Source organism: Luteimonas sp. MC1895 (genome assembly GCF_016457215.1).
GTDB lineage: Bacteria > Pseudomonadota > Gammaproteobacteria > Xanthomonadales > Xanthomonadaceae > Luteimonas.
In genome coordinates, this window is record NZ_JAEMDY010000003.1 from 112,342 (window position 1) to 338,055 (window position 225,714).

Sequence of the window (225,714 nt, forward strand, 5' to 3'; positions counted from 1 at the left end):
TCACCCTGCCCGGCCACGGCACGATGGTCACCGGGACGGTGTTCGGCGGCCGCACACAGGCGGGTGACGACGGCGCACGGCTGGTGCTCGCGCCGGCGGGCACGCCGGTGCGGGTGCGGTCCATCCATGCCCAGAACCAGCCGAGCCCCGAGGCGCGCGCCGGCCAGCGCTGCGCGCTGAACCTTGCCGGCACCGGGCGCGACGCGATCGAACGCGGCGACTGGATCGCCGACGCGCGCGCGTTCCGGCCCACGCGCAACCTCGATGTCGAACTGCAGCTGCTGGATGCCGCCGCTGCCACGCTGGGCAACTGGGCACCGGTCCACCTGCACCTGGGCACCGCACGCCGGCTGGCGCACGCGGTGCCGCTGGCGGACGCGGGCGTGGCCCCCGGGACGACGGGCCTCGTTCAGCTGGTGGTCGACGAGGCGCTGTGCGCTGCGCCCGGCGACCGGTTCATCCTCCGCGACGCCCAGGCCAGCCGCACCATCGGCGGCGGGCGCGTGCTCGATCCGGAGGCGCCGACGCGACGCCGGCGCTCGCCGCAGCGCCTGGCCTGGCTGGACGGGATCGCCGCGATGCTCGACGGCGGCGGCCTCGCGGCGCTGCTCCGCGATGCCGCGCACGGCATCGACGAGGCGGCCCTGGTGCGCCTGGCGAGCCGCCCGCCCGGACAGCTCGAGCTGCCCCCGGACGCGCGCTGGCTCAGGCCGCGCGGCGGCGCGCCGATCGCGATCGCCGATGGCCCGCGCCACGCGCTGCAGGCCCGCATCGAACAGGCGCTGGCCGACTTCCACCGCGACGCGCCCGACGAACCGGGGCCCGAAGCCACCCGCCTGCGGCGCATCGCCCTGCCCACGGCGTCCGCCGCACTCTGGGAGGCCGTCCTCGATGAGCTGGCGGCGGCCGGACGCATCCAGCGCAAGGGACCCTGGCTGCATCTGCCGGGGCATACGGTGGCGATGGATGCCGACGACGCCGCGCTGGCCCGGCGCCTGCTCGCAGCGCTGGATGCGGGCGGCTTTGACCCGCCGTGGGTGCGCGACCTCGCGCGCATCGAGGACGCGCCCGAAGAGCGCGTGCGCCGCCTGCTGCGCATGCTGGCCCTGCAGGGCGAGGCGCACCAGGTGGTGCGCGACCTGTTCTACCACCGCGAGCGGATGCAGGCGCTCGCCGCGCTTGCGGTCGGCCTGGCCTGCGACGACGGCGCGGTGGCGGCCGCCGGCTTCCGCGATGCCACCGGCCTGGGGCGCAAGCGCGCGATCCAGCTGCTGGAGCATTTCGACCGCACCGGCCTGACCCGTCGCGTCCGCGACAGCCACGTCGTGCGCGCGGACAGCGCCTGGCTGCAGGCGCTGGGCACCGCCGCGGATCCCCTGTGATAGCGTGACCCGGGCTCCGCGGGTCACGCGGACACCACGATGGAAGGCAAGCGCGCCCGGTGGCGTGGCCGGGCTTCAAACCCGGTTGGGGGCGTCAGCCGCTCCCAGGCAGGTTCGACTCCTGTTGCCTTCCGCCATCCCGCGCCGCGCGCGCGCGAACGACCCGAGTGCAGCATGTCCGCAGATACCCCTGCGCCCGCCGGCGCGACCAAAGCTCCGCGTCTCACCTCGCTGTCCCACGGCGGCGGCTGCGGCTGCAAGATCGCGCCCGGCGTGCTCGCCGACCTGCTGAAGCGCTCGGCGCCGGCACGTGCCTGGCCGCAGCTGATGGTCGGCAACGACACCGCCGACGACGCCGCGGTCTACCGCCTCAACGACCAGCAGGCGCTGATCGCCACCACCGACTTCTTCATGCCGATCGTCGACGATCCCTACGACTTCGGCCGCATCGCCGCCACCAACGCGCTGTCCGACGTCTACGCCATGGGCGGCACGCCGGTGATGGCGCTTGCGCTGGTGGGGATGCCGGTCAACGTGCTGCCGCACGCGGTGATCGCCGGGATCCTGCGCGGCGGCGAGGATGCCTGCGCCGCCGCGGGCATCCCGGTCGCCGGCGGCCACAGCATCGATTCGGTGGAGCCGATCTACGGCCTGGCCGCGATGGGCCTGGCCCATCCCGACCGCATCCGCCGCAACGTCGACGCGCGGCCCGGCGACCTGCTGGTGCTGGGCAAGCCGCTGGGCGTGGGGATCCAGTCCGCGGCGCTGAAGCGCGGCCGGCTCGACGCTGCCGGCTATCGCGCCATGATCGACGCCACCACCCGTCTCAACACCCCGGGCATCGCGCTGGCCGCGCTGGACGGCGTGCACGCGATGACCGACGTCACCGGCTTCGGCCTGCTCGGCCATGCGCTCGAACTTGCGCGCGGCGCGGGCCTCACCCTGCGCCTGCGCTACGACGACCTGCCCTGGCTGCCGGGCGTGCAGGCACTGGCCGCCGACGGCGTGGTCACCGGCGCGTCCGCCCGCAACTGGGCGGCCTGCGGCGAGCACGTGCAGCTCGGCGCGGACCTCGACACGGTCGCGCGCGACCTGCTCACCGATCCGCAGACTTCGGGCGGACTGCTCGTGTCATGCGCCCCGCAGGCGCTCGGCGAGGTGCTGGACATCTTCCACCGCGAGGGCTTCGCCGGGGCCTCGGTCATCGGCGAGACGCGGGCCGGGCCGGTGCGGGTCGAGGTCGGCTAGCGGGGAGCGGGCACCCGGGAGCAGCACGGGACCCGGGCACGCGCGGTCAGGCGATGGCGCGTCGGGACCCGCCGATGCGTCTGGCCAGCACGATCGCCAGCCACGCGGGCGGCAGGTAGGCCAGCAGCAGGTCGGCGGCGATAAACCACGCCGGGGCCGGGATCATGGCCGCGGCCACGATCCCGCCGGCCAGGAACAGCACGCCGATGGTCCAGGCGAACGCCGCCCTGTGGCTGCCGGCGACCAGGAAGGCGACGCAGGCGCCGGCCAGCGTCCCCAGCGCGTGCGCCAGGAACGGGACGAGGAAATGCCGGGGCTCGAACAGGTGGATGCCCGCCTTGAGCCCTTCGGCCGTGGTGGTGTCCACGCCCACCGGCGGCGGTGCCAGGGCCGGCCCGACCGCGATGATCGCCATGTTGACCACGCTGCCGACCACCAGCCCCGCGAGCACCGCCGCGACGTTGCGCATCCAGACCTTCATGGCCATTCCCCGGTTGCCTCCCCGCGGAAGGCCTGGACCGATTCTATCGGCAGCCCGCTCCATGGCGGCGGTTCACCCGCGCCGCGGTAGGGTGTACGGCCTATCACGCGCCGTGACGATGTCCCACATTCCCGCCCTCGAAGCTCCGCCCGCGCCCGCGGCCACCATCAGCTGCGCGAGCTGCGACGCCGTCTGCTGCCGCATGACCGTGGTGCTGCAGGCCGGCGATGACATCGCCGAGCACCTCACCGACTACACCGACGCCGGGCTGCACGTCATGGCGCGCGACGAGTTCGGCTGGTGCGTGGCGGTGGATCCGGCCGGCCGCGGCTGCTCGATCTACGACGCGCGCCCCGAGGTCTGCCGCCGGTTCCTCATGGCCGGGCCCTACTGCCGCGCCATCCGCGAGGACTACGCCGACCGGAACGCCCGCAACATACCGTTGCAGATGTTCTGACCCCGGCGCGGCCGGCGGCTGCTGCATCGGAGCCGCGTTTTCGTACACTGGGCGTCCTGTTCCCCTCCGGTGACCCATGGCAAAGCCCAACTACTCATTCGAAAAACGCCAGCGCGAGCTGGCCAAGAAGAAGAAGCAGGACGAGAAGGACGCCAGGAAGCGCGCCGAGCGCGAGGCCAAGGCGGCGACCGAGCCGCGGCCCGACACGCCGGAACACGCGCCGGACTGAGCGCCGGTCAGCGGCCCGACAGCTGCTCGAGCGTGGCGTCCTTGTCCTGCCAGAGCCCGTTGAGCCACTGCTGGAAGCGCGCGCGCGTCGCGCGGTCCTCCTGGTAGCGCCCGCCCATCTCCGCGGCATCGGGAATCGGGCGCTGGCGCACGACCACGTGCACCTCCGGGATGCGCCCGCCCATCAGGTCGACCATCGTCGGCCGGCCCGCGGGATAGACGATGGTGACGTCCAGCAGCGCATGCAGCGCATCGCCCATGGCGTCGATCACGAAGGCCACGCCGCCCGCCTTGGGCTTGAGCAGGTGGCGGTAGGGTGATGCCTGGCGCGCGTGCTTGCCGGGCGTGAAGCGCGTGCCTTCGACGAAGTTCATCACCGCCACCGGCATCTCGCGGAATTTCTCGCAGGCGCGGCGCGTGGCCTCCATGTCGCGCTGCCCCAGGCCCGGATCGCGGGCGATCTGCGCGCGGCTGTAGCGGCCCATGAAGGGGAAATCCAGCGCCCACCAGGCCAGGCCCAGCACCGGCACCCAGAACAGCTGCTGCTTGAGGAAGAAGCGCATCAGCGGGATGCGGCGGTTGAACACCTTCTGCAGCACCACGATGTCGACCCAGCTCTGGTGGTTGGCCAGCACCAGGTAGTGGCCGTCGTACATCAGCCCTTCGTCGCCCGACACGTGGAAGCGGGTGCCGGTCAGGGTGTCGATCATCCAGGTGTTGGCGGCGATCCAGCTTTCGGCGATGGCCGACAGCGCGCGGCCCAGCGCCCTGCGCACGCCCGCGAACGGCAGCAGCGCCTTGAACAGCGCCAGCAGCAGCAGCGGCGCGGCGTGCAGCACGGTGTGGATGGCGATCAGCGACAGGACCAGCGCGGCGCGCAGCAACGACATCATGGGCACGACGCAGGATCCGGAAACGATGTGGAAGCGTAGCAAACGCCGCGCGGCGTTGGCAGGCGGCCGCGTGCCGCAGGTGCCCGTGCGTGACTAAAGGCGGGTGATCGCGAGGTCCCGCACCGCTACAGTCCGGGGCTTGGCGCGCCACGTTCCGGCGCGGAAGGAATCAGGATGTTGAAGCGTTGCGCGGTGGCGGTGCTCCTCGGTGCCAGTGGCCTGGCGATGGCCAACGAGCCCGTCGACCTGGACATGGTCAGCCGGATCCGCCAGGAGGCTTTCCACAACTCGCAGGTCATGGCGACCTTCAGCCACCTCACCGAAACCATCGGCCCGCGCCTGACCAACTCGCCGCAGATGGCCGAAGCGAACGCCTGGACCCGCGGCAAGTTCAGCGAATGGGGCCTGGCCAACGTCCACGACGACGCGTTCGACGACTTCGGCCGCGGCTGGGAGTTCAGCGCCGCCAGCGTCGAGATGCTGGGCGAGCGCGTCCAGCCGCTGCATGCCCTGCCCAAGGCCTGGACGCCGGGCACCAACGGACCGGTCGAGGGCGAACTGGTGCGGGTGGACATCAAGAAGCTGTCCGACATCGACGCCCTGCGCGGCACGCTGGGCGGGAAGATCCTGCTGCTGGGCGAGGCGCGCGAGTACAAGCGCGGCACCGAGCCGGACTCGCACCGCCACGACGCCACTTCGCTGGAAGGCCTGCAGGAGTTCACCGTGCCCAGGTCGGCCGCCGCGGACCGCGCGAAGCGGGTCAAGGAATATGGCGAGCGCCAGGCGCTCACCCGCGCCGTCAACAGCTTCTTCGCCGAGGAAGGCGCGCTGGCCGCGATCAGCATCAGCAGCTGGGACAACGGCATCATCCGCGTGGCGGGCGGCGGGTCGCGCAAGGCCGGCGAGCCGATCGGAATCCCGGAGCTGGCGATGATCGCCGAGCACTTCAATCCGCTGGTTCGCGCGCTCGAGGCCAGCCAGCCGGTGCGCCTGCGCGTCAACGTGGACGCGCGCTTCACCGACGAGGCCAACCAGCCCGGCCACAACACCATCGCCGAGATCCCCGGCCGCGGGCGCAAGGCCAACGAGATCGTGATGATCGGCGCGCACCTGGATTCCTGGCACACCGGCACCGGCGCGGCGGACAACGCCGCCGGCGTGGCGGTGATGATGGAGGCCATGCGCATCCTCAAGGCCGTGGGCGCCCGTCCCGAGCGCACGATCCGCGTCGCGCTGTGGAGCGGCGAGGAACAGGGCCTGGTCGGTTCGCAGGACTACGTCGCCCGCCACTTCGCGGCCTACCCGGAGCCGGCCGACCCGGCGCAGAAGGCGCTGCCGGCGTCGCTGCGCGAGCCGACCGGCCCGCTGCAGAAGACGCGCGACTACGAGCGCTTCTCGGTCTACTTCAACATGGACAACGGCTCGGGCCGCTTCCGCGGCATCTACGCCCAGGAGAACCTGGCGGCGATGCCGGTCTTCAAGGCCTGGCTGGAGCCGTTCCATGACGTCGGCGCGACCACGGTCGCGACCCGCAACACCGGCAGCACCGACCACATCGCCTTCGACCGCGTCGGCCTGCCCGGCTTCCAGTTCATCCAGGACCGGCTGGACTACTTCACCAACGTCCACCACACCCACCTGGACACCTGGGACCACATCGAGCCCGAGGACCTGAAGCAGGCCGCGGCGATCGTCGCCTCGTTTGCGTACCACGCGGCGATGCGCGAAGAGCGCATGCCGCGCAAGCCGCTGCTCGATCCGAAGTAGGCCCGCAGCACTCGCCGACCGCTCGCCGACAGCCGTCGGCTGCGGCGCGGTCAGCCCGTCGCCTGCACCCTGCGCGGCACGCGCAGTGGCGGGATGACCAGGGTGGTGTATTCCTCGTAGTGCGCCGTCGGCAGGCCCGACAGCGGCAGGCGCTCGATGCGCGGCGCGTCGATGGGCAGCTGCGCCGCCTCGTACAGCACCACCTCGTGGTCGGCCGGATACCAGCGCAGCAGCTTGGCCACCAGGGCCTCGAGGCCTTCCGGCTCCGCATGCAGGCGGGTGCAGGACAGGTCGCCCGCCAGCGTCACCTGCCACAGCAGCACCAGCGCGGCGGTATCGGGCTCGCGCTCGTGGATGAGGAAATGCGTGGCTTCCAGCGACTGCACGCCGCGCAGCCCCGGATCGACGCCGAGATCGGCGTAGAGACAGGCCTCGGCCGAGATCCCGGGCTCCATCCGCGCCGGCAGGCCGAGTTCGCGGGTCTTGCGGACCACCGCATGCGGCACGTCGGCGAAGACGCCGGGATGGCCATAGAACACCGCGCAGACCTGCCGGCCGGCCTCGACCTCGGCCATGATCGCGGCGTCGATCTCGCGATAGGTCTCGCGCCGGTCCTTGCCCGGTGCGTAATGCATCCCGAGGTTCACCGCGTCCGGCCGGAAGCCCAGGATCATGCCCAGGGCGAAGGGATCGACCAGGCAGAACACCACCTCGGCCTCGCGGATCTCGGACAGCGTGCGCTCGCTCGCGTGGCGGCCGAACTGGATGCCGCTGCCCACCACCACCAGCGAGCCGCGCGGGCCCTCGTCCTGCAGCGCGCCTTCGCCCTGCGCGCGGACCACGCGGTCGCGGCCGCCGTGCTTGGCCCGGTAGAGCGCCTGGTCGGCGTTGTGGATGAGCTGCTCGAGGGTGCTGGTGCTGCCGTCGTACTGGCAGACGCCGGCGCTGAGGTTGAAGCTGAAGGTCTGTCCGAACACGGTGACCGGCCCGATCCGTTCGCGCAGCCGCTGCATCAGCGCGTCGGCGTCGGCGGCACTGCCCTCGAGCAGGATGGTGAACTCGTCGCCGCCGCTGCGTCCGGCGATGCCGTCGTTGCCGACCACCTCGCTGATCCAGCCGCCGAGGCAGCGCAGCGCCTCGTCGCCCGCGGCATGTCCATGGCGGTCGTTGACCTGCTTGAACAGGTCGATGTCGGCGATGATCGCGGTGAATGGACGGTTGCCCTGGCGCGCGCGCTTGAAGGCTTCGCTCCCGCGCATGCGCACCTGCTGGTAGTTGAACAGGCCGGTCAGTCCGTCGCGTTCGGACTGCCGGCGGTAGCGGCCCCGCTCGCGCGAGCTGTGGCGCAGCAGCAGCAGGAGCAGCAGCGCGGTCGCCATCAGGCCGAAGATGCCCAGGCCCAGCAGCCACTGCCGGCGCTGCGTGGCGGTGACCTGCAGCGCGGCCAGCTCCTTCTCGGCCTCGAGCAGCGCGATCTGCTGCTCCTTCAGCCGCGTGTCGAACTCGACCTGCAGGTAGGCCAGCCGGCGTTCGCGCGATTCACGCTCGGCGACCTCCTGGGCCGCCATCGCGCGCTGCAGGTGGGTGAGCGCACCGGCGTTGTCGCCGCGCTGCTCGGCCAGCCTGGCCAGCAGGCGCTCGGTCTCGGCCACCGCGAGTTCGGTCTTCTGCCCGCGGTAGTACTCCAGCGTGTCCAGCAGCAGGCTCTCCGCACGGCGCAGGTCGCGGTCGAGCGCGATGAGGTTGCCGGCCATCTCCAGCCGCGCGCTCCAGCTGCCGGCGGTGAACCCGGCGGCCTCGAACTCGGCAAGCGCCTGGCGCGACCACTCCAGCGCCTCTTCCGGCCGGCCCTGGGCGGCGACCATCTTGCCCACGCCGTACTTGGCGTTGGCGACGAAAACCAGGTCGCCGGCCGCCTGGCAGGCCTCGAGCTGCTGGCGCCTCCAGGCCTCGGCCTCGCTGAAGTTGCCCGCGTGGTCCTCGGCCATGGCCAGGTCGGCAATGGCCAGGCAGCGCGCACGCGCGTCCCCACCGGACTCGACCGCGTCCAGTCCCTGGCGCGCCAGGTCGCGCGCCTTGCCGATCTCGCCCACGAGGGTGTGCAGGTAGCTGGCCACGCCGAGCAGCGCGGGCGCGCTCTCCGGGGCGTCCGGCAGGTACTCCAGGCCCTCGCTCAGCCAGCCGAACGCCCGCGGCCAGTCCTCGACGTTGGCGGCGATGCTGATCGCGGTGGTATAGGCGCGCACGCGCTGCGCCGGGGAGATCTCCTGCTGCTGCAGCAGCCGGGCGAATCCCTCGAGCGCCGCGGGTTCCCTGCCGGCGAGCCCGAGGTTGCGCAGGCGCACGAACTCGACCCGCGCGCGCTGTTCCGGCGAGAGTTCGTCCAGACGCGTCGCCAGGTCGTCGACCTTGCGCTCGGATTCGCGCCAGTGCGCGGAAATCGACAGCTGCTCGATTTCCGCGACCTGCGCTTCCAGGGCATCGTTGGCGAACGCGCGCGGTCCCGCCAGCACCAGCAGCAGGATGGCGACAATGCGGACCAGCCGGCTCATGGACTGGCGGTCGTCAGCGGACGGCGGCGAGGACGGCGGCTAGTACGCCTTCACGATGTGGTTGGTCGCGAACTGTCCGTCGGTCAGCCCGGTAAGCTTCTTGATGGACGCGTAGTCCTTGGACAGCATCGCTTTCTGCTCCTCGTCGGTGAGGCCGGAGCGCCGCACCACCGAGTCAGGATCCTTCTCGTACTCCGCGGCGAGCGCGGCATCGCTCGCGAGCTTCCTCATCAGGTCGAGCAGCGTCAGCATCGTGGTGTCCCCTTAGATGTTCGAACGTCCATGGTCTGGCCGGGACCCCTTTCCCCCCCGGCTCCGCAGGATCGAACGACATTAGCACAGGCAGGCGGCCGTCCGGCAGCCGCCAGGCCGCTTCACGGGCTGCAGCCGACCGCCTCGATGATCGCTCCTGCCAGCGCGTGCAGCGCGTCGCGATGGCCGCTGCGCGCCGACGCGACGCCATCGTCCGACGTCATCGCCAGCACCAGGTCCAGCGACGGAACGACGTAGAGCATCTGCCCGCCATAGCCCCAGGCGTAGCGCACCGGCTCACCGGCGATATTGCGCAGGAACCAACCGTAACCGTAGCCGTCGCCGGTGAAGCGCGAGCGGGTCCGCGGCTGCCACGATGCATCGATCCACGCCTGCGACAGCAGGCGACGCCCGTCGCGCGACACGCCGCCGCTGCGGTAGAGCTCGCCGAAGGCCAGCAGGGAGCGCGTGTCCATCGCCATGTTGTTGCCGCCGAAGTGGATGCCCTGCGGGTCGCGGTCCCAGGACGCGATGACGAAGCCGGCCTGCGGGCCCAGCCATTCGCGCGCGAGCTCGCGGACCGGCCGCCCGCTGGCACGCGCCAGGATCGCCGACAGCAGGTGGGTCGATCCGGTCGAGTACAGCATCCCGCCGCCGGGCTCGTCGACGAAGGGGCGCGCGAGCGCATCGCGCACCCAGTTGTCGCTGCTCACCCAGCGGCCGTAATACGGTCCCGACGTGCGCTCCAGTCCGGCCTGCATCGACAGCAGGTGTCCGATGGTCACGCGTGCCAGCCGGGGGTCGGGATCCCGGGGGAGATCCGACTTGAGCAGCGGCGCGATGGGCTGGTCGACGCCGTCGAGCAGTCCCTTGTCGATCGCGATGCCGACCAGCGCGGACATCACCGTCTTCGACGCCGACTTGATGTTGGCCGGCGTGTCCGGACGCGCGCCGTCGTAGCCGCGCTCGGCAAGGACGACGCCGCTGCGGGCGACGACGACCGCGCGCAGCGACGCGATCGCATCGGCGTCCTCCAGCAGGGCTTCGACCGTCGTGGACAGGTCCCGGGCGTCGGGACCGGTGGAGCAGCGCCGCACCTCCAGCGCAGCGGCTGGCATCTGCGTCGACTGCGTCGCGTGCGTCCGCGGAGCCTGCGACAGCGCGCTCTCCGGCGTCCTGCCACACGCGAGCTGCGCAAACGCCGCCAGCACGACCATCGCGATCAGGCGCCTGGACCTGGCACGGCCGGCCATCGTGCGCGGAGCCCTGGGACGGGCGGACGTGATGCGGGTAGAGGTTTCGCGGGCGGACGTCGCGTGCATGGGCATCGTGCGTGTCGGCATCAGCGGAGCTTCGCAGCGTTCGCGTGTCCACAACGTCGGCGGGTGGGGCGCTCCACACCGCGCACGCCACGCGCCGCCCATGGTCACGGCATGATCATTGCCGGGCTGCCAGCATCGCCGCCCATGGCTTTGCGAGACGTCACGGCCGCACGCGGTCGCTATTTCACCGGCAGCGAGCTGCCGATTCCCTCCGACGCGGCGCGCGAATGGAACATCGCGGTGGCCGATGGACCGGTCGTCGCCACGGCGATCCACGACGGGCACCACATCCGTCCGGCGCTGCGGTCGCTGCTGGCCCTGTCCGACGCGGCACGCTTCCGCGAGGAGGACCCGCTGACCGGCGTGCTGACCGAGGTCGGCGACGTGCGCATCCAGGTCCCGTCCTCGCGCTTCGAACTCGACCACAACCGCCCGCGCAAGGGCGCGGTCTATGCCCGGCCGGAGGACTGCTGGGGGCTGGAGGTCTGGCGCAGGCCGTTGCCGGAGGCCGAGATCGCGCGCTCGCTCGCGGGCTGGGACCGCTTCCGCTCGATGTTCGCCGAACTGCTGGACCGGCTGCTGGAGCGCTGGGAGGCGGTGCTGCTGGTCGACATCCACAGCTACAACCACCGCCGCGACGGTCCCGATGGCGAGGCCGCGCCGCAGGACGGCAATCCCGACATCGAGCTGGGCCTGACGACCGCCGACCCGGAGCGCTGGGGCGATGTCGCCAGGCGCTTCACCTCGGCGCTGCAGGCGACGCCCATCGGCGGCCGCGTGCCCGACGTGCGCGCCAACGTGCGCTTCCCGACCGGCGGCGATTTCCCGGAGTGGGTGTACTCGCGCTGGGGCGGACGGGTGTGCACGATCTCGCCCGAGTACAAGAAGATCTTCATGGACGAGCACAGCGGCCAGGTCGACATCGCCGCACTCTATGCCCTGCGCGACGGGCTGCGGGTGGCGGTGGACGCGGTCCGCGGCGACTTCAGGGCCAGGTCGTGAGCGCGCGCCTCGCGACAGCCGCGTCGCCGCGGCCGCTGCCACCCGTGGCGGCCGAGGTCGACGCCGCGCTCATCGAGCTGGATGCCGGGCTGGACTGGCTGATCGCGCTCACGCCGCTCGGCACCGACGCACTCTGGGACGATTTCGAGGCGTCGGGGCGGACCCGCGTCGCGCCGCTGCGCTACGCCGATCCGCCGGCCGGGCTCGAGGTGATGCGCGAGCGCCTGCTGGCGCTGCCGATCGGGGACATCGAATCACCCCTGCTGGCCGGCGTGCTCGGCGAGAAGCAGCGCGAACTCGCACGCATGATCGAACTGGTCCGGCTACGCGGCACCGACGGCTTCGTGGGCGCGAGCATCGATCTCTTCGGCGGCGTCGAGGCGGGCCTGCTGGCTGTCGCCCGCGAGATCCTCGCCGGCGTCGGTGACGGCGAGCCGCTGGAAGCCGACACCGGCGTGGATGCCGTGGTCGCCGCGATCGAGGACGAAGTCGCCTGGTACCGCGAACGTGCGCCGGGCTTCAGCCTGGACGTGGTGGTGGACGCGGACATCGGTTCGCTGATGATGGTCTCGCACGGCCGCCTGTACCTGGACGCCCGCCTGCGGCTGCCGCGCGCGCGGCTGCAGCCCCTCGTGCAGCACGAGGTCGGCACCCACGTGCTGACCCGCCACAACGGCCTGCAGCAGCCGCTGCGACAGCTCTCCGTGGGCCTTGCCCACTACGACCCGCTGCAGGAAGGCCTGGGCGTACTGGCCGAATTCCTTGCCGGCTACCTCCCGGGCGAACGGCTGCGCGTCCTGGCCGCGCGCGTGGTGGCCGCCGACATGGCGATCCACGGCGAGGACATCCCGGCCATCTTCGCCTGCCTGCATGACACCCACGCGTTCTCCACCGCCGACGCCTTCGACATCGCGGTGCGCGCCTGCCGCGGCGGCGGACTGACCAAGGACGCGGTCTACCTGCGCGGCCTGCGCGACCTGCTGGAGCACCTGCGCGCGGGCGGCAGCTTCGAGCTGCTGTTCGCGGGCAAGTTCGCGCTCGACCACCTCGTGGTCCTCGAACAGCTGGCCGATGCCGGCTGGGTGGTCGCGCCGGCGCTCCTGCCCCGCTACGCCTCGGCCGAGGGCTTCGAGCAGTCGCTGGAGCGCTGTCGCGGCACCGCCCTCGAGGCACTGCACCACGCCCATCCCCCTTCCCTTCCCATGCAGGATCCCACGCCATGAGCGACCGTCCACTGCGCCTCGGGTTCGTCGTCAACGACGTCGCCACCGAGCAGGACAACTACACCACCATCCGCCTTGCACGCACCGCGGCCAACCAGGGACACAGCGTGGCGCTGATCGGACTGGCGGACTTCATCTACGACGCCAACGGCAGCGTCTGCGCCATGGCGCACCTGCCGTCGGGCAGCGCCTACGCCGACGACCAGGCGCTGCTGGACGAGATCCAGGGCGACGAGGCCGCCACCCAGCGCATCAGCGTGGAAGAGCTGGACGTGCTGATGCTGCGCAGCGACCCGGCCGAGGAACTGGTCGACCGTCCCTGGGCGTCGAACAGCGCGCTGCTGTTCGCCCAGCTGGTGACCCGGCGCGGCGTGATCGTGCTCAACGACCCCTTCCATCTCACCAACGCTTCGAACAAGACCTATTTCCAGCATTTCCCCGAGGAAGTGCGCCCGGTCACCTGCATCAGCCGCGACCCCGACGAGCTGCGCGCCTTCATCGCCACCCACGGCGGCCGCGGCGTGATCAAGCCGCTGCAGGGCTCCGGCGGACACGGCGTGTTCGTGGTCAAGGATGGCGAGGCCGCCAACCTCAACCAGATGATCGAGGCGGCGACCCGCGACGGCTATGCCATCGCCCAGGAATACCTGCCCAAGGCCGCCGACGGCGACCTGCGCCTGCTGACGCTCAACGGCCGCCCGCTGCAGGTTGACGGCCGCTACGCCTGCTTCCGCCGCTACAACGACAGCGGCGACGCGCGCAGCAACATCAGCGCCGGCGGCAAGATCGAGCTCGCCGAGCCGGATGCCGACGCGCTGCGGCTGGCCGAGGCGGTGGCGCCCAAGCTGATCCGCGACGGCATGTACCTCGCCGGCCTCGACATCGTCGGCGACAAGCTGATGGAGGTGAACGTCGACACGCCCGGCGGCATCAACATGGCCGAGGAGCTGACCGGCGTCGACTTCAGCAGCCACATCATCGCGGACTTCGCGCGCAAGGTGCGGCTGCGCGAGCAGTACCACGGCATCCTGTCGAACGTGGAGCTGGCGGTGATGTAAAGCGCGTCGCGCGCGGCGCCTCAGGCACCCGCGACCTGGTGGCCCCTGCGCAGCAGCCGGCCGGCACGCACGCCGGCCGTGCCGGCCCCGAAGGCGGGCCGGCCGTTCACCAGCACCAGGTCGAAGCCTTCGGCCAGCGCCGTGGGATCGATGTAATCGGCACGGGCCTGCACGCGGCCCGGATCGAACAGGACGAGGTCGGCTTTCGCGCCGATGCGCACCAGCCCGCGGTCGCGCAGTCCCAGGATCGACGCCGGCAGCGAGGTGGCCTTGCGCACCGCTTCCTCCAGCGGCACCCGCGCATCCGCCGCGGCGAACTCCCCGATCCACTTCGCGAACGTGCCGGCGCCCCGCGGATGGCTGCCGCCGGGCGAGCCGTCGCTGGCGATGGCGACGAAGGGCTCGAGCAGCAGCCGGTCCTGCAGGGTGCGGTCCATGACGAAATGTGCCGCCTGGCCGCCGCCGGGGCCGAGATCGACCAGCACGTCGACGAAGGGACGACCCTCGGCCTCCGCGACCTGGTCCAGGCGGCGTCCGGCGTGCGGGCCGGTGCCGAAGAGAAGTGCGCCGGGGCCATTGCGCTTCTCCATCCGCGCCTGCAGGTGCGCGCGCAGCGCGTCGCCGCGCGCCGCGACGACCGCCGCATAGTCGTTCGGCGGCAGCGCCCATTCCGGGAACAGGATGGCGATGCCGGTGTAGCTGGCCTCGTACGGGTAGGCGTCGGCGGTGGGGCTATTGCCCCGGCCGCGAAGTCCCTGCAGGAAGGCCAGCAGCTCCACGGCGGCGGCTTCGCCCTGGCCATAGACCATCTTCAGGTGCGAGACGTGCGCGCGTGCCGGGCCCGCCGCCTCCACGAGTTCGCGGATCGACGCGCGCACGTCGTCGGCGTCCTCGGAGCGCATATGGCTCATCGCCACGCCGTCCAAGCGCGCGACCACCGGGCCCAGCGCCGCCAGTTCGCGCATCTCCGCATAGCGGCCAGGCACGTATTCGAGTCCCGTCGACAGGCCGAAGGCGCCGGCACGCAGGTCGACCTCGAGCACCGCCTGCAGCCGTTCGAGCTCCGCGTCCGAAGGCCTGCGCGTCCCGTCGTCGATCCCGGCCCGGCGGCGCAGCGCGCCGTGGCCCGACAGGGTGGCGATATTGATGTCGGGCGTGGCGGCGGCGACCGCGTCCATCCACGCGGGCAGGCTGCCGGCCTCCCGCCCTGCGCCGGCCAGCGCGGGACTGCCGCCGTCCTGGCCCAGCACCACCGTGGTCACGCCCATCGCCAGGAAGGGCGTGAACGCGGACTCGAGCGGATCGCCGTGGGTGTGCAGGTCGATGAAGCCCGGCGCGAGCACGCGGCCGCCGCCCTCGACCACGCGCAGCCCGCGCGCATCGCGCGCCGGGATCCGTCCGGTGCCGGCGATCGCGTCACCGCGTACCAGCACGTCGGTGGCGCGTGCCGGCGCGCCGCTGCCGTCGACCAGGCGCACGTCGCGCAGCAGCAGGCCCGCATCGCCCGCATCGCCTGCCCCGGCCACCCCGACTGTCCCGGCTGCCGGCGGCCGCGCGCGGGCGCGTGGAAGGGCCGCGCTGGCGGCGGCCGCGGCCAGCGTTGCCAGCACCTGCCGCCTGGACCACGTCGCCTCGTGCATCGCGCTTCCCCGCTGTGATGGACGCTGCAGGGTAGCCGAGCCCGCGCGCCGCGGTCACACGGGCGCGCCCGCTTCACGCACGCACGCGCAGGCTCGGGATCCACGTGGCGCCGCCACTGATCCGCCGGAGATTCCCGATGAACGCCCGCTTCCCGCTGTCCCTGCTGGCTGCCGCCTGCCTGCTGCTCGCGCTCGGCGCCTGCGACCGCCGCGTGACCGATGCGCCCGACGAATCGCGCGCAGCCGACACCGAGATCCAGCCGGCCGGTACGGCCGGCGACGCCTCGCGTCCGGCCGACAGCGCCAACCCCGATGCGCGCTGCGCCGGCCTGCAGGAGCAGGCGCTGCGCGACTGCATGGAAGGCGTCGACAGCGCCCGTGAAGCCAGCGACCTGCGCCAGTAGCCATCGGGGGCACTCGCTCCCCCGCTTGGGCGCGACGTGCCAATGGGGCTGGTCAGCCGCGCCAGTTGGCGTGCGCGTCCCAGAACGCGACGGCGCGGCGGTAGGCATCGCGGTCGATCGGCACGCCCGAGCCGCCCTCCTCCACGCCCAGCGCGTTGCGCATCATGGTGATCGGGGCCATCGGCGTTTCCACCGGCTCGGCGGTGTACATGCAGCCGACCACGCCCCAGTCGGCATCGATCGGCGTGCCTTCCTTCGCCATCTGCTCGCGGCTGTAGAGGATCACCACCAGGTAGTCGGCGACCGGCGGCTCGAGGCCTTCGAACCAGCGCACCAGCACCGGCAGCTCCTCGCGGGTGCGCGCCTCGTAGGCCGAACGCAGCAGGTGGCGGTTGGCGTCGGTGACCGGAACCGCGAGGCACCGCGTCGAGGTCCAGTTGCGGTGCACGTGCAGCCGGCAGAACGGCGCGTAACCCTCGAGCACCTGCAGCGGCGCGACGTCGTTGAGATGGCGTTCGAACTGCGCAGGGGTGCAGTCCTGGATGGTGTTGCGCCGTGGTTCGCGCGGAAACAGCCGCGCGCGGGCGAAATCGGTGAGGACGATGGACATGGGCGTGGATGCTAAACCGTGGCCAGCGGTTCCCCGGCACCGGGAGTCCCCGGAGCACCATTCGCCTTGACTTTGGTCCCGATCGGGACTAGATTCGAGCCATGAAAGCCGCCGTCGCACTGCCTGCCTGCGCCCCGCGCCGGGACCTGACCGGACCGGCGCTGCGCGCCTTCTTCAACATCACCCGCCGCTGGGAGCTCACCGCCGACCAGGAGCGCGTGCTCCTCGGTAACCCGGGGCGTTCGACGTTCTTCCGCTGGAAGCGCGATCTCGACGGTGCGCTGTGGCAGGACACGCTGGAGCGGATCAGCTACCTGCTGGGCATCTGGAAGGCGCTGCAGATCCTGTTCCCCGAGCCGAGCCAGGCCGACGCCTGGGTCAGGCGGGCCAACGACGCCCCGCTCTTCGGCGGCCAGAGCGCGCTCGAGCGCATGCTCGCCGGGCAGGTTGCCGACCTCTACAGCGTGCGCCGGTACCTCGACGCACAGCGCGGATGAGCGCGCCGCGCGGCATCGGCCGCGCCCGCGTGGCATGGCGCCCGAGCTACCGGATCGTGCCCAGCCGCTTCCCGCCCGTGGGCCTGTTCGACCGCATCGCGTCGCCGGCCGACCTCGATGCGCTGTTCGAGATCGAGGGCCTGACCAACCCGCGCCTGCGCCAGGAGCTCGGCGACCTCTCCATGGTGCCGCGCGGGCGCCGCATCAGCGGGCCCGGCACCACCCCGGTGATGGCCGCCTTCCTGCACGCCAACCCGGACGGTTCGCGCTTCTCGGACGGCAGCTGGGGCGTGTACTACGCGGCACGCGAGCGCGATACCGCCATCGCCGAAACCATCCATCACCGCCAGGCGTTCCTGCGCCACACCGGCGAACCACCCTGCGTGCTGCAGATGCGCTGCTACCTGGCCGACGTCACCGGGCGGCTGCACGACATCCGCGGCGGATGGCCCGCGCTGCACGATCCCGATGCGTACGCGGCGAGCCAGGCCGCGGCGCGCACGCTGCGCGAGGCCGGCAGCGACGGCATCGTCTACGACAGCGCGCGGCGCGACGGCGGCCAGTGCGTGGCGGTGTTCTACCCCGACCTGGTCTCGCCCGCGCGCCAGGGTCCGCACCTGCACTACCACTGGGACGGTGCGCGCATCTCCCACTACTCGGTCATCGAGGAAGTCACCGCGGTCGCGGCGCCCCGGGGCTGAGCCCGCGTCAGCCGCCCGGCGCGGCGTAGGTGCCCACCAGCTTCGCCTTGGCCAGGACATGGCCGCGCATGGCGTCCACCAGGGCGGCGCGGTCGGCGTCGTCGGCAAGCTCCAGCGTCGCATCGAGCGCGAAGAGCTGCAGCTGGTAATGGTGCAGGCCGCTGCCCTCCGGCGGCCTTGGCCCGAAGTAGCCCACGGTGCCGCGGTCGTTCAGGCCCTGGCGCATGCCGGCCGGATCGGCCAGGCGCGCGTCGGCGGCCAGCCCTTCGGGCAGCGCGGTGGCGCCGGCCGGGATGTTCCATGCCACCCAGTGGACATAAGGCTCGGGACGGTCGGCGTCGGGGTCTTCCATCAGCAGCGCATACGACACCGCGCCGTCGACCGGCACCCATGACAGCGGCAGCGAGACGTCATCGGCGTAGGCGCTGTGGCGCGCCGGAATCGGCTGCCCGTCTGCAAACGCCGGCGAGCCCAGCGTCGCGGCGGCGGTTCCGCTGGCCTGGGTCGCGGGGCTGTCGAACGCGATGGTGCCTACGCCGCCGCAGCCGCCGACGGCCAGCAGCAGTGAGACGAGCGCCAGCATGGGCAGGCGGCGCGGACAGGTGATCGCCATGGCGGATCCTTCGGGCGCGGGACCTCAGGCTAGCGCGGCCGGCTCAGTCCTGGAAGACCGGCCCCAGCAGCCGGAAGCTCCCGTCGTCGGCATCCATCTCGACCTGCCCGCCCACCGGCACGATGAACTGTTCGCGGATGTGCCCGATCATCGCGCCGCGGTAGGCCGGAATGCCCAGCGGGCGGATGTAGTCGTCCAGGATCTCGTCGAGCGTCAGCGAACCGTAGCCGTCTCCCGGATCGCAGTCGGTGCACTCGCCGAAGATGAAGCCGGCCAGTCCGTCCAGCGCGCCCATCAGCCGGAGCGTGCTGAACATCCGGTCGATCCGGTACGGCGCTTCGGACACGTCCTCGAGGAACAGCACCTTGCCGCGGAAGTCCGGCAGGTAGGGCGATCCGGCCAGCGCCGTCAGCACCGCCAGGTTGCCGCCCACCAGCTGGCCCTGCGCGCGGCCGCCGGTGATGGTCAGCGTGCGGTTGCGGCGTGGCACCAGCTCGTCGCCCGCCTCCACCCGGTTGCGGTAGTGCATCAGCTCGCGCTGGAAGAACAGGCGGCGGAACTGGTCGGCATTGAAGGCGTTCCAGCTGCCGGTGCCATTGGGTCCGTGGAAGGTCACCAGTCCGGTGCGCGCATGGATGCCGCTGTGCAGCGCGGTGATGTCGGAATAGCCCAGCAGCACCTTGGGGTTGGCGCGGATCGCATCGTAATCGAGCAGGGGCAGCAGGCGCGCGGCGCCGGAGCCGCCGCGCACGGCGACGACCGCGCGCACCTCGGGGTCGGCGAACGCGGCATTGATGTCGCCGGCGCGCGCGGCGTCGCTGCCGGCCAGGTGGCCGCGGCGCGACGCGTGGTGCGCCCCGGTCTTCACCCGGAAGCCGAGCGCCTCCATGACGTCCCGCGAAAGCTGCAGGTTGAGGCGGTCATCGGTGGCCGACGACGGACTGACCAGGGCGACGGTGTCGCCCTCGCGCAGCGCGCGTGGCAGCAGCCGCTCCTGCCCCGCCGCCATGGCGCCACGGCCGCCAGCGAGCGGCAGCAGCAGGCCGGCAAGCGCCATGTGGCCGATGAAAGCGCGTCTGTGCATGTCCGGTCCTGGTTCCCGATCCGCCGAGTGTACGTGCAGCGGACGGTCGCCCCGCGCTGGACAGCGTGTTCACTCTGGCGGACCTAAGCTGCCAGCCCACGTTCGAACACGAAGGACCACCCATGAGCACGCATCCCGGACTCGCCACCGTTCCCAAGGTCGACATCGAGCGCTACATGGGCACGTGGTACGAGATCGCGCGGCTGCCGATGCGCCACGAGCCGGAGGACGCGACCGACATCACCGCGACCTACTCGCTCAAGGCGGATGGCAAGGTCGAGGTCTGCAACCGCATGCGCCGTCGCGGCGAGGTCGACGAGGCGCTGGGCGAGGCCACGGCGCTCGACGACAGTGCAAGCCGCCTGGAGGTGAGCTTCCTGCCCGAAGGCCTGCGCTGGATCCCCTTCACCAAGGGCGACTACTGGATCATCGGCCTCGAGCCGGACTACAGCGTGGCCCTGGTCGGCAGCCCGGACCGCAAGTACCTGTGGCTGCTCGCGCGCACGCCGCGGATCGAACCCGCCACCCGCGAGCACTACCTCGCCATCGCCCGGGCGCAGGGCTTCGACCTGACGCCGCTGATCGATACGCCGCAGAGCGCCTGACCCTCGCGGGACGGCACCCTCGCCGGCCCCCACGGCGCACCCGACGCTGGCGCCCGGGTGCGCCCACCGCTATCGTTACGCCCCGCCCAGATCACGGCCCCGGGGACGAGCGAACGTGAGCAAGCAGGCAGCCGGTGCGGTCGCGCATGACGTGCCCAGCCAGTGCGAGAACTGCGCGGCCACCCTGCATGGCGTCTTCTGCCATGCCTGCGGCCAGTCGGTGCACAACCCCATCCGGCACCTCGGCCACGCCGTCGAGGAGTTCTTCGAAGCGTTCTGGCACCTCGACGGCCGCCTGTTCCGCACCCTGCGCGACCTCTGGTCGCCCGGCAAGGTGGCGATCAACTACCTGGCCGGCCACCGCGCGCGCTATATCGCGCCGCTGCGGCTGTTCGTGGTGCTGAGCGTGCTGACCTTCTTCATCGGCGCGGTCGTCATCCACGTCGAGGACGGTGGCGTGGACCCCGACGCGGTGGCAGACATCGCCAATGCGCGGACGCCCGCCGAGGTGGAGCGCGTACGCGACGCGCTGGTCGCCGGCATCGAGCAGGCGCGCGTCGATGCGGGGGAGACCCCGGGTGTCGACCCGGCGCTGGTGATGGCCGAGGTGCGCGTCCAGAGCGCCGCCGCGAACCGCATCCGCGAGCTGGAAGGCAAGCCGCCCGCCGCCGCTTCGGTCGATGACGCGCTTCCGCCATCGGTGCGCCCCGCGCGTCTGCAGCTCAACATCCTCGGTCACCGGGGCGAGTGGCACCCGCAGGACAATCCCTTCATCGTCGGCTGGTGGCCCGGGTTCGCCAACGACTGGCTGAATCGAAAGCTGGGCAACCTCGAGAAGAACATGCAGTCGCTGGGGGCGGGCACCGCCGACAGCTGGCTGAAGGCGATGATGGCCTCGGCGCCATCGGCGCTGTTCCTGCTGGTGCCGGTGTTCACCGTGCTGCTGCGCATCGCCTACCTTTTCAGCGGCCGGGTCTACCTCGAGCACCTGGTGGTGGCGCTGTACAGCCACGTCTTCCTGCTGATCATGCTGACGCTGGCGTTCATGCTCGCGGCCGCCAACAGCTGGGTCTCGTCGACCCTGGGAAGCTTCGCCCTCGGCGCCTGCTTCGCGGCGGTGATGGCCTGGATGCCGATCTACCTGCTGCTGATGCAGAAACGCGTGTACCGGCAGGCGTGGTGGCTGACCCTGCTCAAGTACCTGGTGGTCGGCTACGTCTATTTCATGATGCTGCTGTTGGCCACGCTGCTGGTCTTCCTGGCGCGGCTGACCGCGGCCTGATCCCGTTCGCGCACGGTCGTGCAGCGGAACGGCGCACCCGGTTCCGGGTGCGCCGCCTGGACTCAGAAGCGGACTTCGGCGCCCAGCATCAGGGTGTCCGCGCGGTTGACCTCGTAGTAGCCCGCGTCCCAGTAGTAGCTGTCGAAGTAGACGTAGTTGGTGTACGTCAGGCCGAGGTTGACGTGGCGGTTGACGTCCACGCCCAGGCCCAGGCCGAAGTAGCCGCCGTCGACGTCCATGGCGTCGTCGCCCTTCTCTTCCGCGGCCCAGTAGCCGGCGCGGACCAGGGCATAGACCGGGCTGGTCCGCCCGAAGTTGAAGCGCGCGTTGACGCCGATGCTCGCATAGTCGACGTCGTCCACAAAGAAGCCGTCCTCGGTCTTCGCGCCGAGTTCGCCGCGGGCCAGCTCGATGCCGATCAGGGTCACCGAACCGGCCTGCCAGCGGTATCCGGCATTGAGTTCGCGTGCCGACTGGTCGACGTCGTCGTAGACCCAGCCACGGCCGCCCTTGGCGCCAATGAAGAATCCGCCACGGCTTTCGTCATGGGCCTGGCGTGCCTCCGGTGCAGGCGCGGGTGCCGGGATCTCGTAGGCGTGGATGATCGGCGCGGCCGGCGGGTTGCCCGTGGCGGAGGCGCGCGGCGCCGCGGCGTCCAAGGCCTGCGGTGCCGTCGCATCACGCGCGACCGGTGCCGGCGTCGACACCGGCGGAATGCGCTTGGCCGGGTCGGCTTCGCGCTGGACCGGCGGCTTCCAGCCCTCGAGCGGCCGGGTCTGCGCGTGTGCCGTCGCGGCGCCGCCGATGGCGCATGCGATCAGGGCGACCGTCGCTGCGGCCTGCCTGGTGTTCTTCATGGTGTCCCCTTCAATGGATGATGCACGGTCGGCGTGCTGCCTTCCTGGCGTGCGGTCATCCTTGGAAGCAGGGGACGTGCCAATCGATCGCGGAGCGTCCATGGGACCTCCGGACCACCTCTCCGACGCTACGCGGCAACACTCGCCGCTGCGGGTCAGGCCCCTTGGCAGGGCCTGACCGTTTCACCGTAGAAAGCGCCTAGATCGTCGCGCGGGGACCGCCGGTCGACGCGGCGCCCTCTTCGCCTCCCGTCGAACCCGCCGCATCCGCGGACGCCTCCGTACCCGACGTGCCCTTGCCCGACGCGGTGGACTGCAGCTCCGCAAGCCGTTCGGCGTGAGCGCGCAGCTTCGGCAGCACGTCCTCGGCGAGCGGGCCACCGGCGCCGCCCTGCGAAACCTCGCGTTCGTAGGCGCGGATGGAATCGCGATGGCACTTGGCCATGTGCTGGAGCCAGGCGCGGTCGTAGGCTTCGCCCTGCAGCTGGTCCAGCGCATGCAGCGCGTCGGCCTGCCGGGCGTCGGGCTCGGGGAGTTGGAGGCCGGACGCCTGCGCCAGCTCGCTGTTGTGCTCGCCGTGGTCGTGCTCGAGCTGCTGGGCGAACGCGCGCACGTCGGCCGAGGCACCACGCAGCTGCGCCGAGCGCGCCGCCGCGACATCGGCCACGCCGGACTGCAGCGCCTGTTCGAAGAAGCCGCTGCCGACCCGCGCGGGTCGCTTCGCCATGGTCTTCCAGGCCGCGTAACCGGCGCCGGCCAGTACGCCAAATTTGATCAGTCGTCCGAGCATGTAGGGATCTCCAGGGTGGGGTCGGGCGAGCATGGACCGCCGGCCGTCCGCACCGCGTGCAGAGCGGGTGCCACGCCGGCTTTGACGCCCGCCTCATGATGGCCGCGCCGATACTCGCGGCATGCCCGAAGGTCCTTCCATCGTCATCCTGCGCGAGGCCGCCGCCGGCCTCACGGGCCGCAAGGTGCTGCGGGTGTCGGGCAACAGCACGCAGGACATCGCGCGCATGCAGGGGCAGAAGGTCCTGGCCGTGCGCAGCTGGGGCAAGCACTTCCTGCTGGAGTTCAAGGGCTTCAGCCTGCGCATCCACTTCCTGCTGTTCGGCAGCTGGCGCCTCAACGAGGAGCGCGACCGCCCGCCCCGGCTCTCGCTGGGATTCAGCAAGGGTGAGGTGCTCAACCTCTACGCGTGTTCGGTGCGTTTCCTCGAGGGCGATCTCGACGCCCATTACGACTGGAGCGCCGACGTGATGAACGCCGCCTGGGACGCCAGGGCGGCCCGCCGCAAGCTGCGTGCCCAGCCCGCGACGCTCGCGGCCGATGCCCTGCTCGACCAGGACCTGTTCGCCGGCGTGGGCAACATCATCAAGAACGAGGTGCTGCACCGGATCCGCGTGCACCCGGAGAGCGCCGTCGGCGCCCTGCCGCCGCGCAAGCTGGGCGAGCTCGTCACCCAGGCGCGCGAATACAGCTTCGACTTCTACCGGTGGAAGAAGGATTTCGTGCTGAAGAAGAACTACCAGGTGCACACGAAATCGACCTGTCCGCGCGACGGCACCCGGCTCAGCTACCGCAAGCATCTCGGCAAGGCCCAGCGCCGCGCCTTCTGGTGCGACACCTGCCAGCGGCTCTACCAGGACGCCTGATCCGCGGTCAGCCGCGCTCGACGCGGAAATCGATCGGCTTGTAGCTGAAGTTGTTCGACTGGCCGGCCGAGCACGCCGTCATGGCCACGACCAGCGGCATTTCCGCGCGCAGGCTGATGTGGTCACCGGCGCGGCTGAGCGGCGGCAGCACGGCCACTTCCCCGCTCTGCCCGTCCACGGTGACGTTCATGAAGATGTTGAAGGCCACCGGCACGCGGTCGCGTGCGATACCCCAGGGCGCCAGCGCGCCGGCCAGGTTGCCCTCGCAGCCGGGGCGCCCGACCTCCTCGCCGTACAGCTTCTCGAACATCTCCTTCGAGCACGGCGTCAGGGTGAAGTCGTGCCGGCCGCAGGTGTCCTCGATGATGGTGAACATCGGGCGGCTGCGGTTGGAGTACAGCACGTCGCCGGTGCTGAGCCAGAGCCTGGACGCGTAGTCGATCGAGCGCCCGGACGAAAGGTATTCGTCGAGGTCGTCGCGGCAGAAGGCGGTGAGGTCGCTGACCTGCTGGCCCATCGGGTCGATCACCACCAGCACATCGCCGGCTGCCAGCTCCACCGCGTGACCGGAGCACGGCGGGATGCGCACGGTCCCGGCGGCATCGGCGCTCATCGCGCGGGCTTCGGGCGGAACGGGCAGGTCCAGTCGCTGCCGACGGCGCGTCCGCTGTACTGGCGCGCCTCCGAAGCCGCGCCGTAGTCGGCCAGGTTCGGGTTGATCGAACCCTGCAGCGCGATGTCGCGCTCGCGGGTGGCGGCCTGCATCTTCGCGTAGCGGCCGTCGCCCTTCAGGCGATCGAACTGCCGGTGCGAGTTGAACACCAGCGCAGGCGACTCGAAACGACGCGCCGTGCGCGAAGCGCCCGCGTGCAGCCCGATCACGAAGAACGGATGACCGGCCAGGCTGAGGCTGAAGCGCGGGTCGGCTGGATCGCGGCTGACGTCGGACGACCAGCGCGCGCCGCGACACACGTCCAGCTCATGCAGGCGCTGCAGCTGCGACCACAGCAGGGCCTCGAAGCGCTGCTCGCTGGTGTCGCCGGGGCCGTCGAACAGTGCGACGAACGCGCGCACCGTCAGGTCGTCCTCGGCCGAGGCATCCAGCACGGCGCCGAACTCCGCCAGCGCGTCGAGCAGCGGGACATCGTTGCGCCGGTCGCCGAGCGCGCCAAGCTCGAAGGTCTCGATGGCGTCGCGGGCCAGCGCCGCCTTGGATCCCACGCAGGGGAAGGCGGGATTGGCGACGTGGTCAAGGAAGCTGCGGGTCAGCGGGCCGGTGCGGGGATGCGCCGGCAGGGACAGGGTGGCGGTATTCATGGCCGCCCACGCTAGCGACGGCGCTGCGATCAGGACGTGAGCGCACCGACGTCGCGGCCGCCGTGGTCAGGTCCGATTCACCGCGTCGTGCCGGCGCGGGACTCTGCGGCGTCGACGGTCCGATTGCGCGATCATGGGCCCTCTTCGCCCGATGCAGTCCCGACGTGCCCCACTCCGCTCCAGCCACGCGCCGACCGCTCGGCCGCCGGCCGTCGATCACCCGCGAGGACCTGATCAACGCCGCGCTGGCGCTGCTCGGCCCCAACCGCAGCGTCTCCACCCTGGGCCTGCGCGAGGTGGCCCGGCAGGCGGGCATCGCGCCCAACAGCTTCTACCGCCACTTCCGCGACATCGACGAGCTGGCGGTGACGCTGATCGAACTCGCCGGCACCTCGCTGCGCGCGGTCATCGGCCAGGCGCGCCATCGCGCCAGCAACGGACACGGCGTGGTGCGCGGATCGGTGGAAGCATTCTTCGACCGGCTGCGCGCCGACGACCGATTCCTCCTGCTGCTCCTGCGCGAGGGCTTGGCCGGCTCGGATGCCTACAAGCAGGCCGTGGACGCGCAGCTGCGCTTCTTCGAGGAGGAACTGCGTGTGGACCTGGCCCGGACGGCAGACCCCGCCGCACGGCCGCTGCATGTCCCGGAGCTCGTGGCGCGTGCCATCACCCGGCTCGTGTTCGCCGTCGGCGCGAGCGCGATCGACCTGCCGCCGGAACGCGACCAGGAACAGATCGACGCGCTCACGACCATGGTCAGGATGATCCTGGTCGGCGCGCGGGGCATGCACGCGGCCTGACGCGGGCCAGGGCCTCCGGTATCCGCAACGCGGAAGCCGACTGGAAGCAACGGCGCTCGCCGGTCAACGGGTCGTCGAAGCCGAGCGACGTGGCGAACAGCTGCAGCGGGCGCGCATGGTCGTCCGCGTCCAGGTCGCCCAAGTCGGGATACAGGCGGTCATTGAGGATCGGCGCGCCCAGGGCCGCCATGTGCACGCGCAGCTGGTGCTTGCGCCCGGTCACCGGCTGCAGGCGGTAGAGCCAGGCATCGGCACCGCGCTCGAGCACGTCGACCATGGTTTCGCTGTTGCACCCGTCGGGCAGCTCGCGCATGCGGAAGAAGGGCTCGCCGCGCTCCAGGCGGCTGCGATGCACGCGCGGGAAGGCGACGCCCGGAAGCGGCGGCGCCAGCGCGTGGTAGACCTTGTCGATGCGGCGCTCGCGGAACAGCGCCTGGTAGCGCGCACGGCTGGCCGGCTCCGCCGAGAACATCACCAGCCCGGCGGTCTCGCGGTCGAGGCGGTGCAGCGGCACCAGCGCCGGGTTGTCCAGGCGCTGCACCAGGCGGGTCAGCAGGGTTTCGCGCACCCAAGCGCCCGTGGGCGCGACCGGAAGGAAATGCGGCTTGTCGGCGACCACCAGGTGCGCATCGACATGCACGATGGACTCGGCGAACGAAATCGCAGGCTCGTCGTCCACCTCGCGGAAGTAGTGCACCTCGGCGCCCGCCCTGAAGGCCGCGGACGCGGCCAGCGCGTGGCCGTCGGCGTCCAGCACGCGTCCGCGCGCGAAGCGCCCATGCCAGGTCGCCGCGGGCACGCGGGGAAACCGCGCGCACAGCGCCTCCAGCACCGTGGCCCATGGCCCGGGCGGAAGCTGCAGCCGGCTGGCCGGGATGCCATCGCGCACGGGCCGCACAGGACGCCCGGCACGCACGGCTGCAGGCCCGCCGCCGGCGCCATCGCCTCCTGTCACGCCGGCCCTTCCCGCATGCCCTCAGTCGCCCACCGAGCGCTCGACGATGATGCGCTCCGCCAGCCACTGGTCGCGGCCCAGCTGCCGCGCCTGCACGCGCACCAGGTCGCCGCGCTCGAGGTCTTCGGGGCGATAGCGTCGGCCCTGGTATTCGACCGTGGTGCGCCCGTCATAGGCCACCTGCACGCCGCCGCGATAGCCCCGGGCGTCCGCGTCCAGGCGGATCGTCCTGGCACGCGTGTCCACGTAGGCGACCGATCCGCGCAGGTCGGTCCCGTCAGCCTGGCCGCCGTCGTAGCCGCCGCCAAAGCCGCCTTCGCGGACGTTGCGCACCACCTCGATGGTGCGCGCCCAGGTCTCGCGACCCGAGGCCGCGGCGTCGATCCGCACCACGTCGCCGCGCTCCAGGCCTTCCACGGCGCTCTCGCGCCCCTGGTAGAAGAGACGCGTGCGCTGGTCGTAGCGCACCTCCTGCTGCAGCCTGCGGCCGCTGCGCGGGTCGTCGACCAGCAGCAGGATGCGGCCGTAGCCGGCATCGAGCCGCTCGACCGTGCCGAGGAGCCCGCCCTGGTCGGGATAGCCTTGGTCGGGATACTCCTGGTCGGGGTAGCGCGGGTCCGGGTAGCGCTGCTGGTCCGGGTAGCGCTGGTCCGGATAGCCGTAGTCTCCGCCACTCGCGCAGCCGGCAAGGGCGAGGACGCTGGCGACCAGCACGAGGGTGATGCGGCGAAGGTGGGTCATGCGTCTGCTCCAGCGGGCCTGGATCCCATATGCCGCCTCGATCGTGAACCCCGGGTCAGCGGCCGGCGCGGCGGCACGGCAGGACGGCTGCTCGCTGCTGCACTAGGGCAGCAGCGCCGTCCACCCGGCGGTCGAGAAGCGCTCCGTCGCCAGCGCCTCGGCGCGACCCAGCTCGTCCGGATGCAGCACGTCGCGCACCAGGCCACCGTGCCGCTGGCGGAAGGTGTCGACCATGCGCTCGATCACCGCCGCGCGCGACAGGCCGGTCTGGCTGCGCAGCGGATCGACGCGCTTCGCCGCGCTGGTGGTGCCCTTGTCGGACAGCTTCTCGCGGCCGACGCGCAGCACCTCCAACATCTTCGCCGCGTCGATGTCGTAGGCCATGGTGACGTGGTGCAGCACCGCGCCGCGACGCCGGGTCTGGGCGGCGCCGGCGATCTTGCCGGCCTTCGAGGTGATGTCGTTCAGCGGCTGGTACCAGGCCTCGATGCCCAGCCCGGCCAGCGCCTCGATCACCCACTCGTCCATGAAGGCATAGGCCTGCTCGAAGGACATGCCCCCGACCAGGGACACCGGCGCGACGATCGAATAGGTGATGGTGTTGCCCGGCTCGATGAACATCGCGCCGCCGCCGCTGATCCGCCGCACCACCTCGATCCCGTGGCGCGCCGCGGCCGCGGCGTCGACCTCGTTGCGCAGCGACTGGAAGCGGCCCATCACCACCGCCGGGCCCGCCCATTCCCAGACCCGCAGCGTCGGCGGGCGGCGGCCCGCGGCCACCTCGTCGAGCATCACGTCGTCGAGCGCCATGTGCAGCGCGGGCGCCTGCGGACCCGCGTGCACCAGGTGCCAGGCGTGGTCCTGCCAGGCGCTGCGGTCCACGGCGCTCATGCCCCGGCCTGCCCGGACCGCATCGCCCCGCCTGCGCCCAGCGCGCGCCGCACCGCCACCGCCACGCCCTCGGGCGTGAGGCCATAGAGCTGCGTGTCCGCGTCCAGCGCGGCGGTCACGGCGGCGGCGAGCTCGGCCTCGCCGGCATCGGCGGGAAATCCGACCAGGGCGGCGTTGATGGCGTCCAGCGCGCTGGCGGGTTCGAGGAAGAAGTCCCCGCTGACCTGCACGCTGGCGATGCGTCCCCCGGCCAGCGCCAGGTCGACCACCACCAGCTTGCCGCCGGGGACCTTGTATTCGCCGTGGCCGGCGTCGTCGATGCTGTGCATCCATGCAGTCTAACCAGCCCGGTGGGCGCATACTGCAAGAGTGGATTGCGCCCGCAATCCCGCGCCAGCGCGAGGAGCACGAGCATGAGCAAGGGCCTGAACCAGAAGAAAGAGACCAAGAAGAAACCGCTGAAGACCGCCAAGGAGAAAAAGGCGGAAAAGCGCGACAAGAACGCCGCCAAGCCGTTCGCCCCGGCGTGAGCGTGGAGGTCGAACCGGTTCGGCTGGCGAAACGCCTCATCGCCCTCACCGGCTGCTCGCGCGCCGACGCCGAGCAGTACATCAAGGGCGGCTGGGTGACGGTTGACGGTGAGCCGGTCGAGAACCCCGCGCACCCGGTCACCAACCAAACCGTGGTGCTCGATCCCGCGGCGCGGCAGGAAGCCAGCGAGCCGGCGACGATCCTGCTGCACAAGCCGGCCGGCTACGACGCCATCAGCGGCGCCCGACCGGCGGCGGCGCTGGTCGACCCCTCCAGCCGCTGGGCCGACGATCCCTCGGGCGTGCGCCTGCTGCAGCGCCACTTCCATCGGCTGACCCCGCTGATGCCGCTCGACGCCGAGGCCAGCGGCCTGATGGTGCTCACCCAGGACGGCCGCGTCTGGCGGCGGCTGAGCGAGGACCGCGACGACATCGAGCAGGAGTTCGTGGTCGAGGTCGGCGGCGAGATCGGACCCTGGGGCCTGGCGAAGCTCCAGCACGGCCTGTCCTACGGCGGCCGGGCCCTGCCCCCGTGCAAGGTCAGCTGGCAGAACGAGATCCGCCTGCGCTTCGCGATCAAGGGCGTGCAGGGCGGCCAGCTGCGCGACATGTGCGCCCAGGTCGGCCTGGACGTGGTGGCGATCCGGCGCATCCGCATCGGCCGGATCGCGCTGGCCAAGATGCCCGAGGGTGCCTGGCGCTACCTGCCCGTTGGCGAACGCTTCTGAGCACGGCGATGCGGACCTTCGTCCTGCGCGCGCGGGCGGCCCCGACCGACAGCCAGGCGCTGCTGGCCTCCGTCGGCCAGGCGGCCCACGCCGAGATCCTCGCGCACACGCTGATGAACGCCATCTTCGTGGCGCAGTCCCACCGGGCCGGCGTCGTCGTCTACCTGGTGCTGGAAAGCACCCGCGACTTCTCGCGCACGATCCGCTTCGAGTCCAGCGCCATCCGCGACATCGGCGGCTTCGACGAACGCACCCTGCTGGCCAGGATCGCCCACGCGCTGGACACGTCCAGGGGCATGGGCAAGGAGGAGACCCGACCGGTGGAGCCCGGCGTCACCGTGCAGACGCTCAGCTTCGAGCGCCTGGTGCAGCAGCTGGCCGACAGCCACCAGCTGTTCCTGATGGACCGCAAGGGCGCCCCGATCCACGCCCAGGCCTTTGGCGACAACCCCTGCTTCCTGCTGACCGACCACATCCCGATGCCGAAGAAGGTGATTCCCGGCCTCGAGCGCATGGGCGCGAAGAAGATCAGCCTCGGCCCGACCATGCTGTTCGCCTCGCAGTGCGTGGTCCTCATCCACCACGCCCTGGACCAGCCCGCCCCCACCCGCCCCGACCCAATCCTGTAGGAGCGGCTACAGCCGCGATCCGCCCCGGAACCGCATCACCCGCCCCGGACCCTCAGCGTCAGCCCCTTGAGGAAGTTCCGCAGCAGCTGGTCGCCGCAGGCGCGGTAGTTCTTGTGTCCCGGCTGGCGGAATAGCGCCGACAGCTCCGGCTTGGACACCGGGAAGCCGGCATCCGCGAACACCTGGTGCATGTCCACGTCCTTCAGTTCGAACGCCACCCGCAGCTTCTTCAGCACCACGTTGTTGCTGATGCGCTTTTCCACCGGCCGCGGCGCAACGCTCGCGTCGCGCCCGCGCAGGTGGACGATCAGGCCGTCCAGCACGTGGGCCAGCACCGCGTCGCTGCAGGCCTGGTAGCCGGGCTCCTCCTCGCGCAGCAGGAAGGCGCGGACGTCGTCCTTCTCCAGCGGAAAGTCCGGATCGGCCAGCCGGACCAGTTCGACCACGTGCTGGTCGCCCAGGTCGAGCATGTAGCGGAGGCTGCGCAGGACGTCGTTGTTGATCATGGAATCCGGGCGTGGCGAAGGAGCGTGCAGTCTACCGGCGCGGGCGCGGCGACGTGCCCGCCGGCCTCAGGGGCCGGTGGAGCGCGCCGGGCTGGCCAGGGCACGGTCGCCTGCGCTCCTGCCGGGCTGCATCTGCCGCTGCCCCGCGCGCAGCGCGGCGGCGACCGCGCGCATCGGCTGTGGCTGGTACATGAGCGCGGTGCGGCGCGCCTGTTCAACGCTCGGCTCGGCAGCGCGAACGGCCGGAGCCGGGGCCGGGGCCGGTTCGGCCACCGCGGCCACCGGCTGGGCCCCGTCCAGCACCCCGGCGTGGGGTCCACCCCCCGGCATGCCCTGGACGCAGCCCACCACCAGACACGCAGCCATCGCGGCCGCGAACACGTTTCCAACCGAAATCGCCATCTCCAGCCCGCGCCCTGCCAACATCAACCACGGGTTGCACGCACAAGGCATGCCAGCGCCTGGCCCGCCTGTCGCTGGGCCCAAGGGCAGGGCCCGGCGCGAACGGCTCAGTCATGCGGCACAAGGTGACGCCGGGCGTCGGCCCGGCGGAACAGCAGCGCCGACGCGCCCCACGGAAGCGCGAAGGCGGCCACCAGCACGATCTCCCGCAGCAGCGACAGGCGGCCCGCGTCCCCGTCGGCCGACGCCAGCCCGACGCCCAGCCCGGCCAGCGCGGCCACCAGCTGCGCCAGCGCGGTCAGGGCCATCGCCCGGGCCATGCCGCGCGCGCGGAACTTCGCGCGCAAGGCGCCGACGGCCGCCACCAGCAGCACGGCGACGAACAGCAGGTTGAGCGGATCGCCCTCGCCTCCCAGCATGCCCACCGCCAGATTGACCGACACGGTCAGGAAGGCGGCGGCGAGCGCCAGCGCGAAGCCGGCGCGCCAGGCCGTGCCGGCGCGGCGCCGGGTGGCGAACTCGTACAGCCCGCAGACCGCCGCGAGCAGCAGCCCCATCACCAGGAAGTCGCTGCCGGTCCAGTGCACGCCCGGCGCGTCCAGGTGCATCGCGACGGCCGGCAGCAGCAGGAGCCCGGCCGCACCGCCCCAGACCAGGGTCCGGAACCGGTTGGCGCGGCGGGCGGGTGCGGGCTTCGGGAGGGTGGACATGACGGCTTCCTCGGGACCGGATGGTGGCCCATCGTCATGCCCGGCGGTGAAGCCATGCGGGCGCACGCGTGAAGCCGGGACGAAGTGCCCGCCGCGCTCAGTCCGGGCCGAAGATCGCCGGCCCGGCCTCGCGCATGAAGATGGCCAGCGTCACCGGTCCCACGCCGCGGAACTCCAGCAGGCGGCGCTCGAACTCCTCGCGGCTGCCGGCCGCCTCGGCGATGCCCAGGATGCGCCCGTCATAGTCGTCGACCAGGGTCCGGCACAAGCGCGCGAGCCGGGTGGCAGTGGATTCGTCGTAGCGGCGATAGCCGCCCTCGCCCAGCATCCGCACCAGCTGGGCATGGCTGCACTCGCAGAGCCTGCCGGGGGTGTCGCGGCCGTGCGTTTCGACGATGACCCGCCAGGTGCCGGCGGCGATCGCCTGCGAGATGCGGTTGCCGAACAGGAAGCTGGCCAGGAACCACTTGAACAGCGACGTCTCGTCGCCCTCGAGCAGATCGAAGCCAAGGTCACGGGGAAGCAGTTGGCGGCGCATGCACGGTCTCCTGGGGCGGGCCGCATCCAACCATGCCCGCGGTGCAGTCCGGGTGTAGCCGGCGCCCTGCGGTCGGCAACCGCCGCCTAGCCGTCCTTGTGCTTCGCGCCGAGCAGTGACTTCAGGTCGGCAAAGGGATTGGACGTCGCCGCGGCGGGCGCGTCCTCCGCGTGGAGCGCGCTGACGCCGGTGTGGTCGAGCTGGCGCGAGTGCTCGTTGTCGTGGCAGTACAGGCACAACAGCTCCCAGTTGCTGCCGTCGGCCGGATTGTCGTCGTGGTTGTGGTTGCGATGGTGCACGGTGAGCTCGCGCAGGTTGGCGCGGGTGAACTCGCGGGCGCAGCGGCCGCAGATCCACGGATACATGTTGAGCGCGCGCTCGCGGTAACCGTGCCCGCGCTGCTCAGCCGCGCGGCGGGCGTCGGCGACGATACGGTCCAGGCGGGCGTTGTCGGGTGTCGGCATGGTGGCGGTCCTCGGGTTACCAGGGGACGGCGTACGGTTCGCGGTCCCCGCGCTGCAGGCCGCGGAACAGCACCGCGGCGTCGGCAGCATCCCACACGAAGGCGGTGTCGTCGTAAGGATTGCGAAGCGCGGCGGTGGCCACGGCGGCCGCGGCGTGCTCGCGCGCGATGCCCTCGCTGCGCAGCGTCGCGACCAGCAGCGTGGCGCGGCGCAGGCCCTCCAGATCGGCGATCCGGGACGCGTAGGTGGAATAGACGGTGGCCGGTCCGGTTGCCTCGAGCACGGTGCCAAGCAGGTTGTACGGACGGAACCGGACAGGCGCCGCTTCGGTCCCAAGCGCCTCCACGGCCGGCCCCAGCGCCGGATACGGCAGCTCCGACAGCTCGCCCATCCGTACCATCCGCGTGGCGAACAGGTTGCGCGTGGCCTGCTCATGGAACAGCGGACGCTGCAGGCGGCGGCTCCAGCGCTCGCCCGCACCCCCCTTGGCCGGGTCCGGTGACAGCATGTTGCGCAGCGTGCCACCGATCATCTCCCACTCTCCGCCCAGTGGTCGCAGCAGCGACCGCTCCTGCGTCGTCAGCGGCTGCTGCCAGGACGGTGGCACCGCGGCGGCAACCAGATCCGGCGCAAGCTCGCGCAGCGCCAGGTTGCCGTGGTCGAGATTCCGCTCGACCGCGGCGACTGCGACCATCTTCGTCAGCAGCAGGTCCGACGAGGCGAGCACCCGGCGCCAGAACACCAGGTCGCGCTCCAGCAGCTCGCGCACCGCGGCCGGATCACCGGCAAGCGCCTTCTCCCGGACCGCCAGCAGGTGCAGCGTCTGCCCGCCGAGCGCGTGCCGGTAGTCGGCCAGCGGCGTGAACGCATCGCCCGGAACGGCTTCCCGCCATCTGTCGGTCTCGAGCATGCGGCGATAGCCGTCCAGCAGCCACTGCTCCGACGCGCGCCACTGCGCAAGCGCCGCGGGATCCGCTTCGGATGCCGCGATGCACGCCAGGGCGCGGCTGCAGGACGCGGCCAGCGCCGCGACCTCCGCGCTGCGCGCATCGGTGTCGCGCGAGTCGCCGGCCAGGGTGATCGCGTGGACGTATCCGTTCGCCGCGTCGGCCAGCGCCGGACGGTCGTGTGCCAGTGCGGCGAGCCGCTGCGCGTCCGCGGACGGCGCCTCGTCGCTCCAGTTCACTGCCAACAGCACCAGGTACGCGAGGACCACGAAGCCCAGCAGCGCGGCAACCGCCCATGCGCTCGCGCGCAGTACGCGTCTTGCGTGCATTCCCTTCTTCTCCTTCCCCATCGGCCCGTCACTCCATGACGCCGGCCGAGCCTGTTCCGTGACCCGGTCGCCGGTCAGAACACCGACAGCCCCGTCATCCGCGTGAAGCGGTGCAGCGCATAGCGGCCAAGCAGCGAGTTGCCCTTTTCGTCCAGGCCCGGCGACCAGACGCAGAGGCCCATCACCCGCGGCACCACCGCCACGATCCCGCCGCCCACCCCGCTCTTCGCCGGCAGGCCGACGTAGAACGCGAAGTCCCCGGCGGCGTCGTAGGTCCCGGCGGTCATCATCACCGAATTGATGCGGGTGGCGCCTTCCGAGGTCGTCACCTGCTCGCCGGAGCTGCCGCAGCGGCCACCGTCGGCGAGGTACTGCATGCTGCGCGCCAGGTCCACGCAGTCCATGCACAGCGAGCACTGCAGGTAGTAGAAGTCGAGTACGTCCTGCACCTCGTTGCGCAGGTTGTCGTAGCTGCGGATGAAGTTGGCCAGCGCGACGTTGCGGTGGCCGCTTTCGCGCTCGGATTTCGCCACCACCTCGTCGGTTCCGACCTCGCTGTTGCCCGAACGCGCGCGCATGAACGCCAGCAGTGTGCGTTCGGCGTCGTCGAAGTTCGACAGCACCACGTCCGCGGTCACCAGCGCGCCGGCGTTCATGAAGGGATTGCGCGGGATGCCCTTCTCGAGCTCGAGCTGGATCAGCGAGTTGTACGGATCACCCGAAGGCTCGCGGTCGACCCGCGTCCACAGCGCATCGCCGATCGCCTCCAGCGCCAGGGTCAGCGTGTAGACCTTGGAGATGCTCTGGATCGAGAAGCGCTCGCGCGCATCGCCCACCTCGTGCACCCGGCCATCGACCATGGCCAGGGCCATGCCGAAGCGGTCCAGGGGCACTTCGGCGAGCATCGGGATGTAGTCGGCCACCTTTCCTTCGCCGAAGCGCTGGCGCACGTCCTCGTTGATGGTGCCGAGGATGTCGTCGAGGTCGAGACGCCCGAGGTCGTCGGGATTCGGGGGAAGCTTGCGCATCTGCTGCGGGTCCACTCATGGCGGGATGCCGCCGGAGCGGCCAAGACCCCATGATGCCGCATCGCCCGTGCGTCGCCCGGTGACCGCCCGCGCGCGCGGATGTCAGCGCGGAAGGGTCGCCGCGCTCTAGCCGGACACTCCCCCGTCCGGGCCCTCTTCGCGCCGCTCCAGGTAGCGCGCGGCTTCTTCCTCATAGGGCTCCAGGCCCGGCGCGAGATGCGGCAGCAGCAGGCGCAGCCAGGCGCGGCTGGCCATCCGCGTCTCGCGCGGACAGCCGCGCGCGCGCTCGGGCGTGAGGTCGCCCGCGTCGACCATGCCGGCGAAGCCCGCGGGGTCGGTGCCGTAGATCAGGCACTGCAGGTTGAAGTAGCGCTGCTCGCCCAGCGCATGCTCGTCGGCATAGGCGCGCAGGTTGTAGGCGCCGGTGCTGCGAGAAAGCAGCCAGTTCGCCGCCATGCGCAGGTTGCCCACGACCGCGTCGGGCGTCTCGTCGAGGCCGGCGAAACGCAGCATCAGGATCGCGGCCAGCTGGTCGACCGCATCCTCCTGGCGGCCGGTGACCGGCAGGTCGAGCAGGTGCACCAGGGCGTGCCCGGTCTCGTGCAGCACGATGAAGCGGACGTTGGCGAGCACGTAGCGGTTGGGATAGTCGGCGCCCAGCGCGCCGGCGCGCTGCTGCTCGAGGCCGCGCTCGTACAGCGTGCGCAGGGTCTCGTAGCAGAGCACCACGTCGGCCCCGGCCGGACGGTAGAACGCGCCGAACTCGCCGCATTCCGCGGTGACGTAGCGCAGCGCGCGTGGCAGCGCGAACATCCCGTCGATTGCCTGCACTTCCGGCAGGCGGCGCCACAGGTCGGCGTCGCGCACGCGGGCATGGATGTCCTGCAGGCCGGCGGAGCGCGGCGGCGTATAGGCGTAGTCGAACGCCGGAGCCGCCGCGGGCGGCGCCTGCGCCGCGGTCGCTGCGCGGGGGCGCACGACCTTGCGCGGCAGGGCGCCGTGCGTGCGATGGGTCCGGGTCTCGTGGGTCACGAGCGCGCGGTCCTGCGCGGGCGCGGCTGTCGCCGGCAGGCCGGCGCAGCCGGATGCAGCCGCCAGTACGGCCAGGAACGCGATCAGGCTGACGTGGGCGAGCATCGGAAGCGGAAGGTCCGGCGCCGGGGACGGAGGCGCACGAGTCTGGCAGACCGCCTCCGCAGCGTCATCCGGCGCGCCGGCAGTCGGCGAAGAAGCGCAGCATCCCGGCCGATGCATCCGGCCCATGCGGATCGGTGTAGGTGCCGGCCGCGTCGCCACCCGACCAGGCGTGGCCCGCGCCATGGATCATCCAGTGCTCGGCCAGCACGCGGCCGTCGGCGGCGCGATGCAGGGTGCGCGTCGCGCTTCGTCCGCCTGCGCCCGCAGCCTGTTCGCGCGTGCTCGATGTGGAGCGGACTTCCGCGACCGGGCGGCCACCGAGGCTCTGCTCGACCACGCCCCGCGCGTTGTCGGGATGCACGGTGGTGTCGCCGTCACCGTGGAAGACGATCGCCGGAACGGTGGTGCCCGCGGCCGCGACGCGCCGGCCGGCGCCACCCTTGCGCATGGCCGCGAACGCCGAGGGCATGTCGCTGGCCAGTCCCGTGGGCAGTCCGGAGTGCACGCCGATGGCGGCGTACAGCTCGGGATGCGTATCGGCCAGCACCGCCGCCATCGCCCCGCCCGCCGACAGACCCGCCACGTACACGCGCCCGGCGTCGAGGCCGCGGGTCGCGACCAGTGCGCGGGTCAGCGCCGCGAGGATCGCCGGCTCGCCGCTGTCGCGCTGCTGGTCGCTGCCGCGGAACCAGTTCCAGCAGCGGTTCGGGTTGCGCGCGGACGACTGGGCGGGCCAGGCGACCACGTAGCCCTGCGCACCGGCCAGCACGTCCATGCGCGTACCGCGCGCGAAGTCTTCCGGCGTCTGGGTGCAGCCGTGCAGCATCACCAGCAGGGGCGCACCCCGGGTGTCGAGCCCGTCGGGAACATGGAGCCGGTAGTCGAGCTCCCCGGCCTCGCAGGAGAACCGGCGGCGCCCCCGGGCGGGCGGGCGCGGCGCTCCGGGTCGCGGGGCGGGCGTCGGCCGTGGAGCAGGGCCCGCCTGCGGGGCATCCGTCGCACGCCCGTCGTCGACGATCCGGAATTCGCCCTCGATGCAATCGTCCGGTCCCGCGCCTGTGCGGCCAGCCGCGGCCGGTGCAGTGTCCGTGGATCCGCGGCCAACCCCTCCGGTGAGCCGGTGCTGGAGCGTGCGCGTCGCGGCCTGCAGGTCGCCGGCCTGCATCAGGCGCATCGCCTGGCGCATGGTGTCGTTGTTCATGGTGTTCCTGGTCAGTGGATGCGGCCGGCCAATGCGGCTTTCACCCGTGGGCTTGCATGCAGCGCGCCGAGCACGGTGATCGACTCGATGGCTTCCAGCGCGAGCTCGGGCGTGACGTCGTCGGCGATGCGCACCAGCCCCAGGGCCTGGATGCGCAGGCGCTCGCCGGCATCGCGCGCGGCCTCGAGTTCGCGCCGCCCGTAGTCCTGCAGTCCCATCACCAGCGTGCGGCGCGACACGGTGTTGCGCAGCGCGTCGCCATGCACGGTGAGCTGGTTGCGGATGGCGGTGCGGATCAGATCGGTGCGGTTGGCGTAGAAGCCCTCCTGCACCAGCAGGTCGATCTGCCCGAGGTCGACGACGCCGAGGTTGATGGTGATCTTCTCGCTGTCGGCGACGGGTCGCGGTCGTGGATCTGGCATGGGCAGAGGTCGCTTTCGGATGGCGAGCGCCAGCCTAGCACCATCCGTGTGGATGGTCATGAACGCGATCGTACCGTCGTGGCGTCGATCAACCGCCGCGCGAGGCGATTAGACTCGCCGGAGGCCGCGCGGCCGTCCCGGAGTCTCCGATGTCCAGCCAGACCCTCCCGCCCGGCACCGGCTCCAGCCTGCACTCCCCGCGCGAGCGCAACGCATCCGTGTTCAAGGGCGACGACGCCGCGCTGCTCGGCATCGTGCTGGCCGTCGTCACCTTCTGGCTGTTCGCCCAGACCACGATGAACATCGGGCCGGTGATGGCCGCGGACCTCGGCATGCCGATGCCGGTCATGAACATCGCGATCTCGCTCGCGGCCCTGTTCTCGGGAATGTTCACCGTGGTCCTGGGCGGCTTCGGCGACAGGTACGGCCGGGTGCGGATGGTCCTGGTGGGCAATGGCCTGGGCATCGCCGGCTCGCTGCTGATCGCCTTCGCCTTCGGCGCCGCCTCCACTCCGATGATCCTTGCCGGCCGCGTGCTGCAGGGCCTGGCCGCCGGCGCGATCATGCCGTCGACCATGGCCCTGCTGAAGACCTACTGGGACGGCCGCGAGCGCCAGCGCGCCATTTCGATGTGGTCGATCGGGTCCTGGGGCGGCTCCGGCCTGACCAATGTCTTCGGCGGCTTCATGGCCTCGACCGCGCTGGGATGGCGCGCCATCTTCATCATCAGCGCGCTGGTCTCGCTGGCGTCCATCGCGCTGGTGCGGCGGATCCCGGAGTCGGCCCCGGCGGCCGGGCGCGATCCGGAGACCGACTGGGCGGGCATCGCTTCCCTCGCCGTGGGCCTGGCGGCCCTGCTGGTCGTGGTCACCCAGGGATCGGCGATCGGCTGGGGCAGCCTGGTCACCTGGGCCCTGCTGGCGGTCTTCCTCGTCGCCCTGGGCGTCTTCGTCAACGCCGAGCGGCACGCGGCCAGTCCGCTGGTGGACTTCAGGCTGTTCCGCAACCCGGTGTTCACCGGCGCCGCGCTGTCCAACTTCCTGATCAACGGCACCGCCGGCGCGCTGGCGGTGTCGCTGTGGGTGCTGCAGGGCGCGGCGGGCATGTCCGCGGCAACGACGGGCTATCTCACCATCGGCTATGCCGTCGCCATCATCGCCTTCATCCGCGTGGGCGAAAAACTGCTGCAGCGCCACGGCCCGCGCAAGCCGATGGCCTGGGGCAGCCTGATCGTGCTGGCCGCCATCCTCCTGCTCATGGCCACGCACACCCTGCAGTGGCAATACACCGCGCTGGCGGTGGTGGCCTACGCGCTGTTCGGGCTCGGCCTGGCGTTCTACGCCACGCCGTCGGTGGATGCGGCGCTGTCCAACCTGCCGGACGCGCAGACCGGTGCGGGCTCGGGCATCTACAAGATGGCCTCGGCGCTGGGCGCCGCGTTCGGCGTGGCGATCTCGGCGGCGATCTTCACCGCACTCGCGCAGTCCGGGCTCGAGGCCGTCGGCGCGGCGATCGAGTTCACCGGCCGCCAGGACAACCTGGCGGTGCGCCAGGCCGGCATGGTCGGCCTGGCCTTCAACGCGCTGATGGCGCTGGCCGCGCTGGTGTCGATCACCGTCTTCATTCCCGGGCAGGCGAAGCGCTAGGCACGCGCGTCAGCCGTCCTGCCGCCGCACCTGCGGCTGTGGCTACGGCTGCGGCTGCGGCGGCTGCGGCTGCGCCTGCTCGAGCGTCGGATAGTCGGTGTACCCGCGCGCATCGCCGCCATAGAACGTGGAGCGGTCCGGTGTGTTGAGTCCGGCACCGGCGCGGAAGCGTTGCACCAGATCGGGGTTGGCGATGAACGGCCGGCCAAAAGCCACGGCGTCCGCCGCGCCCGAGGCGACCAGGGCTTCGGCCCGTTCGGCCGTATAGCCGCCACAGAACACCAGCGTGCCGGCGAAGGCCTCGCGCAGCGCGCGCCGGAACCCGTCGCCCAGCTTCGGGCCGCCGGCCCAGTCCGGTTCGGCGATGTGCAGGTAGGCGATGCCGCGCTGGCCGAACGCGCGCGCCAGGTAGAGCGCGCTGTCTTCCGGCTCCCGGTCGGCGATGTCGTGGCCGGTGAAGTGCGGCGAGATGCGCACCCCGACGCGACCTGCGCCGAGTTCGGTGATCACCGCGTCCACCACGTCCAAGGTGATGCGTGCGCGGTTTTCGAGCGCACCACCGTAGCGGTCGCTGCGCGTGTTGCTGTTGGTCGCCAGGAACTGCTGCAGCAGGTAGCCGTTGGCCGCGTGGATCTCGACCATGTCGAACCCGGCGCGGTCGGCGCGCCGTGCCGCCTGTGCGAACTCGGCGACCACGCCCGGGATTTCACCGGTGTCCAGCGCACGCGGCGGCGCGGCCGGCAGGTTGGCCGGCGTGCCATCCGGCTGGATGACGAAGCAGGACGCGCCCTTGGCGACGATCGCCGAGGGTGCCACCGGCGCCGCACCATCCGGCCGCACGAGCGGATGCGAGATGCGCCCGACGTGCCACAGCTGCGCCGCGATCCGGCCGCCGCGCGCGTGCACCGCGTCGGTGACCTGCTTCCAGCCGGCTTCCTGCGCGTCGCTGTAGATGCCGGGGGTCAGCGCATAGCCCTGGCCCTGGCGCGAGACCTGCGTCGCCTCGGACACGATGAGGCCGGCGCCCGCACGCTGTGCGTAGTACTCCGCGTTCATGGCGGTGGGCACGTCGCCCGGCTGGCCTGCACGCGAGCGGGTCAGCGGCGCCATGAGCACGCGGTTGGGCAGCGCGACGGCGCCGGCCTTCAGGGGTGAGAGCAGGTGCGGGTACACCGGCTCAGCTCCGCGGCGGGTGCCGCCCCTCCGCGAACTCTTCCACGATCTTGCGGCAGAACGCCGGCAGGTCGTCCGGCTTGCGGCTCGAGACCAAGCCCTGGTCGGTCACCACCTCCTCGTCCACCACCTCGGCCCCGGCATTGCGCAGGTCGGTGCGCACGCTCGGCCAGGACGTCATGCGGCGGCCGCGCACCACGTCGGCCTCGATCAGCACCCAGGGTCCGTGGCAGATCACCCCGATCGGCTTGCCACTGCGCGCGAAGTCGCGCACGAAGCCCACCGCCGCCTCGTCCATGCGCAGCGTGTCCGGGTTTGCCACGCCGCCGGGCAGGATCAGCGCGTCGAAGTCGTCGATGCTGGCCTCGGCCACCAGGCCATCGACCTGCAACCGGTCACCGGGCTTGTCGTGGTGCATGCCCTGGATCTCGCCCGCCTTGATCGACAGCAGGCTGACCTTGGCGCCCGCCTCTTCCACGGCCTTCCGCGGTTCGGTCAGTTCCACCTGCTCGAAGCCATCGGTGGCGAGGATGGCGACGCGGCGGTTCTCGAGGGTCTTGTGCATGGTGCCTCCGGGGGAATCTCGCGGTGCCCGACCGCGGGGCCGACGAGCATGCAGGTCCGTCGATGGAGGCGACGTGAGCCGCGCACGCCGCTCTCACCGCCACGTCAGGACGCGATTGCTAGTCTTGCCTGATTCCCAGCACCGCAACGGCGGAGCCCGCGAACCACCGCCGAGACGAGGGCCACCCATGACAGGATCCGAAGCGTGGAAGGACAGGATCAAGGCCGACTTCCACCTCGCCATCGTCCTGCTGTTCGGCACGATCACCGTTCTGGTGGTGCTGCCCTTCTCGATCCGCCGCTTCTTCGTGGACGAGGCGCTTGCCGGCACCTTCGGATTGCTGATCATGGCCTGCATCGCATCCGGCGTCGCCTACGCCTGGCGGACCGGTCGTACCCAGGGCGCCGCGAACTTCATCGCCGCCATCTACTGCGTCTTCTGCATCGCCATCGTGCACCTGGTGCAGCCGTCCGGCGCGCTGTGGGCCTATCCGGTGCTGGTGGCCAATTTCCTGCTCGCCAGCCGGAGCCGCGCGCTGCTGCTGTCCTCGGGCGTGGTCGCGGGGGTGATGATCGGCAACGTCCAGCTCGCCGCCGTCGTCGACCAGCTCACCTTCCTTGGCACGGCGCTGATGGTGAGCACGTTCGCGTTCGTCTTCGCGTCGCGCACGGCGCTGCAGCGTGCCCAGCTCGAGGCCATCGCCCTGCGCGATCCGCTGACCGGCGCCAACAACCGCCGCGGCCTGGACGCGGAACTCGAGATCGCCATGGCTTCGAGCAAGCGCAGCAGCGAGCCGCTGGGAATGCTGGTCTTCGACATCGACCATTTCAAGCGTGTGAACGACAGCTTCGGCCATGAAGCGGGCGACCAGGTCCTGCGCGGGATCGCTGCCCTGGTGCACGCGAACACGCGCAGGCAGGACCGGTTCTTTCGCCTCGGCGGCGAAGAATTCGCACTCCTCCTTCCCGGCACCAGCCCCGCGGCGCTGCGCGACGTGGCCGAAAAGCTGCGCCAGGCGGTGGAACGCGAGGTCCAGGCCGAGGGACATCCCGTCACCATCTCCATCGGTGCGGCGCCGGTCCGCGCCGGCGAGACGCCTGCCGAATGGTTGGCGCGCGCCGATGCCGCGATGTACGCGGCCAAGCGCGGCGGCCGCAACCGCACGGTGGTGGCAGAGGCGTGAACCTCGCCGACATCCGCCGCGGGTCCTGCATCCACTTCGGCGTCGGCGCGACGATGGCGCGTGCGGAAGGGCGTCGCCACGCCGGCGATCAGTTTTCGACGCCAATCCGCTCCGACTCGCGCATCGGGCGACCCGTTGCAGCATCGAAGAAGGGAGACTCGCGCTGCCCGCGCAGGCGCGCACCGAGCACGCCCTTCGCGATGCACAGGCCGCCCCACAGGAAGGCCAGCGGCGTCGCACGCACCGGCGCGTTCGCCGACGCCGAATGCACTACGCAGCTGCCCGCCGGTCCCACGGCCGCGTCCACCGCCGCGGCATCGGGCAGGCACGCCGTGCACAGGCCCACGTAATGCACGCGGGGATTGCGTGCGGTGTTTCCCAGCGGCGTACGGCAGCAGGCGGCGTACCAGCGGTACACCCTGCCGCTCAGCGTGCCGCAGGCGATCTGCCCGCTGCCCGCGGTGAAGCGCAGCCCCGACGGCGCCATGGCGACGATGTCGGTGCCGCCGCACGCATCGAGCAGCCCCGGTGTTCCCAGCCAACGCGCATAGGCCTGGCAGTCCCGGCAATGGCAGCTGACGCGGGCATAGATCCGGGCAGCCCGTGCTTCGCGCTGGACCTGGCCGCAACGGCAGCGCAGCGGAATGATGCGGCTCATGCATCGCCTGCAACTGGGGAAGGAAAGTCGATGCCGAATCGTACAGGCGGCCTCGCCGCAAGGTGAAGGGCTTCGCGGCTATGCCGGCTCGGCCACATGGGCCTGGTCTCGGCCCGCGCGCTTGGCGCTGTACAGCGCGGTATCGGCCTCGGCCACCGCGTTGGTGAAATCGTCGCCCGCCGCCCATGCGGCCACGCCGATGCTGGCAGTGACCGATAGGCGTGACTCGCCGAATCGGAACGGCGTCCCGCCCACCGCTGAGCGCATGCGCTCGGCGGCCGCGCCGGCCTCTTCCATGTCCGACGCGTCCAGCAGCACCAGGAACTCTTCGCCGCCCCAGCGGGCCAGCGCCGTGCCGGTGCGCAGCGTCCCGCGCAGGCGGCCGGACACCGCGCGCAGCACCTCGTCGCCGCGCTCGTGGCCGTGGGTGTCGTTGATCGGCTTGAAATGGTCGACGTCCAGCAGCAGCACCGCCGGCAGGCGTCCACGTGCCAGCACGTCGGCCTGCCACGCCGCGGCGCGCTCCAGCAGCGCGCGGCGCGTCAGCAGGCCGGTCAGCTCGTCGATGTCCGCGTACCGGCGCAGCCGGTAGTGCAGCTGGGCGTTGGCCAGGTTGAGCACCAGCGCGCCCACCAGCAGGGGCAGCAGCGCATAGAGCACCGCATAGGCCGCCAGCAGCGGCGCCTCCACGTAGAGTAGGTGGCGATGCTCGGGCCCGTCGTGGCGGATCGCCGCGTCCAGCGCCACGATCCAGCTGCACGCGTAGACCAGCAGGGTCACCGCCACCGCGGCCTCGGCCGCGTTGCGCGGCGCCACCAGCGCCCGGCGCATGGTCCAGGTGATACCCAGCGACACCGCCAGGCACAGCGCATGGAAGGTCAGCGCGAAGCTGCGCGGCCCCGCGAACCAGGCCAGCAGCAGGGCCAGGCTGGGCACGCCGATCTCCAGCGCCAGCCGGGTGATGGCGACCGGGCGCGCGCCGACCAGCGGCCGCAGCGCGCGATAGATCACCGCCGTGCCCACGACCGCCGTCAGGGCGAGGACCAGGAGCGGCCATCGCGCGGCGCGTTCGGCGACTCCGCTGGTCACCATGCCGGCGCCCAGCAGCGCGAAGCCCAGGGCGGAGCGCGCCAGCCCGCCGCGATTGAGACTGTCGCCCTGGACCGCGATCAGCAGCATCAGGGCCGCGGCCCACGCGCCGAAGCCGCCGATCACGTAGGTGAAAAGCATGTCCATTGAATGCATGCCTCGAGGTGCGTGGGCGGGCGCGGCGTGCGCGCAGGGCTGTTCCCTCCGGGAGCCCCCCACCGCAAGCAACAAATATGCCAGTGGCACCCGGGAGCCCCGGTGATGACGGCGAACGCACCACCCTCGAGGCGAGCTGCATCAGCGCGCACCTGCAGCTGTACCACCCCGGCGGCACCACGCCGGGTCGCCTGCAGGCGCGGCCGTGCGTGCATGGCCTGCGGGTATGCTGCGTGAAGCGTCGCACCCGACAGCGACCCACCCGAGGGCTCCACATGGATCGTCGCCGTTTCCTCGGCGCAGGCAGCATTGCGGTCGCTTCGCCGATGTTGTCCGGCCTGGGCATGCCGGCCGCAGCGAACGCCTCCGCGCCGGAGTCGAGGCGCGTGAACTTCGCCTCCGACGGTCTCGGGCTTGACCCCGCCGAGTACGCGGCGGTGCTGTCGCAGGTCGTGGCCGACGGCAACTTCCAGCCCGACAACTACACGCAGGGCGGCATCATCCGTGCCCTGGAAACCAGGTTCGCGCGCCTGTTGGGCAAGGACGACGCGATCTACCTGCCGACCGGGACGCTGGCGAACCATCTGGCGGTGCGCAAGCTCGCCGGGAACGACCGCCGCGTGCTGGTGCAGGCGGAAAGCCACCTCTACAACGACAGCGGCGACTGCGCGCAGACCCTGAGCGGGCTGAATCTCGTGCCCCTGGCGGACGGCGCCAGCACGCCATCGTTCGACGAGGTCGAGCGCTGGCTGCGGCGCTCGGACGGCGGCCGGGTCGAGACCCGCGTCGGCGTCATTGCCATCGAATCACCGGTGCGGCGACGCCACCACGAGATGGTGGACTTCGACACGCTCGCGCGCATCAGCCGCCTCGCCCGCGAACGCGGCATCCGCCTGCACCTGGACGGCGCGCGGCTGTTCAACCTGCCGCTGCACTCCGGGCACGGCCTGCACGCGTATGGCGCGCTGTTCGACACGGTCTACGTCTCGCTGTGGAAACACTTCAACGCCGGATCCGGCGCGATCCTCGCCGGGGATGCCGGCTTCATCGAAGGCCTTTTCCACCAGCGCCGCATGTTCGGCGGCGCCCTGCCCCACGCCTGGCCCTCGGCCGCGGTCGCCCTGCGCTTCGTCGACGGCTACCTGGAGGACTACGCGAAGTCCTGGCAGGTGGCGGACCGCTTGGTCGCGCTGCTGCAGGATGACGGCCGGTTCTCGTTCGAGACGCTTCCAAACGGAACCAGCCGCTTCTTCATGACGGCGACAGGCGTGGACCCCGCTGCCCTGCGCGAACGCCTTGCCGCGCAGGACGTCGTCCTGTCGCATGGCCATCCGGATACCGGCAGGTTCGCGATGGAGGTCAACGCCACGCTGCTGCGTCTTCCCGCAGAGGTTCTGGCCGCAAGGTTCATCGAAGCAGCGAACGGCGCGGCGCGCTGATCCAGCGCCAATCGCAGCGCGTCCAGGCTCCCGCTGGCCGCCAGCGCGCCTCATGCCGGTTTCGCCGCCGATGACGTCACGGTCGAGCCGCTGGGCGACACCGCCTCGTTGATGCTCCGCTACCGTGGCCATCCCGGCGCGGGCAAGGCACCCGTCGTCTTCCTCGCCCACATGGATCGACCGCGAGCTGCGCACCACCTGCACGCCCACCCTGCTCAGCGCGGGACAGGCCGAGAACGTGCTGCCCACGCGCGCCGTGGCCACGGTGCAGCGCTGGACCGCACCCTCGCCGCCCGTGCCGCCGGCGCCAGTCGCGTGCCCTACATGGAAGCCGGCTCAACCGATGGCCTGCGTTTCCGCCGCGCGGGCACCGGCGCCGGGTGGCTGGCGATGAAGAAGCTGGCGAAGTGCATCCAGGCCGGGTCCAGCGCGAACTGGGCGCGGACGGATTCCCAGGTGGAGAGGTCCGGCGCGGGTGGAGTCTCGGCCTCGAGCGCGGCCAGCAGGCTGGTGGGCAGCAGGGCGGCGGAAAGCGCGGCGGGTGCCGCAAGCAACCTGCGTCGTGTGATCTGCATGGCCGATCTCCCGGGTCCGGCCCGCGGAGGGCCGATGCAGCGTGAACGCGCGGTGCAGCCCGGCACGGCCACGCGGGTTGCGCGCCGCGACCGGGTCACCGCACAATGCCCGCCGAAGGGGAGTAGCTCCCAACGTGCAGGCCGTCAGTTCGAGCAGCGATGCTCCGGTCCCACGGCAGCCCACTGGGCTGTGAGCAAGACCTTCGCCGCGATGGCGAAGGTGCGTCCCCGGATCTCCGAGCAAGGGTTCCGTGCCGCCTGCGTCCGCGGCCGTCCTCTCCCCTTGTCCGGACATCACGATGGAAACGATAGGCAATCCCTGGTTGTGGGCCGGTTTTTCCGGCCTGGTACTGATCGCGCTGATGGTCGACCTGGTGCTGATGCGCCATGGCGGCGCGCACAGGGTCACGTTCAAGGAGGCCGCCTGGTGGAGCCTGGGCTGGGTGGCCCTGGCGATGGCCTTCAATGCCGCCCTGTGGTGGTACATCGGCCAGAACGCCGGGCCCGACGAGGCCCGGCGCGTGGGCCTCGAGTTCCTCACCGGCTACCTGGTGGAGAAGGCGCTGGCGGTCGACAACATCTTCGTCTTCCTGATGCTGATGACCTACTTCGCCGTGCCCGAGGTGCAGCGCCAGCGCGTGCTGGTGATCGGCATCCTGCTGGCGATCGTGCTGCGCGCGATCCTGATCTTCGCCGGCGCGGCGCTGATCGCGAACTTCCACTGGATGCTCTACGTGTTCGGCGCGTTCCTGCTGCTGACTGGCGTGAAGATGTGGTTCGCCGCGGGCAAGGAACCCGACCTGGAAAAGAACCCGGTGCTGCGCTGGCTCACCGCGCACGTCCCCTTCGTGCGCCGATACCACGGCAGCGCGCTGTGGCTGGGCAGCGGAAGCCGGCGCAAGTTCACCCCGCTGTTCATCGTGCTGGTGATGATCGGCATCACCGACGTGATTTTCGCGGTGGACTCGATCCCGGCGATCTTCGCCATCACCACCGACCCGTTCATCGTGCTGACATCGAACGTGTTCGCGGTGCTGGGCCTGCGCGCGATGTTCTTCCTGCTGGCCGGCATGGCCGAGCGCTTCCACCTGCTGCCCTACGGCCTGGCGGTGGTACTGGTGTTCATCGGCGCGAAGATGCTGCTGATCGACCTGTACAAGATCCCGGTGCTGTGGTCGCTGGCGGCCGTGGCCATGATCCTGGCCAGCACCGTCGTGCTGAGCCTGGCCCGCCCGCGGAAGGTTGCTCCCTCACCAGGGCGCTAGACTCGGCCACTCCCGATCCGATCGAGGTTCGCATGCGCATCCTGATGACCGGCGGCACCGGACTGGTGGGCCAGGGCGTGCTGGTGGAAACGCTGGCTGATCCGCGCGTATCCAACGTGGCGGTGCTGGGCCGCCACGCGCTGGCGCACGCCGATGCACGGGTGGAAGACGTGGTCGTGGACAGCTTCAACCACCTGGCATCCGTCGCCGACCGGCTCGCGCCCTGGGACGCCTGCTTCTACTGCGCAGGCGCACCGCCGGTGGGGACGCCCGAAGCACGCTACCGGCACGTCACGCTCGCGCTCACCCTGCAGGTGGCGCGCGCCTTCGCGACGCGCAATCCGCAGGGGCGCTTCCTCTACGTCTCCGGCGCCAAGGCCGACCCGGACAGCGCGTTCATGCCGCTGCGGATCAAGGGCGAGACCGAAGCCGCCCTGCAGGCGCTGCCGATCACCACGGTGATGCTGCGTCCCGGCGGCATCCAGCCCGCGCACGGCGAGCGCAGCCCGCACGCCTGGATGCGCCCGTTCTACGCCCTCGCGGCCCCTGTCATGGGACTGGGCGTGCGCGCGATGCCGGGGCTGATGACGAGCACCGCGCATCTCGGCCGCGCACTGCTGGCGCTGGCGGCCATGCCGCAGCCGCCTGCGGTGGTGGAGAACGAGGCGATCAACCGGCTGGGCGGTGGCGGGGACGCCGCGGCGCGTTGAAGCGCCGCCTGGCGCTATCCCAGCCCCGCTCCCAAGCGGATTCGGGGGCTCTCCAACGCGGCTTCGTGTGCCTGCTCACGCGGCGGATTCGCGACATGAATCGCCGCAAGCGGTTCCACCTGCGCTGATACGTCCTCGTCGATCCCCACCCTCACAAACGCGTACCCCGTGGTGTGGTCGCCACGCATGAAAAACGTGCTGTCCTGTACGCAACTCAGCTCGATGGCCTGCGGCGTCTTGAAGCCGGCCTCGCGGGCGCGCTGCACGATCGCCATGACCTGCTCGTCGCCATAGGCCGGCCCAATCCGGTCGCGCAGGGTCGCGGCGAACACCCGGTCGGCCTCGTTCCATGCATCGCGGCTGCGGTCTTCATGCGCGGCAGCATCCGGCCGCAGTGCCGGCGTACGCGGATCCACACTGAGCAGGGTCCTGCTGCGCCCGCCCTCATCAATGCGAAGCTCGGTGATCCCCTCGCGAGTGCGTATGCGCGTCAGTGCGTCCGGATCGATGCGAAGCCACTGCCCCTCGACAAAGGCCAGTCCCTGACCGTTACGGTTCCAGTGCACGAAATCATTGCCCGAGACGTAGAACCCGGCGTGCCTGCTGCCGTTGGCCTGCCGTCGGGGATCGCCTTCCGCCAGCGATGCGCCCTGATCGAGTGCAGCGATCAGCCGGCGCGATGCTTCTGGCGTCAGGAACAGGGACCGCACCGCGTCGTATTCAAAGCCCATGTCCGGATTGACCGCATCGGGCCGCCGCGCGCCCACCGGTCCCACCATTGGGTCGGCAACGACATTCGCCCATGCCCGGGCCAACCGGTTGTCCGCGTGCGCATCGCGAAGCGCATTCACGAGCCCGACGCCGCGCAGCGTGTTCCCTGCCCCGCTCTGCAGGTAATCCGGGTCACCATTGGGCTGGTTGGGCAGCAGTCCGTCGATGGCCGTCCTGACGGCCTCCGACGACGCCAGCGTGCCGGCCTCGACCCGTTCCAGCAGCCCGGGCCAGCGGCCGCGGCCGGCCTGGTTCTGCAGCTTCATGAACATCCCCGCCAGCTCGGCCTGCTCGCTGCCGACCGCATCGCGGTAAAGCTGCGTGCGCTGCAGGCGCTCGAGGGCGGAATCGCGATTTCCGGGGAAGGCATCCACCGCAGTGACGCCTTCCACGTGGACCGAATCCAGGCCATGCACGAACGCCTGCCCCTCGTCCGACGCCATGAACCGGTTGAGTCCCGAGCGGTCGATATCGACCGCGTTGTCCGCACGCATCCGGCGACCGGTCCGCTGCAGGGATGCGAGCACGCCGTCGTACTCATCATGTCCGAGCTCGAGCCTCGCCCGGTCCGGCTGCCGGGCGGCCCATGCCTGGTAACGGTCCAGCAGATCCCAGGCCACCTCCGGATGCTGGCCGAGATCGATCTGCAGGGTGCCGAACGAATAGCCGCTGTTTGCGACCGGTTGCATGCGCCCGCCCGGACCCACGTTGCCGGCGAAGCTCAAGCGATACGAGACATCACGCCCCGCAATGCTGCCCTCGGAGGTCACGCCTACGGCGAAGTACGCAACCGCCTTCAGCTCGTTGGCCGTCAGCGGGGGCCGGTTCGTCACGATCCACCTCCTTGTGGTCGTCCGCTACGGATCAGTCGACAGGCAATCCTGCACCCAGGGCTGTTCCGTCAAGGCTGCATGCCCGCTCCGCGACGCTGGCACCGCCCGGTAGTCGGCCCGGCACCTGCCATCGGCACCCGCCATATCGGCCAGCCTGCCGTCGCACAGCCGCAACGGTCTATCGACGACGTCCCAGCCGTCCGCGCATTCGGTGCCGGCTTCAGAGCCCGGCCGCCCGCAGACGTGCGTGCGCCGCGCCTCCAGCGCCGAGGTGGCGCGCGCGATCAACCGTCCCTCGTACTCTTTCCCCGATGCGACGTGGAACCAGGTGCCACAGATGCGCTCGCCGCGCTGCAGAAGCACGTAACGGCTGCATTCCGCAGGCGAAGACGCGCCTTCGCAGGCCTCCCAGGTCCCCGAAAAGGACGCAGGCGGGGCAGACACCGCCGCATCGCCAGCCCTGTGCCCGACACCGGGCGAGGAACAGGCCACGACCCCCAACAACACCACCATCCCTGATGCACGCATCCAGAATCCCTCCCGATGAGCGTCCCAACCTACGCCGGGATCTCGTCGGGGGCAATCAGGGAAAGCCGAGCCCTGCCCGCCCACCAAACGCGCGCAGCCCCGCGGGCAGCGCCGCATCCAGTGGCGTTACCGCTCGTTGACCAGCGCGCACCGGATTCCGTCGATCCTGGCCTGGACTTCCAGCGAATCACCTGCGGGAAGCCGCCGCCCGGCTTCCTCGATGAGCGGGCCGGCATACATGTCGAACGTCGAAAGCGCGTCCGTCCCGTCGAGCGACGCGTCGGAGATGATCCCCGTCATGTCGGACAGGCGGTCGACCCGTCGATCAATGTCAGCGCGTCGATACGTGGTCGAGACGACGTCCGAGCGCAGCAGGCCACCCATCTCGCGCATCAGGACAAGGGTCGCTTCGGAGGTCGCCCTCGGTGCCGTGTCGAACTGGCAGAGCGTGCCGAAGATCGTGCCGTCTCCTTCCAGCAGCGACACGCTGCAGTACGCGCGGACGATATGCCGGTAGGCGTGGGTGGTGAGCCTCGGGTCTGACGACGCATCCTCGATCACCAGCGCGGCCAGGGATTCGACCTGGTGGCAGTACGTCTCATCGAGCGGAATGTCGGCCGTGAACGGCGTCGAGGGCTCGTTGTCACGGTCCACCAGCATGAAGTTCTCGGCATGCGTGGCGCCGAGCCGGTAGATCGCGGTGAAGCGATATCCGGACTGGATATTGAGAAGTTCGAGCGCCCCCCGGAGGTGGCCTTCCATGACCAGCCGGCGAAGCTGGTCGGCATACATCGTTGACTCATCCATCACGCAGCCTAACACCTGGCCAACCGTCTCCAGATGTCAGCGGGCGGCAGGAAGCACCCCGCGCCGCCGCGCTACGGTCCGCACTGCCACCAGCCACTCCACGTGCGCTCCGCCCCATCGGCGCGCAGATAGGTCAGCACCCCGGGCCGGGCCGGCGATTCACCGCCTCCGGTCGCGGCCCCGGTGAGCGCGATGTCGATGGTCTTGCCGGACCCGGAGAAGCGCGTGCCGTGCAGCATCGCGTCGAAGCCGCCCGGCACCGCCACGGTTTCCACGTGGTCCCCCACCTTCACCACGCCGCGTGCCGGGTTGCTGGACGCCACATCGCCCTTGGCCAGCAGCAGCGGCGACTCCCCCGCTTCACCTGCGGAGAAGCTGCAGGCGAGTTCCCCGGCCAGTGCGGCCCCGTCGATCTCCATCGCCGACAGCGGAACCAGGACGATGCCCGACCCGTCCCCGCCGCGGGTGGCCCCGCCGCCGTCGCCCAGTGGCACCAGGCGGTGCGCGGTGTCGCTGCAGACCGTCAGCGCATCCGCACCCTCGGCCGCACCCACCGCCTGCACCCGCATGCCCACGGCCAGCGCCTGCACGTCCACCGGCGCGGCCTTGCAGAGGTTCCAGCGCGCCGGCAACTGCACGGACACGCGGCCGCGGCCCGCCACCTCGACCTGGACCACGGCATGGCCGTCGTACATCCATGGCTGTGTGTCGATGGATGCCACGGTGCCCTCGATCGCCACAGCGCCGCCAGGCGCGGACGGTACTTCGCGCGGCGTGGCGCAGGACGCGGTGGCCAGCGCGACAGCCAGCGCCACGGTGGACGGAAGAATGGATCGGGGGACGCGCATGGCCTGCTCCACGGTAACGGTCAAGGCGTGGAGCCTATCCGGCATGCGTTGGCCCACGGTGATGGGTGCCGGCTCAGTACCCGAACCTGGCGCGGATCTCGGCACGGTCGCGGCGTCCCAGCTCGTGGGCGGTTTCGCGCAACCAGCGGTCGGCGCTCGGCTTTCCGTCTTCGCGCACGCGGCGCTCGTACTCCGGCCGCAGCTCCCGCTTGCGCTGCTCGACCATGCGCCGCAGCTCGGCCTTGATCGCGGCCTCGTCGACGGCCTGCGACGTGTTCGCGGCGCCCGCCTGCGGCTTCACCGCTTGCGCCGCTAGGGCGGGCGCGGTGCCACAGGCGACCATCAGCAGCAGGCCTGCGACCCACCCGCGCGACCCGGCGAAGTCCGAACGATCCATGGCACGCCTCGCAATGATTCGACGGCGTGGACGATAGCAAGCGGCGCGTTGACGGCCAGAGAGCACGACCGCGGTCCTCGACGGTGAATCAGCGCTTGCACAGGCTGCCGGGATCGAAGGGGAACCGGGTCCGGGTGCCGGAGGGATCGTAAGAGGCGCAGATGGAGGGGTTTCCGGACGAGTCGCTCGAGGACCGGCACCGTCGGCATGGTCTACTGAAGGCCACGCGCCAGCCCCGATGCGTCCCGAAGGCCGACCCTCCATGTCACGCGAACCCACTCCCACGCCGCGCACCGGGCAACCGGACCCCAAGCTCACGCGGGAAGAGTTCGAGCGGCGCTACCGCATCCCGTTCGTGGACCCCGCGTTCGACGCCCACCGCGATGCCATCGACCAGCTCGCGGCGGTGGCCTGGGAGGCGTATGACGAGGGACGCAAGGCGCCCCACACGCATCCCGCGGGCCCCGGCTTCCAAGATCCGACATACGACCTGTCGGACGAATGGCGGGACGCCCGTGACGCCATCCGCGCCGCCGAAGCCCGCCAGCGCGACCCTGCAACGCCCGACCGCATCCTGCTGGTCTGCGCCTCGCCGCGCAGCGAACACACCTGCCCCGGCGAGATGTCCAAGACCTGGCGCCTGATGGAGGCCGCGCGCGATGCCGCGACCCGCGCGGGCGCCGAGTGCGACGTCCTCGAGCTCGATCGCCTTGCGTCCGAGTACGGTCGCATCATCCATCCCTGCAAGGCCTGCGTCTCGACCGCGATGCCGCTGTGCCACTGGCCCTGCTCCTGCTACCCCAACCACGGGCTGGGCCAGCACCACGACTGGATGAACGCCATCTACCCGCGCTGGGCCGAGGCCCACGGCGTGATGATCGTGACGCCGGTGCACTGGAACCAGGCCACCTCGCCGCTCAAGCTGATGATGGACCGGCTGGTCTGCGCCGACGGCGGCAATCCCGATCCCACGTCCACCGCCGGCAAGGATCCCGAGCGCGCCAAGCGCATCGAGCTCGATGGCTGGGACTATCCGCAGCACCTGGCGGGGCGTGCGTTCGCCGTGCTGGTGCATGGCGACAGCGAAGGCACCCAGCAGGTGCGCCACGCGCTGGCCGACTGGCTGCGCGGCATGGGCCTGGTGGACGCGGGCGCGCTGTCGCAGGTGGACCGCTATATCGGCTACTACGCGCCCTATGCGACCAGCCACGCTGCGCTCGACGACGACGAGGCCATGTTCGAGGAAAGTCGGAACGCCGCGCGCGCACTGGTCGAGCGCATCCGCCAGCTGCGCACGGGCCAGCGCGAGGCGGGCGATGGACTGGAGCAGCCGCGGCAGAAGTAGCGCCTCCTACTCCCGGAACAGCGGCTCGAGGCTGGCCGACGAGAGCGGCACGAAGACATGGCTGCGCGCGCCGTAGCGCAGCGTGATTTCGTAGCGGTCGGGATGTTGCCAGAGCGCATCGTCGATCGCCGCCTTCCCGCCGGTTTCGCGATTCGCCACCGACACCTGCAGCGCAGGGGCGCCGGCCTCTTCGTTGCGGCGCAGGAACGCGGCGATCCCGGCGCGCTGGGCCCCGGCATCGGACGCGTCGCGCACCCGCTCCCAGGCAGCGTCGAACTCATGTTCAGTGGCCATGGCACCTCCCCCAACCTGACTGCCGCAGGCTAGCAGCAGCGCCAGCGAGCATGCCACTGCAATGGATTTCATGGGACGGTTCCCGGGCCCGGATCAGCTGTTGTTCTCCACCCAATCCTCGACAAGGTCAAGGTGGCGCTCGCGCACCTCCATGCCGGAATTCATGATGCTGTCCTTGTCGGACTGGTTGGGATGGCCGTCGTGGTACTCGTCGGGCAGGCCGATCATGTGGCCGAACTCGTGGGCCGTCCCGACCTGGGGCATGCTGGCGCCCTTGGACACGGCCCGATTGTCCTCGCTGTCCAGGTGGGAAATGTTGCCCGGGCCGACCGAGCTGCGGTGGAAGTCGCCGTCCGGGATGCGCAGGACGTTGATGTTGTAGTTCTCGCTCGGATCCATCAGGTCGCGCACACGGCCGAAGAATCCGCTCTCCTGCTCGCTGACGTCGAGCCGGATATCCAGCGTCACCTCCTTGCCATCGTCGGTGGTGAAGCCATGCCCGTCCCAGGCGCTTTCCACCTCGTGCACGTAGTCGTCCATGAAGGCCTGCTTTTCCTCCGGCGTCCAGGCGAGCCCGTCGGCGCCGTCCTCGAAGTTGAAGTCGATCTTCATGTGCAGCTCGAGCGTGTAGGTGCCGTCCGCTTCGCGATAGAGCCGCAGTTCGTACGCGTCCCGGTGCCCGCCGACATCGACGCTGTCTTCCGTCGCCACCAGCTCGCGTCCGCCTGGCGCGCTGGCCCTGGCGCCGGATGCAGCGGCTTCCCCCGCCGTACGCACCGCCTCGAGCATCCGGCCCACCCCATCGGCGACCGGCGCCCGCTGCAGGGACGTGGACATCGCGTCGGGGCGCCAGCTGGCCGCATCGAGCGCGGCGTTGGACATGCGTGCTGCGGAATCAATCAGGGTCATGGCGGCAACCCGTGCGTGGGGGATGCGTCGACGCTAGGCGCTCGACTTTGGGCGGACAACCCCGGGGACGCCCGAGGTCGGCATCGCGATCAACCTCCTGATGGAATCCCTGCAGAGCAACTTTGGACTGACCGACGAGGATGTTTACGAACATGACGCCATTTCACGCAAGACACCCGGGGAAGGTGCCGGCCTCTACGCGCCTGCCCCACCTGGCCTGGGCCCTGATGCTGCCGCTGCTGGGCGCGTGCCAGTCGCAGGTCCGCAGCGGTAGCGCCCCTCCCTCAGCCGTCACCGTGCTTGAGATTGCGCAGGCCCATTACCAGCCAGCAGGCGGCGCCGGCGGCTCCGATGCTGAAGCGGCCGCATGCCGTGCCTGGTCGCTCGACGCGCAGCAGGCGGAAGCCTTCTTTGGCATCAGTGAGCAACTTCCGGAAGGCGGGCTGCATGACTTTTCCTGGTTGCCCTGCTCGATCAAGGGCCGCCTGCAGGCCGAAGGCCGGGAGTGGGCCTTCGAGATCAACGCGGCGGGCACGAGCACTTGGCGTTCCCGCGAAGAAGTCCGTCTGCTGGGGTGCTCCCGCAGCACGTGCGAGCCATTCGTGATCCTCATGCCTGAGCGGTCGGTCGAATAGGCAGACCCGGTCCACAGCCTGACAGCGGCCGGTACCTGCAGCCGCGGATCGACTTCACCGAGCGGGTGTCAGCGGGCGCGGCCTCATCGGCTCACCGCCCCTGCTTCACCCACCACGGCCGGAATCCGCGCGACACGCCGACGAACATCGACAGCGTGCCGTCGGTCCCGGGCTCGACGAAGGGGCTGTTGCCGATGGCCGAGGGCAGGTGGCTGTAGCGCAGCGAGCCGACCAGCGACCAGGCCTGGCCCAGCGGCCGGAAGAACGAGACGCCCGCGTGCGGCACCGTCACCGCGCCGGGCGAGTAGCCAGGCACGCCGCGGGCGACTTCCTCGCGCAGGGGCGCGTAGTAGTAGCCGGCCATGTCGGAGGACCACCACGTGGCTCCCACGATCGGCGTCAACAGGGTGCGCCCTGCCCGGATCGGATAGCCGTACTGCAGCGATACCTCCTGCCCATCGCTGCGTCCGGAGGCGTCCGCCAGCAGCTCGAGCTGCAGTTCGCCTGCGTCGCCACTCCACTCCATGCCAAGCCCGAGGTCCAGGCCCTTGTCACGGTCCTCGAGCAACGCCGCGTCCACGCCATTGCCGGCAAGCACCGCGCGGTCGAGATCGTCCACGTCGAAGCCATCCAGGCGCGCCTTGCCCAGCACGGCGAGCTCGAAGCCATCGGAATCGACCAGCCGCCAGCCGGCGGTGATGCCGCGGAAGTAGAAGCGCTCGCCCTCGTAGGACAGCAGCGGCACCGGGAGCACCCGCGTGCCCTCGCCGGCATAGGGACTGTCGGTCACCACGGCCGCTACCCCGATGCCCCAGGGCGATCGTTGCCCATCAGCGCGGGTGTCGCGCCCGCCCTCCTCCTGCGCGAAGGCGGTGGACGACAGGCAGAGCAGCAGCATCGGAGCGAGTCTCGTGAGCGTCATGGGCTGATCGCAGGAGGAGGCGGTGGGCAACGATAGCGCAGCGTGGCCTTCCGCCATGACACCGGGCTCACGGTTGCGGGCGCAACCCGATGGGCTCGGCCATCGCACACACAAGGCGCCATGAAGACCGGGTGCCAGGTGAGGCCCGTCCGCCGTACATTCACGTTGCGTCAGACAGGATGGGCTCCATTCCGCAAAACCCATGAGGTCGCTGCCATGAAACGCCTCCTGCTCGCCGCCGCACTCGCCACCGTTGCCGTCTCCGCCGCCGGCACGGCCGAAGCGCGGGACAACCATCGCCACGACCGCCATGACCGCCACGACCACAAGGCCGAACGCGACTACTGGAAGGACCGCCAGAAGGCCGAGCGGCGTGCCCGCAAGGACTACGAGAAGGCGGAGCGCGACTACCGAAAGGCCGTCCGGGAAGACGAGAAGGCCTATCGCCGCTGGGCGCGTGGCCAGCACATCCCGGCCGAGTACCGCCAGCCGCGCTACTACGTGCACGATTACCGCAGCCACGGCTGGGACGCACCGCCGGCCGGCTACACCTATGTGCGCCCTGACCCGCAGGACGACACCTACTACCTGATCGAACTCGCGTCCGGACTCGTGTCCCGCATCCTGGGCGACTGACGGGCCTTGAGCCCCCTGTGGGCTCACCCTTCCTTTCTGCATAGAAATGCGACGGCTGCGGCGCGGGCAGCACCCCGTGCAACACTTTCCGCATGCCCGCCCCGGCCCCACCCGCTGCGCCCGCCCCCGGCACCGATGACCGCGCCCTCCTGCGCGGCATCCTGGTGCACGACATCCGGCGCGACCTGCGCCGCCACCTGCGCCCGATGCTGGCCTGGTATCTGCTGTTCACCGCCTTCGCCACAGTGGCCGCGGCACCGCTGACCACCTGGTCGCTGGCCGCGCTGCTGCACTGGATCGAACGCCCCTTCGCCGGCGACCTCGATGGCGTGCGCGACAACCTGCTGGCCCTGGCCTGGCTGATGCTGGCCGGCGCCCTGTCCTGGTACGTGGTCATGCTGCAGCAGGCCGGCATGCTGCTGGTCTCCGCCAGCCACGGCTGCCGCTACCGCACGGCCGCGGCGGCGCTGTTGGGCATGCTGCGCCGCGCCGTGCCGCTGGCGATGCTGGCCGCCCTGCAGATGGCCGCACACGCGGTGCTGGCGCTGCCGTGGCTCGCGATCGGCGCCGCGCTCTACTGGCTGCTGCTCCGCGGCTACGACCCCTCTTTCGTGCTGGTGGCGCGGCCCGCCGCACTCTGGTGGTTCCTGGGCGGCTTCCTGCCCGTGCTCGCGATCGGCGTGCTGCTGCACGCCACGCTGTACTTCCGCTGGCTGCTCGCCACGCCGGCGCTGGTGCTGGAAGGCCACTCGCCGCTTGGCGCGCTGCGCCGCAGCCGCACGCTGACCCGCGGCCGGCACCTGCGCATCGCCACGCTGGTGGCCGGCGTGGCACTCACGGTCGCGGCCCTGCCGCTGGCCGTGACCTGGCTGTACCAGCAGGGCGCGACCCCACTGCTGGACTGGCTGCCCGAACACCGCCTGCTGCTGAGCCTCGGGATGGTGGCCTACCTCACGCTCAACGCGGCGACGGTGCTGGGCGCGCTGCTGCTGGGCACCACCTTGAACACCCTGCTGGTGCGCGCCCTGTTCCACCGCCTGGGCGGCGCGCGGGGATGCCGGGCCGTGGACGCCACGCCGCACCATCCGGGCCGGCTGGTCTGGGGCGCGGAAGCCGCGTTCCTGGCGGTCGCGCTGGTGCAGGCCAGCCTCGCGGTCGGCAGCATGAACCTGCGTCGCGAGGTCACCGTCACCGCGCACCGCGGCGCCGCCTTGATGGCACCGGAGAACACCCTCGCCGCGTTCCAGGCGGCGATCGACGCCGGCGCGGACGCGATCGAGTTCGACGTCCGGCTGAGCGCCGACGGTGCCGTGGTCGTGTTCCACGACAGCGATTTCCGCCGCATCGCCAACGACCCGCGCCCGGTGGCGGAGACGCCGCTGGCGGGCATGCGCGACATCGACATCGGCAGCTGGTTCGATCCACGCTTCTCGGGCGAGCGCATCCAGACGCTGTCCGAGGCGCTGGCCTTCATCGACCGCCGCGCGCTGGCGCTGGTCGAGCTCAAGCCCGACGCGGACAACGCCGACGCCCTCCTCGCGGCCACCCTGCGCGAGATCCGGCGCAGCGGCCACCAGGATGTCGTCGTGCTGGCCTCGCTCTCCCCCGAGCTGGTCCGCGCCGCGCGGGCCGAAGCCCCCGGGGCACGACTGGCCCTGTTCGCCAACGCCGCCCTCCCCGGCACCGCGCGCCGCACCGACTTCGACCTGCTCGGCCTCAACCACCTGCAGGTGGATGCCGGCGCGGTCGCGGATGCACGCCGCCGCGGCTACCGGCTGCAGGCCTGGACGGTCAACGATCCCGTGCGCATGGCGCGCTACATGGACCTGGGCGTGGACGACATCAGCACCGACGTGCCGGAACTCGCGGTGCGGCTGCGTGGCGAACGGGCCGCGCTGACCGACGTCGAGCTGCTGCTGGTGCGCCTGCACAGCTGGTTCCGGCATTGAAGACAGCGGCAAGCGAAAATAGCCCCATGAAGCCATCCCAACCCAGGCTGCACCCGCGCAACCGGCACCAGGGCCGCTACGACTTCGTGCGCCTGGTGCAGGCGTGCCCCGCCCTGACGCCGCACCTCGTGACCACGCCGCGCGGCGACACCAGCATCGACTTCGGCGACCCCGCCGCCGTGCGCGAGCTCAACCGCGCCCTCCTGCGCAGCGACTACGGCATCGCCCACTGGGACCTGCCCGACGGCGCGCTGTGCCCGCCCATCCCCGGGCGTGCCGACTACCTGCATGGCCTGGCGGACCTGCTGGCCGAGAGCGGGGACGGCGCGATCCCGCGTGGCGCGGCGGTCCGCGTGCTGGACATCGGCGTGGGGGCAAGCTGCATCTATCCGCTGCTGGGACACGCCGAATACGGCTGGCGGTTCGTGGGCACGGACATCGATGCGACCTCGCTGCAGGTCGCCGCCGCCATCGTGCGGGCGAACCGCTTGGACAAGGTGATCGCGCTGCGTCGGCAGCCGCGGCGCGACAGCATCTTCCGCGGCGTGATCGGCCCGGACGATCGCTTCGAACTCGCTATGTGCAATCCGCCGTTTCACGCTTCGGCCAGCGAAGCCGCGAAGGCCAACCAGCGCAAGCGTCGCCAGCTCGGTGCGCCGACCCGACCCGACCAGCGCCGCGCGTCGCCCCCATCGCTCAACTTCGGCGGCCATGACCACGAACTGTGGTGCGAGGGTGGCGAGGCGGCGTTCCTGCGCCGGATGGTCGATGAAAGCCAGGGCTTTGGTGGGCAGGTCCGCTGGTTCAGCAGCCTGGTCGCCCGATCGGAGCACCTCGCGCCGCTTCGCAGCCGGCTGGCGCGATGCGGGGCCACGGAGGTCCGGGTGGTGCCGATGGCGCAGGGTGCGAAGCAGAGCCGGTTCCTGGCATGGACATTCCTTTAGCGCAAACTAACACCGGCTGCGCTTCATCCGCGCGGGCATTGCACTCACCGGAAGCTTGCGCGTGCCGACGGCGACGATTGCCGCCGCGGACAGCAGGGTGCAGGTCACGAGCCCCGTGAGCGCCATGAGGCCACGGGGCGTGACCTGGACCCGCATGCGGATGGAGGCGGAGGATCACCACTACTCCCCGACCACGGCAAAGAAGATCTGGCCTTCATACCTGTCGTCCCAGCTGCCGCTCCAGTCGCGCAGACCGAACGTCGACGTGACCCGGACCAGGTTGCCGACGACAACCGCGTCCAGGCGCACGTCCAGGTTGCCCAAGTGATGGTCGCCGTCATTGGGCGAGAAGCTGACGTTGAACCCGGTCAGGATGGCCGCGGCCGATGAGAGCGGCATGCCGACGTCGACGTCGGTCGTGACCTGGCGCGGGCCCGAACCATCGAAGCGGTTGAAGGTGGCGTTTGCGTTGCGGATGATCATCGCGGCTTCTCCTGGCAATCGTCGCGGGGTTGTTCGTGTCTGGCACAGGGGTCGGCCTGTGGCGGACGCCGGACAGGCGGAGGCTCCTTGCGCCCGACGACGGACACGTCGCGTTCCGCCTTGCCCGCGCCGGCATTGACCGCGACCACGCGCACCACGCGCGCGCCCGCCGCCAGCAGGCGCGTATCGAGCGCCTCGCCACGCCCGATCTCTCCGCCCTTCTCGTCAAACCAGCGGATCTCCGCACCGGGCAGCGACCGGCCCAGCCGGTCGACCGCCCATGCGCGCACGATCGGGCCGTCGGTGTCGGGCACCTCCAGTACAACGGGCGGCTCCTTGTCCGGATCACGGCGCTTGCGCAGTGGATCCACGCTGGTCTCCTCGATCGCGGTGGCCAGGCCATTGCTGGCCAGCACGCGCACCCGGAGCGGGCGACGCGCGCTGCGCAGCCGCGCCGGGATCTCGATCTCACGTGCGGCCCGCCGGGGCGCGATGCCACGCCAGGCACCCGATTCGTCCTGCCAGTGCACCAGGTAGACCAGGTCGCGCTCGTCCTTCGCCGACCAGCGGAGGATCGCGTGATCCTTGTCCTTGTATTCGACGCCCTCCACGTGCAGCACCGGTGGTTGCGGGATGTCGAACGCGGCGATTGCCATGTCGCCCTCGTAGACCACCAGTTTGCGCGCGCGCAACGGATCCATGGGAACCTCCGCGGCAAGATGCTGCGGCCAGCAGTCCGCCCCGCAGTGGAAGCAATCGCCGTGCAGCACCGCGCACGCGCGTGGCTTTCCATCCGCGTCCCTGACCTGCACGCGGAAGGGCGTGGCGCGGCTTCCCCTGAGGCGCCGCTGCGCCGCATACGTGAACACGTGCGGGATGGTGACCTTGCGGTCGTGGTCGATGTGGACCTCGAGCTGCATCAGCGGCACCGGCTTGCCCGACCATTCCGCGCGCGGTTGCGGGCGATGGATGACGGCATGCAGGGCCGAATCGAGGCTGCGGACGGCGCTCGCGCCCTCCACCGGATCGGTGCGCGTCATCAGGCCGGCATAGGTATACGGGCTGACCCACTTGGTGCCCGAGTAGCCCATGATGTCGTGCGCGCTTGCCGGGTCGAAGACGCGGTTCGCGGCGGGGTCGAATCCGAACTCGCCCACGCTGTCGGAATGGAACAGCGCGTAGTGCGGATAATCGCCGTCCTGGTTGGATGGGTTGCTGCAGCGGGCACTGTCGTCGCAGGGCGCATGCTTGCGGCCGTAGGCATGGCCGGCCTCGTGCGCCGCGGTGCCCATGTCGCCGACCACGCCGGAACCCACACCGCCGCCACCGCAGCCAACGAAGTTCCCGAAGTTGACCCCCGTCGGCAGCAGGCCGTAGTACAGATCGTCGGAATCCCCGCGCAGGTCCTTCAGGTTGGAGTTCAGCGCCTCAAACCCGTCGCCGCAGCCGTCGGTATCGGTGGTGACCATGTCGTCGGAGAAGTCCATCGCGGTATAGCCGGACAGCAGCACGTCACCCACGGGGAACAGGCGACGGGTGAGGTCGAAGGTACCGAGCACCGTGGTCGCGTCCGGTGCGGGCAGGTCCATGCCCTGGCCCGTGTAATGGATGCCCACGCCGAATACGCGCATCGGATTGACGTCCACGAAGCGCAGGCTGCGCCGCACGAATGCCGACGCTTGCCCGGGGTCGGTGCTGGCGAACACCCGGCAGCGGATATCCACGCTGCCACGGCACCACGCACCGGGAATGGAGAAGTTCAGCGTGTGCCCGGCCTCACCCCGGTCGATCTCGCTGTCACGGCGCGGCACGATGGTGGCGATGGGCGGCAGCAGCAGGACATTGCTGCCGATGCTGACCTCCAGCTCGCCGGAAAGCCGCGCGATGGCCGGCAGCGCCGGCTCGGCGCCGAAGTCCACGTAGACCCGCACGCCGGTCGCCTTGCCGCCGACGAGGGAGATGGCGTTGTCCGGCAACACGTGGTCGGCGTCGAGGTGCTGCGCACTGCGGAACGCTTGGGTCGCCTGGTTGACCTCAATCCCCGTGATCTGCAGATCGCCGCGGGGCGGCGGCAGGCTGGCGTCGACCAGCTCCGCCAGCACGCTCGCTTCCACGGTGCCCGCGTAGTCGTCATCCCAGTCGCCCGACCAGTCGCGCAGCCCGAAGGTCGCGCGCACGGTGACGACGTTGGCATTGACCTCGGTGGCCAGCTGCACCTGCAGGCGCCCGAGGTGGTGGTCGCCGCCGCGAAAGCCCGCGGAGTAGCCGGCCAGCGAGGCGACGGCTGCGTCGATCTGCCGGGGAAAGACGATGGTCTGCTCGGCGGTGCGAGGTCCGCTCCCGCGCATGCGCGGGAAGTTGAGCGAGGCGCTGCGAATCTCCATCAGGGGGCTCCGATAAGGCATGGCTGCACCCGACCGACCTGGTGAGCGCTGCCTGCTTGAATCCCCTGTTCAACTGTTGGAACGGCGGTACGGCAAGCGTGCGGCCACGATGGGCTGGGCGCGACCTTCGCTATGCTCCATGTGCGGCGTCACTGCCGCCTCGCCCTGCCCTGAGGACTACACATGGACCGTCGCCGCTTCCTTGGCGTGAGTGGAGCTGCCGCCGCGTCGCCGATGTTGGCTGCACTTGGCGCACCCGCCACGGCAAACGCCACTTCGACATTGTTCAAGCGCGTGAACTTCGCGTCCGACGGGCTTGGGCTCAGCCCCGCCGAGTACGCAGCACTGCTGGGCGAGGTCGTGGCACAGGGCGACTTCGAGCCCGACGACTACTCACAAGGCGGCGTCATCCGTGAACTGGAACTCAAGTTCGCCCGGCTGCTCGGCAAGGACGACGCCATCTACCTGCCCACCGGAACGCTGGCGAACCACCTCGCGGTGCGCAAGCTCGCCGGGGACGGTCGTCGCGTGCTCGTGCAGGCGGAAAGCCACCTCTACAACGACAGCGGCGACTGCGCGCAGACCCTGAGCGGGCTGAACCTCGTGCCCCTGGCCGAAGGCGGCAGCACCCTGCCCATCGAGGACGTGGAGCACTGGCTGGCGCGCTCCCACAGCGGCCGGGTCGAGACCCGCGTCGGCGTGATCGCCATCGAATCGCCGGTGCGTCGGCGCCATCACGAAATGGCCGACTTCGATCAACTCCGCCGCGTCAGCAGCCTCGCCCGTGAACGCGGCATCCGCCTGCACCTGGACGGCGCGCGGATGTTCAACCTGCCCCTCCACTCGGGCAGGAGTCTCAACGAATACAGCGCGCTGTTCGACACCGTGTACGTCTCGCTGTGGAAGCACTTCAACGCCGGGTCCGGCGCGATCCTTGCAGGGGATGCCGGGTTCATCGACGGCTTGTTTCACCAGCGGCGCATGTTCGGCGGCGCCCTGCCGCATGCCTGGCCGGAGGCCGCCGTGGCATTGCAGTTCGTCGACGGCTACCTGGAGGACTACGCGAAGTCCTGGCAGGTCGCTGATCGGTTGATTGCACTGCTGCAGGACTATCGCCGGTTCTCGTTCGAGAAGCTCCCTCACGGCACCAGCCGGTTTTTCATGACAGTGACGGCGGTCGCGCCGGATCTGCTCCGCGAACGGCTCGCGAAGCAGGACGTTGCCCTGTCCCGCGGCCATCCGGACACCGGCCGGTTCGCGATGGAGGTGAACGCGACACTGCTTCGGGTATCGGCGGAAACGCTGGCCGGGAAGTTCATCGCAGCGACTGGTGCTCCAATAGATTGATCAGAGCGGGAGCTCGACTCACAGGGTTTAACAAGCTGCATCTTGATTCAACGATGCCGGCATAGAGCTCGATAACGCTTTGGCCTGTTGAACCTTGGCTCACCCTCCTGCGCGCATCCGACTACAGCAGGAAGCGGCCACGGGTCGGGCCGGGCGGGCGCGCAGCGCCGGCGGGGCGCAGCATCCTCACCACCTCCATGAGGTCGAGCCACGCCTGGATCGGGTCTGCCGGCGCCGGTAGCCGCTGCACACCGCCCTCGCCCACCAGGACGACGCCGCGGCGATCAACCCTGGACTTCGTCGATGAGCGCTTCAAGCAGATCCTCCCGTTCGAACAGACGGAAATACGTCGTCAGTGCCTCGTGATCGAGCGATTCGTGGTGGGCGCGCAGCAGGGCACGGATGTCGTCCAGGTCGCGGGTCCGGGTGGGATCATTCACGTACCCCTGGAGTTTGAACGCCACCAGACCCTCCGCGCTGATGACCCGCAGCCGTCCCATCGGGGTGTCCCGTTCACCGGCGGCCGCCAGCAACTCCCGGGCAATGGGACGGTGCGCGTACAACAGGTCGAGGCCTTCCTCGCCGCGCAGGTAATTGGCCGCGTCCACGCTGCGGTGGACGCACTGGTAGCCCAGCTCCAGCAGGAGTCCGTGCAACCGGTCGGCATCGTCGGCATCCACCAGGAAGTCGACGTCGCGCGTCGCACGGACGACATTGTGCGCGGCAAGCGCGAGCCCGCCGATCAGCGCCGGAGGCGTCTGCAGCCGGGTGAAGGCGACGAGGGCTTCCCTGATCTGGTCAAGCAGGCTGGCCATGCGGGCATCGTAGCGCAGCAGGCCGCCGCGGCGTCTGGCACCGTGGAGTCGGCAACGCCGTCGAATGCCGGCCGCGGGAGAGCGACCAGTACATCGGGCATCACCCTGGGCGTCGCCGCCTCGGCACTGTCGAGCTGGGCGACGAGCGCGCGGTAATCGGCGGCCATCGCGGGCGGCAGCATCGACAGCAGCATGGCGTCGTCGGCCTGCACGCGGGCGGGGTCGCCCTGTCGGAAGGCGTGGCGTTGCCCCATCGTGGTCGGGTCCACCAGCACCAAGCCCTGCACGCGGTCCGGGTGCTTGCGGGCGAGCTCGCTGACCAACAGCCCCCCGTAGGAATGGCCCACCAGCACGACCTTGCGGCCCGGCGCCAGCGTGGCGATGACGGCGTCGAGGTCGGCCAGGTGCTCATCGATGGTTTTCGCGTTGCCGTCGGTACCGGAGTCGCCAAGCCCGGCACGCCCATAAGCCATGCAGCGACATTCGGGGCCCAGCCCCTCGATCACGGCCTTCCATGCCACCGCGCCCTGTCCGAAGCCGGACTCGAAGACCACGGCCATGGGCCCCTCTCCCTGCACCTGCGGATGGAGCGTGTAGGCCGCGCGCGGCACCGCCACCTCCGCCGCGGCGGCCGGCAGCGTCGCCACCACCACGATGGCCAATGCCAGCGCCCATGCCTGGACCCGCACCCGCATACCCGTCGACTGGCTCATTCCAAATGCCCCGGTTGATCTCCGGCCCGAGACGGGCCGGACGAGAAAGCCTATCGCCGCTGGGCACGCGGCCAGCCAGCGACCAGGCCGCCGGCGGGACGTGCATCGACAGCCTGAACTCGATGCGGGCCGATGGATACGGGAACACGACGCTGGATCGCATCCAGGTAACGGACGCGCGCGTGGACAGTGGGCGGTACCTGCAGCCGAGGACCGAGACGACGCCCTCGATGGCGTGGCCCAGGGCTGGAGCGAAGGGTCCGTCGTCTACCTGGGCGATGGCATGCGCGGCGTGCGCGAATCCGTGAACCTTCCGACCCCCGCGGCCGGCTACAACGATCTGGACACCGGTGATGTCAATGGCACGACCTGGACCTCGACGGTCGCGATGAGCTGCAACACCACGGTCGACCTGGCCCTCGATGTCCCACTGGAAGACACCGTATTACCAGCGGCTGCGCTTCATCCGTGCGGGCATTGCACCCTCCGGCAACTTGCGCGTGGCAACCGCAACAATGGCTGCCGCGGAGAGCAGGGTGCAGGTCACCAGTCCCGTCAGCGCCGCCAGGCCGCGGGGCGTGAACTGAGCCCGCAAGTGCATCGACGCTGAGCCCACGCGCGCGCGCAGGGAAGCGGCGTTGCGCGAATGGCGTTCCAAGCCAGGCGTTCCATCGCGGTTTCGACCTTCGGTCATCGTCGGGCTCCATCATGCGGAGCGGGCATGGTCGGTGGGTTCCTGTGAACGGACGGACTAGGGGGCGGCCCGACCGCGCGCCCCTCTGCTGCTTCGGGACCCGCAGTTGCGCTTGCTCGGGTCGGACCAGCCACCGGATGGTCCTACGGCGCCGGCCCAGGATCGGCCAGGAAGCGCAGCGCGGTTTCTTCAAAGGCCTTCGCGTTGCTGTCGAAGATCGGGACGTGGCCGCCGCCCGGCACGATCCACAGCTGCGAGACCGGTATCGATTCGTACATCCGCACCGGGATCTGCACCGGGAAGAAATCGTCGCGGTCGCCATGCACGATCAACGTGCGCGCCCTGATCTTCGCGAGCTCGCCCGGCGAGAGGTCGATATCGTCGTCGTTGTGCTGGAAGCCATTGAACTGTTGCAGGAGGTGCTCCACCTGCGCCTGCCCGCGGACCGCGCAGGCAGTGAAGAACGCAAGGACCTCCGGCGGCATGTTGCCGGGTGTTCCGCGCATGATCACGCGCGCCTGCTCCGGGAACCCGTCCGCCGCGCCGATCACCGCCATCGCCTTGAAGCGCTCCGGCTCGCGGACCGCTGCATGCAGCAGCGTCATGCCGCCGGCGCTGATCCCCATCGCCTTCACCTCCCGCAGCCCCAGATGGTCCAGCAGCCCCAGCAGGTCGCCCGCTGAATCCTCGAACAGGAACGGCCCTTCGAAACCTCCCGAGCTGCCGTGCCCGCGCAACTCCATGGAGATCACGCGGTACTGCTTCTCGAGTGCGGGCAGGACCGACTCCCACACGGTGCTGCAATCGCCGAAGCCATGGATCAGCACCAGCGGTTCGCCGCTGCCCGACTCGACATAGGCGATGTCGACACCATTGACCCGCACCACGGCGGGCGCAGCCAGCGCTGCCGACGACAGCAGGCACAGGCAGGCCAACATCGCCGAGAACAAACCGATTGCAGGCTTCATGGGACGGCTTCCTGGTCCATAAGCCGGGTACAACGAGACGGCCCGTGCGCCCCGGCCAATCCCGTGCTGCAGCGCCGTGGCGGGTACGTTGTCCGACCGGCCGACGCGGCTCAGCCTTCCCGCACCCAAGCCAGCGCTTCTTCCCGCTCTGCTGGCTTGAACACCCGGTAGCTGACGAACGGCAGCAGCGCGCTCTCGATCCGCGTGCCCGCGCGTACCCAGGCCTGGTCGGCGACCACCGCGACCCGCCCGAAGCGTCGCAGCTGGCCGAACAGAGGCATGGCCCGGGCGATGTACGCGCCGAGGCCGGAGACCTCGATGGCATCCAGCGAACGGGTTTCCACGAACACGTGCACCGTGTCGTGCGCCGCCAGGCAGGCATCCAGCCGGTCCATCACCGCGACAAGATCGGCGCTGGTGATGCGGTGCTCGATGGACACCGCGATGACGTTGTCGGCGCTGGGGATGAATTGAAGCATTGCGAGCCTCCATCGGATGCCGGCCGCGGGAACCGTGCCAGGACGTTGCGTGTGGACCGACAGGTTATACGGGCGGGCTGCCGGGAAGCGGTCCGCACCACGTGGCTCAGGGCGTATTCTCGGCGGACGCCACCCGGGAGATTGTCATGAGTCACCAGGCACTGTTTCCCTACCTTTGTGTCGCCGACGCCACCGCCGCCATCGATTTCTATCGCCAGGTATTCGGCGCCACCGAACTGCTCCGCCTGCAGGAGCCTGGCGGCCGCATCGGCCACGTGGAACTGGACTTCGACGGCACCACGCTGATGCTGTGCGACGAGTTTCCCGAGTTCGACATCCGAAGCCCTGACCCGGCCGCCGGCTACAGCGCGACGATGCACCTGCACGTGGACGATGCGGACGCCGTCATCGCGCGCGCGGTCGCCGCCGGCGCCACCCTGCTGATGGCGCCAAGCGATGCGTTCTACGGCGAACGCTCCGGCGCGATCCGCGACCCCTTCGGCCACCGCTGGAACATCGGCCACCATCTCGAGACCGTCAGCCCCGAGGAGATGCAGCGGCGGTATACGGCGGTTCTCGGCACTTCGTGACGCCCTTCAGTTTCGCAAGCGAATCGCCTGGGTCTTCATCGGCACCTTGTCCCCGTTCGGGCGTTCGATCGTCCAGCCATCCGATGGCGACGCATAAATCACGGTGGCATCCTCCTGCAGACCCCACCAGGTGTACTGAGTGACACGAAGCTTCCCGTCGCTCATGAACTCGACGTCGCTCGATCGCCAGGTCAGCGTCAAAGCAACCAGTCCCACCACGATCAGCGCCACCATAACCAGGCCGACCAGGGTCTCGAAGAAACCCACCACGCCTGCGACGATGCCACGCTGTTCCACTGCGGGCTGCGGTACGGCTTCTACTTGAGCACTCATCCATTTTCCCTTGATTGACTGACGTACCAGTACGTTTTCTGAAAGCGATCACAGCGAGGCATCAGCCGCAGCTCATTGCCGCCGCGGATCGGCTGGCAGTTCCGGCGTCGACTCCATCAGGATCTCCAGGCTCGCCTGCGTCTGCCGGCTGCGGTCGCCCCGCGCGTCGGCCTGGGCCTGCGCACGCTGCTGCTGGGCGCGGATGTGCCCGGGGACCACATCGACCTGTCGCTCCCGCTGCAAGAAGGCCCGATCGCCGGGCTGCAGCTGGCAGTTGCGGCTGAGCGTTGCCTGTTCCTCACCCGTGCGGGCAGCGGTGCTCTGCAGGTTGACCACTACGCCCAGCGTGTCGCCAAGCGGTTCAAGCCGGATGCAGATCGCGTCGATCACGGCCTGCGTGCGCAGTTCATTGCGGTCCACCAGCACGAACAGGTTTTCATGGTCGAGCCAGACGACGGATGCCAAGCCTTCCACCCCGTGCAGCGCCGCGCGTGCCGCCTCGCGGTCCACACGGCGCGCAGGGTCGGCTAGCTTGATCGCCTTGCGGAAGTCTTCGTGCATCGCCATCAGGCCGTCGTGCACGCCCTCCTGGTCGCCGACCAGCGCGGACCCGCGGATGGATGCCAGATGGCCGGCCGTGCGCAGCGGGTCCATCGGCTGGCCGGCCTGTTGCGGGCGTGGCTGCGCAGGCTGCGGGACTTCCGTGCAGCCGGCCAGTACGCATATCGCTGCAGCCGCAGCCATCGCCAGGCTGGTGAAAGATTCCATTCGATGTTCCTCCTGTCCCCGGCCAAGGAGAAGCACGATGCGTGCCACCGCGGCCGTCGCTGCTCCGCTGTGCCGAGACTCACATGCGCACCTGCTCCGGCAGCAGGTGACATTTCTGGTCACGCACACCGGGACCTGGGAACCCCGCTTCCCAGGGCCGCTCACCTCCATGGCGCGAGTACGCCACGCGCCCTCGATCGCCTATAGTTTTCCCTCCACAGGGGGAAATACCAATGAAACTGCTCACTCGCGGCGCCGCCATTGCGGCCGCCCTGTTCCTGTCTGCCTGCGCCACCCATCAGGATGTCCTGCTGGCGAAGTCAGCGCCGCCGCCCGTCGTGTCCATCGCCCAGGTTCCTTCCGATGGCAACTCCGAAGCCATGGATGGGGCCCTGCGCAATGCACTGGTCCAGAACGGTTTTACCGTGCGGGCGCCGTTGCCCGCGGGCACCCGGCAGTCCAGCGAAGTCGACGCCATCGTGAGTTACGTGGATGTCTGGCGTTGGGACATGGTGATGTACCTCCATTCCCTGGCCGTCAAGATCTTCGACGCACGGAATGGCGACCTGCTCGTCACCGGCGACTGGAAGAACTCCGCCTTCCATGGCTTCCAGGACGAGAACAGGGTGATCAGCGACGTAGTGGCAGAGATGACCGCCAAATTGCGGACCGCGATGCCGGCTGGAGCGTCTCAAACCACCGCAGCGGCGCCGCCGGCCGATGACGATTTGACAGCGGATCCAAACGACGCGCCTTGACGTTCGCGGCCGCACGTCCTGACAAGGAGGATTGCTATGGGACGTCGAAGGAAGAGCGCCCACGACGAGACCATGGGTAGCGAGCTGCAAGTGACATGCGTTATAGCGATTGATCAAACGTCGAATGGGGAGAGTTTGGAATGAAGTGGCACATGTTCATCGGCCATGCCGTGTTCCTGAGCTCCGTCTTTGTGACCGCGCTCATCATCCTGCTGTTCAAAGTCCTCCGCGCCGTCCGCCAGAGGCGCTCGCCGCTTCATGGGAAGCAGATCGGCCACGTTCCTGGCCAACAGCTCCTAGACAGAATCGGCGACGCGGATCGAGAGGCGGACTTCGGTTACGACGTGATGATCATGGCGCTCCCGATGCTCTTTCTCGTCTGGGCGTCGATGCGCATTGAATGGCAGTCGGTCACCTTCGGCGTGGCCGAGGCATGTTTCTTCGCCGGATGGCTCCTGATGCTCGCCTACGGATTCTGGCAGTACAGACGCCACGCGCTCCGTAAGGAACAGGCACGGGACGGCCTGCTTGCCGAGCGCGTAACCGGGATGCAGCTCAACCGGCTCGTCGCCAACGGCTGCCTCGTTCTGCACGACCTTCCCTGTGGGAACTTCAATATTGATCACGTGGTGATCGCGCCGCGTGGCGTCTACGCGATCGAAACCAAGTCCTTCCGGAAGCCGAAGTCAGGTTCGACCGCTGACCCAAACAAGGTCAAGTTCGACGGCACGACACTCAAGTTCAGTGACTTCGCGACCAATGCTCCAATCGCACAAGCACGGAGGCAGGCGAAGTTCCTTGCCTCGCTCATCAGGGAAAGTATTGGGGAGCCCATTCCAGTCACACCAGCGGTCTCTCTCCCGGGCTGGTTCATCGAGAAAACAGCCGACAGAAAATCTGCTGACACCTTTGTGTTCACTCCTATGGGCCGAGGATACGAATGGTTCTCTTACGGAGATGAAGTAGTTCCGCCCCAGACTCGCATGCTCATCGCCAAAGCGCTTGCGCTGCGATACCCAACCGTGGAATAGCGCCCGCTACTTACAGGTCACAGTTTGGAGAAAGTGTGACGTCCCACTTCCCTGCGGCTATCTGCATCCGGCCGACTACTAGTTCCAGTGAGCCCCACACAGTGAGGGTCAGGTCTTCCTTAGTCGCGTCCCTCAGCCCTACGAACTCGTGAAAAGCGTGATCAAGATCCGAAAGATCTTCGCCTACTGACTCCCAATGTTCATTGCACAAGGCCGGAACACCAATCTGCTCGGCCACGAATTGGTCTGACCATTCCAGACAGCCGCGGATTGCAGCTTCGGCGTTGGTGTCCTGGCCCGAGAGCAAGAGGCGTCCCGATGTTTTGAAGTTGCCTGCGTCTCGGTACACGTACTCGAACACGGTGAACTTTCCTTCCATGAAGCCCGTCTCCCAGGTTCTACCTATGGGATGAGGCTAAGAATTGTCGGTCTCATAACCTGCGAGGGGACCGATGATTCCAGTCCTTAACCTGCTAGCCTGGCGCCCCTATGTACGGACTCAATCGCGGCCTATACGAGCAGCTGGTCACCGAGGGGCTCGAAGAGGCCCTGTCAGCGCTGGACCCGAAGCATCGTGCCCAACGCGCCGGCCTCCATCCAGAGGAAGCGGCAGATCGGATTGCCTTCCACCTGGCCGCCCTCGTTCGGCGCAGCGTGGCGGCGCTCGACGCACGCCAGCGCACGGAAGTCGGAGCCCGGCTCGCGCGTGAGGTGACCCGGTTGTTGGCGGCCGAAAGCAAGGGCGTCGATGCCACCGATGCCCTCTCCACCACCGGCGACGTCCTCCGCGCCATCGCCGCCCTCCGCCCCGACGGCCAGCCCGAGGATGTCCCGCTTCCGGCCACGCCGCTGCTCGACACCACCCTGCTGACGAATGCGCCCGGCGAGCCGCGCATCGGCTTCCAGCTCAACTCGGAAGTCGCATCGGCCGACCGCATCGATGTCCTGATGGCCTTCGTGCGCCAGACGGGCATCCGGCCGATGCTCGACCTCCTGCGCCGGCACGTCGACGGCGCCCGGCCGCTGCGTCTCCTGACCACCACGTACACCAATTCCACCGAGCTCGCTGCGCTCGAAGCGCTGCGCGACCTGGGCGCTCAGATCCGGGTTTCTTACGACACCTCCAGCACCCGGCTCCATGCCAAGGCCTGGCTGTTCCATCGCCACACCGGGTTTTCCACCGCGTACATCGGCTCGTCCAACCTGACCTACTCGGCCCAGGTCACCGGCCTGGAGTGGAACGTGCGGGTGTCAGGCGCCCGCAACCCGGACGTCATCGACAAGTTCTCGGCCGTCTTCGAAAGCTATTGGCAGAACGACGATTTCCGGGACTTTGATGCGGAGGAATTCCGCGATCTCACCCAGACGCGAGCAGAAGGCCCCCGTGTCTACCTGAGCCCCGTCGAGATCCGCCCCGAGCCGTTCCAGTCGCGCCTGCTGGAGCTGATCGAGCTCTCCCGCCTGCAGGGCCACCACCGGAACCTGCTGGTCTCGGCCACCGGAACCGGCAAGACGGTCATGGCCGCCCTGGACTATCAGCGTCTGCGCAAACGCCTGCCGCGCTCAAGACTGCTGTTCGTTGCCCATCGCAAGGAGATCCTCGACCAGAGCCTGGCCACCTTCAGGCACGCGCTCCGGGATGCGGCCTTTGGCGAGCTATGGGTGGGCGGCGACCGCCCTGCCCGCTTCGAACATGTCTTTGCGTCCATCCAGAGCCTCAGTGCCCGGGGACTCGACAACCTGCCGGCTGATCACTTCGACGTCGTGATCATCGACGAGTTCCACCACGCGGCGGCGCCCACCTACAAGGCGCTCCTGGACCACCTGCTGCCGCGGGAGCTCCTCGGCCTGACCGCAACGCCCGAGCGCGGCGACGACGAACCCATCCTGCAATGGTTCGGCGGCCGGATTGCCGCGGAGCTGCGGCTCTGGGATGCGATCGACCAACACCGGCTGGTGCCGTTTGCCTATTACGGGATCGCCGATGGCGCCGACTATCGAAATGTCAGCTGGCGCCGAGGGCGCGGGTACGACCCTCAGGAGCTCAGCCAACTCGTCACCGGCGATCACGTGCTGGCGCGGCGGATCATCGCTAACGCGCTCCAGACGGTCCCCAATCCGGAGACCATGCGCGCCCTCGGATTCTGCGTCTCCGTGGCGCATGCGAGGTTCATGGCGGAGCAGTTCAATGCCGCCAACCTCCCCGCCGTGGCCGTTTGGGCCGACTCCCCGCGCGAAGAGCGGCGGCAGGCGCTGCAGGCGCTGGCCGCCGGGGAGATCCGTATCGTCTTCTCGGTGGACCTCTTCAACGAGGGCGTCGACGTCCCTTCGGTCGACACCCTGCTACTGCTGAGGCCGACCGACAGCCCCACCGTCTTCCTGCAGCAGCTGGGGCGCGGGCTGCGGCGCGAGCCCAACAAGAATGTCTGCACCGTGCTGGACTTTGTCGGCCATCACCGCAAAGAGTTCCGGATGCACCGTCGCTACGCCGCCCTGCTTGGTGGGAGCCGGAAACAGATTGAGCGCACCATTGAAGAAGGCTTTCCGTTCTTGCCGAGCGGCTGCCACATGCAGCTCGACGCCGTGGCCTCGCAGCATGTGCTGGAGAACATACGCCAGAGCCTCCCGAACACCTGGCCGGCACGCGCGCAGGAGCTGCGGCGCGTCGCTGAGGCTGACCCGACGGTCTCACTGAAGAATTTCCTCAACCAGACCGGGATCGAGCTGGAGGACGTTTACGCCAACAACAGGAGCTGGTCCGATCTACTCGAAGCCGGTGGCGTCGCCACGCTTCCTGGTGGACCACATGAAACACCGTTGCGCCGTGCTCTCGGGCGCCTGCTTCATATCGACGACGCCCTGCGCATCGAACACTACCGGGCTTTTTCAGAGAGCCCGACCGCGCCTGACATTGGCGGACTAGATATTCGGACGCGTCGACTGCTCCACATGCTCGCCACCGTCCTCACCAAGACCGTGCTGAAAGGTGATGAGACGCTACAGGAGGCAGCCAACCTCATCTGGGCACATCCGCAAGTCCTGGCCGAGCTGCGCCAGCTGCTGGATGTGCTGTCCGACCGCGTCGAGCATGTGCAGCAACCGCTTTCGACGCATCCTGACGTCCCCCTCTGCGTCCACGCCCGGTACACCCGCCGAGAAATGCTGGCCGCATTCGCGAACGGACATGACCTCAAGGTGCCCGAGTGGCGGGAAGGCGCGCGCTGGATTGCCGAGGCGCGAGTCGACTTGTTGGCCTTTACTTTGGACAAGACCAGCGGCCATTTTTCGCCTACGACGCGCTACCGCGACTACGCGATCAGCCCTACGCTTCTTCATTGGGACAGTCAGTCTGGAACTCGCGAAACGAGTGAGACAGGGCAGCGCTACCAGACCCATGAGGCCAATGGCAGCGTGGTGCTGCCCTTCGCCCGCCTGACGACCGATGATCGTGCTTTCTGGCTACTGGGGCCGGCCACCTATGTGAGCCACGAGGGCGAGCGACCAATGGCCATTACCTGGCATCTTTCAAACGAGCTTCCCGGGGATCTATTTGCCAGCTTCGGTGCAGCGGTTTCTTGACTCCAGCGAAGATCCATAAGGGCTGGCGGAACTGTAATCATAAGCTTCACTACCGAGCCGGCCTACGTTCTACTTGTTGAAACGTCTGCTTGACGGGAAAGCTCACGTCGCGGCCAGAGCGCGGTTAGTCAACGATGTAGACGCGAGCTGCATGCCACACCGGCGGACCTGCGTCAGCCCAGCCTGGACCTGCATCTCATGTTGATAAGATGACTCGTCTCTCTCTGTGACTACGTCTGCACGGCGAGCATCACTCAGTGCGCCTTCAAATCGAGGCCTCGCCTAAATCCGGGGTGAATCACTACTCCACCATTCTCATGGCGAGCTCGGAAATAAGCCTCGAAGATCGCGAGACTGTAACTCTTGTCGTAGATATAAGTAGGCTCGAAATCTTCGTTGCGCACACCTATCACTGCGTACCACTGCAACAGCTGAATCACGCGATCGACATCCTTCTCCTCGACCTTTGCGACAACGAGCCGAACGCGCAAGTCTTCAAGACTGCACTCCCACGGCGACCCTATGAATGCATACAGGAGGCCTTCGTACTGTGGGAATACATCCCTAAGCTCCAAGTTTGTGTCTTGCACCAAATCAGTTGAGAAAACGGCCTCGGCCTTAAGGATATCGTCCTCAGTGATCTTCTCGTGGCGCAGTGTCAGCGCACACCCTCGCGCGTACTTAAGAAGTTCGATGAGATATCGAGGCCTCATCAAGCACCTATCGACAATGTACTGATACGAGTCCTCGCCATTGACATGCCTAACAGCGAGCCGCGCCCACAGATCGTCGAAGTTCTCATCAGCGAGTTCTGGCAAGCTTGCAACAATTCGCAAGTAGACCAACTGCTTTAAAGCATCAGGGTCGCGCCAGTCCACGACAACTTTTTGCTCCTTACCTCTGTCCGCCGTCTGGCTGACCAACAATTCATAAACGTCGTTCCGGATAAAGACCAACGTCTTTGCGTCGATGCCATTATGCGCAAATGTCCGTTGCAACTTCCTTGTGGCCTCTAATAGCGCCTTTAGGGTAACAATGTCAGACGCATCGATGCCTGTCGGGGTCCAGCCTTTGTCAATATTGTCAAAAAGAATCCAAATTGAATCCTTTTTCTGAAGATAGGCGAGAAGTGCGGCGTTCAGCTTGGTGATGTCTTGATCGTAGATCAGCGCCGTAACCTCCGGCGTTGAAAGGGAAACCTCATTAGGCTGACTGCCGGCATCGAATCTACCTTCAATTCTATAGATCAGACTAGTTACCCGCTCGGCAAAATCTCCTTGGCCTGAATCGTATCCATACTCCTTGTACTTCTCTTCTAGCTGGCGGTACACGGGATAAATCTCATCATCCAACCTATGAGACTCCTTATCCAAGTGCAACGCTGCGCGAGCAACTTCGAGCAGAAGAACAGACTGCCAAAAAGCTGTAATAGTATGTTCCTGCGTTCCTTGATCCATTACGGAGAGAACCCGACTTTTAAACTTTACTAGCTGATAGCCGTCGGGTTTCAGATCTAGAACAACGTTGCGCCGGGTCGACGAAATCTTGTCTCTCACGCGAAAGAACACTGCACTTTTTCCAGTGCCTTTACGGCCAACAATAAGGCGCACCTCACCTCTTAATGCACGCCGAAACTCGTCCGTGTCCAAGTAGTACTCGGGCAGGTCGGTTATCTCGTTCTCTGCAGAGGAAGCGCCGAAGTGGAGACGCTCGATAAGCGAGCCAGTAGTTGAATCGGCCTCTGTGAGTGGATCGCCAATACTGCTGACGACCTCGCCGGCGAGATCCGCCACCACCTCATCAATCTTCGAAGGGTGCACGAGGACAGTTACAAGATCCCGATAGTCCATAGGGACAGGGTCGTGGGTTTCTTGTAATAGAAGTCTGTGCTTGCTCATCCCCTCTGCAAGCCCGGCAATGAATGCGGCTCGGAGATTATGAACTGGAGCGTCGTCCATGGCACTAGGAATAAAATGCACGAGCACGCCAATTGACTTCTGCACTTGATTTATCGCATCTAGCGCCGAAAGACGCGGCTGTTCGGCCGGGTCAAAACTACGAAGGCCGAGGCCCGATTTCTTTAGCCTAGCCGCAATCCGAATCGCGTAATCGCTCTGCGTACGTGTTTTTGTTACGTAGATGGGCTGATTGACGTCGATTTTCGAGTCTCGAAGTAGAGACTGACGATCACGATAAAGTTTAATCTTCGCAGCAAGCTCTCGCGCATTTTGGTACGTTTCAAAGCCCAAAGTATCGTAGATTCCAAGCCTCTTTATCCCCTCGTCCGCGAGGCCGAGGAAACCTGAGTTCCTAACAAGAACTACCCGTTTCCCCCGCCCGATTGCATAGCCCACCTCATAGGTAACGTTGAAGTTCAGGACTGTAATGTCGGCCACAAGAAAATCACTCTGATCTATCTTGTGTAGCACCTGCTGGGCGATGAACTGGCCTGGTATGTCCAGCTCCTCCCAACCAATTAAGTCTGATACCGCGTGAAACTGCTTGACCTCAGCTATCGCCGTTCGAATAGTTTCCGCGGACGGAACGCTGGCTGGATACGCGAAGAAGCCCTTCATACTCCCCCTTGCCTGAAAGTGCTGACCCATGGCGATCGTTCCGACACATCAACATCAAAGCTACATATTCCGCCGATACTCCCCACCCACATCATAAAGCGCATGGCTGATCTGCCCCAGGCTATGCGTCTTCACCGCCTCCATCAGCGCCTCGAACACGTTCCTGCGTTCCCGCGCCGTCTTCTGCAGATACCCCAGGCCATGCCCGTCATGCGGCTCGGTCGCCGCCGCGGCATCGTCCTCCACCACGTGCGCATGCTCGGTCTCCCCGACCGGCGCCAGCACGTTGCGGGCCGTCTGCCACAGGCGCACGTTCTCGATCTGCTGCCCCTTCTCTTCTTCCGTTGAGCGGATCAGCTCGATCTCGGTGGCCACCTCGCCCGCGTGCTCCTTCGGCAGGAAGGTGTTCACGCCCACCAGCGGCAGGCTGCCGTCGTGCTTCTTGTGCTCGTAGTACAGGCTCTCTTCCTGGATCTTGCCGCGCTGGTACATGGTGTCCATGGCGCCCAGCACGCCGCCGCGCTCGCTGATGGCTTCGAACTCCTTGTACACGGCCTCTTCCACGATGTCGGTCAGGTAATCCACCGCGAAGCTGCCCTGCCAGGGGTTCTCGATGAAGTTGAGCCCCAGCTCCTTGTTGATGATCATCTGGATGGCCACGGCGCGGCGCACGCTCTCTTCGGTCGGCGTGGTGATGGCTTCGTCGTAGGCGTTGGTGTGCAGCGAGTTGGCGTTGTCGAACAGCGCGTACAGCGCCTGCAGCGTGGTGCGGATGTCGTTGAACTGGATCTCCTGCGCGTGCAGGCTCCGGCCGCTGGTCTGGATGTGGTACTTCATCATCTGGCTGCGGTCGTTGGCGCCGTAGCGCTCGCGCATGGCGCGCGCCCAGATGCGGCGGGCCACGCGGCCGATGACGGTGTACTCGGGGTCCATGCCGTTGGAGAAGAAGAACGACAGGTTGGGCGCGAAGTCGTCGATCTTCATGCCGCGCGCCAGGTAGTACTCGACGATGGTGAAGCCATTCGACAGCGTGAAAGCCAGCTGGCTGATCGGGTTCGCCCCGGCTTCGGCGATGTGGTACCCGGAGATCGACACCGAGTAGAAGTTGCGGACCTTCTGGTCGACGAAGTACTGCTGGATGTCGCCCATCATGCGGAGCGCGAATTCGGTGCTGAAGATGCAGGTGTTCTGCGCCTGGTCCTCTTTCAGGATGTCGGCCTGCACGGTGCCGCGCACGGTGGCGAGCGTCTCGGCCTTGATACGGGCGTAGGTCTCGGCGTCCACCAGCTGGTCGCCGGTCATGCCCAGCAGGGCCAGGCCGAGGCCGTCGTTGGTGGGCGGCAGCTCGCCGTAATACTTCGGACGCTCGCGGCCTTCGAAGAAGGCGTCGATCCTCGATTGCGCGTCCGCCCAGCGGGCGTCGTCGGCCTTCAGGTACTTTTCCACCTGCTGGTCCACGGCGCAGTTCATGAACATCGCGAGGATCATCGGCGCGGGGCCGTTGATGGTCATCGAGACGCTGGTGGTGGGCGCGCACAGGTCGAAGCCGGAGTACAGCTTCTTCATGTCGTCGAGCGTGGGGATGTTGACGCCGGAGTTGCCGATCTTGCCGTAGATGTCCGGGCGCGGCGCGGGGTCCTCGCCGTACAGGGTGACGCTGTCGAAGGCGGTGGACAGGCGCGCGGCGGGCTGGCCGACCGACAGGTAATGGAAGCGGCGGTTGGTGCGCTCGGGCGTGCCTTCGCCGGCGAACATGCGGATCGGGTCCTCGCCGGTGCGGCGGTAGGGGTAGACGCCGCCGGTGTAGGGGTAGGAGCCCGGCAGGTTCTCCTTGCCGAGGAAGGTCAGCAGCTCGCCCCAGCTCTTGTAGGTGGGGGCGGCGATCTTGGGGATCGGCTGGTGGCTCAGCGACTCGCGGTAGTTCTCGACGCGGATCGCCTTGTTGCGGACCTGGTATTCGGTCACCTCGTCGGTGATGGACTTCAGGCGCGCGGGCCAGTCGCGGAGGTTGCGAAGGTTTTCGGCGCTGAGGGCCTGCACGGCGTCGTTGTAGCGCTGGCGCAGCGTCAGCAGGGTGCGGTCGCCCTCGCCCACCAGGTCGTCGCCCGCGTACAGGTCCAGCGCCTTCGGCAGACGCTCGTCGCCCAGCTCGTGCAGCGCCTGCCAGAACGACTGGGCGCGGTCGGCGGCTTCGGCCTGCTTTGCGATCGAGGCGTTGATCGCCCTGCCCTGCTCGGCGATCTCGGCGAGGTAGCGGATGCGGGCGCCGGGGATCAGCACGGTGGCGCGGGGTTCCTTCAGCGAGGTGTCGATGCCCGGATTGAAGTCGCAGCGAACGCCGGCTCCTGTAGGAGCGGCTATAGCCGCGATTGTGTCGCCGGAACCGATCGCGGCTGTAGCCGCTCCTACAGTCGTTTCGGTCGGGGCATTGGCCAGGACTTTTTCGCGGAGGAGGCGGCACAGGTTCGCGAACATCCAGCTGATGCCGGGGTCGTTGAACTGGCTGGCGATGGTGGGATAGACCGGCACGTCCTCGTCGGCCACCTTGAAGGCGACGCGGTTGCGCTTCCACTGCTTGCGGATGTCGCGCAGCGCGTCTTCGGCGCCGCGCTTGTCGTACTTGTTGAGCACGATCAGCTCGGCGTAGTCGATCATGTCGATCTTCTCGAGCTGGCTGGCGGCGCCGTAGTCGCTGGTCATCACGTACATCGGGAAGTCGACCAGGTCGACGATCTCGGAATCCGACTGGCCGATGCCGGCGGTCTCCACGATCACCAGGTCGTAGCCCAGGCCCTTCAGGAAGCCGATGCAGTCCTTGAGCACGGCATTGGTCGCCACGTTCTGGCGGCGGGTGGCCATGGAGCGCATGTACACGCGGTGGGATCTAAGCGAGTTCATGCGGATGCGGTCGCCCAGCAGCGCGCCGCCGGTGCGGCGGCGGGTCGGGTCGACCGAGATCACCGCGATGCGCATCTGCGGGAAGCTGGCCAGGAAGCGGTTCAGCAGCTCGTCGGTGACCGAGCTCTTGCCGGCGCCGCCGGTGCCGGTGATGCCGATGACCGGCGTGGGGCCGTCATGGCCGGCCGCGCCCGAGGCCCACTGCTTGCGCAGCATGGCGAGCTCCGACTCGGAATACACGCCGTCCTCCAGCGCCGACAGCACGCGGCCGATGGCGATCTCGTCGTCCATCGACGGGCGGGTGCTGGCGGGCTCGCGCGCCGCGGCGGCCTGTGCATCGCGGGCGCCGGACACGCGCGCCACCACGTCCTCGATCATCTCCACCAGGCCCAGCTTCATGCCGTCGTTGGGGTGGTAGATGCGCTCGACGCCATACCCTTCCAGCTCGCGGATCTCCTCCGGGGTGATCGTGCCGCCGCCACCGCCGACCACGCGGATGTGCGCCGCGCCGCGCTCGCGCAGCATGTCGACCATGTACCTCATGTATTCCACGTGGCCGCCCTGGTAGCTGGACAGCGCGATGCCGTCGGCGTCCTCCTGCAGCGCGGCGCGCACCACGTCCTCCACCGAGCGGTTGTGGCCGAGGTGGATCACCTCCGCGCCTTGCGCCTGGATCAGGCGCCGCATGATGTTGATGGCGGCGTCGTGGCCGTCGAACAGGCTGGCGGCGGTGACGAAGCGCAGCGGCGTGGCTTCGGCACGGGTGGCAACGGGGGTGTGGCTGGCGGGAACGCTCATCGGGAACCGTCGGAATCCATGGAAAACGGTCCGATTGTAGCCCGCGGCCACGCGCCGCCCGGGCGCGCGCCGGCGCATGGCCGGCGCGTGCCGCGCCGGGGTCAGTCCAGGGCGTCGGCCATGGCGCCCAGCTCGTCTTCCATCTGGGTCAGCAGGGCGCGCAGGCGCTCCAGGCGTCCGCGCTCGGGCGAGGCCCCGTCGAGCAGCTCGGCCAGGCGGCGCAGGCGGGTGGCGTGTTCGCGCGCGTCCCAGCGCAGCATCGAGCGGTCGCTGTCGCTGCGCACGCCGTCGTCGGCACCGCAGGTGCTCGGCAGCGGGTGCTCCGGGATGTAGCGCTCGACCACCATGCGCAGGCGACGGGCCAGCTCGAAGTCGCGTCCGGTCCAGGCCGCGGACAGGGCCCTGACGTCCACTTCCCAGGCCTCGAAACTGGCCCGCGGGCCGATATGGGTGCCGTCGGGATCCATCTGGAACGGACGGTCCGGCCGGCCCGCCCAGCGCAGCGTCTCGCGCTGCTCGCGGCGGAACAGCAGCAGCCAGACGCCGCTGCCCTGCCCCAGGCGCACGGCGAACAGGCCGCAGGCGTCCGGCTGCGCGTCGGGATGCCAGTCCGCGCCGCGCGCGGTGGCGGCGGCGCCGGCGTGGCCCTGCGTGCCGGCCCAGGCCAGGGCGTGCGCCAGGCCTTCGCCATCCGGGGTGGCCCCGTGTACGTGCCAGCCGCCGTCCAGACACACCGCCACGCCATCGGCTTCCACCGAGCCCAGCACCAGGTCCAGCATCTCCGGCAGCAGCGCGGAGGCGGCCTCCGGACCGGCGGCGCGGTGCAGGCGCCCTTCCAGCGCGTCGCGATGGCTGCGGCGCACGGCGTCGATGCGCGCGGAGCTGCGCAGTTCGTGCGCGTCGAGGATCATCGACGCGTGGCGGCCCACCATCTCCAGCGCGGTGCGCTGGCGTGCGTTCACCGGCCGCGGGCTGCCGTGGTGGCAGGCCACCAGGCCCCACAGCCGGCCATCGACCACCAGCGAGATCGACATCGAGGCGGCCACGCCCATGTTGCGCAGGTACTGCAGGTGCACCGGCGAGACCGCGCGCAGCACGTCGAAGCTCATGTCCAGCGGGCCCTCGAGCTCGGGCGACTGCATCAGCGGCTGCGGCTCGGCGGTGACGTCGGCGATCACCCGCACGCGGTTGCGCAGGTACAGCGCGCGCGCCTGCGGCGGGATGTCGGACGCCGGGTAGCGCAGGCCCTCGTACGAGGCCAGGCCGCCGGCCAGCGCCTCGGCCACGACTTCGCCGCTGTAGTCGGGCAGGAAGCGGTAGACCATCACCCGGTCGTAGCCGGAGATGCGCTGCACCTGGCGGGCGATGCTGGGCAGGAAGTCGCCGTTGCCGGCCGCGGCGTCGAGCCCCGAGACCATGGCGTGCCCGCCTTCCAGCGGCTGGCCCAGGCCCGAAGGTTCGATCTCCAGGTGCACCAGCCCACCGGCGGCATGGGTGGAGATGTCGTGCAGCGCGCCCATCGGGCCGACGTTGGCGGCGCAGGCGAACTGCGAGGCACCGCTTTCACCGCGCGCGAGCACCGCGTTGACCGCGGCCAGCGACGCTCGGTCGAGCAGCGCCTCGATCGGCTGGTGGAGGAGCGCGGCCATCTCGCCGGCGTCGAACAGCTCCACGGCGTTGGCCGATGCGGCGAGGATCCGCAGGTCGCGGGCGTGGTAGGCCAGCAGCACGCCGGGCGGCTGCACGGCGCCGATGACGTGGATCGGCTCGCGCGCGCATTCGGCGAGGGCGTGCTCGAAGCGGGCGCGGTCTGACACAGGGTTCTCTGACAGTGCGTGCTGCGACAGGTCGGGCGCGGACAGCTTGGGGTCTGGCTTCATGCCGTGATTCCTCCGGGGGCGAGGCGCGAATGGACGATGGCGAAGCCATCGCGTGCGCCGGACGTGGCGGCGGCGGCGTGTGCGTCGGGCAGCGTGGCCAGCAGGCGGACGAAACGTCCCCAGCGCGGCGGGTCCGCGGTGATGTGGTCGAGGAAGCGGCGCGCGCCGCGGACTTCCGGGTGCCCGGTGGCGAGCGCGCTGACGTCGCGCGCGAGCAGGCGCGCGCCGAGCGCGGAGCCTTCGATCACGTAACAGCCGCCGAGCCAGTGCGCACGGGTGGCGGGCGCGGGGGCGCCGGTGGCCGCGCTGGCGACGCCGAGGGTCGCGCAGTCGGCGCGCAGGCAGTCGAGTCGCACGCCGTCGTGCCAGGCCGCGTCGCGGCCGGCCCAGTCGCCGCGATGGCCGAGCGCAAGCCATTCGGCCAGCGGCAGCAGTGCACCGAGGTAGCGGCCGTAATCCCGGAGATTCCGAAGGCCGTGCGGCAGCAGCGCATCAAGGGCGTCGTGGGTACCACGCGTGGCGCTGCGGACCTCTGCAAGCACGCTCGTGGCATCGAAGCCCCTGACTGCAGGCGCTGTCGTATTCGGCATCGGGATCCAATGGGCGGGGACAGGCCGCCCTGCGACCGCATTCAACCACCGACGCGCCTCCCGCACCACCGTGTCCACCTGAACCTGTTCAGTTTAGTCGGCAAGCCCGGCGGTGAAGCGCCGGCGCCGCTGGGCGCGGGTTTCCGCCGACGCGTGCAGGCCCACGCGTGCACCGCTGCGCCGCTTGCCGAGCACGGTGGCCACCAGCGCGGCCACCGTCGCCGGATCGTCGTCGAAGCCGCCGTGGGTGGTCGCTCGCGCCGCGCCGGCATCGCCCAGCGGGCGGTCGTTGGGCGACTGCACCCAGTCGAGGCGGCCCTCGGCGATCGCCTTGTGCACGCGTTCGTAGCCCCAGGCCTGGTCGGCGGGTTCGCGGGCCTCGATGAAGCGCGCCATGCCGGCCAGCGGCGTGCCCTGGCGCAGGCGGCGGTCGATCCAGTTGCGCGGCTGCTGCTCGAAGGCGCGCGCCACCAGGTACAGCAGCGACTTGTTGTAGATGCGCAGGCAGTGGTCGTCCTGCTCGGCGGCGTCGGTGAGGGTGAAGAGCGCCGCGCGCTCCACCGCCCGCGACTCGATCGCCGGCAGGCAGGCCTGGATGAAGCTGTCCATGTCCAGCGCCGGCGCCCACAGCGTCAGGCTGGCCACGCGCCCGCCCATGCCCAGCATCCCCTGCGCCGGGCCGCCGATGATCTGGCCTGGCCGCGTCAGCAGCTGCAGCAGCGGCGCCATCAGGATCGCGCCGGCGCTGTGCGCGGCGAGGTGGATCTCGACGCTGGCATCCTCGCGCCGCCACTCGTCCAGCAGCCGCGCCACCTGGGCCGCGCCACCGTTCTCGACGAAGCCGCCGCCCGGCGCCGCCGACACCGCGGTGGTGGCGAGCCGGGCATTCTCCTTCATCTCGTCCCACATCAGCTTGCCGCCGATGGCGCGCGCCAGCGGCTCGATGGTGTCGTCGATGCGGTCGAGCAGCAGGTCCTTGGCCGCGTCGATCACGCCCTCGCTGCGCGGACGCGCGGCGTCCTTGAGGATGTTGCCGAGCGTGGACCAGAGGTCGGTCTTCCAGATGAAGCACAGCGGGTAGACCTGCTGCGCCAGCATCGTCTGGCGGAAGTCGGCGGCGCGCTGGATGGCGGCATCCTCGGGGACCAGGCCGCCGTGCGCGTACAGCAGCACGCGCTTCTTCTTCCAGCCGGCGATGATCGCGCGCATGTCCTGGCGCACGATGTTGCGCACGTCCTCCTGGGTGCAGGCGAAGCGGCCCTCGCAGCGCAGCGCGCCGTTGTTGCCCAGGCTGATGACGTGCGGGCGCAGGTCGGCCTGCGAATAGCCCACCGACTGCCGGCCCAGCGGCGAGGTGCTGACGGCGGCGGAGCTGGCGCGTTCGAGTTCGACCGGCACCGCCAGGCGCGCCACCCAGACGTCGGTGCCGCGTTCGAGCCATTCGTCGTAGCTGATCCAGCCATGGCCCAGCTGGCCCCAGCCTTCGCCCCAGGAGTTCTGCAGCCAGAAGCCGCCGCGGTCGTAGCCGACGATCGCGTAGGCGTGCCAGCCGAGCACCGGCTGCTGCGCCCAGCGGATGCGGCCGCTGGCGGCGGGTGCGTCCCAGCCGTCGTGCACGGCGGACGAGGCGTAGAGCACGCCGGTCTCGGCGAAGGCGGCGTGCATCGCCACCAGGTCCTTGTGGTTGACGCGGGCGTAGGCGCCGAGCGGGTTGCGCAGGGCGTCGCGCGCGCGCTCGTCGGTGTAGGGCTCGAGCGTCAGGCCGGGGTTATAGGGCCAGAGCTCCTCGGAGCAGACGCCGTGGCGGTGCCAGGCCTTCATCGCGCCGCGGCAGCTGGAGCCGGAATAGCCTTCGCCCTCCCATTCGTCGTAGCGGCGCGCCATGTCGTAGAACATGCGCGTGCTGACGCGGGCGTCGTCGGGTTGCGGGCGGCGACGGCGCAGCAGTGCGTGCGCCACGGTGGCGAGACCGAAGGCGGTGCACGCGCCGTCGCTGCCCTGGTCGAGGACCGGCACGCCCTGGGCGAGGAAGTGTTCGAGCGGCGACTCGGTGGGCACGTCGACCAGCGTCGGCTCGAACATGCGGTCGCGGAAGTCGGCGGTGTCGGGGCGGGCGTCGAACAGCCGGCGCGTGCCGGAGTCGAGCGAGGCGATCGCCGGGGGCGGTGCGGGACGTGCAGCGGCCATGCCTGGATCTCCCTGTCTGGCGTGGATCGAACGTGCTTCCCCTGTGCCGACCCTTTTACACCCGCCGCTCCTGCAAGGGCGCGCGGTTATAGTGCCGGCCTTCGGGGGACAGGGACGGACATCAGGTGATCAGCCGGGCGCGGCGCATCATGCTCTGGGGCGCCTTCACGCTGGCGGTGCTGGTCGCCAGCGGCCTGCTGCTGGCCGACCGGCTGACGCCGCCCAACACCGGGCAGGCCTCGTGGGCGCTGCCGGTGGCCCGCGACGACACCCCGCTCGACCGCGAGCTGGCGCCGCTGCTGGCGCAGCATCCGGGCCAGACCGGCGCGATCACCCTGGTGGACGGCATCGACGCCTTCGCCGCGCGCGCGATGTCGGCGCGCCAGTCCGGGCGCAGCCTCGACCTGCAGTACTACATCTGGCACGACGACCTCACCGGCCGCCTGCTCGCACGCGAGGCCTGGCTGGCCGCCGAGCGCGGCGTGCGCGTGCGGCTGCTGCTCGACGACATCAACGCCGGCGGCAAGGACACGCCGCTGCTGGTGCTCGACGGCCACCCGAACATCCAGGTGAGGCTGTACAACCCGTTCCGCAACCGCGACGGCATCGCGCGCCTGCTGGAGATGCTGCAGCGCGGCTTCAGCCTCAACCACCGCATGCACAACAAGGCCTGGATCGCCGACGGGCGGGTGGCGATCGTGGGCGGGCGCAACGTCGGGCTGGAGTATTTCGGCGCCTCGGACGCCAGCAACTTCCACGACCTCGACCTGCTGCTGTTCGGCCCCGAGGTCGAGCAGGCCAGCCGCATCTTCGACGCGTTCTGGAACAGCGACGCGGTGGTGCCGCTGTCCGACCTGGGCAGGCTGGGCATGGACGACATCCGCGCGACCGCCGAGGTGATCGGCGGCGAGGCGCGCACGGCCGACGCGCGGCGCTACATGGAACGGGTGGAAGGCTCGCCCACGGTGCGCGCCTACCTGCGGCAGTCGCTGGAGCCGCGCTGGAGCGGGCGCATCCGCGTGGTGTCCGATCCGCCGGTGAAGCGGCCCGGCGACGAGACGACCGGTTGGCTGGTGGGCCAGGTGGACGCGGCCCTGCGCGGCGCGCGCGACGCGGTGCTACTGGTCTCGCCCTATTTCGTGCCCGGCGATGACACCTCGGAGATGCTGACCACGTTGGCTGCGGAGGGCGTGCACGTGGGCGTGGTTACCAACTCGCTGGCGGCCAACGACGTGGTGGCGGTGCATGGCGGCTACGCGAAGTACCGCCCGCGGCTGCTGGACGGCGGCGTGCACCTGTACGAGCTGCGGCCCGAAGCCGCCGTCAACGGCGACGTCGACGTCGATGCTGACGGCCCGGCCAACGTGCGTCCGCGGGCACGCGGCGCGGGCAGCAGCGGCGCCAGCCTGCACACCAAGGCCTTCCTGGTGGATGCGCAGTCCGGCTTCATCGGCTCCTACAACCTCGATCCACGCTCGGCGTACCTGAACACGGAGATGGGCGTGTTCTTCGATGATCCCGGCCTGGCCGCCGACCTGCGCGCGGAGTACCTGCACCTGGCCGGCCCGGCGCTGAGCTGGAAGGTGGTGGCGGATGCCGAGGGCGACCTGGCGTGGCTGGACGCCGCCGCGCAGCCGCCGCGGCTGCTGGCGACCGAGCCGGCGGCCAGCCGCTGGCGCCGGCTGCAGGCCTGGGTGTTCCGCCGGCTGCCGCTGGAATCGCAGCTCTAGGCGGTCCGCAGGGATGCTGCGCTGCGGCATCCGGCCATACCCGCGCGCACGGGAAATCACCGCGCCGGCGGCGTAGAATGTCGGGCCTGTCGCCTTCCCGGACCCCGTGTCCGGTGCACCGGCGGCCGTACAACCAGCACCCCACCCAAACCACCGGCCACCCCGCGCCCAGCGCGGGATGGTGAGCCGGCTGCGGAGTCCCGAATGATTTTCGAGCACCTCGATACCTACGGCCACGAACAGGTCGTGTTCTGCCACAACAAGGACGCCGGCCTGAAGGCCATCATCGCGATCCACAACACCGTGCTGGGCCCGGCGCTGGGCGGCACGCGCATGTGGCCGTACAAGACCGAGCAGGACGCGCTCAACGACGTGCTGCGCCTGTCGCGCGGCATGACCTACAAGAACGCGGTGGCGGGCCTGGACATCGGCGGCGGCAAGGCCGTGATCATCGGCAACCCGGCCACCGACAAGTCCGAGGCGCTGTTCCGCGCGTTCGGCAAGGCCGTGCAGTCGCTGGGCGGCCGCTACATCACCGCCGAGGACGTGGGCATCGACGTCAACGACATGGAGCACGTCTACAAGGAGACGGAATTCGTCACCGGCGTGCACCAGGTCCACGGTGGCTCGGGCGACCCGTCGCCGTTCACCGCCTACGGCTCGCTGCAGGGCCTGATGGCCGCGCTCAACGCCAGGTTCGGCGACGAGGAAGTGGGCAACTACAGCTATGCCGTGCAGGGCCTGGGCCACGTCGGCATGGAATACGTGAAGCTGCTGAAGGAGCGCGGCGCGAAGATCTTCGTGACCGACATCAACCAGGCGCTGGTCGACAAGGCCGTCACCGAATACGGCTGCGAGGCCGTGGGCCTGGACGAGATCTACGACGTCGACGCCGACGTGTACTCGCCCTGCGCCCTGGGCGGCACGGTGAACGAGGAGACCCTGCCGCGGCTGAAGGCCAAGGTGATCTGCGGTTCGGCCAACAACCAGCTGTCGACGAACGCCATCGGCGATGAAGTCGAGAAGCGCGGCATCCTGTACGCACCCGACTACGCGGTGAACGCGGGCGGCGTGATGAACGTGGCGCTGGAGATGACCGGCTACAACCGCGAGCGCGCCATGCGCCAGATGCGCACGATCTACCACAACCTGACGCGCATCTTCGAGATCGCCAAGCGCGACGGCATCCCGACCTACAAGGCCGCCGACCGCATGGCCGAAGAGCGCATCGACGTGATGGGCAAGCTGAAGCTGCCGATGGGCCGCACCGCCCCGCGCTTCCACGGCCGCATCCGCGGCGGCGCGTAAGCACCGCTGAAGCCGTGATCGACGACGGGGCCTGGTGCCCCGTCGTTGTTTTCGAAAACCTCGTTTGTGAAGCACCGCGCCGCGCGCAGACGCGCCGGGCGCCAGGACTGGAGTGACCGAAATGCGCACCTTCCCGCTGGGTGAAGAACTCGACGCGCTGCGCGATGCCGTGCGCCGCTTCGCGGAGGCCGAGATCGCGCCGATCGCCGAAGCCGTCGACCACGACAACGCCTTCCCGCAGGCGCTGTGGCCGAAGCTGGGCGAGATGGGCCTGCTCGGCCTGACCGTGCCCGGCGAGTACGGCGGCAGCGGGATGGGCTACCTCGCCCACCTGGTAGCAATGGAGGAGATCTCGCGCGCCTCGGGTTCGATCGGCCTGTCCTACGGCGCGCATTCAAACCTGTGCGTCAACAACCTGCACCACAACGGCAGCGACGCGCAGCGCGCGAAGTACCTGCCGAAGCTGTGCAGCGGCGAGTGGAAGGGCGCGCTGGCGATGAGCGAGCCGGGTGCGGGCTCCGACGTGGTGGGCTCGATGGCCTGCCGCGCGGAATTCCGTCCTGGAGCGGGGCGCGACGGCGCGTGGGTCGCCAACGGCAACAAGATGTGGATCACCAACGGCCCCGAGGCCGACGTGCTGATCGTCTACATGCGCACCGCGGGCAAGGACGCCGGCAGCCGCAGCATGACCGCGTTCATCGTCGAGCGCGGCATGAAGGGCTTCAGCACCGCGCAGAAGCTGGACAAGCTCGGCATGCGCGGCAGCAACACCTGCGAGCTGGTGTTCGAGGACTGCGAGATCCCGGCGGAGAACGTGCTGGGCGAGGTCAACCAGGGCGTGCGCGTGCTGATGTCCGGCCTCGACACCGAGCGGCTGGTGCTGACCGGCGGCCCGATCGGGCTGATGCAGGCCGCGCTCGATTCCGCCTTGCCCTATGTGCGGGAGCGCAGGCAGTTCGATGCGGCGATCGGCACCTTCGGCCTGATGCAGGGGAAGATCGCCGACATGTACACCGCGCTGCAGTCGTCACGCGCCTACGCCTACCAGGTGGCGCGCGACTACGACGCCGGCCACCGCTCGCGCATCGACCCGGCCAGCTGCCTGCTGCACGCGTCCGAGGCCGCGGTGCAGGTGGCGCTGGAAGGCATCCAGGCGCTGGGCGGCAACGGCTACATCAACGAGTACCCGACCGGCCGGATCCTGCGCGACGCCAAGCTGTACGCGATCGGCGCCGGCACCAACGAGATCCGCCGCATGCTGATCGGCCGCGAACTGTTCGAAGACCGCGCCTGAGGCTCCCCGCCCCCGTGTTCCTGTAGGAGCGGCTATAGCCGCGATCGCCCTGCACGATCCGTCGCGATCGCGGCTATAGCCGCTCCTACAGGGTCCCGGGCCTCGTCAGGGTCCCGGGCGCCGTCAGGGTCCGGGAAGCGGCCCTCAGAATCCCTGGACGTAGCGCAGCGACACCATGCGGTCGCGGCCGCGCGGGCCGAAGCGCTGGTCGTAGCCGAGCCCCAGCAGGGCGTTGTGCCCCAGCCACGTCCGCGCGCCGAACCCGAACACGCCGCCCGACCGGGTCGCGGCCTGCCCCGGCAGCGGCGCCCAGGCGTCGGCGCCCACGAAGCCGGCCTGCAGGTCGAAGCCGCTGGCCGACAGCGTCTCCTGCCACTCGCCATAGCCATGCAGGTCCAGGCCCTGCCAGGCGCGCTGGACGCGCAGGCCGGCCAGCGCCTGGCTGCGCGCGGCGTCCCATGCGCCGACGCGCAGGCCGAAGCCGTCGGCGCCGCTCTCGCTGAAGCCATCGCTGCGCAGGCGCACATGCTCCGCGCCGAGATACGGCGACAGCGCGAAGCCCGCCGCCTCGAACCGGTAGCCGGCCTCGACGCTCGCGCTGGTGTAGTCGCCGGAATAGCGGCTCGAGACGCCCGAGCTGCGCTCACCGGCGAACAGCCGGCGCTCGACGTCGCGCTCGAAGCGCCCCGCGCCGGCCTGGCCAAGCACCCAGGCATTGCCGTCCACCCAGCCCGCGTAGGCCGTGCCGGACGTCTGCCGATCGTGCGAACGGTCGCCGAGGCCATCGACGCGTCCATGTGCGCGCGCCTCGCCGAAGGCGAAGCCGGCCACGCGCCCACCGCCCAGCGCGCTGTCGCTTCCGATCATCCAGCCGTCCAGCGCGAAGCCGTTGCCCGCGAAGCCGCCCTCGCCGCCCGCACCCAGGCTGCGCTTCCACACGCCGGCCCCTTGGGCGCCGCCGTCGAAGGCATCCAAGCGCGAGGACAGCGCGCGCCGCCCCAGGTCGATGGTGTCCAGGGTCGCCGCCACCGAGGCGGCGTGCAGCTCGCCGGACAGGCTGGACAGCGCCTGCGCGGCGCGCGCGGCGCTGTCGACCTGCTGCAGCTCGCCGGCCACGCGGATGAAGCCGCTGGCGACGCCGCCCTCCTGCGGCTGGTCGAGCAGCTGGAAGGCATGCTCGACGCGTTCGGCCGAGGCCATCGCCGCCGGCGTGAACCCGCCCAGGGCGGCCATCGTGGCCGCCACGTCCAGCCGGACGATGTCGAGCCAGACCAGGTCGCCGCCATAGCGCAGGGTGCCCTGCAGGAAGATGCCGCTGCCCCAGGTCAGGTCCTCGAACATCCCGGTCACCCCGCCGGCCGCATTGATCAGGTCCTCGCGGCGCGCGGTGGTATAGCCGGGCTTGACCCCGGCCACGTGCAGGTCGCCGCCCTGGATCTGCGCGCTCCCGGCCACGTCCATGCGCTGGCCCAGCGAGACCGCGAAGGTGGCACCGTCGCGCTGCAGGTAGTCGCCGCCAACCGTGGTCACCGTCTGGCTGCTGCCGCTGGCCGTGCCGCGCAGGTCGACGCGCCCGGCGTTGTCGATGTCGCCGTCGACGCGGGTGCCGAGGCCGAATCGGCCGTTGGCGTCCACGCGCACGTCGCCGGCGACCGCGCCGTTGACGGCCAGGGTGCCGCGGGTGACGACGACGCCACCGGCGTTGCCGGCGGCCGCATCGAGCACCAGGCTGCCGGTGCCGCCCTTGACCAGGCGGCCGTCGCCCGACAGGTCGTTGCCCCAGGTCGAGGTGCCGCCATCGAAGGCGACGCTGAAGTCGCCCCAGTCGAGCCGCGCGGGGCCGCGCACCGCCTTGCCCGCGTCCAGCGCGCCATGCCCGAACAGCGGGTCCACGCCGGGCGTGCCGAGGTCGGTGGCAGTGCCCAGCAGGGTCTGGCGCACGGCGTCGTTGTTGAAGTACGGGAAGGCCTCCCAGACCAGCGCCGCGGCTCCCGAGACCAGCGGGGCCGCAAGCGAGGTGCCGGTCCAGCGCCAGTACCCGGGCGAGGTCGGCCCGTCATTGGTACCGGTCACCACAACCGAGCCCGGCGCGACCATGCAGTAGTCCATGGCGATCCCGCAGGCGTTGGAATAGTCAGCCAGCTGGGTCGGGTCGTAGCGGTCCAGCGCCGAGACGGCGATCCAGCCGCGCTCGAGCTCCGCCGCCGGCAGGCTGCCGTTGGGCCCCTGCTGACTGGGCAGGGCGGCCATGTCGGACGGATCGTTGAAACCCGCGTTGCCGTTGGCGAACACCACCAGCCCGTCGTTGTCGAGGATGAAGCGGCGGTACTCGGAGGCGATGCCCGCGGTGGCGTTGGGATTGGTCCAGTACAGGCCACCCCAGGAGTTGTTCATGATCCGCACGCCCCGGTTGATCAGGTCGGTGTGGATGCCGGCCAGCCCCAGCGGGCCGTCGACCTGGTTGCCCTCGCCCGAGCCGTCGTCCTCGGGCGGGTTGTCGTTGATGATCCGCGCCGAGACGATCCGGGCGCCCGGGGCCATGCCGCCGGGCCAGGTCCCGAACGGGCTTCCGGCCGCGGCCTGCGCCACCGCCGTGCCATGGCCGACCACGTCGTCCACCGCGAGGTTGTTGCCGCTGCCGCCGATGTAGGTCAGGTTGGCGGCCACGCGCCCGGCGAGCGCCGGATGGTTGCGGTTGACGCCGCTGTCGACGATGCCGATGCGGATGCCGGCGCCGGTGAAGCCGGCCTGGTGCGCAGCGCCCGCGTTGGTCTGCAGCAGGTGCGCGCTGTTGGCCGGGATCGGCGTGCCGACCACGGGCGGCGGCGTGGCCGGCGGCGGCGCGACCGGGGGCGGATCGGGTCGGATGTTGTCCCCGCCGCCGCCTCCCCCGCCTCCACAGGCGGCGAGGATGGCCGTGGCGAGCACGGCGAAGGGCAGCGACCGCGGCATCGTGCGGCGGTGGTGGGTCCTGGGCATGTCCGTCTCTCCCCGAGCGGTCTGGCGTGATCGCACTGATTACGTGAAAACGCCAGGCGGGCCAAGTGGGGCCGGCCGCAAACCGGCACGGCGTCTCGGACCAATGGCCGGTGGCGGGCCCATGCTGCAGTGCGATAATGGCCGGACATACCCCACGGAGCTCCTCCCATGACCGACGTCGTCATCGTCGGTGCCAAGCGCACCGCCATCGGTTCCATGCTCGGCCAGTTCACCGGCGTGCCCACCCCGACCCTCGGCGCCGCGGCGATCGAAGGCGCGCTCGCCCATGCCGGCGTGGCCGGTGACCAGGTCGACGAAGTGATCATGGGCTGCGTGCTGCCGGCCGGCCTCGGGCAGGCGCCCGCGCGCCAGGCCTCGCGCGCGGCGGGCATTCCCGATGCCGCGGGCGCGACCACCATCAACAAGGTCTGCGGCTCGGGCATGAAGGCGATCATGCTGGCCCACGACGTCATCAAGGCCGGCTCGGCCAAGGTGGTCGTGGCCGGCGGCATGGAGTCGATGACCAATGCGCCGCACCTCCTCAACGGCTCGCGCACCGGCATCCGCTATGGCACCGCCGGGTTCCTCGACCACATGGCCCATGACGGCCTGACCAATCCCGACGACGGCCAGGCCATGGGCGTGTTCGGCGACGCCACCTGCGCGAAGCTCGGCTTCAGCCGCGAGGCCATCGATGCGTTCTCGGCCGAGAGCGCGCGCCGCGCGCAGAAGGCGATCGCCGACGGCACGTTCAAGGACGAGATCGCGCCGGTGACGGTCAAGTCCCGCAAGGGCGACGTGGTGGCCGACACCGACGAGGAGCCGGGCAAGGTCAACCTGGAGAAGATTCCCGGCCTGCGCGCGGCCTTCGGCAAGGAGGGCGTGCTGACGGCGGCCTCGTCGTCGAAGATCTCCGACGGTGCCGCCGCCACCGTGGTCATGTCCGCCGACGAAGCCTGCAGCCGCGGGCTGCAGCCGCTTGCGCGCATCGTCGCCCACGCGACCCATGCGCAGGCGCCGGAGTGGTTCACCACCGCGCCGATCCAGGCGATCGAAAAGGTGCTGGAAAAGGCCGGCTGGTCGGTGCAGGACGTGGATCTGTTCGAGATCAACGAAGCGTTCTCGGTGGTCGCGATGGCGCCGATGCAGGAGCTGGGCATCGCGCACGACCGGGTCAACGTCAACGGCGGCGCGGTGGCGCTGGGCCACCCGATCGGTGCCAGCGGCGCGCGCCTGGTGGTGACCCTGCTGCATGCGCTCAAGGCACGCGGCGCCAAGCGTGGCGTGGCCTCGCTGTGCATCGGCGGCGGCGAGGCGACGGCGATCGCGGTCGAGCTTGCCTGAACCGTTGACGATCCCTTGACGACGGCGGCACCACACTGCCGCTTGACAGTCGTGAGGGGGTTGCCGTCATGATATGCGGCGCACTTTCGTGCGTTAACCAAATTCCACGACGAGGAAAAGCAACAATGAGCATGAACAAGCTGCTGATCGCGCTGGCGCTGGGCCTGGGCCTGGCCGCCTGCTCGAACCAGGACCAGGCGAACAACGCCGCCGCGGACGCTGCCGAGGCCGCTGACCAGGCTGCCGCTGACGCCGCCCTGGCCGGCACCACCGCTGCCGACTCGGCCGCCGACAGCGCTGCCGCTGCCGCCGACGCCGCTGCCGATGCCGCCGCCGACGCCGCTGCCGCGGTCGAAGGCTCGGCCGAGGCCGCTGCCGCCGACGTGGCGCAGGACGCCGCCGACGCCGCCGAGTCCGCCGCCGACGCGACCGAAGAGGCCGCTGACGAGGCCGTCGAGCAGTAATCACTGCTCGGCACCATCGGATGTAAAACCGGGAAGCCGCTGGATCTCCAGCGGCTTTTCCGTATCCACTCCCACCGGGCCGCGATGCGGTTCCACACCACCACGAGGATCGACACCATGAAGATCAAGACCGCCATCCTGGCCGCCGCCTGCATCTTCGCGCTGGCCGCCTGCCAGAACGACGGCACCACCGCCGACCAGAACGCCGCCGAAGCCGAGGCCGCGATGGAGCGTGCCGGCGATTCCGCCCAGGACGCCGCCGTCGCCGCCGGTGACGCCGCCGAAGCGGGCGTGGACGCCGCCGCCGCCGCGACCCGCGACGCCGCCGCCGAAGCCGAAGCCGCCGCCGACCGGGCTGCCGCCGACGTCGAAGCTGCCGCGCAGAACGCCAGCGAGGAAGCCCGCGCCGCTGCCGCCGAGGCCGAAGCCCGCACCCGCGAGGCGACGTCCGACGCGCTCGAGAACGCTTCCGACGCCGCCGACAAGGCCGCCGAAGACGTGCGCAACTGATCCACCGCTGTACCGGACGGCCCGCGCCCGCGGGCCGTCCGCTTCGCGCCACGGCGCGACCGAGGACCGACGTGATGGATATCCGCCCGTTGCTGTTCCTGCTGCCGCTGGGCTTCGCCCTCGCCGCATGCACCAATCATGAGCCGGTCGCCGATGGCGACGACGGCTACGACCGCGCCACCGTACCCACGGACGCCACCGGCGACAGCGACCAGGACGTGGCCGGCCTGACCGGCGGCGCCGCGACGCCCGGCACCGGCGAGCCGCGCGCCACCGGCGTCACCGGCGAAGGCCCGGCCGTTGCCGGCGGCCTCAACGCCGCCGAAGCCGAGACCGTGGCCATCGAGGCCACCGGACAGGACGCGAACGACTCCGCCGCCGCGGACGTGGCCGGCGCGGAAGGCGCGACCCGCGATGACAATTCCAACCAGTACGAGCGCGCGCCCGTGGCGAGCGACGCGGTGGAAGCCGGCTACAACGACGACGACAGGGACGGCGGCGACTGAGCGCCTGCGGGTATCCTTGGGGGCCCTGCCAGCCTCCGGTTCCCGCATGCCCGCACTGAAGTCCAGCCTCGATCCCCGCTCGCAGGAGTTCCAGGACAACGTCGCCTTCCACCGCGCACTGGTGGACGAGCTCGACGCGCGGCTCACGCGGGCCGCGGACGGCGGCGGAGACACCGCCCGCGACAAGCACGTCGCACGCGGCAAGCTGCTGCCGCGCGAGCGCATCGCCGCCCTGCTCGACCCCGGATCGCCCTTCCTCGAGATCGCGCCGCTGGCCGCCGAGGAGATGTACGACGGCGCCGCGCCCGCGGCCGGCATGGTCTGCGGCATCGGCCGGGTGATGGGCCAGGAAGTGGTGGTGGTGGCCAACGATGCCACGGTCAAGGGCGGCACCTACTTCCCGATGACGGTGAAGAAGCACCTGCGTGCGCAGGACGTGGCGCGCGAGAACAATCTTCCCTGCGTGTACCTTGTCGACTCCGGTGGCGCGTTCCTGCCGCTGCAGGACGAGGTCTTTCCCGACCGCGAGCACTTCGGCCGCATCTTCTACAACCAGGCGCGCATGAGCGCGGAGAACATCCCGCAGGTGGCGGTGGTGATGGGCAGCTGCACCGCCGGCGGCGCCTATGTGCCGGCCATGTGCGACGAGAGCATCATCGTCAAGGAACAGGGCACGATCTTCCTCGGTGGCCCGCCGTTGGTGAAGGCGGCTACGGGCGAGGTGGTTGACGCCGAATCGCTTGGCGGCGCCGACGTGCATACGTCGGTCTCCGGCGTGGCCGACCATTTCGCCGAGGACGACCGCCACGCGCTGCAGATCGCGCGCGACATCGTCGGCACGTTCAACCGCCGCAAGGTGCTGCCGGTGGCGACGCGGCCGGTGGCCGAACCGCTGTTCGCGGCCGAGGAGCTATACGGCATCGTGCCCAGGGACACGCGGCGCCCGTTCGACATCCGCGAGGTGATCGCGCGCATCGTCGACGGCAGCGAATTCCAGGAGTTCAAGGCGCGCTACGGCAAGACCCTGGTCACCGGCTTTGCGCACCTGCATGGCTATCCGGTCGGTATCGTCGCCAACAACGGCATCCTGTTCGGCGAGAGCGCGCTCAAGGGCGCGCACTTCATCGAGCTGTGCAACCAGCGCGGCATCCCGCTGGTATTCCTGCAGAACATCACCGGCTTCATGGTCGGTCGCAAGTACGAGAACGCCGGCATCGCCAAGGACGGCGCGAAGATGGTCACCGCCGTCGCGTGTTCCAGCGTGCCGAAGTTCACCGTCGTCATCGGCGGCAGCTTCGGCGCCGGCAACTACGCCATGTGCGGCCGCGCCTACGGCGGCCGCTTCCTGTGGATGTGGCCCAACGCGCGCATCAGCGTGATGGGCGGCGAGCAGGCCGCAAGCGTCCTGGCGACCGTGAGGCGCGACGGCATTGAAGCCCGCGGCGGCGAGTGGAGCCCTGGCGACGAGGAGGCGTTCAAGGCGCCGATCCGCGACCAGTACGAGCACCAGGGCAGCCCGTGGTACGCGACCGCGCGGCTGTGGGACGACGGCATCATTGATCCGGCCGACACCCGACGCGTGCTGGGCCTGGCGGTCTCGGCCTCGCTCAATGCCCCCATCGAGCCGGCCCGCTTCGGCGTGTTCCGCATGTGACCCCCGCTCCGCGGGCGTCTTCTGTAGGAGCAGCTACAGCTGCGATCCGTTCACTCCGGGATCCACGTTCGTGTGTTCGAGGTAGGCCGGAGTTATGAGGTCGGCGGGATCGCAGCTGTAGCTGCTCCTACAGGGGGTCGTCCGGGGGGCCGCACGGGGCGGGAGTGGCGCTAAGTCCTTGTCGGGCTTCGGATTGCGTGCGCTGGGTCACAGGCCTGTGAAGGTGGCGTCATGATATCGTCGGCCTCCCCCCTGCCCCGCCCGTTCCGAGGAATCCCCGCGCCATGTCCATCTTCCCGCAAGGCTCCGCCAAGAAAGACCTGCCCTTCAAGGACGCCGTCGCCCCCGCGCGCGAGCCTTCCCCGGCGATCGCCTCGTTCGAGCCCGCCGAAACTCCTTTCCAGGCCACCCAGCGCCCGGCAGCGCCCGCGGCCCCGCAGGCGCGTGAATCCGTGATCGCATCCGACCTCACCATCGAAGGCAAGATTTCCGGCAGCGGCAACGTGCGCATCGCCGGCAAGTTCAAGGGTGATGTCAACGTCGAGGGCGACCTGACCATCGACGGCGGCGCCCGCCTCAACGGCGGCGTGCGCGCCAGGCGCGTGACCGTCGCCGGCGAGCTGGAAGGCAACATCGAATCCGCCGAGCGCGTCGAGCTGCAGCCCTCCGCGGTGCTGGTGGGCGACGTCAAGGCCGGCACGCTGACCGTCGCCTCGGGCTCGCGCATCCGCGGCCACGTCGAGTGCGGCTGGGACGATGCCGGCACCGCCACGGGCAAGGACGACAAGGCGCAGAAGGACAGCAGGGACAAGGCCGGCCTCGACGTCGTCCCGTGAACCAGCGCCCCGGCGCGGCAGGTGCCACCCGCACCTGCCCGCACTGCAAGACCCTGATCCTGGAAAGCGCGACGGTCTGCCCGTCGTGCCGCCACTACCTGCGCTTCGACGACAAGGCGCAGGCGGTCGAGGTCACCCGTGCGCTGCAGGTCGAGGGCGAGATCCGGCACCCGTCCGAAGGCGGCGCCTGGGAATACTCGGTGGTGCTGACCATCCGCGACGACGAGGGCAACGAGGTCTCGCACCAAGTGGTCGGCGTCGGGGCGATCCACCCCGGTGACGCGCGCACCTTCACGCTGTCGGTCGACCTGACCCCGACCAGCGACATGCGGCGCATGCCCAAGCGCCCCAACTCGCGCTCGCGCCACTAGCCAAGCGCCGCCCCTGCAGGAGCGGCTACAGCCGCGGTCAGCCCCTCACGGACTCCACCGCCTCGACCCGCGCCGCCCCTGCAGGAGCGGCTACAGCCGCGATCAGCCCCTCACGGACTCCACCGCCTCGACCTGCGCCGCGCCTGTAGGAGCGGCTACAGCCGCGATCAGCCCATCAGGAAGTCCACCACTGCCCCGACCTGCGCGGATCGCGGCTGTAGCCGCTCCTACAGGGGCAGGTCATTCCGGGTGGCAGGTCCATCCGCATAGGCAGACCCTCAGTGGCAGCCCTCGACAGGTGCAGGCGCCGGGTCAGCTGCAGCCGCTGCAGCTGCCGCAGGCCTTGGCTCCGGCCGGTGTCGGCGGGGCGATCCTGCGGCCCAGCGCGCGCAGCCAGGCCGGCCGGCCGTCGCGCACCATCGGGATCGCCACCGCCACGCGCAGGCGACGCGCGGCGAGGGGGAACTGCCGGCGCAGCACCATCCACGCGCTGAGGGCGACCACCGCCGCGACCACGACGTACTGCAGCGCGAGGCCGGCTTCCATCAGCCCGCTCCCAGCGTCTTCGCCACCTGGTAGGTCACCAGCGACGCCAGGTAGGCCAGCCCGAACAGGAACAGCGCGTTGACCGCCATCAGCTTCCACGAGCCGGTCTCGCGGCGGATCGCCGCCCAGGTCGCGATGCACTGCGGCGCGTAGATGAACCACACCAGCAGCGACAGCCCCGTCGCCAGCGACCAGCCGTCGCTGATGATCGGAAGCAGGGCTTCGCTGGCCGCCGCGTCGTCGGCCGCCAGCGCGTAGACCGTCGCCAGCGACGCCACCGCGACCTCGCGCGCGGCCAGTCCCGGGATCAGCGCGATGCAGATCTGCCAGTTGAAGCCCAGCGGCGCGAACACCGCCGACAGCGCATGGCCGATGCGCCCGGCGAAGCTGTAGTCGATCGCCGGGCCGACCGCGTCGGCCGGAGGCGCCGGGAACGACAGCAGGACCCACAGCAGCACCGTCAGCGCGAAGATGATGCCGCCCACGCGCTTGAGGAAGATCATCGCGCGCTCGTACAGCCCGATCAGCAGGTCGCGCGGATGCGGCACGCGGTAGGAGGGCAACTCCAGCATCAGCGGATGCTCGCTGCGGTCGCGGCGCCAGCGCTTCATCGTCCACGACACCGCCAGCGCGCTGGCGATGCCGGCCATGTACAGCCCGAACAGCACCAGCCCCTGCAGGTGGAAGCCGCCGGCGACCTTCCGCGCCGGGATGAAGGCGCCGATCAGCAGGGCGTATACCGGCAGCCGCGCCGAGCAGGTCATCAGCGGCGCGACCATGATCGTGGCGATGCGGTCGCGCGGATCCTGGATCGAGCGCGTGGCCATGATGCCGGGCACCGCGCAAGCGAAGCTCGACAGCAGGGGGATGAACGAACGCCCCGACAGTCCGGCCGAGGCCATCATCCGATCGAGCAGGAAGGCCGCTCGAGGCAGGTAGCCCGACTCCTCGAGCGCAAGGATGAAGGCGAACAGCACCAGGATCTGCGGCAGGAAGACCACGACCCCGCCGAGTCCGGCGATCAGGCCGTCGACCAGCAGGCTGCGCAGCGGCCCGTCCGGCATCGCATCGCCCACCGCGCCGCCGAGCCAGGCCGTGCCGGACTCGATCAGGTCCATCACCGGCGTGGCCCAGGCGTAGACCGCCTGGAAGATCAGGAACATCACCACCGCCAGCGTCAGCAGGCCGAACACCGGGTGCAGCAGCCATCGGTCGAGCGCGTCGTCGACGTGGGCGGTGCGCGTGGGCATGGCCACGGCCAGCGCCAGCAGGCGGCGGGTCTCGGCGTGGAGCGCCTCGTCGGTGGTCATCGCGTGCGCCACCCCGCCCAGCCGCCTTTCCGGAGCCCGCGGCGCGGCGGCCATGGCCTCGATGCCTTCGACCAGCGCGGCCGCGCCGTCCTGGCGGACCGCGACGGTTTCCACCACCGGCACGCCGAGCTCGGCTTCCAGCACAGCACGGTCGATGCGCACGCCGCGGCGTGCCGCCACGTCGACCATGTTCAGCGCCAGCACCATCGGCCGGCCGAGCTCGCGCACCTCCAGCGCGAAGCGCAGGTGCAGCCGCAGGTTGGTGGCGTCGACCACGCAGACGATGACGTCCGGGGCGGGCTCGCCGGGATAGAAGCCACGGCAGAGGTCGCGGGTGATCGCCTCGTCCAGGCTCGAAGGCACCAGGCTGTAGGCGCCGGGCAGGTCGAGCACGGCGTAGGCGCGGCCCGAGGGCGCGAGCAGCCGGCCCTCCTTGCGCTCGACGGTGACCCCGGCGTAATTGGCGACCTTCTGCCGGCTGCCGGTGAGCTGGTTGAACAGCGCGGTCTTGCCGCAGTTCGGGTTGCCGACCAGGGCCAGGCGGGGGACGACGGCGGCGAGCTCGCTCATGCGGCGGCGTCACGCGCGCGCGCGGCGCGCGACTCTCCGGCCAGCCCGGTGCCGCACGCGTCCTCGACCGCCGCCAGCAAGACCCGCGCGGCCTCCTCGCGCCGCAGCGCGAAGCGCGTATAGCCGACCTGGACCAGCAGCGGCTCCGCGCCGAAGGGCCCGGCGGCGGTCACCTGCACGTCCTCGCCGGCGACGAAACCCAGCTCGCGCAGGCGCCGGGCGATCGGATCGTTTTCGAAGCGCGCCTCGACGCGCTCGACCACGCCACGCACGCGGCGCGGAAGTTCGGAAAGCCTCACGGGCAGGTCCGGTTGGGAATGGTTCTCATTATAAAGCGCGCCGGACCGGCCGGTATCATCGGCCATCCTCTTTTTTTCAAGGCCTTCCCATGTCGGCAAACCTCACGCTGGCCCGCGAGGGCGCGGTCGCGCGCCTGCGCCTGGACCGCCCTGCCCTGCACAACGCCTTCGACGACGCCCTGATCGCCGCGCTGACCGAGGCGCTGCAGGCGCTGGGGCGCGACCCCGGCGTCCGCGTGGTGGTGCTGGAGGCGGCGGGAGCCTCGTTCTCGGCCGGCGCCGACCTCAACTGGATGCGCGGCATGGCCGCCGCCAGCGAGGACGCCAACCGCGAGGACTCGCTGCGCCTGGCACGGCTGATGCGCACCCTGGACGAACTGCCCAAGCCGACGATCGCGCGTGTCCAGGGCGCGGCCTTCGGCGGCGGCGTCGGCCTGGTGGCCTGCTGCGACATCGCCATCGGCGTGGCCGGGGCGACGTTCGGCCTGACCGAAAGCCGCCTCGGCCTGCTGCCGGCGGTGATCTCGCCCTACCTCATCCGCGCCATCGGCACCCGCAACGCCCGCCGCTACTTCGCCACCGCCGAACTCTTCGACGCCGCCGAAGCCCTGCGCATCGGCCTGCTGCACCAGGTCGTGCCGGCGGACGCACTGGACGTCGCCATCGACCGCCAGCTCGCCCTGCTCCTCAAGGCCGCGCCCTTCGCCGCATCCGACGCCAAGCGCCTGGTCCGCGAAACCGCCGCCGCCACCGACCGCGACCGCCTCGACCACGACAACGCCGCCCTCATCGCCGCCCTGCGCGTCTCCCCCGAAGGCCAGGAAGGCCTGGGGGCATTCCTGGACAAGCGCAGGCCGGGTTGGGTGGAGTGACAGGAGGAGCTTATTTGGCCACGGATCTGCGCAGATAAGAGCGGATTTACACGGATAGAGCGGTTTAGAGTGGGCACGGCTATCGGGAGGTGGGCGCATGGATGCGGCCGGCGGTGGATTGGTGTCTGGCGGACTCAGCGGGAAGGTGATCGGGGCGTTCTTCGATACGTACAACGAGCTGGGGCACGGATTTCTCGAGAGCGTGTACGAAGCGGCGCTGGCCGTCAGGCTCGAGGAGTGCGGGTTTGATGTAAGGAGACAGGTGCCCATTGACGTGCGATTCCACGGGCAAGTCGTCGGCCAGTTCAGGGCCGACATGCTCGTCAACGATCATTTCCTCATCGAGATCAAGGCCGTCCTCCGGATCGCTCCCGCGCATGAAGCCCAACTCATCAACTACTTGAAGGCCACCGGCATCCGCCTCGGGCTTCTCCTCAACTTCGGCCCGAGCCCGGAATTCCGCCGCCGCGTTTTCTCTTAGACTCTCCCCTGCTTTATCCGTGTAAATCCGCTCTTATCCGCGCAGATCCGTGGCCAAAAAAATGCTCTCGAAGATCCTCATCGCCAACCGCGGCGAAATCGCCTGCCGCGTCATCCGGACCTCCCGCCGCATGGGCATCGCCACGGTGGCGGTGTACTCGGAGGCCGACGCCGGCGCGCAGCACGTGCAGCTGGCCGACGAGGCCTGGCCCATCGGGGGACCGCGGCCGCAGGACAGCTACCTGCGCGGCGAGGCGATCATCGCGGCGGCGCTCGCCAGCGGCGCGCAGGGCATCCATCCCGGGTATGGATTCCTCAGCGAGAACGCGGACTTCGCCGATGCGGTCGAGGCCGCGGGGATGGTGTTCATCGGGCCGAAGGCGGACTCGATGCGGCGCATGGGCAGCAAGGCCGGGGCCAAGGAGCTGATGGCGGCGGCCGGGGTGCCGGTGGTGCCGGGCTATACCGGCGAGGACCAGGCGCCCGGACTGCTGCAGCGCGAGGCCGACCGCATCGGCTACCCGCTGATGATCAAGGCCGCGTACGGCGGCGGTGGCAAGGGCATGCGCATCGTGCGCGCCGCCGACGGCTTCCTGCCCGCGCTGGAAAGCTGCCAGCGCGAGGCGCGCAATGCCTTCGGCCGCGACCGGGTGCTGCTGGAGCGCTACATCGAGTCGCCGCGGCACATCGAGATCCAGGTGTTCGCTGATGCGCAGGGCAACACCATCCATTTGAACGAGCGCGAGTGCTCGGCCCAGCGCCGCTACCAGAAGGTGCTGGAAGAGGCGCCCTCGCCGTTCCTGACGCCGGAGCTGCGCGCGCGCATGGGCGATGCGGCGGTGCTGGCGGCGCGGGCGATCGGCTACCAGAACGCCGGCACGGTGGAGTTCATCGTCGCGCCCTCGGGCGAGTTCTTCTTCATGGAGATCAACACGCGGCTGCAGGTCGAGCACCCGGTGACCGAGCTGGTGACCGGGCTTGACCTGGTCGAGTGGCAGCTGCGGGTCGCCGCCGGCGAGCCGCTGCCGCTGGCGCAGGCCGACGTTGCCCAGCGCGGGCACGCGATCGAGGTGCGCCTGTACGCCGAGGACCCGGACGCCGGCTTCCTGCCCGGCTCGGGCCGCCTGCAGCGCCTGCGCCTGCCCGCGGACGCCGACGGCGTGCGCATCGATTCGGGCGTGGTCGAGGGCGACGTGGTGACGATCTTCTACGACCCGATGATCGCCAAGCTCATCGTCCACGCCGACGACCGCGCCGCGGCGCTGGCGCGCCTGCGGTCGGCGCTGGCCGCCTGCGTGATCGAAGGACCGAAGTCCAACATCGCCTTCCTCGAGCGGCTGGCCCGGCACCCCGCCGTGGTCGAAGGCCGCATCGACACCGGCTACCTCGACCGCCACCTGGACGAGTTCATCGGCGACGACGGCGCACCGGCCGAAGGCGCGGATGATGCACGCGCCGCGGCCGTGGTCGCGACGCTGCTCGGAACCGAGGCCGAGGCGCGCTGCGCGGCGGCCGGCAGCGGCGATCCCGGCTCACCCTGGGGCATCGCCGATGGCTGGCGCCTGGGCCATGCCGGGCTGCGCCGCGTGGTCCTGGGCGAAGGCGACACGCGCCAGGTCGCGGTCGCGCACGGCGCCGGCGGCGACTACCGGATCGCGTTCGCCGACGCCGCGCCGCTGCGCGTGGAAGGCGCCCGGCTGGCCTCGGGCACCCTGCATGCGCGTTTCAACGGCCGGGGACTCCGCTACGCGCTCGACACCGACGGCACCGCCGTGCGCCTGCACGACGGGCGCCGCCACTGGCGCTTCGAACGCGTGGGGGCCTACGAGCCCGCGCGCAGCGAGGGCGCGGGCGGCGGCAACCGGGTTGCGGCGCCGATGCCGGGGCGTATCGTGGTCACGCGGGTGCAGGCGGGCGAGCGCGTCAGCGAAGGCCAGGAGCTGCTGGTGATGGAGGCGATGAAGATGGAGCTTGCGCTGAAGGCGCCGCGCGACGGCGTGGTGGGCGAGGTGCTGGCGCGCGAAGGCGACTTCGTCGATGCCGACGCCGTGCTGGTCACGCTGGAGGACTGAGGTGGCGCATCCGGCACAGGTGCGCATCGTCGAGGTCGGGCCGCGCGACGGACTGCAGAACGAGTCCGCGCTGGTGGCCACCGCGGACAAGATCGAACTCGTCGACAGGCTGTCGGCCACCGGCCTGCGCACGATCGAGGCCACGAGCTTCGTGAGCCCCAAGTGGGTGCCGCAGCTGGCCGACGCCGCCGAGGTGTTCTCGGGCATCACCCGCCGGCCCGGCGTGGCCTATCCGGTGCTGGTGCCCAACCTGCAGGGCTACGAACGAGCCCGCGCGGTGGGGGCCGACGAGGTGGCGGTGTTCACCGCGGCGTCCGAAGCCTTCAACCGCCGCAACACCAATGCCGGCATCGACGAGTCGCTGGAGCGCTTCGCACCGGTGCTGGAGCGTGCGCGCGCCGATGGCGTGCGCGTGCGCGGCTATGTCTCGACCGTGCTCGGCTGCCCCTACCAGGGGGAGGTGCCGCTGGCCGACGTGGTGCGCGTGGCGCGCGCGCTGCACGCGATGGGCTGCTACGAGGTCTCGCTCGGGGACACCATCGGCGTCGGCACGCCTGCGAAGGCGCGCGACATGCTGCGGGCGGTCGCATCGGAGGTGCCGATGGCGGCGCTCGCGATCCATTTCCACGATACCTACGGCCAGGCCCTGGCCAACGTGCTGGCCTGTCTCGAGGACGGCCTGGCCGTGGTCGACGCGGCCGTGTCCGGCACCGGCGGCTGTCCCTACGCGCGCGGCGCCAGCGGCAACCTCGCGACCGAAGACCTGGTCTACATGCTGCACGGGCTCGGCATCGAGACCGGCGTCGAGCTCGACGCCCTGGTCGACACGGGGGCCTGGCTGTCGAGCGTGCTGGGACGCGCCAGCGGCAGCCGGGTGACACAGGCCAGGGCCAGCGCGTGAACGGCCCGCCGCCGGACCGGCTGCTGCAGGTGCCGATCGAAGGCGGCGGCAGCGCGGTGCTGGCGGAACTGGAGGTGGCGGCCGTGGACCCGTCCCTGCCCGCGGCCACGCGCCAGCTCCTCGCGCAGGCGGCCGATGCGCTGCGCGCGGCCAGCGCCGATGTCCGCGACGCGCAGACGCGCTACCACGCGCTGTTCCACGCGGTGCCCGATCCGGTCAGCGTGATCGCCGCCGACGGCACGGTGCTCGACCTCAACCACGCCGGCATGGCCGCCTACCGCCGGCCCCGGCATGAGGTCGTCGGCCAGCCGATCCACGTGCTCAACCCCGACCTGCCCGAGGACCACATGGCACCGGTGCTGGAGGCGCTCGACCGCGGCGAGACCTACGTCATCGAGGTCAGCAACATGCGCGCCGACGGCACCCGTTTTCCCGTGGAGGTGCACTCGGCGGGCTTCGACCGCGACGGCCAGCGCTGCGTGGTGGCGGTCGCGCGCGACCTCAGCCGCCGGCGCGAGGCCGAGGTGCGCTACCACGACCTGCTCGAGCAGATCGACAAGGGCATCGTGATCCAGTCCGCGGACGGCAGCGTGCTGCACGCGAACTCCGCGGCGCTGCGCATGCTCGGCGTGCGCGAGGGCACGCCGGTGCCGCGCGACGGAAGCCTGCCGGCGCAGTGGATGGCGCTGCGCGCCGACGGCAGCGAGCTGCCGCTGGCCGAGTACCCGTCCCTGCGCGCGCTGCATGAGGGGCGCATCGTGCGCAGCACCGTGCTCGGCCTGTTCCACCGCACCCAGCGCCGCCTGCTGTGGCTGTCGGTGACGTCGATTCCGCACTATGCCGCCGGCGGCGACCGCCCCGACCAGGTGCTGTCGATGTTCTCCGACGTCACCGGCCTCAAGCGCGACAGCGCGCTGTTCGACCGCGTGCAGGCGCTGGCCAGCATCGGCGGCTGGGAGTGGGACCGCGCCAGCGGCCAGCTCTACCTGACCCGCGAAGCCGCGCACATCCTGGGCCGGACGCGGCACCTTGGTTCGATGGAGGCGATGCTCGCCTGCCTGCTGACCGGCGACGCCGCGCGCCTGCGCCAGGTGCTGGCGGGGGCGACCGGCGGCACCGGCTTCGACCTCGACCTGCAGGGCCAGCGCGACGACGGCCAGGCGTTCTGGGTGCGCGTGATCGGCGAGAGCGGCAGCGGCGTGGCCGGCTCGGCCCTGGTCACCGGGACCCTGCAGGACATCACCGTCAGCAAGCACGGCGAGCAGAACCTGCGTGTGCTGGCGCGCAGCGATCCGCTGACCGGCCTGCTCAACCGCGACGCCATGCTGGCCGAGATCCGCGAGCGCCTGGCCGACGGGCAGCCGGTGTCGGTGCTCTACATCGATCTCGACCGCTTCAAGCTGATCAACGACGTGCTGGGCCACGCGGCCGGCGACGACCTGCTGACCGCCGCCGCCGAGCGGCTGCGCCGCGCCGTGGGCGAGGAAGGTCTGATCGCCCGCTTCGGCGGCGACGAGTTCCTGGTCGTGTGCAGCTGCGGCGACGACCCCGCCCGGCCCGAGCGGCTGGCCGATGCGATCCTCGATGCCTTCGCGATCGGCTTCGGTTTCGACAGCGACGAGTTCGTGGTCACCGCGAGCATCGGCCTGGCGCGCTCGCCGCAGGACGGCGCCGACGCGCAGACGCTGATCCAGCACGCGGACGCGGCGATGTACGAGAGCAAGCGACGCACGCGCAACGGCCGCCTGGCCTACAACCCGGCGCTGGCGCAGTCGAAGCGCGACCGGCTGCAGTTCGAGACCCAGCTGCGCCACGCCGCCGACAACCAGGAGTTCCACCTCGTCTACCAGCCGCAGGTCGAGCTCGCCAGCGGGCGCGTGGTCGGCGCCGAGGCGCTGATCCGCTGGCGCAACGAGCGCCTGGGCGAGATGCGCCCCGACCACTTCATCGCGCAGGCCGAGGGCACCGGCGACATCGTGCGCATCGGCCACTGGGTGCTGCACGAAGCCTGCCGGCAGATCGCCGCGTGGCGCGACGAGGGCCTGGGCGTGGTGCGCGTGGCGGTGAACGTGTCGTACCGGCAGCTGCTGGGAAGCGACCTGACCGCGTCGCTGCGCAGCCTGCTCCGCGGCTTCGACCTGCCCGGCAGCGCGCTGGAGCTGGAGTTCACCGAGCGGGTGCTGATCGAGGACGCGCCGGAGACCCTGGGCAACTTCGCCGCGCTGCGCGCGCTGGGCGTGGGCCTGGCGATCGATGATTTCGGCGAGGGCTACAGCGCGCTGAACTACCTGCGCCGGCTGCCGATCCAGGGACTGAAGCTGAGCCAGCTGTTCGTCTCCGGTGTCCCGGGCAACCAGTCCGACGTGGCGGTGTGCCAGGCGGTGGCGGGCATCGCGCGCAGCCTGCGGCTGGCACTGGTGGCCGAGGGCATCGAACACGAGGCCCAGCGCCGCTTCCTGCTGCAGCTTGGCGTGCCGGTGGGCCAGGGCTTCCTGTTCGCCCCCGGGCTGGCGCCCGATGCGTTCGCCGCCCACGTGCGTTCCCGGCTCGCCGGGGATCCGCGTGCACCGTCGACAGTCCGGTAAAATCCGCGGTTTCCGCCCTTCCGGGAACCTCCATGCAAGCTGATTCCATCCGCGCCGTCATCACCGGCGGCGTCTCCGGCCTTGGCCTGGCCGTGGCCACACGCCTGGTGGCCGATGGCGGCCGCGTCGCGCTGTTCGACGTCAACGCCGACAAGGGCGCCGAAGCCGTCGCGGCCCTCGGCGAGGACAACGCGCGCTACTTCGCCACCGACGTCACCGACGAGGCCGTGGTGGCCGCGAACCTCGCCGCCGCGCAGGCGTTCCTCGGCGGACTCAACCTGGTCGTCAACTGCGCCGGCATCCTCGGCGCCGGCCGCGTGCTTGGCCGCGAGGGCTCGATGCCGCTGGCGCGCTTCCAGTCCACGGTGATGGTGAACCTGGTCGGCAGCTTCAACGTCGCCAAGGCCGGCGCCGCGCTGATGCAGCACAACGCCGCGGGCGAGGACGGCGAGCGCGGCCTGATCGTCAACACCGCCTCGGTCGCCGCCTACGAGGGCCAGATCGGCCAGGCCGCGTACTCGGCGTCCAAGGGCGGCGTGGTCGGCATGACGCTGCCGATGGCGCGCGAGCTGGCCCGCTTTGGCATCCGGGTGAACACGATCGCCCCGGGCATCTTCTGGACGCCGATGGTCGACGGCATGCCCGACGACGTGCAGCAGTCGCTGTCGGCCTCGATCCCGTTCCCGTCGCGGCTGGGACGTCCGGAGGAGTTCGCAGACGTGGTCGCCTACATCGCCGGAAACCGCTACATCAACGGCGAAACCATCCGCCTCGACGGCGCCGTGCGCCTGGCCCCCAAGTAAGGAACACCGATGAAGGCTTACGACGTCAAGAAGGGCAACGTGGTCGAGCACAACGGCACCGTCTACCAGGTGCGCGACATCGAGCGCAGTTCGCCGCAGGGCCGCGGTGGCAACGTGCGCTTCCGCTTCACCATGTACAGCGTGCCCGGCGGCAACAAGACCGACGCCTCGTTCGACGGCGACGACGACCTGAAGGAAGTCGAGCTGCTGCGCCGCCAGGCCAGCTATTCGTACAGGGACGGCGAAGCCTTCGTGTTCATGGACGACGAGGACTACACGCCCTACACGCTGGACGCCGACGTGGTCGGCGACGACGCCGGCTACATCAGCGACGGCCTGGGTGGCTGCTTCGTGCAGATCATCGACGACCTGCCGATCGCGGTGCAGCTGCCGCAGACGGTGGCGCTGGAGGTGGTGGAAACCCCGCCGGAGCTCAAGGGCGGCACGGCCACCAAGCGCCCGAAGCCGGCGCGCCTGTCGACCGGCCTCGAGATCCAGGTGCCCGAGTACATCGTCAACGGCGAGCGCGTACTGGTGAACACCACCAGCGGCGAGTTCTCCGGTCGCGCGGACTGACGGGCGCCCGTTCCTGCACCGCGGCGATCCAACCCGCCGCCTCCTGTAGGAGCCGCTATAGCGGCGATCCGATCTGTCGCCCTGCCCGGGGCGGCCGATCGCGGCTGTAGCCGCTCCTACAGATGCAGTCCGCCTTCGGCTTGGTGCAGCGCGCGCAGGCGGGCGCCGAGGGCGGCGATGTTGGCCTCGGTCTGTTCCAGTGCCGCCCGGTTCCCGGACGGCAACCCGTCGCGCGCGGCGGCACGAAGCCGTGCATCCAGCGAACGCAGGCGCGCGGCACGCACCGCGGCTTCGCTGCGCGCCTGCTCGCGCTCGGCCGCCTGCGGCACGCCGTAGCCGGGAAGTGACAACAGCCGTGCGGGGCTGGCGAACGCGCCGCCCTCGCGCAGCGCTTCGGCCAGCAGACCGTCGGCGTCGGAGGCGGCGTCCGCGCCGTCGGCACCTGCCCGCGGCAGCCGCCGCTTCAACAGCTCGCGCGCACGCTGCTGTTCGCGGCGCAGCGCCGCTTCCTCGAGCAGCAGCAGCGCCGCCGAGGCCCGCAGGTCGGCATCCTCCAGCCCGGACGCCCGGGCCGATGGCGGCATGCGCAGCCAGGCCTCGACCCCGTCCGGCCAGGCGCCGCGGTGCGCGCGCGCCACGTCGTACAGCGCCTGGTAGTGCGCGGTCATGGGTTCGAAGCGGTAGCCCAGGCGCAGCGCCTCGCCGGGATCGGTCGGCACCTGCGCGTCGTCGACGAGGCCCGCGCGACGCAGGCGCCGCAGCAGGCCCTTGGGCGTGATGCCGTCCAGCCGCGCCTGCGCCGCGCGCGGGACGCCATCGTGCAGCAGCTTCCAGGTCTCGACCGCGCAGTTGTTGCCGACGAAGCGATAGCGCCCGTCATAGCTCCAGTGCACGCGCGCCGCGCGCTCCAGCAGGCCGCCGATCTCCTCGTCCGACAGCCGCAGCGGGATCGAGGCCAGCGGCCGCAGCTCGACCCGCGTGTATTCGTCGACCACCTGCTGCAGCGGCAGCACGAACAGCCGCGAGGGATAGCCTCCGGTCAGGCCGCGCCAGCTCGAGAGCTGCAGGTCGTCGACGAACGCGCGGAACGACAGCACGCGATGGTGCTCGAGATCGAGGCGGCAGTCGGGCCCGGGCGTCCGTCCCGGCGCGCAGACGACCAGCCTCAGCATGGCGTGGCCCCAGCGGCTCGCCATCGCCTCGCCGTCGCCCGCGAGCAGGTAATCCACGGCGAACACCTGCGCGGGGTCGAGCTCGAGCAGGGGCCGGGCCCCCGCGTCGGCCAGTGCGCCGGCGTCGACCCAGGGCAGCGCGGGCGCACACGCGTTCGCAGCGGGCGCCCAGCCGAAGTGCTCCGCGAACCACGCATGCAGCAGTGGCCGGCGGCAGGCATAGGCGGGATCGAGGATGAAGTGCTCGAGGTTCACCGCGACGAATTCGGCCGGCGAATGCAGCTCGTAGCGGTCCGGACTGCGCGCGGTGAATGCGTTGTGCGGCGCGCGGCCCGGCCACAGCGGCCGCACCTGCCATCCCGCGAGGTCGAGCAGCCGCGGCTCGCGCGACAGGCCGTGTTCGCGGTCCCAGGCATGCGCGAGCTCGTGCACCAGCGCCGACGTCGCCGGCCCCTGGGCTGCTGCGCCGCTGGCGGAGTCGGTGTCGGCGTGGACGTCGGGCTTCGCGGCGTCGGCGGCGGCGGCGTAGCTCCCGACCCGGTCGCCAGGTTCCGGCTCAAGCAACCCGCGCGACAGGCCGATCCGGCGGCCACGCAGGCGGCCGTGCACCCCTTCGGGCAGGTCGTCGCGCCACGACAGGGTCAGCGAACGCGCCTGGTCGCGCCACCGCGGCGGCAGGCGGCCGAGCACGTCGTCCACCAGCGCGCGCGTGCGCTCCTGCTCCCGCGGCGTGGCGTCCGCGGCCGCCCCGACGCGCAGCGCAGCCTGCGCGCCGGACGGCCATCCCAGGGCCAGCGCTGTCGCCAGCGCCAGCGCCGGGCGGATCACGTCCAGCTCAGCGCGCCAGGATCGCCCGCGCCAGCTCGAGGTCGCTCGCCGCGCGCGCGTCCGCCGAGTCTTCGCGCAGGGCGCGCAGGGCCGCTTCCAGCCGTGCGCCACGGATGCGCCCGTCGCTGGCGACGAAGCCGGCCGCGTCCTCGCGCGCCTGCAGCACCACCTTGTCATTGCCCGACGTCGAGCCCGAGCTGGCCCCGCTGGATGCCGAGCCCGCGCCCGCGCTGGTGCCGGCGAAGCTGGACGCGTGGAGGGGCGTGGCGATGGCCAGCGCGAGCGCGCAGGCGGAGACGATGCGGATCATGGGGGTGCCTACCGGGACGGGGGATCGAAGAGCTTTCCGGGATTGAGGATACCCGCCGGATCCAGCGCCGCGCGCACCGCGCGCATGACCGCGATCTCGGCCGCGCTCCGCGTACAGCCGAGGTATGGCTTCTTGACCAGGCCGATCCCGTGCTCGGCGGAGATGGTGCCGGCATGGCGTTCCACCAGCCCGGCCAGGTGCGCCGTCACCGCGCCGCAGCGCTCGACGAAGGCGTCCTGCTCCAGCGCGGCCGGCTTCAGCACGTTGATGTGCAGGTTGCCGTCGCCGATGTGCCCGAACCACGCCACCTCGAACCCGGGGTAGTGCGTCGCCAGCAGCGCCTGCGCCTCGGCGATGAACGCCGGCATCGCCGACACGCGCACGGCGACGTCGTTCTTGTACGGCAGGTGCGGCGCCAGCGCCTCGGTGATGCCCTCGCGCAGGCGCCACAGCTGCAGCGCCTGGGCGTGCGACTGCGCGACCACGCCGTCCTCGACCCAGCCCTGCTCCGCGCAATGGGCGAACGCATCGAGGAGATGCGGGTCGTCCGGTCCGACGGCCGCGGCGTCCACCACCACGTAGTACGGATGGCCGGTGTCGAACGGCGCCTGCGCGCCATGCGCGAGCACGTGGCGCAGCGCCACGTCGGTGAAGAACTCGAACGCTTCCAGCGACAGCCGCTCGCGCAGCGCCTGGAAGACCTGCATCAGCACGTCGAACGAGGGCAGCGCCAGCAGCAGGGTCGCCACCGGCGGCGGCGGCGGCGCCAGCCGCAACGTCGCCTCCACCACCACGCCCAGCGTGCCTTCCGAGGCGATGGCGAGGTGGCGCAGGTCGTAGCCGCTGGAGTTCTTGACCAGGCCGCGGTTGAGGTCGAGCAGCTCGCCCGCCGCGGTCACCAGCTTCAGCCCCGCCACCCATTCACGGGTATTGCCGTAGCGGAGCACGCGGATGCCGCCGGCATTGGTCGCGATGTTGCCGCCGATGGTGCAGGAACCGCGCGCGGCGAAATCCACCGGGTACTGCAGGCCGTGGGCGCGCGCCGCCTCCTGCACCGCTTCCAGCGGCGTGCCGGCCTCGACGGTCAGGCTGCGGTCGACCGGATCGAAGGCCAGCACCCGGCGCATGCGCTCCAGGCTCAGCACCAGCTCGCCGTTCGCCGCCACCGCGCCGCCCGAGAGGCCGGTGCGTCCGCCGGACGGCACCACCGGCACGCCTTCGTCGCTGGCCCAGCGCAGCACGGCCTGCACCTCCCGGGTGTCGCCGGGCAGGGCCACCGCGAGCGGCGCCGGCGTCCAGCGCCGGGTCCAGTCGCGGCCGTAGTGCAGCAGCTCGTCGGGTTCCGTGGCCAGGCGCAGGCCGGGGAGCGCGCTGCGCAGGGAATCGAGTCTGGGGTCGTGCATGGCCGGGTGCCTGTGCGGAACGGCCAGCCTGCCAGCGGCGCGCCCCAGCGTCCACCGCTGCAGTGCAACACCGCGGCGCCGCTGGCACACTGCAGGCCTCCCCCAGGGCGCCGACGATGAAGACCTCCTACCCGCGCAAGGACATCCACGTGCTGCTGCTGGAGGGCGTGAGCGAGAGCGCCGTGGAGGTCTTCCGCAGCGCCGGCTACTCGAGCATCGAGACCCACGCGGGCTCGCTCACCGGCGACGCCCTGCGCGAGCGCGTGGGCGAGGCGCATATCCTCGGCATCCGCTCGCGCACCCAGCTCACCGCGGACGTGCTGGCCGACGCGCGGCGGCTGATGGCCGTGGGCTGCTTCTGCATCGGCACCAACCAGGTGGACCTCGGCGCCGCCGCGCGCGTTGGTGTTCCGGTGTTCAACGCGCCCTACTCGAACACCCGCAGCGTGGCCGAGCTGGTGATCGCCGAGATCATCATGCTGATGCGCGGCGTCCCCGCGCGCCACGCCGCCTGCCTGCGTGGCGGCTGGCTGAAGTCGGCGGCCGGCAGCCGCGAGGTCCGCGGCAAGACCCTGGGCATCGTCGGCTACGGCCACATCGGCACCCAGGTCGGCCTGCTGGCCGAAGGTCTCGGCATGCGCGTGCTGTTCCACGACGTCGAGGCGAAGCTGGCACTGGGCAATGCGCGCGCCGCCGCCGGCCTGGACGATCTGCTTGCGCGCGCCGACGTGGTCACCCTGCACGTGCCCGAGACCCCGGCGACGCGGATGATGGTCGACGCGGCCGCGCTGGCGGCGATGCGGCCCGGCGCACACCTGGTCAACGCCTCGCGCGGCACGGTCGTCGACATCGACGCGCTGGCCGCGGCGCTGGACAGCGGGCACATCGGCGGCGCCGCGATCGACGTGTTCCCGGTCGAGCCTAAGGGCAACGACGAGGCCTTCGACTCGCCGCTCACGCGCTTCGACAACGTGATCCTGACCCCGCACGTGGGCGGCAGCACGCTCGAGGCGCAGGACAATATCGGCACCGAGGTCGCCTCGAAGCTGGTGCGCTACAGCGACAACGGCAGCACGCTGTCGGCGGTCAACTTCCCCGAGGTCACCCTGCCCGGGCACGAGGGCAGCCAGCGCATCCTGCACATCCACCGCAACGTGCCCGGCGTCCTGTCGCGGGTGAACGAGGTGTTCTCGCAGGCGGGGCTCAACATCGACGGCCAGTACCTGCGCACCGATGCCGAGGTCGGCTACGTGGTGATCGACGTCGGCGCGACGCCGGAACAGGCCGCGGCCTTGCGCGCACAGCTGGCCGAGGTGCCCGGAACGCTGCGCGCGCGCGTCCTCTACTAGCCTCGGTGGGATACGGGAAAACTCTTTTGCCACGGATTGACGCGGATAAGCGCGGATTGACGCGGATCAAGCGGAAACGAGGAAGAGGACCGCGGGCGCTGTCCACCACGCAGGGGCCACCGCCCGCTCCGCTCTTCGCTCCATCAAACAAACCCGCTTTTGCCCTATCCGCGTAAATCCGCGCTTATCCGCGTCAATCCGTGGCAAAGCTTCTCGCTCTTCCCTCAGCCGCGGGCCACCCACTTGAGGGCCATGCGGCGCAGGGAGGGGTCCATGGACTCGTCGGCGGCCACGGCATCGACGGCGATCCAGGCGAGATCGTTCGACTCTTCGCCGACCACATACGCCTCGTCGGCGCCCGCGCGCACCACGTAGCGCACGTCGTGGTGCCAGTGGCCGGGCACGCCCTTGCGCTCCGGGATCCAGTGGCGGTCGAGGTCGAAGATCCCGCCCTCCACGCGCAGGCCCGGCAGGCCGCTCTCCTCGCTGGCCTCGGTCAGCGCCACGCGCGCCAGGTCGGTGTCGCCATCGGCGTGTCCGCCGGGCTGCAGCCAGCGTCCGAGCTTGCGGTGATGGGTGAGCAGCGTGCGCCGTCCGTCGGCGCTGACCAGCAGGGCGGAGGCGGTGAAGTGCCCCTCGAGCCGCTCGCGCAGGAAGGCATGCACGCCCTCGCGCAGCAGCACGATGAACCGGGCGGCGTCCTCGGCTTCGCCCGGCCACGCGGCGGCATGGGCGGTGAATGCGGACTCGAGCGCGGTGATCGGATCGGGAGGCATGCTGGATCGCCGCGGGCGGCACTGGGACGGGGCGCCATTATCGCCGCGCAGCGCGCTGCACTGCGGCTTGTGCATGCGCAACCGCTTTGGCAAGGTACGGCGGCCGTGGCGCGCGATGCGCCACCCATCGCGGCATGGCCAGGGGAAGGCCCGCCGCGGGACCTGACCAACGAGGGGAGAAGCTGCGGATGCTGAAAGCGCTGATGAGGGTCAAGCCGGTCGAACCGGCTCCGCACGTCGATGCCGGCGAGCCCGTCGAGGGCAGCCTGCAGGGCGAAGCCACCCTCAAGCGCACCCTGACCGCGCGGCACCTGGTGCTGCTGGGCGTGGGCGCGGTGATCGGCGCCGGCATCTTCGTGCTGACCGGCCAGGCCGCCGCCAACCACGCCGGCCCGGCGATCATGCTTAGCTTCGTCCTCGCCGGCCTGGCCTGCGCGTTCGCGGGCCTCTGCTACGCGGAGTTCGCGGCGATGATGCCGGTCTCCGGCAGCGCGTATTCCTACTCCTACGCCACGCTGGGCGAATACGTCGCCTGGTTCATCGGCTGGTGCCTGGTGCTGGAGTACCTGTTCGCCTCGAGTACGGTCGCGGTCGGCTGGTCGGGCTATCTGGTGAGCTTCCTCACCACCACGCTCGGACTCCCCTTCCCCGCCGAGCTGGCCTCGGCGCCCATCACCTGGGACGGCTCGGGCTTCGTGCGCACCGCGGGCGTCATCAACCTGCCGGCGGTGGCGATCGTCGCCGCGGTCAGCGGGCTCTGCTACGTCGGCATCACCCAGTCGGCGTACGTGAACGCGATCGTCGTCGCGATCAAGATCACCGTGATCGCGGCCTTCCTCGGCTTTGGCATCCAGTACATCGATCCGGCCAACTTCACCCCGTTCATTCCGGCCAACGAAGGCCCTGGCCGCTTCGGCATGGACGGCGTGTTCCGCGCCGCGACCATCGTGTTCTTCGCCTACATCGGCTTCGACGCGGTCTCGACCGCCGCCGGCGAGGCGAAGAACCCGCAGCGCGACATGCCGATCGGCATCCTCGGCTCGCTGGTCCTCTGCACCCTGGTCTACATCGCGGTCTGCGCGGTGCTGATCGGCATGGCGCCGTATCGCGAGCTCGACACCGCCAAGCCGGTGGCCACCGCGCTCGAGCTGGCCATGCGGGCCAATCCCGGCGCCAACCTCGGCTGGCTGAAGACCGCGGTGGAGATCGGCGCGATCGCCGGCCTGTCGTCGGTGATCCTGGTGATGCTGATGGCCCAGCCGCGCATCTTCTATTCGATGTCGCGCGACGGCCTGATGCCGAAGATGTTCGGCAAGGTGCACCCCAGGCACCACACGCCCTACGTCGGCACCATCGTGGTGGGCGTCGTGGCCTGCCTGCTGGCCGGCTTCATGCCGCTGAGCGTGCTCGGCGAACTGGTTTCGATGGGCACCCTGATCGCATTCGCGACGGTCTGCCTGGGCGTGTTCGTGCTCCGCTATACCCGACCCGACCTCACGCGGCCGTTCCGCGTGCCGATGTTCTGGCTGATCTGCCCGCTGGGCGTGATCGCCTGCCTGTTCCTGTTCTTCCAGTCGTTCATGGAGCACTGGCTGATCTTCGTGCTGTGGACCCTGCTCGGACAGGCGATCTACTTCGGCTACGGCTACCGCAACAGCAAGCTCAACAAGGCGCGCTGACCGCGCGTTTCGGGGAATCCCAACAACGATGTCCACGACCACCGCCGTGAAGAAGATCGGCCCGGTGCTGGCGACCTTCATGGTCGCCAACAACATGATCGGCTCCGGCTTCTTCCTGCTGCCGGCCACCCTGGCCAAGTCCGGCACGGTCACCGCGCTGTCGTGGCTGATCGGCACCCTGCTGGCGGTGGCACTGGGCGCGGCCTTCGCGCGCATCGCACGCCAGCATCCGGACCTCACCTCGCCGGACGACTATGTGCGTCCGTCGTTGGGCCGCGACATGGGCTTCCTGGCGTCGACGCTGTACTGGCTGTCGTCGTGGATCGGCAACAACGCCATCGCGGTGGCGGCCTTCGGCTACCTGATCATCCTGCTGCCGATCGAGGACTCGCTCGGCGTGCGGCTCACCGGCCAGGTGCTGCTGATCTGGGCGATGTTCGGCCTGAACCTTCTGGGGCCGCGCAGCATCGCGCGCTTCCAGTCGTTCTGCGTGGTTTTCGGCCTGCTGCCGGTGGCGGCGATCCTGGTCGCGGGCTGGACCCACTTCAATCCCGAGCTGTTCAGCGCCGGCTGGAACGTCAGCGGCCAGTCCGATCCGATGGTCGCCTTCGGCTCGCTGGCGGTGGTGTTCTGGGCCTTCATCGGCCTGGAGACCGGCGCCATGGTCGCCGGCGTGGTGCGCGATCCGGACCGCAACGTGCCGATCGCCACGCTCGGCGGCATCGTCCTGGCCGGCGTGGTCTACCTCACGTCGTCGGTGCTGATGATGGGCATCGTGCCGGTGCAGGAACTTGCGGGCTCCAGCGCGCCGTTCGCCCTGGTGGCAGGGCGGATGTTCGGCGAGTGGGCGATTCCGGTGATTGCCGCGGCCGCCGCGCTGAAGGCCACCGGCACGCTCGGCGGCTGGATGCTGGTCACCGGCGAATCCGGCGCGCGCGCCGCGCAGCGCGGCTTCCTGCCCGCCGTGTTCGGACGCGTGCGGCGCAACGGCGCCGCCTCGACCGGGTTGCTGCTGGTGGTGCTGGCGATGACGCTGATCGCGCTGACCACGCTGTCGGATTCGGTGTCCTCGCAGTTCGAGGCGATCATCAACATGGCCGTGACCCTGGTGGTGATGGCCTACGTCGCCGCCGGCCTCAGCCTGCTGCTGGGCAGCCCCGCGCGGCCGGCGACCACCTCCGACCGCCTGCTCGGCATGGGTGCCCTGGTCGCCTGCGGGCTGCTCGTCTGGTCGACCCCGATCGATACCCTGATCGGCGCCGTCGTCATCGCCCTGCTCGCACTCGCCGCCTACCGCGGATTCGGTCGACGGAAGCCCGCTGTGGCGTGAGGACGGGAGAAGCTTTGCCACGGATGAACGCGGATCACACGGATTCACACGGATAGAGCAAAGGCCGGGAAAAAGCGCGCTGACACCTGCCCCTGCCTTATCCGCGTAAATCGGTGTGATCCGCGTTCATCCGTGGCAAAAAAAGAAACTTCGCTCCCCCTCGAGCCCCGGACCACGCCGGGGTTTGGCGATAGACTTGCGGCATGAAGGAGACACTGCCCTACGACGTCCACCGGCTGCGCGAGCTGGCCGGTGAGATCATCGTCAACGTGCGCGAGCTGGCGGCCCTCGGGTGGACGCCGGCGACGAGCAGCAATTTTTCGCACCGGCTGGATGGCGCCCACGCGGCGATCACCGTCTCGGGTCGCGACAAGGGCAAGCTGCGCGAGGACGACATCATGGTCGTCGACATGGACGGTCGCGCCGTCGGCAGTGACCACCGGCCTTCGGCCGAGACGCTGCTGCATACCCGGCTCTATGCGCGCTTCGCCGACGTCGGCTGCGTGCTGCACACCCATTCGCGCGCGCAGACGATCGCTTCGCGGCTGTTCGCCGGCTCCGGGCACGTGCGCCTGGAAGGATACGAACTGCTGAAGGCCTTCCGCGGCAATGCGACGCACGAGGCCGCGATCGACGTGCCGGTGCTGCCCAACTCGCAGGACATGCCCACGCTCGCCGCGCAGGTCGATGCCCTGCTCGACCAGCGCCCGATGTGGGGCTACCTGATCGACGGCCACGGCCTGTACGCCTGGGGCCGCGACATGGCCGAGGCGCGCCGGCACCTGGACGCATTCGAATTCCTGCTCGACTGCGAGCTGGAGCTGCGCCGGCTCACCGCCGGCCACTGACTGGAGACCGCCATGAGCCGCCTGCGCATCTTTGCCGACGACGCCCCCGGCGCACCGCTCCTCGACACCCGCGACGGCGACGCGATCGCGCGCGAGCTCGCGTCGATCGGGGTCACCTTCGAGCGCTGGCAGGCCAGCCAGCCGGTCTCCGCCGGTGCCTCGCAGGACGAGGTGCTCGCCGCCTACGCCGACGACATCGCGCGCATCAGCGCCGAGCGCGGCTTCACCACCGTCGACGTGGTGAGCATCGCGCCCGACAACCCGAAGCGCGAGGACATGCGCCGGACCTTCCTCGACGAGCACTTCCACAAGGAAGACGAGGTCCGCTTCTTCGTCGCCGGCTCCGGCCTGTTCACCCTGCACGTGGCCGACCGCGTCTACGAGATCGAGTGCGTCAAGGGCGACCTGATCGCCGTGCCCGACGGCACCACGCACTGGTTCGACATGGGCCCCGAGCCCGAATTCGTCGCGATCCGGTTCTTCCAGCAGCCCGACGGCTGGGTGGGCCACTTCACCGGCACCGACATCGCCCAGCGCTTCCCGCGCTACGAGAAGCCGTCGCGTCCATGAAGACCACCATCCTGACCGACATCGAGGGCACGGCGGGCAGCATCTCGTTCGTGCGCGACGTGCTGTTTCCGTATGCGCGGCGCGAGCTGCCCCGATTCGTGCGCGAGCGCGGCCAGGAGCCGGAGGTCCGGCGGTGGCTGGACCAGGTGGCGACCGAGCACGGGGCGGTGTGCGATGACGCGGTGATCGTGGAGGTGCTGCAGGGCTGGATCGACGAGGACCGCAAGCACACGGCGCTCAAGGCCCTGCAGGGCCTGATCTGGACCGATGGCTACCGCCGCGCCGACTTCACCGCGCACGTCTATCCCGATGCGGTCGACGGCCTGCGCCGCTGGCACGCGGCGGGGCACCCGCTCGCGGTCTACTCGTCGGGATCGGTGCCGGCGCAAAAGATGTTCTTCGGGCATTCCGATGCCGGCGACATGCTGCCGCTGTTCGACGCGTTCTTCGACACCGAGGTCGGCGGCAAGCGCGAGGCTGCCAGCTATGCGCGAATCGCCACGGAGCTCGGCGTGGCACCCGAGGCGATCGTGTTCCTGTCCGACGTGGTCGCCGAACTCGACGCCGCGCGCGAAGCCGGACTGCGCACGGTGCTGGTCGACCGTCTCGAGGACTATCCCGAGCCGCGCGGCGGTGACGCCTGCAACGGACACGCGCGGGTGGAAAGCTTCGACGCCGTAAACCCCTGACGCCGCCGGTCTGCTTCCGGTCTGCTTCCGGTCTGCTTCCGGTCCTCTGCCGGTCCTCTGCCGATCCACTGCCGATCCGCTGCCGATCCGCTGCCGATCCGCTGCCGATCCGCTGCCGATCCGCTGCCGATCCACTGTAGGAGCGGCTATAGCCGCGATCCACGGTGCGATGGCCTGACCCGGCAAGGGCGATCGCGGCTGTAGCCGCTCCTACAGGTCGCGATCCGACGCTGCGGACATCGCGGCTGTAGCCGCTCCTACAGGGGGCGGGGCGCGGTCGCGGGGGGCGGGACGGGTGTCGGGCGTTCTTCGAGGCGGTAGCGGGTCGCGGCCCGCTGCTCGCCGTGCCAGCGGTCGAAGGCGCGCACCTCGATGTCGTGGTCACCGGCGGCCAGGTCGGTCGGCAGCGCGCCGCGCCACAGGTGGGTCGAGGGTTCGGCTTCGGGCGAGCGGTCATGGCCGCGCAGGGTTGCGGCGGCATCGTCGCGCGCGTTCTCGGCCATGAGCCAGGGGTCGGGACGCTCGACCCGCTGCATGGCCGTCCACTCGCCGCCGTCCACGCGGTACTCGACGCGCGTGTCGGCCTCGCCCATGTAGACGTTGGCGTACACCGCCCACGCCGGATACGCGCCGCGCCGCAGCGCGCGGGGTGCGTGCAGGTGCATGGCCGCGGTGCGCGCGGGGTCGTCGGCCGGCAGCCGCGCCGGATGCCAGGAGAGGCGATAGCGCCCGTCGGCCGCGATGTCGAGCAGCGCATGCCCGTTCGGCGTGCCATCGGCCATCGTCGCGTCGGGGATGCCTTCGGCGTCCGGTGCACCCGACCAGAAGGCCCCGCTGGCGGCACCAACGTTGAACTCGTGCAGCGGCTCCGCGCCATGCCAACCCTCCGCGGGTCCGTGGCGGTGGTGGCGCTGGGTATGCCGGTGGCCGCTGAGCACCAGCAGCTTCGGAACGTCCTGCAGTAGTGCGAAGAGCCGCTCGCGGTCAGCGGTGCGGAACGTGGCGGGCCGACCGGGCGCAGCGGTATCGAACAGCGGGATGTGCACGCCCAGCACCAGCAGGCGGTCCCTGGGCACGCTGGGCAGCCAGGCCTCGAGGAAGGCGAACTGGTCCTCGCGCAGGCCGCCGACATAAGAGGGCCGTCCACCGGGCTGCAGCACCACGTCGTCGAGCATGAGGAAGCTCGCGGCATCCTCATGCCACGCGAAGCTGTCGGGCCCGTAGCTGGCGTGGAAGGCGGCGAGCGAGGCATCGTCGGCGTCCGCGCCCGGGTCGAAGTCGTGGTTGCCGGGCACGTGCAGCCAGGGCACGCGCAGCCGCGTGGTCGCCGCGTTGACCTGCGGATACAGCGCGACCACGTCGTCGACGATGTCGCCCAGGCTGATGCCGAGGTCGGCACGGCGGTCCGCGGCCGCCAGCGGCGCGACGATGTCGCGCGCGTAATGGTCGACATCGACCAGCGATTTCACCTGCGGGTCGGCGAACACCAGCACCGACAGCGCGCGGTCTCCCCGCCGGTCCGGCTGCTGCAGGGCGAAGTCGCCGCGGTGCACATGGCCAGGACCACGCGGCGCGTGCCAGGCCGCGGGCAGGCCGTCATCGCGCGCCGGCAGTCGCCAGCCGGCGGGCTTCACCACGAACACCGGGACAGCGTCGCGTGCGTCGAGACGGTAGCGGCCATCGGCGTCACTCAGCGCGAGCGTCCTCCCGTCCGACACCGCCACCCCTGCGATGCCCGGCTCGTCGGGGTCCGCCAGGCCATTGCCATCGAGGTCGTGGAAGACGCGCCCCTCCCAGCGCACCGCATCGGCAACGCCGGACGCCGCCAGCAGGCAGATCAATGACAGGAGGCGCAGGGACATGGACATCGTGGCTCCGTGGCCGGACGGATGGCCCGTTATCGTGCCCGATCGCGTTTAGACATGGGTTGCCGGCAGGCATATGATCGGGCCGGGCTGTGGCCGGCAGATGTCATGGGCGCGTCTGGAGGGGTCAGGATGATCGGCGCGAGGCCCTGGATGGCCTGGCTCACGGCCTTCGCCGTCGCGCTTCTGGCGCTCGGTGGACCGGCCGTGGCCGGCACGATCGAGCTGGCACCCGGCACCGGCGAGCTGGCGCTCTCGCCGCACGTCGACTACCGACACGACACCACGGGACGCGACACCGTGCAGGACGCCTGGGCGCTCGTCGGCACCGATGCCTTCGCGCCGCTTCCCGGCGGCAACCCGGCCTTCGGCTTCCAGGACGGCGCCTTCTGGGTCCACGCGCGGATCATCAACCGGGACCCGGCCGAGGTGCGCTGGCTGCTGGTCCAGACCTATCCCCTCAGCGACCACCTCGACCTCTACCTGCGCTATCCCGACGGCCGCATCGTCCACCAGACCGGGGGCGACGCCCTGCCCTTCGGCGAACGCGTGATCCGCTACCGCCACCCCAACTTCCTGCTCGACCTGCCCGTGGACCAGCCGGTCGACATCCTGTTCCGGGTCCAGAGCCAGAGTTCGATGCAGGTGCCGCTGGTGCTGTACACGCCGGCCGCGTTCACCGAGCTCTCGCGCGACGCCCAGTTCTCGATCGGCCTGTACTACGGGATCCTGGTGGCGCTGTTCTTCTACAACCTGGTGCTGTGGCTGGTGCTGCGCGACGCCAGCTATTTCTGGTACCTGTTCCACATCAGCGCCTTCGGCCTGGTGCTGTTCTGCCTCAACGGCCTCGGCTTCGAGTACCTCTGGCCAGACAACACCTGGCTGGCCGACAAATCGGTGCCGCTGTCGATCAGCCTGGCGCTGATCGGCATGCACCAGTTCGCGCGCATCTTCCTCGGCCTCGGCGAACGCTGGCCGGCCGGCAACCGGGTCAGCATCGTCGCCATCGCGACCTTCGCCTGCTTCGGCATCGCCGCGCTGGTGGTGCCCTACCGGCTGATCACCCCTGCGGTCTCGCTGGCGGTGCTGGCGAGCATTCTCTGGATCACCGTGGTCGGCGTGGTCGCGCTGGGACGCGGCTATGCGCCGGCCAGGCTGTTCCTGCTGTCCTGGGCGATGTTCCTGGCGGGCACCGCGGTCTACACCCTGGTGGCCTTCGGGGTGTTCCCGAAGACCTTCTTCACCGAGTACGGAGTCCAGCTCGGCTCGGCGCTGGAGATGCTGTTCCTGTCGATCGCGCTCAGCTACCGCTACGCCTCGCTGCGCAGCGAGAACGAGCGCATCGTCAGCGACGCCAACGTGCAGCTCGAACGCAAGGTCGCGCAGCGCACCCGCGAACTGCGCAACACGCTCGACCAGCTCGAGGAAACCGCGGCGCGGCTGCGCGAGTCGGGCCGTCGCGACGGCCTGACAGGCCTGTACAACCGCTCGCACTTCCACGACGCGTTCGAACGCCTGCTCGTGGAGTGCAACCGCGAGCGGCAGTCGCTGTCGCTGCTGATGGTCGACCTCGACTACTTCAAGTCGATCAACGACGAGCACGGCCACATGGTCGGCGACGACGTGCTGCGTGCCGCGGCCCAGCGCATCGGCGATGCCCTCGAGCCGCACGAGGCGCTGCTGGCACGCTTCGGCGGCGAGGAATTCGTCGTCGTCCTGCCGCGCACCGACCTGCGCGGCGCGGTGGCCGTCGCCGAGGGCGTGCGCCGGGCGATCGCCTCCCGGCCCTGCATCTCGCAGCACGGCCCTCCGGTGCGGGTGTCCGCCAGCGTCGGCGTCCACACCGTGGTGCCGGGCACCGTCGACGACATCGAGGACGCGCTGCAGGTCGCCGACCAGGCGCTGTACGCGGCCAAGGCCCACGGACGCGACTGCGTCCGCACCTCGATCTCGGCGGCCTGAGGCGCCGCGTCTGCCAAAGAACCGTCAGCTGTCGACCGTGGTGCTGCCGGAACGCCCTGCAAGCGTGCGCTCCAGGTCCGCCAGGCCCAGGCCGCGTGCGCGCAGCAGCACCAGCAGGTGATAGGTGAGGTCGGCGGCTTCGCCGAGCAGTGCCTCGTCGTCCTGGGCCACCGCGGCCAGCGCGGTCTCCACGCCTTCCTCGCCCACCTTCTGCGCGATGCGGCGCACCCCGCCTTCGAACAGGCGCGTCGTATAGCTGCCGGGAGGACGTTCCGCCTCGCGTCGCGCGAGCAGCGCATCCAGAGGCGCCAGCGCGGCGGCGGGCGCACCGGGAAAGCAGCTGGCGCGCTGCAGGTGGCAGGTCGGACCCTTGGGGCGCGCCAGCACCAGCAGCGCGTCGTCGTCGCAGTCGGCGCGGACCGAGACCAGGTCCAGCACGTGGCCCGAGGTCTCGCCCTTGGTCCACAGGCGGCCCTTGCTGCGGCTGAAGAAGGTCACCTGGCCACTGTCCAGCGTGGCGGCCAGCGCATCCCGGTCCATGTAGCCGAGCATCAGCACCCGCAGGCTGTCGGCGTCCTGCACCACCGCCGGCAACAGCCCGTCGCCCTTCGCCCACGCCAGCGCGTCGGGATCGAGCGTGGCCTCCTTTGGTCCCGACTCATGCATCACGCACCTCGATGCCCTGCGCGCGCAGGGTCGCCTTGAGCCCGCCGATCGCCAGCGCGCCGCTGTGGAAGACGCTGGCCGCGAGTGCGCCATCGACGTCCGCGCGCTCGAAGGCCTCGATGAAATGTTCCGCCGCCCCGGCGCCGCCCGAGGCGACCAGCGGTACTTCGCAGATCGCCCGCACCGCCGCCAGCTGCTCGATGTCATAGCCCCGCCGCACGCCGTCGCTGTCCATGCAGTTGAGGACGATCTCGCCGGCACCCAGGCGCTGCGCTTGCACCACCCAGTCCAGGGTGCGCAGCGCCAGCGCTCGCGTCCTGTCGGGGTCGCCGGTGTGGCTGCGCACCCGCCATTCGCCGTCGGGCTCGCGGATGGAGTCAATGCCGACCACCACGCACTGCACGCCAAACGCCTCGGCGAGTTCGCTCACAAGCGCCGGCCGTTCCAGCGCCGGCGTGTTGATCGAAATCTTGTCGGCACCGGCGTGCAGCACCGCGCGCGCCGTGGCCACGTCGCGGATGCCACCGGCCACGCAGAACGGAATATCCAGCAGTGCCGACACCTGCTCCACCCAGCGGTAGTCGACCGAGCGCCCCTCAGGGCTCGCGCCGATGTCGTAGAACACCAGTTCGTCGGCGCCCTCGTCGCGATAGCGCGCGGCCAGCGTGGCGATATCGCCCATGTCGACGTGGTCGCGGAAGCGCACGCCCTTGACCACGCGGCCGTCGCGCACGTCTAGGCAGGGAATGATGCGCCGGCTCAGCATGTCGCGGCCTGCAGCGCTTCGCGCAGGCTGAAGCGTCGTTCCAGCAGGGCGCGACCGAGGACGATGCCGGCGCAGCCGGCGTCGCGCGCACGGGTCACGTCGGCGACGCCGGAGACGCCGCCCGAGGCCTGCAGGGACAACGCGGGCGCCGTGCTTCGCAGATGGTCGTACAGCGCCAGGTTCGGTCCGGTGAGCATCCCGTCGCGGGCGATATCGGTGCTCAACAGGTGGCGCAGGCCAACGTCCGCATAGCGCACGGCCAGGGCAGCGAGGGATTCCTCGCCGGTCTCGGTCCAGCCGTGGACAGGTAGCCGCCAGATGCCGGCCGTGTCGAGCCGTGCGTCGAGCGCCACGGTGATCCGGTCCGCGCCGAAGGCTCGGATCCAGGCCAGCACGCTGTCCGGCTCGCGCACCGCAAGCGAACCGATCACCACCCGCGCGGCACCGGCCTCGAGCAGCTGCACCACATCGTCGCGCCCGCGCACGCCGCCGCCGGTCTGCACCTTCAGCCGACCATCGCCGGCCAGCGCGCGCAGCAGCGGAAGCAGCGTGTAGCCACCAGCGCGGGCCGCGTCCAGGTCGACCAGGTGCAGCCACTGCGCGCCCTGGTCGGCATAGTCGAGGGCGAGTGCCAGTGGATCGTCGCCATAGTGCGTTTCGCGGGCGTAGTCGCCCTGTGCCAGCCGCACCACGCGGCCTTCGCGCACGTCGATGGCGGGATAGAGGGTGAATCCGTCGCTCATGGCGTCGCCTCGATGAAATTGCGCAGCAGCCGCGCTCCCACGCGCGCCGAGCGCTCGGGATGGAACTGCGCGCCGGCGACGTTGCCGCGCTCCACCACCGCCGCAAAGCGGGTGCCGTGCTCACAGGCCAGCACGCAGTCGTCACCCGCCGGCGCGGCGTAGCTGTGCACGAAGTAGGCGAAGTCGCCGTCGGCAATGCCGCGGGTGAGCGGCGATTCGCCCAGCGGCCGCAGCCGGTTCCAGCCCATGTGCGGCACGCGCACGCCGGGCGACGGCGGCAGCCGCCGCACGCGACCGGGCAGCAGGCCCAGGCAGGGCGTATCACCCTCTTCGGAATGCTGGAACAGCAGCTGCATGCCCACGCAGATGCCGAGCAGCGGCGCCTGCAGGCTGCGGAGCGTCTCGACCAGGTCGAGCTCGCGCAGCCGCCGCATCACCTCGGCCGCGGTGCTCACGCCGGGCAGGATCACGCGGTCGGCGGCGCGGATCGTGACCGCGTCCGTGGCCAGCTGCGGCTCCACGCCCAGCCGGTGCAGCGCCTGCCGCACCGAGCCGAGGTTCGCACCGCCGGCATCGACCAGCACCAGACGCATCAGAGCGCGCCCTTGGTGCTCGGCAGCTCCACGCCTTCGCGCCGGATCGCGTGGCGCAGTGCGCGCGCCAACGCCTTGAACGCCGCCTCGATCTTGTGGTGGTCGTTGTCGCCGCGCACCGAGAGGTGCAGGTTGAGCCCGGCCGCATCGCACAGCGAACGGAAGAAGTGCGACACCAGCTCGGTCGGCAGGTCGCCGACGCGCTCGCGGCGGAAGTCGCCCTCGAACACCAGCCACGGGCGCCCGCTGAAGTCGAGCGCGGCGCTGGCCAGGGTCTCGTCCATCGGCAGGGTGAAGCCGTAGCGGCCGATGCCGCGCTTGTCACCCAGGGCCTCGCGCAGCGCCTGGCCCAGCGCGAGCGCGGTGTCCTCGACCGTGTGGTGCTCGTCGATGTGCAGGTCGCCCGTGGTCTCGACTTCCAGTGCGAAGCCGCCGTGCTTGCCGATCTGCTCCAGCATGTGGTCGAAGAACGGCAGGCCGGTGGACACCTTCGGCTCGGCCACGCGGTCGAGGTCGATCGCGATGCGGACCCGGGTCTCCTTCGTATTGCGCTGCACATCGGACCGGCGCGGCGCATCGGCCAGCTCGTGCGCGATGCTGGCCCAGTCCCACTCGCCGCCGAACTGCGGGCTGCGCAGCTTGAAGCCGCGGATGCCCATGTTGGCGGCGAACTCCAGGTCGGTATCGCGGTCGCCGACCATGGCCGAGCGCGCAAGGTCGATGCCGCGGTCGCGCAGGTAGTGCAGCGCCAGGCCGATGCCGGGCTTGCGCGTGGGCAGCTTCTCTTCCGGCCAGCTGCAGTCGACCAGCACTTCGCGGAAGGCGATGCCCTGGCTTTCGAACACCTGCATCATCAGCGCCTGCGGACCGTCGAAGTCCGCCTGCGGATACTGCGCGCTGCCGAGCCCGTCCTGGTTGCTGACGATCACGAACTGGTAGCCCGCATCGCGCAGCTTCAGCAGCGCCGGAATCACGCCGGGCACGAAGCGCAGCTTGTGGTAGGCGTCGATCTGGAAGTCGTCCGGCTCCTCGATCAGGGTGCCGTCGCGGTCGACGAAGAGGATCGGGGTGCTCATGCCAGTGTTCCCTTGGAAAGTGCCCGCAGCACCCGGTCGTTCTGCGCCGGGGTGCCGATGGTGATGCGCAGCGCGTCGCCCAGCTGCGGCGCTGCGCGCTGGTCGCGGACGACGATGCCTGCGGCAAGCAGCTGCGCGAACGCGCGCGAGGCGTCGGCAAAGCGGACCAGCAGGAAGTTGCCCTCGGACGGATACACCCGCAGCACGCCGGGCACGTCGGCCAGCGCCGTCCGCATCCGCTCGCGCTCGCTGCGCACCTCGGCCACGCGTCCCGCAGTGCGGGCGAGCGCCTCCGGGGACAGCGCGGCCAGCGCCAGCGCCGCGCAGGGTGCGGGCACCGGGTACGGCGCCTGGCAGCGCCGCAGCGCCGCGACCAGCGCCGGATCGGCTGCGAGCACGCCGATGCGCGCACCTGCCAGTGCGTGGGCCTTGGACAGCGTGCGCAGCACGCCGAGGTTGTCGTGTTCGCCCAGCAATCCGATGGCCGAATGCTGCGAGGAGAACTCGCCATAGGCCTCGTCCACCACCAGCAGCGCCCTGCCCTGCAGCCTGCGCGCCAGCGCGGCGATGTCGTCCAGCGCGATCGCGTTCCCCGTTGGATTTCCGGGTGAACACAGGAACACCAGTCGCGCGCATCGGGACAGTGCAATCTCCGCCAGCGCATGCAGGTCCGGCGCGAAGCTCTCCACGCCGTCGATCAGCGGCACCTCGATCAGCGGCGCGCCCTGCAGCCGCGCGCTCACCGCATACATGCCGAACACCGGCGGCGACACCACCACCGCATCCCGGCCCGGCACGCACAGCGTGCGCACCAGCAGGTCGATGGCTTCGTCGCTGCCGCGCCCGATCAGCAGCTGCCCGGGCACGCAACCGTACAGCCGTGCCAGCGCTTCAGCGAGCTCCGGTGGTTGCGGCTCGGGATAGCGCCTGCAGCCGTCGCCCGGGTCGCCCGCGCTGGGCCAAGCGGACTCGTTGGCGTTGAGCCAGACCTCGCCCTGGAGCTTTTCGCTGCGCGCGGACCCGTAGCCGGTGAAGCCGCGCAGGTCCTCCCTGATCAGATCGATCACCGCACCCATGCAGGCGCCTCCATTCGTAGCCGCACTGCGTTGGCATGCGCTTCGAGGCCCTCGGCTTCGGCCAGGGTCACCGCCCAGGGGCCGATGCCGGCGATGCCCTCGCGGGTCGCCGCCTGCACGCTGATCGCGTTCTGGAAGCTGCCCACGCTCACTCCGCTCCAGGCACGCGCGGCGCCGTTGGTTGGCAGCACGTGGTTGGTGCCGCTGCAGTAATCGCCCAGCGCCTCGGGCGTGTGGTCGCCGAGGAAGACCGAGCCGGCCGCCTCGACCCTGGGCAGCCAGGCACGCGGCTCGCGCAGCGCGAGGATCAGGTGTTCGGGCGCGTAAGCGTTGCTGATCGCGAATGCTTCATCCAGCGTCTCGACCTCGACCAGGCGCGACTGCGACAGCGCCTGCGCGGCGATGGCCGCGCGCGGCAGTCGTGCCAGCTGCGCGGCCAGTTCGCGCTCGACGGCATCGAGCAGCGGCGCACTGTCGGCCAGCAGCACCACCTGCGAATCCGGACCGTGTTCGGCCTGCGACAGCAGGTCCGCGGCGACAAAGGCGGCATTGGCGCCGGCATCCGCGATCACCAGCACCTCGGACGGCCCGGCCGGCATGTCGATGGCCACCGCGCCCGTCTGCGCCAGCTGCTGCTTGGCCTCGGTCACCCAGGCATTGCCCGGGCCGAACAGCTTGTCGCACTTCGGCACGCTGCCGGCACCCAGCGCCATGGCCGCGATCGCCTGCGCGCCGCCAAGCTTAAATACCCGCTGCACGCCGGTCATGCGTGCGGCCACCAGCACGGCAGGATCGGCGCTGCCGTCGCGGCGCGGCGGCGTGCACAGCGTCACCTGCGGACAGCCGGCCAGGCGCGCCGGCACGCCCAGCATCAGCGCCGTGGACGGCAGCGGCGCGCTGCCGGCGGGCACATACAGGCCGACCCGGCCGATGGGCCGCAGGATGCGTTCGCAGACGACACCTGACGCGGTTTCAACCGCGTAGGGCTGCGCCATGCCGGCGCGGTGGAACGCTTCGATCCGCCCGGCGGCCTCGGCCATGGCTGTGCGCAGCGCCTGGGGCACTGCCGCTTCCGCGGCGGCGAACTCGGTGGCGTCCACTTCCAGTGTTCCAGGTGCGACGCCATCCAGCCTCAGCGTGAGATCGCGCAGCGCCGCATCGCCGCCGGCGCGGACTTCGTCGATCAGTGCGGCCACGGTGTCGCGGACCGTGCCGGCCACCGCCTGCACCGGGCGCGCGAGTGCGTGCGCGCGTGCATCCACATCGAGTCCGGACCAGCGCAGGCGCTTGACCGGAGCATGGTTGCTCGTGGCCGCGGCGCGGCTGTTCGTGGCCGTAGCGCTGCTGGCCGTGTTTTCAGCGACGCTCATGCCAGCGTCCTCTCGACCGGCAGCACCATCAGACTGCGCGCGCCGGCCTGGCGCAGATCCTCGAGCCGCTGCCAGGTCATCGCCCCGTGGCACAGCGCCTGCAGCGCCAGGGAGTCCTCGCCATCGACCTGCAGCAGGGTCGGCCGCTCCGCGTCGGGCAGCAGCTTGAGCAGCGCATCCACCTGGCCGCGATCGGCCTGGAACATCAACAGCCTGCTGTCCTTGATCCGCAGCGCGCCGTCCATGCGTCGCAGCAGCTGCTGCAGCAGGCCCGCGCGCACGTCGACAAGCGGCTGCACCGGCCCGGCCAGCACCGACTCGCTCTGCAGCAGGGTCAGCACCGGCTTGAGCTGGTTGGCCGCCAGCGTGGCGCCGCTGGAGACCAGGTCGCAGATGACGTCGGCCTGGCCCAGGCGCGGCGCGATCTCCACCGAGCCCGACAGGAACACCACGTCGGCGGCGATGCCCTGCGCGTCCAGCCACTGGCGCAGCAGCTGCGGATAGCTGGTGGCGATGCGCCTGCCTGCGAGATCAGCGGGGCCCTGCCAGTCCCAGTCGTCCGGCACCGCAATGTCGAGGCGGCAGCCGCCGAAGCCCAGCGCGCGGATCTCCTGCGCCACCTGCGGCCTGCCGGACAGCGCACGCTCCGCGGACTGCTCGGCCAGCACATTGCGGCCGACGATGCCCAGGTCGCAGACGCCATCGGCGAGCAGACCGGGGATGTCGTCGTCGCGCACCAGCAGCAGGTCGATCGGTGCGGATTCGCCGTAGCAGAACAGGCGGTCGCGGCTTTCGCGCCACTCCAGGCCACAGGACTTCAGCAGGGCGCGGGACGGCTCGCCAAGGCGGCCGCTTTTCTGGATGGCGATGCGCAGGCGCTCGCGCGCCGCGATGGGGGCGGGGGGACTCATGCGGGGGCGCTCAATTCGAAGGGACGAGACGGGGGAACTGCTTGCGTACCGCCGCCGCGTAACCGCCGGCGCCATGCTCGATGGTGCGGGCGACGCGACCGACCGTGGTGACGCTGACGCCGGTGCGCTCGTGGATCTCGCGGTACGGAACCTTCTCCAGCAGCAGTGGCACCACCCGCCAGCGGTCGGCCATGGCCTCGAGCTCGGCCGGCGTGCACAGGTCGCGAAGGAAGGCGGTGATCTCGGCCGGCTGGTCGAGCGCTGCCAGCGCCTTGGCCAGGGCGCGGAGCGAGGCATCGGCCTCGCGCTTGGATGGGGATTCGGGGCGCTGCTTCATCGCGCCAATGTAATAGCGCGCTAGTACATTGTCAACGCGGTCGTTCCGCCCCGTGATGGGGCGCGTTCACTTGAATCAGTTCCCTTGGCGCGTACCCGTGCTGCCGCGGTGCGTCGCCATCCACCCCAGGGCCACGCCCGTGAGGGCACCCAGCACTTCCATCAGCACGCGCACACCCAGCCCATCCGGGTCGTGGATCTTCGACAGCGCGATACGCGCATAGACCGGGGATTCGAGCTTCACCACGCCGAGGTAGAACAGGTTCCAGAGATCGATCCCGGCGCCGATCGCCACCGCGCCCAGGCAGGCCCAGCCGACAGAATGGCCCGGGTTCCAAGCCAATCGCGCGGAGAGCGCGTGGAACACGAGGAACAGCAGGAAGCCGATCGCCAGCGCGATCAGGCCGGCTTCCAGTGCTCCCGGCCAGCCCAGGTGCAGCGGCAGGTTCATCCGCCTTCGCCCGCCTCGGCCCTGCGTGCCGCTTGCAGCAGGCTGCCGTCGACCACCAGGCGCACCGCTTCGGCCACCTCGCCGTCGAGCGCGCGGTCGCGGTCGAGGAAACCGATCCGCTCGCGCAGCGCGGCATGCGCGGCGGCAACCGCCACGCCCGGGTGGTAGGGCTCGGACGCAGCAAGCTCGGCGCGCAGCGCACCCACTTCCTCCACGAACTGCGCGTGGTCGCGATGCCCGGCCATGGGCGCGCCATGCACCTTGGCGGCAAAACCTGCGGCGTCACCGCTGCGCGCCAGGTCGCGCGCGGCGTTGATCATGTCGCGACGGAAATCCAGCGCCTGCGCCGCGGTGTACAGCTCCAGCGCCAGCACCTTGCCGAGATCCGCCGTCATCGACAGCACGTGGCGGGCCTCGTTCGCGCCCATGGACACGTGGTCTTCCGCGTTCGCGCTGGTCGGCACCGAGTACACGCTGGCCGGATGCGCACGGGTGGCGAGGTCGTTGACGATCGCGGCGGCGGTGTACTGCACGATCATGTGGCCGGATTCGGTGCCGTCCTCGTTGCCGATCAGGAAGGCCGGCAGGCCGTCGCTGGTTGCCGGATCCACGAGCTTGTTGAGCCTGCGCTCGGAGATCGATGCCAGCACGGGGATCGCCGCCTTCACGTAGCTCAGCGCCAGCGCCAGCGGCATGCCGTGGAAGTGGCCGGCGGAGATCACCTGCTCCTCGACGTGCGCGGCCTGCCTGTCGGGGAAGACCAGCGGGTTGTCGGTGACCGCGTTGAGTTCGATATCGAACACCCGATGCGCCTGCTCCACCGCGTCGCGCACCGCGCCGTGCACCTGCGGGATGCAGCGCAGCGAATAGCTGTCCTGCGGCTGGTGCTTCTTGCCGCCGCGGAAGGGCTTGAAGCGCAGGTAGAACTTCTCGCGGCCGTGGCGCTGGCTGGCCGGCACCCAGTCCCAGCCGATGTCGAAGCTCAATGCCTGTGCCTCCGGCGTCTGCCAGCTGTCGGGCAGCCACTGCCGGAAACGCGGCACCAGGTGGTACGGGATGTCGGCGAGCGTGGAACCCTCGAGCAGCGCGCGCAGCCGCGCGGCAACGTCCACCTGCCCGGGATGCGGACGCAGCGCGTGCACTTCTTCGGCAAACGCGCCCAGGCGACCGGCGAAGGCATCAATGGTCATCGCCGCAGCGAGATCGGCGGTTTCCAGCAGGCGGTCCAGCCGGTCCAACGCCAGCACGCCCATGGCCAGCATCTGCGCGGTGCCGTTGTTGAGCGCCAGGCCTTCCTTGTACGAGAGCGTGACCGGCTCGAGTCCGACGCGGCGCAGCGCCTCCGCACCCGGCATGCGCTCGCCTTCGACGAAGGCCTCGCCGCCGCCCAGCAGCACGATCGCCAGGTGCGACAACGGCGCCAGGTCGCCCGACGCGCCCACCGAGCCCAGCTCCGGCACCACCGGCACCACGCCGGCGTTGAGCATCGACGTCAGCGCCTGCAGGGTCTGCACGCGGATGCCGGAATGGCCCTTGAGCAGGGTGTTGATGCGGATGCACAGCATCGCCCGCACGACCTCCGGAGACATCGGCTCACCGACGCACACGGCATGGGTCACGACCAGGTTCTGCTGCAGCTCGGCGTGCAGCGAGCGACCCGAGGGTTTCGCGCCGGGCAGTTCGTCACGCAGTGGATGCGCGCCCAGCAGCTTGTCGGCGTTGCTGCCGAAGCCGGTCGACACGCCGTAGATCGGCTCCTCGCGGCGCACCTGCTCGGCGAGGAAGGCCGCGGCGCGCTCGACCGCCTGCAGCGCCACCGGATCGAGTTCGACCGAGGCGCCGTTGGCGATCATCACCAGCTGCGAGCGCGTGAGGGACCTGCCGTCGAGACGGATGTGCTTCATGTCGGTTGCCTTTCCTGTCCGGGGGCGCGCCGTCAGGCGCCGTGTGCGCGCAGCTGCTCGAGCTCCACCCGCAGGGTGCTGCCCAATTCATCCTCGGCGACCTCGAACTGCTCGCCGCGGCGCAGGTCCTTGACCGCCACCACGCCGCGGGCGGCCTCGTCCCCGCCGCGGATCACCACGAAGCGGATGCCCGCCCGGTCGGCGTACTGCAGCTGCTTGGCCAGCTTGCGCGGCTCCATCTGCGTTTCCACGTTCAGGCCCGCGGCGCGCAGGCGCTGCGACAGGGCCAGCGCGTGGTCGAGGCCCTCGTCATCGAGCAGCACGACCAGCGCGTGCACGGTGCTTTCGGCGGTCCCCACAAGGCCGGCCTCGCGCAGCTGCCAGAACAGGCGCGTCAGGCCGATGGAAATGCCGACGCCGGGAAGCTTCGACTTCGTGTAGTGGCTGGCGAGGTCGTCATAGCGACCACCGGAGCAGATGGAACCGATCTCCGGGTGCGCGTCCAGCGTGGTCTCGTAGACCATGCCGGTGTAGTAGTCCAGGCCGCGCGCGATCGAGAGGTTGATGGCGTAGCGCGACCCGGGCACGCCCATGGCATTGAGCATTCCGAGCAGCGCACGCAGCTCGTCGCGGCCTTCTTCGAACAGCGGCGTGCCGGCGCCAAGTGCGTCGAGCTTCGCCAGCGCGTCGTCGTGCCCGGAAGAGCGCACGCGCGAGAACTCCAGCAGCCGGTCCGCAACTTCAGGGGCAAGGCCGAAGGCCTCACCCACCAGCGTCGCGCGCACCGCCTCTTCCCCGCGCTTGTCGAGCTTGTCGATCTCGCGCAGCACCAGCGGCTGCGCCTCGTCGCTGATCCCCTGGCCGGCAAAGAAGCCACGCAGCAGCTTGCGATGGTTGAGCTGGATCGTGAACTCGCCGATGCCCAGGGCCTCGAACACCGCGTTGATCACCGCCGGCACCTCGGCCTCGAAGCGCGGCGACAGCGTGTCCTTGCCGATCACGTCGATGTCGCACTGGTAGAACTCGCGGAAGCGGCCGCGCTGGGCGCGCTCGCCGCGGTAGACGCGCTGCATCTGGTAGCGGCGGAACGGGAACGCCAGATCGTGCTCGTGCTCGGCGACGTAGCGCGCCAGCGGCACGGTCAGGTCGAAGCGCAGCGCCATTTCAGGCCGTCCCGGGTCGCCCTTCTCGAGCGCGCCCGTGGACTGCGCGAAATAGACCTGGCGCTCGGTCTCGCCCCCGGTCTTGGTCAGCAGCACGTCGGAGAGTTCGAACACCGGCGTTTCCACCGGCAGGAAGCCATAGGCCTCGAAGGTGCGGCGGATGGTGTCGAGCATGCGCTGGAAGGCGACCTGCTCGCGCGGCAGCAGCTCGAGGACGCCCGGGGGCGTGCGGGGCTTGATCAAGGCGGATCTCCGGTGCGGGGCGAGGCCGCGGTGGGCCCGACATTCTAGCGGCTGCACGCGGCGCGGCCCGGGTGCCGGAACGGGGTGCTTGCCTCCCCCCGCCCCCGGTCATTACAATGTGCAGCTCACCTGTCGGGGTGTAGCTCAGCCTGGTAGAGCGCTACGTTCGGGACGTAGAAGTCGCAGGTTCAAATCCTGTCTCCCCGACCATCGGTGAACACGCAGAAACCGGCCGCAGGGCCGGTTTTTTGCTTTTCGCGCCCGCGGGCGCCAGGACACCACGATGCCGGCCTCCCCCACCCCTGCCGGCGGACCGCGCGTCCACGGCCGGCTGCTCGCCCTGGCCGGGATCGCGCTGGCCGCCTTCAACCTGCGCACCGCGGTCACCTCGATCACGCCGCTGCTGGACGTCGTCGGGCGCGAGTTCGGCTTCGGCGCCGCCATGGCGGGCGTCATCGGCATGCTGCCCGCCGCCGCATTCGCCGCCTTCGGCGCGGCCACGCCGGCGATCGCCCGCCGCCTCGGGCTCGAGCGCACCGTCCTGCTGGCAATGGCGCTGGCCGCCGCCGGCCTGGTGCTGCGCTCGCTGGCGGGCGGGGTCGGCGTGCTGATCGCCGGCTCGCTGGTGTCGCTGGCCGGCATGGGCGTCGGCAACGTGGTCCTGCCGCCGCTGGTGAAGCGCTGGTTCCCGCACCGGGTCGGCACCCTGAGCGTGGTCTACATCACCGCGCTGCAGGCCGGCACGATCCTGGCGGCGCTGCTGGCGGTGCCCCTGGCCGACGCCTTTGGCTGGCGCCTGTCGATGGCGGCGTGGACGCTGGCCGCGATCGCGGCGGCCCTGCCCTGGGTCCTGCTGCTGCGGCGCGTCCCCGGGGCCGGTTCCGGGACGGGCCACGACCGGGGTCGCGACGCGGGCGCAGCCGGCATCCCGGCGGCGGGCGCCACCGACCTGGCGTCCACGCCGGGCACCCGCAACCGCGTCTGGCATACCGGACTCGGCTGGGGCATGGCGCTGATGTTCGGCATGACCTCGCTGGCGACCTACGCGATGTTCACCTGGATGCCGCGGATCTTCACCGAGGCCGGCGCCTCGCCTGCATTCGGCGGCGCGATGGTGGCGCTGTACACCGGCTTCAGCCTGCTCGGCGGCCTGGTGGTCCCGGCGCTGGCCGTGCGCATGCGCAACAGCTTCCCGATGGCGCTGGCGTGCGCGCTGGCCCAGTTCGCCGGCTTCTACGGGCTGTGGCAGGCGCCGATGGCCGCGCCTTGGCTGTGGGCGACCCTGGTCGGCATCGGCGGCTGCACCTTTCCGCTAGGCCTGACGTTGATCAACCTGCGCACGCGCACGCCGGATGGCTCGGCGGCCCTGTCGGGCTTCACCCAGGGACTGGGCTACACGCTGGCGTGCCTGGGGCCGCTGCTGTTCGGCATCCTCAGGGAGGCGACCGGCGGATTCGCCTGGCCCTTCGCGATGCTCGCGGCCAGCGTGGTGGTGATGCTGGGCGGCGCATGGCAGGCCTGCCGGCCGCGCGTGCTCGAGGATGGCCCGGGCCGCGGGACAACCCGGGACGAGGCCGCGGCCCGGCAGCCGTGATCAGGCCGCGCTGATCCCGAAGGCCGCCAGCCGCCGAGCCAGCAGGTCGAGTCCCGGCGCGCCCGACGCGCCCGGCGACACGCGTGCCGCGAGGCTCGCGGCAGGATCGCCCTCGGCCCAGCGCGCCGGGTCGGCCGCCTGGCGGTAGGCCTCACGGAAGGGCAGGCCGTCGCGCGCCATGTCGACTGCAAGGTCGGTCGCATACATCGACGGTTCCAGCGCGGCACGCATGCGTTCGGTGTCCCAGTCGAGGTTGCGCAGCAGGTCGGGCAGCAGCGCCAGCGCCTGCAGGCCCTTGCCGAAGCCGTGGAACAGCGCGCCCTTCGAGACCTGCAGGTCGCGGTGGTAGCCGGAGGGCAGCGACAGCAGCTGCTCGATCTCGCAGCGCGCCGCGGCGACGCTGGCATAGGACGCGCGCATCAGCTCGATGACGTCGGGATTGCGCTTGTTGGGCATGATCGAGCTGCCGGTGGTGTACTGCGCGGGCAGCCTGACGAAGCCGTATTCGCCCGAGGTGAACAGGCTGAGGTCCCAGGCCAGGCGCCGCAGGTCGAGCATCGCGCTGGACAACGCCTCGATCGCGGCCATCTCGAACTTGCCGCGCGACAGCTGGGCATAGGTCGCGGCCAGCTGCATGCGGCCGAAGCCGAGCGCGGCCGTGGTGTGCTCGCGCTCCAGCGGCAGGTTGACGCCGTAGCCGGCCGCGCTGCCCAGCGGGTTGGCGTCGACCCAGGCCAGGGTGTCGTCCGCGCGCCGGGCGTTGTCGATGAAGGCTTCCGCCCAGGCCGCCCACCACATCCCGAGCGAGCTCACCACCGCGCGCTGCAGGTGCGTGTAGCCCGGCAGCGGAACGTCGGCTTCGGCCCGTGCACGGTCCAGCGCGATGCCGGCGATCTCCACGCACAGCGCGCGGGTGCGCGCCAGCTTCTCCTTCAGCCACAGCCGCGTGGCGACCAGCACCTGATCGTTGCGGCTGCGGCCGGTGTGGATGCGGCGCCCGGCGTCGCCGAGGCGTTCGGTCAGCCGCGCCTCGATCGCCGAGTGGCCGTCCTCGTAGCGCCCGTCGAGGATGAAGCTGCCGCTGCGGAAGTCGTCGGCCAACCGCTCGAGCTCGCGCCCGATGCCCGCCAGTTCGTCCGCGGACAGGATGCCGATGCGCTCGAGGCCTTCGGCGTGCGCGCGGCTGGCGCGGATGTCGTGCAGGAAGAAGTCGCGGTCCAGCACCACGTCGTCGCCGGCGAGGAAGGCCTGGATGTCGGCGTCGACGGTGACGCCGGGCTTCTGCCAGAGGAGGTCGGACATGTCGGTCTCCGGGATGGGTTGTGTGTGATGGCCGGCGGTCGCAGCTCCTGTAGGAGCGGCTACAGCCGCGATTGGATCTTGCGGAACATCTTGCCGATCGCGGCTGTAGCCGCTCCTACAGGGTGGGTGCGGGCGGCCAGTCGAGGGGGATGCCCTCGACCTCCGGCCGGCCGAACGCAAGGTTGAGGTTCTGCAGGGCCTGTGTCGCGGCCCCCTTGAGCAGGTTGTCGAGCGTGGCGACGACGACCAGGCGGCGCCCGTCGGCCGACACCGTGAACCCGCCGATCTCCACCCCGTGCCGGCCGGCGATGCGGCTCACCCACGGCGCGTCGGTGCACACCCTGATCAGCGGCTCGTCCTCGTAGCGCGCGCGGTAGGCGGCTTCCACGGCCTCGGCCGCGACCGGCTCGTGCAGATGCAGGTTCGCGGTCAGGGTGATGCCGCGGAAATGCGGCGCCACGTGCGGCATGAACTCCACCTCCGTGCCGAGGTGGCGGGTGACCTCGCGCTCGTGCAGGTGGTCGGCCAGCGCATAGGGCATGAGGTTGTCGCGCAGCTTGTCGGGATCGTTGCGTTCCGACGGCGTGGTGCCGGCGCCCGAGTAGCCGGACACGCCGAAACACTGCACCGGGCCGTCCACCAGGTCGAGCATCGGCGCCACCGCCAGCTGCATGGCGCTGGCGTAGCAGCCGGGATTGGCGATGCGCCGCTGGCTGGCGTAGCCGTCGCGCGTGAGTTCGGGCAGCCCGTAGTACCACTCGTCGTCGAAGCGGTGGTCGGCGGACAGGTCGACGATCACCGGATCGCCGCCGCCGGACGCCAGCGCATCGACGTAAGCCCTGGCGCGGCCATTGGGCATCGCCAGCACCCAGGCGTCCAGGCCGGCCGACGCCAGCGCGTCGGGCGCGAGGTTCGAATAGCGCAGCTCGCCGGCGTATTCCGGCACGTGGGCGCCGACGCGCTGTCCATCGAGTTCGCGCGAGGACACCGCGGCGAGCTCGAAGCCCGGATGCGCGGCCAGCAGCCGGATCAGCTCGGCGCCGGTGTGTCCGCGCGCGCCGATGATGCCGATGGATGCGGTCACGCCGCGTCCTCCTTTTCGACCAGGGTTGGCGGACGGTCGGCACAGTGCTCCACCGCGCGTTCGATCGCGCGGAAGCCGTCCATGCCGTACCAGAACACCTTCCACGGCCCCTGCTTCAGGCAGCCGTCGCTCTCGGCGTAATAGAACGCGTTGGCGGGATTGCCGCTGCGCGAGCGCCAGAACAGCGTCGGCGTCTCCTCGCGCATCACCTGCCACACTGCGCGCCCCAGGCCCTCGCCCTGGGCGTCGTCGAGCACGGCGAACTTGTCGAGGTAGGGCACGCCGTCGACCTCGGTCAGGATCACCGCGGTGCGGTAGTTCTCGCTGACGTAGGCGCGCAGCAGCGGCGTGCGTTCGAAGTAGTCGGGCAGCAGGGTGCGGCCGAACGCGGACTCGACCAGCATGCGCAGCCGCGGCAGGTCGAGCGCATCCCATGAACCGGCGCGCATCACCCGCTCGCCGCGCCGCACCAGGGTGCCCGAGCCCTTGTGCGTGAACAGCTCGCGCGCCAGCTGGTCGGGCCGGGTGATCGACACCGAGGACGACGGCGGCAGCGCCATCAGCAGGTTGTGCACCTGCTCGATCTTCAGGCGCATGCCCGAGTGCAGCCAGGGCTGGCGCAGGAGCTCTTCGTACTCGGTGCTGAGGTTGATCGAGTCGATCACCTGGCCGTCGGGGCCGAGCAGGCCGCCGGTTCCGGTGAGGAAGACGATCTTGTAGGGCTGCAGCGTCTTGATCAGCTCGTTGGCGGCCCAGTCGGCGTTGACGTTGACGATCTGGCCGTCGGCGGTCTCCCCCAGCGACGTGATGACCGGGATCGAGCCGGCCTTGATCGCCGCGCCGATGCCGTCGGTATCCACGCGCATCACCTGCCCCACCAGGCCGTAGCGCTCGCGGTCGAGGAAGGCGCACTCGAAGACACCCGACTGGATCGAGGTGGCGCGGACGTCCTGAACCTGCAGTGCTTCGACCAGGCGCAGGTTCTGCTGCCGCATCACCCGGCGCACGATGGCCAGGCCGGCGGCGTCGGTATGGCGCAGGTTGTCCACGGTGCGCTTGGTAATGCCCGCGGCCTGCATCGCCTCGTCGAGCTGCGGTCCGGCACCGTGCACCACGATCGGCGTCAGGCCCACCTGCTGCAGGAAGGCCAGCGAGGACGTCAGCGCGTCGAGGTCGTCGCGCAGCACCGCGCCCCCGACCTTGACCACGGCGAAGCGCCGGGCGTCGACCTGCGAGAACCGCTTCAGGTACTGGCTGATCTCCTTCGCGCTGCCCATGCTCGAAAGCAGGCGGACGATGGTCTGGCGGGTCTGGACGTGTGCGTGCATGTGTATCGCTTCGTAGGTGGGGCTGTGGGGGTTTTTGCTACGGATTGACGCGGATAAGGGCGGATTCACAGGGATGGAGCAGAAGCCCTTCTGTGAAAAGTCCTGCCTTCTGTAGGAGCGGCTATAGCCGCGATTGCCGCCTGCCGATCGCGGCTATAGCCGCTCCTACATGTGAGGGACCCCATCCATGCGCTGCTCTTGAACGGACCTCCGCTCTATCCGTGTGAATCCGCCCTTATCCGCGTCAATCCGTGGCAAACGTTTTTGCTCCAATCACCCGCCCCACCGCCTCGCCATAGGTCCGGAGCTGCTCCAGCGCGACCCATTCGTCGGCGGTATGGGCCTGGGCGATGTGGCCCGGGCCGTAGACGATGGCGTCGAGGCCGGCAGCCGAGAACAGCGAGGCTTCGGTCCAGAAGTCGACCGCGTTGCCGATCGGCAGGCCCAGGCCTTCGGCAAGATCGCGCGCGGCCAGGCGGCGCTCCTCGGCCGCAGCGGTGTCGCCGGCGGGCAGCGCGGGGCCGTGGAAGGTCGCGGCGTAGTCGCTGCCATCCGGGGCCAGCGCGGCGAAGCGGGCGTGCAGCTGGTCGACATCGTGCGACGGCAGCGGCCGGAAGCCGAAGCGCACCTCGGCCGCGGGCGCGATCACGTTGGCCTTGATGCCGCCCTCCACCCGGCCGATGTTGAAGCGCAGGCCCGTGAGCCCACCGAAGCGCTGGTGCGCCTCGGCCTCGGCCAGGTCCAGCGCGTCCACGCCCCAGCGCATCGCCTTGTGCACCGCGCTCGCCGAAAGCGCCTGGGCGCCGGACGCGTGGCCCGCCTCGCCGTGGAAGCGCAGCTGCACGGCGGCGATGCCGCGGTGGGCGAGCACCGCCTCGCAGCCGGTCGGCTCGGCCACCACCACCTGGCGAAAGCCGTGGGCGGAGGCGAGGAAGGCGGCGATGCAGCGCGGATCGTTGGCTTCCTCGTCGCTGGTGAACAGGAAGGCGGCGTCGCCTTCGACGGCCTGCGCCGCGGCGATGAGCGCGGCCGCGGCACCCTTGATGTCGCAGGCCCCCAGGCCGATCGCGCGGTCGCCTTCGACGCGCAGCACATGCGGGTCGGCGGTCCACGCCGGCGAGTCGGGCACGGTGTCGAGGTGCACGTTGAACAGCAGCGTGGGCGTGCCGCGACGCGCGAACAGCGACACCGCGCCTGCGCCGTGGTCGGTGACGGTCACCTCGAAATCCGGCAGCTGGGCGCGGATGTAGTCGAAGATCCCGCCGGTGCCGATGGCGCGCGGAGGATTGCGGGTATCGAAGGACACCAGCGCCGCGAGGTGGCGAAGTATTGGCTCAATCACGTCCAAGCCGCCCTGTAGGAGCGGCTACAGCCGCGATCGGCACTCTGCAATTGCGGCTATAGCCGCTCCTACAGAATCCCTGGCTGTCCGCTGCGGATTCGCGGCGCGGGTGCACATGGCTGCCGGCGTGGCTCACGACCGGTTGACCTCGGCCCACAGGGTGCTGCTCATTCCGAAGAGCTTGATGAAACCCTCGGCCTCTTCCACGCCCCAGTCGGCGGACTGGGCGTAGGTGGCGCCGCTGGCATTGAGGATGTGCGGCGAGCGCACCGCGACCGCGTCGACGCGACCACCGCGCGTCTCGAGCATCACCTCGCCGTTGACCATGCGCTGCGACGAGGCCAGGAAGGCCTCCAGGTCGGTCTTCAGCGGGTCGTGGTAGAAGCCCTCGTAGACGAGTTCGACCCACTTGCGGCCGACGTCGGGCTTGAAGCGGTTCTGCTGCTTGCTCAGCACCGCCTCTTCCAGCGCGCGGTGGGCGACAAGCAGCGCGGCCAGTCCCGGCGCCTCGTACACGATGCGGCCCTTCAGGCCGATGGTGGTGTCGCCGGTGTAGATGCCACGGCCGACGCCGTACTGCGCGAACATGGTGTTGAGCCTGGCCAGCAGCTTCGGTCCGGGCACGTCCTCGCCGTCCAGGCCCACCGCCTCGCCGTTGACGAAGCGCACCGAGACCTGCAGCGGCTCCACGGGCCACGCGCCGCGTGGCGCGCACCAGCCGCGTGCGCCCTCGCCCGGCGCTTCCCAGAGATCGATCTCGCCGCCGGACATGGTGATGCCCAGCAGGTTCTCGTTGATGGTGTAGCTCTTCTGCTTGGACTGCACGCCGAAGCCACGCTGCTCGAGGTAGGCCTGCTCGTAGGCGCGGGTCTGGGTGTGTTCCTTCTGGATCTCGCGGATCGGCGCCACGATGCGGTAGTCGCCGCTGGCCTTCACCGCCAGGTCGAAGCGCACCTGGTCGTTGCCCATGCCGGTGCAGCCGTGCGCGATCGCGGTGGTGCCGAGGTCGTTCGCGCGCGCGAGTGCGGCGTCGACGATCAGGTAACGGTCGGACACCAGCAGCGGGTACTGGCCCTGGTAGGCCTCGCCGGCGTGGATGAAGGGCTTGACGAAGCCGTCCCAGATCGCGGGACCGCCGTCGATGGTGACGTGGCTGGCGACGCCAAGCTCGGCCGCGCGCGCCTCGATCGCCGCACGCTCCGCCGCGTCCACGCCGCCGGTATCGGCGAACACGGTGTGCACGTTCCAGCCGCGCTCCTTCAGCCACGGCACGCAGAAGCTGGTGTCGAGGCCGCCGGAAAAGGCGAGGACGATGTCTTTGGATTCGGAGGCAGCGGTCATATCGGGTCTCTGTGGGGGAGAACTGTAGGAGCGGCTACAGCCGCGATCGTTGTCGCCGGATCGCGGCTGTAGCCGCTCCTACAGGAAAGGGTTGTGACGTATCGGCAGGCTTCAGCGCCCGGCCAGCGCCTTCATCACCGCCTTCTGCACGTGCAGGCGGTTGCCGGCTTCCTGCACGGCGATGCAGCGCGGCGAATCCATCACCGCGTCGGTGGCCTTGACGTTGCGGCGCAGCGGCAGGCAGTGGCTGAAGACGCCGCCATTGGTCAGCGCCATCTTGGCCTCGTCGACAATGAAGTGCTTGAACCCCTCGCGGATCGGCTTCTCGGGGCCCCAGTTGCCGAAGTACGGCAGCGCGCCCCAGCTCTTGGCATAGACCACGTCGGCACCGGCATACGCGTCCTCGATGTCGTGGCTGACCGCCAGCGAGCCACCACTTTCGGCGACGTTGGCCTTCGCCCAGCCCATGTAGCGCTCGTCGAGCACGTACTCGGGGGTCGGGCACAGCAGGGTCACGTCCATGCCCATGCGGGTGGCGATGGTCAGCGCGGAATTGGCGACCGCGGTGTTGAGCGGCTTCGGATGGTAGGTCCAGGTCAACACGTACTTCTTGCCGCGCAGGTCGCTGGTGCCGAAGTGCTCCTGCAGCGCCAGCGCGTGCGCCAGCTCCTGGCAGGGATGGGTGATGGTCTCCATGTTGATCACCGGCACGGTGGCGTACTTCGCGAAGCCCGCCAGCACCCGGTCCTCCCGGTCCACTGACCAGTCGACGAACTTCGGAAACGCGCGCACGCCGATCAGGTCGACGTACTGGCTGAGCACCCGTGCCACTTCGGCGATGTGCTCCTCGGCCTCGCCGTCCATCACCGTGCCCAGCTCGAACTCGATCGGCCAGGCGTCCTTGCCCGGCTGCAGCACCACCGCATGCGCGCCGAGCTGGAACGCGCCCAGCTCGAAGCTGGTGCGGGTGCGCATGGAAGGATTGAAGAACACCAGGGCGATCGACTTGCCCTTCAGCGCGTCGCCGGTGGGCGCGCGCTTCAGGCGCGCGGCCTCGGCGAGCACGGCGTCGAGCTGGGCGCGGGTCCAGTCCTGGGTATTGAGGAAGTGCTGCGGGGCGGTGGTCATGGCGGAGTCCATGGAATCGAAAACGAAAAAACCCGGCTTGGGCCGGGCTTCAAAGACGGAAAACAGGCGTTGTCCGGTCCTAACCCAGGGAAATGTGGGCTTCCGGTCGGCGCGCGCGCGAGGTCATGCCCGCCGCCATGTAGGCGGAGGTCAGCAGACCATGGACGGAGGCGCAGGCGTGTTGCATCGCGGCAATCTTCCCACGCGGCGCGCGGACCCGCAAGCACGGCCCCGTCCGTCCATTCCGCCCCGCTCAGTCCTGGGCGCCGCTCGGCACCACCGGCGTCACCGCCACCTTGACCCGGAGGCGGTTGCCCGGGTCCGCAGGCAGGCGCGAGCGGTACTTCACGCCGCGCACCACGTAATCGACGTCATAGGCGATCGGCCGCCGGAACTCGCGCTCCACCGGCACCATCCTGCAGTCCGCGTCGCCCTCGTCCGTGCCGGGCTCGCGGCGGCTCGGCGTCAGCACGTCGCGCACCGCGCCCACCACGCGCGAGAGGCCGCGCCGCTCCTCGCCCTCGTCCGGCGACACCATGCTCGACTGCTCGCAGCGCTCGACCATGCCGGTGGCCCGCAGGGTCTGGTACACCGGCTCGGCGCGCAGCACCTGCGCGTACTCGTAGCGCACGTTCTCGGCCTGGATCACCGTGTGCTGGGCCCACGCAGGCGCCGCCGCCAGCAGCGGGGCCATGAGCAGCGGCAGCCACCGCTTTGCGGGCAGGAAGGAGTGCATGTCGATGCCGCAGTGTAGGCGGTGGCCGCCGCAGCGGGCTGAATCGTGGCTGTCACGGTCCCCCGCCGGTAGAATCGGCGGCCTGCCCAGCGGCCCCAAGGCATGACCCTGAGACTCTTCAACAGCCTCACCCGCCGGGTGGAGGACTTCCAGCCCCGTGATCCCGCGCGCACGACGATGTATGTCTGTGGCCCCACGGTCTACAACTACGTGCACATCGGCAACGCGCGCGGCCCGGTGGTGTTCGACGTGCTGGCCGGCCTGCTGCGGCGCCGGTTCGGCACGCTGGCCTACGCCCGCAACATCACCGACGTCGACGACAAGATCAACGCCGCCGCGGCCGAACAGGGCGTGCCGATCTCGACGATCACCGACCGCTTCGCCGCCGCCTACCGCGAGGACATGGCCGCGCTCGGCGTGGCCCCGCCGGACATCGAGCCCGAGGCCACCGGCCACATCGCCGAGATCATCGCGATGATCGAGCGGCTCATCGACGCCGGCAACGCCTACGCCGCCGAGGGCCATGTGCTGTTCTCGGTCGCGAGCTTCGACGGCTACGGCAAACTGTCGCGCCGCGAGCTGGAGGACATGCTGGCCGGCGCGCGGGTCGACGTGGCGCCGTACAAGCGCGATCCGGGCGACTTCGTGCTGTGGAAGCCGTCCAGCGGCGACCTGCCCGGCTGGGATTCGCCCTGGGGCCGCGGCCGCCCGGGCTGGCACATCGAGTGCTCGGCGATGGCGGCCGCGCACCTCGGCGAGACCATCGACATCCACGCCGGCGGCGTCGACCTGCAGTTCCCGCACCACGAGAACGAGATCGCGCAGAGCGAATGCGCCCATGGCGGTGCGCCCTTCGCGCGCTTCTGGCTGCACAACGGCATGCTCAACTTCGGCGGCGCGAAGATGTCGAAGTCGCTGGGCAACATCGAGAAGGTCCACGACCTGGTGCGCCAGCATCCGCCCGAGGCGCTGCGCCATGCGCTGATGTCGGCCCATTACCGCCAGCCGCTGGACTGGTCCGACGCGCTGGTCGAACAGAGCGTGCGCACCCTGGACCGGCTGTACGGCACGCTGCGCGATGCCGACGCGCTGCTGGCACGACACGAGGCCGCCGAGGGCGGAAATACCCTGGCCGCGGACGTCGCGATCCCGGACGCGATCGAAGCCGCCCTGTGCGACGACCTCAACACGCCGCAGGCGCTGGCCGAGCTCGCGGCGATCGCCGGCAGCGCGCGCGTGCTGCGCAATGCGCTGGCCAACGGCGAAGCCTCCGGCGACGGCCCGCTGCTTGCGCTGGCAACGCTGGCAGCCAGCCTTCGCGCGGGCGGCCGCGTCCTCGGGCTGCTGCAGCAGTCGCCGGCCGCCTGGTTCGGCCGCGGCGCCTCCGGCGACGACGACGCCCGGATCCAGATCCTGGTCGACGAGCGCGCGGCCGCCAAGCAGGCGCGCGACTTCGCCCGCGCCGACGCGATCCGCGCCCAGCTGGCCGCGGAGGGGATCCTCCTCGAAGACACGCCCCAGGGCGCGCGCTGGAAGCGGGGCTGAGCATGTCCACATCCCACTTCCCGCTTGAAAGCAGCGCCGCCGAGGCCCAGGCCGCGATCCGCGACGAGTTCGCCTTCTTCAGCGACTGGTCCGAGCGCTACCAGTACCTGATCGACCTCGGCCGCAAGCTGCCGGACTTCCCCGATGAGTTCCGCACCGAGGCCCATCGCCTGCACGGCTGCCAGTCCATGGTCTGGATCGTGCCCTCGGGTGACGCCGGGCGCATGGACTTCGCCGCCGCGAGCGACTCGGCGATCGTCTCCGGCCTGGTCTACCTCGCCCTGCGCGTCTACTCGGGCCGCAGCGCGCGCGAGATCCTCGCCAACGACCCCTCGTACATCGCCGACATCGGCCTGGCCAAGCATCTTTCGCCGACGCGCAGCAACGGCCTCGCCTCGCTCCTGGCCTTCATCCGCGACGCCGCGCAGCGCGCCCTGGCGTGAGCACGGCGGGGTCCGGCGGGGACGCGCCGCCGCCGGGCCCGGCCACCGCGCCGCCGGCACCGGTCGGCGTGGACGACAGCCGCATGGCCCCGCTGCGCAACCGCGCGTTCCGCGGCCTGATGGCCTACCGGATCTGCACGATCCTGTCCTACCAGATGGTCGCGGTGACGGTCGGCTGGCAGGTCTACGAGCTCACCCGCAATCCCTGGATGCTGGGGCTCATCGGCCTGGCCGAACTGGTCCCCTATTTCTGCGTGGCGCCGTTCGCCGGCTACCTCGTCGACCACCTGCCGCGGCGCCGGCTCGGCATGTACGCCTGCATCGGCCTGGCGTTGACGCCGATCGCGCTCGCGCTGATCGCCTCCGGCGTCCTGGGCACGGTGGACGTGGCCTGGATCTATGCCGCGCTGGTGCTGACCGGAGCGGTCCGGGCCTTCCTGGGTCCGGTCTACAACGCGCTGTTCGCGCGCGTGCTGCCACGGCCGCAGTTCGCGCGCGGGGCCAGCCTGGGCAGCATCGTGTTCCAGTCGGCGATGGTGCTGGGACCGGCCGTCGGCGGGGTGATCGTGGGCGCGGCGGGCATGTGGGTGTCCTACGCGCTGGCCGCGGGCTTCGCCCTGGCGGCGGCGTTCGCGGTGCGCCGGTTGCAGGTCACGGAGCCCGCGATCACCCTGCAGGGCGCGCCGATCTTCGCCAGCATCGCCGAAGGCGCGCGCTTCGTCTTCTCGCACCAGCTGCTGCTGGCCGCGCTCGCGCTGGACATGTTCGCGGTGCTGTTCGGCGGTGCGATTTCGCTGGCCCCGGCCGTCATCCGCGAGATCCTCGATTACGGCCCCGAGGGCCTGGGCATCCTGCGCAGCGCGCCGGCGCTGGGTGCGGTGGCGATGGGCGTCTGGCTGGCGCGCAGGCCGGCGACGCGTCATGCAGGGCGCATCCTGCTGATGGCCGTGGCCGGCTTCGGGCTGTGCATCATCGGCTTCGGGCTGTCGACCTCGTTCTGGCTCTCGGCCTTCTTCCTGCTGCTATCGGGGATGTGCGACGGGGTCTCGGTGGTGCTGCGCTCGACCATCCTGCAGCTGTCGACGCCCGACACCATGCGCGGCCGGGTGTCCTCGATCAACGGACTGTTCGTGGGTTCGTCGAACGAGCTTGGCGCGTTCTACGCCGGCTCGATGGCGCGGCTGCTGGGCCTGGTGCCCGCGGTCGTGCTGGGCGGCTGCGTGACCATGACCGTGGCCGCGGTCACCGCGTGGCGCGCACCGAAGCTGCGGCGGCTGGACCTGCGCGAGCTGCACTGAGGGCGGCATGGCGGCCGCTGCGGCGCAACACAGCGTTCGCGCCTGCGCCCATGGTCGCGTACACCCGGGCGCGGCGCCCGCCGTATGCTCGAATCCCCCTCGCCGCTCCGCCCCGCCATGGCCACCCTGCACACGCCCACCCCCAGCCACGTCCGGGGAGACACCTCGCAACCGCTGCTGCACGAGACCGTCGGCGCGATGCTCGCCCGCATCGCCGCCACCTGGCCCGACCGCGACGCGCTGGTGGTGCCGCCGCAGGGCGTGCGCTGGTCCTGGCGCGAGTTCGACGCACGCGTGAGCCGGCTTGCCGCCGGCCTGCTGGCGCTGGGCCTGGCGCGTGGCGAGCGCATCGGCATCTGGTCGCTCAACCGCGTGGAGTGGGTGCTGCTGCAGTTCGCCAGCGCGCGCGCCGGCCTGGTGCTGGTCAACATCAATCCCGCCTACCGCACGCACGAGCTCGAGTACGCACTGACCCAGGTCGGCTGCCGGGCGCTGGTGCTGCCGCCGGCGTTCAAGTCCTCGGACTACCTCGGCATGCTGCGCGAGCTGGCGCCCGAGCTGGACGCGTCCGCGCCCGGACAGCTGCAGGCCGCGCGACTGCCCGAGCTGCACCACGTGCTGCTGATGGGAGACGAGGGCGAAGCGGCCGGCGCCTGGCGCTTCGATGCCATCGCCGCCTGCGGCGATCCGGCCGCGCACGCGCGCGTCGCAGCGCTGCAGGACGCGCTCGATCCCCACGATCCGGTCACCATCCAGTTCACCTCGGGCACCACCGGCGCGCCCAAGGGCGCCACGCTCACCCACCACAACATCGTCAACAACGGCTTCTTCATCGGCGAGCGCATGCGCCTGACCGAGCGCGACCGCCTGTGCATCCCGGTGCCCTTCTACCACTGCTTCGGCATGGTGCTGGGCAACCTCGCCTGCGTGACCCACGGCAGCTGCATGGTGCATCCGGCCGAGGGCTTCGACGCGATCGCGACCCTGCAGGCGGTCGAGGACGAGCGCTGCACCGGCCTGCACGGCGTGCCGACCATGTTCATCGCGATGCTCGACCATCCGCGCTTCGCTGACTTCGACCTGTCCAGCCTGCGCACCGGGATCATGGCCGGATCGAACTGCCCGGTCGAACTGATGCGCCGGGTCATGGAGCGGATGCACATGTCCGAGGTGACGATCTGCTACGGCATGACCGAGACCAGCCCGGTGAGCTTCCAGACCACGGTGGACGACCCCGTCGAGCGGCGCCTCGACTCGGTCGGCCGCATCCATCCGCACGTCGAGGTGCGGATCGCCGACGAGGACGGCAACACCGTGCCCCGCGGCACCATCGGCGAGCTGCACACCCGCGGCTATTCGGTGATGCAGGGCTACTGGGGCGACGCCGCGCGCACCGCCGCGGCGATCGATGCCGAGGGCTGGATGCACACCGGCGACCTGGCCACGATCGACGACGACGGCTGGTGCCGCATCGTCGGCCGGCTGAAGGACATGCTGATCCGCGGCGGCGAGAACATCTACCCGCGCGAGATCGAGGAATTCCTGCACACGCATCCCGACGTCGTCGACGTGCAGGTGTTCGGCGTGCCCGATCCGAAGTTCGGCGAGGAGGTCTGCGCCTGGATCCGCCTGGTCGAGGGCGCCACGCCCGACGCCGGCGCTATTCGCGACTTCTGCCGGGGCCGCATCGCCCACTACAAGATCCCCCGCTACGTGGAATTCGTCGGCGGCTATCCGATGACGGTCTCCGGCAAGGTCCAGAAACATCTGATGGCGGCGGAGATGGCGAAGCGCCTGGGCGGCTGATCCTGCGCTGGAAGCAGGAAAGAGCTTTCGCATTTTGGGGAAAGACGCTGGTGGGGCTCTCGCGGCGCTTCGATGCATGGCCTGCTGACGCCTCGGCGCTTCGACGCATGGCCTGCTGCCGCTCATGTCCCCCGATGCCGGCCCTAAGGGCCGGCATCTCCTCCTTGACTTCCCGTCAGCAGGCCACGCGCCGCAGCGGTGCGAGGCCGTCGGCGCGCCGCCGGAAAGCAAAGGCCACGCGCGGCGGTGCCCCGGCGCGGTGCACGGCCCAGGCAGCCGACACCCTTCACGACTGCGGTGCCATGTCTGCTGTCGCTCATGCCCCCGTCTCCGGCTTGCGGGCGGAGCCTCCACCTTGACTTCCCGTCACCGCAGTCCGGATCGGTTTGGCCCCTTGAAGCAGGACGTAACGCCGGTCCCCGCGCCGGCCCGGCTCGTGCTTTTCGTGGTTGTGCTCGTGCTTGCTCTTGCTCCTGCTTCTGCTCTGCTCCTGCTCTCGCTCCGGTCGCCCGCGGCCTGCACCGCTTTGGCGCGTGGCCTGCTGACGGGAAGTCAAGGAGGAGGCGCCGGCCCCTTGGGCCGGTGCCGGGGGACATGAGCGGCAGCAGGCCATGCGTCAAAGCGCCGCGGCGCGCCACCACGGCGCCTCCCTCACGTGGAAGCAGAAGCAAAAAAAAGCCCGGCGATGCCGGGCTTTCTGCTGACGCGGTGCGGATCCAGGCTCAGTCGCCGATCTGCTTCTGCAGGTGCTCCCAGCGCTCCTGCTCGTCGATGGTGCGCTCGGCGGTGAGACGGGCCTCGAGGCGGTCCAGGCCGATCTCTTCGCCGGAATCGACGCTGAAACCGTATTCGCCCGAGTCGACGCGCTTCAGCGTGCTGTCGATCTTGCCGATCAGCTTGCGGTAGCGGTCACGGGTGCGCAGCTCGAGCGAGTTCTCGGTCTCGCGGGTGGCGCGCTCGGCGTCGTCGCCGACGTCGCGCACTTCGTCCTTGAGGTTCTCGATGGTCTGCTTCGATTCCTCGACCAGGTCCGCGCGCCAGTCCATCAGGCGCTGGCGGAAGTACTCGAGCTGCAGCGGGCTCATGTACTCCTCGTCGGCGCCGGGCTTGTAGCCCTCGGGCGGGATCGGACGACCGGTGGCCTCGTCGGTCTTGTAGGCAACGACCTTGTAGCGCGGTTTGGGTGCCGGCGCCTGCGGCTGGCGCGTGGTCACGGCCTTGGCCACCTTGGCGCCGCGGCGCGCGGGCGCCTGGCGGGGAGCGGGAGCCGCCACCGGGGCGACCTTGGTCGAGGGCTTGGCGGTGGCCTTGCGCGCGGCGGCGGGAGCCTTGGCCGGCGCCGCGGCGGGCGCGGCCTTGGCGACCGCCTTCTTCATCGGCGCCGCCGGCACGGCCTTGGCGGCCGGCTTGGCCGCCGGCCTGGGCGCAGGTGCCTTCGCCACGGCGGACTTCTTCGCCACCGGAGCCGGGCTGGCAGGCGCCTTCTTCGCGGGCGCGGCCTTCTTCGCAGCGGTCTTCACGGGCGTCTTCTTCACCGCCGGCTTGGCCTGGGCCGCCTTCTTCGCGACCGGGCCCGCGGCGGCCTTCTTCGCGGGAGCCTTGGCCGGCGCCTTGGCCACGGCCTGCTTCGCGGGGGCCTGCTTCGCGACGGCCTTCCTGGCGACGGCCTTCTTGACGGCGGCCTTCGTGGCCTTCTTCGCTGCGGGCTTGGCGGCCTTGGCGGCCTTCTTGACGGTCTTCTTCACTGCCACGTTCGGCGATCCTTCTGGGACGAGTGGGCGCCGGCCCGCTGGTTGGCGGCCGGCCGCCGGCCTTGCAGCGGGAGCGGGGCATTCACCGACGTGGCCGCATTGCGGCGACGATTGACGTGTCCGGCCACCGGGAGCGCCCCGGGGGGCGCGCAAGTGGCCGGCGCCACACTCCCGACGCTTGGACGGGAAAGCGGGCTGTTATACCCTGCCCCGGCTGCAGCGGCAACCGCGGCGCGCCGCACACCCGACCTTTTGCCGACGCATCTTGATCGATCGCCTGCTCATCGCCCTGCTCCGCGGCTACAAGCGCTGGCTCAGCCCGCTGCTCGGCCCACGCTGCCGGTTCGTCCCCAGCTGCTCGGAATACGCCATGCAGGCGATCTCGCTGCACGGCGCCGTGCGCGGCAGCTGGCTGGCCGTGAAGCGCGTCGGGCGCTGCCATCCCCTCCATCCAGGCGGCTTCGATCCCCCGCCGCCCCGCGACCACGGACCCCCACGATGACCGACACCCTCATCCTCAACGCGCGCCTGGTGAACGAGGGCCGCGAGTTCGACGCCGACCTGCGCATGCGCGGCGGCCGCATCGATGCCATCGGCAGCCTTGCGCCGCGTGCGGGCGAGACGGTGGTCGACGCCGACGGCCGCCGCCTGCTGCCGGGGATGATCGACGATCAGGTGCACTTCCGCGAACCGGGCATGGAATACAAGGCCGACATGGCGACGGAATCCGCCGCGGCCGTGGCCGGCGGCCTGACCAGCTTCATGGACATGCCCAACACCAGCCCGCCCACGCTCGACGCCGCGGCGCTGGAGCACAAGTACGCGCGCGCCGCCGGCCGCGCGCGCGCCAACCACGGCTTCTACATGGGCGCCAGCAACGACAACCTCGCCGCCGTGCGTGCCATCGATCCGCGCGCGACCCCGGGGCTGAAGGTGTTCATGGGCGCGTCCACCGGCAACATGCTGGTCGACGATCCGCAGACGCTCGACGCGATCTTCCGCGAGACGCCGGTCCCGATCATCACCCACTGCGAAGACACGCCGATGATCGACGCGGCGCTGTCGGCCGCTCGCGCGCAGTACGGCGACGACATCCCCGCCGCGCTGCACCCCGACATCCGCTCGCGCGAGGCCTGCATCAAGTCCACGCGCCTGGCGCTGAAGCTGGCGCGCCGCCACGACACCCGCCTGCACGTGCTGCACATCTCCACCGCCGACGAGCTGGCGCTATTCGAGGCCGGGCCGCTGGTCGATGCCGACGGCCGGCTGCGCAAGCGGATCACCGCCGAGACCTGCATCCACTTCCTGCGCTTCGACCGCGCCGACTACGCGCGCCTGGGACACCAGATCAAGTGCAACCCGGCGATCAAGGAGGCGAGCGACCGCGCCGCCCTGCTGCACGCGCTCGCCGACGACGTCATCGACGTGCTGGCGACCGACCACGCCCCGCACACCTGGGAGGAGAAGCAGGCGCCGTACACGCGCGCGCCCAGCGGCCTGCCCCTGGTGCAATACGCCCTGGTGGCGGCGCTGGAGTGCGTGCACGAGGGCCACTTCGACGCCGCGCGCGTGGTGCAGAAGTTCGCCCATGCGCCGGCGCAGCTGTTCGACGTGAAGGAGCGCGGCTTCCTGCGCGAGGGCTACTGGGCCGACCTGGTGCTGGTGGAGGACACCCCGTTCACGGTGAGGCGCGAAGACGTGCTGTCGAAGTGTGGCTGGTCGCCGTTCGAGGGCACGACCTTCCGCTCGCGAATCGCGTCCACCTGGGTCAACGGCGCGCTGGCCTGGGATGGCGCGCGGATCAGCGGCGACGCGGCAGGGCGCCGCCTGGAGTTCGCGCGATGAGGCGCTGCGCGAACGGCGTGGTTCCGGCACCGGACTACGCACGGTGACCGCGGCAGGCGTGGTCCTCGTGGGCCTGCTGTCCGCCCTGCCCTGGGCACTGGCGATCGCGCAGGCCGTCCCCGCGATGGCGTCGGTCGACGCCGCCGCCGCGGACGCACGCGTGGTGTTCCCGGAGCGCGTGCAGCAGGGTGCCCTGGTGCTGGGCAAGGTGCCCGCGGGCAGCCGCGTCGAGCACGCCGGTCGCGTTCTGCGCAGCACCGGCTACGGCACCGTGGTCTTCGGCGTCGGCCGCGATGCCAGCGGCCCGCTGGAGGTGCAGGTGATCCGGCCGGACGGCAGCCGCACCGCGGCCCGGATCGAGGTCGATCCGCGCGACTGGCCGATGGAGCGCGTCAACGGCGTGCCGCCGAAGACCGTCGATCCGCCGCCGGCCATCGCCGAGCGCATCCGCCGCGAGCAGGCCCGCGTCACCGCCGCGCGCACCCGCGACGACGACCGCGCCGATTTCGCCAGGCCCTTCATCCGTCCGGTCGAAGGCCGCATCAGCGGCCGCTTCGGCAGCGGCCGGATCTACAACGGCAAGCCGGGCGCCGGCCACTCCGGAATGGACATCGCGGCCCCGACCGGGACGCCGGTCCAGGCGCCGGCTGCAGGCATCGTCACCTTCGCCGACCCCGGGCTCTATCTCACCGGCGGCACGGTGGTGATCGACCATGGCCACGGCGTCAGCTCGAACTTCCTCCACCTCTCGCGCATCGACGTCGCCGAAGGCGAGCGCGTCGAGCAGGGGCAGGCCTTCGCCGCCGTCGGCGCCACCGGCCGCGCGACCGGGCCCCACCTGCACTGGGGCATGAACTGGTTCGACGTCCGCGTGGATCCGCTGCTGGTGCTGGAGCGGCGGTAGGCCGGAGCGTTGGTTGCGCCGGAACGCCGGCGTCAGCCCGCGGCGCGGTGCATGACGCGGCCGAGCAGCCGCGTCGCCGGCGAATTGGCCAGGTCCTGGGGTGAGACCAGGCGCGGGTTCGGGCGGTGGTCCAGCCCTGCGCCAGCGCCGGCGCTGGCGGCGCGCAGAGAACCCGGCCCGGCGAGGCGCGCGAGGACCTGCTCGCGGGCATCCTCGAGCGCGGCGTCGGAGGGATCCACCACGTCACGCAGGAGCAATGCGGCATCGGCCTGGCCGGCGCTACGCAGTCCGGCCGGCGCCTTCGGAAACAGCACCGGGCCGATTTCCTCGGCCAGGCGCTTCCAGTCGATGGCCGGGAACGGCGCGGTGCCGCGCCTGCCTTCGACGATCGGCGGGGCCATGCGGCCGCGCGGCTGGGCCCCGCACTCGGCCCAGGCGCGGTAGACGACTTCGCTGCAGACCATCCCCGGCGACTCGGAGGGCAACGCCCGATCGAGGGCGATGCGGACAAGGCGCCTCGCCAGCGGATGTACCGGCCACTTGCCGCGCACCGCCATGACCGCGCCGAACAGCGCCAGCTGGTCGACCGGGTACGGCGCGCCCAGCAGGTCGCCGGCGTGCGCGCAGACCAGCGCGCGGTCGGCTGCCGCGAACGCGCCGCTGCCATCCTGCGGCCGCCAAGCGTCGATGAAGTGGAAGTGCTCGAATTCGACCGCGCGCCGCGCCAGCGGATAGCGCCGTACGCCGCCGAGCGAAGCCTCGACCAGCTCGCCGCCTTCCACGACGATGCCCGCATGGCTGTAGACGCCGTCGCTCGCCCAGGCGATCAGGTCCGACAGGGGTCCCTCGCCCATCATCAGCAGGATGTCGCCCGCTTCCAGCGCCTCGATGCCGATCGTGTCCATTGCGTGTCCGTTGTGTCCGAGTCCGATGTTCATGCGCCCGCGACCGCCAGCTCCGCGCGCTCCGCGGCCCCGGCGCTCGACACCCGGTTCCGCCCGGCCTGCTTGCTCGCGTACAGCGCGGCATCGGCGCGTTCGACCAGGGCCTCCACGCTGTCGCCCGGCCGCGACTCGGCCACGCCGATGCTCAGGCTCGCGCGCAGCCGGTGGTGCTCGATCGTCAGCGGGCGGCCGTTGACCGAGACCCGCATGCGCTCGGCCACCGCGAGCGCGTCGGCCAGCGGCGTCGCCGGCAGCACCACCAGGAACTCGTCGCCGCCATAGCGCCCGATGAGGTCGCCGCCGCGCAGCTGGTTGCGCACGCGCTGCGAGACGACGCGCAGGCACTGGTCGCCGACGCCGTGGCCATGTTCGTCGTTGACCGGCTTGAAGTTGTCGAGGTCGACGAAGGCGATGCACATGCCGCCCGCCTGGTCGGCCTGCAGGGCGCGGCGCAGCTCGGCTTCGATGCCGGCGCGGTTGAGCAGGCCGGTGAGCTTGTCGGCGACGGCCAGGGCGCTGGCCTGGTCACGGTCGCGGCGCAGCTCGAGCAGCTTGTCCGCCAGGCCGATCGCCAGCAACAGGCTGGCCAGCGCGAAGCTGCCGGCGAGCCCCTGCGCCAGCCAGGGCGGTGCCGACCACAGCTCCATCAGCCCGGTCGCCACCAGGGTGGTGAACACCATCAGCGGCAGCCAGGACACCATCACCACGCGTCCGGAACGGTCGCCGCGCAGCGCGAGCGTCGTGCTTCCCACCAGCAGCAGGGCCGCCGACAGCACCAGGCCTGCATTGCCCGCGAGCGACTGCCACGGCGCCAGCGCGAGGATCGCCCCGATGCCGCAGGACGCGGACAGCGCGGTCCCGATCCACAGCAGGCGGTCGACGCCGGGCAGCTTGCCCGGGAGGTCGAGGTAGCTGCGCTGGAACAGGTTGCTGCAGACCACGCCGAAGCCGCCCACCACCATGTGCGCCCGCGTCGTCGAGAACAGCTGCTCGGCCCCGGGCAGCAGCCGCGCGTCTCCGCCCACGGACACCAGGTAGAACACCGCGAAGCACAGCATCCCGCCGAACCAGGCGAAGCTCGACTCGCCCGTCCCGGCACGGAACACGAAGGCCAGGACCGCGAGCAGGGCGATGACCGACAGCACCAGGGTCCGCCACGTGGTGTAGGCGAGGTCGTCGCGCTGCACCGTGGCGAGCGGCTCGACCGCCACCTGCATCGGCAGGCTGGAGCGAGCCTCCACCCGCAGCCACACCGCCGACCCTGCCGGCAGGCCTTCCGGCAGGTCCACGACCAGGGCACGCGGCGCGTGGCTCGGATCGGCGTGTGCGCCGTAGATCGACAGCTCCACCGGCGCGTCGCGGCCCGGCACCCAGGCCTGCACGCGGTTGACGAAGGGTGAGCGCAGCACCAGCTGTGGCCGGTCGCCCGCCGGAATCGGCGCCGGCGCGGTCACCCGCCACCAGCCGACCTCCCCCTGGCGCGCGCGCAGGAGCGGCGCGTCAAGCCGCGCCAGTGCGCCATCCAGGCGACCGGAACGCAGGGCTTCGATATCGAGCGCCGCGCCGTTGGCCTGCCGCAGTTCCTGCAGCACGAGGAGCGGCTGGGCGGGCACCGTCTTCGCGGCCATGGCGAACGGTGGCAGCGCGCACAGCAGCAGGAGCAGCAGCCAGACGCTGCAGCAGAGCCCCCGGCGTCCGCGTTCCCCATTCCCCATGGCGCAATCGTATCCCAGCCCCTGCGCGCCGGCAGCCGGGAAACCACCCGGATCCCGCCGGGGATCGACCCGGCCCCAGGCGGATCGGCTCCGGCGCCTACGCCACCACGCCCGTCACCCTGGCCACGGCGTCGTGCGCGTGCAGGCTTTCGAAATGCGAGACCGTGGCGTCGAAGCGGGCCACGTGCGGGCTGGCGCTGATGGCGGCGGCGACGCGCCGGGCGGCGTCCTCGCAGAACATCAGGTTGTCGGCGTTGGCGCGGGCGAAGGCCTGCTCGTCCTCGCGCTTGACCGCGGTCTGCACGGGGGTGCCGAGCGCGGCCTCGATGGCATCGACGAGCTGCAGCAGCGGCAGGCACTCGACGTCGTCGCGCAGGGTCACGCGCACGTCGGCGCGGCTGCGCTGGGCATGCGGGGTCGCGGCCAGGCCGCGACCGGAGGCCAGCCACTCGCGCACTTCGACCTTGGACGGTGCGTCGTCGGCGCCGAAGTCGTCCTCGAAGCGGTCGGCGTTGGCGCGTCGCGACAGCGCGGCGGAGGCCGGGCAGGTGCTGGAGTAGTCGACGCCGAAGGCGAGCACGATGTCGGCGCCGGCCGGGGACAGCACCGCGTCGATTTCCACCGGATAGGCCTTCCAGCCGGCGTTGTCACTGGCCAGGGCGCGGCGCCTGAGCAGCTGGTCCCAGCGCAGGGTCAGCCGCGCGGTGGTGGCGAGCCCGGACTGCGAATCGATGCACGCGCGCAGCAGGTCGCGCAGGACCGGCACGGCCAGCGGCTGCGCCGACAGCGCGTCCTGCACCAGCAGGTAGAGCCGCGACATGTGGATGCCGCGGGTCTCCGCGCTGGCCAGGTCGACGCCGATGTCCGCCGATGCCGGCACCCGTTGCGGCTCCCCACCCTCGCCCGCCACGCACAGCGGCAGCGCGATGCGGCGCATGCCGACCCAGTCGAGCGGGCGCGCGGCGGCGGCGCGATCGTAGGCGACGTCGGGCAGCGCCGGAGGCTGGTTGGAAGAAGTCACGCGAGGGCCTGCAAATGGGAATGGATTGCAATTGTAACCGTGCGGCGATGCGGGCCCACGCAACGCTGCATGCCGTGCACGCCGCAGCGGCGTGGCCGCGCGGAGGGCCCGGCGATCCGCTGGTTCAGCGCGGCGAACGCGCGCCGCGCCACGCCGCCAGCAGCGCGCGCACGGGCGGCAACGCCGCGCCGGCGCCGCGTCGGCGCGCCGACATGAAGGCGCTGACGATGCCGCGCGGGCGGGTGCCGGGACGGACCCGGCCCGCGTTGCGATCGGCCACGTCGACCGCCTCCATCGGCGTCGCCTGGACCAGGCTGCGCTCGTCCAGGAGGCCGCGCAGCACGACGGCGCGGGCGTCGGCGTCGGCGCGTCCGTCGAACAGCGCGGCCTCGCAGTCGGCCACCGCGGCCGCGAACGCTTCGCCCGCGACCACGTCGCCTGCGCCATGCGGCTCCGCCGTGGCATCGGCATCGCGTCCGCGCAGCGCGCGCAGGTCGGGCAGCGCGCGGCCCAGCGCCAGCCACGGCACCGTGCTGCGCGGCTGCAGCAGCGCGCCCAGGGGATGGCGGCGGGCACCCTTGCTCCAGCCGCCGAGTTCCTCCTGCCACCAGGCCAGCTTGGCCAGTCCCGGCGTCGGATCGGCGCCACCCCAAGCGGCATCGGTCAGCTCCTGCAGCAGCGTGAACCAGGCTTCGACCACGGGCCGCTGCGCAGCCGGCACGAAGACCATGCCCAGCTCCCACTCCGGCCAGCGCGCGCGCCACTTGGCGACGAAGCTGGCGGCGCCGTCGCGGACGTCGACGTCGGTGCTCACGGCCAGGCGTCCGGTTCCAGCAGCGCCTGCGGGCTCTCCACCATCGTGTCGGCCTGCCATGCGCGCGGATCGTCATGCTCCAGCCGGTAGCCCCAGAGCGCCACCAGCGAGCGCATGCCGGCGGCGCGCGCGGCCAGGATGTCGCGTTCGTCGTCGCCGACATAGACGCAGTCGGCGACCGCGAAGCCCATGGCCCCGGCCGCGTGCAGCAGCGGCAGCGGGTGCGGCTTGCGTTCGGCCAGGGTGTCGCCGCCGATGAGCACGCCGCTGCGCGATTCCCAGCCCAGCGCGGGCATCAGGCCACGCGCGAGGTATTCGGGCTTGTTGGTGACGATGCCCCAGCGCGCGCCGTCGGCCTCGAGCGCGGCCAGCATCGCCTCGATGCCGTCGAAGGCGGCGCCGTGGCGGCCGAGCTCTTCGGCGTACACGTCCAGGAACTCGCGGATGAGCTCCGGCGGAACCTCGCCGCCCAGCCCGGGGAAGGCCGCCGCGCTCATCGCCCGCGCACCCTTCGAGACGTGCGGGCGCAGCTGGGCGAGCGGCATCGGCGACACGCCGCGCGCGGCGCGCATGCGGTTGACCGTGGCGACCATGTCCGGCGCGCTGTCCAGCAGCGTGCCGTCCAGGTCGAACAGCACGCAGCGCGGGAAGCGCCCGCCCGTGCGCCGGCCCTCGCCGCTCACGACGCGTCCGGCTTCGTGGCCGAGGCGAGGTAGTTGACGTCGGTGCGCGACGACAGGCGCGCGCGGTTGGCCCAGGGCTCGTAGGCGAGTCCGGCGACGTCGTCCAGCTCCAGTCCGGCCTCGCGCAGCCAGCCGGCGAGCTCGGACGGGCGGATGAAATCGCGGTACTGATGCGTTCCGCGCGGCAGCAGGCGCGCGACGTACTCGGCGCCGACGATCGCCAGCGCGAACGCCGCCGGGGTGCGGTTGAGCGTCGACACGAACAGTTTTCCGCCGGGCCTGAGCAGCGTCGCGCAGGCCTGGATGATCGACCCGGGATCCGGGACGTGCTCGAGCATCTCCATGCAGGTCACGACGTCGAAGCTCCCAGCCGCCTCTGCGGCCAGCGCCTCGACCGCCTGCACGCGGTAGTCGATCTTCAGGCCCGACTCGAGCGCGTGCAGGCGCCCCACCCGGACGAGGTCGTCGGCCAGGTCGATGGCGGTCACGTCGGCGCCGGTGCGGGCCATGGCTTCGCTCAGCAGCCCGCCGCCGCAGCCGACGTCGAGCACCTTCGCGCCGCCCAGCGGCCGCCGCGCGGCGACGTAGTCGAGGCGCACCGGGTTGAGCGCGTGCAGCGGCTTCTGCGGGCCCTCCGGGTCCCACCAGCGGTTGGCCAGCTCGGCGAACTTGTCGAGTTCGGACTGGCGGAAGTTGCTGCCGTGCGGCGAGGTGGTCATGGCGTCTGCTCGGGAGTGGGGAATGACCGGCGCTTCAGGCGCCGGTGCGGACGCCGGCCATGCGCGTGCGCCACTGGCGCGCGTTGGCGACCAGCGCCGCCGGATCCATGTCGACCAGCTCGCGTCCGCGCAGCTTCGCCGCGCCGGCGATCCAGACGTCGGACACCTGGTGGCGGCCGGCGGCATAGACGATCTGCGAGACGACGTGGTGCAGCGGCTGGGTCTCGAGCTCGCCAAGGTCCATGCAGGCCATGTCGGCCTGCTTGCCCGGCTCGAGCGAGCCGACCAGGTGGTCGAAGCCGATCGCCTTCGCACCGCCCAGGGTCGCGGCGCGCAGTGCGGTGAAGGCGTCGAAGCCGGCCGCATCCTGGCCCACGGCCTTGGCCAGCAGCGCCGCGGTGCGGGTCTCGCCGACCATGTCGAGGTCGTTGTTGCTGGCGCAGCCGTCGGTGCCGATGGCCAGGTTCACGCCGGCGCGCTCCAGCGCGCAGGCCGGGCAGAAACCGGAAGCCAGCTTGAGGTTGGACTCCGGGCAGTGCACCACGCTCACGCCGCGCTCGGCGCAGAGATGGATCTCGGCGTCGGTCAGCTGGGTCATGTGCACCGCGATCAGGCGGTCGTTGACCAGGCCCAGGCGGTCCAGGCGCGCCAGGGGACGCTGGCCGTGGTCCTTCAGCGACTGCTCGACCTCCTGCGCGGTCTCGTGCAGGTGCAGGTGCACCGGCACGTCGAGCTGGTCGGCGAGCATGCGCACGCGCGCGAAATTGGCGTCGTTGACCGTATACGGCGCGTGCGGCGCGAAGGCCATCGCGATCAGCGGATCGCCGCGCCACTGGTCGTGGACGGTGCCGGCCTTGTCGAAGTACTCGTCGTCGCCCGAGGCCCAGGCGGTCGGGAAATCGATCACCGGCAGCCCGACACGCGCGCGGAAGCCGTGGCGCTTGTACACGGCCGCCTGCACGTCGGGGAAGAAGTAGTTCTCGTTGCAGCAGGTGGTGCCGCCGCGGAGCATTTCGGCGATCGCAAGCGTGATGCCGTCGGCGACGAAGTCCGGCGCCATCACCGCGGCCTCGATCGGCCAGATGTGCTGCTGCAGCCAGACCTTGAGCGGCAGGTCGTCGGCGATGCCGCGCATCAGCGTCATCGGGTTGTGGGTGTGCGCGTTGACGAAGCCCGGCAGCAGCACGCCGTCCGGACGCGACACCACTTCGGCCGCGGCGAAGCGCGCGCGCGCCTCGGCCCGCGGCAGCACGGCGACGATCACGCCGTCGCGCACCGCCACCGCGTGGTCTTCGAGCACCACGCCGTGCGGCACCACCGGGACCACGTGGCCGGCCTCGACCAGCAGGTCGCAGGCCTCGGGCGCGCCCGCCTCGACCGCCATCACTTGACCCGGCTGACGTACTCGCCGGAGCGGGTGTCCACCTTGATCACCTCGTCCTGGCCGACGAACAGCGGCACGCGCACCACCGCGCCGGTTTCGAGCGTGGCCGGCTTGCCGCCGCCGCCCGAGGTGTCGCCGCGCACGCCCGGATCGGTCTCGCTGATCTTGAGTTCGACGAAGTTCGGCGGGGTGACCTGGATCGGCGTGCCGTTCCACAGGGTGACCACGCAGTCTTCCTCGCCCTTCAGCCACTTTTCCGCGCCGCCCATGCCGGTCTTGTCGGCCTGGACCTGCTCGAAGTTGTCCGGGTCCATGAAGTGCCAGTACTCGCCGTCGGCGTACAGGTAGCGCATGTCGGTATCGACCACGTCGGCGGCGTCCACCGAGTCGGTCGCCTTCATGGTGACTTCCTGCACGCGGCCCGACTTGATCATGCGGTACTTCACGCGGGTGAACGCCTGGCCCTTGCCCGGCTTGACGTACTCGGTGTCGGAGATGATGGCGGGTTCGCCGTTGATGAGGATCTTCATCCCGTTCTTGACGTCGTTCATGCCGTAACTGGCCATGCGTGCTCCTGCTGGGTGGGGCCGCGCGAGCGGCTAGAATGTCGGGGAAATGATACCCGCAGCCCCCCTTTCCATGCAGCCACGCGGCTGGCAGCAGGCCTGGCGCGAATCCGTCCGCGATCCGCGCGAGCTGCTCGCCCTGGTCGGGCTGGGCCACGAGGCGGCCCGCGTGCCCGCCGGGGCCCTGGAGGCGTTCGCGCTGCGCGTGCCCCGCGGCTTCGTGGCGCGGATGCGGCCCGGGGATCCGGACGACCCGCTGCTGCGCCAGGTCCTGCCGCTGGCCGACGAACTGCGCACCGTGCCCGGCTTCGGACTCGATGCGGTGGGCGACGCGGCCGCCCGCAAGGCCCGCGGCGTCATCCACAAGTACGAAGGCCGCGCCCTGCTGGTGGCCACCGGCAGCTGCGCGATCAACTGCCGCTACTGCTTCCGTCGCCACTTCCCGTATGCGGAGGAGACCGCGGCCGCCGGCGGATGGGCCGATGCGGTGGCGGCGATCGCGGCCGATCGCGGCATCACCGAGGTCATCCTGTCGGGCGGCGATCCGCTGTCGCTCGCGACCCGCAAGCTCTCCGAGCTCACCGGGCTGCTGCGCGACATCCCGCACATCCGCCGCCTGCGCATCCACAGCCGCCTGCCGGTGGTCCTGCCCGAGCGGGTCGACGACGCGCTGCTGGCCTGGCTGCGCGGGCTGCCCTGGCCGGTGGCCGTGGTGGTGCACGCCAACCATGCCAACGAGTTCGACGCGTCCGTCGGCGCCGCCATGGCTGCCCTGCGCGGCGCCGGAGCCAGCCTGCTCAACCAGGCGGTGCTGCTGGCCGGCGTCAACGACTCGATCGATGCCCTGGCGGCGCTGTGCGAGCGCGGCTTCGACGCCGGCGTCCTGCCCTACTACCTGCACCAGCTCGACCGCGTCGCCGGCACCGCGCATTTCGAGGTCGACGACGGACGCGCGCGGGCACTGCATGCCGCGCTGGTCGCGCGACTGCCGGGCTACCTTGTTCCGCGCCTGGTGCGCGAACTGCCGGGCGACACGTCCAAGCGCGCGCTGTGACCGCGGTCGCCCCCGGGACGCTGTCCGGGTCCGCCAACGCATCGGCGTCATGGACGCCAGGCGCCGGTGCATGGCATAACGCCGCATCCACGGAGAGACCCATGTCGAAGAGCCAGGACACCGCACTGCGGCTGATGATTGTCGATGACAGCCCCGAGGCGGCCGAGGCGATCGTCAGCACGCTGCGCAATGCGGGGATCGCGGTGCGTCCGCTGCGGCCGGCGTCGGCGGACGAGCTCGCCGGCATGCTGGCCGCGCAGCCGGTCGACGTGGTGGTGGCCCAGGTGGACTCGGCGGTGCTGCCGCTGGCCACCGTGCTGCAGCAGGTCACCGCCACCGGCAAGGACCTGCCGGTGCTGGCGGTGGCCGACGTGCTCGACCAGGAGGCCTACGTCCAGGCGATGGGCGCCGGCGCGCGGGCGCTTGCGCTGCGCGAACCGGCGTCGCTGCTGCTGGCGCTGGTCCGCGACGCCTGGACCGACCTCGAGGCCCGCCGCGCCCAGCGCCGGCTCGAAGCGCGCCTGCGCGAGACCGAGCGCCGCTGCGACGCGCTGATCGATTCCTCGCGCGACCCCATCGCCTACGTGCACGAAGGCATGCACATCCGCGCCAACCAGGCCTACCTGGAGATGTTCGGCTACGACGAGTTCGAGGACATCGAGGGCATGTCGCTGCTGGACATGGTCGCGCCGCAGCACGTCGAGGACTTCCGCCAGCTGCTCAAGTCGCTGGCCCAGGGCGAGGCGCCGCCGCCGCGATATGAGCTGCAGGCCCGCGACATCGACGGCAACGCCTTCCCGGCGGCCATGGAGTTCGCCCAGGCGCAGTACGAGGGCGAGCCCTGCGTGCAGGTGGTGATCCGCCGCCAGGAACTCGATCCCGAGCTCGCGCAGGAGATCGAGGAGCTGCGCCAGCGCGACCAGGCCACCGGCCTGTACAACCGCGCCACCTTCCTGCACGCACTCGAGGGCGCGGTGGATTCCGCCGCCCAGGGCAGCGCGCAGCACGGCCTGCTGCTGATCGAACCCGACCACTACCAGCAACTGCTGGCCGACATCGGCCTGGATTCGGCCGACCACCTGCTGGCCGCGGCCGCCACGCGCCTGAGCGCCGCGGCCGAAGGCCTGGACGCCGTCGCCGCGCGCTTCGGCGAGCACACCCTGGCGCTGCTGGTGCGCAATACCGACCATGCCGGCACCCAGTCGGTGGCGAACCGCGTGCTGACCGCGTTCTCGGCGGAGCTGTTCGAGATCGGCGCGCGCTCCAGCGTGATCACCGCCAGCATCGGCGCGGTCCAGGTCGGCGAGCGGATCGCCAGCGTCAGCCAGGTGCTCGCCAAGGCCACCGAGGCGGTGGCGTCGGTCAACGCCACCGGCGGCAACCGCTTCGAGCTGTTCGATCCCAGCGCGGTCGACCGCGCCGAGGAAGAGCACATCCAGGCCTGGGTGACGCGCCTGCGCGATGCGCTCGACAACCAGGGCTTCGTGCTGCACTACCAGCCGGTGATCAGCCTGCAGGGCGACACCGGCCCGGTGTACGAGGCCTTCCTGCGCCTGAAGGGCGCCGACGGCGAGCTGATCAAGCCGCTGACCTTCCTGCAGATCGCCGAAGAGCACGGGCTGCTCTGGGAGATCGACCACTACGTGGTCGGACGCGCGATCGCGGTGATCGGCGAGCGCATCCGCGCCAACAAGCCGACCACCCTGCTGGTGAAGGTCAGCCAGGCCTCGCTGGCCGACGACAGCCTGACCCGCTATATCGGCGAGCAGCTGCTCGCGCACGGCGTGCCGGGCGAATACCTGGTCGTGGAGTTGGCCGAGGCCAAGGTGTTCACCCACCTCAAGGCGGCGCAGGCCTTCGCCGCCGCGGCCGCGCGCCTGGACTGCCGCATCGCCCTGGAGAACTTCGGTGCCGGGCTGGATTCGTTCCAGCTTCTCGCGCACCTGAAGCCCAACATGCTGAAGATCGATCCCGGGTTCACCCAGGACCTGACCGGCAACCCGGACAACCAGGTGCGGGTCCGCGAGATCGCCTCCAAGGCGCGTGAACTCGGCATCCAGACCATGGCCGACTTCATTTCCGACGCGGCCAGCATGTCGGTGCTGTTCGGCACCGGGGTGGACTACGTCTCGGGCAACTTCCTGGCCCCGTCCGGCCCGGACATGTCCTACGACTTCGAGTAAGGCCCCTGGCGGCGCTGCGGCGCGGGGGCGGGGCTGGATAACGGGCGACGCTGCGGCGTGGGGGCGGGATACCTGGCGGCGCTGCGGCGCGATGCCTGCTGCCGCTCATGTCCCCCGGCTTCGGCCTTGCGGCCGAAGCCTCCTCCTTTACTTCCCGTCAGCAGGCATCGCACCGCAGTCCTTAACGGTGTCGGCCGCTGGAAGCAGCGCGAAACGAAGGGCGCAGCTGGCCGGGGCGTGTGCTTCTGGGAGGGGGCGCCGCGGACCTCGCTCGCTTCGGCGCGTGGCCTGCTGACGGGAAGTCAAGGAGGAGATGCCGGCCCTGTGGGCCGGCATCGGAGGACATGAGCGGCAGCAGGCCATGCGTCGAAGCGCCTCGATGGCCCACGCGCGCACTTCGCCCCTTGCATCAACGCGCCACCATGGCCCACCCGCGATGCCTAGGCCAGCAGACCCTGACGCAGGGCGGCCTCGCCGTCGATGCTGCCGGCCTCGAGCGCTCGGATGCGCTCCTCCAGCGGCGGGTGGCTGAGCAGCAGGCGGCGCAGGCCATGGCCCACCGCACCGCTGATGCCGAAGGCCGCGACCTGCTTGGGCAGGGTGTTCTGGCCCTGGTTGATCGACAGGCGCTTGAGCGCGGCGATCATCTTCGGCCTTCCCGCCAGCGCGGCGGCGCCGGCATCGGCGCGGAATTCGCGATGGCGCGAGAACCACATCGCGATCATGCTCGCGAAGATGCCGAAGACCATGTCCAGCGCGAAGACGATGGCGAAGTACGCCAGCCCACCGCCGCCGTTGTCGCGGCCGCCGCTGAGGTAGCCGTCGACCACCCGGCCCACCAGGCGCGCCAGCACGATCACGAAGGTGTTGAGCACGCCCTGCAGCAGGGCCATGGTGACCATGTCGCCGTTGGCGATGTGGCTCACCTCGTGCGCGAGCACGGCTTCGGCCTCGTCCTGGTCCATCGAGCGCAGCAGGCCCGTCGAAACCGCCACCAGGGCGTTGTTGCGGTTGGCGCCGGTGGCGAAGGCGTTGATCTCGGGCGCGTCGTAGATGGCGACTTCCGGCATGCCGATGCCGGCCGCCTGAGCCTGGCGGGCGACGGTGTCGACCAGCCAGCGCTCGACGTCGCTGCCGGGGCGTTCGATCACGTGCAGGCCCGCGGCGCGCTTGGCGACCCACTTCGACGACAGCAGCGAGATCAGCGAGCCCCCGAAGCCGAACAGCGCAGCCATGACCAGCAGGCCGCCCATCGACTGCGGGTTGATGCCGAACACCGACATGATGATGCTGAGCAGGGCCAGCACCGCCAGGTTGGTGGCGAGGAAGAGGGCGACGCGCTTGAACATGGGACGGGTTTCCTGCGGGTTCGATTCTGTGGGTGAAGTGTGTCCGACCGGCATTGAATTCAAGATGACGCGATGAGCCTCGACCCAGCCCCGGATGCGCGCCCTGCTCTTGCCATGACGACTCCCCCGCCGCTGCGCGGCCGCTTCGCACCCTCGCCCACCGGCGCCCTGCATTTCGGCTCGCTGCTGGCCGCCTTCGGCAGCTGGCTGGCCGCGCGCAGCGCCGGCGCGGAGTGGTGGCTGCGCGTCGAGGACGTCGACCGCGGGCGGGAGGTGCCGGGCGCGGCCCTTGCACAGCTGCGCACCTTGGCCGGCTTCGGCCTGGAACACGACGGCCAGGTGACGTGGCAATCGCAGCGCGGCGAACTGTACGCCGCGTCGGTTTCGCGGCTGCTGGACGCCGGGCTGGCCTTCGAGTGCCACTGCAGCCGCGCCGACGTCGCCGCGACCGGCGGCGTCCATCGCGCCTGCCGTCCCGGCGCACGCCGGACCCGCCCTGCCCTGCGGCTGCGCGTCCCGGATGGCAGCCGCGTGGCCTTCGAGGACGCCGTGCATGGCCGGACCGCACAGCAGGTCGACCGCGACGTCGGGGACTTCGTCCTGCGGCGTGCCGACGGCTTCTGGGCCTACCAGCTCGCCGTCGTGGTCGATGACGCCGACCAGGCCATCACCGACGTGGTGCGCGGCGCGGACCTGCTCGACTCCACCCCGCGCCAGGTGCTGCTGCAGCGCGCGCTCGGCCTGCCCACCCCGCGCTACATGCACCTGCCGCTCGTACTCGGCGAAGACGGGCGCAAGCTGTCGAAGTCGGAGGGCTCGCTGCCGGTGGATGCGGCCGACCCGCTGCCGACGCTGCGCGCGGCCTGGCGCGCGCTGGGCCAGCCGCCGTCCAGGTTGCCGACGTCGGGTCCGCTGCGCGACGTGCTTGCGGCGGCCGTCGCCGGCTTCGACGCAGGACGCATCCCGCGCGGGCCGCTGTCCGCCACCGCACTGCACAATGCCGCTGCAATGCCGGGACCCTAGAATCGATCGCGAAGCGGACGCATGCCGCGTCCACGCATCGGGAGCGATGACATGACGTCACGGGTCGCGTTGGTCACCGGGGGAACCGGCGGCATCGGCACTGCCATCTGCAAGCGCCTGGCCAAGGCCGGCCACAGGGTGGCCACCAACTACCGGAACGAGGACAAGGCCCGCGCCTGGGAACAGGCGATGCGCGCGGAAGGCTTCGAGTTCACCCTGGTGCCGGGCGACGTGTCCTCGGCGGCCGAGGCCGAGGCGATGGTGCGCAAGGTCGAGGAACTGCTGGGGCCGGTCGAGATCCTGGTCAACAACGCCGGCATCACCCGCGATTCGACCTTCCACAAGATGACGCCGGAGCAGTGGACCGACGTGATCACCACCAACCTCAACGCCTGCTACAACGTCACCCGCCCGGTGATCGAGGGGATGCGCGAGCGCAAGTGGGGCCGCGTCGTGCAGATCAGCTCGATCAACGGCCAGAAGGGCCAGTACGGCCAGGCCAACTACGCCGCCGCCAAGGCCGGCATGCACGGCTTCACCATCTCCCTGGCGCAGGAGAACGCGAAGCTCGGGATCACCGTGAACACGGTCTCGCCAGGCTACATCGGCACCGACATGGTGATGGCGGTCCCGGAGGCGGTGCGCGAGAAGATCGTGGCCCAGATCCCCACCGGACGCCTGGGCGAACCGGACGAGATCGCCTATGCGGTGGCGTTCTTCCTGGCCGACGAAGCGGCGTGGATCACCGGCGCCAACCTGTCCGCCAACGGCGGCCAGTACATGGGCTGGTAGCGCTCCGGACCCCTCGCGGGGGTCTGGTTGCAAGCGCTGTTGCGCTGCGTCATGCTGCGTTGAGTCCGGTAATTCGAGCACCGCAGCATGGCCATGCGTGTCATCAAGAAGTACCCCAACCGCCGCCTGTACGACACCGAGATCTCGAGCTACATCACGATCGAGGATGTCCGCCAGCTGATCGTGGACGGCGAGGACTTCGAGGTCCGCGATGCCAAGAGCGGCGACGACCTGACCCGCCAGGTGCTGCTGCAGATCATCTCGGAGCAGGAGCAGGACGGCCAGCCGATCCTGTCGACGGAGCTCCTGAGCCAGATCATCCGTTTCTATGGCGACTCCCTGCAGGGCTTCATGGGCCCCTACCTGGAGCGCTCGATGAAGACCTTCCTCGACCAGCAGCAGCAGTTCCGCCAGCAGATGGGCAGCATGCTGGGGCAGACGCCGTGGTCGATGATGAGCCAGCTGACCGAGCGCAACATGGCGATGTGGGAGGAGTTCCAGCGCAACCTGGGTTCCGCGGCCAAGCCCGCCGACAAACCCCGCGACCCCGCCCCCGGCAGCAAGCGCAAACCGCTCTAGAAGCGGCTGTAGGAGCCGCTACAGCCGCGATCCCGACACGCCGACACCACGCCCCACCCCGGCGATTCCGATCCGCTGCCACCATGCAGCACTGCGGCACGCGGCGGGAAGATTCCCGCGCTCGTTCTCCCGGCCTGCCTCCGCCCGTCCCCGCCTCAGCCCCGCAGCGCCGGCGCCCCGTCACCGCAGAAGCGCTGGTAGAACTCCATCGCCTTCGGCATCAGCGACTGCAGGTTCTGGATGCGCGTGCCCGGATTGGGATGCGTGGACTGGAACTCGGGCGGCGCCTGGCCGCCGCTCGCCGCGCCCATCCGCTCCCACAGCGGCACCGCTTCCTGCGGGTCGTAGCAGGCCGCTGCCGCCAGCATCAGCCCGACATGGTCGGCCTCGGTCTCGTGCTTGCGCGCATAGGGCAGCAGGTAGCCGTAGCCCATCGCCGCCATCACCATCTGCTGCTGCTGCGGATCCATGCCGCTCATGGCGCCGGCCATCTGCCCCATCTGCGACAGCTTCTGCTGGGCCATGCGCTGGGCGCCGTGGCGGAGCAGCGCATGGGCGATTTCATGGCCCATGACCACCGCCATGGCGCTTTCGTTCTGCGCCACCGGCACCAGCCCGGTGTAGACCGCCATCTTGCCGCCGGGCAGGCAGAACGCGTTGGCCTGGTCGGACTCGATGACGTTGACATCCCAGTCGAAGGTCGACGAGAAGCCGGTCGGCTGCTGCCCGTTCTCGGCCGCCAGCGCGGCCTCGATCTCGGGCACGCGCTCGATCAGCCGGCGCGCGATCTCGCGGACCTCGCGCGCGATCGGCGTGTTCGGATCCACCGGACGCTCGGTGGACAGGATCTCCTCGTAGGCCTGCAGGCCCAGCGCCTTTTCGTCCTCGACCGACAGCGAGCGGTCGATCAGCACCTTCTCGCCGGTCACCGGGTCCAGGGTCTGGTTGGAGAACCAGTAGTACGCGCCGTACGCGAGGAACGCGACGAGGATCAGGATCCTCGGGTTGAAGCCGCGGCGCGGCCTGGCCTGCTGCTGCTGCCGCTGCCGGCCGAAGGGATCCTGACGCATGTACGCTCCTGACCTGGTGTGCTCTTCAGATGTCGCGCGCGACCCGGAAGCCCACGCGTGCGTTGGTGTTGTCGACCGGCGATGGCGCCCGCCACGAACTGCGCGTCTGCGGCGGGGAGCTCGCCCAGGCCCCCCCGCGCACCACCTGCATCCTGCAGCCCGGATTGACCCAGGCCGCGCCGGACGCGGGGGCGCGGCGGTAGCTGTCGTGCCAGCAGTCCGCCACCCACTCGCTCACGTTGCCCTCAAGATCGTGCAGTCCGAATGCATTGGCCGTGAAGCTGGCCACCGGCGCCGGCCCCCAGTGGCCGTCGTCGTAGCCGTCGAAGGCATTGCTCCAGCCGCGCCCGCCGGGTGAGCGGTCATTGCCACCGGTCAGGTTGCCGGCGCGCGCGGGCGGTGCGTCGCCGCCCCATGGGTAGCGGCTGCTGCCACCCGCACGCAGCGCGTACTCGAACTCCGCCTCGCTGGGCAGCCGGTAGCGTTCGCCACTGACCTCGGCCAGCCAGTCGACATAGGCCTGGGCGTCGCGCGCGCTGACGTGGACCACCGGCAGGTTGGCCGCGGCCGGTGCGCCGGCAAAGTCCGACTTCCAGTCCACGCCGCTGCGGCGGACGAAATTGCCGCTGCGCTCGTCGTAGGCCATCGAGAATCCGCGGCGCTCGGCGCGGGTCCGGTAGCCGGTCGCGTCGACGAAGCGGCGGAACTGCGCGACGGTGATCTCGGCAAGCGACAGCGCGAAGCCGCGCTCGAAGCGCAGGTTGCGCCGCGGGCGTTCGCTGTCCTCCGCATCGGGGTCGCCGTCGACGGCGCCCATGCTGAAGCCGCCGTGCGGGACCACCACCATCTGCGGGCCGCGCCCGCCCGCGGCGCCGTCGGTGAAGCGCTGGCCGGGCCGGAAGCCACCGTAGTGCACCGCCAGGTCGATGCGTTCGCGCAGTTCGGCCACGGCCGGATTGCGCGGCTCGGCCAGCACCAGCATGCGGGCCAGCAGGGCGCGGGCCTGCGCGATGCCGTCCGGCCGCGCCAGGGCGGCGACGCCCTCGTCGCGCAGGCGCTGGATCCACCGCCTGCGCTCGGTGTCGACGCGCTCCCGCGCATCGGCCACGGTCCCGACCTCGTCGCGCACGCCTTCGGCGTGTCCGAGCCAGGTGCCCGCGGTCTCGAAGTCGCCGTCCGCGGCGGCATCCTCCGCGCGCCGGATCATCGCGCTCTCGATCGCGGCACGCGTCTGCAGCGCGCGCGGCTGCTCCGCGTCGACCGCCAGCGCCTGGCGCACCCGCGCCAGCGCTCCGCCACCGGCCTCGCCCAGGCGACCTTCGCGCAGCTCGGCCTCGGCTGCGCGGTTGATCTCGGCGATCTCCTCGGCGCGGTCGACCCCGGCCAGGTACTCGCCGACGTCGCCGCCTCCCGGGCGCAGGCTGCGCGCGACCGCGGCGACCTCGCGGGCGCGTCTCAACGCCGCATCGTCGTCACCGGCCCGCGCCAGCGCCTCCGAGCCCTGCGCGAGCAGCGCGGCGAAGGCGCGCTCCAGCCCCTTGCCGGCCTCGGCGCTGTCCGGCACATGCACCAGCACGGCCTGGTACAGGGGGATCGCCGATCCCGGCCCGGCATCCAGGTCGCCGGATTCGAGGGCCGCATCCGCGCGCTCCAGCGCGTCGTCCAACGCGGCGGTTTCGTTCTCCAGCTCGACCTTCGGGGCGCGCCAGGTGAGGCTGCCCGCCAGGCGGTCGTCGCCGCTGATGGTCACGCTGCCGTCGCCGGCGGCCGTGTCGACCGCGGCATCCGGGGTCGCGGCTTCCTGCGCGGCGTCGCGGCCGCAGCCCGCCGCGAGCAGCAGGGCCAGCACCAGGACAGTGCCCGCGCGGCGCGGCCAGGCGCGGGTCCGATGGGGATTTCGACGGTCGCTCACGGGGGCAGATTACGGCAAGCCGCCCCGGCCGCGCAGCCGCGGGGCCTGCCCCGCCGCCATTGCCGCCGGCCCGTGGCCGCCGGTAGGCTGGCGCCGATGGAACCCGACTACATCTGGGTGGCCGAGCCCGCCGCCCTCCTCGCCCGCTTCGACACGCCGCCGCCGCGTATCGGCCTGGATACCGAATTCATCCGCGAGCGCACCTGGTGGCCGCACCTGGCCCTGGCGCAGATGGCCGTGCGCGACGAGATCCTGCTGCTCGACATGCAGGCCCCCGGGATGGCCGACGCGCTGCGCGGCATCCTGCTCGATGCCGGCATCGTCAAGGTGATGCACAGCGCCAGCGAGGACCTCATCGCCTTCCACCACGCCTGTGGCGCGGTACCCGAACCGCTGTTCGACACCCAGGTGGCCGCCGCAGTCGCGGGACTCGCCTCCGGTGCCGGCTACCAGCGCCTGGTGGCCGACGTCACCGGGGTCGCGCTCGGCAAGGGCGAGACCCGCTCGGACTGGACCCGCCGGCCACTGTCGGACGCACAGCTGGCCTACGCGGCGGACGACGTGCGCCACCTGTTCGAACTGCACGACCACCTGCAGGCGAAGCTGGAAGCCCTCGGCCGCTTGGACTGGCTGCGCGAGGACTGCGCACGCATGGTCGCGAACGCGCGCGACCAGCAGCTGGAGCGCTGGCCGCACCTGCCGATCCGCGCCGCGCAGGGCTTCGATCGCGCCGCCCAGCTGCGCCTGCTGCGCCTGCTGCGCTGGCGCGACGCCTGGGCCCGCGAACACGACCGGCCGCGCAGCTGGGTCCTGGACAACGAGCTGGCCACCGCCGTCGCCCGCAGCGTCCCCACCGACCAGGCCGCGCTCAAGGCCCTGTTCGATCGCCATCCCAAGGCCCCGCGCAAGCTGCTGGGCGAGGTCTGGACGGCACTGGCCACGCCACTGGACGACGAAGCCGACGCCCCTTTGGTGCGCACCGACGAACCCGACAAGCGCGCCGTGCGCCGGCTGCAGGACGCGGTGGCCGCGCGCAGCGCGGAACTGGGCCTGCCCGACGGCGTGCTCGCCTCGCGCCGGCGCCTCGAGGCCCTGCTCGACGACGGTGACTGGGCGGCGCTCGGTGGCTGGCGCCGCACGCAGCTGGAGGCGCTCCTGGCACCACTGCTCGCCGACGCCACGGGCCGATTGCCGACCGGGCCGGCGCATGCGTAGAATGCGCGCTCTGATGGGGCGGTAGCTCAGCTGGGAGAGCGTCGCGTTCGCATCGCGAAGGTCAGGGGTTCGATCCCCCTCCGCTCCACCAATCAGACATGCAGGAAGGCTGGACCGGGAAACCGCTCCGGCCTTTTTTGTGCTTCCGGGTCCGGGATCGCACCCGCTGCGGCCCGCGCCTCGTTGGGGTGCGCGCTGCCCTTCCCGCGCGCAGGGGGTGTGCTCCCCCGGCCTGTCCGCATCCTGCTCCCAAGGCCGGCCGCAGGCCATCCATGGCCTGCTGTGCGCACACCCCCTGCGCGCGGGAACGGCTCCAGCCATCGTCGGCTCCGGGATGGAAAGGCGGGAGCCGCGCTGTGCCGTCGCGGCTGGCGCGGCTTTCGCGGCTGTAGCCGCTCCTACAGGGGCGGGCGTGGCGACGCGCGAGCGTTGGAATCCCGGATCGCGGGAGGGGTCGTGCCTGCCGCGGATGCAGGGGGGATGACCAGAGCCGGCCATGGATGGCCGGCGGCCGGATGCTGGAAGCAGGACGCGCAGACATCCGGCTGGGCATCCCCCCTGCATCCGCGGCGGGCGGCGTGCAAACTCCCGGACAACCTGGCAGAGAGACCGACTTTTCAGATTCGCCATGACCGGCGGTCGCTTTTGCCCCTCCGGAAGGCGCGTGCGAGAATCGCCGGCTGCTGCCCCCGTAGCTCAGCTGGATAGAGCGTCCCCCTCCTAAGGGGAAGGTCGTGCGTTCGAATCGCGCCGGGGGCGCCACATCCGTCTCCAGGAGTCCTCCATGCCCCATCCCGTCCTCGCCGCCCTCGGCCTGTCCGCCACCGAATCCGGCGCCTACCTCGGCAACAACGAGTGGTCCAAGGCCCGCGACGCCGGCGTGCTGGAGCCGGTGAATCCGACCGATGGCGAGGTGCTGGCCCAGGTGCATGCAGCCTCCAGCGAGGACTACGAGCTGATCGTCGGGCGCGCGCAGGCCGCCTTCCGGACCTGGCGCACGACCCCGGCGCCGCTGCGCGGCGAAGCCATCCGGCTGTGCGCCAATGCGCTGCGCGCCAACAAGGACATGCTGGGTTCGCTGGTCGCGCTGGAGATGGGCAAGTCCAAGCCCGAGGGCGACGGCGAAGTGCAGGAGATGATCGACATCGGCGATTTCGCCGTCGGTCTCTCGCGCCAGCTCTACGGCCTGACCATGCACTCCGAGCGCCCGGGCCACCGGATGTACGAGCAGTGGCACCCGCTGGGCATCGTCGGGATCATCTCGGCGTTCAACTTCCCGGTGGCGGTCTGGGCCTGGAACGCGTTCATCGCGGCGGTCTGCGGCGACATCTCGATCTGGAAGCCCTCGGGCAAGACGCCGCTGTCGGCGATCGCGTCGATGCGCGTCTGCAACGAAGCGCTGCGCGACGGCGGCTTCCCGGATCTGTTCTTCCTGTTCAACGACACCGACAACGCGCTGGCCGAGCGCATGGTCGACGACAGGCGCGTGGCGATGATCAGCTTCACCGGCTCGACGAAGGTCGGCCGCCAGGTCGGCGAGCGCGTCGCGCGCCGCATGGGCCGTTCGCTGCTGGAGCTGGGCGGCAACAACGCGATGATCGTCGACGAGACCGCGGACCTGAAACTGGCGATCCCGGCGATCGTGTTCGGCGCCGTGGGCACCGCCGGCCAGCGCTGCACGACCACGCGCCGCGTCTTCATCCACGAGTCGATCTTTGATGACGTGCTCGGCAAGCTCAAGGCCGGCTACGCCCAGGTCGGGACGAAGATCGGCGACCCGACCGACGCCGCCAACCTGATGGGCCCGCTCAACAGCCAGTCGGCGGTCGACGCCTATCTCGCGGCGATCGAAAAGGCCAAGGCCGCGGGCGGCACCGTCGAGAGCGGCGGCCAGGCGCTGACCGATCGCAAGGGCTACTTCGTGCTGCCGACGATCATCACCGGCCTGGCCAACGATGCCGAGGTGGTGCAGACCGAAACCTTCGCGCCGATCCTGTACGTGATGAAGTACGCGGAGCTCGAGGACGCGATCGCGATGCAGAACGACGTGCCGCAGGGCCTGTCGTCGGCGATCTTCACCACCAACCTCAAGCGCGCCGAGGCCTTCCTGTCGGCGGCGGGTTCGGACTGCGGCATCGCCAACGTCAACATCGGCACTTCGGGCGCCGAGATCGGCGGCGCCTTCGGTGGCGAAAAGGAAACCGGCGGCGGCCGCGAGTCGGGTTCGGACGCGTGGCGCGGCTACATGCGCCGCCAGACCAACACCATCAACTACTCCGACGCGCTGCCGCTGGCCCAGGGCATCAAGTTCGACCTCTGAGGAACGCCCCATGTACGGGTTGGCGCGCCCCTTCCTGTTCGCCCTCGATGCGGAGCGCGCGCATGGCTTGGGGCTGTACTCGCTCGAGGCCCTGCACCGGACCGGCCTGCAGCGCCTCGTGGCGGCACCGCCGCGCCCGTTCCCGACCAAGGCCTTTGGCCTGACCTTCCCCAACCCCGTCGGCCTGGCCGCGGGGCTGGACAAGAATGGCGACCACATCGACGCCCTGCTCGCGCTGGGCTTCGGCTTCGTCGAGGTCGGCACGGTGACGCCACGCGCGCAGCCGGGCAACCAGAAGCCGCGCATGTTCCGCCTGCCGGGGCACCGTGCGGTGATCAACCGCCTGGGCTTCAACAACGGCGGCGTGGATGCGCTGGTGCGCAACGTGTCGCATGCCAGGCGTCGTGGCGACGGCGTGCTCGGCATCAACATCGGCAAGAACAAGGACACGCCCAACGCATCCGCGCACACCGACTACCTGCACTGCCTGGAGCGCGTCTACGCGCTGGCCGACTACGTCACCGTCAACATCTCCTCGCCCAACACCGCCGGCCTGCGCGAACTGCAGGAAGAGCAGGCGCTGCGCCGGCTGGTCGGCGAGCTGCGCGAAGGCCAGGAGCGCCTGGCCGCGCGCCACCGCCGTCGCGTGCCGGTGCTGGTCAAGGTCGCGCCCGACCTCAGCGACGAGGACATCGACGCCGCGGCACGGGTGCTCGGCGACCTCGGCGTGGACGGGGTGATCGCCACCAACACCACGGTGTCGCGCATCGCCGTGCAGGGCCACCGGCATGCGCACGAAACCGGTGGGCTGTCGGGCGAGCCGCTGATGAACAAGTCGACCGCGGTGCTGCGGATGCTGCGCACGCGGCTGCCGGAGACGATCCCGCTGGTCGGCGTGGGCGGCATCCTGTCGGGTGCCGACGCCGCCAAGAAGACGGCGGCCGGCGCCTCGCTCGTCCAGCTCTACACCGGCCTGGTGTACCGCGGCCCGGCCCTGATCGGCGAATGCGTCGAGGCGATCCGTCGCCGCAAGGAAGCCCCCAGCCGCGGCAACCTGCCCAACCTGTGAACACCGCCGCCCTCGACGCCGTGCCCGCGCTGCGCTGGACGCGCGACGCCGACCTCGGCGGCCGCACCAGCTTCCGGGTTCCGGCGCGCGCCGCGTGGCTGGTCGAAGTCGCCGACGCCTCCGCCCTGCCCGCCGCCCTGGCCGACCCGCGGATGGACCGCGGCCCGCTGCTGCCGATCGGTGGCGGCAGCAACCTGCTGTTCGCAGGCCCGCTCGACGGTGTCGCGCTGGCGCTGACCGGTGCCGCCGCGCGCATCCTCGAAGACGACGGCGAGCGCGTGCTGGTGCGGGCCGAAGCGGGTCATGCCTGGCACGACTTCGTGCTGCGGACGCTGTCGTTGGGCCTGTCGGGCCTGGAGAACCTGGCGCTCATCCCGGGCACGGTGGGCGCGGCGCCGATCCAGAACATCGGCGCGTACGGGGTGGAGCTCGATCGTCGGATCCACGCGGTCGAGGCCTGGGACCGCGAAGCGGGCGCCCTGGTGCGGCTGGCCGCGGGCGACTGCGGCTTCGCCTACCGTGACAGCCGCTTCAAGCGGGAACCGTCGCGCTGGGTGGTGACCGCGGTCGAGTTCGCGCTGGCGCGCACGCCGCGGCTGGAGCTGGGCTACGCCGGCATCGGCCGCGAGCTCGCCGACATGGGCATCGACATCCCGACGCCGGCCCAGGTCGCCGACGCCGTCTGCCGGATCCGCCGGCGGAAGCTGCCCGACCCGGCCGTGCTCGGCAATGCGGGCAGCTTCTTCAAGAATCCGATCGTGGCGCAGGCGCAGGCCGATGCCCTGGCGTCCACGTACCCCGACCTCCCGTGCTTCGCGGCGGGACCGGGCCTGGCCAAGCTCTCGGCGGCCTGGCTGATCGACGCAGCCGGCTGGAAGGGCCATCGCGATGGCGATGCCGGCGTGGCGCCGGGGCATGCCCTGGTGCTGGTGAACCACGGCCGGGCGACCGGCGAGGACCTGCTGGCGCTGGCGCGGCGGATCGCGGATTCGGTGCAGGCGCGCTTCGGCGTGGCCCTGGAGCCGGAGCCGCGGATCGTCGGTGCCACCTGGTGAGCGGGGCCGCCTCGACCCCGCAGGCGCGCGCCGCCCTGCTGATGCTCGGCAGCACCAGCTTCTTCGCCGCGATGGCGGTCACCATCCGCCTGGCCTCCGAGGCCCTGTCGACCTACGAGGTGGCGTTCTTCCGCAACCTGTTCGGCCTGCTGTTCCTGCTGCCGTTCCTGTTCCGCGGGCGCTGGCAGCTGCCGCGCACCACCCAGCTGCCGCGCTACCTCGTGCGCTGCGCGGTCGGCGTGGGCTCGATGCTGTGCGGCTTCTGGGCGCTCGGCCACCTGCCGATGGCGCAGGCGGTGGCGCTGTCGTATGCCACGCCGCTGTTCGCCACCGTGGCCGCGGTGTTCATCCTCGGCGAGACCGTGCGCCTGCGCCGCTGGTCGGCGGTGGTGATCGGCCTGGTCGGCGTGCTGGTGATCGTGCGCCCGGGCAGCGCGGAATTCAGCCTCGGCAGCCTGGTGGCGCTGTCGGGCGCCCTGCTCTCGGCGCTGGTGGCGATCCAGATCAAGCAGCTCTCGCGCGTGGATGCGGCCGACACGATCGTCTTCTACACCTATGTCTTCTGGGTCCCGATGTCGCTGGTGCCGGCGCTGTTCGCCTGGCAGTGGCCGCAGGGCATCCAGTGGCTGTGGCTGCTCCTGCTCGGCGCCTTCGGCACCGGCGGACAGCTGCTGTGGACCCGCGCCCTGAAGATCGGCGAGGTCTCGGCCCTGCAGCCGATCAGCTTCATCCAGCTGCCCCTGGTGGCGCTGGCGGCGTGGCTGCTGTTCGGCGAAGCGCCCACGCGCTGGACCCTGCTCGGTGCCGCCATCATCCTGGTCGCCAACGCCTACATCGCGCACCGCGAGGTGCAGCTGGCGCGCCGCGAGGCGACCACCGCCCCGGCCGAGGGCGCCAAGCCCGCGGAATGACGAAGGGCCCGGTTTCCCGGGCCCTTCGCCTGTCACGCCCTGCCCGTCAGGGCACGGATCCGGGGATCACGGCGTGACGGTGAGCGCCACGCGCGAGGCCTTCAGCGGCGACACCGGATCGTTGCTCGCGACGCAGGCATAGCCGGTGTAGCTGCCGGCGGCCAGGCCGTTGGCCAGCAGCTGGGCCACCAGCGGCCGGCTGTCGCCCGGCTGCAGCGAGCCCGCGGCCGGCGCGATCGCACCGAGCCAGCTGGCGCCGCACGGCACCTCGGCGTCCACCTGCAGGTCGAGGCCGTTGAACGCCGTGTTGGCGATCCAGGAGCCGGTTCCGTTTGCGGCGATGTTGATGCCGGCGAAACCACCCGCGCCGTCCGCGCTTCCGAACCACGCCCAGCGGTTGGCGAAGGAGCCCGTGGTGTTGATCACCACCCAGTAGCGGCCGGGTGCCAGGTTGACGGCCTGGCCTGCAGCGGCCAGGTCGAGGCTGATGCGGCCGCCCTGCAGGGAGACGCCGGCCCCGGTCGGTGCGCTGGAGTAGGTCCAGACCGCTGCCGCGGGATTGGTCTGCGGATTGCCGGCCGGAACGCCGGCCGCATCGGGGTAGATGCTCCACTGCAGCGACTGCGCCGCGGCCGCAAGCGCCGCGCCGCTGACCACGAAGCCCTCGGCCGAGAGCCCGGTGATGCGCGTGGCGGAATCGACCACGAAGTCATCGCCGGAGAACTGGGCCAGCAGGCCGCCGGCCGAGGCCGGATCCGTGTAGCGGGTCGCGCGGAAGCCGCTGCCGACCGCACCGCGCCAGCGCTCGACGATCCGGCTGATCGCATCGCCGGTGTTGTCGACCGACCAGGCGAGCACCGAACCACCGGTGTTGCCCAGCGGGATCGTCACCGAGCCCTGGCCGCCCGCCGCGACGGTGGCCGAGGTCACCGCAGGCAGGTTGACCACCGGCGGCTGGACCGCGACGCCGATCGGCAGGTTCAGCACCGGGTCCGGCTTGCCGCCGCGCAGGCTGGTGGCCTTGAGCCGCAGGTTGCCGAAGTTCCAGCTGCCGTTGTTGGACAGGCTGCTGCTGTCGATGGTCACCTGGAAGGTCGCGGTGCCGTTGGCCGGGATGCGCACCACGATCGGCGTCACCTTGCCGCGCAGTCCGCTCAGGCTCGCCGACCAGGTCTGGACGCGGCCGTCGACGTTGCGGACGGTGCGGCTGAAGGTGCAGCTGGTCTCGCAGTTGCGGTTGGCCAGGCTCGGCAGGTTCAGCGCCGAGGGATCACCACCGGTCGCCGGGTTGGCCGCCAGGTAGTTCTCGGCCGACTCGTCGAGCACGAGGCCCGCACGCAGGGCCTGGTCGACGCGGATCCGGCCGGAGCCCCGCGCGAACGGACCCGCCCGGGTCACCTCGTCCTCGAGGAAGACCTCGCTGGTCGCGGTCATGGCAAGCGCCGACTTGACCTCGGACACGCTCCAGTCCGGACGCGCCTGGCGCACCAGCAGCGCGGCACCGGCCTGGTGCGGCGACGCCATCGAGGTGCCGTTCATCAGGCCGACCGCGTTCTCGAAGCCGGTGATGGTGGTGCCGGCGACGGCGGCGAGGATCGCGTAGCCGGGCGCGGTGACGTCGGGCTTGATCAGGCTGAAGGTGCCTGCCGGCCCGCGCGAGCTGAACGACGCCAGCGCATCCGGCGTGTTCGGAACCGGGGCCGCGGGGAAGCCGATCGCCGCGGTGGCCGCCGGGTTGGCCTGGTGGAAGTTGCGCAGGGCGTTGCCGGTGGCCAGGTCGACGCCGAAGGCCGGGACGGTGGTGTCCGGTACGGACGGCAGGACCGGTTCGGGCACGTTGTTGGCGATCACCACCGCCACCGCACCCGCGGCGCCCGCGGCGTTGACCTTGATCGTGAAGCTGCAGCTGCCGCGGCGCACGACCGCGATCGCGCCGGCGAAGCTGCCGGCCGGATAGCCCGCGCAGCCGTCATCGATGGCGTCGATGTTCGGGCTGACGCGCAGCGGCGTGGTGGCCGGATACGCCGCCGTGTGGCCGACGCCGTTCGAGCCCGTGGTCAGTTCGATGGCCGTCAGCGGCTCCGGCACGGTGCCCGGACCGGTGACCTGCATCAGGAAGGAATAGCCCTCGCGGCCGTGCTGCGCCGCCGCCGTGGCCGACACCCAGGGCTCGAGGTGGCCGAGCGTATTGGCCGCCGGGCCGCTGTTGCCGGCCGAGCTGGCGACGAACACGCCGGACGCGACGACGTCGAGGAAGGCCAGCGAGACCGCCTCGCTCCACGGCTGCGCGCCGCCGCCGATCGAGTAGTTGATGACGTCGGCCACGCCGTCCTTGATCACCTGGTCCACGGCCGCCACGGCCGACACGTTGGGGCACAGGCCCTGGCCGGTGGCGATGTTGGTGTAGCAGATGTCGAGCGCGATCAGGCTTGCGCGCGGGGCCACGCCGGAGATGTCGGCCTGCGCGCCGCTGATGCCCACGGTGCGGCGGTTGCCGGCGACCGTGGAGGCGACGTGCGTACCGTGCGAGCTGGTGTCGCCGAAGCCGGGCTCCTCGCGGAAGCCGGGGTTGCTGCAGGTGTCGCCCGGCGCTTCGCAGACGAAGTCGTAGCCGCCGATCAGCTTGTCGTTGCAGCGGCCCTCGTCGACGCCCCCGGGGGCACAGGTGCCGAGGTAGTTGCCGGCGCCGAGCGGATTGACGTGGGCGTAGCCGTCGGTGGGATCCAGCGCGGCGAACGAGGGGCTGCCGAAGTTGATGCCGGAATCGAGGATCGCGGCCACCATGCCTTCGCCCTGGAGCGCGCTGCCCGCGGCGGCACCCGACCAGACCGCGGCCGCGCCGATGTGGCGCGGGCCGGTGTCGGTGTCGAGCGTGTACTCGCGGTAGCCCTCGACCAGGCGCACGTCGCGCATGCGCGCGATCCTGGCGGCTTCGGACGGCGTCAGCGCGACCACGATGCCGTTGACCGCGTGCTGCATGCGGTGCGAGACATCGAGGCCGCGGCCCAGGCTGCGGGTGATGTCGGACTCGCGCGCGGCCTGGCGGCTGCGCAGGTAGTCGACGTAGGCGCCCGCCTGGCGGCTGCCCACGTCGAGGCGCCCGCCGGCGCGGCGCGCCGGTGCATCGATCCCGCGCACGCCGCCGCGGTACGAGGCCAGGGCCGGCTCGGCGAACAGGACGATATGCGGCTCGAGCGCCTCCTTCGGCGCGCGCGGCATGGCGATCGCGGCCGGCACCGGCGCGGGCTGCGCCAGTGTCGGTGCCGCCATCCTCGACTTCACTCCCACGGCGGCGGCGCCCGCGGCCGTCACCACGACGGCGGTGGCCACCGCCATCGCCAAGCTGGATTTCATGATCACGAAACTCTCCCCCGGTATGGATGACCTGCGCCCGGCCCCCGGGCAACCCATCCTGCGACGGTGTTGCCAGCCCCTGCATCGGACGCGCAGGGCGGTTCGCCGCTGCGCTCCGGAGCATCCCCCGAAAGGACGCGCACGACAAGTCCCGGGCCTGGCCATTCCCGGCCGCGACCGGATGCCGCTCAGGCGGCGCGGGCCCCACGTGAAAAGGCGATCCACCAGGCCACCGTCCACGCGAGGCCGAGCGCCCAGCCGGCGAGGATGTCCGAGGGGTAGTGCACGCCCAGGTGGATGCGCGACCAGCCGACCGCGGCCACGAACAGGCCCAGGCCCACGATGGCGGGCCTGCGCCAGCGCGTGCGCCACAGCAGCAGGGCCAGCACGCAGGCCAGGGTCATCGAGCCCATGGCGTGGCCGCTGGGAAAGCTGAAGTTCTGTTCCGGCGCGATCGACTCCCACAGCTCCGGCCGGACCCGGCCGAAGGCCAGCTTGGCCCCGACGTTCAGCAGTCCCGAGCCGCCCAGCGCGATCGCCGCGAACAGCGCCGCGCGCCAGCGCCGCAACAGCAGCAAGGCGGCCACCAGGGCGAGGTCGAAGGGCACGACGCCCCATTCGTAGCCCAGGCGCGAGACCAGGGCCCAGGCCGCATCCAGCCGCCCGCCGCCGCTGCCCTGCGCGATGCCCAGCAGCGGCAGGTCGAAGGCCAGCGGGCCGGCGCCGACCGACGCCGCCAGCAGCGCGAACACCGCCAGCGGAAGCAGCACTCCGCCCGCGAGCCACCACGCGCCGCCGGCCACCGTCGGCGGCGCATCGGGCACGACGACGCGCCCGTCGCCCGGGCCGCGCGGCGCCGAAGGATCCTCAGTCGGCACGCACGGCGGCGCCGTAGCGGCGGTCGACGTAGGCGTCGACCAGGGCCACGAACTCCTGTGCGATGTTTCCGCCGCGCAGCGTCATCGCCTTCTCGCCGTCGATGAACACCGGCGCGGTGGGCGCCTCGCCCGTGCCCGGCAGCGAGATGCCGATGTCGGCGTGGCGCGACTCGCCCGGGCCGTTGACCACGCAGCCCATCACCGCCAGCGTCATGTGCTCGGCGCCAGGACGGGTGATCTTCCATTCCGGCATCTTCGCGCGCACGTGCTCCTGCACCACCTTGGCCAGCTCCTGGAAGAACTCGCTGGTGGTGCGGCCGCAGCCCGGGCAGGCGGTGACCATCGGCGTGAACGCGCGCAGGCCCATGGTCTGCAGCAGCTCCTGCGCCACCACCACCTCTTGGGTGCGCGGCGCGCCCGGCTCGGGCGTGAGCGAGATGCGGATGGTGTCGCCGATGCCTTCCTGCATCAGCACCGCCAGCGCAGCGCTGGAGGCGACGATGCCCTTGCTGCCGATGCCGGCTTCGGTCAGGCCCAGGTGCAGCGCGAAGTCGCTGCGCGCCGCCAGGTCGCGATAGACCGCGATCAGCTCCTGCACGCCGCTGACCTTGGCCGACAGGATGATCCGCTCGCGGGCGAGTCCGAGCTCGACCGCGCGTTCGGCGGAGTCGACCGCCGAGCGGATCAGCGCCTCGCGCAGCACGCGGCCGGCGTCCCGGGGCTCGGCGAGCGCGGCGTTCTCGTCCATCAGCGCGGCGGCCAAGGCCTGGTCGAGCGAGCCCCAGTTGGCACCGATGCGCACCGGCTTGTCGTAGCGCATCGCGAACTCGATCAGCTGCGCGAACTGCAGGTCCTTCTTCCGGCCGAAACCGACGTTGCCCGGGTTGATGCGGTACTTCGCCAGCGCCTCGGCGCATGCAGGCTCGGCCGCCAGCAGCTGGTGGCCGTTGTAGTGGAAGTCGCCGATGATCGGCACCTCGACGCCCATCATCGCCAGCCGCTCGACGATGCGCGGGACCGCCGCCGCGGATTCGGCGTTGTTGACCGTCACCCGCACCAGCTCGGAGCCCGCGCGCCAGAGCGCGGCGACCTGCTTGACCGTGCCCTCGACGTCCGCGGTGTCGGTGTTGGTCATCGACTGTACGACCACCGGCGCCTGGCCGCCGACGGCGATGCCGCCCACCCGCACCTGGCGGGTGGCGCGCCGGGGTGCCGGGCCGAAGGCCCATTCTTCGAGCGTGTGCGCGGCGTGCGTCGGGCGGGTCTGCGGAATGGCGTTCATCGTTCCATTTTAGTCCCCGCCGGGGTGCTTGTTACCGCGCCGCCTTCCCCCCAGTTCATCAGGGACTGCAGGACAAGGTTTCCCCCATGCCCGTATCCACCGCCTCCGCGACCATCGCCACCACCGACGCCAGCCGCCTGATCAAGCGTCTGTGCACCCACTGGGCGCACAAGCTCGAGGTCGAGTTCGACGCCACGCAGGCGCGGATCGCCTTCGACGCGCACACCGTCGCCCGCCTCTCCGCCGGCGCCAGCGCCCTCGAGGCCCGGATCGAAGCCCCGGACGAGGCTCGCCTGCGCCGGTACCAGGACGTGGTCGCCAACCACCTGCACCGCATGGCACGCGGCGAAACCCTAGAGATCGGCTGGCAGCCGGGCACGCGCGCCGACTGAGTGGTGCCGGCCGCGGCCAGGCGGCCGCCCCCGCCCGCGGACCCGCGTGCCGGCCACGCCGCCAGCCGGGGCTGCCGGTATCCTGCCGCCATGCTCCCCTCCTCCGGCGAAAACGTCCTCAACCCCAGCCAGCTCAACGCGCTGGCCCGCAGCCTGCTGGAGGACGCCTTCTCCGTGGTCGCGGTCGAAGGCGAAATCGGCAACCTGTCGCGCCCGGCGTCCGGCCACCTCTATTTCACCCTCAAGGACGCCCGCGCCCAGGTGCGCTGCGCGCTGTTCCGGCCCAAGAGCCAGTGGCTGCGCTTCCAGCCGCGGGACGGCCTGCGCGTGCTCGCCCGCGGCCGCCTGACGCTGTACGAGGCGCGGGGCGACTACCAGCTGATCCTCGACTCCATGGAGGAGGCCGGTGAAGGCGCGCTGCGCCGGGCGTTCGACGAACTCAAGGCGAAGCTGCAGACCGAGGGCCTGTTCGACGAGGCACGCAAGCGCCGGCTCCCGGCCTATGCCCGACGCGTCGGCCTCATCACCTCGCCCTCCGGCGCCGCGGTGCGCGACGTGCTCAGCGTGCTCGCACGGCGCTTCCCGCTGCTCGAGGTCGACGTGCTGCCGGTGCCCGTGCAGGGCGACGCGGCCGCGGCGCAGATCCGCGGCATGCTCGACCGCGCCGCCGGCAGCGGCCGCTACGACGTGCTGGTGCTGGCGCGCGGCGGCGGGTCGCTGGAGGATCTCTGGGCCTTCAACGACGAAGCCCTGGCGCGCGCGATTGCCGCCTCGCCGGTGCCGGTGGTCTCGGCGATCGGGCATGAGACCGACTTCACCCTCGCCGACTTCGCCGCCGACCTGCGCGCACCCACGCCGTCGGTCGCCGCGGAGCTGCTGGTGCCCAACGCGGTCGACGTCGCCACCCGCCTGCGCGGCCTGCAGCAGCGGATGGGCGTGCTGCAGCTGCAGCGCATGAGCGACCGGATGCAGCGCGCCGACCACGCCTCGCTGCGGCTGCAGGTGGTCGCACCGCAGGCGCGCCTGCGCGCGCTGGACGAGCGCCAGCAGCAGGCGCTACGCCGGCTGCACGCGGCTTGGCAGGCGCGCGACGCCGCCCTGCGCGCACGCCTGCGCCACGCCGGGGCGGTGCTGCGCGCGACGCGTCCGGAGCGCCGGCTTGCCGCGCTGCGCGAACGCCTGGCACGGCTCGCACCGCGTCCGCAGGCCGCGGTCGCACGCCGGCTGCAGGCCGATGCGTTGCGCCTGCGAGGCCTGGCCCGCTCGCTCGATGCGGTGAGTCCGCTGGCCACGGTGGCGCGCGGCTACGCGATCCTCCGCCACGACGATGGCCGCGTGGTCCGCGGCGTCGGCGACGCTGCGCCGGGCGATCCGCTGTCCGCGCGCGTCGGCGATGGCGAGCTGCGCGTGCGCGTGGAAGGCGTCGAACGCCGCGACGACTGATCGCGCCGCTTCGCCGGCGCGGCCGGCGCCCGGTCCCGGCATCGCACCTGCATGCTCGCCCGACGCTAACGCCGCGATCCCCATACTGCCGGTTCCTGCCGCCGCCCGAGGAACCCGCAGCCCATGGCCAAGGCCTCCGACCTGCTCGTCGCCGCGCTCGAAGCCGAAGGCGTCGAGACCATCTTCGGGATCCCGGGGGAAGAGAACCTCGATCTGATCGAGTCGCTGCGCACCTCGCGCATCCGCCTGGTCCTGACCCGCCACGAGCAGGCCGCCGGCTTCATGGCCGCGACCTGCGGCCGCCTCACCGGTCGCGCGGGCGTTTGCCTGAGCACGCTGGGCCCGGGCGCCACCAACCTGGTCACCGCGGCCGCGTACGCGCAGCTCGGGGCCATGCCGATGCTGATGATCACCGGCCAGAAGCCGATCCGCAGCAGCCGCCAGGGCCACTTCCAGATCATCGACACGATCGGCACGCTCCGCCCGCTGACCAAGTACACGCGCCAGCTGGTCTCCGCCGACAGCATCCCGGCACGCGTGCGCGAAGCCTTCCGGCGCGCCGAGGACGAGCGCCCGGGTGCCACCCACCTGGAGCTGCCGCAGGACATCGCCGGCGACCCGACGGACGCGGTGCCGATCGCCAGGTCGTACTCGCGCCGGCCGGTCGCCGAGCACAAGGCGATCGCGCGCGCCGCGGCGGCGATCCGCGACGCACGCCACCCGCTGCTGATGATCGGCGCCGGCGCCAACCGCAAGACCACCGCGCGCGCCCTGCGCGGCTTCGTCGACCGGCTCGGCATCCCGTTCTTCAGCATCCAGATGGGCAAGGGCGTGCTCGACGAGACCGACCCGCTGTGGATCGGCACCGCCGCGCTGTCCGACCACGACTACGTGCACCGCGCGATCGACGCCGCCGACTGCATCGTCAACATCGGCCACGACGTCATCGAGAAGCCGCCATTCTTCATGCGCGAGGGCCGGCGCACGGTGATCCACGTCAACTACGACGGCGCCGAGGTCGATGCGGTCTATTTCCCGCAGCTCGAGGTGGTGGGCGACATCGCCGATGCCGTGCGGCGCTTGGGCGAGTCACTCGAACCGCAGGCGCACTGGGACTTCGCCTTCTTCGACCGCGTGCGCACCGCGCTGTGCAGCCAGCTGGGCGAACGCAGCCGCGACGATCGCTTCCCCATGGCCAGCCAGCGCATCGTCGCCGACCTGGCCGAAGCCCTGGGCCCGGACGACATCACCTGCCTGGACAACGGCCTGTACAAGCTCTGGTTCGCGCGCAACCACCGCTGCCGGCGACCGAACACGCTGCTGCTCGACAACGCCCTGGCGACCATGGGCGCGGGGCTGCCTTCGGCGATCGCCGCGCGCATCGTCCATCCCGATCGCAAGGTGGTCGCGGTCTGCGGCGACGGCGGCTTCATGATGAACTCGCAGGAGCTGGAGACCGCGGTGCGCCTGCAGCTGGACCTGGTGGTACTGGTGCTGCGCGACGATGCCTACGGCATGATCAAGTGGAAGCAGGCGCACGAGGACTTCCCGGACTACGGCATGGACCTCGGCAATCCGGATTTCGTGAAGTACGCGGAGAGCTATGGCGCGCGCGGGCACCGGCCGGCGTCGGCCGCCGGGCTGCTGCCGCTGCTGCGCGAGGCGCTGGCGACCCCGGGCGTCGACCTGATCGAGGTGCCGGTGGACTATGCCGATGACGACTGGCTCCTCAACGAGGAGATCCCGCGGCTCAGCGCGGCGGTGGAATGAGCGCCGGAAGGCGGCAACCGAACGGAGGACAGGCAATGGCGGGCAGTAAACAGGCGAAGGCGAAGACGAAGAAGACCGACGCGGCCCGGGGCCGCGCCGCGCGCGACGGCCTGGCGCCGAGTTACCCCTACTACCTCGCCAACCGCGCCGTGGCCGCCAACACCGGGCTCGAGGTCCTCGACAAGTACACCGGCGAGGTCGCCACCCGGGTCGCCTTCGCCGACGCCGCCACCGTGCGCAAGGCCCTGGTCGCCGCGCACGCGGCGAAGCCGGTGATGGCCGCGTTCCCGCCGGATGCGCGCCGCGACGTGCTGGAGCACTGCGTGCGGCGCTTTGGCGAGCGCGCCGACGAGCTCGCGCTGGCGCTGTGCATCGAGGCCGGCAAGCCGATCAGCGACGCGCGCGGCGAAGTCGCGCGCCTCATCGACACCTTCCGCATCGCCGCCGGCGAAGCCACGCGCATCGAGGGCGAGGTGCTGGAGCTGCAGATCTCCGAGCGCAGCCGCGGCTACCGCGGCATGGTCAAGCGCGTGCCGATTGGCGCCTGCAGCTTCATCACGCCGTTCAATTTCCCGCTGAACCTGGTCGCGCACAAGGTGGCCCCCGCGATCGCGACCGGCTGTCCCTTCGTGCTCAAGCCCGCCGCCAAGACCCCCGTCGGCGCGCTGATCATCGCCGAGGTGCTGGCGGAGACCGACCTGCCGCGCGGCGCGTTCTCGATCCTGCCCTGCAGCAACGAGGACGCCGCGCAGCTGGTCGAGGACGAGCGCATCGCGCTCCTGAGCTTCACCGGCGGCCTGGTCGGTTGGGACCTCAAGGCACGCGCCGGCAAGAAGAAGGTGACGCTGGAACTCGGTGGCAACGCGGCCTGCATCATCGATGCCGATCCCGGTGCCGACCTCGACCACGTCGTCGAGCGCCTGGTCACCGGGGCCTACTACCAGTCGGGCCAGAGCTGCATCAGCGTGCAGCGCATCCTGGTGCATGCGGAGCTCTATCCCCGGCTCAAGCGCCGCATGAAGGCCGCCGTGCAGCAGCTGCGCATGGGCGACCCGCGCGACGAAAAGACCGTCATCGGCCCGATGATCGACGAGGACGCGGCGATCCGCGTCGAATCGTGGATCCGCGCCGCGCGCAAGGCCGGCGCGAAGCTGGTCGCGGGCGGGGAGCGCAAGGGCAGCATGCTGGCGGCAACGCTGCTGGAGGAGGTCCCGCCCGACACCGACCTCTACCGTCAGGAAGCCTTCGGCCCGGTGGCGATGCTGGAGCCGTTCGACGACTTCGACCAGGCGCTGGCGCGGGTGAACGACAGCGCCTTCGGCCTGCAGGCGGGCGTGTTCACCGCCAGCCTCGCGCACGCGATGCGCGCCTGGGACCGCCTGGAGGTGGGCGGCGTGGTGGTCGGCGACGTGCCGAGCTTCCGCGTCGACAACATGCCCTACGGCGGCGTGCGCGACTCCGGCCTCGGGCGCGAAGGCGTGCGCTGCGCGATCGAGGACATGACCGAGCCGCGCCTGCTGGTGATCCGCGACCCGGTCTGAGCGGATGCACGTGCCGGGCGGGCAACCCCGCCCGGCCGCCTTGCGCGTTGGCCTCCTGCGTCCACCGACGGAGTCCGCCATGAACCGCTTTCCCTTCGCTGCCGCGCTCGCCGCGAGCCTGCTGCTCGCCGCCTGCCAGACGTCACAGTCCTCCGCCGACGGCGCGCCCGCCGCGCCCGCGCCCGTCCCGAAGTCGACGCCGGCCGCGCCACCTGCCCCGCCCGCCCCGGTGGCACAGGAGGCGATGCTCGACCGCATCGAAACGACCGGTGCGCGACGGCGGCTGGAGGCCACGCGCATGGCGCAGGCCCCGGCCCCGACCGCCTACGCGGTCATGCCGCCGCAGCGTCCGCCGGCGCCGCCCGCCAATCGCGAGGAATATGCCGACCTCGACGACAACCCGGTCCGCCGCGCGTCCGAGCACCCCGTGTCCACCTTCTCCGTCGACGTCGACACCGGCAGCTACAGCAACGTCCGCCGCATGCTGCGCGCGGGCGTGCGCCCGCCACCGGACGCGGTCCGTGCGGAGGAGTTCATCAACTACTTCGACCACGGCCACCCGGCGCCGCGCACCCGCGAGGTCCCGTTCGCCGTGACCACCGAGATCGCGCCCGCGCCCTGGGATCCGGCGCGCCACCTGCTGATGGTCGGCATCCGCGGCTACGACGTGCCCAAGGCGCAGCTGCCGCCGGCCAACCTGGTGTTCCTGGTCGACACCTCCGGCTCGATGCATTCGCCCGACAAGCTGCCGCTGCTGCGCCAGGCCTTCGGCGCGCTCGTCGACCAGTTGCGCGCCCAGGACAGGGTGTCGATCGTCGCCTACGCCGGCTCGGCCGGGCTGGTCCTGCCGCCCACCGCGGGCGATCGCAAGGGCGAGATCCTCGCCGCGCTCGGGCGCCTGCAGGCCGGCGGCAGCACCAACGGCGGCGCCGGCATCGAGCTGGCCTATGCGATGGCCCGCCAGGGCTTCGTCGAAGGCGGTGCGAACCGGGTGATCCTGGCGACCGACGGCGATTTCAACGTCGGCACCGTCGACCGCGATGCGCTCGAGGCCATGGTCGCCGACCAGCGCGGCTCGGGCATCGCACTGACCACGCTGGGCTTCGGCACCGGCAACTACAACGACGCCATGGCCGAGCGCCTGGCCGATGCCGGCGACGGCAACCACGCCTATGTCGACACCCTGCTCGAGGCGCGCAAGGTGCTGGTGGAGGAGATGGCGTCGACGCTCCTGACCATCGCCCGCGACGTCAAGGTGCAGGTCGAGTTCAATCCGGCCGTGGTCGCCGAATACCGGCTGGTCGGGTACAGCAACCGCATGCTGCGCGAGGAGGACTTCGCCAACGACCGGGTCGATGCCGGCGACATCGGCGCCGGGCACGAGGTGACCGCGCTGTACGAGATCGCGCTGGCGGGCTCGGGCGGCGAGCGCCTGCCCGCGCTGCGCTACGCCGCGCCCGCGCAGACCACCGCGGCCACCGGGGAACTCGCGCACCTGCGCCTGCGCTACAAGCTGCCCGGCAACGACCGCAGCCGGCTGATCGAAGTGCCGCTGCGCCGCGACGCGATCCGCGCGCAGCCCGGCGAGTCGCTGCGCTTCGCCGCCACGGTCGCCGCCTTCGCCGACGCCCTGCGCGGCGGCCACCACCTGGGCGGCTGGAACTGGGATGCGATCGCGGCCAGCGCTGCCGCCAACCGCGGCGACGACCGCTGGGGCCTGCGCGCCGAATTCGCCACCCTGGTGGAGGCCGGCCGGCTCGCCACCCGCGCCGATGCCCACGCCGGCGGCGACTGACGTGATCCTGCCCCGCCGCCGCTCAGGCCGCGCCGCGGTCGCCGGCGGCGGGCGCGGGCATCGGGCGTCCGAACAGGAAGCCCTGGCCCATCGTGCAGCCGAGCTGGCGCAGGGTCTCGGCCTGGGCCGCGGTCTCCACGCCTTCGCCGATGGTGTCGATGCCCAGCGTGCCCGCGAGCGCCAGGATCGCGCGCACCAGGGCCAGGCTCTCGGGATGCAGCGCGTCGTCGAGCCCGGCGACGAAGCTCTGGTCGATCTTCAGCGCGTGGATCGGGAAGCGGTGCAGGTACGACAGCGCCGAGAAGCCGGTGCCGAAGTCGTCCAGCAGCGCATAGACGCCGCGCGCGCGCAGCGTCTTCAGCATGCGCAGCGCGCGCGGCGCATCGTCGAGCAGGGCCACCTCGGTGATCTCGATGCGCAGCCGTGCCGGATCGGCGCCCACGTCCTCGAGCATCTGCAGCAGGCGCTCGGCGAAGTTGTCGGAGTGGAAATGGCGCGGCGAGACGTTGATCGAGACGTAGCCCTCGCGGTGCCGCGTCATCCAGTCGAAGGCGCGTCGGTAGACCAGCCAGTCCACCTGTTCGATCAGGCCGCTGTCCTCGCCGACGCCGATGAAGGCACCCGGCGGCAGCGGCCCCTGCAGCTCGTGGTTCCAGCGCAGCAGCGCCTCGTGGCCGACCACGAGGCCGGTGGCCAGGTCGACGATCGGCTGGAACCAGGGCTCGAACGCATCGGACAGGATCGCGCGCCGGAGGTCGGCCTCGAGGTCCAGCAGGCGCGTGGCCTCGGCGCGCATCTCCTCGTCGAACAGCTCGCTGCGGTCGCGGCCCAGCGCCTTGGCGCGGTACATCGCGGCGTCGGCGTCGCGCAGCAGGTCCTCGCCGTGGTGGTAGCGCGGCTGCCACATCGCGATGCCGACCGAGGCCGAGGGGAACAGCTCGCGCCCCGCCACCCACATCGGCCGCCCGAGGTCGGCGAGGATCCGCCCCACCACGGCCTGGGCGACGGTCTCGTCGCCGGCGTCGCCCAGCAGCACGGCGAACTCGTCGCCGCCCAGGCGCGCCACCACGTCGCCGTCGCGCAGCAGCCGCGCGATCCGGCGGCCGACCTCCACCAGCATCTCGTCGCCCGCCGCGTGGCCGACGCTGTCGTTGACCAGCTTGAAGCGGTCGAGGTCGAGGAACAGCACCGCGAACGGCCCGCGCGCCTGCCCGCGGGTCTCGGCGATCGCGGCGTCGAGCCGCTCCAGCAGGTGGATGCGGTTGGGCAGCCCGGTCAGGTGGTCGTGGCGCGCCTGGTGGATCAGCCGCTGTTCGGCCCGCAGGCGCTCGGACACCTGGGCGCGCAGCTCGCGGTTGGTCTCCTCCAGCTCGCGGGTGCGCGCCTCGACCCGGTCCTCGAGCTCGGCGTGCGCCGACTTCAGGTGGTCCTGCGAGCGCTTGCGCGCCAGCGCGCCGCCGATGTGGTGTGCGACGAAGGTCAGCAGCTTCTGGTCATGCACGGTGAAGGCGATGTCGGGCGAATAGCTCTGCACCGCGATCACCCCGACCGCCACGCCATCGCGCAGCAGCGGCACGCCGAGCCAGAAGTTCGCCAGCGAGCCGTGGTGCTGCAGCTCGCCGGAGGCCTCGAGCCGGGCGATGGTGTCGCGATCGGCCAGCAGCGCGCGGCCACTGTGGATCACGTATTCGCTCAGGCCGCGGATCATGCGCCGCGGCTCGCGGATGATGTCGCGCTCGTCCACCGAATACGGGAACTCGATGTGCCCGCCGTCGCTGGACACCATGGCGATGTAGAAGTTGCGCGCGTACAGCAGCTCGCCGACGACGGCGTGCAGGTCGTTGTAGAAGCCTTCCACGCTTTCGGCGGTGAACGACAGCTCGCTGATGCGGAACAGCGCGCGCTGCAGGCGCTCGGCGCGCTGGCGCTCGACGATCTCGGCCTGCAGCACCTCGTTGGCCTGCTGCAGCTCGCGCGTGCGCGCGACCACGCGCCGCTCGAGCTCGGCCTGGGCGTGCTTGCGGTCGAGCGCGGTGAGGATGTGCTGGGCGACGAACTCCAGCAGCGCGCGGTCCTCGTCGGTGTAGCAGTCCGGCAGGTCGTAGCTCTGGACCACGATCGCGCCGCAGACCCGGCCTTCGCGGCGCATCGGCACCCCCAGCCAGTCGGCCGAGTCGGGCCCGTGCCGGGCATCGCGCTCGACCCCGAGCTGGCCGCGCAGCTGCTCGGACGGGCCGCGCAGCGGATGCCCGTGGCGCAGCAGGGCCACCGTCAGGCTGGCCGGCATGTCCTCGAGCGGAATCTCCGTGTCGGGCTCGGCCACCCAGGGATCGATGCGGTCGGCGAAATACAGGAAGCGGGTGGTGTGGCGCAGGTCGTCGTAGGCCACGATGTAGAAGTTCTCGGCCGACATCAGGCCGCCCACCACGCCGTGGATCCGCTTCAGCACCTGGGCCATGTCCAGGCCCGAACCCGCCAGGTCGGCGATCCCGTACAGCGCCTGCTGCAGCCGCTCGGACTTGCGCAGGGATTCGATGCGGGTTTCGGCCTGGGCCGAGGCGAGGGTCGCCGAGACCAGCCGGCGCGCCAGCGCGCGCCAGGCCTCGCAGGAACCGGGCGTCAGCGCTTCCGGCAGGCGCGTGGCGATGGCCACCGCGGCCTCGCCCTCCTCCCAGGCGTCCTCGATCGACCTGCCGCCGTCGCGCCGCGGCGGATCCCCGGCCAGCAGGCCGTGGGCCCGCGCCCGGAGCCCTTCGGGGGCGTCGTCGACGATCGATTCCCCTGCGCCCAGGCGTTCGTCGCTCCAGCAGACCACGACCAGGGACCCGGTGGGCAGCGATTGCGCCAGCATGCCCGCCAACCCCGCGAGATCGACCTTGCGGGGCGGCGATGCCACCGGAATGTCCAACCTTGCCTGCACCTGCCAGATCCCCTCGCACAGCCCAGTACCAAGGGAAGAACGACGGATCACGCCGCCAGCGGCAAGCAGGAGCGGCCTTCCCCCCGGCCTCCCGGCGACATGATGCCGCGCATCCGCGCCGCGCGCACGGGCTTCACGCGCCCCGGCGCAGCGCTTAACCTGCTGCCGATGGACGCCCCGCAGCATGCAGTGCACGCCGAACCCAGCGATGACGCGCTGATGCGGGCGTGGGCGCAGGGCGACGCCGGGGCCTTTGAAACGCTGTACCTGCGCCATCGCGAGCGGCTGCACCGGTTCCTGCTGCGCCAGCTGCGCGACCCGGGGCTGGCCGACGAGGTGTTCCAGGACACCTGGCAGCGCGTGGTGTCCGCCGGCGCCGACTGGCGCCCCGATGCCGCCTTCGCCACCTGGCTGTACCGGATCGCGCGCAACCGCGTCACCGACCACTGGCGCGCCCGCCAGCATCGGCCGCCGGCGCCCGACGACGCCGACGCGCGCACCGCCCGGCTGGAGGACGGCGACACCCCCGAGCGCCGGCTCGACGCCTGGCAGCGACGGCGCGGCCTGCAGCAGGCCCTCGACGCCCTGCCCGCGGACCAGCGCGAGGTGGTGCTGATGCGCCTGGAGCAGGAGCTGACCCTGGAGCAGATCGGCGACATCACCGGCGTGGGCCGCGAAACCGTGAAGTCGCGGCTGCGCTATGCCATGGACAAGCTGCGCGCCGCCCTGGCCGGCACCCCCACCGCCACCGCGGTCGACGAACCCGCGCGGGAGGACGCGCGATGACGCAGCCGACCCGACCCGATCCGCTGGACCCGACCGAGCGCGCGCTGGCCGACGCGCTGGCGCGCCACGATCCCGTGCCGGGCCCCTCCCCGGCGCTGGACGCGACCATCCTGGCTTCGGCGCGCGCCGCGGCCGCAGCGCGCGCGGCGGCCGGCGGGCAAGCAGGCGACGGCAGCGGTCCGGCGGCGGGTGGCCCGGCGATCCGGACCACCGCGGCCAGCGGCCAGCGCTATCGCCGACGCCATCCCGCCGTGCTGCGCGGCGGCGCCCTGGCGGCGACCGTGGTGATCGCCGCCGGGATCGCGTGGCAGCTGCAGCCGCGTTTCGATGTGCCCGACCTGGCGGATGACACCGGGACTGCGGCACCCGCGACGCCGGACGCCGCGGCGCGCGCGCCGGAGGCTGCGGCTACGCCGGCGGCTCCGGCTGCGGCTGCTGCGGAGGCGGCTCCGGCGGTGGATGCGGCAGTTGCGGGGGACGCCGGCAGCCCCGCGCGCCAGGCCCCGCCCGAGGCAGGCGTCGTGACGCCTCCATCGCCGGTGCGCGCGCTCACCGGTAGCGGGCCCGAGTCGCCCGCACCACCGGCAGCGGCCTCGATGCCTGCGAGGCCACCCGCGGCCGAAGCGCAGGCGGCCGAGATGCGTGCGTCCGAGGAGCCACCGGTGGTCTTCGACGCGCCCGTCCCGACGTCTGCACCGGTGGAGCCGGCACCAGCGCTGCCTGCGCCTCCCGCGCCGCCGGCACCGCCTGCCCCGCTGCGCGCGCAGCCGGCGCCCCCCTCCATGGCGTCCCCGGCCGCCCGGCGCGCGGACGCGGCCGGGGCCGCGGACGAGGTGCGGCACGAGGACTGGCTGGACCAGCCGCTCGACGACACGCCGCCGGCTTCGGTGGATTCGCCCGCGGTGCGCGAGGCGTGGCTGGCGCGCATCCGCGAACTGGTCTCGGCCGAGCGCTACGACGAGGCCCGCGACAGCTACGCCGAGTTCCGCCGCCGCCATCCCGACGCACCGGTGCCGCCCGACCTGCGGGCGCTGCTGGGCGGGGAATGAGCACCATCACCCTGGCCGCGGCGGCCACGCACGAACTCGTCGTCAAGCACAGCCGGTTCCTGGCCAGCGCCGCGCCGGTCACGGATCCGGACGCGGCGGCGGCGTTCATCGCCTCGGTCTCGGTGCCCGACGCCACCCACAACTGCTGGGCCTGGCGGCTGGGCGACGGCTACCGCTCCAGCGACGATGGCGAGCCCGCCGGCACCGCCGGACGGCCGATCCTGGCCGCGATCGACGGCCAGGGCCTGGACGGCGTGGCCGTTGTGGTCACGCGCTGGTATGGCGGCATCAAGCTCGGCGCGGGCGGCCTGGTCCGCGCCTACGGCGGCGCCGCGGCGGAGTGCCTTCGCACCGCAGAGCGCCGCGAAGTGGTGGAGATGACCGAGGTCGACGTCGAGTGCCCCTTCGCCGACCTCGCCGCCGTGCATGCGGCGCTGCCGGCCTTCGACGCCGAGAAGCTGAGCGAGGACTTCGCCGCCGACGGCGTGCGCTTCCGCCTGCGCCTGCCGGCCGCGCAGCTGCACGCGCTGGCCACGCGCCTGCGCGACGCCACCCGCGACCGCGCGCGCATGGGCGACAATGGGTGATGGTCCGACTCGCCCGCACGTCCACGCCCCCGCCGCCCCGCGAATCCAGCCCCAGCTCCAGCGACCCCGACGCCACCCAGGCGAAGGCTTCGCTGTCGTCGCTGCGCCCCCTCTGGCCGTTCCTGGCCCGCCATCGCGGGCTGCTGCTGGCGTGGATGCTGTCCCTGGTGGCTTCGAGCGCGGCGACCCTCAGCCTGCCGATCGCCGTGCGACGGATGATCGACGACGGCTTCGCCAGCGGCGCCGGCATCGACGCCGCCTTCTCGCTGCTGTTCGTGGTGACGCTGGCGCTCGCGCTCGCCACCGCGGCGCGCTTCTTCTTCGTCTCGCTGCTGGGCGAGCGCGTGGTCGCCGACCTGCGCACGCAGCTGTTCGGACACATCGTCGGCCTGGACCAGGCGTTCTTCGAGCGCAGCCGCACCGGCGAGCTGGTCTCGCGCCTGACCGCGGACACCGAGCTGCTGCGCGGCGTGGTCGCGACCAGCATGTCGGTGGCCCTGCGCAGCGTGGTGATGGTGCTGGGCTCGGTCGCGATGCTGGTGGTGACCAGCCCGCGCCTGGCCGCCTGGACCCTGGTCGGCATCCCGCTGGCGGTGCTTCCGCTGGTGCTGGGCGGGCGCCGGCTGCAGAAGATCTCGCGCGAGAGCCAGGACCGGGTGGCCGATGCCAATGCGCTGGCCACCGAGACCCTGGGCGCGATCGACACCGTGCAGTCGCATGCGCGCGAGCAGCACGAGCGCGGCCGCTTCGGTGCCGCCGTGGCCACCGCGGTCGAGGTTGCGCGCAGGCGCATCGGCGTGCAGGCGCTGGTGACCGCGGTGGCGATCTCGGTGGTGTTCGGCGCGATCACCCTGGTGCTGTGGCTGGGCGCGCACGACGTCGCCGACGGGCGCCTGAGCGCCGGCACCCTGGGGCAATTCGTGCTGTACGCGATGTTCGGCGCCGGCTCGGTGGGCGCGCTGGCCGAGGTCTGGAACGAGCTGCAGAAGGCCGCCGGCGGCATGGGCCGGATCGGTGAACTGCTCGAAGAGGCGCCCAAGGTGGTGGCGCCGGCTTCGCCGCGCGGGCTCGCGCGCCCGGTGCGCGGTGCGGTTGCGCTGCGCGACGTCACCTTCCACTATCCGACGCGCCCCGATACCGCCGCGCTGGAAGGCTTCAGCCTCGAAGTGGCGCCGGGCGAGACCGTGGCGCTTGTCGGCCCCTCGGGCGCCGGCAAGAGCACCGTCTTCGGCCTGCTGCAGCGCTTCCACGATCCGCAGTCGGGCAGCGTCTCGATGGACGGCATCGACCTGCGCGAACTGGATCCGGTCGAGCTGCGCGGCAGCATGGCCCTGGTGTCGCAGCGGCCGACGATCTTCGCCGCCAGCGCCGCCGACAACATCCGCTACGGACGCCTGGACGCCAGCGATGCCGAGGTCGAGGCCGCCGCGCGCGCCGCCGAGGCCCACGACTTCATCGAGCGGCTGCCGGGCGGCTACGCCTCCGAGCTCGGCGAGCGGGGTGCGCGCCTGTCGGGCGGCCAGCAGCAGCGCGTGGCGATCGCCCGCGCCCTGCTGCGCGATGCGCCGCTGCTGCTGCTCGACGAAGCCACCTCGGCGCTCGACGCCCAGAGCGAACGCGCCGTGCAGCACGCCCTCGAACGGCTGATGGAAGGCCGCACCACGATCGTCGTCGCGCACCGCCTTGCCACGGTCCTGCGCGCCGACCGCATCGTGGTCATGGACCACGGCCGCATCGTCGCCGAAGGCACCCACGCCGAACTGCTGGCCGAGGGCGGCCTGTACGCCGAGCTCGCGCGCCTGCAGTTCCTCGACGCGGGTGCCGGCGCCCAGCCCTGAACACCGCTGCCCGGCCGAGGCGACCGGACCCCAGGCCCTACCAGTCGGTGGGGCGGTAATCCTTCAGGAACTGTCCCCACACGTGCTCGCCGGTGTTCAGCCCGGCGATGATCGGATCGACGATGCGCGCGGCGCCGTCGACGATGTCGAGCGGCGGGTGGAAGCGCTCTTCGATCGTCTTGCGCGCGGCGATTTCCACCGGATCCTCGTCGGTCACCCAGCCGGTATCCACGGAATTCATGTGGATGCCGTCGCCGTGGTAATCGGCGGCCGAGGTGCGCGTCATCATGTTGAGCGCGGCCTTGGCCATGTTGGTGTGCGGGTGCCGGGTGGTCTTGAAGTTGCGGTAGAACTGCCCTTCGACCGCCGACACGTTGACGATGTGGCGGTCGCGCGTGGGCGGGCTGCCGTCGCGCGTGCGCAGCATCAGCGGCTTCAGGCGCGCGTTGATCAGGAACGGCGCGATCGCGTTGACCAGCTGCACTTCCAGCAGCTCCACAGACGGCACTTCGTCCATCAGCAGGCGCCATGAGTTACGGCCGCGCAGGTCGACCTGCTGCAGGTCCTGGTCGAGCCGGCCTTCCGGGAACAGGTGCGACTGGCCGAGCAGCTCCTCGGCCAGCAGCGGCACCTGCGACAGTTCGGCGGCGCGGGTCAGGCCCGCGGCCGCCTCGTGGCGCAGGTCGCGGCCGGCCAGCGCGGTGCTGTCGCCTTCGGGCAGCAGGGCGTCGGCGCGCAGGCCTTCGTAGCGGCCGAGCAGGCGCTGCAGGTGCGCGGGCGCGTCGCGCAGGGCCGCGGCCTCCGCCGCCATCATGTGCGCGTAGAACTCCGGCGGGCGGCGCACGGTCTGGCAGGCGTTGTTGATGATGAAGTCGAGGCGGTCGTGCGTTGCCAGCAACTCGCTGCAGAAGGCTTCCACGCTGGGCGTGTGGCGCAGATCGAGTCCGTAGATCTCCAGGCGGTCGTGCCAGTCGGCGAAGTCCGGCTCTTCGGCGTACCGCGCGGCGGAGTCGCGCGGGAAGCGCGTGGTCACGATCAGCCGCGCGCCGCAGCGCAGGAGCTTCAGGCCAGCCTGGTAGCCGATCTTGACCCGGCCGCCGGTCAGCAGCGCGACGCGGCCGGTGAGATCGGTGAGCTCGGTGCGCTTGGCGAAGTTGAAGTCCGCGCAGGAAGGGCACAGCTGGTCGTAGAAATGGTGGATCCGGGTGTACTTCTGCTTGCAGACGTAGCAGTGCTGCGGCTCGAGCGCCTCGTGGTGCGGCGGCACGTCGGCGTCGAGGTCGCGCGGCTGGAAGTCCGCGGGCGGGAAGTAGTTGGGCGTGGTGAACACCGGCTGCCGGCGCAGGGTGCGGATGCCGGTGGCGTTCAGCAGCGCATCGTCATGGGCGTTCTTCGCCTCCACCCGGCTGCGCTTGGCCTGTTTGCGGCGCTGGCGGCGGGCCACGGCATCGACCGGCGCGCCGAGCGCGGCGACCGCGCGGTGCAGGCGCTCGCGGCTGGCGTCGTCGAGCGCGTCGAGCAGCGAGTGGTCGGCGGCGACGGTTTCGAGGGTGTCGGTGGCCAGCTTGAGCCGCGCTGCGAGGGAATCACCGGACAGGTCCGGTCGGGCGTCGAATGCGCCCGGTGGGGTCGTGGTCATCGGCATAGTTTGAGGGCTGGCCGGCCCAAACGACAGCGCCGGGGGCGGGCGCCGCCCGTTGCGCCCGGTCAGACACCGCCCGCGCGGGCGCTCATCCCTTGCCGCCACGGCCATGCCGCGACCCTTATCCTGTGTGCCCCTGCCCCTCCGGACCACGCCCGTGCACGCCCCAGACCGCGAATTCGACCCCGACGACAACTACGCCAGCGGCTTCGATCACGAGATGGAGGTCGACGAGGAGGCCGGCACCGAAGCCCTGGTCTGGCAGCTCCTGCTGCTGATCAATCCGGGCGACGAGGACACCGCGATGCGCCAGTTCGGCGCCTGGCAGGACGCCACCGCGGACGCGCGCGAGGACGAGGTCGAGCCGGTCTGGCTGCTGAAGGACATCATCGACTGGACGTCCGGCTTCCAGATCCACGACGACGACGCGGCGGCCTTCGTCGAGAGCATCACCGAGCTGGTCGCGCGCTGGAACCTGGAGCTCGACTGGGGCGTCGAGGATCCCACCGACGACGAGTTCCTGGACGCGGCGCGGACCCCCGACCTGTTGCACGTGGCCTATGACGCGCTGCGCAGCTACGGCTACACCCTGTGGATCTGGGAGACCGGCACCGACACGATCGCCGGATGGATCACGCTCAGCCGCGACGACGAGGCGCTGCGCGCGATCGCGCCCGCGCTCGGCATCGAGCTGCGGACGGCGGCCCAGGCCTGAGCGGCCCCGCCGCCCCTTCACGCCCGCGTCCACGGCGGCGCGCTTGGATGGCCATCCGCCCCCGCACGAGCCACCGCCAATGCGCAGCATCCTTGTCACGCTCAAGAAGGAACACGACGTCCTCCGTGACCTGTTCGAGCAGATCAATGCCACCACCGACCGCGCGGAGAAGGCGCGGACCGAACTGCTGGAGAAGATCGAGGCCAACCTGATCCCGCACGCCAAGTGGGAGGAGCTGGTCTTCTATCCGGCGTTCGCCGAACGCGCCTCGCACGAGCAGCTGCTGCAGCACGCCGAGGCGATCCAGGAACACCGCGCGGTGGAGCTGACGGTGCTGCCCGACCTGCATGCGTCGGACAAGACCAGCCGCCAGTTCGCGGGTTCGGTCAAGGTGCTGTCGGAGTTCATCGACCACCACGCGCAGGAAGAGGAGAAGGAGATGTTCGCCTCCGCCCGCGAGCTGTTCAGCGCGGAGGAGCTGGCCGAATTCGACGAACAGTACGAGGAATGGAAGACCTCGTTCCTGGCGGCCGGCATCACCACGCACGCCAAGATCAAGACCGGGCTGAAGTCCGTGCTGCGCAATCCGAAGGCGCCGGGCTGACGCACTGCGACCTCTTTCCTGCACCACGGCATGGTGGAGTGCGCGCTTCCCGAGTGAGGCGTTGCCTGCGAGTGCAGGCGTTGGCTGTGAGGGCGAGCGTTGGCCTCGAGTGGATTCTCGCTGCCTGCCACGGATGCAGGGGGGGATGTCCAGCCGGATGTCTCCGCGTCCTGCTCCCAGCATCCGGCGGCCGGCCATCCATGGCCGGCTCTGGACATCCCCCCCTGCATCCGCGGCAGGCGCGACCTTTCCCGCGGTTTTGGGAAGCGAACGCCCGCGTCTGCTCCTGGCGGAGCGCCCTGGACGCCACACCGCTTTGGCGCGTGGCCTGCTGACGGGAAGTCAAGGAGGAGGTGACGGCCCTGTGGGCCGGCACCGGGGGACATGAGCGGCAGCAGGCCATGCGTCAAAGCGCCGCACAACTCCATCCGGGCTTTTCCCCCGCGTGCGGAGAAGACCCAACAAAAAGGGCCCCGGAATCCGGGGCCCTGGAACAGGTCGAATGCTGTTGCGGTCCGCCGCTTTAAGCGACTGGCGACACCCCGGCCGCCTGCGCGCCCTTCGGGCCCTGCGTGACTTCATAGCTGACGCGCTGGCCTTCCTGCAGGCTGCGGAAGCCCTTGGAATCGATCGCCGAGTAGTGCACGAACACGTCCGCGCTACCGTCTTCGGGAGCGATGAAGCCGAAACCCTTGGCGTCGTTGAACCACTTCACTGTGCCGTATTGCATGACTCTTCCTACCTCGTCTGGATGCGGTTGCGTGCGCATGCCTGCAAGGGACCCGCGCACGCGGCCCGAGTATGCAAAGGCCGAACGGCGCGCGCAATCACCCGTCGAGCAGCGCGTCGATGACCGCGGGTAAACCCGAGGTGGCCGCGGCGACGTTGGCGAGCACGTCTTCCAGCGTGATCACCTCGTCGACCTGCGGGCCCGCGCCCGCCGCCCAGTTGGCCACGATCGCGAGGCAGGCATAGTCGAGTCCCAACTCGCGCGCCAGCCCCGCCTCGGGCATCCCGGTCATGCCAACCAGGTCGCAGCCGTCGCGGCGCATGCGCGCGATCTCGGCGCGGGTCTCGAGGCGCGGTCCCTGGGTGGCGCCGTAGCAGCCGCCATCCACGACGCCGACACCGGCCCGTGCCGCAGCGGCGAGCACGTCGCGGCGCAGCGACGGTGCGTAGGGATCGCCCATGTCGACGTGCAGCACGTCGGTGCCGGGCTCTTCGCAGAAGGTCGAAACCCGGCCCCAGGTGTAGTCGATGAGCTGGTCGGGACAGGCCAGCACGCGCGGCCCGTAGGCCGCGGTGATCCCGCCGACGGTGTTGAGCGCGAGGACCCGGCGCGCGCCCAGTGCGTGCAGCGCCGACAGGTTGGCGCGGTAGTTCACCAGGTGCGGCGGCACCGAATGGCCCTCGCCGTGGCGCGCCAGGAAGGCCACGCGCCGGCCGCCGATGTGGCCGAGCCGCACGGGACCCGGCAGCGCGCCGTAGCGCGTCACCGGCTGGTGTTCCTCCGCATCCTGCAGACCGGCCAGCTGGTACAGGCCGGTGCCGCCGATCACGGCCAGCGCGAGCGGCTCCTTGCTGGTGGCCTCCATGCTCATTCGCCCAGCGCGTAGATGGCGGGCAGGTTCCGGCCCTGCTCGTTGTAGTCCATGCCGTAGCCGAAGACGTAGCGGTCCGGCACCTCGACCCCCGACCAGTCAGCGCAGACGCCGTCGACGCAGCGGTCATGCACCTTGGTCGCCAGCACGGCCACGCGCACGTCGGCCGCGCCCTCGTCCTCGCACCAGCGGGTCACCGCCTTCAGCGTGTGGCCCTCGTCGAGGATGTCGTCGACCAGGATCACGCGGCGGCCGCGCATCGGCGTGGCCGGGCGGTGCAGCCAGGCCAGGCGCGAGCCGGTGGTGCTACCGCGGTAGCGGGTGGCGTGCAGGTAGTCGAACTCCAGGTCGAGGCCGCGCTCGCCCAGCGCGAACGCCAACTGCGCGGCGAACGGCATGCCGCCGTGCATGATCGTGACGAACAGCGGCGCGCGTGCATCGCCGGCGTACTCGGCGTGTATCGCCACGGCCATATCGCCGATCGCGGCTTCGAGCACCTCGCGCGCATGGATGAGGTCGGCGTCGACCATCACCTCGGCCAGCGACGGCGCGCTCATGCCGCCACCCCGCCGCCCTGTCGCGCGGATGCCGCGCCATGGCGCCCGTCCGCCAGCAGGCCGTCCCAGCCCAGCGCGCCGCGGCCGAGCAGGCCGGCCAGCGCCATGGTGTTGAGCGCGCGTCCTTCGGCCGCCGCGAGGGATTCCTCCACCAGCTCCGGATGGCAGACCAGGACCACGTCGCAGCCGGCGTCGAGGTGCGCATCCACGCGCGCCTTGATGCCGCCCACGCCATGCGCCGCGGCCATGCCGATGTCGTCGGAGAACACGACGCCGCGGAAGCCCATCTCCGTGCGCAGGATCCCGTCGATCCAGCGCGGCGAGTAGCCGGCGGGCTCGGGTGCGACCTGCGGATAGGCCACGTGCGCCAGCATCACCGCGTCGGCGCCGGCGTCGATGCCGGCAACGAATGGCACCAGGTCCTCGGCGCGGATGACGTCCAGCGGGCGGTCGTCGACGGCGTCGTCGAAGTGCGTGTCCTCGCGCACCGAGCCGTGCCCCGGGAAATGCTTGAGGGTCGCGGCCATGCCCGCCTCGTGCATGCCTTCGACGTAGGCGCGGGTGAAGGCGGCCACCACCTGCGGATCGTCGGAGAACGCACGGTCGCCGATGGCGAGGTTGCCGCGGCCGAGGTCGACCACCGGCGCGAAGCTGAGGTCGACGCCCGAGGCGCGCACCTCGCTGGCCATCAGCCAGGCGTGCTCACGGGCACGCGCCAGCGCGGCGTCCGGGTCACGGGCGTAGTCGCGGCCGAAGCCTTCCAGCGAGGGCAGCGCGCTGTAACCCTCGCGGAAGCGCTGCACGCGGCCGCCTTCCTGGTCGACGCAGACCAGCTGCGGGCGCGGCGCGGCTTCGCGGATCGCCTGTGACAGCTCGGCCACCTGCGCGCGCGAGGCGAAGTTGCGGGTGAACAGGATCACGCCGGCGCAGGCATCGTGCTGCAGCCAGTCGCGCTCCTGCGCGGTGAGTTCGGTACCGGCGACGCCGATGACGAGCATTGGTCTCTCTCCTCAGGTTTCCGGTCCCGCGCGCTCCGCATCGCTCCACAGCGAGTACGGACGCGCGGCCAGGGCCAGATTGTAGTAGCGCGGGCAGTCGGTGGCCTCCACGCCGAGCCAGTCGGGGCACGCGAAGGCCTCGTCGGCGCTGCCGAGTTCGATCTCGGCCACGACCAGGCCGGCGTTGTCGCCCAGGAACTCGTCGACCTCCCACAGGTGCGCGCCGTGGCGCACCAGGTGCCGGCGCTTCTCCACCCGTCCGCCGACGCACAGGTCGAGCAGCGCGCGCGCCTCGTCCACCGGCAGCGGATATTCGAACTCCTGGCGGGTATGCCCGAGCTCGCGCGACTTGATGTTGAGGAAGGCGGCGTCGCCCTCCAGGCGCACGCGCACCGAAGCGCGCTGGCGGCCTTCGTCCATCGACAGCTGGTCGTTGAAGTAGCCCTGCGCCATCGGCACCACGGCGTGGGCCGCCTGGCGCCAGCCGTCGCCGGCGACCAGGAACTTGCGTTCGATCTCGATGCCCATCACCACTCCGCGCGCTTGCTGGATGCGGCCATGGCCGCGATCCGGCCGGGCAGCATATCGCGGCCATGGCCGCTCCTACATGACGCACGCCGTCCGCTTCCCGGCTGGACGCGGCGAGCGGCCCAGGCGGCCCGGGCCGCCTCAGGCGGGTTCGAACACCGCGATCGACTCCACGTGCGCGGTGTGCGGGAACATGTCCATCACGCCCGCCGCGGGCATCCGCCAGCCGCGCTCGCCGACGAGGTACGCGGCATCGCGGGCCAGCGTCTCCGGATTGCAGCTGACGTAGACGATGCGCCTGAGCCCCTGCAGCGGCAGCTGCTGCAGCACCTCCAGCGCGCCGGCGCGCGCCGGGTCGAGCAGCAGCAGGTCGAAGCCCGCGCCCATCCACGGCTGGGCCGACAGGTCCGTAGCGAGGTCGGCGACGTGGAACTGGACGTGGTCCATGTCGTTGCGCGCCGCGTTGGCACGCGCGCGCTCGACCAGGCCGGCGTCGCCTTCGACGCCCACCACTTCGGACGCCTGGCGTCCCAGCGGCAGGCTGAAGTTGCCCAGGCCGCAGAACAGGTCGAGCACGCGGTCGCCGGGCTGCACGTCGAGCAGCTCCAGCGCATGCGCGATCATCTTCCCGTTGAGGTCGCCGTTGACCTGGATGAAGTCCAGCGGCTCGAACGCCAGCTCGACGTCCCATGGCGCCAGGCGGAACGACAGCCGCGGGGCGGCCGGCCACAGCGGCGCGATGGTCTCGAGGCCGCCGGGCTGCAGATAGATGGCGAAGCCGTGGTGCTGCGCGAACGCCGTCAGCGCCGCGCGGTCGCCCTCGCCCAGCGGCTCGAGATGGCGGAACACCAGGGCGGTGGCGTCATCGCCCGCGCTGAATTCGATCTGCGGGATGGCGCTGCGCGCGTCGAGGCCGTCGACCAGCGCAGACAGCGCGCCCAGCTGCATCCCGACCTGCGGGACGACCGAATGGCATTCCACCAGTTCGGCGACGAAGCGTGCGTCGCGCTCGCGGAAACCCACCAGGGTCCGGCCCTTCTTCTCCACCCGGCGCACCGACAGCCGGCCCTTGCGGCGATAGCCGAAGAGCGCGCCGGCGAGCGGAGGTAGTTCCGTTTCCGCGCGCACGCCCGCCTGGGCGAAGCAGTCGGCCAGCATCCGCGCCTTGCCCGCGACCTGCCGCGCCGGGGCCAGGTGCTGGAGGCTGCACGCGCCACAGACACCGAAGTGCGGACAGCGCGGCTGGACGCGGTCGGGCGAGGCGTCGATCACCTCGAGCACCTCGGCCTCGTCGAAGCGGCGGCAGCGCCGGGTCTGGCGCGCGAGCACCCGCTCGCCCGGCAGTGCGCCAGCGATGAACACCGTCTTCTCCGCGTGCGGGTGCCCCTCGGGTCGCCGGGTGATGCCGCGCCCGTCCGGACCGAGTCCGAGGATCACGGCCTCGAAGGGCGTCTGGTCGATGCGGGCCAATGCGCTGCTGCCGGTACGGTGGGCCGCGCATTGTCTCAAACCCGCACCGCGACGCGCCGCCCCGCCCTCCCCCGCGCGCGCCTCCCCTGCCCTGTAGGAGCGGCTACAGCCGCGATCGATCCACCAGGTCGTCCCGGAATCGCCTGGACAGGTCCGCGCGAACATCGCCTGGACCGGCTCCGCGCGATCGCGGCTGTAGCCGCTCCTACACCGCTCGGGTGCTACTTCTGCTTCCAGCTGTTGCCCTGCTGGTACCACCAGCCGCCGCGCGCGCTGGCGATCCACTGCCGGGCGAACACCTCGCGGATCTGCGGCTCCCACTCGGGATGGCCGTTGGCCACCGCCACCTCGCGGTAGACCGCATTGCGGTCGCGGTTGTCGTCGGCGACCGCGGCGTTGACCGCCACGCGGTCCTTCAGCGGCAGCGAACCCGCATCGCGCACCACGACCAGGCCGTCGCCGCCGAAGCCCAGCGCGCCGCTGTCGAAATGCGGCCGCAGGGTGGATGCGAAGCGCGATTCCATGCGCTGCTGGATCGCCTGGATCGCCGGCGTGCGGATGGTGATGTCCGGCGTCTGCGCATGCACCGGCGCGATGCCGAGCAGGATCCACGGGTCGAACGCCAGGCCACCGGACGCGGCCGCGCCCTCGAGCGCCATCCCTCCCGGCATGCCGCCGGGCTGGTCCACGGGCTGCGCGGGCGCGGGCGCTGCGCCGTCCTCGCCGATCACGTTCTCGACGAACTCACGCGCCGCCTCGCGCGCCTCCGCCGCGGGGAAGTACACGTTGATGGTCACGCAGGCGGTGAGCGCCAGCGCGGCGACGAAGGGCAACCCGGTCCAGCGCATGCAGTCCTCCTCGGACGGTCAGTCGAACACGGGCGAGACTTCGCCCGATCCCGCGGCCACCACGCGCTCGACCAGGGTTTTCCAGTCGACGCGGCGGTTGTAGCCGACGATGTCCAGGCGCGGCAGCCCGGCGCCCTCGACGATAACAAACCCGCTGCCGCGAGGCTGAAGCCCCGCCATCGTGCAGACGCCGTTGGCCAGCCGGCAGGAGATGCCGATGCGGCGATAGCCGAAGTCGTCGAACAGAGCCAGCAGCTGGCCCTGCAGGCTGGCGGTGAACGAGGCGTCGCCGACGCTGGAGATGTCCTGCACCGCGCGTTGGCTGATGCGCTGGCGCACGCCGCGGCGCGGCTCGGTGTGCAGCTCGGCGTCGAAGGCGGCGGGCTCCCAGTCGACCAGGCGCAGGCCGTCGATGCGGCCGTGCAGGCGGCCGCTGATGCCGCCGACCTCGAGCACGCCGGTCAGCGCCTGGAGGTCGAGCCCGTCGAGGGCGATGTCGGCCAGCAGCGTCGGCGCGACGCCGAACGGGCGCTCCATCGCCAGCGACGACACCCGCACCTCGCCGTCGAAGGCGCGGGCCACGACGCCGCCTTCGAAGTCCAGGCGGTCGCCGACGTAGCGCGCGCTGGGGATGTGGCCGGACAGGGTCCCGGGAAAGGCCGGGAGCCCGAGCGCGGAGGCCAGCGTGGCCATGTCCAGCGACTCGACGCCGAGTGCCGCCTCCACCAGCAGCGGACCCTTGCTGCCCGGCGGGCGCAACCGCAGCGCGGGAATGTCGAGGCGGCCATCGAGGATCGCGATGCCGACGCCCTCGCGCAGGTGCAGCTCGCCATCGCTGCTGCGCCACGGCAGGCGCGCGGGACCGAAGGGGATGGCGCCGATGGCCGCGGACTGCCAGCGGAGCTCGCTGTCGACGCGGCCTTCCGACACCAGGCGCACGTCGCCGTCCAGGCCCTGGAAGCGGAAGCGCCCGTCGGGCGCGGCGACGTCCAGCCCGCGGGCGCGCAGCGCGAAGCCGGCCAGCGCACCGTCGATGATCTCCACGTCGGCGTCGAAGCCGCCGGTGAGCGCCAGCCCGGTCAGTCCGGCCTGGCCCAGCCAGCCCGAGAGGTAGCGCTCCGGCAGCCGCGCCGCCTCCGCGCTGCGCAGCGACAGCGCCAGTGCGCGCACGCCCGCGCCATCGAGGTCCGCGCGGCCCTGCACCTCCAGCACGCCCGGGTCGCGGGCGAGGAACGCGTCCAACGCCCAGCCGTCGGCCACGCCATGCGCGCGCAGGCGTACCGGAACGGGCGTTGCCGGCAGCACGAAGTAGCCGCTGCCGAACAGCAGCTCGCCGCCCAGCAGCTCGCCGTCGATGGCCAGTTGCGGACCGGCCTCCGCCGCCAGCCAGTCGATGCCGAGCCGCGCGCCGAGTCCGGCCCCGGCCTGCGTCCCGTCGGCGCTGTCGAAGGCGCCGCCGTCCAGCGCCAGTTCGCCGGTGAGCCGCATCGGCGCCGCGTCCGGAACGCGCAGCTCGAGGTGGCCCCCCAGGCGGCCGTCCCCGAGCCGCACGCCGGGCCATGCGCGCCGGGCCAGTGCTTCGGCCCAGGCCACCGGCACGCGCGTGATGTCGATGGCGAAGAGATCCGGCGCGGCATCGTCACGGCGCAGCGCAAGCCGCGAGCCGCCAGCACCCGACAGCGCGGCGGACACGCGCCCCGGAGGCAGCGCCAGCTCCAGCCGCAGCGGCGCGCCGCGCCCCTGCCTCAACTCGCCCGCACAGGCCCAGCCGCCCTGGCCGTCGCGGCGCAGCGGGCAACGCCACGACAGCGCGGCGAAGTGCTGTCCCAGGTCGGGCGCGTCCGCGCGCTGCGCCGTGATGCGCAGCTCGCCCACCTCGGCGTCTGCGGGCCAGTCCAGCCGCACCTGCACGCCCTGCAGCGTCGCCACCGGCGTGGACACGCTCGCCATCCGCGCCACCAGCGCACGCGCATGCGCCGGGCTCGCGGACAGCAGCGCAAACGCGGCGAGCAGGGGTAAGATCCACGCGGGCATGGCAGCCAGAGTAGCGACAGGAGGGGACGCGCCGATGAAACCACGCATCCTGCTGGTCGAGGACGACCACACCACCGCCGCCTTCCTCGCCGCCGCGGCGGAAGGCCTGCCGGCGACCGTCGACACCGTCAACACCCGTTCGGCCGCGCGCGCCCAGGCCACCAACATCGCGTATGCGCTCTGGCTGGTCGATGCCCACCTGCCCGACGGCGATGGCGCGGGGCTGCTCGCCGAGCTCCGTGGCCTCGGGCTGGACACGCCGGCGATCGCGCACACCGCCGCCCGCGACGACGAGGTCCACCGCGCACTGCAGGACGCCGGCTTCGACGCCGTGCTGGTCAAGCCGCTGGCCGCTGCGGCGCTGCGCGCGGCGCTGGCCGGCGCGCTGGCCGGGCGATCCTCGCTGCGGGTGGCGGAGGCGGCGGTCGCTTCACCGCTGGACACGGCCGGCCTGCACGCCTGGGACGACGTCGCCGCGCTGCGCGCGCTCAACGGCGAGCGCGCGCACGTCGACGCGCTGCGCCAGCTGTTCCTGGCCGAGCTGCCGGCCGCCCACGGCCAGGTCATGGAGTCGGTCCGCACCGGCCGGCACGACAGCCTGCGCGATGTCCTGCACCGCCTGCGCGCGAGCTGCGGCTTCGTCGGCGCGGCGCGGCTGGGACGGGCGGTGAGGACGCTGGAGGACGCGCCCGACTCGGATGCGGCGCTCGGCGGCTTCGACGCCGCGGCTCAGGAACTGCTGCCACCCTGAGGCCCGCCCTGGCCCACGCGGCCAAGGTCGCCCAGCAGCTGCCACGACGCCAGCGGGCGGCCACCCAGGTGCGATTCAAGCACCTCGCGCAGCACCCGGCGGAGTCCGCCGAGGTCCTCGGCCGGGGGCGCGACGTCGTCCGACAGCGCGAGCAGCGCACGGCCGGTGGCGCTGCGCTCGCGGTCGCCTCCGCGTTCCCCGCGCACGCGCACCGGTCCGTGTCCCGGGTCCAGCCGGTAGCGGGCGGCGGGATCCACCGGATCGCCATCGCCCTCGTGGCCGTAGTCGAGCCCGACGCCGATGCCGTCCAGCAGGTCGCGCTCGAAGCGGCGCAGCGTCCAGGCCAGCGGCTCGCCCGCGCCCAGGCGGGCGCGCAGCGCCGCGTAGGCCGCGTAGAGCTCGGGCTGCGGGTCGTGCCGCGGTGCCAGGCGCAGCACCAGTTCGCTGGCGTAGAAGCCGGACAGCATGGCCTCGCCCTGCAGCCGGGGGGCGACGTCCAGGGCCTCGGCGGAATTCAGATGTGCCAGCTCGCCCTTCTGCACGGCATCGAAGCGGATGTACTGCATCGGCTGCAGCGCCGCGCGCAGCGCCTGCTTCTTCGGCGCCCGCACGCCGCGCGCCACCAGGCCCATGCGGCCCTCCTCCGCGCACAGCACTTCGACCAGCAGGCTGGTCTCGCGCCAGGCGCGCGCGTGGAGGACAAAGGCATGCTCGCCGGCGATCCGCATGCGCGCATTGTAGGAGCGGCTACAGCCGCGATCAGGGGTTCGTGATGGCCGCGGCCGTGATCGCGGCTGTAGCCGCTCCTACAGTTTCAAGCGGCGGGCTATTTGTCGTAGCCGAAGCTGCGCAGCGCGGCCTCGTCGTCGGACCAGCCGGCGCGCACGCGCACCCAGGTTTCCAGGAACACCTTGCAGCCGAACAGGCGCTCCATCGAAAGCCGCGCCTTGCTGCCGATCTCGCGCAGCCGCGCGCCGCCCTTGCCGATCACGATCGCCTTCTGGCCGTCGCGCTCGACCCAGACCACGGCGCCGATGCGCATCATCGGGCCGGACTTCGTGTCCTCTTCGCTGAAGGACTCGATCTCCACCGTGGTCGAGTACGGAAGCTCCGCGCCAAGCTGGCGCATCAGCTGCTCGCGCAGCAGTTCGGCCGCGAGGAAGCGCTGGCTCTTGTCGGTGATCTCGTCCTCGGCGTAGGCCGGCTCGCCCTCGGGCACCAGGCCCAGCAGCTCGGCAACCAGCGCATCCAGGCCGGTGCGCTTGAGTGCCGACACCGGGTGCACGCCGGCGAAGTCGCGGCCGTCGGTCACCTTCTGCAGGTAGGGCAGCAGCGCGGCCTTCTCGCGGATGCGGTCGACCTGGTTGACGACCAGCACCACCGGCACCTTCGCCTCGCGCAGGGCCTCGTACGCCAGCGTGTCCTCCTCGTCCCAGCGGCCCGCCTCGACCACCAGCACCGCGGCATCGACGCCCTCGAGCGCGCCGCGCGCGGCGCGGTTCATCATCCGGTGCATGGCCGACGCCGACTGCTTGCCCGGTGCGCGATGCACGCCGGGCGTGTCGACCAGCTGCAGCTGGCCCGCCGGGAAGGTGGCGATGCCGAGCAGGCGATGGCGCGTGGTCTGCGGGCGGTTGGAGACGATGCTGACCTTGGCGCCCACCAGGGCGTTGACCAGGGTGGACTTGCCGACGTTCGGCCGGCCGACGACGGCGACCGCGCCGCTGCGGCTGGCGGCTGGGGTGTTCATGGTTTTGCGGATTCCAGTTGGGACAGGATCGCCGTGGCGGCGTCCTGTTCGGCGGCGCGGCGGGAGCTGCCGCTGCCTTCGGCCTCGAGCGCGGGCTCGGTCAGCAGGCAGCGGACAAGGAAGATGCGGGCGTGTTCCTCGCCACTTTCGGACACGAGTTCATAGCTGGGCAGCGGACGCTGCCGCCCCTGCAGCCACTCCTGCAGCCGGGTCTTGGGGTCCTTGCCGAAGCCACCGGCCGGCAGCGCCGCGACTTGCGGTTCGAACCACGGCAGCACCGCGCTGCGGCAGGCCTCGAAGCCGGCATCGAGATAGATCGCGCCGACCACCGCCTCGAGCGCATCGGACAGGATCGAATCGCGGCGGTGGCCGCCGGACTTCATTTCGCCGGGACCCAGGGTGATGCGGGCGCCGAGTTCCAGGTCGCGCGCGATCCGCGCCAGCGAGGATTCGCGCACCAGCTCGGCGCGTGCGCGGGTCATCGCGCCTTCGTCGGCCCTGGGCCAGCGCAGGTACAGCACTTCGGCCACGATCAGCCCGACCAGCGCATCGCCCAGGAATTCCAGGCGCTCGTTGTGCGGGGCGCCGGCGCTGCGGTGCGTCAGCGCCTGCGCGAGCAGCGCGGGATCGCGGAACGCATGTCCCGCGATGCGCGCACCGGGATCAATCGACCGCACCGGTCCTGGTCAGCATCTGCGTGGACTCGAACTTGCCCACGACGTCGAGGTTGCCGATCAGCTCCTTGCGGACCTCGTACTTCACGTCCATCTGCCAGCCGGCGCCGACGCGCTTGAGCTTGACGTGTTCGGGCTTCACGTTCTCCGAGTAGCTGATGTACAGCCGGCGGAAGAACAGGTCCTGGATCTTGCGCGGCTCGGTGTTGGCGATGCCGGGCTCGTTGGCCAGGCCCTTCATCGCCGAGCGGACGCTGTAGTACTCCGAATACATCGGGAACAGCTTCATGCCGACGTAGGCGAACAGGCCCACGACCCCCAGCACGATGATGAACCCCAGCAGGGTGATGCCGCGTTGCGAATTCCTCATTGCCCTCTCCCCTCGATCCCCGTTGCGATTGGTCATTGCCGCGCCCGTTTCCCCGTGCCGCTCAGAGGCGCGTGCCGATGCGGTCGAAGTCGACGCCGCCGGCGGCGCTGTCGAAATTCATCCACACCAGGAACGCCTTGCCCCGGAGCTGGGTCTCCGGCAGCGTGCCCCAGAAGCGGCTGTCGTCGCTTCTATCACGATTGTCGCCCATGACGAAATATTCGCCTTCGGGCACCGTCCACTCGCCCACGCCGTGGTGCGCGAACATCGGGCTGTCGATCTCCAGCACCTCGTGGCGGCCATCGCCGCCGAGGTCCTCGGCCAGCAGGCTGGCGCCGCTCATTTCCTCGCCGCGGCCCTTGCCGACGTACGCGCCGATCGGCTGGTAGGCCGAGGCCTCGCCGTTCACGTAGAGGACGTTGTCACGGTAGGCGATGGCGTCGCCAGGCAGGCCGACGACGCGCTTGATCCAGTCCTGGTCGGGGTGCGCCGGCGGGCGGAACACCACCACGTCGCCGCGCTCGGGCAGGCCGATCTCGATCACCTTGCGGTTGTTCACCGGCAGGCGCAGGCCGTAGGCGAACTTGTTGACCAGGATGAAGTCGCCGATCAGGAGCGTCGGCATCATCGAGCTGGACGGAATCCGGAACGGTTCGGCGATGAAGCTGCGCAGCACCAGCACCACCGCCAGGATCGGGAAGAACGCCCGCGCGTAGTCGACGACCACCGGCTCGCGGCCTTCGTCGAGCAGGCCGGCGCGCGCCTTGCGCGCCTTCGCGAAGAACAGCCGGTCGAGCAGCCAGATGATGCCGGAGGCGAAGGTCAGCAGGACCAGCCCGAGTTCGAACCACTTCATGCGTCCACCCCGTCCGCGGCGCGCCGGTCGGCCGCCGTCACTTGTTGTCCACCTGGAGCACGGCGAGGAAGGCCTCCTGCGGGATCTCCACCCGGCCAACCTGCTTCATGCGCTTCTTGCCTTCCTTCTGCTTCTCCAGGAGCTTCTTCTTGCGGCTGATGTCGCCGCCGTAGCACTTGGCCAGCACGTTCTTGCGCAGCGCCTTGACCGAGCTGCGGGCGATGATCTGCGAGCCGATGGCGGCCTGGATCGCGACGTCGAACTGCTGGCGCGGGATCAGTTCCTTCATCCTGTCGGTCAGATCGCGGCCACGGCGGTCGGCGTGGCTGCGGTGGACGATGATCGACAGCGCATCGACCTTGTCGCCGTTGATCAGCGTGTCCACGCGCACGAAGGGGCCGGCCTCGAAGCGTACGAAGTGGTAGTCGAGCGAGGCATAGCCGCGCGACACCGACTTCAGGCGGTCGAAGAAGTCCAGCACGACTTCCGCCATCGGCAGCTCGTAGCTGATCTGCACCTGGCTGCCCAGGTACTGGATGCCGACCTGGCTGCCGCGCTTCTCTTCGCAGAGGGTGATGACGTTGCCGACGTAGTCCGGCGGCGTGAGGATGTTGGCGCGGATGATCGGCTCGCGCACTTCCTCGATCTTGTTGGTGGGCGGGAGCTTCGCCGGGTTGTCCAGCGACATCACCTCGCCATCGGTCAGCAGCACTTCGTAGACCACGGTCGGCGCGGTGCTGATGAGGTTCAGGTCGTACTCGCGCTCCAGGCGCTCCTGCACGATCTCCATGTGCAGCATGCCGAGGAAGCCGCAGCGGAAACCGAAGCCCATCGCCTCCGAGCTTTCCGGCTCGAAGCGCAGCGCGGCGTCGTTGAGGCGCAGCTTTTCCAGCGCTTCGCGCAGGTCCGGGTAGTCGTCGGCGTCGACCGGGAACAGGCCCGAGAACACGCGCGGCTGCATCTCCTGGAAGCCCGGCAACGGGTGCGGCGCGGGATCGTTGGCGAGCGTGAGCGTGTCGCCGACCGGCGCGCCGTGCACGTCCTTGATCGAGGCGTTGATCCAGCCCACCTCGCCGGCGCGCAGCGCCGCGGTTTCCTTGCGCTTGGGCGTGAACACGCCGACCTTGTCGACCTGGTGGGTGCGCCCGGTCGACATCACCAGCATCTTGGCGCCGGCCTTGATCTCGCCCTGCATCACGCGCACCAGCGAGACCACGCCCAGGTAGTTGTCGAACCAGGAGTCGATGATCAGCGCCTGCAGCTTGTCGGTGTCGCGCGGCACGGGCGGCGGGATGCGGTGCACGATGGCTTCGAGCACCTCCTCGACGTTGAGCCCGGTCTTGGCGCTGACCGCCACCGCGTCGGTGGCGTCGATGCCGATCACCGCCTCGATCTCGGCCTTGGCGCGCTCGATGTCAGCGGTGGGCAGGTCGATCTTGTTGAGCACCGGCACGACTTCCAGGCCCTGCTCCACCGCGGTGTAGCAGTTGGCGACCGACTGCGCCTCCACGCCCTGCGCGGCATCGACCACCAGCAGCGCGCCCTCGCAGGCGGCCAGCGAGCGGCTGACCTCGTAGCTGAAGTCGACATGCCCGGGGGTGTCGATGAAGTTGAGGTGGTAGGTCTGGCCGTTGCGCGCGGTATAGGGCACCGACACCGACTGCGCCTTGATGGTGATCCCGCGCTCGCGCTCGATCGGGTTGTTGTCGAGCACCTGCGCTTCCATCTCGCGCGCGGTCAGGCCGCCGCAGAGCTGGATGATGCGGTCGGCAAGCGTCGACTTGCCGTGGTCGACGTGCGCGATGATGGAGAAGTTGCGGATGTTCCGCATCGATTCGGGGGGCATGGGCGGCAGTCGTGGGCCGGATTCCGGCCGGGTTGAGTCGAACGGAACATTGTCGCACAGCGCGGGGCCGGGCCCTCAATGATCGCCAGCTCCCGGCTCGCCAGGAATAGTGTCGTTCTGTCCGGGCGGACTTCGTTGGCAGGCTTGCCAAGCGGACGCGTCCGGCCGTAATGGGCGCGCGCGCCGCCTGGCGTGGACGCAGGGGGTGTTCGGACAGCCAGAAGTCCGCTTCCTGCTTCCAATTCCGGCCGCCGGCCATCCATGGCCGGCTCTGGGCGTCCCCCTGCGCCCACGCCAGGCACCACCACCTCGGCGGCGCCTGACAGCGTGTTTCCTGTGGGAGCGGCTACAGCCGCGATCGCCGTTGCTGTGGCTGCTGCCTTGGCGTTGGTGTCACCGTTGCTGCTGCTGTCGCTGTTGCTACTGCTGTTGCTACTGCTGTCGCTGCTGCTGTCGCTGTTGCGGTCGCCGCGGCCCTTGACCTCCGCTCCCGAAGCCGGAAATCGTCACAGCCCGTCCCGCGCACAGGGGGTGTGCGGACAGCCGGCCATGGATGGCCGGCGGCCGGCCGTGGGAGCAGGACGCGGACAGGACGGGGGAGCACACCCCCTGTGCGCGGGACGGGCCGCGCGGATCACAACGGAGCAGCTTCTCCCTCGCAAAGGCGGCACTGGCGATGACCGATCGCGGCTGTAGCCGCTCCTACAGGACAGTCTGGAAGGATAGGGGCCGGTTGCCCGGCCCCTCGTCCCTTACTTCGCCTCGTCGCGCGGCGTGACCGCGATGAACTGCGTGCCGCCGCTGCGGTTGCGCACCAGCAACATCACGGTCTCGCCGGCCTTGGCCTTGCCGAGTTCGCGGTCGAGCTCGGCGGGGTTCGCCACGTTGGCGCGGCCGACCTGCAGGATCACGTCACCCGGCTGGATGCCGGCGCTGCGCGCCGCCAGGCCCTCGACGCGGGCCACCGCCACCCCTTCATCCGGCTTGAGGTCGAGGCGGCGGCGCTGCTCGGCGCTGAGCTCGCTGCCGACCACACCCAGGGGATTGCTCGACCTGGCCGCCGGCGCGCCGGTGGACGGGGCGCGCGGTCCGGCCGCCAGGCCCTCGTCCAGCTCGCTCAGGGTGACCGTGACGTCGCGGGTCCGGCCCTCGCGCCAGATCTTCACCGCGACCCGGCTGCCCGGCGCCTTGGCGCCGATCATCGGCGGCAGGTCGCTGGACTGGCTGATGGCCACGCCGTCGACCTCGCGGATCACGTCACCGCGCTCGATGCCGGCCTTGGCCGCCGCGCCGCCCGCCACCACGTCGGCCACCAGGGCCCCGCGGGTGTCGGGCAGGCCGAGACCCTGGGCGGCATCGGCACGGATCTCCTGCACCTGCACGCCCATCTGCCCGCGACGCACCTGGCCGGTGGCCTTGAGCTGGTCGGCGACGTTCATCACCACGTCGATCGGGATCGCGAAGCTCACCCCCATGTAGCCGCCGGAGTTGGAGAAGATCTGCGAGTTGATGCCGATCACCTCGCCGCTGGTGTTGAGCAGCGGGCCACCGGAGTTGCCGCGGTTGATCGCGACGTCGGTCTGGATGAAAGGCACGTAGCGCTGGTTCGCATACTGGTTGGCACGACCCACGGCGCTGACGATGCCGGCGGTGACCGACTGGTCGAGGCCGAAAGGCGAGCCGATCGCGACCGCCCACTGGCCCGGCTTCACGTCATTGGCCCGGCCGGCGCGCAGGAACGGCAGGCCGCTGGCGTCGATCTTGAGCACGGCGACGTCGGACTGCTCGTCGCTGCCCACCACGTCCGCATCGAAGCCGCGGCGGTCGGGCAGCGTGACCCGCACCGCGGTGGCACCGTCGACCACGTGGTGGTTGGTGATCACGTAGCCGTCGGCCGAGACCAGGAAGCCGCTGCCCATGGACAGGCCGCCGCGGCCGCCCGGGTCCTGCGGCGTGCCCGGGAACGGCGAGCCCGGGCCGAAGAAGCGGCGGAAGAACTCCGGCATGTCGTCGGGCAGCTGCTGCTGCTGCGCCTGGCGGTTGCCGCGCGGACCGACGGTGACCTCGATGTTCACCACGGCCGGGGCAACGCGGTCGACCAGGCGGGTGAAATCAGGAAGTCCGGTGACCAGCGGGACCGCGGGCACGGCGCTGGCGGCCTGGCCCTGCGAGGACTGGGCGGTGGCGGCGGGCAGCACCACGGCGGCGGTGCCGGCCGCGGTGAGGGCCACGAGGGCGACGGCGAAGACGGGGGATTTCATCAACTCGGTAACCTCGATGTTCGTTTTCTGGGATGGCGTTCGCAGGCGGCTCGCACGCGGCTGGAACGCCGAGGCGCGGAGGGCATGGCCAGCCGCGGAGCTGTCAGTCGGTCTCGCCCGGCCGCGGGCCGGAGGCGGGATCCGCTTCTTCCGCCCCGGTGCCCGCCGCTCCGGACGGCGGCATCGCCGGGCGGGCGGGCGACGCACGGTCGACGCCCAGGCGCGGCTGGAACGGGGCGAATGCCTCGGCCTGCGGCAGGCCGTAGCCGGCGGCGAACGGCTGGCCACGCGACAGGCCCGGCAGCACCGCGCGCGGCCAGGGCCGCGCCTCCGCGGCCGGTCCGCCGAACAGCGCCTCGCCCTCCGGCGTGACATGCGCGGACGACCCTGCGGCCAGCACGGGCAGGCTGGCCGAGAGGACGGGGGCCTGGCTCGCGGACATCGGCGGTGCCAACGGGGCAGCCGCGGCCACCGCGGTGCGTGCCGGCGCATCGGCGCCCTGGCCGCGCCGCAGCGCCGCGCGCTGGACCTGGCTGCGCGTGCTGGCGCGTCCGGTCGCACGGCGCGGCACCTCGGCGACCGCCACCACCGCCGGCGCCGTTGCCGCCAGCAGCGCGGCCGCGTCAATGGCCTCCGCAGGCGCCCGGGTCGGGGATGCCGGCGTCACCACCGTCTCCGCGACCTCGGCAAGGCGGGTCGCATCCACCTGGTCGGGGGCCGGACGCGCCGCGGCGGCGGCTTCGACGATCTCCGGCCCCTGCGGATCCGGGATCTGCCGCGCCATGAACAGCGACACGAGGGCCACCGAAGCGGCCAGCGCGCCACCACCCCAGCGCAGCAGCCGATGCCCGCGGCGCTGCACCCGGGCCGCCGCGGCCGCGGTCGCCGCGCCGCTGTCGCCTGCCGGCGTGGCGATCGCATCGGCCACCCGCCTGGAGAAGTCCGCCGGCAGCAGCGCGTGGCCGCGCCCGCGCAGCACGTCGCCGCAGACCTGCCAGCGCTCCCAGCACGCGGCGAGCTCGGTGTCGTGCTGCAGCCGGCGCAGCATGAAGCGCGCCTGGTCGGGGGACAGTTCGCCGTCCAGCATCGCCGACAGCTGCCGGCGGTTGTGGGCGTACAGCCGGTCGGGCGCGACCTGCGGGAATTCGATGTCGATGTCGTCGTTGTGGTGGCTCATCTCGTCCTCATCGCGCCGCGCGTTCGGGCGCGGACTCGGGTTCCATCAGCGGCTTGAGTTCCAGGTCGATCGCCTCGCGGGCCCGGAAAATCCGGGAGCGGACGGTCCCGATCGGACAGTCCATGCGCGTGGCGATGTCCTCGTAGCTCAGCCCTTCGACCTCGCGCAGGGTGATGGCCGTGCGCAGCTCCTCGGGCAGGGCTTGGACCGCGCGCAGCACCGTTTGTTCCATCTGCTGGCGCATCAGCTCGCGCTCGGGCGTGTCGTGGTCGCGCAGGCCGGTGGCGACGTCGAAGTGCTCGGCATCGTCCGGATCGATATCGTCGGTCGGCGGACGGCGGTTGCCCGCCACCAGGTGGTTCTTCGCGGTGTTGACCGCGATCCGGTGCAGCCAGGTGTAGAACTGGGCGTCGCCGCGGAAGTTGCCGATCGCGCGGTAGGCACGGATGAAGGTCTCCTGCGCGACGTCCTGGCATTCGCTCCAGTCCCGGACGTAGCGGCCGACCAGCGCCGCCACGCGGTGCTGGTACTTGCGCACCAAGAGGTCGAAGGCGGCCATGTCGCCCGCCTGCACGCGGCGCACGAGTTCCTGATCTGGCGGACTGCTGTCGATCTCGGCCATGGGCCGGCACTCTCCTGGGAACCGGCCCTGGGACCGGATATGACCTTCACGCAGGCGGAAAGTTCCACCCTGCACGATGATCTGGGGCCGGGTTCAGCCGCCCGCAAGCCGCCGCCCCCGCCGCGTCGCGATTTGACGCCGGTGAAAGGGACTCTGGATCATAGGCAGTTCCCATACCCTTACGGATGGTTCCGCATGATTGCTGGACTCGATGGTCTGCGCTTCAGCCACTGGCACGCCGAGCAGCGCCCTGACGGCGTCGTCCTGCTGACGTTCGACCGCGGCGGGGAGTCGGTCAACACCTTCGCCCAGGACGTCCTGGTCGAACTCGACACCCTGCTCGAGCGCCTGGCCCTCGACCCGCCCAGGGCGCTGGTGCTGCGCTCGGGCAAGGCCAAGGGCTTCATCGCCGGGGCCGACATCCGCGAGTTCGCCGAGTTCGACGCCCGCGGCACGATCGGTGATTCCATCCGCCGCGGCCAGCAGGTGTTCCAGCGGCTGGCCGAGCTGCCCTGCCCGACCGTCGCGGCCATCCACGGCTTCTGCATGGGCGGCGGCACCGAGATCGCGCTGGCCTGCCGCTACCGCGTCGCCAGCTCCGATCCCTCCACGCGCATCGGCCTGCCCGAGGTGAAGCTGGGCATCTATCCGGGCTGGGGCGGCAGCGTGCGCCTGCCTCGCCTGGTCGGCACGCCCGCGGCCATGGACATGATGCTGACCGGCCGCACCCTGTCGGCGTCGGCCGCGAAGGCGATCGGCCTGGTCGACCGCGTGGCCGAGCCGGCGGGCCTGCTCGACGCGGCGGTGGATGTCGCCCTCAAGGGCGTCGAGCGGCCCGTCCGGCAGCGCTTCATGGGCTGGGCGACGAACACCTGGCTTGCGCGCCAGCTGCTGGCACCGATGCTGGTCAAGCAGGTCGCGCGCAAGGCCCGGCGGGAGCACTATCCGGCGCCCTACGCGCTGATCGAGACCTGGCGCCGCACCGGCGGTGGCATCCAGGCCCGCCTGGCCGCCGAGCGCAAGTCGGTGGTGAAGCTGGCCGGCACCCCGACCGCGCGCAACCTGACGCGCGTGTTCTTCCTGCAGGAGCGCCTGAAGGGGCTCGGCGCGGCCGCACCCGGGAGCGCCGGCGGCAAGCCGGCGGCGGGCGGCATCCAGCGCGTGCACGTGGTCGGCGCAGGCGTCATGGGCGGGGACATCGCCGCCTGGTCGGCGCTGAAGGGCTTCGACGTCACCCTGCAGGACCGCGAGCAGGCCTATATCGACACGGCCATGGCGCGCGCGCAGGAGCTGTTCGCGAAGAAGGTCAAGGTCGATGCGAAGCGTCCCGAAGTGGTCGCGCGGCTGAAGTCCGACCTCGCCGGCGCGGGCGCGGCCGAGGCCGACCTGGTGATCGAGGCGATCATCGAGCAGCCACAGGCCAAGCGTTCGCTGTACGCGGGCGTGGAGCCGCAGCTCAAGGCCGGCGCGCTCCTCACCACCAACACCTCCTCGATCCCGCTCGACGACCTGCGCACCGGCCTGGCGCGCCCCGCGCAGTTCGCCGGCCTGCACTACTTCAATCCGGTGGCGCTGATGCCGCTGGTCGAGATCGTGCGCCATGACGGCATGGACCCGGACACCGAGCACCGCCTGGCGGCGTTCTGCAAGGCGATCGACAAGCTGCCGGTGCCGGTCGCGGGCACGCCCGGTTTCCTCGTCAACCGCCTGCTGTTCCCCTACATGCTCGAGGCCGCCACCGCGTACTCGGAGGGCATCCCGGGCGCGGTGATCGATCGCGCCGCGGTGAAGTTCGGCATGCCGATGGGGCCGATCGAGCTGATCGACACCGTCGGCCTGGACGTCGCGGCCGGCGTCGGCGCGGAGCTCGCGCCCTTCCTCGGCCTGCCGATCCCGGCGTCGCTGTCGACGCCGCCCGAAGCGGGGCGTCGCGGCAAGAAGGACGGCCAGGGCCTCTACACGTGGGAAGACGGCAAGCCGAAGAAACCCGAGGTGCCCAAGGACTACACAGCGCCGGCCGACCTCGAGGACCGCCTGATCCTGCCGCTGGTCAACGAAGCGGTGGCGGCGCTGCACGAGGGCGTGGTGGCCGATGGCGACCTGCTGGACGCCGGCGTGATCTTCGGCACCGGCTTCGCGCCCTTCCGCGGCGGCCCGATCCAGTACGTGCGCGAGACCGGCGTGGAAGCGGTGCTGCTGCGGCTCAAGGCGCTGCAGGCCGTGCACGGCGACCGCTTCGCGCCGCGCCCGGGCTGGGACTCCCCGGCGCTCCGGCGCTGAGCGGCCGCTAGAATCGCGACGCCGTCAGGCGGACGTCCGCGTGCCGCCACGCCTGCGCGAGCTGGCGTTCGACGTCCGCCACGCCGTCCTGCCGGCGCTGCGCGCGCAGGCTCTGCGCCAGCCCGAACAGTGACCAGCCGTTGTCGGGATTGCGCCGCAGCTCTTCGCGGTACACCGCCTCGGCCTCGGCCGGCCGTCCCGCGGTGAGCAGCACGGCGCCCAGCGAGTGGCGCACCGGTGCGTGCCAGCCCGGGGGTTCGTCGTAGGGAATCGCGTCCTCGATGGCCGCGGCCTCGCGCAGCGCGCCAATGGCCGCGGCGTGGTCGCCGCGCGCGGATGCGATCTCCGCGGTCAGCGAGCGCTCGGCGATGCGCACCGCGTGGGTGAGCGGATAGCGGTCCCAGACGGTGAGCGCATCCATTGCCGGATCGGCGGCCAGCGGGCGCAGCGCCGCCAGGTAGCGGCCGGCGTCGTCCATGCGTGACTGCCGGACCGCGGCCACGCCCTGGGCCCAGGTCCAGATCGCGGTCACATAGGGCAGGTCCGGCGCCGGGTTCGGCCCGGCCGCGATCTCGTCCCAGCGACCGAAGCGCACGCGCGCGAACCACGGCGTCATCCAGTAGTGCTGCAGGCCGGCGAAACCCGGCTGGCGCATGAGCTCCGGCAGCGCGGTGCGCTCGGCGGTGTGCCGGGCCGCTTCGGCGGCCAGCGCGCTGTTGCCCTCCATGCTCGCCGCGAACCAGAGGAAGTGGTGGTTGTGCGGGACGTAGCCCAGCGGATAGACGCCCTGGACGTTGCCGCGGCAGAGCGCGAGATAGGCGTCGTCGGCCTCGATCGCGCGCTGGTTGGCGAGCACCGCGTCGTGCCAGCGCCCGACGCGCGCATAGATATGCGCCGGCATGTGCACCAGGTGTCCCGAGCCGGGCACCAGCGTGCGCAGCCGGTCGGCGGCCGCGGCACCGCGCTCTGGATGGGCCGACGCCTCCACCGCGTGCACGTACAGGTGCAGCGCGCCGGCGTGCTCCGGCTGGCGCGCCATCACGCCTTCCAGCCGCTTCACCACTTCGGCGGTATGGCCCTTGGGCTGCAGGTTCGCGTCGTAGTAGTCCCAGGGCTGCAGGTCCATCAGCGCTTCGGCGTGGAGCACCGCGGCGTCCGGATCGTCCGGCCGCCGCTCCGCCATCACCCGGGTGGCCGCGGCATAGGCTTCGTCCAGCGGACGGCGATCCTCCGGCGGCTGGGCCGCATAGCGGGCCGACAGCGCGGTGATGAAGGCCTGCTCGCGCGCACCCGCTTTCGGGGCCAGCGCGATGGCCCGCTGCAGGCGCAGCCAGGCATCGGTGTTGTCGGCAGGATCCATGGCGGCGTTCACGTGCGGCCCCAGCACCAGCGCCGCGCCCCACCAGCACATCGCGCAGTCGGGATCGAGCTCGGTGGCCCTGAGGAAGGCGCGCTCGGCGGCGTCGTGGTTGAAGCCGTAGGTGAGCGCGAGTCCCTGGTCGAACCAGCGCTGCACCGCCGGGTGCCGGCTGGTGACGGGGAAGCTGTAGTCGCCCAGGCCGTCAAGCAGCACCGCGCCGACGAGGGCCATTTCAGGCGGGGAGACCACCGGCTCGACGGTGGCGGGAGGCGCCTGCCGGCAGCCGGCACAGGCCAGGGCGAGCAGGAAGGCGAGTGAGGACGGGGCGAAGCTGCGCGGAGAGGCCATGGCGGTCTCCGGTGACGGGGGGTATCCGCGTCAACGCGCCACCGGCGGCACTCCGGACAGGCGAAGCACCGCCCGGGCTACATCGTGTGCGTGGCCTTGTCCGCGTTCAGCGAGCCGGCGAGCAGGGTCTCGATCTTTCCCTTCACGTTTTCGCCCTCGGCCGTGTCAGCGAACTGCACGCCGATGCCGGCGGTGCGGTTGCCCTGGGCACCGGGCGGGGTCACCCAGACCACCTTGCCGGCGGCCGGCAGGCGCTCGCTCGACTCGGGCAGCGTGAGCAGGACGAAGACCTCGTCGCCGATGAAGTAGCGCCGGGTGGTCGGCACGAAGATGCCGCCGTGCTTCAGGTAGGGCATGTAGGCCGCATACAGCTGGGCCTTGTCCTTGACCGCCAGCGACAGGATGCCCTGCCGTGCGCCGCCGCCTGTTGCACTCATCGCGTGACTCCCCGTGTCGTGTCGCCCGCCGCGTCGCGCCATGCGAGCAGCAGGTCCACCAGCGCGAGGTCGGCGCGGATCGTGCTGCGGAGCAGCTCTCGCGTGCGGTTGGCGCTGTCGAACCAGGTCGCCAGCTTCCGGATTCGCATCGGATCGGTCAAGCCGGCGGCCGCGTCGCGGGCCACGTCGGCGGCATGCCG

General features: G+C 70.9%; 207 protein-coding genes and 4 tRNA genes (2 of these 211 cut by a window edge). 92 read left to right on the forward strand and 119 right to left on the reverse strand.

Annotated features, from left to right (window positions below; all coding sequences use genetic code 11):
- The 3 genes from selB to selD all read left to right on the forward strand — a co-directional run.
- Positions 1–1,382, forward strand: partial view of a selenocysteine-specific translation elongation factor gene (gene selB / locus JG616_RS08535; protein ID WP_199392322.1) — the 3' portion only. It extends 559 nt beyond the left edge of the window; 1,382 of the gene's 1,941 nt are visible here — the last part of the coding sequence; its start codon lies beyond the left edge, outside the window; its stop codon occupies positions 1,380–1,382.
- A gap of 41 nt (positions 1,383–1,423) precedes the next feature.
- Positions 1,424–1,519, forward strand: a tRNA-Sec gene (locus tag JG616_RS08540).
- A 37-nt stretch (positions 1,520–1,556) separates the two neighbouring features.
- Positions 1,557–2,630, forward strand: a complete 1,074-nt coding sequence (gene selD, locus JG616_RS08545) for a selenide, water dikinase SelD (RefSeq protein ID WP_199361828.1) — start codon at positions 1,557–1,559, stop codon at positions 2,628–2,630.
- A 46-nt stretch (positions 2,631–2,676) separates the two neighbouring features.
- Here the strand turns inward: selD and JG616_RS08550 are convergent, their stop codons facing one another.
- On the reverse strand, positions 2,677–3,111 hold the full coding sequence (locus JG616_RS08550) for a hypothetical protein (protein ID WP_199392323.1): 435 nt from the start codon (positions 3,109–3,111) through the stop codon (positions 2,677–2,679).
- Positions 3,112–3,229: 118 nt separating this feature from the next.
- Here JG616_RS08550 and JG616_RS08555 point away from each other — a divergent pair, with 118 nt between their 5' ends.
- Positions 3,230–3,568: a YkgJ family cysteine cluster protein gene (locus JG616_RS08555; RefSeq protein WP_199361826.1), complete on the forward strand. Its 339-nt coding sequence runs from the start codon at positions 3,230–3,232 to the stop codon at positions 3,566–3,568.
- Between the two features lie 76 nt (positions 3,569–3,644).
- A complete protein-coding gene (locus tag JG616_RS08560; protein WP_199361825.1) occupies positions 3,645–3,797 on the forward strand; it encodes a hypothetical protein in 153 nt (50 codons plus the stop codon).
- A 7-nt stretch (positions 3,798–3,804) separates the two neighbouring features.
- Here the strand turns inward: JG616_RS08560 and JG616_RS08565 are convergent, their stop codons facing one another.
- Complete coding sequence (locus JG616_RS08565; RefSeq protein WP_343225010.1) at positions 3,805–4,689, reverse strand: acyltransferase; 885 nt, start codon at positions 4,687–4,689, stop codon at positions 3,805–3,807.
- A 174-nt stretch (positions 4,690–4,863) separates the two neighbouring features.
- Between JG616_RS08565 and JG616_RS08570 the strand changes: the two genes are divergently transcribed.
- Complete coding sequence (locus JG616_RS08570) at positions 4,864–6,456, forward strand: M28 family metallopeptidase (RefSeq protein WP_199361824.1); 1,593 nt, start codon at positions 4,864–4,866, stop codon at positions 6,454–6,456.
- Between the two features lie 50 nt (positions 6,457–6,506).
- On the opposite strand, the gene JG616_RS08575 is transcribed toward JG616_RS08570, so the two are convergent.
- From JG616_RS08575 to JG616_RS08585, 3 genes are all read right to left on the reverse strand, one after another.
- A complete protein-coding gene (locus tag JG616_RS08575) occupies positions 6,507–9,008 on the reverse strand; it encodes a diguanylate cyclase (RefSeq protein WP_199361823.1) in 2,502 nt (833 codons plus the stop codon).
- A 39-nt stretch (positions 9,009–9,047) separates the two neighbouring features.
- Positions 9,048–9,260, reverse strand: coding sequence for a hypothetical protein (locus JG616_RS08580; protein ID WP_199361822.1), 213 nt, complete (start codon positions 9,258–9,260; stop codon positions 9,048–9,050).
- A gap of 122 nt (positions 9,261–9,382) precedes the next feature.
- On the reverse strand, positions 9,383–10,513 hold the full coding sequence (locus JG616_RS08585; protein ID WP_199361821.1) for a serine hydrolase: 1,131 nt from the start codon (positions 10,511–10,513) through the stop codon (positions 9,383–9,385).
- A gap of 213 nt (positions 10,514–10,726) precedes the next feature.
- Between JG616_RS08585 and JG616_RS08590 the strand changes: the two genes are divergently transcribed.
- From JG616_RS08590 to JG616_RS08600, 3 genes are read left to right on the forward strand one after another with little or no spacing between them, the layout of a single operon-like run.
- Entirely contained in the window at positions 10,727–11,584 is an 858-nt protein-coding gene (locus tag JG616_RS08590) for an N-formylglutamate amidohydrolase (protein WP_199361820.1), read from the forward strand.
- Positions 11,581–12,807 carry a tyrosine/phenylalanine carboxypeptidase domain-containing protein gene (locus JG616_RS08595; protein ID WP_199392324.1) on the forward strand — a complete coding sequence of 409 codons (1,227 nt, stop codon included), beginning with the start codon at positions 11,581–11,583 and terminating at the stop codon, positions 12,805–12,807. The genes JG616_RS08590 and JG616_RS08595 overlap by 4 nt, the downstream gene beginning before the upstream one ends.
- Positions 12,804–13,865: a hypothetical protein gene (locus JG616_RS08600; RefSeq protein ID WP_199392325.1), complete on the forward strand. Its 1,062-nt coding sequence runs from the start codon at positions 12,804–12,806 to the stop codon at positions 13,863–13,865. The genes JG616_RS08595 and JG616_RS08600 overlap by 4 nt, the downstream gene beginning before the upstream one ends.
- 20 nt (positions 13,866–13,885) lie before the next feature.
- On the opposite strand, the gene JG616_RS08605 is transcribed toward JG616_RS08600, so the two are convergent.
- Positions 13,886–15,505, reverse strand: a complete 1,620-nt coding sequence (locus JG616_RS08605) for an amidohydrolase family protein (RefSeq protein WP_199392326.1) — start codon at positions 15,503–15,505, stop codon at positions 13,886–13,888.
- Positions 15,506–15,642: 137 nt separating this feature from the next.
- Here JG616_RS08605 and JG616_RS08610 point away from each other — a divergent pair, with 137 nt between their 5' ends.
- On the forward strand, positions 15,643–15,909 hold the full coding sequence (locus tag JG616_RS08610) for a hypothetical protein (protein ID WP_199361816.1): 267 nt from the start codon (positions 15,643–15,645) through the stop codon (positions 15,907–15,909).
- Positions 15,910–15,961: 52 nt separating this feature from the next.
- On the opposite strand, the gene JG616_RS08615 is transcribed toward JG616_RS08610, so the two are convergent.
- A complete protein-coding gene (locus JG616_RS08615) occupies positions 15,962–16,519 on the reverse strand; it encodes a DUF3228 family protein (RefSeq protein WP_199361815.1) in 558 nt (185 codons plus the stop codon).
- Between the two features lie 101 nt (positions 16,520–16,620).
- On the opposite strand from JG616_RS08615, the gene JG616_RS08620 reads away from it, so the two are divergent.
- Together JG616_RS08620 and JG616_RS08625 are read left to right on the forward strand one after the other, a co-directional pair.
- Positions 16,621–17,016 carry an MbcA/ParS/Xre antitoxin family protein gene (locus tag JG616_RS08620; RefSeq protein ID WP_199392327.1) on the forward strand — a complete coding sequence of 132 codons (396 nt, stop codon included), beginning with the start codon at positions 16,621–16,623 and terminating at the stop codon, positions 17,014–17,016.
- Entirely contained in the window at positions 17,013–17,717 is a 705-nt protein-coding gene (locus JG616_RS08625; protein ID WP_199361813.1) for an RES family NAD+ phosphorylase, read from the forward strand. The genes JG616_RS08620 and JG616_RS08625 overlap by 4 nt, the downstream gene beginning before the upstream one ends.
- A gap of 7 nt (positions 17,718–17,724) precedes the next feature.
- Here the strand turns inward: JG616_RS08625 and JG616_RS08630 are convergent, their stop codons facing one another.
- Positions 17,725–18,330 carry a YbhB/YbcL family Raf kinase inhibitor-like protein gene (locus JG616_RS08630; protein WP_199361812.1) on the reverse strand — a complete coding sequence of 202 codons (606 nt, stop codon included), beginning with the start codon at positions 18,328–18,330 and terminating at the stop codon, positions 17,725–17,727.
- 43 nt (positions 18,331–18,373) lie between these two features.
- A complete protein-coding gene (locus JG616_RS08635; RefSeq protein WP_199392328.1) occupies positions 18,374–19,414 on the reverse strand; it encodes an LD-carboxypeptidase in 1,041 nt (346 codons plus the stop codon).
- Positions 19,415–19,536: 122 nt separating this feature from the next.
- On the opposite strand from JG616_RS08635, the gene JG616_RS08640 reads away from it, so the two are divergent.
- Together JG616_RS08640 and JG616_RS08645 are read left to right on the forward strand one after the other, a co-directional pair.
- Entirely contained in the window at positions 19,537–20,019 is a 483-nt protein-coding gene (locus JG616_RS08640) for a lipocalin family protein (RefSeq protein WP_199392329.1), read from the forward strand.
- A 115-nt stretch (positions 20,020–20,134) separates the two neighbouring features.
- Positions 20,135–21,301, forward strand: coding sequence for a DUF3667 domain-containing protein (locus JG616_RS08645; protein ID WP_199392330.1), 1,167 nt, complete (start codon positions 20,135–20,137; stop codon positions 21,299–21,301).
- A 62-nt stretch (positions 21,302–21,363) separates the two neighbouring features.
- Here the strand turns inward: JG616_RS08645 and JG616_RS08650 are convergent, their stop codons facing one another.
- Together JG616_RS08650 and JG616_RS08655 are read right to left on the reverse strand one after the other, a co-directional pair.
- Positions 21,364–22,158 carry an outer membrane beta-barrel protein gene (locus tag JG616_RS08650; RefSeq protein WP_199392331.1) on the reverse strand — a complete coding sequence of 265 codons (795 nt, stop codon included), beginning with the start codon at positions 22,156–22,158 and terminating at the stop codon, positions 21,364–21,366.
- A 199-nt stretch (positions 22,159–22,357) separates the two neighbouring features.
- Positions 22,358–22,948 (reverse strand): DUF4142 domain-containing protein, encoded by a 591-nt coding sequence (locus tag JG616_RS08655; RefSeq protein WP_199392332.1) that lies wholly within the window; start codon positions 22,946–22,948, stop codon positions 22,358–22,360.
- Positions 22,949–23,069: 121 nt separating this feature from the next.
- On the opposite strand from JG616_RS08655, the gene JG616_RS08660 reads away from it, so the two are divergent.
- A complete protein-coding gene (locus JG616_RS08660; RefSeq protein ID WP_199392333.1) occupies positions 23,070–23,813 on the forward strand; it encodes a DNA-formamidopyrimidine glycosylase family protein in 744 nt (247 codons plus the stop codon).
- A 7-nt stretch (positions 23,814–23,820) separates the two neighbouring features.
- On the opposite strand, the gene JG616_RS08665 is transcribed toward JG616_RS08660, so the two are convergent.
- Together JG616_RS08665 and gntA are read right to left on the reverse strand one after the other, a co-directional pair.
- A complete protein-coding gene (locus JG616_RS08665) occupies positions 23,821–24,426 on the reverse strand; it encodes an urea carboxylase-associated family protein (RefSeq protein WP_199392334.1) in 606 nt (201 codons plus the stop codon).
- On the reverse strand, positions 24,423–25,130 hold the full coding sequence (gene gntA / locus JG616_RS08670) for a guanitoxin biosynthesis heme-dependent pre-guanitoxin N-hydroxylase GntA (RefSeq protein ID WP_199392335.1): 708 nt from the start codon (positions 25,128–25,130) through the stop codon (positions 24,423–24,425). Before gntA ends, JG616_RS08665 begins: the two co-directional genes overlap by 4 nt.
- 164 nt (positions 25,131–25,294) lie before the next feature.
- On the opposite strand from gntA, the gene fabR reads away from it, so the two are divergent.
- Entirely contained in the window at positions 25,295–25,930 is a 636-nt protein-coding gene (gene fabR / locus JG616_RS08675; protein ID WP_199392336.1) for an HTH-type transcriptional repressor FabR, read from the forward strand.
- On the opposite strand, the gene JG616_RS08680 is transcribed toward fabR, so the two are convergent.
- The 4 genes from JG616_RS08680 to JG616_RS08695 all read right to left on the reverse strand — a co-directional run bounded on the left by JG616_RS08680 (position 25,887) and on the right by JG616_RS08695 (position 28,846).
- Positions 25,887–26,819 (reverse strand): pseudouridine synthase, encoded by a 933-nt coding sequence (locus JG616_RS08680; protein WP_199392337.1) that lies wholly within the window; start codon positions 26,817–26,819, stop codon positions 25,887–25,889. The two genes, fabR and JG616_RS08680, sit on opposite strands and share 44 nt — an antisense overlap.
- An 87-nt stretch (positions 26,820–26,906) precedes the next feature.
- Positions 26,907–27,626: a DUF5666 domain-containing protein gene (locus JG616_RS08685; RefSeq protein ID WP_199392338.1), complete on the reverse strand. Its 720-nt coding sequence runs from the start codon at positions 27,624–27,626 to the stop codon at positions 26,907–26,909.
- A 102-nt stretch (positions 27,627–27,728) separates the two neighbouring features.
- Entirely contained in the window at positions 27,729–28,517 is a 789-nt protein-coding gene (locus tag JG616_RS08690) for a biotin/lipoate A/B protein ligase family protein (protein ID WP_207748980.1), read from the reverse strand.
- On the reverse strand, positions 28,514–28,846 hold the full coding sequence (locus JG616_RS08695; RefSeq protein WP_199392339.1) for a biotin--protein ligase: 333 nt from the start codon (positions 28,844–28,846) through the stop codon (positions 28,514–28,516). Before JG616_RS08695 ends, JG616_RS08690 begins: the two co-directional genes overlap by 4 nt.
- Positions 28,847–29,049: 203 nt before the next feature.
- Here JG616_RS08695 and JG616_RS08700 point away from each other — a divergent pair, with 203 nt between their 5' ends.
- Both JG616_RS08700 and trmY read left to right on the forward strand, forming a co-directional pair.
- A complete protein-coding gene (locus tag JG616_RS08700; protein ID WP_199392510.1) occupies positions 29,050–29,775 on the forward strand; it encodes an rRNA pseudouridine synthase in 726 nt (241 codons plus the stop codon).
- A gap of 8 nt (positions 29,776–29,783) precedes the next feature.
- Positions 29,784–30,404, forward strand: coding sequence for a tRNA (pseudouridine(54)-N(1))-methyltransferase TrmY (gene trmY, locus JG616_RS08705; RefSeq protein WP_199392340.1), 621 nt, complete (start codon positions 29,784–29,786; stop codon positions 30,402–30,404).
- 35 nt (positions 30,405–30,439) lie between these two features.
- On the opposite strand, the gene JG616_RS08710 is transcribed toward trmY, so the two are convergent.
- The 10 genes from JG616_RS08710 to JG616_RS08755 form a co-directional block, all read right to left on the reverse strand.
- Positions 30,440–30,910 (reverse strand): DUF1456 family protein, encoded by a 471-nt coding sequence (locus JG616_RS08710; protein ID WP_199392341.1) that lies wholly within the window; start codon positions 30,908–30,910, stop codon positions 30,440–30,442.
- Between the two features lie 66 nt (positions 30,911–30,976).
- Positions 30,977–31,312 carry a hypothetical protein gene (locus tag JG616_RS08715; protein WP_199392342.1) on the reverse strand — a complete coding sequence of 112 codons (336 nt, stop codon included), beginning with the start codon at positions 31,310–31,312 and terminating at the stop codon, positions 30,977–30,979.
- A 107-nt stretch (positions 31,313–31,419) separates the two neighbouring features.
- The gene (locus JG616_RS08720; protein WP_199361795.1) at positions 31,420–32,022 is read right to left on the reverse strand and encodes a hypothetical protein; all 603 of its coding nucleotides are present in this window, start codon (positions 32,020–32,022) and stop codon (positions 31,420–31,422) included.
- Between the two features lie 97 nt (positions 32,023–32,119).
- Positions 32,120–32,560: a DNA methylase gene (locus JG616_RS08725; protein ID WP_199361794.1), complete on the reverse strand. Its 441-nt coding sequence runs from the start codon at positions 32,558–32,560 to the stop codon at positions 32,120–32,122.
- Between the two features lie 86 nt (positions 32,561–32,646).
- Positions 32,647–33,024, reverse strand: coding sequence for a YajD family HNH nuclease (locus JG616_RS08730; RefSeq protein ID WP_199361793.1), 378 nt, complete (start codon positions 33,022–33,024; stop codon positions 32,647–32,649).
- Between the two features lie 16 nt (positions 33,025–33,040).
- Positions 33,041–34,300, reverse strand: a complete 1,260-nt coding sequence (locus JG616_RS08735; RefSeq protein WP_199392343.1) for a hypothetical protein — start codon at positions 34,298–34,300, stop codon at positions 33,041–33,043.
- A gap of 74 nt (positions 34,301–34,374) precedes the next feature.
- Positions 34,375–35,328 carry a glutaminase gene (locus JG616_RS08740; RefSeq protein WP_199392344.1) on the reverse strand — a complete coding sequence of 318 codons (954 nt, stop codon included), beginning with the start codon at positions 35,326–35,328 and terminating at the stop codon, positions 34,375–34,377.
- 126 nt (positions 35,329–35,454) lie between these two features.
- Entirely contained in the window at positions 35,455–36,465 is a 1,011-nt protein-coding gene (locus JG616_RS08745) for a DUF4344 domain-containing metallopeptidase (RefSeq protein ID WP_199392345.1), read from the reverse strand.
- 64 nt (positions 36,466–36,529) lie between these two features.
- The gene (locus JG616_RS08750; RefSeq protein WP_199392346.1) at positions 36,530–37,666 is read right to left on the reverse strand and encodes a PHB depolymerase family esterase; all 1,137 of its coding nucleotides are present in this window, start codon (positions 37,664–37,666) and stop codon (positions 36,530–36,532) included.
- 11 nt (positions 37,667–37,677) lie between these two features.
- Positions 37,678–38,088, reverse strand: a complete 411-nt coding sequence (locus tag JG616_RS08755) for a hypothetical protein (RefSeq protein ID WP_199361788.1) — start codon at positions 38,086–38,088, stop codon at positions 37,678–37,680.
- A 149-nt stretch (positions 38,089–38,237) separates the two neighbouring features.
- Between JG616_RS08755 and JG616_RS08760 the strand changes: the two genes are divergently transcribed.
- The gene (locus JG616_RS08760; protein WP_199361787.1) at positions 38,238–39,734 is read left to right on the forward strand and encodes an MFS transporter; all 1,497 of its coding nucleotides are present in this window, start codon (positions 38,238–38,240) and stop codon (positions 39,732–39,734) included.
- Positions 39,735–39,776: 42 nt separating this feature from the next.
- Here JG616_RS08760 and JG616_RS08765 read toward each other — a convergent pair whose 3' ends face one another.
- Positions 39,777–40,907 (reverse strand): alkene reductase, encoded by a 1,131-nt coding sequence (locus JG616_RS08765; protein WP_199392347.1) that lies wholly within the window; start codon positions 40,905–40,907, stop codon positions 39,777–39,779.
- A 4-nt stretch (positions 40,908–40,911) separates the two neighbouring features.
- Entirely contained in the window at positions 40,912–41,472 is a 561-nt protein-coding gene (locus JG616_RS08770) for a type 1 glutamine amidotransferase domain-containing protein (protein ID WP_199361785.1), read from the reverse strand.
- Between the two features lie 187 nt (positions 41,473–41,659).
- Here JG616_RS08770 and JG616_RS08775 point away from each other — a divergent pair, with 187 nt between their 5' ends.
- Positions 41,660–42,655: a GGDEF domain-containing protein gene (locus JG616_RS08775; protein ID WP_199361784.1), complete on the forward strand. Its 996-nt coding sequence runs from the start codon at positions 41,660–41,662 to the stop codon at positions 42,653–42,655.
- Positions 42,656–42,743: 88 nt separating this feature from the next.
- Here JG616_RS08775 and JG616_RS08780 read toward each other — a convergent pair whose 3' ends face one another.
- Both JG616_RS08780 and JG616_RS08785 read right to left on the reverse strand, forming a co-directional pair.
- A complete protein-coding gene (locus JG616_RS08780; RefSeq protein ID WP_199392348.1) occupies positions 42,744–43,313 on the reverse strand; it encodes a DUF6151 family protein in 570 nt (189 codons plus the stop codon).
- Positions 43,314–43,391: 78 nt separating this feature from the next.
- Positions 43,392–44,543, reverse strand: a complete 1,152-nt coding sequence (locus tag JG616_RS08785) for a GGDEF domain-containing protein (RefSeq protein ID WP_199392349.1) — start codon at positions 44,541–44,543, stop codon at positions 43,392–43,394.
- A 92-nt stretch (positions 44,544–44,635) separates the two neighbouring features.
- Between JG616_RS08785 and JG616_RS08790 the strand changes: the two genes are divergently transcribed.
- The gene (locus JG616_RS08790) at positions 44,636–45,997 is read left to right on the forward strand and encodes a beta-eliminating lyase-related protein (protein ID WP_199392350.1); all 1,362 of its coding nucleotides are present in this window, start codon (positions 44,636–44,638) and stop codon (positions 45,995–45,997) included.
- Between the two features lie 320 nt (positions 45,998–46,317).
- Here JG616_RS08790 and JG616_RS08795 read toward each other — a convergent pair whose 3' ends face one another.
- Complete coding sequence (locus tag JG616_RS08795) at positions 46,318–46,572, reverse strand: hypothetical protein (protein ID WP_199361780.1); 255 nt, start codon at positions 46,570–46,572, stop codon at positions 46,318–46,320.
- A gap of 299 nt (positions 46,573–46,871) precedes the next feature.
- Between JG616_RS08795 and JG616_RS08800 the strand changes: the two genes are divergently transcribed.
- Positions 46,872–47,837 (forward strand): TerC family protein, encoded by a 966-nt coding sequence (locus JG616_RS08800; protein WP_199392351.1) that lies wholly within the window; start codon positions 46,872–46,874, stop codon positions 47,835–47,837.
- Positions 47,838–47,869: 32 nt separating this feature from the next.
- Positions 47,870–48,547, forward strand: a complete 678-nt coding sequence (locus tag JG616_RS08805) for an NAD-dependent epimerase/dehydratase family protein (protein WP_235973069.1) — start codon at positions 47,870–47,872, stop codon at positions 48,545–48,547.
- Positions 48,548–48,561: 14 nt separating this feature from the next.
- Here JG616_RS08805 and JG616_RS08810 read toward each other — a convergent pair whose 3' ends face one another.
- From JG616_RS08810 to JG616_RS08830, 5 genes are all read right to left on the reverse strand, one after another.
- Entirely contained in the window at positions 48,562–50,151 is a 1,590-nt protein-coding gene (locus JG616_RS08810) for a hypothetical protein (RefSeq protein ID WP_199392352.1), read from the reverse strand.
- Positions 50,152–50,175: 24 nt separating this feature from the next.
- The gene (locus JG616_RS08815; RefSeq protein WP_199392353.1) at positions 50,176–50,514 is read right to left on the reverse strand and encodes a hypothetical protein; all 339 of its coding nucleotides are present in this window, start codon (positions 50,512–50,514) and stop codon (positions 50,176–50,178) included.
- Between the two features lie 291 nt (positions 50,515–50,805).
- Positions 50,806–51,471: a hypothetical protein gene (locus tag JG616_RS08820; protein ID WP_199392354.1), complete on the reverse strand. Its 666-nt coding sequence runs from the start codon at positions 51,469–51,471 to the stop codon at positions 50,806–50,808.
- A gap of 86 nt (positions 51,472–51,557) precedes the next feature.
- Entirely contained in the window at positions 51,558–52,334 is a 777-nt protein-coding gene (locus tag JG616_RS08825; RefSeq protein ID WP_199392355.1) for a hypothetical protein, read from the reverse strand.
- A gap of 73 nt (positions 52,335–52,407) precedes the next feature.
- Complete coding sequence (locus JG616_RS08830) at positions 52,408–52,731, reverse strand: hypothetical protein (protein ID WP_199392356.1); 324 nt, start codon at positions 52,729–52,731, stop codon at positions 52,408–52,410.
- Positions 52,732–52,993: 262 nt separating this feature from the next.
- Here JG616_RS08830 and JG616_RS08835 point away from each other — a divergent pair, with 262 nt between their 5' ends.
- Positions 52,994–54,076 carry a flavodoxin family protein gene (locus JG616_RS08835; RefSeq protein WP_199392357.1) on the forward strand — a complete coding sequence of 361 codons (1,083 nt, stop codon included), beginning with the start codon at positions 52,994–52,996 and terminating at the stop codon, positions 54,074–54,076.
- 6 nt (positions 54,077–54,082) lie between these two features.
- Here the strand turns inward: JG616_RS08835 and JG616_RS08840 are convergent, their stop codons facing one another.
- Together JG616_RS08840 and JG616_RS08845 are read right to left on the reverse strand one after the other, a co-directional pair.
- Positions 54,083–54,442: a hypothetical protein gene (locus JG616_RS08840; protein WP_199361775.1), complete on the reverse strand. Its 360-nt coding sequence runs from the start codon at positions 54,440–54,442 to the stop codon at positions 54,083–54,085.
- A 21-nt stretch (positions 54,443–54,463) separates the two neighbouring features.
- Complete coding sequence (locus JG616_RS08845; RefSeq protein WP_199392358.1) at positions 54,464–55,279, reverse strand: hypothetical protein; 816 nt, start codon at positions 55,277–55,279, stop codon at positions 54,464–54,466.
- Positions 55,280–55,506: 227 nt separating this feature from the next.
- On the opposite strand from JG616_RS08845, the gene JG616_RS08850 reads away from it, so the two are divergent.
- Positions 55,507–55,914 (forward strand): hypothetical protein, encoded by a 408-nt coding sequence (locus JG616_RS08850; protein ID WP_199361773.1) that lies wholly within the window; start codon positions 55,507–55,509, stop codon positions 55,912–55,914.
- A gap of 91 nt (positions 55,915–56,005) precedes the next feature.
- Here the strand turns inward: JG616_RS08850 and JG616_RS08855 are convergent, their stop codons facing one another.
- A complete protein-coding gene (locus JG616_RS08855; RefSeq protein WP_199392359.1) occupies positions 56,006–56,836 on the reverse strand; it encodes a MipA/OmpV family protein in 831 nt (276 codons plus the stop codon).
- 216 nt (positions 56,837–57,052) lie between these two features.
- Here JG616_RS08855 and JG616_RS08860 point away from each other — a divergent pair, with 216 nt between their 5' ends.
- The 3 genes from JG616_RS08860 to rlmF all read left to right on the forward strand — a co-directional run bounded on the left by JG616_RS08860 (position 57,053) and on the right by rlmF (position 60,365).
- Positions 57,053–57,472 carry an RcnB family protein gene (locus JG616_RS08860; RefSeq protein ID WP_199392360.1) on the forward strand — a complete coding sequence of 140 codons (420 nt, stop codon included), beginning with the start codon at positions 57,053–57,055 and terminating at the stop codon, positions 57,470–57,472.
- Positions 57,473–57,564: 92 nt separating this feature from the next.
- Positions 57,565–59,421 (forward strand): glycerophosphodiester phosphodiesterase family protein, encoded by a 1,857-nt coding sequence (locus JG616_RS08865; RefSeq protein WP_199392361.1) that lies wholly within the window; start codon positions 57,565–57,567, stop codon positions 59,419–59,421.
- Between the two features lie 26 nt (positions 59,422–59,447).
- On the forward strand, positions 59,448–60,365 hold the full coding sequence (gene rlmF / locus JG616_RS08870) for a 23S rRNA (adenine(1618)-N(6))-methyltransferase RlmF (RefSeq protein WP_199392362.1): 918 nt from the start codon (positions 59,448–59,450) through the stop codon (positions 60,363–60,365).
- A 180-nt stretch (positions 60,366–60,545) separates the two neighbouring features.
- Here rlmF and JG616_RS08875 read toward each other — a convergent pair whose 3' ends face one another.
- Both JG616_RS08875 and JG616_RS08880 read right to left on the reverse strand, forming a co-directional pair.
- Entirely contained in the window at positions 60,546–60,848 is a 303-nt protein-coding gene (locus JG616_RS08875) for a hypothetical protein (RefSeq protein WP_199392363.1), read from the reverse strand.
- On the reverse strand, positions 60,845–63,232 hold the full coding sequence (locus JG616_RS08880; RefSeq protein ID WP_199392364.1) for a M66 family metalloprotease: 2,388 nt from the start codon (positions 63,230–63,232) through the stop codon (positions 60,845–60,847). The genes JG616_RS08875 and JG616_RS08880 overlap by 4 nt, the downstream gene beginning before the upstream one ends.
- A gap of 183 nt (positions 63,233–63,415) precedes the next feature.
- On the opposite strand from JG616_RS08880, the gene JG616_RS08885 reads away from it, so the two are divergent.
- Positions 63,416–64,579 (forward strand): beta-eliminating lyase-related protein, encoded by a 1,164-nt coding sequence (locus JG616_RS08885; protein WP_199392365.1) that lies wholly within the window; start codon positions 63,416–63,418, stop codon positions 64,577–64,579.
- A 284-nt stretch (positions 64,580–64,863) separates the two neighbouring features.
- Here the strand turns inward: JG616_RS08885 and JG616_RS08890 are convergent, their stop codons facing one another.
- Positions 64,864–65,394: a nucleotidyltransferase family protein gene (locus JG616_RS08890; protein WP_199392366.1), complete on the reverse strand. Its 531-nt coding sequence runs from the start codon at positions 65,392–65,394 to the stop codon at positions 64,864–64,866.
- Positions 65,322–66,107, reverse strand: a complete 786-nt coding sequence (locus JG616_RS08895) for an alpha/beta hydrolase (protein WP_235973070.1) — start codon at positions 66,105–66,107, stop codon at positions 65,322–65,324. The genes JG616_RS08890 and JG616_RS08895 overlap by 73 nt, the downstream gene beginning before the upstream one ends.
- Positions 66,108–66,342: 235 nt before the next feature.
- On the opposite strand from JG616_RS08895, the gene JG616_RS08900 reads away from it, so the two are divergent.
- A complete protein-coding gene (locus JG616_RS08900; protein ID WP_199392367.1) occupies positions 66,343–66,717 on the forward strand; it encodes a hypothetical protein in 375 nt (124 codons plus the stop codon).
- Between the two features lie 227 nt (positions 66,718–66,944).
- Here JG616_RS08900 and JG616_RS08905 read toward each other — a convergent pair whose 3' ends face one another.
- Positions 66,945–67,898 (reverse strand): alpha/beta hydrolase, encoded by a 954-nt coding sequence (locus JG616_RS08905; RefSeq protein ID WP_199392368.1) that lies wholly within the window; start codon positions 67,896–67,898, stop codon positions 66,945–66,947.
- Positions 67,880–68,248 carry an STAS/SEC14 domain-containing protein gene (locus JG616_RS08910; RefSeq protein ID WP_199361761.1) on the reverse strand — a complete coding sequence of 123 codons (369 nt, stop codon included), beginning with the start codon at positions 68,246–68,248 and terminating at the stop codon, positions 67,880–67,882. Before JG616_RS08910 ends, JG616_RS08905 begins: the two co-directional genes overlap by 19 nt.
- 146 nt (positions 68,249–68,394) lie before the next feature.
- Here JG616_RS08910 and JG616_RS08915 point away from each other — a divergent pair, with 146 nt between their 5' ends.
- Positions 68,395–68,838, forward strand: a complete 444-nt coding sequence (locus JG616_RS08915; protein ID WP_191728158.1) for a VOC family protein — start codon at positions 68,395–68,397, stop codon at positions 68,836–68,838.
- A 6-nt stretch (positions 68,839–68,844) separates the two neighbouring features.
- Here the strand turns inward: JG616_RS08915 and JG616_RS08920 are convergent, their stop codons facing one another.
- Positions 68,845–69,171 carry a hypothetical protein gene (locus JG616_RS08920; RefSeq protein WP_191728159.1) on the reverse strand — a complete coding sequence of 109 codons (327 nt, stop codon included), beginning with the start codon at positions 69,169–69,171 and terminating at the stop codon, positions 68,845–68,847.
- A 72-nt stretch (positions 69,172–69,243) separates the two neighbouring features.
- On the reverse strand, positions 69,244–69,939 hold the full coding sequence (locus tag JG616_RS08925; protein ID WP_191728160.1) for a hypothetical protein: 696 nt from the start codon (positions 69,937–69,939) through the stop codon (positions 69,244–69,246).
- A gap of 233 nt (positions 69,940–70,172) precedes the next feature.
- Here JG616_RS08925 and JG616_RS08930 point away from each other — a divergent pair, with 233 nt between their 5' ends.
- Complete coding sequence (locus JG616_RS08930; protein ID WP_199392369.1) at positions 70,173–70,697, forward strand: hypothetical protein; 525 nt, start codon at positions 70,173–70,175, stop codon at positions 70,695–70,697.
- A gap of 152 nt (positions 70,698–70,849) precedes the next feature.
- Complete coding sequence (locus JG616_RS08935) at positions 70,850–71,728, forward strand: nuclease-related domain-containing protein (RefSeq protein WP_199392370.1); 879 nt, start codon at positions 70,850–70,852, stop codon at positions 71,726–71,728.
- A gap of 10 nt (positions 71,729–71,738) precedes the next feature.
- Here JG616_RS08935 and JG616_RS08940 read toward each other — a convergent pair whose 3' ends face one another.
- On the reverse strand, positions 71,739–72,107 hold the full coding sequence (locus JG616_RS08940; protein WP_199392371.1) for a hypothetical protein: 369 nt from the start codon (positions 72,105–72,107) through the stop codon (positions 71,739–71,741).
- A 110-nt stretch (positions 72,108–72,217) separates the two neighbouring features.
- Between JG616_RS08940 and JG616_RS08945 the strand changes: the two genes are divergently transcribed.
- Entirely contained in the window at positions 72,218–75,307 is a 3,090-nt protein-coding gene (locus JG616_RS08945) for a DUF3427 domain-containing protein (protein ID WP_199392372.1), read from the forward strand.
- Positions 75,308–75,561: 254 nt separating this feature from the next.
- Here the strand turns inward: JG616_RS08945 and JG616_RS08950 are convergent, their stop codons facing one another.
- The 5 genes from JG616_RS08950 to JG616_RS08970 all read right to left on the reverse strand — a co-directional run bounded on the left by JG616_RS08950 (position 75,562) and on the right by JG616_RS08970 (position 86,236).
- Positions 75,562–77,883: a hypothetical protein gene (locus JG616_RS08950; RefSeq protein ID WP_199392373.1), complete on the reverse strand. Its 2,322-nt coding sequence runs from the start codon at positions 77,881–77,883 to the stop codon at positions 75,562–75,564.
- A gap of 60 nt (positions 77,884–77,943) precedes the next feature.
- Entirely contained in the window at positions 77,944–81,579 is a 3,636-nt protein-coding gene (locus tag JG616_RS08955) for a methylmalonyl-CoA mutase family protein (RefSeq protein ID WP_199392374.1), read from the reverse strand.
- Positions 81,580–81,680: 101 nt separating this feature from the next.
- On the reverse strand, positions 81,681–83,459 hold the full coding sequence (locus JG616_RS08960; RefSeq protein ID WP_199392375.1) for a GAF domain-containing protein: 1,779 nt from the start codon (positions 83,457–83,459) through the stop codon (positions 81,681–81,683).
- A complete protein-coding gene (locus tag JG616_RS08965; RefSeq protein ID WP_199392376.1) occupies positions 83,456–84,049 on the reverse strand; it encodes a biliverdin-producing heme oxygenase in 594 nt (197 codons plus the stop codon). Before JG616_RS08965 ends, JG616_RS08960 begins: the two co-directional genes overlap by 4 nt.
- Before the next feature lie 93 nt (positions 84,050–84,142).
- Positions 84,143–86,236 carry a C1 family peptidase gene (locus JG616_RS08970; protein ID WP_199392377.1) on the reverse strand — a complete coding sequence of 698 codons (2,094 nt, stop codon included), beginning with the start codon at positions 86,234–86,236 and terminating at the stop codon, positions 84,143–84,145.
- A gap of 125 nt (positions 86,237–86,361) precedes the next feature.
- Here JG616_RS08970 and JG616_RS08975 point away from each other — a divergent pair, with 125 nt between their 5' ends.
- The 3 genes from JG616_RS08975 to JG616_RS08985 all read left to right on the forward strand — a co-directional run bounded on the left by JG616_RS08975 (position 86,362) and on the right by JG616_RS08985 (position 90,568).
- The gene (locus JG616_RS08975) at positions 86,362–87,966 is read left to right on the forward strand and encodes a phospholipase D family protein (protein WP_343225003.1); all 1,605 of its coding nucleotides are present in this window, start codon (positions 86,362–86,364) and stop codon (positions 87,964–87,966) included.
- Positions 87,967–88,170: 204 nt separating this feature from the next.
- On the forward strand, positions 88,171–89,274 hold the full coding sequence (locus JG616_RS08980) for a Glu/Leu/Phe/Val dehydrogenase (RefSeq protein ID WP_199361745.1): 1,104 nt from the start codon (positions 88,171–88,173) through the stop codon (positions 89,272–89,274).
- A 121-nt stretch (positions 89,275–89,395) separates the two neighbouring features.
- The gene (locus tag JG616_RS08985; RefSeq protein WP_199392378.1) at positions 89,396–90,568 is read left to right on the forward strand and encodes an isovaleryl-CoA dehydrogenase; all 1,173 of its coding nucleotides are present in this window, start codon (positions 89,396–89,398) and stop codon (positions 90,566–90,568) included.
- 144 nt (positions 90,569–90,712) lie between these two features.
- Here JG616_RS08985 and JG616_RS08990 read toward each other — a convergent pair whose 3' ends face one another.
- Entirely contained in the window at positions 90,713–93,547 is a 2,835-nt protein-coding gene (locus JG616_RS08990) for an autotransporter serine protease (protein ID WP_235973071.1), read from the reverse strand.
- A 168-nt stretch (positions 93,548–93,715) separates the two neighbouring features.
- Between JG616_RS08990 and JG616_RS08995 the strand changes: the two genes are divergently transcribed.
- The 7 genes from JG616_RS08995 (at position 93,716) to JG616_RS09025 (ending at position 99,232) form a co-directional block, all read left to right on the forward strand.
- Positions 93,716–94,891 (forward strand): acetyl-CoA C-acyltransferase, encoded by a 1,176-nt coding sequence (locus JG616_RS08995; protein ID WP_199392379.1) that lies wholly within the window; start codon positions 93,716–93,718, stop codon positions 94,889–94,891.
- A 125-nt stretch (positions 94,892–95,016) separates the two neighbouring features.
- Positions 95,017–95,355 carry a hypothetical protein gene (locus JG616_RS09000; RefSeq protein ID WP_199361742.1) on the forward strand — a complete coding sequence of 113 codons (339 nt, stop codon included), beginning with the start codon at positions 95,017–95,019 and terminating at the stop codon, positions 95,353–95,355.
- A gap of 117 nt (positions 95,356–95,472) precedes the next feature.
- Positions 95,473–95,865, forward strand: coding sequence for a hypothetical protein (locus tag JG616_RS09005; protein WP_199392380.1), 393 nt, complete (start codon positions 95,473–95,475; stop codon positions 95,863–95,865).
- Between the two features lie 74 nt (positions 95,866–95,939).
- Positions 95,940–96,371 carry a hypothetical protein gene (locus JG616_RS09010; RefSeq protein ID WP_199392381.1) on the forward strand — a complete coding sequence of 144 codons (432 nt, stop codon included), beginning with the start codon at positions 95,940–95,942 and terminating at the stop codon, positions 96,369–96,371.
- Positions 96,372–96,417: 46 nt separating this feature from the next.
- Positions 96,418–98,025, forward strand: a complete 1,608-nt coding sequence (locus JG616_RS09015; protein ID WP_199392382.1) for a carboxyl transferase domain-containing protein — start codon at positions 96,418–96,420, stop codon at positions 98,023–98,025.
- A 284-nt stretch (positions 98,026–98,309) separates the two neighbouring features.
- Positions 98,310–98,861: a polymer-forming cytoskeletal protein gene (locus JG616_RS09020; RefSeq protein ID WP_199392383.1), complete on the forward strand. Its 552-nt coding sequence runs from the start codon at positions 98,310–98,312 to the stop codon at positions 98,859–98,861.
- Positions 98,858–99,232: a hypothetical protein gene (locus tag JG616_RS09025; protein ID WP_199392384.1), complete on the forward strand. Its 375-nt coding sequence runs from the start codon at positions 98,858–98,860 to the stop codon at positions 99,230–99,232. Before JG616_RS09020 ends, JG616_RS09025 begins: the two co-directional genes overlap by 4 nt.
- A gap of 312 nt (positions 99,233–99,544) precedes the next feature.
- Here JG616_RS09025 and JG616_RS09030 read toward each other — a convergent pair whose 3' ends face one another.
- The 3 genes from JG616_RS09030 to JG616_RS09040 are packed head-to-tail and all read right to left on the reverse strand — an operon-like array spanning position 99,545 to position 101,957.
- The gene (locus JG616_RS09030; protein ID WP_199361736.1) at positions 99,545–99,778 is read right to left on the reverse strand and encodes a DUF6587 family protein; all 234 of its coding nucleotides are present in this window, start codon (positions 99,776–99,778) and stop codon (positions 99,545–99,547) included.
- Positions 99,778–101,658, reverse strand: coding sequence for a ferrous iron transporter B (locus JG616_RS09035; RefSeq protein ID WP_199392385.1), 1,881 nt, complete (start codon positions 101,656–101,658; stop codon positions 99,778–99,780). Before JG616_RS09035 ends, JG616_RS09030 begins: the two co-directional genes overlap by 1 nt.
- Positions 101,655–101,957, reverse strand: coding sequence for a FeoA domain-containing protein (locus tag JG616_RS09040; protein ID WP_199361734.1), 303 nt, complete (start codon positions 101,955–101,957; stop codon positions 101,655–101,657). The genes JG616_RS09035 and JG616_RS09040 overlap by 4 nt, the downstream gene beginning before the upstream one ends.
- A gap of 89 nt (positions 101,958–102,046) precedes the next feature.
- On the opposite strand from JG616_RS09040, the gene JG616_RS09045 reads away from it, so the two are divergent.
- The 7 genes from JG616_RS09045 (at position 102,047) to yeiP (ending at position 110,246) form a co-directional block, all read left to right on the forward strand.
- Entirely contained in the window at positions 102,047–102,829 is a 783-nt protein-coding gene (locus tag JG616_RS09045) for an enoyl-CoA hydratase-related protein (protein WP_199392386.1), read from the forward strand.
- Positions 102,830–102,926: 97 nt separating this feature from the next.
- Positions 102,927–103,310, forward strand: coding sequence for a GxxExxY protein (locus tag JG616_RS09050; protein ID WP_199361732.1), 384 nt, complete (start codon positions 102,927–102,929; stop codon positions 103,308–103,310).
- 61 nt (positions 103,311–103,371) lie between these two features.
- Positions 103,372–105,381: a biotin carboxylase N-terminal domain-containing protein gene (locus tag JG616_RS09055; RefSeq protein WP_199392387.1), complete on the forward strand. Its 2,010-nt coding sequence runs from the start codon at positions 103,372–103,374 to the stop codon at positions 105,379–105,381.
- 1 nt (position 105,382) lies between these two features.
- Complete coding sequence (locus tag JG616_RS09060) at positions 105,383–106,282, forward strand: hydroxymethylglutaryl-CoA lyase (protein ID WP_199392388.1); 900 nt, start codon at positions 105,383–105,385, stop codon at positions 106,280–106,282.
- Positions 106,279–108,867, forward strand: a complete 2,589-nt coding sequence (locus JG616_RS09065; protein ID WP_343225004.1) for an EAL domain-containing protein — start codon at positions 106,279–106,281, stop codon at positions 108,865–108,867. The genes JG616_RS09060 and JG616_RS09065 overlap by 4 nt, the downstream gene beginning before the upstream one ends.
- A gap of 32 nt (positions 108,868–108,899) precedes the next feature.
- Positions 108,900–109,670 carry an SDR family NAD(P)-dependent oxidoreductase gene (locus JG616_RS09070; RefSeq protein WP_199392389.1) on the forward strand — a complete coding sequence of 257 codons (771 nt, stop codon included), beginning with the start codon at positions 108,900–108,902 and terminating at the stop codon, positions 109,668–109,670.
- A gap of 9 nt (positions 109,671–109,679) precedes the next feature.
- Positions 109,680–110,246: an elongation factor P-like protein YeiP gene (gene yeiP / locus JG616_RS09075; RefSeq protein ID WP_199361728.1), complete on the forward strand. Its 567-nt coding sequence runs from the start codon at positions 109,680–109,682 to the stop codon at positions 110,244–110,246.
- A 116-nt stretch (positions 110,247–110,362) separates the two neighbouring features.
- Here the strand turns inward: yeiP and JG616_RS09080 are convergent, their stop codons facing one another.
- From JG616_RS09080 to JG616_RS09090, 3 genes are read right to left on the reverse strand one after another with little or no spacing between them, the layout of a single operon-like run.
- Complete coding sequence (locus tag JG616_RS09080; protein WP_343225005.1) at positions 110,363–112,246, reverse strand: DUF4105 domain-containing protein; 1,884 nt, start codon at positions 112,244–112,246, stop codon at positions 110,363–110,365.
- Between the two features lie 7 nt (positions 112,247–112,253).
- Positions 112,254–112,556: a DUF2388 domain-containing protein gene (locus JG616_RS09085; RefSeq protein ID WP_199361726.1), complete on the reverse strand. Its 303-nt coding sequence runs from the start codon at positions 112,554–112,556 to the stop codon at positions 112,254–112,256.
- Positions 112,557–112,564: 8 nt separating this feature from the next.
- Complete coding sequence (locus JG616_RS09090; RefSeq protein ID WP_199392390.1) at positions 112,565–113,959, reverse strand: FAD-binding oxidoreductase; 1,395 nt, start codon at positions 113,957–113,959, stop codon at positions 112,565–112,567.
- Between the two features lie 116 nt (positions 113,960–114,075).
- Between JG616_RS09090 and serA the strand changes: the two genes are divergently transcribed.
- Positions 114,076–115,308 carry a phosphoglycerate dehydrogenase gene (gene serA / locus JG616_RS09095; RefSeq protein WP_199361724.1) on the forward strand — a complete coding sequence of 411 codons (1,233 nt, stop codon included), beginning with the start codon at positions 114,076–114,078 and terminating at the stop codon, positions 115,306–115,308.
- Between the two features lie 224 nt (positions 115,309–115,532).
- On the opposite strand, the gene JG616_RS09100 is transcribed toward serA, so the two are convergent.
- Positions 115,533–116,084, reverse strand: coding sequence for an NUDIX hydrolase (locus tag JG616_RS09100; RefSeq protein WP_199392391.1), 552 nt, complete (start codon positions 116,082–116,084; stop codon positions 115,533–115,535).
- Between the two features lie 188 nt (positions 116,085–116,272).
- Here JG616_RS09100 and JG616_RS09105 point away from each other — a divergent pair, with 188 nt between their 5' ends.
- The 5 genes from JG616_RS09105 (at position 116,273) to mtnC (ending at position 121,200) form a co-directional block, all read left to right on the forward strand.
- The gene (locus JG616_RS09105) at positions 116,273–117,763 is read left to right on the forward strand and encodes an amino acid permease (protein WP_199392392.1); all 1,491 of its coding nucleotides are present in this window, start codon (positions 116,273–116,275) and stop codon (positions 117,761–117,763) included.
- A gap of 28 nt (positions 117,764–117,791) precedes the next feature.
- Entirely contained in the window at positions 117,792–119,093 is a 1,302-nt protein-coding gene (locus tag JG616_RS09110; RefSeq protein ID WP_199392393.1) for an amino acid permease, read from the forward strand.
- 203 nt (positions 119,094–119,296) lie between these two features.
- On the forward strand, positions 119,297–119,941 hold the full coding sequence (locus tag JG616_RS09115; RefSeq protein WP_199392394.1) for a methylthioribulose 1-phosphate dehydratase: 645 nt from the start codon (positions 119,297–119,299) through the stop codon (positions 119,939–119,941).
- A 12-nt stretch (positions 119,942–119,953) separates the two neighbouring features.
- Entirely contained in the window at positions 119,954–120,511 is a 558-nt protein-coding gene (locus JG616_RS09120; RefSeq protein ID WP_199392395.1) for an acireductone dioxygenase, read from the forward strand.
- Positions 120,508–121,200, forward strand: coding sequence for an acireductone synthase (mtnC, locus tag JG616_RS09125; RefSeq protein ID WP_199361718.1), 693 nt, complete (start codon positions 120,508–120,510; stop codon positions 121,198–121,200). The genes JG616_RS09120 and mtnC overlap by 4 nt, the downstream gene beginning before the upstream one ends.
- 257 nt (positions 121,201–121,457) lie before the next feature.
- Here the strand turns inward: mtnC and JG616_RS09130 are convergent, their stop codons facing one another.
- Complete coding sequence (locus JG616_RS09130; RefSeq protein WP_199392396.1) at positions 121,458–123,062, reverse strand: calcineurin-like phosphoesterase family protein; 1,605 nt, start codon at positions 123,060–123,062, stop codon at positions 121,458–121,460.
- 135 nt (positions 123,063–123,197) lie between these two features.
- Here JG616_RS09130 and JG616_RS09135 point away from each other — a divergent pair, with 135 nt between their 5' ends.
- Positions 123,198–125,027, forward strand: a complete 1,830-nt coding sequence (locus JG616_RS09135) for a diguanylate cyclase (protein ID WP_199392397.1) — start codon at positions 123,198–123,200, stop codon at positions 125,025–125,027.
- A 24-nt stretch (positions 125,028–125,051) separates the two neighbouring features.
- Here JG616_RS09135 and hisIE read toward each other — a convergent pair whose 3' ends face one another.
- From hisIE to hisS, 12 genes are all read right to left on the reverse strand, one after another.
- Positions 125,052–125,693: a bifunctional phosphoribosyl-AMP cyclohydrolase/phosphoribosyl-ATP diphosphatase HisIE gene (gene hisIE, locus JG616_RS09140; RefSeq protein ID WP_199392398.1), complete on the reverse strand. Its 642-nt coding sequence runs from the start codon at positions 125,691–125,693 to the stop codon at positions 125,052–125,054.
- Positions 125,686–126,459, reverse strand: coding sequence for an imidazole glycerol phosphate synthase subunit HisF (hisF, locus tag JG616_RS09145; protein WP_199361714.1), 774 nt, complete (start codon positions 126,457–126,459; stop codon positions 125,686–125,688). The genes hisIE and hisF overlap by 8 nt, the downstream gene beginning before the upstream one ends.
- On the reverse strand, positions 126,453–127,202 hold the full coding sequence (hisA, locus tag JG616_RS09150; RefSeq protein ID WP_199361713.1) for a 1-(5-phosphoribosyl)-5-[(5-phosphoribosylamino)methylideneamino]imidazole-4-carboxamide isomerase: 750 nt from the start codon (positions 127,200–127,202) through the stop codon (positions 126,453–126,455). Before hisA ends, hisF begins: the two co-directional genes overlap by 7 nt.
- Positions 127,199–127,798 (reverse strand): imidazole glycerol phosphate synthase subunit HisH, encoded by a 600-nt coding sequence (gene hisH / locus JG616_RS09155; RefSeq protein WP_199362233.1) that lies wholly within the window; start codon positions 127,796–127,798, stop codon positions 127,199–127,201. The genes hisA and hisH overlap by 4 nt, the downstream gene beginning before the upstream one ends.
- Positions 127,795–128,871, reverse strand: a complete 1,077-nt coding sequence (gene hisB / locus JG616_RS09160; protein WP_199392399.1) for a bifunctional histidinol-phosphatase/imidazoleglycerol-phosphate dehydratase HisB — start codon at positions 128,869–128,871, stop codon at positions 127,795–127,797. The genes hisH and hisB overlap by 4 nt, the downstream gene beginning before the upstream one ends.
- The gene (hisC, locus tag JG616_RS09165) at positions 128,868–129,947 is read right to left on the reverse strand and encodes a histidinol-phosphate transaminase (protein WP_199392400.1); all 1,080 of its coding nucleotides are present in this window, start codon (positions 129,945–129,947) and stop codon (positions 128,868–128,870) included. Before hisC ends, hisB begins: the two co-directional genes overlap by 4 nt.
- Complete coding sequence (gene hisD / locus JG616_RS09170) at positions 129,935–131,317, reverse strand: histidinol dehydrogenase (protein WP_199361710.1); 1,383 nt, start codon at positions 131,315–131,317, stop codon at positions 129,935–129,937. Before hisD ends, hisC begins: the two co-directional genes overlap by 13 nt.
- Positions 131,314–132,228: an ATP phosphoribosyltransferase gene (hisG, locus tag JG616_RS09175; RefSeq protein ID WP_199361709.1), complete on the reverse strand. Its 915-nt coding sequence runs from the start codon at positions 132,226–132,228 to the stop codon at positions 131,314–131,316. The genes hisD and hisG overlap by 4 nt, the downstream gene beginning before the upstream one ends.
- 10 nt (positions 132,229–132,238) lie before the next feature.
- Positions 132,239–132,565, reverse strand: coding sequence for a YerC/YecD family TrpR-related protein (locus JG616_RS09180; protein ID WP_199361708.1), 327 nt, complete (start codon positions 132,563–132,565; stop codon positions 132,239–132,241).
- Positions 132,566–132,640: 75 nt separating this feature from the next.
- Positions 132,641–133,015, reverse strand: a complete 375-nt coding sequence (locus JG616_RS09185; protein WP_199361707.1) for a hypothetical protein — start codon at positions 133,013–133,015, stop codon at positions 132,641–132,643.
- Entirely contained in the window at positions 133,012–134,919 is a 1,908-nt protein-coding gene (locus tag JG616_RS09190; protein WP_199392401.1) for an aromatic amino acid lyase, read from the reverse strand. The genes JG616_RS09185 and JG616_RS09190 overlap by 4 nt, the downstream gene beginning before the upstream one ends.
- A gap of 32 nt (positions 134,920–134,951) precedes the next feature.
- Positions 134,952–136,325: a histidine--tRNA ligase gene (hisS, locus tag JG616_RS09195; protein WP_199392402.1), complete on the reverse strand. Its 1,374-nt coding sequence runs from the start codon at positions 136,323–136,325 to the stop codon at positions 134,952–134,954.
- Positions 136,326–136,458: 133 nt separating this feature from the next.
- Here hisS and JG616_RS09200 point away from each other — a divergent pair.
- Positions 136,459–136,535, forward strand: a tRNA-Pro gene (locus tag JG616_RS09200).
- Positions 136,536–136,608: 73 nt separating this feature from the next.
- Positions 136,609–137,919, forward strand: coding sequence for an MFS transporter (locus JG616_RS09205; RefSeq protein WP_199392403.1), 1,311 nt, complete (start codon positions 136,609–136,611; stop codon positions 137,917–137,919).
- Here JG616_RS09205 and argH read toward each other — a convergent pair whose 3' ends face one another.
- From argH to JG616_RS09240, 7 genes are all read right to left on the reverse strand, one after another.
- Positions 137,920–139,221, reverse strand: coding sequence for an argininosuccinate lyase (gene argH, locus JG616_RS09210; protein WP_199392404.1), 1,302 nt, complete (start codon positions 139,219–139,221; stop codon positions 137,920–137,922).
- 115 nt (positions 139,222–139,336) lie between these two features.
- Complete coding sequence (gene argC / locus JG616_RS09215) at positions 139,337–140,305, reverse strand: N-acetyl-gamma-glutamyl-phosphate reductase (RefSeq protein ID WP_199392405.1); 969 nt, start codon at positions 140,303–140,305, stop codon at positions 139,337–139,339.
- Positions 140,302–141,633, reverse strand: a complete 1,332-nt coding sequence (locus JG616_RS09220; RefSeq protein WP_199392406.1) for an acetylglutamate kinase — start codon at positions 141,631–141,633, stop codon at positions 140,302–140,304. Before JG616_RS09220 ends, argC begins: the two co-directional genes overlap by 4 nt.
- 244 nt (positions 141,634–141,877) lie before the next feature.
- Entirely contained in the window at positions 141,878–142,981 is a 1,104-nt protein-coding gene (locus tag JG616_RS09225) for an acetylornithine deacetylase (protein WP_207748983.1), read from the reverse strand.
- Between the two features lie 126 nt (positions 142,982–143,107).
- Entirely contained in the window at positions 143,108–144,316 is a 1,209-nt protein-coding gene (locus JG616_RS09230; RefSeq protein ID WP_199361700.1) for an argininosuccinate synthase, read from the reverse strand.
- 111 nt (positions 144,317–144,427) lie between these two features.
- Positions 144,428–145,444: an N-acetylornithine carbamoyltransferase gene (locus JG616_RS09235; protein ID WP_199361699.1), complete on the reverse strand. Its 1,017-nt coding sequence runs from the start codon at positions 145,442–145,444 to the stop codon at positions 144,428–144,430.
- Positions 145,445–145,697: 253 nt separating this feature from the next.
- A complete protein-coding gene (locus JG616_RS09240; RefSeq protein ID WP_235973072.1) occupies positions 145,698–146,180 on the reverse strand; it encodes a hypothetical protein in 483 nt (160 codons plus the stop codon).
- Between the two features lie 102 nt (positions 146,181–146,282).
- Here JG616_RS09240 and cysS point away from each other — a divergent pair, with 102 nt between their 5' ends.
- The 4 genes from cysS (at position 146,283) to JG616_RS09260 (ending at position 151,272) form a co-directional block, all read left to right on the forward strand.
- Entirely contained in the window at positions 146,283–147,725 is a 1,443-nt protein-coding gene (gene cysS, locus JG616_RS09245; protein WP_199392408.1) for a cysteine--tRNA ligase, read from the forward strand.
- Between the two features lie 2 nt (positions 147,726–147,727).
- Entirely contained in the window at positions 147,728–148,168 is a 441-nt protein-coding gene (locus tag JG616_RS09250) for a SufE family protein (protein WP_199361697.1), read from the forward strand.
- A gap of 83 nt (positions 148,169–148,251) precedes the next feature.
- Positions 148,252–149,466, forward strand: coding sequence for an MFS transporter (locus JG616_RS09255; protein WP_199392518.1), 1,215 nt, complete (start codon positions 148,252–148,254; stop codon positions 149,464–149,466).
- Between the two features lie 84 nt (positions 149,467–149,550).
- Entirely contained in the window at positions 149,551–151,272 is a 1,722-nt protein-coding gene (locus JG616_RS09260; protein WP_235973073.1) for an AMP-binding protein, read from the forward strand.
- Positions 151,273–151,994: 722 nt separating this feature from the next.
- Here the strand turns inward: JG616_RS09260 and dksA are convergent.
- Positions 151,995–153,023 (reverse strand): RNA polymerase-binding protein DksA, encoded by a 1,029-nt coding sequence (gene dksA, locus JG616_RS09265; protein ID WP_199392409.1) that lies wholly within the window; start codon positions 153,021–153,023, stop codon positions 151,995–151,997.
- Between the two features lie 265 nt (positions 153,024–153,288).
- On the opposite strand from dksA, the gene yidD reads away from it, so the two are divergent.
- From yidD to JG616_RS09280, 3 genes are all read left to right on the forward strand, one after another.
- Positions 153,289–153,525, forward strand: coding sequence for a membrane protein insertion efficiency factor YidD (gene yidD, locus JG616_RS09270; protein ID WP_207748985.1), 237 nt, complete (start codon positions 153,289–153,291; stop codon positions 153,523–153,525).
- Positions 153,522–154,868, forward strand: a complete 1,347-nt coding sequence (locus tag JG616_RS09275) for a dihydroorotase (RefSeq protein WP_199392410.1) — start codon at positions 153,522–153,524, stop codon at positions 154,866–154,868. Before yidD ends, JG616_RS09275 begins: the two co-directional genes overlap by 4 nt.
- Positions 154,869–154,992: 124 nt before the next feature.
- A complete protein-coding gene (locus JG616_RS09280; RefSeq protein WP_199392521.1) occupies positions 154,993–155,772 on the forward strand; it encodes a M23 family metallopeptidase in 780 nt (259 codons plus the stop codon).
- 32 nt (positions 155,773–155,804) lie between these two features.
- Here the strand turns inward: JG616_RS09280 and JG616_RS09285 are convergent, their stop codons facing one another.
- From JG616_RS09285 to efp, 8 genes are all read right to left on the reverse strand, one after another.
- Positions 155,805–156,677, reverse strand: coding sequence for a hypothetical protein (locus JG616_RS09285; RefSeq protein WP_199392411.1), 873 nt, complete (start codon positions 156,675–156,677; stop codon positions 155,805–155,807).
- 29 nt (positions 156,678–156,706) lie between these two features.
- The gene (locus JG616_RS09290; protein WP_199392412.1) at positions 156,707–158,431 is read right to left on the reverse strand and encodes a diguanylate cyclase; all 1,725 of its coding nucleotides are present in this window, start codon (positions 158,429–158,431) and stop codon (positions 156,707–156,709) included.
- A 97-nt stretch (positions 158,432–158,528) separates the two neighbouring features.
- A complete protein-coding gene (folE2, locus tag JG616_RS09295; RefSeq protein ID WP_234446482.1) occupies positions 158,529–159,452 on the reverse strand; it encodes a GTP cyclohydrolase FolE2 in 924 nt (307 codons plus the stop codon).
- A 124-nt stretch (positions 159,453–159,576) separates the two neighbouring features.
- Entirely contained in the window at positions 159,577–160,266 is a 690-nt protein-coding gene (locus JG616_RS13660; protein ID WP_235973074.1) for a phytoene/squalene synthase family protein, read from the reverse strand.
- Positions 160,263–160,949 carry a phosphoglycolate phosphatase gene (locus tag JG616_RS09300; protein ID WP_199392414.1) on the reverse strand — a complete coding sequence of 229 codons (687 nt, stop codon included), beginning with the start codon at positions 160,947–160,949 and terminating at the stop codon, positions 160,263–160,265. The genes JG616_RS13660 and JG616_RS09300 overlap by 4 nt, the downstream gene beginning before the upstream one ends.
- Entirely contained in the window at positions 160,946–161,668 is a 723-nt protein-coding gene (gene ubiG, locus JG616_RS09305) for a bifunctional 2-polyprenyl-6-hydroxyphenol methylase/3-demethylubiquinol 3-O-methyltransferase UbiG (protein ID WP_199392415.1), read from the reverse strand. The genes JG616_RS09300 and ubiG overlap by 4 nt, the downstream gene beginning before the upstream one ends.
- 34 nt (positions 161,669–161,702) lie before the next feature.
- Entirely contained in the window at positions 161,703–163,052 is a 1,350-nt protein-coding gene (locus tag JG616_RS09310) for a TRZ/ATZ family hydrolase (RefSeq protein ID WP_199392416.1), read from the reverse strand.
- Complete coding sequence (gene efp / locus JG616_RS09315; RefSeq protein ID WP_199361686.1) at positions 163,052–163,618, reverse strand: elongation factor P; 567 nt, start codon at positions 163,616–163,618, stop codon at positions 163,052–163,054. The genes JG616_RS09310 and efp overlap by 1 nt, the downstream gene beginning before the upstream one ends.
- Positions 163,619–163,667: 49 nt before the next feature.
- Between efp and epmB the strand changes: the two genes are divergently transcribed.
- Entirely contained in the window at positions 163,668–164,672 is a 1,005-nt protein-coding gene (gene epmB, locus JG616_RS09320; protein WP_199392417.1) for an EF-P beta-lysylation protein EpmB, read from the forward strand.
- 101 nt (positions 164,673–164,773) lie between these two features.
- Positions 164,774–166,855, forward strand: a complete 2,082-nt coding sequence (locus JG616_RS09325) for an EAL domain-containing protein (protein ID WP_199392418.1) — start codon at positions 164,774–164,776, stop codon at positions 166,853–166,855.
- 440 nt (positions 166,856–167,295) lie between these two features.
- On the opposite strand, the gene htpX is transcribed toward JG616_RS09325, so the two are convergent.
- The gene (htpX, locus tag JG616_RS09330) at positions 167,296–168,204 is read right to left on the reverse strand and encodes a protease HtpX (protein WP_199359979.1); all 909 of its coding nucleotides are present in this window, start codon (positions 168,202–168,204) and stop codon (positions 167,296–167,298) included.
- Positions 168,205–168,318: 114 nt separating this feature from the next.
- Here htpX and gluQRS point away from each other — a divergent pair, with 114 nt between their 5' ends.
- The 3 genes from gluQRS to phaR all read left to right on the forward strand — a co-directional run bounded on the left by gluQRS (position 168,319) and on the right by phaR (position 170,598).
- On the forward strand, positions 168,319–169,227 hold the full coding sequence (gene gluQRS / locus JG616_RS09335; RefSeq protein WP_199392419.1) for a tRNA glutamyl-Q(34) synthetase GluQRS: 909 nt from the start codon (positions 168,319–168,321) through the stop codon (positions 169,225–169,227).
- Between the two features lie 51 nt (positions 169,228–169,278).
- On the forward strand, positions 169,279–170,019 hold the full coding sequence (gene phbB, locus JG616_RS09340; RefSeq protein WP_199359977.1) for an acetoacetyl-CoA reductase: 741 nt from the start codon (positions 169,279–169,281) through the stop codon (positions 170,017–170,019).
- Between the two features lie 87 nt (positions 170,020–170,106).
- A complete protein-coding gene (gene phaR / locus JG616_RS09345; protein WP_199359976.1) occupies positions 170,107–170,598 on the forward strand; it encodes a polyhydroxyalkanoate synthesis repressor PhaR in 492 nt (163 codons plus the stop codon).
- Positions 170,599–170,753: 155 nt separating this feature from the next.
- On the opposite strand, the gene JG616_RS09350 is transcribed toward phaR, so the two are convergent.
- Entirely contained in the window at positions 170,754–171,668 is a 915-nt protein-coding gene (locus JG616_RS09350; protein WP_199359975.1) for a M48 family metallopeptidase, read from the reverse strand.
- Positions 171,669–171,693: 25 nt separating this feature from the next.
- Entirely contained in the window at positions 171,694–173,580 is a 1,887-nt protein-coding gene (locus JG616_RS09355) for a formylglycine-generating enzyme family protein (RefSeq protein WP_343225006.1), read from the reverse strand.
- Between the two features lie 96 nt (positions 173,581–173,676).
- Between JG616_RS09355 and rnd the strand changes: the two genes are divergently transcribed.
- The 7 genes from rnd to JG616_RS09390 all read left to right on the forward strand — a co-directional run bounded on the left by rnd (position 173,677) and on the right by JG616_RS09390 (position 180,150).
- A complete protein-coding gene (gene rnd, locus JG616_RS09360) occupies positions 173,677–174,795 on the forward strand; it encodes a ribonuclease D (protein WP_199359974.1) in 1,119 nt (372 codons plus the stop codon).
- A 15-nt stretch (positions 174,796–174,810) separates the two neighbouring features.
- Positions 174,811–174,886: transfer RNA gene (locus tag JG616_RS09365), tRNA-Ala, on the forward strand.
- Between the two features lie 594 nt (positions 174,887–175,480).
- Positions 175,481–175,557 (forward strand) — tRNA-Arg (locus JG616_RS09370).
- A gap of 22 nt (positions 175,558–175,579) precedes the next feature.
- On the forward strand, positions 175,580–177,115 hold the full coding sequence (locus JG616_RS09375) for an aldehyde dehydrogenase family protein (protein WP_199359973.1): 1,536 nt from the start codon (positions 175,580–175,582) through the stop codon (positions 177,113–177,115).
- Between the two features lie 10 nt (positions 177,116–177,125).
- On the forward strand, positions 177,126–178,184 hold the full coding sequence (locus tag JG616_RS09380; protein WP_199392420.1) for a quinone-dependent dihydroorotate dehydrogenase: 1,059 nt from the start codon (positions 177,126–177,128) through the stop codon (positions 178,182–178,184).
- The gene (murB, locus tag JG616_RS09385) at positions 178,181–179,239 is read left to right on the forward strand and encodes a UDP-N-acetylmuramate dehydrogenase (RefSeq protein WP_234446485.1); all 1,059 of its coding nucleotides are present in this window, start codon (positions 178,181–178,183) and stop codon (positions 179,237–179,239) included. Before JG616_RS09380 ends, murB begins: the two co-directional genes overlap by 4 nt.
- 41 nt (positions 179,240–179,280) lie before the next feature.
- A complete protein-coding gene (locus tag JG616_RS09390) occupies positions 179,281–180,150 on the forward strand; it encodes a DMT family transporter (protein ID WP_199360823.1) in 870 nt (289 codons plus the stop codon).
- Between the two features lie 66 nt (positions 180,151–180,216).
- On the opposite strand, the gene JG616_RS09395 is transcribed toward JG616_RS09390, so the two are convergent.
- The 3 genes from JG616_RS09395 to ispG all read right to left on the reverse strand — a co-directional run bounded on the left by JG616_RS09395 (position 180,217) and on the right by ispG (position 185,664).
- Positions 180,217–183,504, reverse strand: a complete 3,288-nt coding sequence (locus JG616_RS09395) for a S8 family serine peptidase (RefSeq protein ID WP_199392421.1) — start codon at positions 183,502–183,504, stop codon at positions 180,217–180,219.
- A gap of 188 nt (positions 183,505–183,692) precedes the next feature.
- Positions 183,693–184,382 carry a phosphatase PAP2 family protein gene (locus JG616_RS09400; protein ID WP_234446486.1) on the reverse strand — a complete coding sequence of 230 codons (690 nt, stop codon included), beginning with the start codon at positions 184,380–184,382 and terminating at the stop codon, positions 183,693–183,695.
- On the reverse strand, positions 184,372–185,664 hold the full coding sequence (gene ispG / locus JG616_RS09405; RefSeq protein ID WP_199359969.1) for a flavodoxin-dependent (E)-4-hydroxy-3-methylbut-2-enyl-diphosphate synthase: 1,293 nt from the start codon (positions 185,662–185,664) through the stop codon (positions 184,372–184,374). The genes JG616_RS09400 and ispG overlap by 11 nt, the downstream gene beginning before the upstream one ends.
- Before the next feature lie 86 nt (positions 185,665–185,750).
- Between ispG and JG616_RS09410 the strand changes: the two genes are divergently transcribed.
- From JG616_RS09410 to JG616_RS09430, 5 genes are all read left to right on the forward strand, one after another.
- Complete coding sequence (locus JG616_RS09410; RefSeq protein ID WP_199359968.1) at positions 185,751–186,056, forward strand: DUF2218 domain-containing protein; 306 nt, start codon at positions 185,751–185,753, stop codon at positions 186,054–186,056.
- Between the two features lie 90 nt (positions 186,057–186,146).
- On the forward strand, positions 186,147–187,499 hold the full coding sequence (xseA, locus tag JG616_RS09415; protein ID WP_199359967.1) for an exodeoxyribonuclease VII large subunit: 1,353 nt from the start codon (positions 186,147–186,149) through the stop codon (positions 187,497–187,499).
- Positions 187,500–187,622: 123 nt separating this feature from the next.
- Positions 187,623–189,269, forward strand: coding sequence for an acetolactate synthase large subunit (locus JG616_RS09420; protein WP_199392422.1), 1,647 nt, complete (start codon positions 187,623–187,625; stop codon positions 189,267–189,269).
- A 35-nt stretch (positions 189,270–189,304) separates the two neighbouring features.
- Complete coding sequence (locus tag JG616_RS09425; RefSeq protein WP_199392423.1) at positions 189,305–190,810, forward strand: aldehyde dehydrogenase family protein; 1,506 nt, start codon at positions 189,305–189,307, stop codon at positions 190,808–190,810.
- Between the two features lie 79 nt (positions 190,811–190,889).
- Positions 190,890–192,605 carry a VWA domain-containing protein gene (locus JG616_RS09430; protein WP_199392424.1) on the forward strand — a complete coding sequence of 572 codons (1,716 nt, stop codon included), beginning with the start codon at positions 190,890–190,892 and terminating at the stop codon, positions 192,603–192,605.
- A 22-nt stretch (positions 192,606–192,627) separates the two neighbouring features.
- On the opposite strand, the gene JG616_RS09435 is transcribed toward JG616_RS09430, so the two are convergent.
- Complete coding sequence (locus JG616_RS09435) at positions 192,628–195,501, reverse strand: EAL domain-containing protein (RefSeq protein WP_343225007.1); 2,874 nt, start codon at positions 195,499–195,501, stop codon at positions 192,628–192,630.
- A gap of 192 nt (positions 195,502–195,693) precedes the next feature.
- On the opposite strand from JG616_RS09435, the gene JG616_RS09440 reads away from it, so the two are divergent.
- Genes JG616_RS09440 through JG616_RS09460 form a run of 4 tightly spaced genes read left to right on the forward strand, consistent with a single transcriptional unit; the run spans position 195,694 to position 199,785 of the window.
- Positions 195,694–196,311, forward strand: a complete 618-nt coding sequence (locus JG616_RS09440; protein WP_199392524.1) for an RNA polymerase sigma factor — start codon at positions 195,694–195,696, stop codon at positions 196,309–196,311.
- Positions 196,308–197,360 (forward strand): hypothetical protein, encoded by a 1,053-nt coding sequence (locus tag JG616_RS13760; RefSeq protein WP_305067999.1) that lies wholly within the window; start codon positions 196,308–196,310, stop codon positions 197,358–197,360. Before JG616_RS09440 ends, JG616_RS13760 begins: the two co-directional genes overlap by 4 nt.
- Positions 197,357–197,947, forward strand: a complete 591-nt coding sequence (locus tag JG616_RS09455) for a YigZ family protein (protein ID WP_199392425.1) — start codon at positions 197,357–197,359, stop codon at positions 197,945–197,947. The genes JG616_RS13760 and JG616_RS09455 overlap by 4 nt, the downstream gene beginning before the upstream one ends.
- A complete protein-coding gene (locus JG616_RS09460) occupies positions 197,947–199,785 on the forward strand; it encodes an ABC transporter transmembrane domain-containing protein (RefSeq protein WP_199392426.1) in 1,839 nt (612 codons plus the stop codon). Before JG616_RS09455 ends, JG616_RS09460 begins: the two co-directional genes overlap by 1 nt.
- 37 nt (positions 199,786–199,822) lie before the next feature.
- Here the strand turns inward: JG616_RS09460 and JG616_RS09465 are convergent, their stop codons facing one another.
- A complete protein-coding gene (locus JG616_RS09465; protein WP_199392427.1) occupies positions 199,823–201,424 on the reverse strand; it encodes an SDR family oxidoreductase in 1,602 nt (533 codons plus the stop codon).
- A 160-nt stretch (positions 201,425–201,584) separates the two neighbouring features.
- Between JG616_RS09465 and JG616_RS09470 the strand changes: the two genes are divergently transcribed.
- A complete protein-coding gene (locus JG616_RS09470; RefSeq protein ID WP_343225008.1) occupies positions 201,585–202,142 on the forward strand; it encodes a hypothetical protein in 558 nt (185 codons plus the stop codon).
- 79 nt (positions 202,143–202,221) lie between these two features.
- A complete protein-coding gene (locus JG616_RS09475) occupies positions 202,222–202,746 on the forward strand; it encodes a hemerythrin domain-containing protein (RefSeq protein ID WP_199392428.1) in 525 nt (174 codons plus the stop codon).
- 523 nt (positions 202,747–203,269) lie between these two features.
- On the opposite strand, the gene JG616_RS09480 is transcribed toward JG616_RS09475, so the two are convergent.
- The 8 genes from JG616_RS09480 to JG616_RS09515 all read right to left on the reverse strand — a co-directional run bounded on the left by JG616_RS09480 (position 203,270) and on the right by JG616_RS09515 (position 210,782).
- Positions 203,270–203,476, reverse strand: coding sequence for a cold-shock protein (locus tag JG616_RS09480; RefSeq protein ID WP_144893142.1), 207 nt, complete (start codon positions 203,474–203,476; stop codon positions 203,270–203,272).
- Between the two features lie 97 nt (positions 203,477–203,573).
- Positions 203,574–204,341 carry an S-methyl-5'-thioinosine phosphorylase gene (locus tag JG616_RS09485; protein WP_199392526.1) on the reverse strand — a complete coding sequence of 256 codons (768 nt, stop codon included), beginning with the start codon at positions 204,339–204,341 and terminating at the stop codon, positions 203,574–203,576.
- A gap of 2 nt (positions 204,342–204,343) precedes the next feature.
- Positions 204,344–204,904 carry a hypoxanthine-guanine phosphoribosyltransferase gene (locus tag JG616_RS09490; RefSeq protein WP_199359958.1) on the reverse strand — a complete coding sequence of 187 codons (561 nt, stop codon included), beginning with the start codon at positions 204,902–204,904 and terminating at the stop codon, positions 204,344–204,346.
- Positions 204,901–205,902 carry a beta-N-acetylhexosaminidase gene (nagZ, locus tag JG616_RS09495; protein WP_199359957.1) on the reverse strand — a complete coding sequence of 334 codons (1,002 nt, stop codon included), beginning with the start codon at positions 205,900–205,902 and terminating at the stop codon, positions 204,901–204,903. The genes JG616_RS09490 and nagZ overlap by 4 nt, the downstream gene beginning before the upstream one ends.
- A gap of 12 nt (positions 205,903–205,914) precedes the next feature.
- Positions 205,915–206,430, reverse strand: coding sequence for a CYTH domain-containing protein (locus tag JG616_RS09500; protein WP_199392429.1), 516 nt, complete (start codon positions 206,428–206,430; stop codon positions 205,915–205,917).
- 141 nt (positions 206,431–206,571) lie between these two features.
- The gene (gene rlmD, locus JG616_RS09505; RefSeq protein WP_234446489.1) at positions 206,572–207,900 is read right to left on the reverse strand and encodes a 23S rRNA (uracil(1939)-C(5))-methyltransferase RlmD; all 1,329 of its coding nucleotides are present in this window, start codon (positions 207,898–207,900) and stop codon (positions 206,572–206,574) included.
- Positions 207,901–208,121: 221 nt separating this feature from the next.
- Complete coding sequence (locus JG616_RS09510) at positions 208,122–208,748, reverse strand: YdbL family protein (protein ID WP_199359954.1); 627 nt, start codon at positions 208,746–208,748, stop codon at positions 208,122–208,124.
- 18 nt (positions 208,749–208,766) lie between these two features.
- A complete protein-coding gene (locus tag JG616_RS09515; protein ID WP_199392430.1) occupies positions 208,767–210,782 on the reverse strand; it encodes a hypothetical protein in 2,016 nt (671 codons plus the stop codon).
- Positions 210,783–210,816: 34 nt separating this feature from the next.
- Here JG616_RS09515 and JG616_RS09520 point away from each other — a divergent pair, with 34 nt between their 5' ends.
- A complete protein-coding gene (locus JG616_RS09520) occupies positions 210,817–211,533 on the forward strand; it encodes a response regulator (RefSeq protein ID WP_234446490.1) in 717 nt (238 codons plus the stop codon).
- Here JG616_RS09520 and recO read toward each other — a convergent pair.
- From recO to rpoE, 9 genes are all read right to left on the reverse strand, one after another.
- A complete protein-coding gene (gene recO / locus JG616_RS09525; protein WP_199392431.1) occupies positions 211,512–212,261 on the reverse strand; it encodes a DNA repair protein RecO in 750 nt (249 codons plus the stop codon). The two genes, JG616_RS09520 and recO, sit on opposite strands and share 22 nt — an antisense overlap.
- A 98-nt stretch (positions 212,262–212,359) precedes the next feature.
- Complete coding sequence (gene era, locus JG616_RS09530; protein WP_199359950.1) at positions 212,360–213,283, reverse strand: GTPase Era; 924 nt, start codon at positions 213,281–213,283, stop codon at positions 212,360–212,362.
- Positions 213,280–213,960, reverse strand: a complete 681-nt coding sequence (rnc, locus tag JG616_RS09535; protein WP_199359949.1) for a ribonuclease III — start codon at positions 213,958–213,960, stop codon at positions 213,280–213,282. The genes era and rnc overlap by 4 nt, the downstream gene beginning before the upstream one ends.
- Positions 213,947–214,327 carry a DUF4845 domain-containing protein gene (locus tag JG616_RS09540; protein WP_199359948.1) on the reverse strand — a complete coding sequence of 127 codons (381 nt, stop codon included), beginning with the start codon at positions 214,325–214,327 and terminating at the stop codon, positions 213,947–213,949. The genes rnc and JG616_RS09540 overlap by 14 nt, the downstream gene beginning before the upstream one ends.
- Positions 214,328–214,388: 61 nt before the next feature.
- The gene (gene lepB, locus JG616_RS09545) at positions 214,389–215,183 is read right to left on the reverse strand and encodes a signal peptidase I (protein WP_199359947.1); all 795 of its coding nucleotides are present in this window, start codon (positions 215,181–215,183) and stop codon (positions 214,389–214,391) included.
- 37 nt (positions 215,184–215,220) lie between these two features.
- Positions 215,221–217,014 carry a translation elongation factor 4 gene (lepA, locus tag JG616_RS09550; protein ID WP_199392527.1) on the reverse strand — a complete coding sequence of 598 codons (1,794 nt, stop codon included), beginning with the start codon at positions 217,012–217,014 and terminating at the stop codon, positions 215,221–215,223.
- A 767-nt stretch (positions 217,015–217,781) separates the two neighbouring features.
- The gene (locus tag JG616_RS09555) at positions 217,782–219,290 is read right to left on the reverse strand and encodes a Do family serine endopeptidase (protein WP_199392432.1); all 1,509 of its coding nucleotides are present in this window, start codon (positions 219,288–219,290) and stop codon (positions 217,782–217,784) included.
- A 103-nt stretch (positions 219,291–219,393) separates the two neighbouring features.
- A complete protein-coding gene (locus JG616_RS09560) occupies positions 219,394–220,467 on the reverse strand; it encodes a sigma-E factor negative regulatory protein (RefSeq protein ID WP_199392433.1) in 1,074 nt (357 codons plus the stop codon).
- A 7-nt stretch (positions 220,468–220,474) separates the two neighbouring features.
- Complete coding sequence (gene rpoE / locus JG616_RS09565; protein WP_199392434.1) at positions 220,475–221,089, reverse strand: RNA polymerase sigma factor RpoE; 615 nt, start codon at positions 221,087–221,089, stop codon at positions 220,475–220,477.
- A 195-nt stretch (positions 221,090–221,284) separates the two neighbouring features.
- Here rpoE and JG616_RS09570 point away from each other — a divergent pair, with 195 nt between their 5' ends.
- A complete protein-coding gene (locus JG616_RS09570) occupies positions 221,285–223,369 on the forward strand; it encodes a 3-hydroxyacyl-CoA dehydrogenase NAD-binding domain-containing protein (RefSeq protein WP_199392435.1) in 2,085 nt (694 codons plus the stop codon).
- Positions 223,370–223,376: 7 nt separating this feature from the next.
- Here the strand turns inward: JG616_RS09570 and JG616_RS09575 are convergent, their stop codons facing one another.
- The 3 genes from JG616_RS09575 to JG616_RS09585 form a co-directional block, all read right to left on the reverse strand.
- On the reverse strand, positions 223,377–225,077 hold the full coding sequence (locus JG616_RS09575; protein WP_199392436.1) for a hypothetical protein: 1,701 nt from the start codon (positions 225,075–225,077) through the stop codon (positions 223,377–223,379).
- 77 nt (positions 225,078–225,154) lie between these two features.
- Complete coding sequence (locus tag JG616_RS09580; protein WP_199359941.1) at positions 225,155–225,514, reverse strand: PilZ domain-containing protein; 360 nt, start codon at positions 225,512–225,514, stop codon at positions 225,155–225,157.
- Positions 225,511–225,714 carry the final stretch of a DNA polymerase III subunit delta' gene (locus JG616_RS09585; RefSeq protein ID WP_199359940.1) on the reverse strand. Its footprint extends 840 nt past the window's final position, so only the last 204 of its 1,044 coding nucleotides appear in the window; the start codon falls outside the window, past its right edge; it ends in the stop codon at positions 225,511–225,513. Before JG616_RS09585 ends, JG616_RS09580 begins: the two co-directional genes overlap by 4 nt.

Coding starts and splice junctions, on each gene's coding strand:
- selD (WP_199361828.1), top strand. CDS start 1,557: ATGTCCGCAGATACCCCTGCGCCCGCCGGCGCGACCAAAGCTCCGCGT.
- JG616_RS08550 (WP_199392323.1), bottom strand. CDS start 3,111: ATGAAGGTCTGGATGCGCAACGTCGCGGCGGTGCTCGCGGGGCTGGTG.
- JG616_RS08555 (WP_199361826.1), top strand. CDS start 3,230: ATGTCCCACATTCCCGCCCTCGAAGCTCCGCCCGCGCCCGCGGCCACC.
- JG616_RS08560 (WP_199361825.1), top strand. CDS start 3,645: ATGGCAAAGCCCAACTACTCATTCGAAAAACGCCAGCGCGAGCTGGCC.
- JG616_RS08565 (WP_343225010.1), bottom strand. CDS start 4,689: ATGATGTCGTTGCTGCGCGCCGCGCTGGTCCTGTCGCTGATCGCCATC.
- JG616_RS08570 (WP_199361824.1), top strand. CDS start 4,864: ATGTTGAAGCGTTGCGCGGTGGCGGTGCTCCTCGGTGCCAGTGGCCTG.
- JG616_RS08575 (WP_199361823.1), bottom strand. CDS start 9,008: ATGAGCCGGCTGGTCCGCATTGTCGCCATCCTGCTGCTGGTGCTGGCG.
- JG616_RS08580 (WP_199361822.1), bottom strand. CDS start 9,260: ATGCTGACGCTGCTCGACCTGATGAGGAAGCTCGCGAGCGATGCCGCG.
- JG616_RS08585 (WP_199361821.1), bottom strand. CDS start 10,513: ATGGCCGGCCGTGCCAGGTCCAGGCGCCTGATCGCGATGGTCGTGCTG.
- JG616_RS08590 (WP_199361820.1), top strand. CDS start 10,727: ATGGCTTTGCGAGACGTCACGGCCGCACGCGGTCGCTATTTCACCGGC.
- JG616_RS08600 (WP_199392325.1), top strand. CDS start 12,804: ATGAGCGACCGTCCACTGCGCCTCGGGTTCGTCGTCAACGACGTCGCC.
- JG616_RS08605 (WP_199392326.1), bottom strand. CDS start 15,505: ATGCACGAGGCGACGTGGTCCAGGCGGCAGGTGCTGGCAACGCTGGCC.
- JG616_RS08610 (WP_199361816.1), top strand. CDS start 15,643: ATGAACGCCCGCTTCCCGCTGTCCCTGCTGGCTGCCGCCTGCCTGCTG.
- JG616_RS08615 (WP_199361815.1), bottom strand. CDS start 16,519: ATGTCCATCGTCCTCACCGATTTCGCCCGCGCGCGGCTGTTTCCGCGC.
- JG616_RS08620 (WP_199392327.1), top strand. CDS start 16,621: ATGAAAGCCGCCGTCGCACTGCCTGCCTGCGCCCCGCGCCGGGACCTG.
- JG616_RS08625 (WP_199361813.1), top strand. CDS start 17,013: ATGAGCGCGCCGCGCGGCATCGGCCGCGCCCGCGTGGCATGGCGCCCG.
- JG616_RS08630 (WP_199361812.1), bottom strand. CDS start 18,330: ATGGCGATCACCTGTCCGCGCCGCCTGCCCATGCTGGCGCTCGTCTCA.
- JG616_RS08635 (WP_199392328.1), bottom strand. CDS start 19,414: ATGCACAGACGCGCTTTCATCGGCCACATGGCGCTTGCCGGCCTGCTG.
- JG616_RS08640 (WP_199392329.1), top strand. CDS start 19,537: ATGAGCACGCATCCCGGACTCGCCACCGTTCCCAAGGTCGACATCGAG.
- JG616_RS08650 (WP_199392331.1), bottom strand. CDS start 22,158: ATGAAGAACACCAGGCAGGCCGCAGCGACGGTCGCCCTGATCGCATGC.
- JG616_RS08655 (WP_199392332.1), bottom strand. CDS start 22,948: ATGCTCGGACGACTGATCAAATTTGGCGTACTGGCCGGCGCCGGTTAC.
- JG616_RS08660 (WP_199392333.1), top strand. CDS start 23,070: ATGCCCGAAGGTCCTTCCATCGTCATCCTGCGCGAGGCCGCCGCCGGC.
- JG616_RS08665 (WP_199392334.1), bottom strand. CDS start 24,426: ATGAGCGCCGATGCCGCCGGGACCGTGCGCATCCCGCCGTGCTCCGGT.
- gntA (WP_199392335.1), bottom strand. CDS start 25,130: ATGAATACCGCCACCCTGTCCCTGCCGGCGCATCCCCGCACCGGCCCG.
- JG616_RS08685 (WP_199392338.1), bottom strand. CDS start 27,626: ATGACCCACCTTCGCCGCATCACCCTCGTGCTGGTCGCCAGCGTCCTC.
- JG616_RS08690 (WP_207748980.1), bottom strand. CDS start 28,517: ATGAGCGCCGTGGACCGCAGCGCCTGGCAGGACCACGCCTGGCACCTG.
- JG616_RS08695 (WP_199392339.1), bottom strand. CDS start 28,846: ATGCACAGCATCGACGACGCCGGCCACGGCGAATACAAGGTCCCCGGC.
- trmY (WP_199392340.1), top strand. CDS start 29,784: ATGCGGACCTTCGTCCTGCGCGCGCGGGCGGCCCCGACCGACAGCCAG.
- JG616_RS08710 (WP_199392341.1), bottom strand. CDS start 30,910: ATGATCAACAACGACGTCCTGCGCAGCCTCCGCTACATGCTCGACCTG.
- JG616_RS08715 (WP_199392342.1), bottom strand. CDS start 31,312: ATGGCGATTTCGGTTGGAAACGTGTTCGCGGCCGCGATGGCTGCGTGT.
- JG616_RS08720 (WP_199361795.1), bottom strand. CDS start 32,022: ATGTCCACCCTCCCGAAGCCCGCACCCGCCCGCCGCGCCAACCGGTTC.
- JG616_RS08725 (WP_199361794.1), bottom strand. CDS start 32,560: ATGCGCCGCCAACTGCTTCCCCGTGACCTTGGCTTCGATCTGCTCGAG.
- JG616_RS08730 (WP_199361793.1), bottom strand. CDS start 33,024: ATGCCGACACCCGACAACGCCCGCCTGGACCGTATCGTCGCCGACGCC.
- JG616_RS08735 (WP_199392343.1), bottom strand. CDS start 34,300: ATGCACGCAAGACGCGTACTGCGCGCGAGCGCATGGGCGGTTGCCGCG.
- JG616_RS08740 (WP_199392344.1), bottom strand. CDS start 35,328: ATGCGCAAGCTTCCCCCGAATCCCGACGACCTCGGGCGTCTCGACCTC.
- JG616_RS08745 (WP_199392345.1), bottom strand. CDS start 36,465: ATGCTCGCCCACGTCAGCCTGATCGCGTTCCTGGCCGTACTGGCGGCT.
- JG616_RS08750 (WP_199392346.1), bottom strand. CDS start 37,666: ATGAACAACGACACCATGCGCCAGGCGATGCGCCTGATGCAGGCCGGC.
- JG616_RS08755 (WP_199361788.1), bottom strand. CDS start 38,088: ATGCCAGATCCACGACCGCGACCCGTCGCCGACAGCGAGAAGATCACC.
- JG616_RS08760 (WP_199361787.1), top strand. CDS start 38,238: ATGTCCAGCCAGACCCTCCCGCCCGGCACCGGCTCCAGCCTGCACTCC.
- JG616_RS08770 (WP_199361785.1), bottom strand. CDS start 41,472: ATGCACAAGACCCTCGAGAACCGCCGCGTCGCCATCCTCGCCACCGAT.
- JG616_RS08775 (WP_199361784.1), top strand. CDS start 41,660: ATGACAGGATCCGAAGCGTGGAAGGACAGGATCAAGGCCGACTTCCAC.
- JG616_RS08780 (WP_199392348.1), bottom strand. CDS start 43,313: ATGAGCCGCATCATTCCGCTGCGCTGCCGTTGCGGCCAGGTCCAGCGC.
- JG616_RS08785 (WP_199392349.1), bottom strand. CDS start 44,543: ATGCTTTTCACCTACGTGATCGGCGGCTTCGGCGCGTGGGCCGCGGCC.
- JG616_RS08790 (WP_199392350.1), top strand. CDS start 44,636: ATGCCAGTGGCACCCGGGAGCCCCGGTGATGACGGCGAACGCACCACC.
- JG616_RS08795 (WP_199361780.1), bottom strand. CDS start 46,572: ATGCAGATCACACGACGCAGGTTGCTTGCGGCACCCGCCGCGCTTTCC.
- JG616_RS08800 (WP_199392351.1), top strand. CDS start 46,872: ATGGAAACGATAGGCAATCCCTGGTTGTGGGCCGGTTTTTCCGGCCTG.
- JG616_RS08805 (WP_235973069.1), top strand. CDS start 47,870: ATGCGCATCCTGATGACCGGCGGCACCGGACTGGTGGGCCAGGGCGTG.
- JG616_RS08820 (WP_199392354.1), bottom strand. CDS start 51,471: ATGTATGCCGACCAGCTTCGCCGGCTGGTCATGGAAGGCCACCTCCGG.
- JG616_RS08825 (WP_199392355.1), bottom strand. CDS start 52,334: ATGCGCGTCCCCCGATCCATTCTTCCGTCCACCGTGGCGCTGGCTGTC.
- JG616_RS08830 (WP_199392356.1), bottom strand. CDS start 52,731: ATGGATCGTTCGGACTTCGCCGGGTCGCGCGGGTGGGTCGCAGGCCTG.
- JG616_RS08835 (WP_199392357.1), top strand. CDS start 52,994: ATGTCACGCGAACCCACTCCCACGCCGCGCACCGGGCAACCGGACCCC.
- JG616_RS08840 (WP_199361775.1), bottom strand. CDS start 54,442: ATGAAATCCATTGCAGTGGCATGCTCGCTGGCGCTGCTGCTAGCCTGC.
- JG616_RS08845 (WP_199392358.1), bottom strand. CDS start 55,279: ATGACCCTGATTGATTCCGCAGCACGCATGTCCAACGCCGCGCTCGAT.
- JG616_RS08850 (WP_199361773.1), top strand. CDS start 55,507: ATGCTGCCGCTGCTGGGCGCGTGCCAGTCGCAGGTCCGCAGCGGTAGC.
- JG616_RS08855 (WP_199392359.1), bottom strand. CDS start 56,836: ATGACGCTCACGAGACTCGCTCCGATGCTGCTGCTCTGCCTGTCGTCC.
- JG616_RS08860 (WP_199392360.1), top strand. CDS start 57,053: ATGAAACGCCTCCTGCTCGCCGCCGCACTCGCCACCGTTGCCGTCTCC.
- JG616_RS08865 (WP_199392361.1), top strand. CDS start 57,565: ATGCCCGCCCCGGCCCCACCCGCTGCGCCCGCCCCCGGCACCGATGAC.
- rlmF (WP_199392362.1), top strand. CDS start 59,448: ATGAAGCCATCCCAACCCAGGCTGCACCCGCGCAACCGGCACCAGGGC.
- JG616_RS08875 (WP_199392363.1), bottom strand. CDS start 60,848: ATGATCATCCGCAACGCAAACGCCACCTTCAACCGCTTCGATGGTTCG.
- JG616_RS08880 (WP_199392364.1), bottom strand. CDS start 63,232: ATGGAGATTCGCAGCGCCTCGCTCAACTTCCCGCGCATGCGCGGGAGC.
- JG616_RS08885 (WP_199392365.1), top strand. CDS start 63,416: ATGGACCGTCGCCGCTTCCTTGGCGTGAGTGGAGCTGCCGCCGCGTCG.
- JG616_RS08890 (WP_199392366.1), bottom strand. CDS start 65,394: ATGGCCAGCCTGCTTGACCAGATCAGGGAAGCCCTCGTCGCCTTCACC.
- JG616_RS08895 (WP_235973070.1), bottom strand. CDS start 66,107: ATGAGCCAGTCGACGGGTATGCGGGTGCGGGTCCAGGCATGGGCGCTG.
- JG616_RS08910 (WP_199361761.1), bottom strand. CDS start 68,248: ATGCTTCAATTCATCCCCAGCGCCGACAACGTCATCGCGGTGTCCATC.
- JG616_RS08915 (WP_191728158.1), top strand. CDS start 68,395: ATGAGTCACCAGGCACTGTTTCCCTACCTTTGTGTCGCCGACGCCACC.
- JG616_RS08920 (WP_191728159.1), bottom strand. CDS start 69,171: ATGAGTGCTCAAGTAGAAGCCGTACCGCAGCCCGCAGTGGAACAGCGT.
- JG616_RS08925 (WP_191728160.1), bottom strand. CDS start 69,939: ATGGAATCTTTCACCAGCCTGGCGATGGCTGCGGCTGCAGCGATATGC.
- JG616_RS08930 (WP_199392369.1), top strand. CDS start 70,173: ATGAAACTGCTCACTCGCGGCGCCGCCATTGCGGCCGCCCTGTTCCTG.
- JG616_RS08935 (WP_199392370.1), top strand. CDS start 70,850: ATGTTCATCGGCCATGCCGTGTTCCTGAGCTCCGTCTTTGTGACCGCG.
- JG616_RS08940 (WP_199392371.1), bottom strand. CDS start 72,107: ATGGAAGGAAAGTTCACCGTGTTCGAGTACGTGTACCGAGACGCAGGC.
- JG616_RS08945 (WP_199392372.1), top strand. CDS start 72,218: ATGTACGGACTCAATCGCGGCCTATACGAGCAGCTGGTCACCGAGGGG.
- JG616_RS08950 (WP_199392373.1), bottom strand. CDS start 77,883: ATGAAGGGCTTCTTCGCGTATCCAGCCAGCGTTCCGTCCGCGGAAACT.
- JG616_RS08955 (WP_199392374.1), bottom strand. CDS start 81,579: ATGAGCGTTCCCGCCAGCCACACCCCCGTTGCCACCCGTGCCGAAGCC.
- JG616_RS08960 (WP_199392375.1), bottom strand. CDS start 83,459: ATGAAGCCAGACCCCAAGCTGTCCGCGCCCGACCTGTCGCAGCACGCA.
- JG616_RS08965 (WP_199392376.1), bottom strand. CDS start 84,049: ATGCCGAATACGACAGCGCCTGCAGTCAGGGGCTTCGATGCCACGAGC.
- JG616_RS08970 (WP_199392377.1), bottom strand. CDS start 86,236: ATGGCCGCTGCACGTCCCGCACCGCCCCCGGCGATCGCCTCGCTCGAC.
- JG616_RS08980 (WP_199361745.1), top strand. CDS start 88,171: ATGATTTTCGAGCACCTCGATACCTACGGCCACGAACAGGTCGTGTTC.
- JG616_RS08985 (WP_199392378.1), top strand. CDS start 89,396: ATGCGCACCTTCCCGCTGGGTGAAGAACTCGACGCGCTGCGCGATGCC.
- JG616_RS08990 (WP_235973071.1), bottom strand. CDS start 93,547: ATGCCCAGGACCCACCACCGCCGCACGATGCCGCGGTCGCTGCCCTTC.
- JG616_RS08995 (WP_199392379.1), top strand. CDS start 93,716: ATGACCGACGTCGTCATCGTCGGTGCCAAGCGCACCGCCATCGGTTCC.
- JG616_RS09000 (WP_199361742.1), top strand. CDS start 95,017: ATGAGCATGAACAAGCTGCTGATCGCGCTGGCGCTGGGCCTGGGCCTG.
- JG616_RS09005 (WP_199392380.1), top strand. CDS start 95,473: ATGAAGATCAAGACCGCCATCCTGGCCGCCGCCTGCATCTTCGCGCTG.
- JG616_RS09010 (WP_199392381.1), top strand. CDS start 95,940: ATGGATATCCGCCCGTTGCTGTTCCTGCTGCCGCTGGGCTTCGCCCTC.
- JG616_RS09015 (WP_199392382.1), top strand. CDS start 96,418: ATGCCCGCACTGAAGTCCAGCCTCGATCCCCGCTCGCAGGAGTTCCAG.
- JG616_RS09020 (WP_199392383.1), top strand. CDS start 98,310: ATGTCCATCTTCCCGCAAGGCTCCGCCAAGAAAGACCTGCCCTTCAAG.
- JG616_RS09030 (WP_199361736.1), bottom strand. CDS start 99,778: ATGGAAGCCGGCCTCGCGCTGCAGTACGTCGTGGTCGCGGCGGTGGTC.
- JG616_RS09035 (WP_199392385.1), bottom strand. CDS start 101,658: ATGAGCGAGCTCGCCGCCGTCGTCCCCCGCCTGGCCCTGGTCGGCAAC.
- JG616_RS09045 (WP_199392386.1), top strand. CDS start 102,047: ATGTCGGCAAACCTCACGCTGGCCCGCGAGGGCGCGGTCGCGCGCCTG.
- JG616_RS09050 (WP_199361732.1), top strand. CDS start 102,927: ATGGATGCGGCCGGCGGTGGATTGGTGTCTGGCGGACTCAGCGGGAAG.
- JG616_RS09055 (WP_199392387.1), top strand. CDS start 103,372: ATGCTCTCGAAGATCCTCATCGCCAACCGCGGCGAAATCGCCTGCCGC.
- JG616_RS09070 (WP_199392389.1), top strand. CDS start 108,900: ATGCAAGCTGATTCCATCCGCGCCGTCATCACCGGCGGCGTCTCCGGC.
- yeiP (WP_199361728.1), top strand. CDS start 109,680: ATGAAGGCTTACGACGTCAAGAAGGGCAACGTGGTCGAGCACAACGGC.
- JG616_RS09085 (WP_199361726.1), bottom strand. CDS start 112,556: ATGATCCGCATCGTCTCCGCCTGCGCGCTCGCGCTGGCCATCGCCACG.
- JG616_RS09090 (WP_199392390.1), bottom strand. CDS start 113,959: ATGCACGACCCCAGACTCGATTCCCTGCGCAGCGCGCTCCCCGGCCTG.
- serA (WP_199361724.1), top strand. CDS start 114,076: ATGAAGACCTCCTACCCGCGCAAGGACATCCACGTGCTGCTGCTGGAG.
- JG616_RS09100 (WP_199392391.1), bottom strand. CDS start 116,084: ATGCCTCCCGATCCGATCACCGCGCTCGAGTCCGCATTCACCGCCCAT.
- JG616_RS09105 (WP_199392392.1), top strand. CDS start 116,273: ATGCTGAAAGCGCTGATGAGGGTCAAGCCGGTCGAACCGGCTCCGCAC.
- JG616_RS09110 (WP_199392393.1), top strand. CDS start 117,792: ATGTCCACGACCACCGCCGTGAAGAAGATCGGCCCGGTGCTGGCGACC.
- JG616_RS09115 (WP_199392394.1), top strand. CDS start 119,297: ATGAAGGAGACACTGCCCTACGACGTCCACCGGCTGCGCGAGCTGGCC.
- JG616_RS09120 (WP_199392395.1), top strand. CDS start 119,954: ATGAGCCGCCTGCGCATCTTTGCCGACGACGCCCCCGGCGCACCGCTC.
- mtnC (WP_199361718.1), top strand. CDS start 120,508: ATGAAGACCACCATCCTGACCGACATCGAGGGCACGGCGGGCAGCATC.
- JG616_RS09130 (WP_199392396.1), bottom strand. CDS start 123,062: ATGTCCCTGCGCCTCCTGTCATTGATCTGCCTGCTGGCGGCGTCCGGC.
- JG616_RS09135 (WP_199392397.1), top strand. CDS start 123,198: ATGATCGGCGCGAGGCCCTGGATGGCCTGGCTCACGGCCTTCGCCGTC.
- hisIE (WP_199392398.1), bottom strand. CDS start 125,693: ATGCATGAGTCGGGACCAAAGGAGGCCACGCTCGATCCCGACGCGCTG.
- hisF (WP_199361714.1), bottom strand. CDS start 126,459: ATGCTGAGCCGGCGCATCATTCCCTGCCTAGACGTGCGCGACGGCCGC.
- hisA (WP_199361713.1), bottom strand. CDS start 127,202: ATGAGCGACGGATTCACCCTCTATCCCGCCATCGACGTGCGCGAAGGC.
- hisB (WP_199392399.1), bottom strand. CDS start 128,871: ATGAGCACCCCGATCCTCTTCGTCGACCGCGACGGCACCCTGATCGAG.
- hisC (WP_199392400.1), bottom strand. CDS start 129,947: ATGGGTGCGGTGATCGATCTGATCAGGGAGGACCTGCGCGGCTTCACC.
- hisD (WP_199361710.1), bottom strand. CDS start 131,317: ATGAGCGTCGCTGAAAACACGGCCAGCAGCGCTACGGCCACGAACAGC.
- hisG (WP_199361709.1), bottom strand. CDS start 132,228: ATGAGTCCCCCCGCCCCCATCGCGGCGCGCGAGCGCCTGCGCATCGCC.
- JG616_RS09180 (WP_199361708.1), bottom strand. CDS start 132,565: ATGAAGCAGCGCCCCGAATCCCCATCCAAGCGCGAGGCCGATGCCTCG.
- JG616_RS09185 (WP_199361707.1), bottom strand. CDS start 133,015: ATGAACCTGCCGCTGCACCTGGGCTGGCCGGGAGCACTGGAAGCCGGC.
- JG616_RS09190 (WP_199392401.1), bottom strand. CDS start 134,919: ATGAAGCACATCCGTCTCGACGGCAGGTCCCTCACGCGCTCGCAGCTG.
- JG616_RS09205 (WP_199392403.1), top strand. CDS start 136,609: ATGCCGGCCTCCCCCACCCCTGCCGGCGGACCGCGCGTCCACGGCCGG.
- argH (WP_199392404.1), bottom strand. CDS start 139,221: ATGTCCGACCTCCTCTGGCAGAAGCCCGGCGTCACCGTCGACGCCGAC.
- JG616_RS09220 (WP_199392406.1), bottom strand. CDS start 141,633: ATGCACGCACACGTCCAGACCCGCCAGACCATCGTCCGCCTGCTTTCG.
- JG616_RS09230 (WP_199361700.1), bottom strand. CDS start 144,316: ATGACCGCTGCCTCCGAATCCAAAGACATCGTCCTCGCCTTTTCCGGC.
- JG616_RS09235 (WP_199361699.1), bottom strand. CDS start 145,444: ATGACCACCGCCCCGCAGCACTTCCTCAATACCCAGGACTGGACCCGC.
- JG616_RS09240 (WP_235973072.1), bottom strand. CDS start 146,180: ATGCACTCCTTCCTGCCCGCAAAGCGGTGGCTGCCGCTGCTCATGGCC.
- cysS (WP_199392408.1), top strand. CDS start 146,283: ATGACCCTGAGACTCTTCAACAGCCTCACCCGCCGGGTGGAGGACTTC.
- JG616_RS09250 (WP_199361697.1), top strand. CDS start 147,728: ATGTCCACATCCCACTTCCCGCTTGAAAGCAGCGCCGCCGAGGCCCAG.
- JG616_RS09255 (WP_199392518.1), top strand. CDS start 148,252: ATGGCCCCGCTGCGCAACCGCGCGTTCCGCGGCCTGATGGCCTACCGG.
- JG616_RS09260 (WP_235973073.1), top strand. CDS start 149,551: ATGCTCGAATCCCCCTCGCCGCTCCGCCCCGCCATGGCCACCCTGCAC.
- JG616_RS09275 (WP_199392410.1), top strand. CDS start 153,522: ATGACCGACACCCTCATCCTCAACGCGCGCCTGGTGAACGAGGGCCGC.
- JG616_RS09280 (WP_199392521.1), top strand. CDS start 154,993: ATGGCGTCGGTCGACGCCGCCGCCGCGGACGCACGCGTGGTGTTCCCG.
- JG616_RS09285 (WP_199392411.1), bottom strand. CDS start 156,677: ATGGACACGATCGGCATCGAGGCGCTGGAAGCGGGCGACATCCTGCTG.
- JG616_RS09290 (WP_199392412.1), bottom strand. CDS start 158,431: ATGGGGAATGGGGAACGCGGACGCCGGGGGCTCTGCTGCAGCGTCTGG.
- ubiG (WP_199392415.1), bottom strand. CDS start 161,668: ATGACCACCTCGCCGCACGGCAGCAACTTCCGCCAGTCCGAACTCGAC.
- JG616_RS09310 (WP_199392416.1), bottom strand. CDS start 163,052: ATGGCGGTCGAGGCGGGCGCGCCCGAGGCCTGCGACCTGCTGGTCGAG.
- efp (WP_199361686.1), bottom strand. CDS start 163,618: ATGGCCAGTTACGGCATGAACGACGTCAAGAACGGGATGAAGATCCTC.
- epmB (WP_199392417.1), top strand. CDS start 163,668: ATGATACCCGCAGCCCCCCTTTCCATGCAGCCACGCGGCTGGCAGCAG.
- JG616_RS09325 (WP_199392418.1), top strand. CDS start 164,774: ATGTCGAAGAGCCAGGACACCGCACTGCGGCTGATGATTGTCGATGAC.
- htpX (WP_199359979.1), bottom strand. CDS start 168,204: ATGTTCAAGCGCGTCGCCCTCTTCCTCGCCACCAACCTGGCGGTGCTG.
- gluQRS (WP_199392419.1), top strand. CDS start 168,319: ATGACGACTCCCCCGCCGCTGCGCGGCCGCTTCGCACCCTCGCCCACC.
- phbB (WP_199359977.1), top strand. CDS start 169,279: ATGACGTCACGGGTCGCGTTGGTCACCGGGGGAACCGGCGGCATCGGC.
- phaR (WP_199359976.1), top strand. CDS start 170,107: ATGGCCATGCGTGTCATCAAGAAGTACCCCAACCGCCGCCTGTACGAC.
- JG616_RS09350 (WP_199359975.1), bottom strand. CDS start 171,668: ATGCGTCAGGATCCCTTCGGCCGGCAGCGGCAGCAGCAGCAGGCCAGG.
- rnd (WP_199359974.1), top strand. CDS start 173,677: ATGGAACCCGACTACATCTGGGTGGCCGAGCCCGCCGCCCTCCTCGCC.
- JG616_RS09375 (WP_199359973.1), top strand. CDS start 175,580: ATGCCCCATCCCGTCCTCGCCGCCCTCGGCCTGTCCGCCACCGAATCC.
- JG616_RS09380 (WP_199392420.1), top strand. CDS start 177,126: ATGTACGGGTTGGCGCGCCCCTTCCTGTTCGCCCTCGATGCGGAGCGC.
- JG616_RS09390 (WP_199360823.1), top strand. CDS start 179,281: ATGCTCGGCAGCACCAGCTTCTTCGCCGCGATGGCGGTCACCATCCGC.
- JG616_RS09395 (WP_199392421.1), bottom strand. CDS start 183,504: ATGAAATCCAGCTTGGCGATGGCGGTGGCCACCGCCGTCGTGGTGACG.
- ispG (WP_199359969.1), bottom strand. CDS start 185,664: ATGAACGCCATTCCGCAGACCCGCCCGACGCACGCCGCGCACACGCTC.
- JG616_RS09410 (WP_199359968.1), top strand. CDS start 185,751: ATGCCCGTATCCACCGCCTCCGCGACCATCGCCACCACCGACGCCAGC.
- xseA (WP_199359967.1), top strand. CDS start 186,147: ATGCTCCCCTCCTCCGGCGAAAACGTCCTCAACCCCAGCCAGCTCAAC.
- JG616_RS09420 (WP_199392422.1), top strand. CDS start 187,623: ATGGCCAAGGCCTCCGACCTGCTCGTCGCCGCGCTCGAAGCCGAAGGC.
- JG616_RS09425 (WP_199392423.1), top strand. CDS start 189,305: ATGGCGGGCAGTAAACAGGCGAAGGCGAAGACGAAGAAGACCGACGCG.
- JG616_RS09430 (WP_199392424.1), top strand. CDS start 190,890: ATGAACCGCTTTCCCTTCGCTGCCGCGCTCGCCGCGAGCCTGCTGCTC.
- JG616_RS09440 (WP_199392524.1), top strand. CDS start 195,694: ATGGACGCCCCGCAGCATGCAGTGCACGCCGAACCCAGCGATGACGCG.
- JG616_RS13760 (WP_305067999.1), top strand. CDS start 196,308: ATGACGCAGCCGACCCGACCCGATCCGCTGGACCCGACCGAGCGCGCG.
- JG616_RS09455 (WP_199392425.1), top strand. CDS start 197,357: ATGAGCACCATCACCCTGGCCGCGGCGGCCACGCACGAACTCGTCGTC.
- JG616_RS09460 (WP_199392426.1), top strand. CDS start 197,947: ATGGTCCGACTCGCCCGCACGTCCACGCCCCCGCCGCCCCGCGAATCC.
- JG616_RS09465 (WP_199392427.1), bottom strand. CDS start 201,424: ATGACCACGACCCCACCGGGCGCATTCGACGCCCGACCGGACCTGTCC.
- JG616_RS09475 (WP_199392428.1), top strand. CDS start 202,222: ATGCGCAGCATCCTTGTCACGCTCAAGAAGGAACACGACGTCCTCCGT.
- JG616_RS09480 (WP_144893142.1), bottom strand. CDS start 203,476: ATGCAATACGGCACAGTGAAGTGGTTCAACGACGCCAAGGGTTTCGGC.
- JG616_RS09485 (WP_199392526.1), bottom strand. CDS start 204,341: ATGGAGGCCACCAGCAAGGAGCCGCTCGCGCTGGCCGTGATCGGCGGC.
- JG616_RS09490 (WP_199359958.1), bottom strand. CDS start 204,904: ATGAGCGCGCCGTCGCTGGCCGAGGTGATGGTCGACGCCGACCTCATC.
- nagZ (WP_199359957.1), bottom strand. CDS start 205,902: ATGCTCGTCATCGGCGTCGCCGGTACCGAACTCACCGCGCAGGAGCGC.
- JG616_RS09500 (WP_199392429.1), bottom strand. CDS start 206,430: ATGGGCATCGAGATCGAACGCAAGTTCCTGGTCGCCGGCGACGGCTGG.
- JG616_RS09510 (WP_199359954.1), bottom strand. CDS start 208,748: ATGCGCTGGACCGGGTTGCCCTTCGTCGCCGCGCTGGCGCTCACCGCC.
- JG616_RS09515 (WP_199392430.1), bottom strand. CDS start 210,782: ATGCCCGCGTGGATCTTACCCCTGCTCGCCGCGTTTGCGCTGCTGTCC.
- JG616_RS09520 (WP_234446490.1), top strand. CDS start 210,817: ATGAAACCACGCATCCTGCTGGTCGAGGACGACCACACCACCGCCGCC.
- recO (WP_199392431.1), bottom strand. CDS start 212,261: ATGCGGATCGCCGGCGAGCATGCCTTTGTCCTCCACGCGCGCGCCTGG.
- era (WP_199359950.1), bottom strand. CDS start 213,283: ATGAACACCCCAGCCGCCAGCCGCAGCGGCGCGGTCGCCGTCGTCGGC.
- JG616_RS09540 (WP_199359948.1), bottom strand. CDS start 214,327: ATGAGGAATTCGCAACGCGGCATCACCCTGCTGGGGTTCATCATCGTG.
- lepB (WP_199359947.1), bottom strand. CDS start 215,183: ATGAAGTGGTTCGAACTCGGGCTGGTCCTGCTGACCTTCGCCTCCGGC.
- lepA (WP_199392527.1), bottom strand. CDS start 217,014: ATGCGGAACATCCGCAACTTCTCCATCATCGCGCACGTCGACCACGGC.
- JG616_RS09555 (WP_199392432.1), bottom strand. CDS start 219,290: ATGAAATCCCCCGTCTTCGCCGTCGCCCTCGTGGCCCTCACCGCGGCC.
- JG616_RS09560 (WP_199392433.1), bottom strand. CDS start 220,467: ATGAGCCACCACAACGACGACATCGACATCGAATTCCCGCAGGTCGCG.
- rpoE (WP_199392434.1), bottom strand. CDS start 221,089: ATGGCCGAGATCGACAGCAGTCCGCCAGATCAGGAACTCGTGCGCCGC.
- JG616_RS09570 (WP_199392435.1), top strand. CDS start 221,285: ATGATTGCTGGACTCGATGGTCTGCGCTTCAGCCACTGGCACGCCGAG.
- JG616_RS09575 (WP_199392436.1), bottom strand. CDS start 225,077: ATGGCCTCTCCGCGCAGCTTCGCCCCGTCCTCACTCGCCTTCCTGCTC.
- JG616_RS09580 (WP_199359941.1), bottom strand. CDS start 225,514: ATGAGTGCAACAGGCGGCGGCGCACGGCAGGGCATCCTGTCGCTGGCG.